The organism is Streptomyces sp. NPDC007863, assembly GCF_040633895.1.
Taxonomy (GTDB): Bacteria; Actinomycetota; Actinomycetes; order Streptomycetales; family Streptomycetaceae; genus Streptomyces.
The window spans coordinates 113,860-340,498 of sequence record NZ_JBEYEI010000001.1 but is presented as its reverse complement, the minus strand read 5'-3'; the positions used below and the strand labels follow the sequence as shown (position 1 = coordinate 340,498).

194 protein-coding genes (2 of these 194 running past the window's edge) are annotated in these 226,639 nt (G+C 74.6%); 86 read left to right on the top strand and 108 right to left on the bottom strand.

Going from position 1 to position 226,639, the window contains the following annotated elements; all coding sequences use genetic code 11:
• The 3 genes in view from ABZ621_RS01450 to ABZ621_RS01440 are tightly spaced (at most 2 nt apart) and all read right to left on the bottom strand, a layout consistent with a single transcriptional unit that may run on beyond the window.
• Positions 1–363, bottom strand: the beginning of a protein-coding gene (locus tag ABZ621_RS01450) for a sugar ABC transporter permease (RefSeq protein WP_360599475.1). It extends 585 nt beyond the left edge of the window; the window shows 363 of its 948 coding nt (coding positions 1–363); it begins with the start codon at positions 361–363; the stop codon falls past the left edge of the window.
• A gap of 2 nt (positions 364–365) precedes the next feature.
• Positions 366–1,700 carry an extracellular solute-binding protein gene (locus ABZ621_RS01445; protein ID WP_360599473.1) on the bottom strand — a complete coding sequence of 445 codons (1,335 nt, stop codon included), beginning with the start codon at positions 1,698–1,700 and terminating at the stop codon, positions 366–368.
• Positions 1,685–2,848 (bottom strand): aminotransferase class V-fold PLP-dependent enzyme, encoded by a 1,164-nt coding sequence (locus ABZ621_RS01440; protein ID WP_360599471.1) that lies wholly within the window; start codon positions 2,846–2,848, stop codon positions 1,685–1,687. Before ABZ621_RS01440 ends, ABZ621_RS01445 begins: the two co-directional genes overlap by 16 nt.
• Positions 2,849–2,976: 128 nt before the next feature.
• Between ABZ621_RS01440 and ABZ621_RS01435 the strand changes: the two genes are divergently transcribed.
• Positions 2,977–3,483: a GNAT family N-acetyltransferase gene (locus ABZ621_RS01435; RefSeq protein WP_360599469.1), complete on the top strand. Its 507-nt coding sequence runs from the start codon at positions 2,977–2,979 to the stop codon at positions 3,481–3,483.
• A 22-nt stretch (positions 3,484–3,505) separates the two neighbouring features.
• Here ABZ621_RS01435 and ABZ621_RS01430 read toward each other — a convergent pair whose 3' ends face one another.
• The 5 genes from ABZ621_RS01430 to ABZ621_RS01410 form a co-directional block, all read right to left on the bottom strand.
• Positions 3,506–4,747, bottom strand: a complete 1,242-nt coding sequence (locus tag ABZ621_RS01430; RefSeq protein ID WP_360599467.1) for an MFS transporter — start codon at positions 4,745–4,747, stop codon at positions 3,506–3,508.
• On the bottom strand, positions 4,744–6,087 hold the full coding sequence (locus ABZ621_RS01425) for a GH1 family beta-glucosidase (protein WP_360599465.1): 1,344 nt from the start codon (positions 6,085–6,087) through the stop codon (positions 4,744–4,746). Before ABZ621_RS01425 ends, ABZ621_RS01430 begins: the two co-directional genes overlap by 4 nt.
• Positions 6,088–6,172: 85 nt before the next feature.
• Complete coding sequence (locus ABZ621_RS01420) at positions 6,173–7,273, bottom strand: hypothetical protein (protein ID WP_360599464.1); 1,101 nt, start codon at positions 7,271–7,273, stop codon at positions 6,173–6,175.
• A 127-nt stretch (positions 7,274–7,400) separates the two neighbouring features.
• Positions 7,401–8,048, bottom strand: a complete 648-nt coding sequence (locus ABZ621_RS01415) for a hypothetical protein (RefSeq protein WP_360599462.1) — start codon at positions 8,046–8,048, stop codon at positions 7,401–7,403.
• 43 nt (positions 8,049–8,091) lie between these two features.
• Positions 8,092–8,658 carry a dihydrofolate reductase family protein gene (locus tag ABZ621_RS01410; protein WP_360599460.1) on the bottom strand — a complete coding sequence of 189 codons (567 nt, stop codon included), beginning with the start codon at positions 8,656–8,658 and terminating at the stop codon, positions 8,092–8,094.
• 192 nt (positions 8,659–8,850) lie between these two features.
• Between ABZ621_RS01410 and ABZ621_RS01405 the strand changes: the two genes are divergently transcribed.
• Both ABZ621_RS01405 and ABZ621_RS01400 read left to right on the top strand, forming a co-directional pair.
• The gene (locus ABZ621_RS01405) at positions 8,851–9,168 is read left to right on the top strand and encodes a hypothetical protein (RefSeq protein ID WP_360599458.1); all 318 of its coding nucleotides are present in this window, start codon (positions 8,851–8,853) and stop codon (positions 9,166–9,168) included.
• Positions 9,165–9,443, top strand: a complete 279-nt coding sequence (locus tag ABZ621_RS01400) for a hypothetical protein (RefSeq protein ID WP_360599456.1) — start codon at positions 9,165–9,167, stop codon at positions 9,441–9,443. The genes ABZ621_RS01405 and ABZ621_RS01400 overlap by 4 nt, the downstream gene beginning before the upstream one ends.
• Before the next feature lie 15 nt (positions 9,444–9,458).
• Here ABZ621_RS01400 and ABZ621_RS01395 read toward each other — a convergent pair whose 3' ends face one another.
• Entirely contained in the window at positions 9,459–9,644 is a 186-nt protein-coding gene (locus tag ABZ621_RS01395) for a hypothetical protein (RefSeq protein ID WP_169090625.1), read from the bottom strand.
• Positions 9,645–9,850: 206 nt separating this feature from the next.
• Here ABZ621_RS01395 and ABZ621_RS01390 point away from each other — a divergent pair, with 206 nt between their 5' ends.
• The 3 genes from ABZ621_RS01390 to ABZ621_RS01380 are packed head-to-tail and all read left to right on the top strand — an operon-like array spanning position 9,851 to position 12,368.
• Positions 9,851–10,567 (top strand): VanZ family protein, encoded by a 717-nt coding sequence (locus tag ABZ621_RS01390; protein ID WP_360599454.1) that lies wholly within the window; start codon positions 9,851–9,853, stop codon positions 10,565–10,567.
• Between the two features lie 9 nt (positions 10,568–10,576).
• Positions 10,577–11,287, top strand: a complete 711-nt coding sequence (locus ABZ621_RS01385) for a response regulator transcription factor (protein WP_360599452.1) — start codon at positions 10,577–10,579, stop codon at positions 11,285–11,287.
• A complete protein-coding gene (locus tag ABZ621_RS01380; RefSeq protein ID WP_360599450.1) occupies positions 11,280–12,368 on the top strand; it encodes a HAMP domain-containing sensor histidine kinase in 1,089 nt (362 codons plus the stop codon). Before ABZ621_RS01385 ends, ABZ621_RS01380 begins: the two co-directional genes overlap by 8 nt.
• 28 nt (positions 12,369–12,396) lie before the next feature.
• Here the strand turns inward: ABZ621_RS01380 and ABZ621_RS01375 are convergent, their stop codons facing one another.
• The 4 genes from ABZ621_RS01375 to ABZ621_RS01360 all read right to left on the bottom strand — a co-directional run bounded on the left by ABZ621_RS01375 (position 12,397) and on the right by ABZ621_RS01360 (position 15,320).
• Entirely contained in the window at positions 12,397–12,903 is a 507-nt protein-coding gene (locus tag ABZ621_RS01375) for a DinB family protein (RefSeq protein ID WP_360599449.1), read from the bottom strand.
• A gap of 124 nt (positions 12,904–13,027) precedes the next feature.
• Entirely contained in the window at positions 13,028–13,825 is a 798-nt protein-coding gene (locus ABZ621_RS01370; protein ID WP_360599447.1) for a hypothetical protein, read from the bottom strand.
• 11 nt (positions 13,826–13,836) lie between these two features.
• A complete protein-coding gene (locus tag ABZ621_RS01365; RefSeq protein ID WP_360599445.1) occupies positions 13,837–14,391 on the bottom strand; it encodes a GNAT family N-acetyltransferase in 555 nt (184 codons plus the stop codon).
• Positions 14,392–14,498: 107 nt separating this feature from the next.
• Entirely contained in the window at positions 14,499–15,320 is an 822-nt protein-coding gene (locus ABZ621_RS01360) for an isocitrate lyase/phosphoenolpyruvate mutase family protein (protein WP_360599443.1), read from the bottom strand.
• Between the two features lie 148 nt (positions 15,321–15,468).
• Between ABZ621_RS01360 and ABZ621_RS01355 the strand changes: the two genes are divergently transcribed.
• Positions 15,469–18,897 carry a hypothetical protein gene (locus tag ABZ621_RS01355; protein ID WP_360599441.1) on the top strand — a complete coding sequence of 1,143 codons (3,429 nt, stop codon included), beginning with the start codon at positions 15,469–15,471 and terminating at the stop codon, positions 18,895–18,897.
• 8 nt (positions 18,898–18,905) lie between these two features.
• Here ABZ621_RS01355 and ABZ621_RS01350 read toward each other — a convergent pair whose 3' ends face one another.
• Complete coding sequence (locus ABZ621_RS01350) at positions 18,906–20,186, bottom strand: hypothetical protein (protein WP_360599439.1); 1,281 nt, start codon at positions 20,184–20,186, stop codon at positions 18,906–18,908.
• Between the two features lie 116 nt (positions 20,187–20,302).
• On the opposite strand from ABZ621_RS01350, the gene ABZ621_RS01345 reads away from it, so the two are divergent.
• Both ABZ621_RS01345 and ABZ621_RS01340 read left to right on the top strand, forming a co-directional pair.
• Complete coding sequence (locus tag ABZ621_RS01345; RefSeq protein ID WP_360599437.1) at positions 20,303–21,736, top strand: polysaccharide lyase 6 family protein; 1,434 nt, start codon at positions 20,303–20,305, stop codon at positions 21,734–21,736.
• 73 nt (positions 21,737–21,809) lie between these two features.
• The gene (locus tag ABZ621_RS01340) at positions 21,810–22,724 is read left to right on the top strand and encodes a hypothetical protein (protein WP_360599436.1); all 915 of its coding nucleotides are present in this window, start codon (positions 21,810–21,812) and stop codon (positions 22,722–22,724) included.
• Here ABZ621_RS01340 and ABZ621_RS01335 read toward each other — a convergent pair.
• Together ABZ621_RS01335 and ABZ621_RS01330 are read right to left on the bottom strand one after the other, a co-directional pair.
• Entirely contained in the window at positions 22,693–23,373 is a 681-nt protein-coding gene (locus tag ABZ621_RS01335; RefSeq protein ID WP_360599434.1) for a response regulator transcription factor, read from the bottom strand. The genes ABZ621_RS01340 and ABZ621_RS01335 overlap by 32 nt on opposite strands.
• Positions 23,370–24,722 carry a HAMP domain-containing sensor histidine kinase gene (locus ABZ621_RS01330; protein WP_360599432.1) on the bottom strand — a complete coding sequence of 451 codons (1,353 nt, stop codon included), beginning with the start codon at positions 24,720–24,722 and terminating at the stop codon, positions 23,370–23,372. Before ABZ621_RS01330 ends, ABZ621_RS01335 begins: the two co-directional genes overlap by 4 nt.
• Positions 24,723–24,861: 139 nt before the next feature.
• Here ABZ621_RS01330 and ABZ621_RS01325 point away from each other — a divergent pair, with 139 nt between their 5' ends.
• The 7 genes from ABZ621_RS01325 to ABZ621_RS01295 all read left to right on the top strand — a co-directional run bounded on the left by ABZ621_RS01325 (position 24,862) and on the right by ABZ621_RS01295 (position 32,600).
• Complete coding sequence (locus tag ABZ621_RS01325; RefSeq protein ID WP_360599431.1) at positions 24,862–25,836, top strand: ATP-binding cassette domain-containing protein; 975 nt, start codon at positions 24,862–24,864, stop codon at positions 25,834–25,836.
• Positions 25,833–27,389: an ABC transporter permease subunit gene (locus tag ABZ621_RS01320; protein ID WP_360599429.1), complete on the top strand. Its 1,557-nt coding sequence runs from the start codon at positions 25,833–25,835 to the stop codon at positions 27,387–27,389. Before ABZ621_RS01325 ends, ABZ621_RS01320 begins: the two co-directional genes overlap by 4 nt.
• The gene (locus ABZ621_RS01315; protein WP_360599427.1) at positions 27,386–28,195 is read left to right on the top strand and encodes an ABC transporter permease; all 810 of its coding nucleotides are present in this window, start codon (positions 27,386–27,388) and stop codon (positions 28,193–28,195) included. Before ABZ621_RS01320 ends, ABZ621_RS01315 begins: the two co-directional genes overlap by 4 nt.
• A 104-nt stretch (positions 28,196–28,299) precedes the next feature.
• Complete coding sequence (locus ABZ621_RS01310; RefSeq protein ID WP_360599425.1) at positions 28,300–28,833, top strand: GNAT family N-acetyltransferase; 534 nt, start codon at positions 28,300–28,302, stop codon at positions 28,831–28,833.
• 372 nt (positions 28,834–29,205) lie between these two features.
• A complete protein-coding gene (locus ABZ621_RS01305) occupies positions 29,206–30,021 on the top strand; it encodes a hypothetical protein (RefSeq protein ID WP_360599424.1) in 816 nt (271 codons plus the stop codon).
• Positions 30,022–30,155: 134 nt separating this feature from the next.
• On the top strand, positions 30,156–31,469 hold the full coding sequence (thrS, locus tag ABZ621_RS01300) for a threonine--tRNA ligase (protein ID WP_360599422.1): 1,314 nt from the start codon (positions 30,156–30,158) through the stop codon (positions 31,467–31,469).
• 90 nt (positions 31,470–31,559) lie between these two features.
• Entirely contained in the window at positions 31,560–32,600 is a 1,041-nt protein-coding gene (locus ABZ621_RS01295) for a vWA domain-containing protein (protein WP_360599420.1), read from the top strand.
• Between the two features lie 19 nt (positions 32,601–32,619).
• Here ABZ621_RS01295 and ABZ621_RS01290 read toward each other — a convergent pair whose 3' ends face one another.
• Positions 32,620–33,864 carry an FAD-dependent monooxygenase gene (locus ABZ621_RS01290; protein WP_360599418.1) on the bottom strand — a complete coding sequence of 415 codons (1,245 nt, stop codon included), beginning with the start codon at positions 33,862–33,864 and terminating at the stop codon, positions 32,620–32,622.
• A 180-nt stretch (positions 33,865–34,044) separates the two neighbouring features.
• Here ABZ621_RS01290 and ABZ621_RS01285 point away from each other — a divergent pair, with 180 nt between their 5' ends.
• Positions 34,045–35,064: a TetR/AcrR family transcriptional regulator C-terminal domain-containing protein gene (locus ABZ621_RS01285; protein ID WP_360599416.1), complete on the top strand. Its 1,020-nt coding sequence runs from the start codon at positions 34,045–34,047 to the stop codon at positions 35,062–35,064.
• A 13-nt stretch (positions 35,065–35,077) separates the two neighbouring features.
• Here ABZ621_RS01285 and ABZ621_RS01280 read toward each other — a convergent pair whose 3' ends face one another.
• Together ABZ621_RS01280 and ABZ621_RS01275 are read right to left on the bottom strand one after the other, a co-directional pair.
• Complete coding sequence (locus ABZ621_RS01280; protein ID WP_360599414.1) at positions 35,078–35,581, bottom strand: hypothetical protein; 504 nt, start codon at positions 35,579–35,581, stop codon at positions 35,078–35,080.
• Complete coding sequence (locus ABZ621_RS01275; protein ID WP_360599412.1) at positions 35,578–36,000, bottom strand: hypothetical protein; 423 nt, start codon at positions 35,998–36,000, stop codon at positions 35,578–35,580. Before ABZ621_RS01275 ends, ABZ621_RS01280 begins: the two co-directional genes overlap by 4 nt.
• 3 nt (positions 36,001–36,003) lie before the next feature.
• On the opposite strand from ABZ621_RS01275, the gene ABZ621_RS01270 reads away from it, so the two are divergent.
• The gene (locus ABZ621_RS01270; protein WP_360599411.1) at positions 36,004–36,462 is read left to right on the top strand and encodes a hypothetical protein; all 459 of its coding nucleotides are present in this window, start codon (positions 36,004–36,006) and stop codon (positions 36,460–36,462) included.
• A 54-nt stretch (positions 36,463–36,516) separates the two neighbouring features.
• On the opposite strand, the gene ABZ621_RS01265 is transcribed toward ABZ621_RS01270, so the two are convergent.
• The 3 genes from ABZ621_RS01265 to ABZ621_RS01255 form a co-directional block, all read right to left on the bottom strand.
• Complete coding sequence (locus tag ABZ621_RS01265) at positions 36,517–39,609, bottom strand: hypothetical protein (RefSeq protein WP_360599409.1); 3,093 nt, start codon at positions 39,607–39,609, stop codon at positions 36,517–36,519.
• The gene (locus tag ABZ621_RS01260; protein ID WP_360599407.1) at positions 39,610–41,493 is read right to left on the bottom strand and encodes an HSP90 family protein; all 1,884 of its coding nucleotides are present in this window, start codon (positions 41,491–41,493) and stop codon (positions 39,610–39,612) included.
• Between the two features lie 226 nt (positions 41,494–41,719).
• Positions 41,720–42,697, bottom strand: a complete 978-nt coding sequence (locus ABZ621_RS01255) for a hypothetical protein (RefSeq protein WP_360599405.1) — start codon at positions 42,695–42,697, stop codon at positions 41,720–41,722.
• A gap of 158 nt (positions 42,698–42,855) precedes the next feature.
• Between ABZ621_RS01255 and ABZ621_RS01250 the strand changes: the two genes are divergently transcribed.
• Positions 42,856–44,118: a glycosyltransferase gene (locus tag ABZ621_RS01250; protein ID WP_360599403.1), complete on the top strand. Its 1,263-nt coding sequence runs from the start codon at positions 42,856–42,858 to the stop codon at positions 44,116–44,118.
• Between the two features lie 38 nt (positions 44,119–44,156).
• On the opposite strand, the gene ABZ621_RS01245 is transcribed toward ABZ621_RS01250, so the two are convergent.
• The gene (locus ABZ621_RS01245; protein WP_360599401.1) at positions 44,157–44,678 is read right to left on the bottom strand and encodes a hypothetical protein; all 522 of its coding nucleotides are present in this window, start codon (positions 44,676–44,678) and stop codon (positions 44,157–44,159) included.
• A 57-nt stretch (positions 44,679–44,735) separates the two neighbouring features.
• Positions 44,736–46,256 carry a carboxylesterase family protein gene (locus ABZ621_RS01240; protein WP_360599399.1) on the bottom strand — a complete coding sequence of 507 codons (1,521 nt, stop codon included), beginning with the start codon at positions 46,254–46,256 and terminating at the stop codon, positions 44,736–44,738.
• A gap of 156 nt (positions 46,257–46,412) precedes the next feature.
• On the opposite strand from ABZ621_RS01240, the gene ABZ621_RS01235 reads away from it, so the two are divergent.
• From ABZ621_RS01235 to ABZ621_RS01225, 3 genes are all read left to right on the top strand, one after another.
• Positions 46,413–46,814 carry a hypothetical protein gene (locus tag ABZ621_RS01235; protein ID WP_360599398.1) on the top strand — a complete coding sequence of 134 codons (402 nt, stop codon included), beginning with the start codon at positions 46,413–46,415 and terminating at the stop codon, positions 46,812–46,814.
• Positions 46,815–46,958: 144 nt separating this feature from the next.
• The gene (locus tag ABZ621_RS01230; protein ID WP_360599396.1) at positions 46,959–47,369 is read left to right on the top strand and encodes a VOC family protein; all 411 of its coding nucleotides are present in this window, start codon (positions 46,959–46,961) and stop codon (positions 47,367–47,369) included.
• 118 nt (positions 47,370–47,487) lie between these two features.
• Positions 47,488–48,384 (top strand): NAD-dependent protein deacetylase, encoded by an 897-nt coding sequence (locus ABZ621_RS01225; protein WP_360599394.1) that lies wholly within the window; start codon positions 47,488–47,490, stop codon positions 48,382–48,384.
• Between the two features lie 45 nt (positions 48,385–48,429).
• Here ABZ621_RS01225 and ABZ621_RS01220 read toward each other — a convergent pair whose 3' ends face one another.
• Complete coding sequence (locus ABZ621_RS01220; RefSeq protein WP_360599392.1) at positions 48,430–49,203, bottom strand: LuxR C-terminal-related transcriptional regulator; 774 nt, start codon at positions 49,201–49,203, stop codon at positions 48,430–48,432.
• A gap of 31 nt (positions 49,204–49,234) precedes the next feature.
• Entirely contained in the window at positions 49,235–50,983 is a 1,749-nt protein-coding gene (locus ABZ621_RS01215) for an amidohydrolase (protein WP_360599391.1), read from the bottom strand.
• A gap of 398 nt (positions 50,984–51,381) precedes the next feature.
• Between ABZ621_RS01215 and ABZ621_RS01210 the strand changes: the two genes are divergently transcribed.
• From ABZ621_RS01210 to ABZ621_RS01200, 3 genes are all read left to right on the top strand, one after another.
• The gene (locus tag ABZ621_RS01210) at positions 51,382–52,074 is read left to right on the top strand and encodes a hypothetical protein (RefSeq protein ID WP_360599389.1); all 693 of its coding nucleotides are present in this window, start codon (positions 51,382–51,384) and stop codon (positions 52,072–52,074) included.
• A 116-nt stretch (positions 52,075–52,190) separates the two neighbouring features.
• Entirely contained in the window at positions 52,191–52,838 is a 648-nt protein-coding gene (locus ABZ621_RS01205) for a DUF5819 family protein (RefSeq protein WP_360599387.1), read from the top strand.
• Between the two features lies 1 nt (position 52,839).
• Positions 52,840–54,120 (top strand): HTTM domain-containing protein, encoded by a 1,281-nt coding sequence (locus tag ABZ621_RS01200; RefSeq protein WP_360599385.1) that lies wholly within the window; start codon positions 52,840–52,842, stop codon positions 54,118–54,120.
• A 90-nt stretch (positions 54,121–54,210) separates the two neighbouring features.
• Here the strand turns inward: ABZ621_RS01200 and ABZ621_RS01195 are convergent, their stop codons facing one another.
• The 5 genes from ABZ621_RS01195 to ABZ621_RS01175 form a co-directional block, all read right to left on the bottom strand.
• Entirely contained in the window at positions 54,211–55,122 is a 912-nt protein-coding gene (locus ABZ621_RS01195; protein ID WP_360599384.1) for a S1 family peptidase, read from the bottom strand.
• A 495-nt stretch (positions 55,123–55,617) separates the two neighbouring features.
• Positions 55,618–56,952, bottom strand: coding sequence for an amidohydrolase (locus tag ABZ621_RS01190; RefSeq protein ID WP_360599382.1), 1,335 nt, complete (start codon positions 56,950–56,952; stop codon positions 55,618–55,620).
• 55 nt (positions 56,953–57,007) lie between these two features.
• Positions 57,008–58,282, bottom strand: coding sequence for an amidohydrolase family protein (locus ABZ621_RS01185; RefSeq protein WP_360599380.1), 1,275 nt, complete (start codon positions 58,280–58,282; stop codon positions 57,008–57,010).
• A gap of 178 nt (positions 58,283–58,460) precedes the next feature.
• Positions 58,461–60,023 carry an MDR family MFS transporter gene (locus tag ABZ621_RS01180; protein ID WP_360599893.1) on the bottom strand — a complete coding sequence of 521 codons (1,563 nt, stop codon included), beginning with the start codon at positions 60,021–60,023 and terminating at the stop codon, positions 58,461–58,463.
• A 118-nt stretch (positions 60,024–60,141) separates the two neighbouring features.
• A complete protein-coding gene (locus ABZ621_RS01175; RefSeq protein ID WP_360599378.1) occupies positions 60,142–60,837 on the bottom strand; it encodes a TetR/AcrR family transcriptional regulator in 696 nt (231 codons plus the stop codon).
• Between the two features lie 216 nt (positions 60,838–61,053).
• Here ABZ621_RS01175 and ABZ621_RS01170 point away from each other — a divergent pair, with 216 nt between their 5' ends.
• On the top strand, positions 61,054–62,475 hold the full coding sequence (locus ABZ621_RS01170) for a lamin tail domain-containing protein (protein WP_360599376.1): 1,422 nt from the start codon (positions 61,054–61,056) through the stop codon (positions 62,473–62,475).
• A 39-nt stretch (positions 62,476–62,514) separates the two neighbouring features.
• On the opposite strand, the gene ABZ621_RS01165 is transcribed toward ABZ621_RS01170, so the two are convergent.
• On the bottom strand, positions 62,515–63,060 hold the full coding sequence (locus ABZ621_RS01165; RefSeq protein WP_360599374.1) for an amphi-Trp domain-containing protein: 546 nt from the start codon (positions 63,058–63,060) through the stop codon (positions 62,515–62,517).
• A 148-nt stretch (positions 63,061–63,208) separates the two neighbouring features.
• On the opposite strand from ABZ621_RS01165, the gene ABZ621_RS01160 reads away from it, so the two are divergent.
• Positions 63,209–64,312, top strand: coding sequence for an AI-2E family transporter (locus ABZ621_RS01160; RefSeq protein ID WP_360599372.1), 1,104 nt, complete (start codon positions 63,209–63,211; stop codon positions 64,310–64,312).
• Positions 64,313–64,352: 40 nt separating this feature from the next.
• On the opposite strand, the gene ABZ621_RS01155 is transcribed toward ABZ621_RS01160, so the two are convergent.
• Positions 64,353–65,306 (bottom strand): ADP-ribosylglycohydrolase family protein, encoded by a 954-nt coding sequence (locus ABZ621_RS01155; protein ID WP_360599370.1) that lies wholly within the window; start codon positions 65,304–65,306, stop codon positions 64,353–64,355.
• Between the two features lie 194 nt (positions 65,307–65,500).
• Here ABZ621_RS01155 and ABZ621_RS01150 point away from each other — a divergent pair, with 194 nt between their 5' ends.
• The 4 genes from ABZ621_RS01150 to ABZ621_RS01135 all read left to right on the top strand — a co-directional run bounded on the left by ABZ621_RS01150 (position 65,501) and on the right by ABZ621_RS01135 (position 69,860).
• Complete coding sequence (locus ABZ621_RS01150) at positions 65,501–66,832, top strand: ABC transporter substrate-binding protein (RefSeq protein ID WP_360599368.1); 1,332 nt, start codon at positions 65,501–65,503, stop codon at positions 66,830–66,832.
• 13 nt (positions 66,833–66,845) lie between these two features.
• The gene (locus tag ABZ621_RS01145) at positions 66,846–68,375 is read left to right on the top strand and encodes a sugar ABC transporter permease (protein ID WP_360599366.1); all 1,530 of its coding nucleotides are present in this window, start codon (positions 66,846–66,848) and stop codon (positions 68,373–68,375) included.
• On the top strand, positions 68,372–69,217 hold the full coding sequence (locus tag ABZ621_RS01140) for a carbohydrate ABC transporter permease (protein WP_360599364.1): 846 nt from the start codon (positions 68,372–68,374) through the stop codon (positions 69,215–69,217). Before ABZ621_RS01145 ends, ABZ621_RS01140 begins: the two co-directional genes overlap by 4 nt.
• 115 nt (positions 69,218–69,332) lie before the next feature.
• Positions 69,333–69,860 (top strand): NUDIX hydrolase family protein, encoded by a 528-nt coding sequence (locus tag ABZ621_RS01135; protein ID WP_360599891.1) that lies wholly within the window; start codon positions 69,333–69,335, stop codon positions 69,858–69,860.
• Positions 69,861–69,938: 78 nt separating this feature from the next.
• On the opposite strand, the gene ABZ621_RS01130 is transcribed toward ABZ621_RS01135, so the two are convergent.
• The gene (locus tag ABZ621_RS01130) at positions 69,939–70,712 is read right to left on the bottom strand and encodes a D-Ala-D-Ala carboxypeptidase family metallohydrolase (RefSeq protein WP_360599363.1); all 774 of its coding nucleotides are present in this window, start codon (positions 70,710–70,712) and stop codon (positions 69,939–69,941) included.
• A gap of 191 nt (positions 70,713–70,903) precedes the next feature.
• On the opposite strand from ABZ621_RS01130, the gene ABZ621_RS01125 reads away from it, so the two are divergent.
• On the top strand, positions 70,904–72,982 hold the full coding sequence (locus ABZ621_RS01125; RefSeq protein ID WP_360599361.1) for a SpoIIE family protein phosphatase: 2,079 nt from the start codon (positions 70,904–70,906) through the stop codon (positions 72,980–72,982).
• 97 nt (positions 72,983–73,079) lie between these two features.
• On the opposite strand, the gene ABZ621_RS01120 is transcribed toward ABZ621_RS01125, so the two are convergent.
• Entirely contained in the window at positions 73,080–74,174 is a 1,095-nt protein-coding gene (locus ABZ621_RS01120) for a chemotaxis protein (protein ID WP_360599359.1), read from the bottom strand.
• Between the two features lie 53 nt (positions 74,175–74,227).
• Positions 74,228–74,716 (bottom strand): DUF1269 domain-containing protein, encoded by a 489-nt coding sequence (locus ABZ621_RS01115; RefSeq protein WP_360599357.1) that lies wholly within the window; start codon positions 74,714–74,716, stop codon positions 74,228–74,230.
• A 191-nt stretch (positions 74,717–74,907) separates the two neighbouring features.
• Between ABZ621_RS01115 and ABZ621_RS01110 the strand changes: the two genes are divergently transcribed.
• Positions 74,908–75,075: a hypothetical protein gene (locus tag ABZ621_RS01110; RefSeq protein WP_360599355.1), complete on the top strand. Its 168-nt coding sequence runs from the start codon at positions 74,908–74,910 to the stop codon at positions 75,073–75,075.
• A 6-nt stretch (positions 75,076–75,081) separates the two neighbouring features.
• Here the strand turns inward: ABZ621_RS01110 and ABZ621_RS01105 are convergent, their stop codons facing one another.
• Together ABZ621_RS01105 and ABZ621_RS01100 are read right to left on the bottom strand one after the other, a co-directional pair.
• On the bottom strand, positions 75,082–75,729 hold the full coding sequence (locus ABZ621_RS01105) for an alpha/beta fold hydrolase (RefSeq protein WP_360599353.1): 648 nt from the start codon (positions 75,727–75,729) through the stop codon (positions 75,082–75,084).
• 89 nt (positions 75,730–75,818) lie between these two features.
• Positions 75,819–77,534 carry a CAP domain-containing protein gene (locus ABZ621_RS01100; protein ID WP_360599351.1) on the bottom strand — a complete coding sequence of 572 codons (1,716 nt, stop codon included), beginning with the start codon at positions 77,532–77,534 and terminating at the stop codon, positions 75,819–75,821.
• A 152-nt stretch (positions 77,535–77,686) separates the two neighbouring features.
• On the opposite strand from ABZ621_RS01100, the gene ABZ621_RS01095 reads away from it, so the two are divergent.
• A complete protein-coding gene (locus ABZ621_RS01095; protein ID WP_360599349.1) occupies positions 77,687–78,676 on the top strand; it encodes a serine hydrolase domain-containing protein in 990 nt (329 codons plus the stop codon).
• 40 nt (positions 78,677–78,716) lie between these two features.
• Here ABZ621_RS01095 and ABZ621_RS01090 read toward each other — a convergent pair whose 3' ends face one another.
• The 3 genes from ABZ621_RS01090 to ABZ621_RS01080 form a co-directional block, all read right to left on the bottom strand.
• Positions 78,717–80,021: an MFS transporter gene (locus ABZ621_RS01090; protein ID WP_360599347.1), complete on the bottom strand. Its 1,305-nt coding sequence runs from the start codon at positions 80,019–80,021 to the stop codon at positions 78,717–78,719.
• 84 nt (positions 80,022–80,105) lie between these two features.
• Positions 80,106–80,678: a hypothetical protein gene (locus ABZ621_RS01085; RefSeq protein WP_360599345.1), complete on the bottom strand. Its 573-nt coding sequence runs from the start codon at positions 80,676–80,678 to the stop codon at positions 80,106–80,108.
• Positions 80,679–80,767: 89 nt separating this feature from the next.
• Positions 80,768–81,337 carry a TetR family transcriptional regulator C-terminal domain-containing protein gene (locus ABZ621_RS01080; RefSeq protein WP_360599343.1) on the bottom strand — a complete coding sequence of 190 codons (570 nt, stop codon included), beginning with the start codon at positions 81,335–81,337 and terminating at the stop codon, positions 80,768–80,770.
• A gap of 249 nt (positions 81,338–81,586) precedes the next feature.
• Between ABZ621_RS01080 and ABZ621_RS01075 the strand changes: the two genes are divergently transcribed.
• Positions 81,587–82,603, top strand: a complete 1,017-nt coding sequence (locus ABZ621_RS01075) for an alcohol dehydrogenase (RefSeq protein WP_360599341.1) — start codon at positions 81,587–81,589, stop codon at positions 82,601–82,603.
• A gap of 64 nt (positions 82,604–82,667) precedes the next feature.
• On the opposite strand, the gene ABZ621_RS01070 is transcribed toward ABZ621_RS01075, so the two are convergent.
• Together ABZ621_RS01070 and ABZ621_RS01065 are read right to left on the bottom strand one after the other, a co-directional pair.
• Positions 82,668–83,786 (bottom strand): glycoside hydrolase family 19 protein, encoded by a 1,119-nt coding sequence (locus ABZ621_RS01070; RefSeq protein WP_360599339.1) that lies wholly within the window; start codon positions 83,784–83,786, stop codon positions 82,668–82,670.
• Positions 83,787–83,953: 167 nt separating this feature from the next.
• Positions 83,954–84,802, bottom strand: coding sequence for a DUF6585 family protein (locus ABZ621_RS01065; RefSeq protein ID WP_360599337.1), 849 nt, complete (start codon positions 84,800–84,802; stop codon positions 83,954–83,956).
• A 72-nt stretch (positions 84,803–84,874) separates the two neighbouring features.
• Between ABZ621_RS01065 and ABZ621_RS01060 the strand changes: the two genes are divergently transcribed.
• Both ABZ621_RS01060 and ABZ621_RS01055 read left to right on the top strand, forming a co-directional pair.
• The gene (locus ABZ621_RS01060; protein WP_360599335.1) at positions 84,875–86,377 is read left to right on the top strand and encodes a PQQ-binding-like beta-propeller repeat protein; all 1,503 of its coding nucleotides are present in this window, start codon (positions 84,875–84,877) and stop codon (positions 86,375–86,377) included.
• A gap of 94 nt (positions 86,378–86,471) precedes the next feature.
• Positions 86,472–87,503, top strand: coding sequence for a LacI family DNA-binding transcriptional regulator (locus tag ABZ621_RS01055; protein ID WP_360599333.1), 1,032 nt, complete (start codon positions 86,472–86,474; stop codon positions 87,501–87,503).
• A gap of 15 nt (positions 87,504–87,518) precedes the next feature.
• Here the strand turns inward: ABZ621_RS01055 and ABZ621_RS01050 are convergent, their stop codons facing one another.
• Entirely contained in the window at positions 87,519–90,320 is a 2,802-nt protein-coding gene (locus ABZ621_RS01050) for a glycosyl hydrolase (protein ID WP_360599331.1), read from the bottom strand.
• 392 nt (positions 90,321–90,712) lie between these two features.
• On the opposite strand from ABZ621_RS01050, the gene ABZ621_RS01045 reads away from it, so the two are divergent.
• The 4 genes from ABZ621_RS01045 (at position 90,713) to ABZ621_RS01030 (ending at position 96,214) form a co-directional block, all read left to right on the top strand.
• Complete coding sequence (locus ABZ621_RS01045) at positions 90,713–92,017, top strand: extracellular solute-binding protein (protein ID WP_360599329.1); 1,305 nt, start codon at positions 90,713–90,715, stop codon at positions 92,015–92,017.
• 957 nt (positions 92,018–92,974) lie between these two features.
• Positions 92,975–93,862 carry a sugar ABC transporter permease gene (locus ABZ621_RS01040; RefSeq protein ID WP_360599889.1) on the top strand — a complete coding sequence of 296 codons (888 nt, stop codon included), beginning with the start codon at positions 92,975–92,977 and terminating at the stop codon, positions 93,860–93,862.
• The gene (locus ABZ621_RS01035) at positions 93,859–94,764 is read left to right on the top strand and encodes a carbohydrate ABC transporter permease (RefSeq protein WP_360599327.1); all 906 of its coding nucleotides are present in this window, start codon (positions 93,859–93,861) and stop codon (positions 94,762–94,764) included. The genes ABZ621_RS01040 and ABZ621_RS01035 overlap by 4 nt, the downstream gene beginning before the upstream one ends.
• Before the next feature lie 49 nt (positions 94,765–94,813).
• Entirely contained in the window at positions 94,814–96,214 is a 1,401-nt protein-coding gene (locus ABZ621_RS01030) for a GH1 family beta-glucosidase (protein ID WP_360599325.1), read from the top strand.
• Positions 96,215–96,241: 27 nt separating this feature from the next.
• On the opposite strand, the gene helR is transcribed toward ABZ621_RS01030, so the two are convergent.
• A complete protein-coding gene (gene helR, locus ABZ621_RS01025) occupies positions 96,242–98,401 on the bottom strand; it encodes an RNA polymerase recycling motor ATPase HelR (RefSeq protein ID WP_360599887.1) in 2,160 nt (719 codons plus the stop codon).
• Between the two features lie 197 nt (positions 98,402–98,598).
• A complete protein-coding gene (locus ABZ621_RS01020; RefSeq protein WP_360599323.1) occupies positions 98,599–98,880 on the bottom strand; it encodes a hypothetical protein in 282 nt (93 codons plus the stop codon).
• Between the two features lie 200 nt (positions 98,881–99,080).
• On the opposite strand from ABZ621_RS01020, the gene ABZ621_RS01015 reads away from it, so the two are divergent.
• On the top strand, positions 99,081–99,746 hold the full coding sequence (locus tag ABZ621_RS01015; RefSeq protein WP_360599321.1) for a GPP34 family phosphoprotein: 666 nt from the start codon (positions 99,081–99,083) through the stop codon (positions 99,744–99,746).
• Positions 99,747–99,757: 11 nt separating this feature from the next.
• Here the strand turns inward: ABZ621_RS01015 and ABZ621_RS01010 are convergent, their stop codons facing one another.
• Positions 99,758–100,354 carry an HD domain-containing protein gene (locus ABZ621_RS01010; RefSeq protein WP_360599319.1) on the bottom strand — a complete coding sequence of 199 codons (597 nt, stop codon included), beginning with the start codon at positions 100,352–100,354 and terminating at the stop codon, positions 99,758–99,760.
• Between the two features lie 246 nt (positions 100,355–100,600).
• On the opposite strand from ABZ621_RS01010, the gene ABZ621_RS01005 reads away from it, so the two are divergent.
• Both ABZ621_RS01005 and ABZ621_RS01000 read left to right on the top strand, forming a co-directional pair.
• Entirely contained in the window at positions 100,601–102,232 is a 1,632-nt protein-coding gene (locus ABZ621_RS01005) for a phosphodiester glycosidase family protein (protein ID WP_360599317.1), read from the top strand.
• A 147-nt stretch (positions 102,233–102,379) separates the two neighbouring features.
• A complete protein-coding gene (locus tag ABZ621_RS01000) occupies positions 102,380–104,467 on the top strand; it encodes a SpoIIE family protein phosphatase (protein ID WP_360599315.1) in 2,088 nt (695 codons plus the stop codon).
• A gap of 18 nt (positions 104,468–104,485) precedes the next feature.
• Here the strand turns inward: ABZ621_RS01000 and ABZ621_RS00995 are convergent, their stop codons facing one another.
• Positions 104,486–105,322 carry a hypothetical protein gene (locus ABZ621_RS00995; protein WP_360599313.1) on the bottom strand — a complete coding sequence of 279 codons (837 nt, stop codon included), beginning with the start codon at positions 105,320–105,322 and terminating at the stop codon, positions 104,486–104,488.
• A gap of 237 nt (positions 105,323–105,559) precedes the next feature.
• Between ABZ621_RS00995 and ABZ621_RS00990 the strand changes: the two genes are divergently transcribed.
• Entirely contained in the window at positions 105,560–105,934 is a 375-nt protein-coding gene (locus ABZ621_RS00990; protein WP_360599311.1) for a YrdB family protein, read from the top strand.
• A gap of 27 nt (positions 105,935–105,961) precedes the next feature.
• Here the strand turns inward: ABZ621_RS00990 and secD are convergent, their stop codons facing one another.
• Both secD and ABZ621_RS00980 read right to left on the bottom strand, forming a co-directional pair.
• The gene (gene secD / locus ABZ621_RS00985; RefSeq protein WP_360599309.1) at positions 105,962–108,262 is read right to left on the bottom strand and encodes a protein translocase subunit SecD; all 2,301 of its coding nucleotides are present in this window, start codon (positions 108,260–108,262) and stop codon (positions 105,962–105,964) included.
• 129 nt (positions 108,263–108,391) lie between these two features.
• Positions 108,392–108,772, bottom strand: coding sequence for a hypothetical protein (locus ABZ621_RS00980; protein WP_360599307.1), 381 nt, complete (start codon positions 108,770–108,772; stop codon positions 108,392–108,394).
• 173 nt (positions 108,773–108,945) lie between these two features.
• Here ABZ621_RS00980 and ABZ621_RS00975 point away from each other — a divergent pair, with 173 nt between their 5' ends.
• Complete coding sequence (locus ABZ621_RS00975) at positions 108,946–109,638, top strand: lysophospholipid acyltransferase family protein (RefSeq protein WP_360599305.1); 693 nt, start codon at positions 108,946–108,948, stop codon at positions 109,636–109,638.
• Positions 109,639–109,662: 24 nt separating this feature from the next.
• Here ABZ621_RS00975 and ABZ621_RS00970 read toward each other — a convergent pair whose 3' ends face one another.
• Positions 109,663–110,748: an enoyl-CoA hydratase/isomerase family protein gene (locus tag ABZ621_RS00970; RefSeq protein ID WP_360599303.1), complete on the bottom strand. Its 1,086-nt coding sequence runs from the start codon at positions 110,746–110,748 to the stop codon at positions 109,663–109,665.
• Positions 110,749–110,875: 127 nt separating this feature from the next.
• Here ABZ621_RS00970 and ABZ621_RS00965 point away from each other — a divergent pair, with 127 nt between their 5' ends.
• Both ABZ621_RS00965 and ABZ621_RS00960 read left to right on the top strand, forming a co-directional pair.
• The gene (locus ABZ621_RS00965) at positions 110,876–111,055 is read left to right on the top strand and encodes a CsbD family protein (RefSeq protein ID WP_360599302.1); all 180 of its coding nucleotides are present in this window, start codon (positions 110,876–110,878) and stop codon (positions 111,053–111,055) included.
• Between the two features lie 230 nt (positions 111,056–111,285).
• Positions 111,286–111,942 (top strand): GAP family protein, encoded by a 657-nt coding sequence (locus ABZ621_RS00960; RefSeq protein WP_360599300.1) that lies wholly within the window; start codon positions 111,286–111,288, stop codon positions 111,940–111,942.
• Positions 111,943–111,954: 12 nt separating this feature from the next.
• On the opposite strand, the gene ABZ621_RS00955 is transcribed toward ABZ621_RS00960, so the two are convergent.
• From ABZ621_RS00955 to ABZ621_RS00940, 4 genes are all read right to left on the bottom strand, one after another.
• On the bottom strand, positions 111,955–112,374 hold the full coding sequence (locus ABZ621_RS00955) for a hypothetical protein (RefSeq protein ID WP_360599298.1): 420 nt from the start codon (positions 112,372–112,374) through the stop codon (positions 111,955–111,957).
• Between the two features lie 108 nt (positions 112,375–112,482).
• Complete coding sequence (locus ABZ621_RS00950) at positions 112,483–113,859, bottom strand: cation:proton antiporter (RefSeq protein WP_360599296.1); 1,377 nt, start codon at positions 113,857–113,859, stop codon at positions 112,483–112,485.
• 223 nt (positions 113,860–114,082) lie between these two features.
• Entirely contained in the window at positions 114,083–114,766 is a 684-nt protein-coding gene (locus ABZ621_RS00945) for a GNAT family protein (RefSeq protein ID WP_360599294.1), read from the bottom strand.
• A gap of 287 nt (positions 114,767–115,053) precedes the next feature.
• Positions 115,054–115,755, bottom strand: coding sequence for a ribonuclease H (locus ABZ621_RS00940; protein ID WP_360599292.1), 702 nt, complete (start codon positions 115,753–115,755; stop codon positions 115,054–115,056).
• 178 nt (positions 115,756–115,933) lie between these two features.
• Here ABZ621_RS00940 and ABZ621_RS00935 point away from each other — a divergent pair, with 178 nt between their 5' ends.
• From ABZ621_RS00935 to ABZ621_RS00925, 3 genes are all read left to right on the top strand, one after another.
• Complete coding sequence (locus tag ABZ621_RS00935) at positions 115,934–116,518, top strand: hypothetical protein (RefSeq protein ID WP_360599290.1); 585 nt, start codon at positions 115,934–115,936, stop codon at positions 116,516–116,518.
• 205 nt (positions 116,519–116,723) lie between these two features.
• Positions 116,724–117,101 carry a hypothetical protein gene (locus tag ABZ621_RS00930; RefSeq protein ID WP_360599288.1) on the top strand — a complete coding sequence of 126 codons (378 nt, stop codon included), beginning with the start codon at positions 116,724–116,726 and terminating at the stop codon, positions 117,099–117,101.
• Positions 117,102–117,279: 178 nt separating this feature from the next.
• Positions 117,280–118,464 carry a YncE family protein gene (locus tag ABZ621_RS00925; protein ID WP_360599286.1) on the top strand — a complete coding sequence of 395 codons (1,185 nt, stop codon included), beginning with the start codon at positions 117,280–117,282 and terminating at the stop codon, positions 118,462–118,464.
• Between the two features lie 146 nt (positions 118,465–118,610).
• Here ABZ621_RS00925 and ABZ621_RS00920 read toward each other — a convergent pair whose 3' ends face one another.
• On the bottom strand, positions 118,611–120,893 hold the full coding sequence (locus tag ABZ621_RS00920; protein ID WP_360599284.1) for an MMPL family transporter: 2,283 nt from the start codon (positions 120,891–120,893) through the stop codon (positions 118,611–118,613).
• Positions 120,894–121,068: 175 nt separating this feature from the next.
• On the opposite strand from ABZ621_RS00920, the gene ABZ621_RS00915 reads away from it, so the two are divergent.
• Positions 121,069–122,241 carry a histidine kinase gene (locus tag ABZ621_RS00915; RefSeq protein ID WP_360599282.1) on the top strand — a complete coding sequence of 391 codons (1,173 nt, stop codon included), beginning with the start codon at positions 121,069–121,071 and terminating at the stop codon, positions 122,239–122,241.
• On the top strand, positions 122,216–122,878 hold the full coding sequence (locus ABZ621_RS00910) for a response regulator transcription factor (RefSeq protein WP_360599280.1): 663 nt from the start codon (positions 122,216–122,218) through the stop codon (positions 122,876–122,878). The genes ABZ621_RS00915 and ABZ621_RS00910 overlap by 26 nt, the downstream gene beginning before the upstream one ends.
• A gap of 80 nt (positions 122,879–122,958) precedes the next feature.
• On the opposite strand, the gene ABZ621_RS00905 is transcribed toward ABZ621_RS00910, so the two are convergent.
• A complete protein-coding gene (locus tag ABZ621_RS00905) occupies positions 122,959–123,804 on the bottom strand; it encodes a methyltransferase domain-containing protein (protein ID WP_360599278.1) in 846 nt (281 codons plus the stop codon).
• Positions 123,805–123,972: 168 nt separating this feature from the next.
• Between ABZ621_RS00905 and ABZ621_RS00900 the strand changes: the two genes are divergently transcribed.
• The gene (locus ABZ621_RS00900) at positions 123,973–124,578 is read left to right on the top strand and encodes a TetR/AcrR family transcriptional regulator (RefSeq protein WP_360599276.1); all 606 of its coding nucleotides are present in this window, start codon (positions 123,973–123,975) and stop codon (positions 124,576–124,578) included.
• Complete coding sequence (locus tag ABZ621_RS00895) at positions 124,575–126,077, top strand: NAD(P)/FAD-dependent oxidoreductase (protein ID WP_360599274.1); 1,503 nt, start codon at positions 124,575–124,577, stop codon at positions 126,075–126,077. Before ABZ621_RS00900 ends, ABZ621_RS00895 begins: the two co-directional genes overlap by 4 nt.
• 87 nt (positions 126,078–126,164) lie before the next feature.
• Here the strand turns inward: ABZ621_RS00895 and ABZ621_RS00890 are convergent, their stop codons facing one another.
• Together ABZ621_RS00890 and ABZ621_RS00885 are read right to left on the bottom strand one after the other, a co-directional pair.
• Positions 126,165–126,734 (bottom strand): NADPH-dependent FMN reductase, encoded by a 570-nt coding sequence (locus ABZ621_RS00890; RefSeq protein ID WP_360599272.1) that lies wholly within the window; start codon positions 126,732–126,734, stop codon positions 126,165–126,167.
• Positions 126,735–126,799: 65 nt separating this feature from the next.
• Complete coding sequence (locus ABZ621_RS00885) at positions 126,800–128,386, bottom strand: TrkA C-terminal domain-containing protein (protein ID WP_360599270.1); 1,587 nt, start codon at positions 128,384–128,386, stop codon at positions 126,800–126,802.
• Positions 128,387–128,443: 57 nt separating this feature from the next.
• Here ABZ621_RS00885 and ABZ621_RS00880 point away from each other — a divergent pair, with 57 nt between their 5' ends.
• Positions 128,444–129,811, top strand: coding sequence for an NAD(P)/FAD-dependent oxidoreductase (locus ABZ621_RS00880; protein WP_360599269.1), 1,368 nt, complete (start codon positions 128,444–128,446; stop codon positions 129,809–129,811).
• A gap of 54 nt (positions 129,812–129,865) precedes the next feature.
• On the opposite strand, the gene ABZ621_RS00875 is transcribed toward ABZ621_RS00880, so the two are convergent.
• Positions 129,866–130,633, bottom strand: coding sequence for a L,D-transpeptidase family protein (locus ABZ621_RS00875; protein WP_360599267.1), 768 nt, complete (start codon positions 130,631–130,633; stop codon positions 129,866–129,868).
• Between the two features lie 153 nt (positions 130,634–130,786).
• Here ABZ621_RS00875 and ABZ621_RS00870 point away from each other — a divergent pair, with 153 nt between their 5' ends.
• From ABZ621_RS00870 to ABZ621_RS00860, 3 genes are all read left to right on the top strand, one after another.
• Positions 130,787–131,245, top strand: coding sequence for a GNAT family N-acetyltransferase (locus tag ABZ621_RS00870; RefSeq protein WP_360599265.1), 459 nt, complete (start codon positions 130,787–130,789; stop codon positions 131,243–131,245).
• A 90-nt stretch (positions 131,246–131,335) separates the two neighbouring features.
• Positions 131,336–132,415, top strand: coding sequence for a dihydrodipicolinate reductase (locus tag ABZ621_RS00865; RefSeq protein WP_360599263.1), 1,080 nt, complete (start codon positions 131,336–131,338; stop codon positions 132,413–132,415).
• Complete coding sequence (locus ABZ621_RS00860; RefSeq protein ID WP_360599261.1) at positions 132,412–132,900, top strand: carboxymuconolactone decarboxylase family protein; 489 nt, start codon at positions 132,412–132,414, stop codon at positions 132,898–132,900. The genes ABZ621_RS00865 and ABZ621_RS00860 overlap by 4 nt, the downstream gene beginning before the upstream one ends.
• A gap of 67 nt (positions 132,901–132,967) precedes the next feature.
• Here ABZ621_RS00860 and ABZ621_RS00855 read toward each other — a convergent pair whose 3' ends face one another.
• The 3 genes from ABZ621_RS00855 to ABZ621_RS00845 form a co-directional block, all read right to left on the bottom strand.
• Positions 132,968–134,617: a GMC oxidoreductase gene (locus ABZ621_RS00855; protein WP_360599259.1), complete on the bottom strand. Its 1,650-nt coding sequence runs from the start codon at positions 134,615–134,617 to the stop codon at positions 132,968–132,970.
• A 59-nt stretch (positions 134,618–134,676) separates the two neighbouring features.
• Positions 134,677–135,471, bottom strand: coding sequence for an aminoglycoside adenylyltransferase domain-containing protein (locus tag ABZ621_RS00850; protein WP_360599257.1), 795 nt, complete (start codon positions 135,469–135,471; stop codon positions 134,677–134,679).
• Between the two features lie 155 nt (positions 135,472–135,626).
• Entirely contained in the window at positions 135,627–136,739 is a 1,113-nt protein-coding gene (locus ABZ621_RS00845) for an asparaginase (protein WP_360599255.1), read from the bottom strand.
• A gap of 138 nt (positions 136,740–136,877) precedes the next feature.
• Between ABZ621_RS00845 and ABZ621_RS00840 the strand changes: the two genes are divergently transcribed.
• The 4 genes from ABZ621_RS00840 to ABZ621_RS00825 all read left to right on the top strand — a co-directional run bounded on the left by ABZ621_RS00840 (position 136,878) and on the right by ABZ621_RS00825 (position 140,533).
• Positions 136,878–137,342: an Lrp/AsnC family transcriptional regulator gene (locus ABZ621_RS00840; RefSeq protein ID WP_360599253.1), complete on the top strand. Its 465-nt coding sequence runs from the start codon at positions 136,878–136,880 to the stop codon at positions 137,340–137,342.
• Positions 137,343–137,542: 200 nt separating this feature from the next.
• Positions 137,543–138,343 (top strand): endonuclease, encoded by an 801-nt coding sequence (locus ABZ621_RS00835; protein WP_360599251.1) that lies wholly within the window; start codon positions 137,543–137,545, stop codon positions 138,341–138,343.
• An 88-nt stretch (positions 138,344–138,431) separates the two neighbouring features.
• Positions 138,432–139,706 (top strand): VWA domain-containing protein, encoded by a 1,275-nt coding sequence (locus ABZ621_RS00830; RefSeq protein ID WP_360599249.1) that lies wholly within the window; start codon positions 138,432–138,434, stop codon positions 139,704–139,706.
• The gene (locus ABZ621_RS00825; protein WP_360599247.1) at positions 139,706–140,533 is read left to right on the top strand and encodes a hypothetical protein; all 828 of its coding nucleotides are present in this window, start codon (positions 139,706–139,708) and stop codon (positions 140,531–140,533) included. Before ABZ621_RS00830 ends, ABZ621_RS00825 begins: the two co-directional genes overlap by 1 nt.
• Positions 140,534–140,635: 102 nt before the next feature.
• On the opposite strand, the gene ABZ621_RS00820 is transcribed toward ABZ621_RS00825, so the two are convergent.
• From ABZ621_RS00820 to ABZ621_RS00805, 4 genes are all read right to left on the bottom strand, one after another.
• On the bottom strand, positions 140,636–141,115 hold the full coding sequence (locus ABZ621_RS00820) for a (2Fe-2S)-binding protein (protein ID WP_360599246.1): 480 nt from the start codon (positions 141,113–141,115) through the stop codon (positions 140,636–140,638).
• A gap of 18 nt (positions 141,116–141,133) precedes the next feature.
• The gene (locus ABZ621_RS00815; RefSeq protein WP_360599244.1) at positions 141,134–143,506 is read right to left on the bottom strand and encodes a molybdopterin cofactor-binding domain-containing protein; all 2,373 of its coding nucleotides are present in this window, start codon (positions 143,504–143,506) and stop codon (positions 141,134–141,136) included.
• A 357-nt stretch (positions 143,507–143,863) separates the two neighbouring features.
• The gene (locus ABZ621_RS00810) at positions 143,864–144,235 is read right to left on the bottom strand and encodes a hypothetical protein (RefSeq protein ID WP_360599242.1); all 372 of its coding nucleotides are present in this window, start codon (positions 144,233–144,235) and stop codon (positions 143,864–143,866) included.
• A gap of 96 nt (positions 144,236–144,331) precedes the next feature.
• Positions 144,332–144,739 carry a DUF6223 family protein gene (locus ABZ621_RS00805; protein WP_360599240.1) on the bottom strand — a complete coding sequence of 136 codons (408 nt, stop codon included), beginning with the start codon at positions 144,737–144,739 and terminating at the stop codon, positions 144,332–144,334.
• A gap of 270 nt (positions 144,740–145,009) precedes the next feature.
• Here ABZ621_RS00805 and ABZ621_RS00800 point away from each other — a divergent pair, with 270 nt between their 5' ends.
• The 3 genes from ABZ621_RS00800 (at position 145,010) to ABZ621_RS00790 (ending at position 147,358) form a co-directional block, all read left to right on the top strand.
• Entirely contained in the window at positions 145,010–146,137 is a 1,128-nt protein-coding gene (locus ABZ621_RS00800) for a sensor histidine kinase (RefSeq protein WP_360599238.1), read from the top strand.
• Positions 146,134–146,802 carry a response regulator transcription factor gene (locus ABZ621_RS00795; RefSeq protein WP_360599236.1) on the top strand — a complete coding sequence of 223 codons (669 nt, stop codon included), beginning with the start codon at positions 146,134–146,136 and terminating at the stop codon, positions 146,800–146,802. The genes ABZ621_RS00800 and ABZ621_RS00795 overlap by 4 nt, the downstream gene beginning before the upstream one ends.
• A 118-nt stretch (positions 146,803–146,920) precedes the next feature.
• Positions 146,921–147,358: an OsmC family protein gene (locus ABZ621_RS00790; protein ID WP_360599234.1), complete on the top strand. Its 438-nt coding sequence runs from the start codon at positions 146,921–146,923 to the stop codon at positions 147,356–147,358.
• A gap of 63 nt (positions 147,359–147,421) precedes the next feature.
• On the opposite strand, the gene ABZ621_RS00785 is transcribed toward ABZ621_RS00790, so the two are convergent.
• Positions 147,422–148,867 (bottom strand): carboxylesterase family protein, encoded by a 1,446-nt coding sequence (locus tag ABZ621_RS00785; RefSeq protein WP_360599233.1) that lies wholly within the window; start codon positions 148,865–148,867, stop codon positions 147,422–147,424.
• 171 nt (positions 148,868–149,038) lie between these two features.
• On the opposite strand from ABZ621_RS00785, the gene ABZ621_RS00780 reads away from it, so the two are divergent.
• Together ABZ621_RS00780 and ABZ621_RS00775 are read left to right on the top strand one after the other, a co-directional pair.
• The gene (locus ABZ621_RS00780) at positions 149,039–149,437 is read left to right on the top strand and encodes a nuclear transport factor 2 family protein (protein ID WP_360599231.1); all 399 of its coding nucleotides are present in this window, start codon (positions 149,039–149,041) and stop codon (positions 149,435–149,437) included.
• Between the two features lie 47 nt (positions 149,438–149,484).
• Positions 149,485–149,847: a hypothetical protein gene (locus tag ABZ621_RS00775; protein WP_360599229.1), complete on the top strand. Its 363-nt coding sequence runs from the start codon at positions 149,485–149,487 to the stop codon at positions 149,845–149,847.
• Positions 149,848–149,959: 112 nt separating this feature from the next.
• Here ABZ621_RS00775 and ABZ621_RS00770 read toward each other — a convergent pair whose 3' ends face one another.
• From ABZ621_RS00770 to ABZ621_RS00760, 3 genes are read right to left on the bottom strand one after another with little or no spacing between them, the layout of a single operon-like run.
• Positions 149,960–150,349, bottom strand: coding sequence for a nuclear transport factor 2 family protein (locus ABZ621_RS00770; protein ID WP_360599228.1), 390 nt, complete (start codon positions 150,347–150,349; stop codon positions 149,960–149,962).
• An 8-nt stretch (positions 150,350–150,357) separates the two neighbouring features.
• Positions 150,358–150,870 (bottom strand): DinB family protein, encoded by a 513-nt coding sequence (locus tag ABZ621_RS00765; RefSeq protein WP_360599226.1) that lies wholly within the window; start codon positions 150,868–150,870, stop codon positions 150,358–150,360.
• Between the two features lie 43 nt (positions 150,871–150,913).
• Entirely contained in the window at positions 150,914–153,196 is a 2,283-nt protein-coding gene (locus tag ABZ621_RS00760) for an MMPL family transporter (RefSeq protein ID WP_360599224.1), read from the bottom strand.
• A 151-nt stretch (positions 153,197–153,347) separates the two neighbouring features.
• On the opposite strand from ABZ621_RS00760, the gene ABZ621_RS00755 reads away from it, so the two are divergent.
• Positions 153,348–155,183: a glycoside hydrolase family 15 protein gene (locus ABZ621_RS00755; RefSeq protein WP_360599222.1), complete on the top strand. Its 1,836-nt coding sequence runs from the start codon at positions 153,348–153,350 to the stop codon at positions 155,181–155,183.
• Between the two features lie 115 nt (positions 155,184–155,298).
• On the opposite strand, the gene ABZ621_RS00750 is transcribed toward ABZ621_RS00755, so the two are convergent.
• A complete protein-coding gene (locus ABZ621_RS00750; protein WP_360599220.1) occupies positions 155,299–155,664 on the bottom strand; it encodes a cupin domain-containing protein in 366 nt (121 codons plus the stop codon).
• A 178-nt stretch (positions 155,665–155,842) separates the two neighbouring features.
• Here ABZ621_RS00750 and ABZ621_RS00745 point away from each other — a divergent pair, with 178 nt between their 5' ends.
• Positions 155,843–156,280, top strand: a complete 438-nt coding sequence (locus tag ABZ621_RS00745; protein ID WP_360599218.1) for an SPW repeat protein — start codon at positions 155,843–155,845, stop codon at positions 156,278–156,280.
• A gap of 186 nt (positions 156,281–156,466) precedes the next feature.
• The gene (locus ABZ621_RS00740; protein ID WP_360599216.1) at positions 156,467–157,756 is read left to right on the top strand and encodes a bifunctional GNAT family N-acetyltransferase/ATP-binding protein; all 1,290 of its coding nucleotides are present in this window, start codon (positions 156,467–156,469) and stop codon (positions 157,754–157,756) included.
• Positions 157,757–157,795: 39 nt separating this feature from the next.
• Here the strand turns inward: ABZ621_RS00740 and ABZ621_RS00735 are convergent, their stop codons facing one another.
• The 9 genes from ABZ621_RS00735 to ABZ621_RS00695 form a co-directional block, all read right to left on the bottom strand.
• Complete coding sequence (locus ABZ621_RS00735; protein ID WP_360599214.1) at positions 157,796–158,707, bottom strand: carbohydrate kinase; 912 nt, start codon at positions 158,705–158,707, stop codon at positions 157,796–157,798.
• Positions 158,708–158,713: 6 nt separating this feature from the next.
• The gene (locus ABZ621_RS00730) at positions 158,714–162,319 is read right to left on the bottom strand and encodes a glycoside hydrolase family 32 protein (protein WP_360599212.1); all 3,606 of its coding nucleotides are present in this window, start codon (positions 162,317–162,319) and stop codon (positions 158,714–158,716) included.
• A gap of 92 nt (positions 162,320–162,411) precedes the next feature.
• Complete coding sequence (locus tag ABZ621_RS00725; RefSeq protein WP_360599210.1) at positions 162,412–163,926, bottom strand: glycoside hydrolase family 32 protein; 1,515 nt, start codon at positions 163,924–163,926, stop codon at positions 162,412–162,414.
• Positions 163,923–164,930, bottom strand: coding sequence for an ATP-binding cassette domain-containing protein (locus ABZ621_RS00720; protein ID WP_360599208.1), 1,008 nt, complete (start codon positions 164,928–164,930; stop codon positions 163,923–163,925). Before ABZ621_RS00720 ends, ABZ621_RS00725 begins: the two co-directional genes overlap by 4 nt.
• Complete coding sequence (locus ABZ621_RS00715; protein ID WP_360599206.1) at positions 164,927–165,874, bottom strand: ABC transporter ATP-binding protein; 948 nt, start codon at positions 165,872–165,874, stop codon at positions 164,927–164,929. The genes ABZ621_RS00720 and ABZ621_RS00715 overlap by 4 nt, the downstream gene beginning before the upstream one ends.
• Positions 165,871–166,812 carry an ABC transporter permease gene (locus tag ABZ621_RS00710; protein WP_360599204.1) on the bottom strand — a complete coding sequence of 314 codons (942 nt, stop codon included), beginning with the start codon at positions 166,810–166,812 and terminating at the stop codon, positions 165,871–165,873. The genes ABZ621_RS00715 and ABZ621_RS00710 overlap by 4 nt, the downstream gene beginning before the upstream one ends.
• Before the next feature lie 16 nt (positions 166,813–166,828).
• Positions 166,829–167,806, bottom strand: a complete 978-nt coding sequence (locus tag ABZ621_RS00705) for an ABC transporter permease (protein ID WP_360599202.1) — start codon at positions 167,804–167,806, stop codon at positions 166,829–166,831.
• An 88-nt stretch (positions 167,807–167,894) separates the two neighbouring features.
• Positions 167,895–169,580: an ABC transporter substrate-binding protein gene (locus ABZ621_RS00700; RefSeq protein ID WP_360599200.1), complete on the bottom strand. Its 1,686-nt coding sequence runs from the start codon at positions 169,578–169,580 to the stop codon at positions 167,895–167,897.
• Positions 169,581–169,654: 74 nt separating this feature from the next.
• On the bottom strand, positions 169,655–170,641 hold the full coding sequence (locus tag ABZ621_RS00695; protein WP_360599198.1) for a LacI family DNA-binding transcriptional regulator: 987 nt from the start codon (positions 170,639–170,641) through the stop codon (positions 169,655–169,657).
• Positions 170,642–170,832: 191 nt separating this feature from the next.
• Between ABZ621_RS00695 and ABZ621_RS00690 the strand changes: the two genes are divergently transcribed.
• Positions 170,833–171,417, top strand: a complete 585-nt coding sequence (locus ABZ621_RS00690) for a YdeI/OmpD-associated family protein (RefSeq protein ID WP_360599196.1) — start codon at positions 170,833–170,835, stop codon at positions 171,415–171,417.
• Between the two features lie 6 nt (positions 171,418–171,423).
• On the opposite strand, the gene ABZ621_RS00685 is transcribed toward ABZ621_RS00690, so the two are convergent.
• The gene (locus ABZ621_RS00685; protein ID WP_360599194.1) at positions 171,424–171,924 is read right to left on the bottom strand and encodes a GNAT family N-acetyltransferase; all 501 of its coding nucleotides are present in this window, start codon (positions 171,922–171,924) and stop codon (positions 171,424–171,426) included.
• A gap of 8 nt (positions 171,925–171,932) precedes the next feature.
• On the bottom strand, positions 171,933–172,589 hold the full coding sequence (locus ABZ621_RS00680) for a TetR/AcrR family transcriptional regulator (RefSeq protein ID WP_360599192.1): 657 nt from the start codon (positions 172,587–172,589) through the stop codon (positions 171,933–171,935).
• A gap of 121 nt (positions 172,590–172,710) precedes the next feature.
• Between ABZ621_RS00680 and ABZ621_RS00675 the strand changes: the two genes are divergently transcribed.
• On the top strand, positions 172,711–173,748 hold the full coding sequence (locus ABZ621_RS00675; protein ID WP_360599190.1) for a hypothetical protein: 1,038 nt from the start codon (positions 172,711–172,713) through the stop codon (positions 173,746–173,748).
• Positions 173,749–173,755: 7 nt separating this feature from the next.
• Here ABZ621_RS00675 and ABZ621_RS00670 read toward each other — a convergent pair whose 3' ends face one another.
• Entirely contained in the window at positions 173,756–174,949 is a 1,194-nt protein-coding gene (locus tag ABZ621_RS00670) for a pyridoxal-phosphate dependent enzyme (protein ID WP_360599188.1), read from the bottom strand.
• 108 nt (positions 174,950–175,057) lie between these two features.
• Here ABZ621_RS00670 and ABZ621_RS00665 point away from each other — a divergent pair, with 108 nt between their 5' ends.
• Positions 175,058–175,522: a hypothetical protein gene (locus tag ABZ621_RS00665; RefSeq protein WP_360599186.1), complete on the top strand. Its 465-nt coding sequence runs from the start codon at positions 175,058–175,060 to the stop codon at positions 175,520–175,522.
• A 5-nt stretch (positions 175,523–175,527) separates the two neighbouring features.
• Here the strand turns inward: ABZ621_RS00665 and ABZ621_RS00660 are convergent, their stop codons facing one another.
• Positions 175,528–177,408 (bottom strand): hypothetical protein, encoded by a 1,881-nt coding sequence (locus ABZ621_RS00660; protein ID WP_360599184.1) that lies wholly within the window; start codon positions 177,406–177,408, stop codon positions 175,528–175,530.
• A gap of 175 nt (positions 177,409–177,583) precedes the next feature.
• On the opposite strand from ABZ621_RS00660, the gene ABZ621_RS00655 reads away from it, so the two are divergent.
• Positions 177,584–179,080: a SpoIIE family protein phosphatase gene (locus ABZ621_RS00655; RefSeq protein WP_360599182.1), complete on the top strand. Its 1,497-nt coding sequence runs from the start codon at positions 177,584–177,586 to the stop codon at positions 179,078–179,080.
• Positions 179,081–179,189: 109 nt separating this feature from the next.
• On the opposite strand, the gene ABZ621_RS00650 is transcribed toward ABZ621_RS00655, so the two are convergent.
• Positions 179,190–180,680: a hypothetical protein gene (locus ABZ621_RS00650; RefSeq protein WP_189946317.1), complete on the bottom strand. Its 1,491-nt coding sequence runs from the start codon at positions 180,678–180,680 to the stop codon at positions 179,190–179,192.
• 233 nt (positions 180,681–180,913) lie between these two features.
• Here ABZ621_RS00650 and ABZ621_RS00645 point away from each other — a divergent pair, with 233 nt between their 5' ends.
• The 3 genes from ABZ621_RS00645 (at position 180,914) to ABZ621_RS00635 (ending at position 186,697) form a co-directional block, all read left to right on the top strand.
• Positions 180,914–182,050: an aminoglycoside phosphotransferase family protein gene (locus ABZ621_RS00645; protein WP_360599180.1), complete on the top strand. Its 1,137-nt coding sequence runs from the start codon at positions 180,914–180,916 to the stop codon at positions 182,048–182,050.
• 297 nt (positions 182,051–182,347) lie between these two features.
• Complete coding sequence (locus tag ABZ621_RS00640) at positions 182,348–184,297, top strand: peptidoglycan recognition family protein (protein ID WP_360599178.1); 1,950 nt, start codon at positions 182,348–182,350, stop codon at positions 184,295–184,297.
• A 159-nt stretch (positions 184,298–184,456) separates the two neighbouring features.
• Positions 184,457–186,697 (top strand): germacradienol/geosmin synthase, encoded by a 2,241-nt coding sequence (locus ABZ621_RS00635; protein WP_360599176.1) that lies wholly within the window; start codon positions 184,457–184,459, stop codon positions 186,695–186,697.
• Positions 186,698–186,752: 55 nt separating this feature from the next.
• Here the strand turns inward: ABZ621_RS00635 and ABZ621_RS00630 are convergent, their stop codons facing one another.
• From ABZ621_RS00630 to ABZ621_RS00620, 3 genes are all read right to left on the bottom strand, one after another.
• Complete coding sequence (locus tag ABZ621_RS00630) at positions 186,753–187,118, bottom strand: RNA-binding S4 domain-containing protein (RefSeq protein ID WP_360599174.1); 366 nt, start codon at positions 187,116–187,118, stop codon at positions 186,753–186,755.
• Positions 187,119–187,137: 19 nt separating this feature from the next.
• Positions 187,138–187,635 carry a hypothetical protein gene (locus ABZ621_RS00625; RefSeq protein WP_030494979.1) on the bottom strand — a complete coding sequence of 166 codons (498 nt, stop codon included), beginning with the start codon at positions 187,633–187,635 and terminating at the stop codon, positions 187,138–187,140.
• 67 nt (positions 187,636–187,702) lie between these two features.
• A complete protein-coding gene (locus ABZ621_RS00620) occupies positions 187,703–190,498 on the bottom strand; it encodes an AAA family ATPase (RefSeq protein ID WP_360599885.1) in 2,796 nt (931 codons plus the stop codon).
• A 551-nt stretch (positions 190,499–191,049) separates the two neighbouring features.
• Between ABZ621_RS00620 and ABZ621_RS00615 the strand changes: the two genes are divergently transcribed.
• Positions 191,050–193,308: an alpha-N-acetylglucosaminidase gene (locus ABZ621_RS00615; protein WP_360599172.1), complete on the top strand. Its 2,259-nt coding sequence runs from the start codon at positions 191,050–191,052 to the stop codon at positions 193,306–193,308.
• 85 nt (positions 193,309–193,393) lie between these two features.
• Here the strand turns inward: ABZ621_RS00615 and ABZ621_RS00610 are convergent, their stop codons facing one another.
• From ABZ621_RS00610 to ABZ621_RS00595, 4 genes are all read right to left on the bottom strand, one after another.
• Complete coding sequence (locus ABZ621_RS00610) at positions 193,394–194,560, bottom strand: thiolase domain-containing protein (RefSeq protein ID WP_360599171.1); 1,167 nt, start codon at positions 194,558–194,560, stop codon at positions 193,394–193,396.
• Positions 194,557–195,612: a thiolase domain-containing protein gene (locus ABZ621_RS00605; RefSeq protein WP_360599169.1), complete on the bottom strand. Its 1,056-nt coding sequence runs from the start codon at positions 195,610–195,612 to the stop codon at positions 194,557–194,559. Before ABZ621_RS00605 ends, ABZ621_RS00610 begins: the two co-directional genes overlap by 4 nt.
• The gene (locus tag ABZ621_RS00600) at positions 195,609–196,586 is read right to left on the bottom strand and encodes an OB-fold domain-containing protein (RefSeq protein WP_360599167.1); all 978 of its coding nucleotides are present in this window, start codon (positions 196,584–196,586) and stop codon (positions 195,609–195,611) included. Before ABZ621_RS00600 ends, ABZ621_RS00605 begins: the two co-directional genes overlap by 4 nt.
• 713 nt (positions 196,587–197,299) lie before the next feature.
• Positions 197,300–198,100: a crotonase/enoyl-CoA hydratase family protein gene (locus ABZ621_RS00595; protein ID WP_360599165.1), complete on the bottom strand. Its 801-nt coding sequence runs from the start codon at positions 198,098–198,100 to the stop codon at positions 197,300–197,302.
• A gap of 169 nt (positions 198,101–198,269) precedes the next feature.
• On the opposite strand from ABZ621_RS00595, the gene ABZ621_RS00590 reads away from it, so the two are divergent.
• Complete coding sequence (locus ABZ621_RS00590) at positions 198,270–199,913, top strand: acyl-CoA synthetase (protein WP_360599163.1); 1,644 nt, start codon at positions 198,270–198,272, stop codon at positions 199,911–199,913.
• Positions 199,914–199,941: 28 nt separating this feature from the next.
• On the opposite strand, the gene ABZ621_RS00585 is transcribed toward ABZ621_RS00590, so the two are convergent.
• Positions 199,942–201,132 carry an alpha/beta fold hydrolase gene (locus ABZ621_RS00585; protein WP_360599161.1) on the bottom strand — a complete coding sequence of 397 codons (1,191 nt, stop codon included), beginning with the start codon at positions 201,130–201,132 and terminating at the stop codon, positions 199,942–199,944.
• 136 nt (positions 201,133–201,268) lie between these two features.
• On the opposite strand from ABZ621_RS00585, the gene ABZ621_RS00580 reads away from it, so the two are divergent.
• The gene (locus tag ABZ621_RS00580) at positions 201,269–202,087 is read left to right on the top strand and encodes a pentapeptide repeat-containing protein (protein ID WP_360599159.1); all 819 of its coding nucleotides are present in this window, start codon (positions 201,269–201,271) and stop codon (positions 202,085–202,087) included.
• Between the two features lie 37 nt (positions 202,088–202,124).
• Here ABZ621_RS00580 and ABZ621_RS00575 read toward each other — a convergent pair whose 3' ends face one another.
• Positions 202,125–205,457: a BTAD domain-containing putative transcriptional regulator gene (locus tag ABZ621_RS00575; protein ID WP_360599157.1), complete on the bottom strand. Its 3,333-nt coding sequence runs from the start codon at positions 205,455–205,457 to the stop codon at positions 202,125–202,127.
• Between the two features lie 148 nt (positions 205,458–205,605).
• On the opposite strand from ABZ621_RS00575, the gene ABZ621_RS00570 reads away from it, so the two are divergent.
• The gene (locus tag ABZ621_RS00570) at positions 205,606–207,132 is read left to right on the top strand and encodes an MFS transporter (protein ID WP_360599155.1); all 1,527 of its coding nucleotides are present in this window, start codon (positions 205,606–205,608) and stop codon (positions 207,130–207,132) included.
• 23 nt (positions 207,133–207,155) lie between these two features.
• On the opposite strand, the gene ABZ621_RS00565 is transcribed toward ABZ621_RS00570, so the two are convergent.
• The 3 genes from ABZ621_RS00565 to ABZ621_RS00555 form a co-directional block, all read right to left on the bottom strand.
• Entirely contained in the window at positions 207,156–207,932 is a 777-nt protein-coding gene (locus tag ABZ621_RS00565; RefSeq protein WP_360599153.1) for a GNAT family N-acetyltransferase, read from the bottom strand.
• 75 nt (positions 207,933–208,007) lie between these two features.
• Positions 208,008–208,547 (bottom strand): cupin domain-containing protein, encoded by a 540-nt coding sequence (locus ABZ621_RS00560; RefSeq protein WP_360599883.1) that lies wholly within the window; start codon positions 208,545–208,547, stop codon positions 208,008–208,010.
• A 31-nt stretch (positions 208,548–208,578) separates the two neighbouring features.
• On the bottom strand, positions 208,579–209,817 hold the full coding sequence (locus tag ABZ621_RS00555; protein ID WP_360599151.1) for a cytochrome P450: 1,239 nt from the start codon (positions 209,815–209,817) through the stop codon (positions 208,579–208,581).
• A gap of 499 nt (positions 209,818–210,316) precedes the next feature.
• Between ABZ621_RS00555 and paaK the strand changes: the two genes are divergently transcribed.
• Entirely contained in the window at positions 210,317–211,606 is a 1,290-nt protein-coding gene (gene paaK, locus ABZ621_RS00550; RefSeq protein WP_360599149.1) for a phenylacetate--CoA ligase PaaK, read from the top strand.
• A 133-nt stretch (positions 211,607–211,739) separates the two neighbouring features.
• Here the strand turns inward: paaK and ABZ621_RS00545 are convergent, their stop codons facing one another.
• On the bottom strand, positions 211,740–212,096 hold the full coding sequence (locus ABZ621_RS00545; protein WP_169094620.1) for a helix-turn-helix domain-containing protein: 357 nt from the start codon (positions 212,094–212,096) through the stop codon (positions 211,740–211,742).
• Positions 212,097–212,188: 92 nt separating this feature from the next.
• Between ABZ621_RS00545 and ABZ621_RS00540 the strand changes: the two genes are divergently transcribed.
• A complete protein-coding gene (locus ABZ621_RS00540; RefSeq protein ID WP_360599147.1) occupies positions 212,189–213,073 on the top strand; it encodes an NAD(P)-binding domain-containing protein in 885 nt (294 codons plus the stop codon).
• A gap of 9 nt (positions 213,074–213,082) precedes the next feature.
• Here ABZ621_RS00540 and ABZ621_RS00535 read toward each other — a convergent pair whose 3' ends face one another.
• Positions 213,083–214,585: a fatty acyl-CoA synthetase gene (locus ABZ621_RS00535; RefSeq protein WP_360599145.1), complete on the bottom strand. Its 1,503-nt coding sequence runs from the start codon at positions 214,583–214,585 to the stop codon at positions 213,083–213,085.
• Positions 214,586–214,769: 184 nt separating this feature from the next.
• Here ABZ621_RS00535 and ABZ621_RS00530 point away from each other — a divergent pair, with 184 nt between their 5' ends.
• On the top strand, positions 214,770–217,208 hold the full coding sequence (locus tag ABZ621_RS00530; protein ID WP_360599881.1) for a penicillin acylase family protein: 2,439 nt from the start codon (positions 214,770–214,772) through the stop codon (positions 217,206–217,208).
• A gap of 11 nt (positions 217,209–217,219) precedes the next feature.
• Here the strand turns inward: ABZ621_RS00530 and ABZ621_RS00525 are convergent, their stop codons facing one another.
• The 7 genes from ABZ621_RS00525 to ABZ621_RS00495 all read right to left on the bottom strand — a co-directional run bounded on the left by ABZ621_RS00525 (position 217,220) and on the right by ABZ621_RS00495 (position 224,211).
• Positions 217,220–218,323: an ionic transporter y4hA gene (locus ABZ621_RS00525; protein ID WP_360599143.1), complete on the bottom strand. Its 1,104-nt coding sequence runs from the start codon at positions 218,321–218,323 to the stop codon at positions 217,220–217,222.
• 61 nt (positions 218,324–218,384) lie between these two features.
• Entirely contained in the window at positions 218,385–218,789 is a 405-nt protein-coding gene (locus tag ABZ621_RS00520; RefSeq protein WP_360599879.1) for a MarR family winged helix-turn-helix transcriptional regulator, read from the bottom strand.
• A gap of 170 nt (positions 218,790–218,959) precedes the next feature.
• Positions 218,960–220,378 carry an FAD-dependent oxidoreductase gene (locus ABZ621_RS00515; RefSeq protein WP_360599141.1) on the bottom strand — a complete coding sequence of 473 codons (1,419 nt, stop codon included), beginning with the start codon at positions 220,376–220,378 and terminating at the stop codon, positions 218,960–218,962.
• A 141-nt stretch (positions 220,379–220,519) separates the two neighbouring features.
• Positions 220,520–221,059, bottom strand: a complete 540-nt coding sequence (locus tag ABZ621_RS00510; RefSeq protein WP_360599139.1) for a DUF5709 domain-containing protein — start codon at positions 221,057–221,059, stop codon at positions 220,520–220,522.
• 82 nt (positions 221,060–221,141) lie between these two features.
• Positions 221,142–221,381: a DUF6480 family protein gene (locus ABZ621_RS00505; protein WP_360599137.1), complete on the bottom strand. Its 240-nt coding sequence runs from the start codon at positions 221,379–221,381 to the stop codon at positions 221,142–221,144.
• A gap of 167 nt (positions 221,382–221,548) precedes the next feature.
• The gene (locus ABZ621_RS00500) at positions 221,549–223,105 is read right to left on the bottom strand and encodes an acyl-CoA synthetase (protein ID WP_360599135.1); all 1,557 of its coding nucleotides are present in this window, start codon (positions 223,103–223,105) and stop codon (positions 221,549–221,551) included.
• The gene (locus ABZ621_RS00495) at positions 223,102–224,211 is read right to left on the bottom strand and encodes a nitronate monooxygenase family protein (protein ID WP_360599133.1); all 1,110 of its coding nucleotides are present in this window, start codon (positions 224,209–224,211) and stop codon (positions 223,102–223,104) included. Before ABZ621_RS00495 ends, ABZ621_RS00500 begins: the two co-directional genes overlap by 4 nt.
• 255 nt (positions 224,212–224,466) lie before the next feature.
• Between ABZ621_RS00495 and ABZ621_RS00490 the strand changes: the two genes are divergently transcribed.
• On the top strand, positions 224,467–226,188 hold the full coding sequence (locus tag ABZ621_RS00490; RefSeq protein ID WP_360599131.1) for a serine hydrolase domain-containing protein: 1,722 nt from the start codon (positions 224,467–224,469) through the stop codon (positions 226,186–226,188).
• 21 nt (positions 226,189–226,209) lie between these two features.
• On the opposite strand, the gene ABZ621_RS00485 is transcribed toward ABZ621_RS00490, so the two are convergent.
• Positions 226,210–226,639, bottom strand: partial view of a VOC family protein gene (locus ABZ621_RS00485; protein WP_360599130.1) — the 3' portion only. It continues 248 nt past the right edge of the window; 430 of the gene's 678 nt are visible here — the last part of the coding sequence; its start codon lies off the right edge, out of view; the stop codon is at positions 226,210–226,212.

Here is a 226,639-nt window from a genome sequence, read left to right as displayed (position 1 = left end):
GGAGTCGAGCCCGAGGGCGACGAGGAGGGCGAGGCCGAGCATCAGCGGGACCTGGACGACGAGGATCTGCGCGGTGTTCTTCAGCGCCGTCCAGAACAGCGGATCGGCCAGCAGGCGGCGGTAGTTGGCGAGTCCCGCGTACCGCTGGGAGTCGCCGTTGCCGGTGGTGAGGCTGATCCAGAACGAGGCGGCGATGGGGTACGCCTTGAACACCGCGAAGCCCAGCACGGCGGGCAGGATCAGCAGGTACGGGACGGAGCCGCGGGTCAGCAGCCGGCGGCGCCCCGGTCGGGCGGCGGAGCCGGTGCGGCGGGCGGGATCGCGGAGGCGGGCGCCGGCCGTGCCGGGCGGGGCGAGGGTCATGGTCAGGCCGCCTGCTGCCGGCCGGTCTGCCGGGCGAGCTGCTCGGCGGCGGCCTGCAGCACGCCGGCCGGGTCGGCGCCCTTGAGGAGGACCTGGGTCTGCGCGTCGGCGGCGAGCTTCAGGGCGCGGCTGTAGTCGCCGGTGAAGTTCGTGGCGCTCGCACCGGAGGCGAGGGAGTCGACGAAGGAGGCGAGCACCCGCTGTCCGCCGTAGTAGGGGTGCGGCGCGCTGAACTTCGGGGCGTCGTAGGCCTTTTCGAGCGCCGGGAAGACGCCGCCCGAGGCGAACATGCGGTTGATCTCGGCCGGCTTGGTGAGCGCGTACTCCACGAACCGCCAGGCGGCCTTGCGGCGCTTGCTGGTGGCGGAGACGGTCAGGTAGGTGGAGTTGACGACCGCGCTGCGCCCGCCGCCGGGCACGGCGGCCGGCGGCTGCATCACGCGCCACTTCCCCTTCTGCTCCGGGAACTTCGTGGCCAGGTACTCGACCGCCCAGGCCGGGTACGGGACGGTGGCGAGCTTTCCCTGGCCGACGAGCCGCTTCCAGGCGCCCTGGCCCGCGGTGTCGGCGAGCAGCCCGCCGTCGTTGAGCCGCTTGATGACGGTGAGCGCCTGGACGGCGGCCGGGGAGGCGAGGGTGATCCTTCCCTCGGCGTCGAAGTAGAAGGCGCCCTGGAGCTGCATCAGGTTCTGGAAGAAGTCCATGTCCTGGGTGGTGCCGGGCTTGTCGAGCCCCAGCAGCTGCGCTCCGGTGGCGGCCCTGATCCTCGGCCCGGCGGCGATCAGCTCGTCCCAGCTGGTGAGGGAGGCGGGGTCGACGCCCGCCTTCTCGAAGAAGTCGTGGCGGTAGAAGAGGCCGAGCGGGTTCACCTCCCAGGGCAGCGCGTGCACGGCTCTGTCCTGGCCCAGGACGGTCGGCCACAGGCCCTGGACGAAGGCGTCCTCGTAGCGGTCGGCGCCGAGCCCGGAGAGGTCGGCGAGGCCCTGCGGGAACTTCTGCAGGTATCCGGGCAGGTAGTCGACCCCGATGTGCAGGACGTCCGCGAGGCCCTTGCCGCCGGAGGCCAGACCGACGGTGATCTTGTCCCAGATGGCGGGGTTGCCGAGGTCCTGGACGTCGACGGTGATGCCGGGGTTGTCGCGCTCGAAGGAGGGGACGACCCCGCGCAGCGCCTCGGCGGCGGTGGTCCAGCTCCAGACGGTGATCTTCCCGCTGTCGCCGTCGGCGCCGCCCGCGCCTCCGTCGGAGCCGCCGCTGCCGCAGGCGGCGAGGCCGAGCCCGGCGGCGGAGGCGGTGGCGAGGTGGAGGATCCGGCGGCGGCTCAGCTGGTGGGACATATCGGCTCCTGGGTCGTGGTCGTGGTGGCGGTGGTGGTGCGGGAGAGGGACCGCAGCGCCTCGGCGAGGAGACCGACGGCGGCGGGCGGGGTGAAGGCGTGCGGCGAGAGGCGGATCCACTCGCCGCGCCGGGTGGTGACGACGCCGGCGGCTTCGAGGGTCCGGTGGACGGCGGCCGGGTCGTGTCCGGGCAGCCGGAAGGCTCCGATGCCCGCGCGTTCGCCCGGCCCGAGCCCGTCGAGGAGGACCTCGGCGCCGGCGTGCCGGGCCCGGTCGAGCAGTTCGGCGAGGGTGGCGCGGATCCGTGCGCCGACGGCGGCCGGACCGCCCTGGAGGGCGAGGTCGTCGAGGGCAGCGCCGAGGGCGGCGGCGGCCGGGAAGTCCGGGTTGGTGGCGAGGTGCGCCGCCGCTCCGGGCAGGGGCGGCGCCGGATGCCGGTCCCCGAACGGCTCGGCCACACCGGCCCAGCCGCCGAGCCCGGGCGACAGCCGCGCGCCGCACCGGTCGCGGATCAGGAGCAGGGCGGCGCCCCAGCCGGCCCGCAGCCACTTCTGACCGCCGCTCACGAGGACGTCGGCGGCCTCGGCTTCGAGCGGTACGGCTCCGAGCCCCTGGATGGCGTCGACGATCAGGAGCCGCCTCGGCCCGAGGATCTCCTTGAGCGCGGCGAGCGGCGCGACGTGCCCGGTGAGCGAGTCGACGGCGCTGACGGCGAGGGCGACGACGTCGGGGGTGAGCCGGCTCCGCAGCAGGTCGGGGGTGATGTGCCGCCCCGCGTCGGAGTCGAGGAGGCGGACGTCCGGGCCGCCGCGGCCCGCGAAGCGCAGCCAGGGATAGACGTTGGCGGGGAACTCGTCACGGGGCACGAGCACGGTCCCGGGTCCGCGGAGCGCGGCGGCGACGGTGAAGAGGCCGTTGCTGGTCGACGGCGCGAGGGCGACCTCGTGCGGTCGCGCGCCGAGCAGCCCGGCAGCGGCCTCCCGCGCCGCGTCGCCCAGCGCGAACAGCCGGTCGAGATCGGCCGGCGCCATCCGCGCGGCCAGCGCGGCGGCCCCGGCCAGTGCGCGCGCGGCGGGGCGCGAGAGCGGCCCGACGCGGGCGTGGTCGAGGTATCCGACCAGTGACGATGATCCAATTTGATCGTTCAAAATTGAGCCCCCAAAAGACCAGGTTCATTTACCTCCCTGGATTTGAAGGATCACATTAGAGAGCCGAGCCACCTCCGACAAGACCCGTGACAGGGGAAGGTGACAGCAGCGGACTAGAGTGCGGTGACATGCCCGCCGGACAGCACCGCCCCCTCGTCCGCCCCGCGCGCGCCGAGGACCTGGACGCGCTCCAGGCGCTCGCGCGACGCACGATCGGCACGTGCTACCGGGGGTTCCTCGGCGACGAGGCCGTGGACTGGTTCCTCGGCAGCGGCGCCTCGGACGCCCACGTGCGGACGCACGTGGAGCGGGGCGGCACGTACCGCCTCGACCTGGACGGCCGGCTCGTGGGGGTCTCCGTCCTCGACGGCTCCACGGTCGACCTGATGATGGTCGACCCCGACCACCACCGCCGTGGCCTGGGCCGCCTCCTGCTCCGGCACGCCGAGGACACCCTCCTCGCCGTCCACCCGGTCATCCGCCTGGAGACCTTCCCGGACAACACCGCCGCGCGGTCCTTCTACGAGGCCTGCGGCTGGGTCCTCGCGGAACGCCTGGAAGGCGACGGCCCGGCGAAGCTCGTCTACACGAAGACCGCGACGAGGACCGCGCCGCACACCGCGACGAAGGCCTGACCTCCGGCGGGCCGCCGGCGGCTCAGTCCACCGCTCTGATCCGCCGCACCAGCACCGCCCCCAGCAGGCCGACGGCCGCCGCCACCGCGTACAGGGTGCGGTAGCCGCCGAGGTGGGTGACGAGCGGGGCGGCGAGGGCCGGGGCGGCGACCTGCGGGAGGGAGTTGGCGATGTTGATGACGCCGAGGTCCTTGCCTCGGTCGGCTGCCGCTGGGAGGACGTCCGTCATCAGGGCGAAGTCGACGGAGGTGAAGATCCCGAAGCCGACGCCCAGGAGGGCCGCCGCGACGAGGGCGCCGGGCCAGGTCTGCCAGCCGGCGAGCAGGCCGGTCGCCGCCGCCATCAGGACTCCGGACCACAGGACGAACGGTTTGCGCCGGCCCACGCGGTCCGACCAGACGCCGCCGACGACGACCGTGGCGAGGAGGGTCACGCCGTTGACCGCCGTCAGGACGAGGACACCCGTCTCCGGGTCCGGGAGATGGAGCCGGTCGCGCAGGTAGTAGAAGAGGTAGAGGAGGACGAGCGCGTTGCCCAGGTTGACCAGGAAGCGGGTCAGCCAGGCCCACGCCAGGTCGGGGTGGGCGCGGGGGCTCAGCCGGAAACCGGCCAGGAAGCCCCGCCAGGACCAGGCGGGCCGGTCGGCCGGGGCGAGCCTCAGGTCCGGGTGGCGCAGCACGTAGGGGGCGACGCCGAGGAGGGTGAACACCGCGCAGGCCGCGTACCCCGCGCCCACTCCCCCGGCCGCCGCCGCGAGGCCGGTGCCGGCGACGACACCGAGGAGCTGCGCGGCGCCGAGCCAGCCGCCCACCGCGCCCCGCTGGGCGCGCGGCACCCGGTCGGGGACGGCGGCGGTGACCGCGGCGAAGGCCGCGTTCAGCGTGAGCTGCACCAGGCACCACCCGAGGAACAGCGTCCCGACCGCGTCCGCCGCGCCCAGGAGCAGCAGGGCCGGCACGCCGCCCACCGTGCCGGCCACGATCCACGGCGTACGCCGCCCGTACCGCGACACGGTCCGGTCCGACAGCGCGCCGAAGAGCGGGTTCGCGGCCAGCGACACCACCGCTCCGACGCCGGTCACCCAGGCGAGCAGCGACTCCTTGGAGAGTCCGGTGCCGGGAGCGAACCGTTCGGCCTGCTGGGCGAGCAGGATCTGCAGCGGCCCGTACCAGCCGACCCAGATCGCGCCGTTGGCCAGCGACAGCGCGGCCGTCCACCCGCGCCCGACCCGCTCGGCGGGCTCCTCCAGGGCGGGCGCCGTCATCCCCGCTGCGCTCTCAGCGCGTCCCGCAGCCAGGCGTACGAGGCCTTCGGGGTGCGCTTCCCGGTGGCGTAGTCGACGTGGACGAGGCCGAACCGCTTCGTATAGCCCTCGGCCCACTCGAAGTTGTCCATGAGCGACCAGTGGAAGTAGCCGCGGACGTCGACGCCCGCCTCCACGGCCCGGTGCAGGGCCCGCAGATGGCCGTCGAGGTAGGCGATGCGGGCCTGGTCGTCGAGGCCTTCGTAGGCGCAGCCGTTCTCGGTGATCATCAGCGGGGGAAGGCGGTCGCCGTACCGTGCGCGGAAGGAGAGGAGGAGTTCGGTGAAGGCGTCGGGGACGACCGGCCAGCCGAAGTCGGTGACCGGGTAGCCCTCGATCGGCCGTACGGAGAAGGGCAGTCCGGCGGGCAGGGTGAGTCCGGAGAACTCGACGTCCTCCGCGGCGGGCGCGGCCGCCTTCGTCGGCTGGTAGAAGTTGATCCCGTACCAGTCGAGCGTGGACGCGGAGATCGTCTTCAGGTCGGCGTCCACGTCTCCGCCCGGCATGAGTTCGCCGAAGCCGTCGGGGTAGCGGCCGAGCAGCAGGGGGTCGGCGAAGAGCCGGTTGAGGAGGAGGTCGTACAGGTCGGCGGCCTCGGTGTCGGCCGGGTCGTCGGAGGCGGGCCAGGTCGGTCCGTGCGAATTGGCGATCCCGATGTCCGTGGCACCGGCGGCCCGCAGCGCGCCGGCCGCGAGGCCGTGGCCGAGGAGCTGGTGGTGGGCGACGGGCAGCGCGTCGAACAGCAGCTTCCTGCCGGGCGCGTGGGCGCCGAGCGCATGGCCGAGGAGGGTGTGCTCGGCGGGTTCGTTGAGGGTGATCCACGTGCGGACGCGGTCGCCGAGCCGTTCGGCGACGGTCGCCGTGTAGGCGGCGAAGCGGTGGGCGGTGTCCCGTTCCAGCCAGCCGCCGGCCTCCTCGACCTCCAGCGGCAGGTCCCAGTGGAAGAGGGTGGGCACCGGCCGCACGCCCTGCGCGCACAGTTCGTCGACGAGCCGGTCGTAGAAGTCGAGTCCGCCGGGGGCGAGGACGCGCGGCCAGGAGACGGAGAAGCGGTACGCGTCCACGCCCAGGTCGCGGACGAGGCCGACGTCCTCGCGGTAGCGGGCCACGTGGTCGCAGGCGGTGTCCGCGGTGGAGCCGTCCCTGATCCGCCCGGGTTCGGCGCTGAAGGCGTCCCACACCGAGGGGCGGCGTCCTGCGACGTCGCCCTCGATCTGGTGGGCGGAGGTGGAGACACCCCAGAGGAAGCCGGGCGGGAACGTCGGGAGCGGGTCCGTGGTAGCTGCCATGGCCGCGATCATCGGTACCGCTCAGTAGGAAGTCAACACCCAGGTCACAGAGGTGAATTGTCTCCGGAAATCCTCATCTTGCGACGCCGGGAGGCGCTCAGGAACGGGTGGCGGTGGCGCACCCGTCGCCTGCCGTACCCGTCCCGCCGTTCGGGTCGAGCGGTGCGGTGCGGTCGTACGGGTCGACCCGCCGGGACGCGTCGGTGGACCCCGCGTCGTCGGCGGCGGCCGTGCCGAAGGGCGGCACGAAGTAGCCCGTGGGGGCGTCGCAGCCGCCGTTGGTCATGTCGAGCGCGTACGAGACGAGGCTCATCGTGCCCGGTTCGGTGACGACCTTGTCGGGGTCGTCCCAGCTCATGACGATCTGGCGCCGCACGATCGTGCGGATGACCTCGCCGTCGCCGTCGGATGCGGCCGGGGTGACCGGGTAGACGAAGGTGACGTCCGCCGTCACCTCGACCGCGCCCCGCTTCCCCTCGCGGTAGGTGAGCCGGCCCCGCGTCTTGACGACGTCGCCGACCAGCCGGGCCTGCTCCGGCCGGAAGCGGCTGAAGAGGAGGAGCGGATCGGTGTCGGGCGTCGGCGTGCCGGCGGACAGGGCGGTACGGAGGTACTCCTTGACGTCCTCCTGGTGCGGGTTCAGCAGCGTGATCGCCCGGGTGGGCCGCGCGCCGCTCAGGACGCGGGGGTCGAGCCCTGCGGCCGCGAGGAAGTCCCGGCTCCGTCCGAGGGCCTGGGCGACCTGGGCCGCGTCCATCCAGCCGGTCGCCTTGGCGGCCGGCACCGTGATCCCGGCCGCCCCGTCGGCCCACCGGGCGGCCGGCGAACCCCGGAAGGGCTCGGCCTGGGTCGCCCGCAGGGCCGGCTCGACCCCCGGCGCCTCCTGCGGCCGTCCGGTCTCGGCGGCGAGGGACGGCGCGTCCTGCCCGCCGTCGCCGTCGAACCAGCCGGCGATCCGCTGCGGGAAGAGCGCGACGGCCAGCAGCGCGACGGCCGCGACCAGCCCGGTCGCGTACCAGCCCGTCCTGCGCCGGGGCCGGGGCGACGCGGGCGTGTACGTGCGCCACCCGCCGGCCTGGCCGGCCCCGTCCCTCAGCCGCCGCTCGGTCTCGCGGGCCCGTGCCGAAGGCTCGACGGGCGCGCTGCCCGCTCCCGCTTCCGCGTCCCGCAGGAACCGCTCCCACTCCTCGTCCGACACGGACGACCCGTCCTGCCCCCCGGCCCTGCTCACACGCACTCCCGTTCCCGCTCGCCCCGTGGTCGATGGCTCGGTACGCATGATCGCACGGGCGTCCGACAGCCGGACGGGCCGCCCGGACGGGCCGTCAGGTCCGCCCGGACGGCGGCGGAACGTCCAGGGCGCGGGCGAGGGCGGCGACGACGACGGCACGGTCATGACCGGGGACGTGGACGGCCGCCCACGCGACGGCCAGGCCGAGGAACGCGGTCAGGTCCCTCTCCACTCCCGCGAGCATGCCGCGCAGCGCCTGGGCGGGCAGCTCGATCACCGGGCTGTCGTCCCGCTCGGCGTCGACGGTGAGCCGGAGGGTGTCACCGTGCCGTTCCGCCAGCGGCGACACCGGCTCGTGCCCGAAACCGAGCGACCCGTCCCCGTCGACGAGCCGGTACCAGTCCCGCCAGTCCTCAAGCCCGTCACAGCAACCGGGGGCGAAGCCGACGCCCGTGTCGGGGTCGGTGACCCGCAGGCCTCCGGCGGCGAAGACCGTGTCGTACGACAGCAGCCCCCGCAGGAAGGTTCCGACAGCGGCGTGCGGCGGCCGGTCGTCGCCTTCGTCGCCTTCATCGGGCGGTCGGTTGCAGACGGCGAGCGCCATGACGGCCGTCCCGACCTCCGCCGGGGAGAGCCCGCCGCCCAGCGCGAGGAACCCGGACGCGTCGGCCTCGGCCACCGGCCACAGGTCGAAACCCTCGGGCACGGAGACCTCCAGGACGGCCCGCATCACGTACACCACCGCCTCCGGTCCCCCGTGTGTCCGGTGCCCGCCGCCCCCTCCGTCAGCGCGCCACGCGGTAACGGAGGTAGACGACCTGCGAGGAGCGGAAGGTGCGGGACTCGACGAGTTCGAGCTTCACCCGGCGTCCGTCCCGGGCGAAGAAGGGGGTGCCGCCGCCGAGCAGCACCGGCGAGACCCTGATCCGGTACTCGTCGATCAGGTCCGCCGCGGCGGCCTCGGCGGCGAGGGCCGCCCCGCCGAGGGCGATCTCGCCCTCCCCCGGCTCCGCCCGCAGCCGTTCGATCTCCTCCGCCAGGCTGCCGCCGGCGAGCCGGGCCCGGCCCCGCACCTCGGTCAGCGTCCGGGAGAAGACCACCTTGGGCAGCGGGTTCCACAGCTCGACCCACTCGCGCGTCGGGGGGTCGAGCGTCGGGTCCTGCTCCATGCCCTCCCAGTACAGCATCGTCTCGTACAGCCGCCGGCCGAGCAGGTGGACGCCGACCCTCCGGGTCTCCTCGATGGCGAAGCGGAAGACCTCCTCGTCCGGCTCCCCCCAGTTGATGTCGCCGTCCGCGTCCTGGATGTAGCCGTCGAGCGAGACGCCCATCGAATAGGTCACACTGCGCATCAGAAGTCCACCTCAGTCACGGGTTCGACAGCCTCTCCACACCGGGCGAGTCCATTCTGGCAGCCCGCGCCCCGCCCGCCACGCTCCCGACGCGCCCGCGCGCGCTCCCTCGGCCGAGGGCCGCTGCCCTACCGTGGACCGGGAGTCGACGCCCCGTCAGACGGCGGCGTCCGAACGGAAGGAGGGTCCGCGATGGGCACCCTGTCTCGTGGCGGCGGGTCCGGTGGGGCCGAGGTGTCCGCCGAGCCGGGTCTTCCCCGTACCGCCAACGCGATCGCGGCGGCGCTGGCGCCGGGGCGCAAGGGGCCGTTCCTGGAGGAGCTGCTGGCCGCGGAGGCCGGGGAGGCGCAGTTGGCCGTGATGGACCGGTGGCATCTGCGGGCCGTCGCCGACACGCGGCGCAGCGACGCGGACCGCGCGCAGGCGGGAGCGCTGCGGGTCGGCGACGGGGGCGGGGTGCGGGTCCGGCCCCTGGACGACGTCCTGGCCTCGCTGAGCGGGGCCTGGTGAACCACGGTCTGAGCGAGCAGGCGGCCGCCGTGCTCGCCGCCATGTCCGCCGAGGCACCCGAGACCTTCTCCGCGACCGTACGGACCCTCACGGCCATCACCGCCGCGCACGAGCGCGGCACCGTGCCGCCCGGGGCCGGCCCCATCGACGAGTGGGGCGACGTCTTCGACGTCGACGTCCCCGGCCGGCCCGTGCTCGTCGAGTGGTTCGCCGGGGACCCCGAGTCGGTGACGTTCACCCGCATCACCTGGCTGGAGGCCACCCCCCGGGGGTGACCACCCGCCCCCTCGTCAGCCGCCGCGTTTCGCCGTCGCCTTCCGCTTCGCCTTGCGCTCGGCCTCCTTGCGCCGCTCGATCGTGTAGGGGGACCAGTCGCCGCGGTGCCGGTCGCAGCGGGAGGCCCCGATCATGGCCAGCCGCCGGCACCTGGTGTTCTTCTCCGTCAGCGCTCCGCACCTGGACTGCGTCGTCGCCACGCTTTCCCCTCCCTGGTGGTGACCTTCGGACGGCGTCAGCCTTCCAGGAGCGGCGGGCTCCGGGGAGGCGCACGCGGAAGCACGGCTCGCTCCCGCCGGGCACGGCGGGGCGCACGTCCGGCGGGCCTCGGGGTCCCCCGCCGTATCGTGCGCGTATCGAAAACCGCATACGCCGCCGCAACCGCCCTCCCTGTTCGATGGGCGTCATGTACAGCGACTCGCGCCGGATCGTCCGCCTCTGCCTCGCCGCCCTCGCCGCCCTGCTGGTGGCGGGCGGCCTGTTCGTCGTGCGGGGGCCGCTCCTGATGAGCGCGCCGATGTGTCTGTCCGGGCAGTGGCAGCGGTGCCTCGGGACGTTCAACGGGGTCGTGCTGATGACGCTGCTCGCGCTGCCGCCCGCGGTCCTGGTGGCGTGGGGGCTCGCGTGGCGACGGCGCGCGGCGGGCGTCGCGTCAGCGTGGCGGCTGTCGCTGGCCGAGGTGGGCATGGTGCACGGGACGCTGCCGTTCCTGTGGATGACGCTGATACCGGGCGGCGGGGCCGGGGTCGTACCGCCCCGGGTGAGCCTGGTGCCGCTGCGGGACCTGGCCGTGATGGGGTCGCTCGGGATCGTCGGGAACCTGCTGGTCTTCGCGTCGCTCGGGTTCTTCGCGCCGGTCCGGTTCGCCGCCGTGGCGACCCTGCCGCGGGTCCTGGCGCTGGGCGCGGGCTGCTCGGTGCTGGTGGAGACCGCCCAGTACGTGCTGCGCCTCGACCGGGTGTCGTCCGTGGACGACGTCCTGCTCAACGCCGCCGGAGCCGTCCTGGCCGGACTGGCGTCCCGTCGCTGGTGGCGTACGCGCACGGGGGCGGGGGCGGGGGCGGGGGCGGGGGCGCCCGTGGGCGCGGCCTCGCTCGCGGCCGGGACCGGCCGGGTTGCTTAGGCTTCGGGCATGCGCGTACTGATCGTGGAGGACGAGCCGTATCTCGCCGAGGCCGTCCGGGACGGGCTCCGCCTGGAGGCGATCGCCGCCGACGTCGCGGGCGACGGGGACGCCGCCCTGGAGCTGCTCCGGCTCCACTCCTACGACCTCGCGGTCCTCGACCGCGACATCCCGGGACCGTCCGGCGACGAGGTCGCGCGGCGCATCGTGGCCTCCGGCAGCGGCATCCCGATCCTGATGCTGACGGCGGCGGACCGGATCGACGACAAGGAGTCCGGCTTCGCCCTCGGGGCCGACGACTACCTCACCAAGCCGTTCGAGCTGCGGGAGCTCGTGATGCGGCTGCGCGCGCTGGACCGCAGGCGCGGGCACGCCCGGCCGCCGGTCCGTGAGCTCGGCGGGCTGCGGGTGGATCCGTTCCGCCGGGAGGTCTTCCGCGACGGACGGTACGTGGCGCTCACCCGCAAGCAGTTCGCGGTCCTGGAGGTCCTCGTCGCCGCCGAGGGCGGGGTCGTCGGCGCCGAGGAGCTGCTGGCCCGTGCCTGGGACGAGAACGCCGACCCGTTCACCAACGCCGTGCGCATCACGGTCTCGGCGCTGCGCAAACGGCTCGGCGAGCCGTGGGTCATCGCGACCGTGCCGGGCGTCGGGTACCGCATCGACACCGGCGCCGGCCAGGGCGAGCCCGGGGACGGCGAAGGCGGTGGCCCGCGTGGATAGGCGTCCGGGGCTCAGCGTCCGGCTGAAGCTGACGCTCAGCTACGCCGGGTTCCTCGCCGTCGCCGGTGCGCTGCTGCTGGCCGTGGTGTGGGTGTACCTCCTGCGGTACGTACCCGACAAGGACCAGGGGCTGCTCGGGGTCTCGCCCAACCGCTACCTCCTGGTGCGGACCTTCTTCCCCGCGGCGGCCGTGGCGCTGGGGTTCCTGCTGGTGTTCGGGCTCGTCGGGGGCTGGTTCCTGGCCGGCCGGATGCTCGCGCCGCTCGACCGGATCGCGGCCGCGACGCGGGCGGCGGGCAGCGGTTCGCTCTCGCACCGGATCCGGATGGAGGGGCGGCAGGACGAGTTCCGGGAGCTCGCCGACGCCTTCGACACGATGCTCGGGCGACTGGAGTCGCACGTCGAGGCGCAGCGGCGGTTCGCCGCGAACGCCTCGCACGAGCTGCGCACGCCGCTCGCCGTCTCGCAGGCGCTCCTCGACGTCGCCCGCGAGGACCCCACGCGGGACCGCGACGAGCTGATCGAACGCCTCGGGGTCGTCAACCGGCGGGCGATCGACCTCACGGAGGCCCTTCTGCTGCTGAGCCGCAGCGACCGCGGGGGCTTCGCCCGCGAGCCCGTCGACCTCTCGCTCGTCGCGGAGGAGGCCGCCGAGACGCTGCTGCCGCTCGCCGAACAGCGCGGGATCACGCTCGACGTCACGGGCGGCGCGACGCGGGGCGGCGGTTCGCCGGAGCTCCTGCTGCGGATGATGACGAACCTCGTCCAGAACGCCATCGTTCACAATCTGCCCGTGGGCGGCACGGTGACCGTCCACACGGAGGCGCGGGACGGCGCGGGCCTCGTCCGGGTCGAGAACACGGGGCCCGTGCTCCCGGCGGAGCTCGTACCGACCCTGACCGAGCCCTTCCGGCGCGGCACGGACCGCGTCCGTACCGACGAACACGCCGGTGTCGGGCTCGGCCTGGCGCTGGTGCGGAGCGTCGTCCGCGCGCACGACGGCACCCTGGACCTCGTGGCCCGCCCGGACGGCGGCCTCGTGGTCACGGTCCTGCTCCCGGACCGGCCCCCGGCGGCGTAGCCGCACGGCGGGGCCGGACCGGAGGGGATCAGGAGCCGGTGGTGCCGTCGAGCATCTCCCGCAGGATGTCCAGGTGGCCGTTGTGACGGGCCGTCTCCTCGGTGAGGTGGAGGAGGATCCAGCGCAGGTCGACGTGGAGGCCGTTGCGGACGGGGCGGGCGGCCTTGGTGTCCAGGCCGTGCGCGGCGGCCAGTTCGCGGTAGCGGGCGGTGTGCGCGGCGTACTCGTCGAGCAGCTGGCGGAGCGGGAAGTCGACCGCGACGCGCATCTCGCGGTCGGGGTCCTCCTCGGTCCAGGGGCCCTCGTCCTCCTCGCCCAGGAAGACCACCTGGAACCAGTAGTACTCGACCCAGCGCAGGTGGTTGATCAGTCCGCTCATGGTCATGAGCGGCGAGTGCGGAAGGAGCGCCTTGCGGGCGTTCTCCTCGGAGACTCCCTCGCACTTGGCGACGGCGGTGTCCCGCGCGTAGTCGAGGAACGTGGTGAGCTGGGTGCGCTCGTCCCACGCGGGCGGTGTGTCATCGATTCTGGTCATCGGGCGCAGCATTTCCGATGCTCGTGGCCGCTGTCGACGCGTTTTCGCCGGCCAGGCGGGCCGACGCGCCCCCGGCGAGGGTGAAGGAAGGAGGGAAGGGAACGGAGGGAGGAGGCGTACGCCGTCAGTACGCGCCGACGGACCAGAAGACGCCCACCTCGTCGGCGCTCACCGCGATCAGCCCCAGGTCTTCGAGGAGGTCCAGGCCGCCGACGTACGCGCTGGTGACGAAGGGGTGGGACCGGGTGCCCGCGAGGCCCGCCGCGACGAAGTCGGAGCCCCCGTCGGCGGCGGTCGCGTTGGTCCAGTACCCGGCGTCGGGACCGTACCGGTCGAGCAGGGTGCGGGCGTCCGCCAGGAGGGCGTCGCGGTCGGGGCGGGTGCGGAGCGGGGCGGACTCCCCCTGCCATTCCTCGGCCATGACGGCGAGCGCGCCGACCGCCGCGTCCGCGTCCACCGGGCGCAGACGGGCGGGGAAGCCGGACGCGGGCGGAGGGTCGAAGGGGTACGCGGGGAGGGTGTGGCGGGCGTCGCCGGCGCGGTCGCCGTCCAGCCGGATCCAGCCGCGCGGGTCGCGTACCGACCGGTACATCACGGCCCGGACGTCGTGCGCCCAGTCGTCGTGGCGCCGCGGGCCGGTCGCGACGAAGGTGTAGGTGTCGTCGAGCAGCCGCAGCGCGGCGGCGTTCCACGCGGAGCGCCGGCTCCGGAACTCCCGCAGCAGCGTGCCCGCGTGGAGGGCGGAGTCACCGGTCGGGCCGGGCGGCAGCGCCCGGAGCCGTTCGCGTACCCACCCGGCGAGCGCCTCCTCCCCCGCCCGGCGCTCCGGCACCCGCGGAGCCGGCTCGACGGCGCCGTCGCAGCGCGCCTCCAGGTAGGCGTCCAGCGCGTCGAGCACCGTCTCGTCGGGAGGGAGGGCCATCGCCCGAGGCCTCAGGAGGTCTCGGGGTCCCGGGACAGGCCCCAGGTCTGGAGGGCGAAGGGACGGCCCTTCTCCTCGCCCTCGATCAGCGGGACGTCGAGGAGGGTGAAGCCCGTCCTGGTGGCCACGGCGACGCTGGCGGCGTTCTCGGCCTCCAGCTCCAGGACCACCCGCTCCAGGCCGAGCTGCTCGAAGGCGTACGCGGCCATGATCCGCACCGCGCGCCCCGCGAGGCCCTGGCCGCGATGGGCGGGGCCCACGGCGTAGCCGAGCTCCGCGCCGTCCGGGAGGCGCCGCAGCATCACCTCACCGAGCGGCGCGCCGCCGTCGACGGTGATCGCGAGCAGGATCGTCCGGCCCTCCGACCGCAGCTTCCGGGCCGTCTCCACGCGCGCGGCGGCGGCCTGCCCGTCGAAGGGGGAGACGATCGGCGTCCAGTACGCGACGTCGGGGTCCTCGAAGAGGTCCGGCATCGCGGACACGTCCGCCTCCGTCCAGTCGCGCAGGACGAGCCCTTCTCCCGACAGCTCGATCCGAGCGGGGAACGGTGGGACGGCGCTGCTCATGCGGGGTTCCTTCCTGGCCACGGGGTCAAGGCAGCATAACGGGCCTGTCGTCGGTTCCTCCGACCACAGGGGTCCCCCCTCCTCGCGGCCCCGCGCCGGTGGCGCCGTCAACCCGCCGTGTCGAACAGGTCGTTGATCTCCGTGTAGTCCAGGGCCTGCCGCAGCGAGGGCGCGTACCCGCCCTCGCCGTACAGGTCGCGCGCCGCGTCCCGGGCCGCCGCGTAGGCGGACTGGGCGATGCCCGAGCCGAGACTGACGCGGGCCACGCCCAGGGCGGCCAGCTCCGGCACCGAGGGTGCGCCGGGGCCCGCCATGACGTTGAGGGGGACCGTCAGGGCCTCGGCGAGGGACCTGATGAGGTCGGGGTCGGTGACGCCGGGGACGAAGACGCCGTCCGCTCCGGCGTCGACGTACGTCCGGGCCCGCGCCAGCGTCTCCCGCAGCCGGTTCGCGGGGTCGCCCAGGCCCAGCAGGTAGGTGTCGACCCGGGCGTTGACGAAGAGGTCGGCGCCCGCCCGGCCCGCGGCGGCGCGCGCGGCCTCGATCCGGGCGGCGAGGGTGCCCGGCGGCCGGGTGCCGTCCTCGATGTTGACGCCCACGGCACCGGCTTCCAGGACGCGGGTGACGGTGTCCCCGACCTCCTCGGGGCTCCGGCCGTGGCCTCCCTCGATGTCGGCGCTCACCGGCACGGTGACCGCCGCCGCGATCCGGGCGACCGCGTCCAGCGCGAGGTCCCGGGAGACCCGGTCCCCGTCGGGGGCTCCCAGCGACCAGGCGACGCCGGCGCTGGTCGTGGCGATCGCGGGAGCGCCCGCGGCCTCGACGATCCGGGCGCTGGCCGCGTCCCAGGCGTTGGCGAGCGCGAGCGGGCGGGTGGTGGTGTGGAGGGAGCGGAAGAGCGCGGATCCGTGCGGTGCGTTGCTGGTCATGAAGGTCAGCCAAGCAGGGCCGGCGGCCGTTGTCCGGCAGGAATCCGACATGGACGTGATCGGGTCACCCGTCGCGCTCCTCTCCCTGCCGGCGGGGGTGGCGATATTCGCTGGGCCCGGGCCGACGCCGTCGGGCACAATGCCCGCGATGATCTCCACCGCCGGCGATCTGCTCGCCGCTCTCGAACCCCTGCCCCACGCCGCCCGGCTCCGGTTCACCGCCGTCACCGCGCACCGACTGGCCGCCCGGGGCGACGTGCGCCCGCTGATCACCGAACTGGACGCGCTCGGCGCGTACGAGCGGCGCCTGGGCGCGCTGGCGGCGCTCGCCGCCGGGGACACCGCGCACCTGCTCGCCCGGCTCGGCGACCTCGATCCCGTGGTCCGCCGGTACGCGCTCCGCTGCGCCCACCGCCTGCCCCTCGCCGCGGCCGGCGACTCCTTCGACCTCGCCGTCGAGGCCGCCTGCACCGACGCCCCCGCCGTCGTCCGCGCCGATCTCGCCCGGCTGCTGCGCGACGGACGGCGGGCCGCGCTCGCCGAGCGGCTCGTGCGGCGGATGCGCGTCGAGTACGGCGACCGGGACGCGGCGCTGCTGCTGCCGGGGTGCTCCCCGGAGTTCACCGCGCGGCTCCTGCCCGAGGTCGCGGGCGTCCTGGAGTACGAGGACTGGAGCACCCTGGCCCGCCGGCACCCGATCGCGGTGCTCGACCACGCCGCGCGCGAACTCGCGCCGCTCACGCGCTGGTCGCGCAACGCGTGGTGGAGGCGGTACGCGACCGGGATCGCCACCGCGCTGGCCGCGGCGCCGGAGCGCGTACTGGAACTCCTGGAGACGTACGGCCCCGACGACCTCCCCGGGCCGGTCCACGACCGGCTGGCCGAACTCGTCGCGGTGGACCCCGAGCGCGTCGTGCGGTGGTTCACCGACCCGGACCGGGCGGCGGGGCGCTGGGAGCGGACGCCCGGGCCGGCGGTCATGCGCCGGCTGGTGGCCGCGGACCCGCCGTCGCTGCCCGCCCTCGGGGCGCTGTGGTTCCACCGGAAGGCCTTCCGCACCCTGCTGCGGGCGCTGCCGCCGGCACGCCGGGGCGCGTTCCTGGACGCCGTCGTGGCCGTGGCCCCGCCGCGCCGGAACGTCCGGGCCCACACGGGCGTGCTGGGCCTGCTGCCGGCGGCCGAGCGGCACGCCCGGGCACGTGCCGCCGTCGACGCGGCCGAGGCCGGGGACGGCCCGGCGGAGGACGTCCAGGACCTGTTCGTCCTGTTCCCGCCGGCCGAGGCGCGCCCCCGGCTGCGGGCCGCCCTCGCCACCGGGGACGCCGACGACCGCTGCACGGCCTGGTCCCGGCTGATCCTCAACGCCGCCCTGAGCCGTGACCCGGAGCAGGTCGCCACGGTCCTCGCCCTGGCCGCCGGCCGTCTCGCCCACGAGCGCGACCCCGTCCGCCGGGACGTCCTCGACTCCTTCACCCTGGTCCCTGCGCCGCTGCTGCTCGCCGCGGTCGCGCGCGACGCCGGCGGTGCCGACTCCCTGGAGCGGCTGTGCCTGGACGCCCTGAGGGCCCGGGACTGCTCCTCCATGACCCGCGACACGATCCGCAAGCTGGCCGTGACGCTGCTCTCCGGCGCGACTCCCCCCGCGCCGGTGGCGCTCGCCGCGCGCCTCCTGGAGTCCCTGACGACGCACACCGGGACGGTCGAACTCGGCTCCCTCGAAGGGGCGTTGAGCGCGGACGGGGTCCGTGCGGTGGCCGCCGCGCTCGGCCCGTGGCTGGACCGGAGCGCCGCCCGGGGCGACGTCGCGCCCCTGCTGGCCCTGGTCGCGTCCTGCGGACGCCGCGCGTACGGCGTCCCCGAGCTGCAGGACCGCCTGGAGAAGGCGCTGGCCGTCTGTCCCGACGGAAGCTTCGGCGAGGTCGCCGCCGCCTGGCTCGCCGATCCCGCGAGCCGAGGCCCCCGCGTCGCCGGGCTCCTGGACCGGGAGCCCTCGGCGGTGTTCCTGCCCCCGGTGCTCGCCGTCCTCGCCGCCGAGCGCACCGACCTCCTGGATCCGGCCCTGTCGGAATCCCCGCTCCCCGGCGGCCGGTTCCCGGTGGCGGGGACGGTACGGGCGCTGCCGCCGTTCCGGCACGCCGACCGGTGGCTGCCCCGGCAGCAGGAGGCCGCCGTCCGGCTGGCGGCGGCCGCCGTCGGGAACCCCGACCGGGGGGTCGACGAGCGGGCCGCGCTGCTCCGCGCGGTGGCGCCGGTTCCCGTGCACGGCCGGGCGCTGCTGCGGCGGTACGCCTCGCCGCCGACGGGCGGCTCCGTCGTGGAGCCCGCGCTCGCGGCGGCCGCACTCGACGCCGCCGCGCACACCGACGATCCGGCGTCGGCCCTCCCCCTCCTGCTCGACCTCGCGGGCGACGACCGGGCCGTCGCGGCCTGGTCGGCCGCCGGCCGCGCCGCTCTCCACGCCCGGCCCTCCCAGGTCGCGGACCTGCTCCGGTCGGTCCTCACCCGCGAGACGGGGGTGAAGGTCACCGTCCGGAAGGCCGCCGCGCGGCTCGCCGTCCGCCATCTGCCCCCGGCGGCCGCCACCGCGCTGCTGTCCCGGGTGGGCAGGACGCCGGGCGTCCATCCCGACGTGCACGCCACCGTCGTCGGCCTCGCCGCGGCGCTGCTGCCCGCCGAGGAGATGTGGGCGCTGCTGGAGGCGGCGGTGGCCGAGGGGCCGGAACCGGCGCGGCTCGCCGTCCTGGGCGTGCGCCCTCAGGAGACGGCGCGTGCGCACCGGCGGCGGTTCGGCGCGCTGGTCGCCCGGCTGGCGTTCGCCGACGACGAGCGGACGGCGGACCGCGCGCTGTCCGACCTCGCCCACTGGGCCCGTTACGCGCCGGAGGCGGGCGACGCGCTGGTCACGGTCTACACCGACGTCACGAGGCCGGGCAGGCACTGGTCGGTGAGCTCCGCGCTCCACGAGCTGTCCGGCTCCGGGCTCCCGCACCCCCTGGGCGGTGTGGCACCGGGCAGTCTGCTGGGCGAGACGGTGGACCGCCTGCTGGTGCGCGTCGCGGCCGGTGAGCCGGAGGGCGGCGGGCGGGGCGGCGACCTGCCGGCGCTGCGCAGGCTGCGTTCCCTCCTGTCGTCGCCGCGGCTGGAACCCCGGGACTGCGCGGCACTGGCCCGGCGCCTCGCGGACGAGCCGCTCGCCACGGCCACCCGTGTCGGACTCCTCGTCCGCGCGATCGACATGGACGGGACGGAGTCCGAACTCGATTCGGCGCTGGACGAGTTGGTGGACGCGGTCGCGAACCGTCCGGTGCTCGCGGTCGCCGCCGCCGAGGACATCGACGAGGCCCATCGGTACCGCGCGCGCCTCGACGACCCGAGTGCCGTCCTCGCCGCCGTACGGACCCTCGGCGCCGGCGGCGACCTCGTGCGGGGTCTCCTCGCCGCCGCTCTCGCGACCGCCCTGGGAGCCCGGCAGGACTGGCCGGAGCCGTGCCGGGCGGCCGTGATCGCCCTGCGCCGCCACCCGGAGCCGGACGTCCGCGAGCTGGCGTACGAGACGGACCTGGGCGACCACCACTGACGGCGGGGTCAGAGGGGCAGTCGTCCCGGGAAGGCGCCGTGTCCGACGCCGGGCGCGGTGACGGCCAGCCAGCCGTGACCGCCCACCCGCGTCTCCGGTCCGACCCCGTTCGGGTCGACGGAGAGGTGGGCGCAGGCCGAACGGGCGCCCAGGGTACCGGCGTTGGGCGGGGCGTCGTCGTACTCCGGGTCGTGGTCGGGCGCGTCGGCCGCGAGGGTCTCCCAGGGCAGCGGGTCGCCCTCCCATTCGGGGTCGCTCTCGGCGACGAACTGGCGGATCACCCGGCCGTTCTCGGCGACCATCCACACGTCGGAGCCGCCGGCGTCGTCCAGGAAGAAGAACTGGGCCTGTCCGCAGTGCGTGCTGAGCCGCTCCAGCGTGTCGGAGATGTCGTACCAGTCGTCGCCGACGAGGAGGTCGTAGTCGCCGAAGACCAGCCGCCAGCCGTCGAGTTCCGGGGTGACGAAGACCCGGCCCACGGAGCGCTCGCGGTCGCCGTCCCCCGGCACGGGCACCCGCACCTGCCGTCCCTCGGAGGCCGCGATGCCCGCGGCGCAGGTGACGGGACGGCGGTCGTGCAGGCCGAGGGCGTCGAAGAGCCCCTCGTACGAGGCCGCCGGCACGGCCATCCACCAGCCGCTCAGCACATTATCGGGGACGGCCGGGGTCTCGTGCGGGAGCTTCACCCGGATCAGCCGCTCGATCGTTGCGCGGTCGCGGTCGTCGAGCGCGTCGGCCCCGCCGCCCGCGACGAGGGCCGCCATGGCGCCGCGCCGGTCGTGCGGCGGCGTGGCGGGGTCGCGGCGCAGGGCGCGCAGCCGGGGGCGGAAGGTGTCGTGCAGGGCGCGGGCGTAGTCGTCCGCCTTGTACGGGGCGGTGCCGCCGCGCGCGTAGCACGTCACCAGCGCCCGCAGTCCGGCGTCGGAGTCGGTGCCCAGCCGCAGGAGTCCCGCGAACCCCTCGCCCGAGACGCCGTACTTCGGCGAGGCGGCCAGCTCCGCGTACCGGTCGGCGCAGCGCTCGTCGAACCCCGAGAGCAGCCGGTTCGCCAGCCAGCCGGACAGCTCCTGCCGCCGCCATGCGGCGACCACCGCGTCGAAGGCGGCCGGCCCGATGAGCCCGAGGGCGCGCATGTGGGGCCTGAGCCGCGGCGTCGCCTTGATCCCGGCGGCAGCCGCCAGCAGGTCCGGCAGCATCTCCTCGCCCCGCGCCACGACCTCCTCGGCGGCGGCCTCGGCCCGCACGGGGTCGTCACTGGACAGCTCTTCGAGCAGGGATTCGATCTTCATGCGTCAGCACCCTAGTCCCCGCCGCGGACAGCGGTGCCCGGCGCGTTAGTGAGGCGTCAGTGGGACGTCAGGGGCCGGGGGGAGGGTGGAGGGGACCACTTCAGGAGGCTTGCATCATGCGACGACGTACGTTTCTCAAGGGGAGTCTGATGGGCTCGGCCGCCGCTCTGGCCGTGCCCGTCGTCGGGGCCGCGCAGGGGACGGCCTCGGCGGCGGGGACCGTGAACGTCGGCAGTGTCGCCGCGCTGCAGAGCGCGATCGACGCCGCCGTGCCCGGCGACCGGATCGTGCTCGCGGACGGTTCGTACACCGTTCCCTCGTCCGGCATCCGGATCGCGGGCAAGCAGGGGACGACGGCCGCGCCGATCACGATCGTGTCGGCGAGCCGCGGGGGCGCCGTGCTCAACGGACCGGTCGGGTTCGTGCTCTCGGCGTCCGCGAACATCACGATCAGCGGTTTCGCGTTCCGGCAGACCGGCACCTTCGCCATCCCCGCCGACTGTTCCCGGATCCGGCTGACGCGCAACGACTTCAAGCTCGCCGACCGCGACGGGCTCGACTGGGTGACGGTGCGCGGCGACGACGCCAAGATCGACCGGAACTACTTCCACCACCGCGGCACCCAGGGGATCTTCCTGGTCGTCGACGGGCCCGGCACGACCGCCATGGCCCAGCGGACCCACATCTTCCGCAACTACTTCGCCGACCACTCCTACACCGGCGCCAACGGCGGCGAGGCGATCCGCCTCGGCGTCAGCCACCGCGCGCTGTCCACGGCCGACGCCCTCGTCGAGTACAACCTCTTCGAGCGCTGCGACGGCGACCCGGAGGCGATCTCGGTCAAGTCCTCCGGGAACACCATCCGCTACAACACCCTCCGGGACGGCAAGGGCGGCATCGTGCTGCGGCACGGCAACGCCACCACCGTGGCCGGCAACCACGTCCTGGGCGGCGCGAACGGCATCCGCCTCTACGGCAACGACCACCTCGTCGTGAACAACCACGTCTCCGGCACGACCTCCCGCGGCATCGTCATCGGCAGCGGCACCACCCGCGACCACCACGAGGGCGAGACGACCGAGGAGCGGCGCGGCAACGACGCCTGCGACCGGGCCGTCATCGCGCACAACACGCTCGTCGGCAACGCCGCGACGCTCTCCGGCGAGAGCCGGACCTACGGGCCCCGGGACGTCGTCGTCGCCGACAACGTCCTCGTCGCCTCCACCGGCAGCCTGGTCGACCTCGACAGCGCCACCGGCTTCACCTGGCAGGGCAACATCCTGTGGGGCTCGGCCGCGAACGGCACCATCCCGTCCGCCGGCTTCCGCCGCGTCGACCCCCTCCTCCGCAAGGACGCCGACGGGGTCCACCGCCTCACCGCCGGCAGCCCGGCCGTCGACGCCGCCACCCTCGCCTCCCTGACGCTCGCCGAGGACGCCGACGGGCACGCGCGCGGCACCGCCCGCGACGTCGGCGCCGACGAGTACTCCACCCTCGCCCCCGTCCGCCGCCCGCTCACCACCGCCGACGTCGGCCCGAACGCGTCCTGACCCCGCCCGCCGGGCGCCCGCTCCTCCGGGGGCGTGCGCCCGGCGACGCCCGACGCCGGACTAGGGTCGCCGCATGCGGGTACGAAGCGACGAACTCACGCGGGACGACGGCCTGTGGGCCGGGCTGACCCTGGACGTACGGGACGAGCGCCCCCGGCCGGGACTGTGCGTGTTCATCGGCGCGGGGCGGCGGCTGCTGCTCGCCCAGGAGTCGCGGCCGGTGCTGCTCGCCGTCGTCGACGAGGACCTGATGGGCGTCGACTTCCGGCGCACCGACGCGTACCGCTCCTGTGTCCCGCCGCTGCGCGCCGACACGGCACGCGCCCTGGCCGGCGACCCGGAGCGCTGGGCCCACCGCTTCGCCCGCCACCTCGCCGAGGCCCCGGACGGCCCGCTGCACGCGGGCCGCTGGCTGCTGACCTCCGGGACCCGGCTCCTGCGGTGGCGGCCCGCGGGGTGCCCGCACGGGGAGTACTGGAGCTCGATGCTCGTCGAGGGCCATCCGGACGGCCTCGTCGACTGGTACACGCACTCCGGGTCGTGGGAGGTGCTGCCGCTGCGCCCGATGCCGGACGCCGACGACGGCCGGGTGAAGGCCTACCGCAAGCAGGCCAGGGAGGGGACGCTGCCGCCCGTGCTGCTGTGGTGGGTGAGCGGCCTCGACTGCCATCTGATCCTCGACGGTCACGCGCGGCTCGCCGCCGCGATCGCCGAGTCCGTCGAGCCCCCGCTCCTGGAACTGCACCGCACCCTGCCGCACGACCGCCTCGCGGCCGGCACCGCCTCGGCCGTCTCCCTCTACGCGCACGAACTCGCCCGCTTCGCGCGGCTGCGCGCCGTGCACGGCCCCACCGTCCCCGACGGCACCGCCGTCGCCGGTCCCCGACTCGCCCGGCGGCTGGCCGACTTGCGTGTCGACGAGCAGCCGACCTGGGCCTGGCCGCTGCCCGACGCGCTCAGGGACGCGGCGGAGTGGCCGGGTCCGTGATCCGGTAGCCGACGCCGGGCGTGGTCGTGATGACCGGCGGGTCACCGAGCTTGCGGCGCAGGCGGCTGATGGTGACCGTGACGGTGTTGGTGAAGGGGTCGGCGTGCTCGTCCCAGACCTGTTCGAGGAGGTCCTCCGCGCTGAGGAAGGCGGGGCTCGCGCTCAGGAGGGCTTCGAGGACCGCGAACTCCTTCCCCGAGAGTTCGAGGAGGCGGCCGGACCGGGCGGCGGTGCGGCGCACCGGGTCGAGTTCGACGTCCGCCGCGCGCAGCACGAGGGACCGGGCCCCGGGACGGCGACGGGCCAGGGCCCGGACGCGCAGGACGAGTTCGGGAAAGTGGAAGGGCTTGGCGAGGTAGTCGTCGGCGCCCAGGGTGAGGCCGCTGACGCGGTCGCCGGGCGAACCGGCGGCCGTCAGCATCAGGACCATCACCCGGTCGTCCCGCTCGGTGATCATCCGGCAGAGGGTGTCGCCGTGGATTCCGGGCAGGTCCCGGTCGAGCACGACGACCTCGTAGGCGGTGGCGTCCAGCTTGGCCGCGGCCTCCAAGCCGTCGTGGGCGACGTCCACGGCCATGCCCTGGTCGCGCAGTCCCTCGGCGACGACCTCGGCGAGATCGCGGGCGTCCTCGACCACCAGGACCCTCACCGTGCCACGTCCGTCTCCGTTCGGGGGTCCCGCGCCGCCGGCCCGTCGGCCGCGCGGGGCAGGGTGAGGGTGACGCGCAGGCCGCCGTCGGGACGGGCGCGCAGGTCCCACGTACCGTGGTGGGCCTCGACGACGGCGGCGACGATGGAGAGCCCGAGGCCGCTGCCCCGGCCGCTGCGGGTGCGGTCGGCGCCGAGACGGCGGAAGGGCTGCCCGAGCTCCGCGACCCGCCGCTGGTCGAGGACGGGGCCGCCGGACTCCACGACCAGGGACACCGTGGCACCGGAACGGGCGCCGTCCGCGCCGCTCCCCCGGCCTCCCCCGTGTCCCTCGTGTCCCTCGCGTCCCTCGTGTCCCCCGGCCCCTTCGGTTTCCTCCGGCCGTACCGTGACGGAGATCCAGCCCCCGGGTTCGTTGTGGGTGATGGCGTTGTCGATCACGTTGTCCGCGACCCGGCGCAGCAGGCTCCGGCTGCCCCACACCTCCGTCGCGGCGGAGGCGTCGACCGGGGCGTCGCGTACCGTCAGGCCCTTGGCCGCGAGGGACTCGGCCCGGCCGGCCAGGGCGGTCCGCGTGACCGCGCCCAGGGACAGCCGGCCCGAGTCGCCGAACTCGCCGTGCTGGGCCCGTGCCAGGACGAGGAAGCCCTCCAGGAGCCGGTCCACCTGGTCGAGTCCGCCGCGGATCCGGGCGGCCAGGGTGAGGGTGGTGTCGGGTACCGGGCCCGGCTTGGCGAGCGCCACGTCCAGGGAGGCCCGCATGGTGGTGAGCGGGGTGCGCAGTTCGTGCGAGGCGTTGGCGACGAAGCGGCGCTGGGCGTCGAAGGAGCCCTCCAGGCGGCCGAGGAGGTCGTCGATGGTGTCGGCGAGGTCCTTCACCTCGTCGCCGGGGCCGGCGAGGGCCAGGCGTTCGTGCAGGTTGTCGGCGGTGATCCGGCGGGTGGCCGCCGTCATCACGCGCAGCGGACGCAGCACCCGCCCCGCGACGAACCACCCGAGGCCGACGGACGCCACGGTCATGACGCCGAGGGCGATGGCGGAGCCCGTGAGGATCTGCCGGGTCCGGTCGTCGTGCGCCTCGGCCAGCCGCTGCACCAGCTCCCCGACCCGGGCCTGGGCCTGCGCCACCGTGACGGGCCGGCCGCCGTCGCCACCCGGCTCGTTCCCGGGCGCGGTGCGGCTGTCCCGCGATCCCCCGGAGGCCAGTGCCGCCGCGAGGGTGAGCGCCGCCGCCCCGGACAGCAGGAAGAGGGCGACGTACAGGACGGTGAAGCGGGCGCGGGCGGTGCCGCGGCGCAGACCGAACCGCGCGCCCAGGCCCGTGAGCCGTCGTGACCGACCCCGTCGCATCCACCCGCTCCCTTCCCGCGCTCCCCGTCGGGGCCTGTCGGCGCCGAACTCGCGTGACCAGCCTAGGCGGGGGCACCTCACAGCGGGATGACAGCGCCCGTTCGGCCCCTGTAACCCGTGCGGCGACAGCGTGGGGCCCATGAACGAGGAGAGCGAGGCCGCCCCGGGCGGCGGCCGTGACACGAGGGCGACGATCGAGGTCGTCGGAGTACGCAAGCGCTTCGGATCGCGGACGGCCCTGGACGGGATGACGTTCACCGTGCGCCCGGGGCGGGTGACCGGGTTCGTCGGCCCGAACGGCGCGGGGAAGTCGACCACCATGCGCGTCGTCCTGGGCCTGGACGCGCCCGACGAGGGGAAGGCACTGGTCGGCGGGGTGCCGTACCGCAGTCTGCGCCGTCCGCTCACGCGCCTGGGGGCACTGCTCGACGCCTCCGCGCTGCAGCCCGGGCGCACCGCCCGCAACCACCTCCTGTGGCTGGCGCACGCGCAGGGGCTGCCGGCCCGGCGGGTGGACGAGGTCATCGAACAGGCCGGACTGGGGACGGCGGCACGCCGCAAGGCGGGCGGTTTCTCCCTCGGCATGCGCCAGCGGCTGGGGATCGCGGCCGCGCTGCTCGGCGATCCGCCGGTGGTCATGCTGGACGAGCCGTTCAACGGCCTCGACCCCGACGGCATCGTGTGGATGCGCGGGATCCTGGTGGCGCTGGCACGGCAGGGCCGTGCGGTCCTGGTCTCCAGCCACCTGATGAGCGAGCTCGAAGGCACCGCGGACCACCTCGTGGTGATCGGGCGCGGCCGGGTGGTGGCCGACACCGGGGTGCGCGAGCTCCTCGCCGCGGCCTCCGGCGGCCGGGTCGTGCTGCGTACGTCCGTGCCCGGGCGCGCGGCCGAGGTGCTGGGCGCCGCGGGCGCCACCGTCCGCGCCGACGGCTCCGACGGTCTCGACGTCGTGGGCCTCTCCGACGAGGAGACCGTGGCCCTGCTCACCCGGAACGAGGTGCCGTTCGCGCAGGTGTCGGCGTACCGCGCGAGCCTGGAGGACGCGTACATGGAGCTCACCCGCGACGCGGTGGAGTACCGCGGGCTGCCGGACGGGGAGGTCACGCGATGACGGCCTCCCGCTCCCTGCGCGCGCTGCGCGCCGAGTGGACCAAGTTCCGTACGGTGCGCGGCTGGGTCCTCGGCTCGGCGGGCGCGCTGCTGCTGACGGTCCTGGTCGGTCTGCTCGGCACCGCCGCTCCCGCCGGACCCGGCTCCGTCGCGTACCCGAAGGGTCCCGGCGGGGAGGCGGTCAACGACAGCTTCCACTTCGTCCACCGGACGCTGACCGGCGACGGCACGCTCACCGTGCCGCTGCGCGCCCTGACCGGGCTGGCCGACACCGGGATCGGCCGCGCGCCGGTCGCCGAGGTCCAGCCGTGGGCGAAGGCCGGGATCATCGTGAAGGAGGGCCTCGGCCAGGGTTCTCCGTACGCGGCGGTCATGGCCACCGGCGGCCACGGCGTGCGCATGCAGTACGGCTACACGCGGGACGTGGCGGGACCTTCCGGCCAGGTCTCGGACCGGTCGCCGCGCTGGCTGCGCCTGGTCCGCGCCGGCGACACCCTCACCGGTTACGCCTCCACCGACGGCGCGCACTTCACGAGGATCGGCGCCACGCGGCTGCCGGGGCTCCCGCGCACCGTGCGGGCGGGGCTCTTCGCCGCGTCGCCCCAGGCGATGCACGACACCGGCACGGGCGCGGGCTTCAGCCCGGCCGTGGCCACCGGCGCCTTCGGACGCCCCGAGCTCACGGGCGGGTGGTCCGAGGGCGGTGGGTCCGACGGCGGCGGGTCGGCGGGCGGTGGGTCGGCGGACGCCTGGAGCGGTACGCAGGTGGGCGGCGGCGCCGGCACGTCCGGCAGCTACACGGACACCCTCACGGGCGGCTTCACCCGGGACCCCGGCGGCGGGTTCACCGTCACCGGGGCCGGAGACATCGCGCCGGTCGTCGGCGGGCCCGTCATGGGCGCCGGCTACGCCGTCGAGAACTTCCTCGTCGGCACCTTCGCCGGACTCGTCGTCGTCATCTCGGTGAGCACGCTGTTCGTCACCGGCGAGTACCGGCGCGGCCTGCTGCGCACGACCCTCACGGCGACTCCCTCGCGGGGCCGGGTCCTGGCCGCCAAGGCGCTGGTGGCCGGGGGCGTCGCGGGCGTCGTCGGCGTGCTGGCGGCCGCGGTCGTCCTCCCCGTCGGGGAGCTCGGCGCGCGCGACCGGGGCTTCTCCGTCTTCCCCGTCGGCTCGGCGACGGAGGCGCGTGTCGTCGTCGGCACGGGGCTGCTCTGCGCCGCCACCGCCGTGCTCGCGCTCGGCGTGGGAACCCTGCTGCGGCGCGGTGCCACGGCGGTCGCCCTGGTCCTCGCGTCGCTGGTGCTGCCCTTCCTGCTCGCCACCTCCGGCGTGCTGCCGCCGGGCCCCTCGGAGTGGCTGCTGCGGCTGACTCCGGCGGCGGGCTTCGCGATCCAGCGGACCCTTCCGTACTACCCGCAGGTGCTCAGCGTCTACGAGCCGTCGACCGGCTACCACCCGCTGGCGCCGTGGACCGGCCTGGCCGTGCTCTGCGGCTACGCCGCCCTCGCCCTCGCCCTGGCCGCGGCGCGACTGCGCGGGAGGGACGCGTGAAGCCGGCACTGAAGCCCGCCGCGCACCTCCTGTCGCGCCTGCCGCGCGCCGAGTGGACCAAGCTGCGCACGGCGGGCGGAACGGGCCGGCTGCTGCTCCTCGCCTTCGTGCTCACCGTGGCCGTCGGCTGCGGCACCGTCAGGGCGGTGAAGTGCACGGACGCGGGGTGCGGCCAGGACGCCGTGCGCCTCGCCCTGACCGGCGTCACCGTCGGCCAGGCGGTCGTCGCCGTCCTCGCGGTGCTGGCCGTCGGCGGCGAGTACGGCAGCCGCATGATCACCACCACGCTCATGGCGATGCCGAACCGGCTCGCCGTCCTCGCCGCCAAGGCGACCGTCCTCACCGCGGTCGTCCTGGTCACGGGAACGGCCGCCGTCCTGGCCTCCGTCCTCGCCGGCGGTCTCCTCCTGCCCGGCAGCGGCTTCACCGAGGCACACGGCTACGCCCCGCTGTCCCTGGCCGACGGCCCGACCCTGCGCGCGGCCGTCGGCTCGGTCCTCTACCTGTGCCTGATCGCCCTGCTCGGCCTCGGCGTGGCGACGGCGGTGCGGGAGGCCACGACGGCCATCGGACTCGTCCTGGGGCTGCTGTATCTCTTCCCGGTGGTCGCCCAGGTGGTCCACGATCCGGACTGGCAGCGCCACCTGCAGCAGCTGGCGCCGATGCCCGCCGGCCTCGCCGTCCAGGCGACCGTCGGCGTCGACGCCCTGCCCATCGGCCCGTGGGCGGGCCTGGGCGTACTCGCCGCCTGGGCGGGAACCGCGCTGCTGATCGGGGGCACGCTGCTGCGGATCCGCGACGCGTGACACCGCGAACCCAACGCTCACGCACGGCATTTGATGAATTGTCACATTCGGCACATGCCACGCACCCGCTCGGTTCCGGGTGCCCCTGCGCTAGCCTTCGCGTCATGACCGAACTCGGAGCAGACTCCTGGCCACCCGCCCCCCTGCGGACCGACCGGCTCGTGCTGCGCGAGGCGGACGCCCGCGACCGGCCCTCCTTCGTCGAGCTGTTCGCCTCGCCGGAGGTGGGGACGTTCGTGGGCGGGGCCCGGCCGCGCGAGGACCTGGAAGCGGCGATGCCCGAGGCGCCGGGACGGCGTCCCGGCTCCTTCGTCGTCGAGCGCGACGGCGCGATGATCGGCGTGGTGACGCTGGATCCCGGGAAGGACGGGCGGACCGATCTCGGGTACCTGTTCCTGCCGCACGCGTGGGGGCACGGCTATGCCGCCGAGGCGTGCGGGGCGGTGCTCGGCTGGTTCGCGGACGCGCGGCCCGGCGAGCCGGTGTCGCTCGTCACGCAGACCGCCAACGGCCGGGCGATGCGGCTCGCCGCGAGGCTGGGTTTCACGGAGGTCGAGCGGTACGAGGAGTACGGCGCCGAGCAGTGGCACGGCGTGCGGGGCGGCGGCGGTTCGGAGCCCGGCACCGCGGCGGATTGATCGCGACCGCCGTACAACCCTGTGGATGAGCTGTGAGTCTCCCTTTTCGACCACAGTCGATCACCATGTGATCGAACTCTTGAGGAGCTCATCATCAGCGCCATACGCAAGACCCTCACCGCCACCGCCGTCGTCGGCGCCGTCCTGGCGGGTTCGGCCGCCTGCGGGACGGTCGAGCAGCTGTCCGCCGGGAAGAAGCTGGACCAGGCGTTCGAGAAGCTGGGCAAGGAGAAGTCGCTCTCCTTCGAGCTGGACCTGGACGTCGACGCCGCGACCCTCAAGGAGCTGGACGCCGACTCCGACCCCGAGCCGGGCGAGGAGCTGCCGGACGAGGCGGCCGAGCTGCTCAGCGGGGCGAAGCTCAGCGTCACGATGGAGTCGAAGAAGCCGTTCGACGAGTCCGGGGAGGAGGACTTCGTCGGGATGGCGATGAAGGTCAGCGTCCCGGAGGGCGACCTGGTCGAGTACCGGCTCGTCGGCGACTACGTCTACTTCCGGTCCGACGTCGAGGCGCTCGGCGAGGCCATGGGCGCGCCCGTGCCGTCGGCCGGCGAACTGCCGCCGGAGGCCGGGGCCTTCAAGAAGATCCTGGAGGGCGAGTGGATCAAGGTCGACTACGAGGCGCTGGAGAAGGCCGGCGAGGAGACGGGCCGGGCGCCGGGCGAGAAGGCGCCGGAGACCGAGCCGTCGCCCGAGCCCACGCTCGACGCCAAGACCCGGAAGAAGCTCCTCGGGGCCCTGCGCGAGGTCGTCGCCCGTGACGTCGAGTTCACGACGGCCGGAGGCGCGGACGGCACGGAGCGCATCTCGGCGACGGCACCGTTCCGCACCCTGATCACGGACCTGTTCGACGAGATCCGCCCGTTCTCCGAGGAGCTGCCGCCCGGCGTGGAGCTGCCTTCGGCCGCCGACCTGAAGGACGCCCCCGCCGACAAGGTGACCGCCGACTTCACGCTCAGGAACGGCGAGCTGACCGAGGTGTACGTCGACCTCGCGAAGCTGACCGAGAGCGCGAAGGCGGAGAGGGTGGGACTGGGGCTGAAGCTCAGCTCCGGCACCAGCCCGACGGCCCCGGCCGGAGCCACGGAGCTGAAGCCGGAGGAGCTGACGGACGCCATCGCCGCCGCGATGATGCCCGAGGAGGGCGAGTTCCCGGAGGGCGAGTTCCCCGAAGAGGGTCTCGGCTAGGGCGAGTTCGGTGAGGGCGGGTTTTTAGAGCCCGCCGCGTACCGCGCCCGCCGGGAAAAGGAGGTGCGGGCGGCCCGCGGCCCCCGCTAGCGTCTCCCGCATGAAGCCTGCCGCTGAGACGACGACGCCGGAGAGTGTCCCGGCGCGCTGACCGTTGTCTCAGTCCGAAGCCCCGGGGCGAGTGCCCCGGGGCTTCGTGCCGTGGTCGCTCGCCCGCTCACCGCGAGGAGACCGCCGTGCACGACCACCGCCGACTGGGCCGCGAGCTGGGCCTGTTCGACACCGACCCGCTGATCGGGGCGGGCCTGCCGTACTGGCTGCCCGACGGCGCGGCCGTACGCCACGCCCTGGAGGAGTACATCCGTGACGCCGAGCGGCGGGCCGGCTACCGGCACGTGTACTCGCCCGTGCTCGGCAAACGGGAGCTGTACGAGATCTCCGGGCACTGGTCGCACTACGGCGACGACATGTTCCCGCCGATGGAGCTCGGCGGGGAGCAGGTGGTGCTGCGGCCGAGCCTCTGCCCGCACCACGCGCTCATCTTCCGCTCCCGGTCGCGCAGTTACCGGGAGCTGCCGCTGCGGATGGCGGAGCTGGGCGGCATGTACCGCTCCGAGCTGTCGGGCGTCCTGGGCGGGCTGACCCGGGTGCGGGCCATCCAGCTCAACGACGCGCACGTCTTCTGCACCCTGGAGCAGGTCGCCGGGGAGGCGGGGGCGGCGCTGGGGATGATCCGGAGGGCGTACGAGGCGATGGGCATCGTCCCGAGCCGGTACCGGCTCTCGCTGCCCGGGCCCGGCGGCAAGTACGTGGACGCGCCCGGCCTGTGGAGGCGGTCCACCGCCCTGCTGACCGAGGCCCTCGACGCCGCCGGGCTCGCGTACGACGCGGTGGAGGGCGAGGCGGCGTTCTACGGACCGAAGATCGACGTCCAGGTCGCCGACGGGGCGGGCCGGGAGTCGACCCTCTCGACCGTCCAGGTCGACTTCCACCAGCCCGAACGGTTCGGCCTGCGCTACGTCGGCGCGGACGGCGCCCGGCACCGCCCGGTGATGGTCCACCGCAGCGTCGTCGGCAGCGTGGAACGGGCCGTCGCCCACCTCGTCGAACACCACGGCGGGGCCTTCCCCGCCTGGCTGGCCCCGACCCAGGTCGTGGTCCTTCCGCTCTCGGCCGCCGAACTGCCCGCCGCCCGCGCCCTGGCCGGCCGGTGCGTCGACGCCGGCCTCCGCGCGGAGGTCGCCGCCCCCGACGAGGGCACCCTCGGCGCCCGGATCCGCGCCGCCCGCCTGGTCCCGTACCTGGCCGTCGCCGGCCCCCGGGAGGCGGCCGACGGCCGGGTCTCGCTCCGCCTGCGCGACGGCCGCAGGCTGCCCCCGATGCCGGTCGACGCGGCCCTCGCGCGGATCGGCGCGCTCGTCGCCGACCGCGGCGCCGAGCTGTGGTGATCACGTCCGGACCGATTGTCAGTGGTGGGTGAGACGGTGAAGCCATCACACCGGTGAAGACATCACACCGGCGAAGACGGGGAGTTGGCCATGTCCGGAAACCAGAACTACATCAATCACGTCGCGCTCGTGCTGGACGCCAGTTCGTCCATGTCGCATCTGCGGGGGAAGGTCGTCGAGGTCGCCGACCAGCAGATCGAGTACCTCGCCCGCCGGTCGCGGGAGCTGGACCAGGAGACGCGGGTCACCGTGTACGTGTTCGCGGACACCGTGCAGTGCGTCATCTACGACAAGGACGTGCTGCGGATGCCGTCCCTGAAGGCCCTGTACAACGTCGGGGGGATGACCTCGCTCCTCGCGGCGGCGCTGAAGTCGCAGCACGAGCTGGCGCAGACCGCCCAGCTGTACGGCGACCACAGCTTCCTCACCTTCGTCCTGACGGACGGCCAGGAGAACGCCAGCCACCGCTGCCCCGACGCGGCCGGCAAGAGCCCGAAGGCGCTGGTGTCGGCCGTGGCCAAGATGATCGAGCAGCAGGACGACAACTGGACGCTGGCCGTGCTCGTGCCGGACCAGATGGGCAAGCGCGAGGCCATGAACTGCGGCTTCCCGAAGGACAACGTCGCCGTCTGGGACGCCACGAGCACCCGGGGCCTGGAGGAGGCCGGTCAGGTCATCCAGCAGGCGACGGAGAAGTTCATGGTGGGGCGCACCAAGGGCATCCGCGGTTCGCGTTCCGTCTTCTCCGTGGGCGCGGACGCGGTCAACAAGGAGACGATCGCGGCGGCCGGCCTCACCCCGGTCGACGCGTCCGGGTACCAGCTGATCCCGGTGCCCCGGGACGTGGCGATCCGCGAGTGGGTCACCGAGTCCGGGCACACGTACACGACCGGGTGCGCCTTCTACCAGCTGAGCAAGTCGGAGAAGATCCAGGCGCGGAAGCGGATCGCGGTCCTGGAGAAGAAGACCGACCGCGTCTACACCGGGCCCGAGGCCCGCGCCCTGCTGGGCCTGCCGGACGAGGAGGTGCGGGTCAAGCCGGATCAGAACGCGGACTTCACCATCTTCGTGCAGAGCACCAGCGTCAACCGCAAGCTGGTGCCCAACACGCGGCTGCTGCTCATGCACTGAGGCGTCCCCACTCCCCCGGTCACCGCCACGCGCGGGCCTCGCTCAGCGGGCGGGGCCCGGCCGGGCCGTACTCCGGGAGGGCGATGTCGCCGGCCTTGGCGAACTGCGCGGCGAGGAGGTTGCGCAGGGGCCAGCGGGTCATCGAGCGCATCGAGAGGTCGCGCATCCGGATGCCGAGGCGGCCCGTCGGCGCGAAGCCGGCGGCTCCGCCGGGCGGGAGTTCCTGGGCCTGCGTGACATAGGGCCGCATCACCGTGTCGTAGCGGCGGAAGGCGGGCTCGTGCGCGCCTCGCGCCGCCGCCAGTTCGCCGGCGAGGACGTACGCGCCGACGAGGGCGAGGCTGGTGCCGAGGCCGGTGAGCGGCGTGGCGCAGTATCCGGCGTCGCCGAGCAGCGCCACCCGGCCGCGCGACCAGCCGTCGAGGCGGACCTGTGCCATGGCCTCGAAGAAGAAGTCCGGGGCGGTGCGCATGGCCCGCAGCAGGCGGGGCGTCTCCCAGCCGACGCCGGCGAAGCGCCGGGCGACGATCTCCCGCTGGGCCTCGACGTCGCGGCGGTCGTACGTCAGCGGCGGCGAGCGGAAGCTGAAGCCGGCCTTGATCTCGCCGGGGAGACGGCCGGGGCGGGCGGAGGCGACGAGCCCGCCGGGCGCGTTGTGCATCAGGTACCAGCCGTCGAGGTCCAGGTCGTCGTCGAGGGCGGTGAACCAGGCCGTGTACAGGCCGATGGGGTGGGCGAGGTCCCGCTCCGGGCCGAAGGCGAGGGAGCGGACGACGGAGTGCGTCCCGTCCGCTCCGACGACGAGGGCGAAGCGGCGGGGCGGCGCCTTCTCGAAGGTGACGGTGACGGCGTCCGGGTCCGACTCCTGGTCGATCCCGGTGATGGTGTCGTCGAAGAGGTACTCCGCGTCCGGCAGGGTCGCCTCGTACAGGAGGCGGGCGAGGTCGCCGCGGAGGATCTCGATCTCGGAGACGATCCCCTCGCCGCCGAAGCTGTCGGCGGGCACCCGGGCGGTGATCCTGCCCTTGCCGTCGACGAGGGCCAGGCCCCGCTGGTCGACGGTGACGGCCTTGACCCGGTCCATCAGGCCCATGCGCTCGACGACGGTCCGTCCGGCGCCCCGCAGGTCCACGGTCTGCCCGCCCGGGCGGGGCTCGGGCGCGCGCTCCACGACGGTGACCGCGAAGCCCGCCTTGCGTAGCCAGTACGCCAGCGCGGTTCCCGCGATGCCGGCGCCGCTGATGAGGATCTCGTTGCTCTTCATGCCGCCGAATGTACGCCGTACGCATCGGAGGGCGCAAGCCTGAATCCCAAGGCATTACTGCATTGCCGACACCTAGTGCACTAGTACGGATGGGCATGGAAGCAGTGCACTCACACGATCCCGCCCCGTCGGCCGCTACGATGGGGCGCACTCAGGTGCACTAGTGCGGAGGGCAGGGCGGTGTCGGAGGGCGACGGCAGGAGACCGGAACCTCGCTACAGCCGGATCGTCGGCGAGCTGCGGCGGCGGATCGAGAGCGGGGAACTGGCACCGGGCGAGCGGGTCCCCTCGACCCGGGAGATCACCCGCCAGTGGGGCGTCGCCATGGCGACCGCCACCAGGGTGCTGACAGAGCTGCGCCACGAGGGCCTGGTACGCGCCGTGCCGGGCGTCGGGACGGTCGTGTCGGCGCCGGAGCGGGCCACGGCTCCCGCCCCCGCTCCGACCGCTCCCGCTCCGCCGGCTCCGGCCGCTCCCGTCCGGCGGAGCACCCCCGCCCCCGCCGCCGCACCGGCCGGCTCCCCCGGCGGCCTCACGCTGTCCCGGATCGTGGCCGCCGCCGTCACCGTGGCCGACGCGGAGGGGCTGACCGCCGTCTCGATGCGCCGGGTGGCCGCCGAACTCGGCGTGGCGACCATGTCGTTGTACCGGCACGTCGCCGACAAGGACGACCTGCTCGTACGGATGATGGACGTGGCCATCGCCGAACGCCCGCTGCCCGCCGATCCGCCCCCGGGCTGGCGGGAGCCGCTCGACGTGGCCGCCCGGCAGCTCTGGGGCTTGTTCCGCGCCCACCCCTGGCTGGCGCCGGCCATGTCGCTGACCCGGCCGCAGCTCATCACCTCGGCGATGGTGTACAGCGAGTGGGTCCTGGGTTCCCTGCACCGGCACGGGCTCGACGACCAGTCGGCCTTCACCGCGCACCTGACGCTGCTCAACTACATCCGCGGCCTCGCCCTGAACATGGAGACGGAGCGGGAGGCGGAGGCGCAGAGCGGCCTCGACAGCGAGGAGTGGATGGACACGCAGGAACCCGCCCTCCGGGCGACCCTGGAGGGCGGGCGGTACCCGCAGCTCGCCCGCCTCTCACGGGCCGGATACGACTTCGATCTCGACGGTCTCTTCGAGTTCGGGCTCCAGCGGCTCCTCGACGGACTCGCCGTGCTCCTCGACGAGGAGGTTCCGCCCACGCGGGCATGAAGGGTCCCCCGGGTCAGTCGTCGGCGACCTGGAGGGCCACGGCGAAGTGCTCGCCGTCCGTGCCCGCGAGCAGGCTGTCGAAGAACGGGCTCACGCCGGTGACGGCACCTCCCGCCTCGTCGTGGTTGGTCCACCAGGAGGCGTCCGGTCCGAGGAGCGCCACCACCCGGTCCGCGGCGCGTCCGGCGACGTCGGCCGGCAGGTGACGGTGGGTCGGCCAGTACAGGTCGACGGTCGCGAGCCGGGCCAGGAACGGCGCGGCCTCGTACGTCTCCAGGGGCTCCAGCGCGGCGCAGATCTCCGGGACGGGAGGCGGTACGTACCCCGGGAGGAACCGCGCCCACGCCTCGTCCGACGCCATGGCGGCCAGCACGGCGCGGACCTCCGCCGCCAGCTCCGGAAGATCCGGGTCGGGCCCGGCGAAGCGTCCGGCGGCCACGTACACGCGGGCCGGTGTGGCCAGTTCGGCCATGGACGCCCGCAGGGCGGGCAGCACCGACGGCCCGGCGGGCCTCACGCCGCGGGGCCGTCGTGGGCCGCGCCGGCCCCACGGTCCAGCCGGTGCAGGACGCGCTCGCGGAGGAGCGCGTACTCCTCGCGGAGCCTGCGCCACTCGGCCACGGGCGGCCGGGGGACGACCGTCCCGGCGGTCACGGTCTCCTCGGGCCCGAACTGCTCGCGCGTGAGGTCGATCTCGACGCCCGCGCCCAGACGGTTCCACCAGTGGTAGTCCACCCGCTCGCCGTCGACGAGGACCTCGCCGCGGAGCAGTTCGCCGCCCAGGAGGTCGTTCAGCACCATCGCGGTCACCCCGCACTGGTCCCGCGCCGGATTGTCCGGGGTCCAGCGGGACCGGAACTCGGGCGTGGCCGTCTCGGCGCTCCAGCTGGCGCGCACGGCCCGTTCGATGTCGGAGAGGAGCAGGGGAGTCGTCATGCCATGATCCTTTCAGGAGTCGGCGGCCGGCGCGTGCGGGCCGCCGGGATCGTCACGGGAGGGCGGAGCACGGTGGACGAGGACGAGATGCGTCTGCGGTTCGACGACCGCAGCGTGGTCGAGCTGACGTTTCCGAAGGATCGGCTCTCCCCCGGCAGACGGCAGCGGATCGAGGACATCGCCCACGCGCTCGGCTACGGCCTGGCCGAGACCCGGGACGAGGGCCCCTTCGACCTGCGGCTCGTCTTCGGGCGCGTCGAGTCGCCCGCCGCCCGCAGCCGTCGGGAGGCGACCATCGCGCGCCTCCGTGCGGGCGGCACCGTTCTGCCGCCTCCGGCCGCGCCGGTCCCGCCGCCGCCCTTTCCGCCGCCGCCGGCCGCCCCGCCCCGTGGCCGCGGCATCCCGCCGATGCCGGCCTTCCCGCCCCCACCGCCACCGCCACCGCCCCCGCCCGTGCGCTGAGCGCAGGGGGCGGAGGCGGAGGCGGAAGGGGAGGCGACGGCCTGCGACGCTCCGTCAGCGGGAGAGGAACTCCTGGCGCAGGGCGTCCAGGATCCGCGCCGCCTCCGGGTGGCCGGAGTTGCGGCAGCGGGCCGCCGCGGTGGTGAGGCGGGCGATGGCCTCGTTGACGCGGTCGAGGCCGTTGCCCTCGACGAGGGCGGCGATGCGGACGGCTTCGGCACGCGGGAGTTCGCCCTGCTCGCCGCCCTCCTCGTGGGCGGCGATGGCGGACTCGGCCTCCGGCAGGGCCTCCTCGTGGCGGCCGGCCTCGGCGAAGACGCGGGCACGGCGGTAGTGGATCTCGCCGCGCTCGTACCAGACGGCGAAGCCGTCCGCCTCCTCCGCGGACAAGGCGGCGAGGACCGCGTCGGCGCGCGCGAGGTGCGCCAGGGCCTTGTCGGTGCCCGAACCACCCCCCGGAGCCTCGCCCTCGTCCCCGCCCTCGTCCTCGTGGGTCTGCGGGGTGAGGCGGGCGAACTCGCGCATCATCTGCAGGATGAACGGCGGGTTGGGCGACTCGGCGTGGGCGGCGACGGCGCGCTCGTACGCCGTGTCGGCCGCTTCCCGGCGTTCGGCCAGGGCGAGGGTGATGGCGGCCTCGGCGGCGACCAGGGTGAGGACCCCGCCGCGCTCCTCCCGCGGCCAGCCGGAGACGGTGTCGGCGAGCCGGAGCAGTTCCTCGGCGGCCGGGAGGTACTCCTCCAGTTCGCGCAGACCCCGGCCGAAGGTCAGGCGGGCCTGGGCGAGCGTGCGCTCGTCGACGCCGGAGACGGCGTCGTCGGCGAGGACGGACTCCAGGACGGCGACCGCGTCGGCCTGCTGCCCCGAGCGGGCCAGGACGTCGGCGAGCTGGAACCGCGCCTCGGCCGCCTCGCCGGGCTCGCCGTCCTGGTCGAAGCGCGCGGCGGCCTCGGAGAGGTGGCGTACGGCGCCGGTGAGGTCCCCGGCGTGCGTGGAGGCGTGGCCGAGCAGCAGATGCGTCGGCGCGAGCCGGAAGGTGGTGTCGTCGTACGCGACGGCGTCCGCGTTCGCGGCGTGCAGCAGCTCCACCGCCTCCTCCGGCCGGTCCTGGGCGAGGAGCACCTGCGCCAGGAGCGCGTTCGGGCGCGGCCTGCGCCAGGGGCGTCCGGCCGTTTCGAGGTCCTGGAGCGCGGCCCGGAGTTCCCGCTCGGCGTCGGCCATCGCGCCGCGCCGGGCGAGCATGTCCGCGCGGAACTGGCGGGCGTTGGCGCTCTGGTGCGGGTAGCCGAGGCGCAGGGCCTCGGCGGCGAGGGTCCCGACGGCCTCCTCGAACCGCTGGGCGAGCGCCTCGGCCTCTGCGCCCCGGTCCGCCTCGCCGTCCTCGCCGTCCTCCCCGTGGTGGGACCGCTTCATCCCGTCGAGGAGCGCCTGGTACGCGGCGAAGGCGTCGGAGTAGCGGAAGGAGAGGTACGAGAGAGCGCGCTCGGCGGGCAGGTCGGCGCCGAACACCGCCTCCGCGTCCCCGAGCGGCTCGCTGTCGAACGGCGTCTCGGCGAGCAGCTTCTCGGCCGTGGGCAGCAGCTCGTCGAGTCCGGCACGGGTGAAGGCGTGATCGGGGACGGCGCCGTCCGCGTCCCGCGAACCCGGGCTGCTCGCCCAGGCGAAGGCGCGGGCCCGGGCGGAGAGCGCGTGCCAGGGCAGGCCCAGCTCCTCGAAGTGCCGGACGGCGGTGTCGAGTTCGGCGATGGCTGCCGTGTGCAGGTCGTCGAGCCAGAGCTTCTGGCCGTGCTGTTCGGCGAGTTCGGCGCGCAGGAGGTCCCCGGGGCCGACGGCGTCGTCGTACGAGGCGGAGCCGTCGGCCAGGCGCTCCGTGACGCGCGTCCAGAGCCGGGTCTCGCCGGGGTGCCCCTCGCGGGACAGCCGGCGGACTTCCCGTACCAGCGCGGCGAAGTCCTCGGGGATCTCGATCCGGACGGTGGCCGGGGCGCCGGCGGCGCCGGTCACGCCCGGCCCGGCCGCTCCGGGCTTCCGGGCGGCGCCGGTGACGGCCCGGAGTCCGAGCGGCAGCGGCTCGTCGAGGAGCGGACGGCGGGCGAGCCGGGTCCGGCGGCCGTCGCCGACGGCCCCGGTGCCGTTGCGGCGGTCGAAGGCGGCGACGAGCGGCTCGGCCTCGGCGCGGACGTGTGCGAGGAGCTCGCCGGCCGTCCAGTCGCGGCCGGGCGGGCCGGCGACGGTGGTGCCGTCGTGGCCGTCCTCGGCGAGGCGGGCGAGGAGGACCTCGACGCCGGTGAGGAAGGCGAGGTGGTCGAGCGGGGCGCCGGTCGCCTCGAACAGCGGACGGTTCTCGGCGAGGATCTCCAGGCCCCGGCCCTCGTTCCGGGACAGTGCGCAGAACTCCAGGTGGAGACCGACCTCGGCCTGCATGGCGGCGTTGCCGCGCACCTTGCGGTAGCCGGTGAGGTGGTGGGAGCGGGCCTCGTCGGTGCGGCCGGTGCGCAGCAGCGGGAGCAGGGCGCGGGCCTGGCTCATCTGCGGTTCCTCGCTGCACGTGGACGCGCCGGCGAGGACCGGGCGCCAGACGTCGAGGGCGGCGGTGTCGTCGCCGGCGGCGACCTGGTGCCAGGCGTGGTGCCGGGTCTCGCAGGCCTCGCAGTCGCTGAGGTCGGTGCGGGGCCGGGTGGCCCAGAGGTCGTACGCGTCGGCGACGCCGGTGCCGGTGTGCCGCGCGAGGTGGTAGCGCATGGCGGCGACCGGCTGCACGCCGTGGCCGGCGGCCTCGTACCGGTCGCGCATCTGGTCGATCCAGCCGCCGATGGCCGTCAGCGGCATCTCGGGCACCTGCAGGAGGGAGGTCGTCACCCACTTGAAGCGCCAGAAGACCTGGTGGGCCTCGTAGGGGCTGAAGGAGTCGGGGGCGGCGTCCCACAGCTTGAGGATGCGGGCGAAGGCGACCGGCGACTTGCGCTGCTCGCCGGTGAACTCGTACGCCGTCATGAGTTCGAGGAGCGCGGTGACGAGCACGTCGGGCTTCTCGAAGACCTCGGCGGCCTCGACGAGTTCCTCCGCGGTGATGGTGCGCGGCAGGCCGTGGGGGCGCTCGTGGTTCTCGCGGAGCGCCTCGATGACGGCCTCGGGCGTGTCCGGCATCTAGCTCTCCTTCCGGGACCCGGAGCCGGGGCCGAGGTCGGGGCCGGCGTCGCCCGGGTGGTGCATGGCGTGGGTGAGGAGGCCGATGAAGGCCCGGTTGAGCAGGGCGCTCTCGCTCGCGCGCAGCGGGCGGCGGCTGAGCAGCAGGGCCTGGCCGTAGAGGGCCTCGGCGGTGGTGACGGCCAGGCCGCGCTCGCCGATGGTGAGGGCCTGGCGGACCAGCGGGTTGAGGTGGTTGAGGACGAGCTGGGCCCGCGGCGCCTCGTCGCGGAGCGAGCCGAGGATGTCGGCCCACAGGCCGTCGCTGTCGGCGGCGAGGCCGGCCCGGGTGCGCTCGTGCCGGGCGTCGCGGTTGTCGAGGAGCAGCGCGGGGGCGGTGACGGGCTGGAAGTCGCGCAGGACGACGTCGCAGTCGTGGACGCCGATGGTCTCGCGGGCCACCGCGAGGAAGGCGGCGGCGCGGAGTTCGGCGCTCGGGTCGACGGCGTCGAGGTGGGCGGTGACGGTGGCCGGGTCGAGGTCGCCGACGGAGGTGCCCGGGCGGATCTCGGGGAGGCGGTGGACGAGGTCGCGGTCGTACGTGTACCCGCCGTTGACGACGCCGAGTCCGGCGGCCGCGGCGATCGGCGCGACCTGTCGGAACTCCTCGACGCTGCGCGTCACGAGGAGCGTCGGGTGGGTGCGCGCGAACTCCTCCAGGGTGACGTTCCCGTCGGTGGTCTCGAACGGCAGCCAGGGCAGCACGACCCGCAGCAGCTCGTCGTCGTAGCGGGCGAGCGCCTTGACCGCGAGGTGGTGGGTGTCGATGAAGCGGTGGAGCAGCGCCGGGTCGCTGGCGGCGAGACCGGTGAGCCAGTCGCGGATCCGGTCGCCGAGGGCGTCCCGTACGGCGGAGAGCGTGCCGTCCTCGTACAGCGACTCTCGGGAGGCGGTGGGCCGCAGGCTGGTGGTGTCGACGACGCAGCGCACGAAGAACGCCCACTCGGGGAGCAGTTCGGGCGCCTGGTCGGTGAGGAGCATGCCCTTGAGGTGGACGCGGTGTCCGGCGCGCTGGGCCGGGCTGACCGCGGTCGGCAGGACGTAGGCGACGCCGCGCAGACCGGCGGCGGGCAGGTCGAGCTCGATGGTGTCGAGCGGGGTGAAGTCGAAGAGCTCGCGGCAGTACGCGGTGTACGCCTCGCGCTTGGCCAGCGGCGAGCGGTGCGTCCGCTCCCACGGCGGCGCCGCGTTGATCCGGTGGCTGTCGCCGCGCGCGTCGACGACGGTGACCTCGTGGCGCAGCAGCCCGCCGTAGTGCCGGGCGAGCGCGACGACCTGCTGGGGGCCGGTCCACTCGGCGTTGTCGGCGCGCGGGACGAGCTTCACGGTGGTGCCGGGCTCGGGGAGCGTCGCGGACGGCAGGGTGCGGATGGTGTAGCGGCCGTCGGAGTGGCCGCGCCACTCGACGGTGGGCGCGGCCGGGTCGGCGGCGGACCGGCTGAGCACGGTGATCTCGTCGGCGACGACGAAGCAGGCGAGCAGCCCGATGCCGAACTGCCCGATGAACTCGCCCCGGGCCGCGTCGAGCCCCGCCCCGTCCAGCGCCCCGTCGGCGGTGCGCTTGGAGCTGCGCCCGATCGTGGCGAGGAACCGGTGCACATCGGCCTCGGACAGCCCGATGCCGGTGTCCGTGACGGTCAGCGTCTCCCCCGTGCGCACGGTGATCGTGCCGGGCGCGCCGGGGTGGAGTGCCTGCCGGGCGGTGATGGCGTCGACGGCGTTCTGGAGGAGCTCGCGGAGGTAGACGCGGGGGCTGGAGTAGAGGTGGTGGGAGAGCAGGTCGACGAGGCCGCGCAGATCCACCTGGAAGGTGTGGGCGGTCTCGGGGGAATCGGGGTGGAACACCTGACGCAGTCCTTCGGGCGCGAGCGGGTGGGAACGAGGGTGGGGTGAGGAATCGGCCTCGGAAGCGGAAGCGGAATCGGGGCGGCGTCGGAAGCGGGCGGCATTCGGAAGCGGAAGCGGAGACGGCGTCCTCGTAGCGGTGCCGTACGGGCGATGCCCGGGCTCCCCGGGCGGCTTCGCCCCGGAAGGCGGTCCGCCCGGCTGCCCCCGTCCCGCCTCCGCCCCCTCAGCGTCCGGCGTACGAGCGGTGCTGTCTGTAGGCCTTGGCGGGGTCGGAGCCGTCGAGGTAGTACCAGGGGAACTCGGTGACGCGGCCCTCCGTGGCGCGGAAGCACGCGCGTGCGGAGGCGACGTCGCCGGCGAGGGCGAACGCCATGGCGAAGGTGTTGTAGACCTGGAGCCAGCCGCGTCCGCGCACGAAGTCCGGGTGGCGGAAGGAGTGGTCGGCGGCCTCGTTGAGGGAGGCCACGACCTGCGGCTGCCGGATGTAGCGCGCGTCGGGACCGGAGTCGAGGGCGAGCCAGTGCTCCAGGTGCGCGACGGCCACGAGCTGGCCGAGGAGCGTCCCGCCGGGCGCGCCGAAGGCGGCGGCGCGGGCGAAGTCGTGCATCTCCTCGTGGGAGCCGCTCCACTTCTCGCAGACCTGCTGCAGCTGCTGCTGGTGCGCGCCCAGGTGGTGCGGGTCCCGGCGGACGGTCGCCTCGAAGCGGCGCCATGCCACGTCCTGGCCGACCTGGAGGCCGCGCCCGGTGACCTGGAGGCCGTACCAGGGCGAGGTCCATCCGGGTTCGCGCTCGGCCACCTCGTACAGCCAGGTCTCGGCGGTGCCGAGCCGGTCGAAGAACACCTCGAACTGCTCGCGGGACACGTGCTGCGCGCGGGCGCCGGTCCTGGCTTCCCAGGCCCAGCTGATGTGCCGGACGCCGGCCACGAGGCGCGGCAGCGCGGCGTCGGGCTCCGCGGCCATGACGTCGGCGATCCACCGCTCCACACCGGCGACGTCGCCGACGGACCACAGGAGGCCGGTGCGGTCCTCGCTCTCGGGCCGCGCGTCGAGCACGTCCCGGACGGCGGCCCAGTCCCCGGTCTCGGCGGCTTCGCGGACGGTCCGTGCCTGCGGGTCGCCGGAGTCCCCGTCCACGCGCGCGACGGGCCGGCCCGTCCATCTTCCCAGCGTGTTCCCCAGTTCCTGGAGCAACGCCATGTCCCCACCCCTTGATGTGTGCGCACGGGGTGGCTGATGATCGTCCCACCCCGTGGGTGTAGTGACTATCACGCGTGACCGACAATCGCACACCTATATGACCCGCAGGTCGGATCGGCCGGGGTCCCGTCATGCCAGGGGGAAGCGGAATGCGCGGGATGCGCGTCGTGGTGTCCACATACGGGGCGCGCGGAAGCGTGGAGCCCATGGCCGGGCTGGCGGTGCGCCTGCGCGAACGGGGCGCGGAGGTACGGGTGTGCGCCCCGCCCGACGGGGAGTTCGCGGAGCTGCTGGCCGCGTCGGGGGTGCGGGCGGTGCCGGTGGGCGCGCCGGTGCGACCGCTGGTGACGACGGTGCGGCCCGGGTCTGCCGTGGGTCTGGCGCAGCGGGCGGCCGATCTGATGGCCGCGCAGTTCGGGCCGGTCGCGGAGGCGGCCGAGGGGTGTGACGTGGTGGTGGCGACGGGCCCGCTGCCGGTGACGGCGGGGGCGCGGTCGGTGGCCGAGCGGCTCGGGGTCCCCTACGTGTACGCCACCCACACGCCGGTCGTGCTGCCGTCCCCGCACCAGCCGCCGCCGGGCCGGCGGGGCCGGCCGCTGCCGCGGGAGGTCAAGGACAACCGCGAGCTGTGGGACCTGGACGCCCGCCTCGCGAACGACATGTTCGGCGCGATGCTCGGCGCGTTCAGGGACGCGGCGGGCCTGGCGCCGGTGGACGACGTGCGCGGCTACGCCTTCACCGACCGCCCCTGGCTGTCGGCGGACCCGGTCCTGGCGCCGTGGCCGACGGCCGGCGGCGGTGCCGAACGCGGTGCCGACGGCGCGGTCGACGTCGTCGGGACGGGCGCGTGGTTCCGTCCCGTCGCCCGCCCGCTCCCACCGGCGGTGGCGGCCTTCCTGGCGGCGGGGCCGCCGCCCGTGTACGTCGGTTTCGGCAGCACCCCGCTCGGTACGGCCGCGCCCGCCCTCGCCCGGGCGGCGATCGATGCGGCCCGCGAGCAGGGCCGCCGCGTGATCCTGGCGCGCGGCTGGGCCGGCCTGACCCCGGTCGACGACGGCGACGACTGCCTCGCGGTCGACGAAGTGGAGCACGCGTCCCTCTTCGCCCGGGTGGCGGCCGTGGTCCACCACGGCGGGGCGGGCACCACGGCCACCGCCGCCCGCGCCGGTACGCCGCAGGTGATCGTGCCCCAGGCCGGCGACCAGCCGTACTGGGCGGACCGCGTCGCGACCCTCGGTCTCGGCACGGCCCTCCCGACCCCGACCCCGACCCCGACCCCGTCCCCGGAATCCCTGTCGGCCGCCCTGGCGACGGCGCTGCGCCCCGAGACCCGCGCACGGGCGGAAGCCGTACGCGGACGGATCCGCGACGACGGCGCGGCGGTGGCGGCCCGGCTGCTGTCGGAGGCGGCGGGCCGGTAGCGACACCGGCGGAAGGCCGTGCCGACCGTGGCGGGGCACTACCCGGACGGAAGCCGCTCCGCGCAGGCCTCCAGCAGGTACGTGAAGGCCACGTCGGGGGAATCGGCGGGGAACTCCCGTGTGACCGTGCCGCCGCCCGCCGTCGGGGTGACCACGTACTTCACGGCGAGGTAGGAGAGGCCTCCCCAGGGCTCACGCGCGTGCGCCCTCGCGAGGACGCCGCCGCACCGCTCGCAGGCGATCCAGGGCACGAGGACGTCGGCCGACCCGCCCGCCCCGTCCTCGTCCGCCAGCAGCCTCACCGGGGCCGGCCCACCGTCCCCGGGGCACCGGCGGAGTCCCGGCGTCAGCGCCTCCCGCTCTCCCCAGCCCTCCGCGAGCACGGAGATCCGTACCCGCGCCAGCTCGGTGATCGGCACCTGAGAGGCGATCAGGCCGGACACGAGCAGCCCCAGCGCCGCCTCCTGCTCACCGAGGGACCAGCAGTCCCTGGCCTCCTGCGCCTCGGCCTCGGGCAGCAGGGCGGTGAGTTGATTCCAGACGACGCCGTCCTCGGTCACGGAAGCGACGCTACCCGACCGGCGTGAACGGGCAGTGGGGTGCGGGCGCCGCGTCGGTCACGGACACAGGAGCGGGAAGGCGACCTCGGCCCAGAGGGCGCGGGGAGGGACGGGCCGGCGGTCCGTTGCCGGCTGGTCGTCGGGGGTCCAGACGTGGGAGGTCCGCCCCGCGTCCGTGCCGGCCTCCCGGGTCGGGGCCCAGCCCGGGTCTCCGGTCGCGGCGAAGGCGGCCCAGGCGCCGACCATGCGGCGGGACAGGGCGTGGTCCTCGGGGGTGGGGGCGCCGCCGACGAGGAAGTGGAGGTGTTCGTCGTCGAGGTTGCCGAAGGCGAAGGGGACGTCCGCGCAGTGCCAGGCGCGGACGGCCGTGCCGTCGGAGCGGTCGCGACGCCGGTCGAAGCGGGCGAGGTACGTCCGGCCGCCGCCGGCCGCGTGTGCTTCGGCGATGCGGTGGGTGAACTCGACGAAGAGCAGGTCGCCGAAGAGCGCGAGGTAGGTGTCGGCGAGGAGCGCCGGGTCCGGGGAGCGGTAGGCGTCGAGGAGGTCCTCGCCCAGGCCGAAGTCATGGGCGAAGCGGGCGAGTTGCGGCTCGGTGGTGAGTTTCGCGCAGCTGCCGACCGCGTCGAGGAGCCAGTACTCCTCCGTGGTGTGGCAGAGCAGCAGGTCCATGTCGCGGCCCGCGCCGGCGGCCAGGGCGGTGAGCGGGTCGGCGGGCAGGGTGTCGCCGTCGAGGACGGGGGCGAAGAGGGAGGGGTCGTAGTGGCGGGAGCCGGAGCCGGGGTCCTTCCGGTACGCGTCGACCACCCGGTCCGCGGCCTCGACCAGGGCCTGCGGGGTGGCCGACGCCAGGCCTTCGGGGGTCGCGGGGCAGCCGGCCGCGGCGGCGATCTCACGGGTGGTCGCGGCGGCGAGGTCCCGGGTCTGGAACGGGCTCACGGGGCTGTGGGCGATGGCGCGGCGGAACAGGCCTCGGGCCCCGTCCATGACCATCAGGCAGACCACGGAGGTGGCACCGGAGGACTGGCCGGCGAGGGTGACGTCGTCGGGGTCGCCGCCGAAGGCGCGGATGTTGTCGCGCACCCAGCGGAGGGCCGCGATCTGGTCCGACAGCCCCCGGTTGTCGGGGACTTCCGGCGCTTCGGGAACGTGCCCGAAGCCCTCGAACCCCAGACGGTAGTTCACGGTCACGACCACCAGGCCCGCCCGGGCCAGCGCCGTGCCGTCGAAGTCGGGCTGGGCGGAGGAGCCGAAGGTGTAGGCGCCGCCGTGGAACCAGACCAGCACGGGGAGACGGCCGCCGCCGGGCGCCGGCGTCCAGACGTTGACGGTGAGGACGTCCTCGTCTCCGGGCGACCACGTCGGCGCGCCGGGAAGCTCCGCCGACTGCGGGGCGATCGGCCCGAACTCCGTACCGTCCCGGACGCCGCTCCACGGCGGGGCCGGGCGCGGCTCCCGGAACCGGTCGGCGCCGAACGGCGGTGCGGCGTAAGGGATTCCGCGGGCGCCGACGACATCGCCGCCCGCGACCCGGAAGCCCCGAACCGCACCGCCCGTCGTCTCGAAGACGTCGTCGTCCATGGGTGGGGCCTCGTTTCGCCGGGGAGGAGGGGGTGTCGGTGATCATCTTCGTGCCGCGGCGCCCGCCCCGTCCAACACCGGGCGGCAAGCGATCCACGCACCTGCGTTGTCAATGGTCGTCGAACACCCGGACGCCCGCTGCTATGTTCGTTCGCCATGCGATCACGTGACTTCGACCTCGACTTCCGCGACCGGGCGCGCCGGATGAGCACCTGGGGCATGGGCCTGCTGGGCCTGGCCGCGCTCCTGTGGACCTGGTGCGCGGTCCTGCTGCTGACGCCGTACGAAGTCGACCGCAAGCCCGACGACAAGTACCCGGCCGAGTGCGAGGCCCGACTGCTGACCGATGACGGCACCGCCAACCGCGGCATCCGGCAGAACTCCTGGTGCCAGGCCGAACGCGACTGGCCCGAGGCGCTGCTCGTCCTCGGCCTCTCGATCCCGGTCTCGGTCGCGGGCGTGGGCCTCTACACGACCGGCGCGGTGAGCCGCCGCATGAGCGCCCACTCCCAGGCGATGCGCGCACTGGACGGGATCGCCGACTCCGCGAGCGCGTGACGCGCCCCCACACGCGTCAAGCCCCGGGGGTCCTGCCGGCGGCGGAAGGGTCTCTCCTTCGCCGGTCGTAGGTCCAGCGGGGTATGGGCGGGTGCCCGGTCCGGTCCCTAGGGTCGGGGTGTCCGTCGATCAGGAGGTCCTGCCGTGCCCGCCGATGCCGCCGCCCACATCCGTATCGCCCGTCCGTCGCGTGACCTGGAGGCGGCGGAACGCTTCTGGGTGGCGGGGCTCGGCCTCGACGTGCAGTACCGGCACGCGGCCGACGGCACTCCGGGCATGCACTCGCTGCTCATGGTCGGCTGGCGCGGCGCCGGCTGGCACCTCGAACTCGTCCATGATCCGGCCGCCCCGATGGAGCCCCGGCCGACGGCCGAGGACCTGCTGGTGGTCTACCTCGACGAGGAGGTGCCGGAGGCGCTCGTGCGGCGGCTCGAAGAGCACGGCGGAAAGCGCGTCCCCGCCCACAATCCGTACTGGGACACCTGGGGCGTGACGATCCAGGACCCGGACGGCTATCTGCTGGTGCTGTCCACCCGGGACTGGTCCAGCACCTGACGTACGGCCCGTGGCGTACGGCGCCCCGTGACGTACGGCGGCCCGTGACGTACGGCGGGCCGTGGCGTACGGCGCCTGGCGGGCGGCGCCTCCGGTGGACGTTCCGTACGCTGGCGGCATGCGCATGCGGCCTACTTTGAGCTGGACACCGACCGGGGAGCTGCCGCCGGGGACGACCGATCTGGAACCGGTCGTCGACGCGGTGCGGGCCGGAGGCGTCCTCGTCCTCAGCGGGGCCGGGATCTCGACGGAGTCGGGCATCCCGGACTACCGCGGGGAGGGCGGCAGCCTCAGCCGGCACACGCCCATGACGTACCAGGACTTCACCGGCGACGCGCGGGCGCGGCGGCGGTACTGGGCGCGCAGCCACCTCGGCTGGCGCACCTTCGGGCGGGCGCGGCCCAACGACGGGCACCGTGCGGTGGCCGCCTTCGGCCGGGCCGGGCTGCTCGGCGGCGTCGTCACGCAGAACGTCGACGGGCTCCACCAGGCCGCCGGGAGCGACGGCGTCGTGGAGCTGCACGGCGGTCTCGACCGGGTCGTGTGCCTCGACTGCGGCGACACGAGCGCCCGGCGGGAGCTCGCACGGCGGCTCGAGGAGGCCAATCCGGGGTTCGACCCCGTCCCCGCCGCGATCAACCCCGACGGCGACGCCGACCTCACGGACGAGCAGGTCGCGGGCTTCCACGTGATGCCGTGCGTGGTGTGCGGCGGGGTGCTCAAGCCGGACGTCGTGTTCTTCGGCGAGTCGGTGCCGCCCGCGCGCGTGGAGCACTGCCGGGAGCTGGTGCGGGCCGCCGCGTCGGTTCTGGTGCTCGGGTCGTCACTGACGGTGATGTCGGGGTTGAGGTTCGTCCGGCAGGCCGCGCAGGCCGGTACGCCCGTGGTGATCGTCAACCGGGATCCGACGCGTGGCGACACGCTCGCCGCCGCCCGGGTGGCCCTGCCCCTCGGGAAGGCGCTCACCGCGGTCGCGGAGCGGCTGGCCGTCGACCTGGGGCACGACGGGGCGTGAGCCCCCTCCCGGAACCCTGACCCGCCCCCACCGGCCGGCCGTCGCTCAGTGGGGCGACCGGATGCCCCAGGCCGCGGCCTGGGCGGCCGCCGCCGCGCGGTTCGGGACGTCGAGCTTGGCGAGGATGTGCTCGATGTGGGTGCCCACCGTGCGCGGGGTGACGTAGAGCAGCTCGGCGATCTGGCGGTTGGTGCGTCCGGCCGTCAGCTCGGCCAGTACCTCCAGTTCCCGCGGCGACAGCCCGCCCGGCGGCCGGACCGGGCCGGACGGGACCGCCGGGCCGGACGGGACCGCCGGGCCCGCCTCGCCGGAGGCCACGGTCGCGGCGAGCGCCTCGGTGAGGAGGGTGACCACGGCGCGGGCCGGGTCGGGGGTGCGGCGCGGTCGCCGGATGCTGACGTTCAGCATGCCGACGTACCGGCCGTCGGAGGCGAAGAGGCACTGGGCGACGCCGTCCACGATGCCCAGCGGGGCGAGCACGTCCTGGAACCCCGGCGAGGCGTCGAGCAGCGGCCCGGGGACGTCCCCGAGCCAGAGGCCGCCACGCGCCGGGCTGTGCAGCACGGGGAAGACCGGGTCGCGGTGGAGGCGGGTCTCGATGTAGGCCGTGGCCTCCTCGGGATAGCTCCCGGCCAGCGTGGTGTGGCGCCGCCGCCGGGGGTCCCACCGGGTCAGGGAGGCGTGGTCGTGCTCCATGACCTCCGAGAGGGCCGCCAGGACCGTGTCGACGCCGGCCGAACCGGCCGTCGCGCTCCTGGCGGCGTCCCGGACGTGGACGGCGGCGTCGAGGATGTCCGCTGTGCTGTGCCGTGCCGCCATCCCTCCAGGATGATCATCTGCCCGGCATACGTCAATCGCGCGGGATGTCGGACCCCTCGCCGACTCCGGCGTGGGGCGCGGCCTCGTACACGATCCGCCCGTCGAGGACGGTGAGGACGACGGGCAGCTCCGGTATGGCGTGCGGGTCGGCGCCGAGCAGGTCGCCGTCGACGACGCACAGGTCGGCGACCTTGCCGGGCTCCAGGGAGCCCTTCCAGTCGTCGGCGAAGTCCTGCCAGGCCGCGTCGATCGTGTACGTACGGATCGCCTCGGCGAGCGCGATCCGCTGCTCGGGTCCGCTGACCCGGCCCGCGGCCTTCGACTCGCGCAGCACCATGGTGGCGACGCCCTGCCGCCAGTCGGGGTGCGTGACGGGGGCGTCGGAGCCGCTGGCCACGCGCACGCCGGCGTCGAGGGCGTCGCGGTACGGCCACGCGTACGCGGCCCGGCCCGCGCCGACGAACTCCTCCTCCATGTCCGCCACCGTCCACTTGATGGTCGGGTTCATGTTGACCCCGAAGTCGTGCTCGGCCAGCACCTTCATGGCGTGCGGGGTGAGGAAGTCGCCGTGGATGACGTAGTGGCGGGCGTCGTCGCGCGGGTGCGCGGCCGTGGCCTCGGCGAAGGCGTCCGCGACGGTGTCGATGGCCCGGTCGCCGGTGGCGTGCACGCCGAGCTGGTGCCCGGCGGCGTGGGCGTGGCGGATCATCGCGCGGATCTCGGCGACCCGCTCGTCGTCGATGTCGCCGCCGACACACAGGGACCCGCAGCCCCCGCCGACGTACGGCTCGTGCATCCAGGCCGTCTTGTTGGGGACGATGCCGTCGGCGAAGACCTTCACGCCGTGGATCGCGAGGCGGCGCGGGTCGGCGCCGCCGGACGGGTCGGAGGCGTCGAGGGCGTCGAGGTTCCGGGCGAACTCCTCCGAGGTGCTCGCCATGCCGGTCGGCAGGAGCAGGACGCCGACGCGGGCGGTCAGCTCCCCGGCGGCGAGCAGCTCGCGGTAGACCTCCAGGGTCCGGGTGCCCATGGTGCCGCGCATGATGCCGTCGCCGCCGGGGCCGAGGCCGGGCTCGGTGTAGCTGGTGACGCCGAGCCGGGCGAGCGTGGCGAGGGTCGACCGGATGGCGTCCGCGCGCTCCTCGCGGCCGAGCGCCGGCAGCGCGTTCTGGACGAGGGCCTGCGCGCCCTCGTGCAGCAGGCCGGTCGGCTCCCCCGCCTCGTCCGTGACGATGGCCCCGCCGGGCGGCGCCACGGTGTCCCGGTCGATGCCGATCAGCTCCAGGGCCTTGGAGTTGACCCAGGTGGCGTGCCCGGAGAAGGAGTACAGGACGACGGGGTGGTCGGGGCTCACCGCGTCGAGGTCGCCGCGCGAGGGGTGCCGGGACGGGTCGGCGACGCACTCGGCGAGGAAGCCGGTGTCCCAGCCGTGCCCGGTGACCCACTGCCCCTCGGGCGTCCGCCCCACCGCCTCCCGCACGGCCCCGGCCACGTCGGCGAGGGAGGAGACGGCGGGGTGGCCGACCTCCAGCGACAGCGGCGGGCTCGCCGTCCCGAAGGCGCAGCCGTGCAGGTGGGAGTCGTTGATCCCGGGCAGCAGCGTCGCCCCCGCCAGGTCGACGACCCGGGTGCCGGGCCCGATGAACGGCGCCACGTCCTCCCGCCCGCCGACGGCGCTGATCACCGATCCGGTCACCGCCAGCGCCTCCGCCACGGAGAACTCCGCGTCGACCGTGACCACACGGCCGCCGACGAACACCAGATCCGCATACGTACCCACAGCAGGTCCTTTCGAAGACCGGGCGCCGCCACGGACGCCCGCGAACGATCTCCCGAGGACTATCGCCGGGCCCGCCCCCACGGCACATCGGTCATTCCACCGATACGGGCACGGGGCCGAACGGGTTCTCCTCGGCGTGGCGACCGGGCGCCCCCCTGGCGCTCCGCCGACCGGTACGTCGCCGCAGGCAGCGGCGACAAGTGCGTTCATCCGCTTGACATCCGCGTCCCCGGGATCTTCACCTCCGCTGCTCCCGACGGCCCATCCCTCCGCTCATCACAACGCGTAGGCCGTAGCGGCGAGACGGTGTTCCCTGTCGTCACCCGCCGCCGTGCCCGGCCGTTAGGGGCGGCTAGGGCGGGAGTCTCCTTCCCGCCGGACGAAAGGACAGACACTCCATGCGGTACTTCCGCGGTTTGCTCATCGCGTTCTCGGTAGGTGCCCTGTCGCTGGGCACCGTGACCGCCTCCCAGGCACTCGGCGGCGCCGTCGACGCGGCCGCGCACAGCCGCCACGTCTCCGGGGACGACGGGCACGGCAAGGGTGGCGACCACGTCGTCATCGACAAGTCGAAGCACAACCTGAACCACAGCTGCAAGGGCACGTTCGGGTACTGCACCCAGAACGCGGTCTTCGCCCCGAAGATCATCGGAGACGTCGGTCTCATCGGCACGACGGGTCTGATCGGCCTCACCGGCACGACGGGCACCACGGGTACGACGGGCACCACCGGCACGACCGGCACCACGGGCACCACGGGCACCACCGGGACGACCGGCACCACCGGCACCACGGGCACCACGACTCCTCCCGAGGACGCGGAGTGGTGTTCGCCCGGCTTCTGGAAGAACCACCCCGAGGAGTGGCCGGTCTCGACCGACATCCTGTACAGCACCGTCTTCGGCGCCCCGCCGCCGCGGTCGAACCAGGGCATCGCGCAGAACGCCCCGATCAACCCGACCCTCTTCGAGGTCGTCGACAACCCGCAGTGGTACGGCGGCGGTGCGGCCGAGAACGTCGCCGACTACCTCAGTGACCAGGACCCGCGCATCAACTACCAGGGCTTCCGCGTCGACAACTGCCCGCTCTAGGCACCGTCCCGGCGGCTTGGCGTAGCCGCCGACGACCTTTCCGAGCAGGTGCGGCCCGTGCGGAGGACGCCGACTCCGCACGGGCCGGCCCGCCCCGGCCACCCCACCCAAGGAGCATGATGCGAGAACCGCGGCCCCCCGCCCGGTGGTCCCCCGCGTCGCTGGTCGCGCTCGCGGTCACGGCGCTGGCGCTGAGCGGCGCCGTCGTCGCCCACGTGGCATTCCTCTTCCTCGGCGTGGCACCGGCCAACGCCGTGAGCGTGCACCACCACGAGGGGATCGACGCCTACGTCCAGCCCGAGTTCGCCCAGGACTGGAAGCTCTTCGCCCCCAATCCCATGCAGCGCAACGACGCCGTCGGCGTCCGGGTGACCACCGTCGACGCGGACGGACGCCCCCGGCTCTCCGACTGGATCAACCTCACGGACCAGGACGTGGAGGCGATCCGGGGCCATCTCGCGCCGAGCCACGTGGACCAGAACATGCTGCGCAGGGCCTGGGACTCGTACGTCGCCACCCACAGCGTCCAGGGCGATCTGCCCAAGGGAGCGCGCGGGGAGCTGACCGGTACCTACCTCAAGCGCGTGGTGCTCCAGCGGACCGGGGCCACCTGGGAGGGCGGGCGGATCACCTCGATGCAGGTCGCCGGCCGCTTCACCCTCATCGACCCGCCGGCGTGGAGCCGGGAGGCACCGCCGGACACGACCGAGTACCGGATGCTCCCCTGGTGGCCGGTCGCCCCGCAGGACTTCAGGGAGCTGTGACATGAACCGATCGCCCCTCCTCCCCGGGCTCGCCGGGCTCGCCGCGCGCCTCGCGGGCCGGCTGCCGGACATCACGACGGTGCGGGCGCCGTACCAGGCCGCCGTCCTGCGCATCGGCCTCGCGGCCGTCTGCCTCGCCTTCCTGCTGCGCGAGTGGCCCCACCGGCATGTGCTGTACGGGAACCGCAGCCCCCTCTCGTACGACCTGGCACGGATCCTGGTCGAGGAGGAGGGCAGCTTCACCGTGCTCCTCTGGAGCGACGGGCAGCTCTGGTTCGAGACCGTCTACACCCTGGCCACGGCCGCCGCCGTCGCCGTGCTGGTCGGCTGGCGCACCCGGACCATGTCCGTCCTCCTGATGGTCGGCATGCTGTCGCTGGAGAACCGCAACAGCCTGGTGGGCGACGGCGGTGACAACGTCATCCGCATCATGGTCATCTACCTGGTCCTCACCCGCTGCGCCGAGGTGTGGTCCCTCGACGCGCGCCGCGCACGCCTTCGGCCGCGGGACGGGAAACGACTCGCGGACGGGGACGGGGACGGGGACGGAAGCGGGGCGGGGCGGGGCGCCTGGGGAGCGTTCGACATCCCGGGGCTCGCCCTGTGGGCACTGGCCCCCACGCCCCTTCTCGCGCTGTCCGGCCGCGCCCCGCTGGGCTGGGCCCTCGCCCTCTGGCTCCTGTGGGCGGTGCTCGGCGTCTGGTACGTCGCCGACCGTTGGTTCCCCCGCCACGAGGCGCGGGCCGTGCTCGACGCGGCCGCGTCGATGCTGCACAACGCCGCGATGCTCGTCGTGGCCGCGCAGGTCTGCCTGATCTACGCGACCGCGGGCTGGTACAAGATCCAGGGCTCGCGGTGGCAGGAGGGCAGCGCGCTCCACTACGTCCTGCACCTGGACTACTTCGCCCCCTGGCCGTCGCTCTCGGCCTTCCTCGCCTCCCAGACTCTGCTGGTCCTCGGCCTGACGTACGGCACGGTGATCGTGCAGGTGGCGTTCCCCTTCACGCTGGCCCACCGCAAGCTGAAGAACGTCCTGCTCGCCGTGATGATCCTGGAGCACCTGGGCATCTCGGTGGTCCTCGGCATCCCCCTGCTGTCGCTGTCGATGGTGGTGTGCGACGCAGTCTTCCTGCCCACCGGCCTGCTCGTGGCGCTCGGTGCGCGCTGCGCCCGGCTCCCCCTGCGCGCGCGGGTGCCCGCCCCCAGGGAGGCGGACCGGGACGCGGACCGGGACGCGGAGCGGGACACGGACCGGGCCCCGGCCACGACGACGCCCGGCTGAGCGCCGGCGCGCGCCCCTCGCCGGGGCGGCGGCCACGCATGACCGCGCCCCACGCCGTGATACCGGCGTGGGGCGTGGTCATGCACGGGTTCAGAAGACGCTGACGCCGTAGGCGCCGAGGGCCTCGGTGACGGGCTGGAAGAACGTGGTGCCGCCGGAGGAGCAGTTGCCGCTGCCGCCGGAGGTCAGGCCCAGGGCGGTCGAGCCGGCGAACATGGCGCCGCCGCTGTCGCCGGGCTCGGCGCAGACGTTGGTCTGGATCAGACCGTAGACGATGTCGCCGTTGCCGTAGTTCACGGTGGCGTTGAGGCCGGTGACGGTGCCGCCGCGCAGGCCCGTGGTGCTGCCGCTGCGCTGGACGGACTGGCCGACGTAGGCGTTGCCGGCACCGGTGATGTCCCGGTAGCTGCCGTTGTAGAGGTAGACGCGGCCGTCGGCGGCGGAGGCGTTGGAGTGGCGGATGATGCCGTAGTCGTTGGTGGGGAAGCTGGAGCCGGCGCGGCTGCCGAGGAGGGTGGTGTTGGCGGAGTTGGTGTACCAGGTGCTCGCGGAGTCGGTGCAGTGGCCGGCCGTCAGCGCGTAGTAGGTGCTGCCGCTGCGGACGTTGAAGCCGAGGGAGCACCGGCCGCCGCCGGAGTAGATGGCCTGGCCGCCCGCGATCAGCTTGTTGATCTTGCCGGCGGTCCGCTCGACCTTCAGGTGCGCGGCGTTCGCGCCCGCGGCCTTGCGGAGCGCGGCGATCTCGTCCGGGGAGACGGTCTCGTCGGCGGTGACGACGACCTTGCCGGTCGCCTGGTCGGTGTACCAGGCGGTGCCGGGCACGTCGGCGTCGAGGACGGCGTCGCTCGTGGCGGCGAGCGCGGCGACGCCGGCCCGCGCGGTGTCGACGGGCTGCGCCGAGGACGTGGGGGCGGCGAGGGCCGTCGCGGCGACGAGCGCGCCGAGGACGGCGAGGGCGCGGGTGCCCTTGGTGAGGCGGCGGTTCTGGGACGAACGGTTCACTGAGTCCTCCGAGGGGGGTGAGCCGCTGGGTGGGCGGCCCGGGTGGAGTGGGATCGGCGGGGGTTTCCGCCATGAACCTGACAAACGAGAGCCTGGGTGACCGACGACGGATGACTGACGGCTGCGAGAGGAATCCTCGGCTCCGCGAGGAGCCGCGACAAGGCGCACTTTCGGCCGCTCTACGCGCGTCCACTGCCCATGCCGACAGAAGGAGTCCCCAACCACCCACCTCGTGACGGTTGTTGAAGGACCATCAGAAACTTTCAGATACGCATTGCAGTTCACGGGGCAGGGCCGCGCCACCTCTCGCTCGCACCACGGCGACACCGCCACCGGCCGAAGCGGCCGGCGCCGCGGCCCGGCACCCTCGCCGCGGCCGGAGTCGTACGGGGCAGTGGTCCACGTTTGCGGCGTTCCCCGCGTTGGCCGGATCGCGCCCTTGCGCGCGACGGCGCACCGCACAGCGGTGCGCCGTGCGGTGCGCCGTCACCTTCGTCAGGCCAGGAACTCCCCGTCCCGCGCCACGACCGCACCGCCGTGGACGACCAGGTCCCGCTGCGGCATGTCGACCACGACCTGGGGCAGCCCCTGGCCCCGGACGAGGACGAAGTCGGCGGGCGAACCCGGCGTGAGGTCGGCGTGCGGAAGGCCCATCACGTCGGCGCCGCCGTGGGCCGCCGCGCGGTAGCAGTCGGTCAGTTCCTCGTCGAGACGGACGTCGGTGACCCAGCCGAGGATGTGGGCGCGGTGGAGCATGTCGGCGTTGCCGAAGGGGCTCCACGAGTCGCGGACGCCGTCGGAGCCGAGGCCGACGCGGACGCCGTGCTCGCGCAGCCGGGCGATCGGGAGGACGAGGTCCCGGGAGGGGGCGACCGTCGTGAGGGCGATGTCCTGGGCGGCGAGGTCGGTGGCGAGGACACCGAGTTCACGGTCGGACAGGCCCGGCAGGCAGAAGACGTGACTGATGGTCACCTTGCCGGCGAGGGAGAGGGCCCGGGTGCGGTCGATGATGCCGCGGATGGCCCGGACGCCCTCCTCTCCCCCGTCGTGCAGGTGGATGTCGACGCCGACGCCGTGCCGGTCGGCGATGCCGAAGACGGTGTCCAGGTGCTCGTCGAGGGCGTGGTCGAAGCCGATGGGGTCGATGCCTCCGATCATGTCGACGACACCCCGGCGCGCGCCCTCTTCCAGGAGGCGGGCCGTGCCGGGCGTCCGGATGACACCGTGCTGCGGGAAGGCGACGATCTGCACGTCGAGCGCGTGGCGGAGACGGCGGCGGGCCTCGGCCAGGCCCTCGACACCCGCCAGGCCGTACGCCGGGGCGACGTCCGCGTGGGCGCGCATCCCTCGCGTACCACGGCTCACGGCGTGGCTCATGAGTCCGTACGCGCGCTCCGCGACCGAACGGGTCTGGGCACGGAAGAGCTCCACGTCCTGCTCGACGTAGTCGGCGATGGCCGAGGCGGGCCGCCGCGACACCCACTCCCCTCCCCACGTCGTCTTGTCGGGGTGGATGTGGGCGTCGACGAGCGAGGGAAGCGCGATCCGGCCACCGCCGTCGACGGTCCTCGCACCGCGCGGCGCCGGCCCGTCCGTGATCGCGCCGTCGACGACCACCAGGTCCGTGACCGCCCCGCCGAACGGCCGGACGTCACGGAAGACGACCGTACGGGCCCGGCGCTCGGCCCGGCCCGCCGCGCCCGTCGGGGCGGAGGGGGCGGCGGCAGCGGCGGGCACGGCCCCCGCGGCCACCGTTCCGGCGACGGCGGCCGCACCGGCCAGCATCGAACGGCGCGACACGGCACCCGTGGGCGCCGAGGACTCCTGCATCGGAACTCCTTGAGGAAGGGAAGAAGGAAAGAAGGGGAAAGGAGAAGGAGGGAAGTCAGACGAGGACGCCCGCGCGGACCACGCGCACCGGGGCCCTGAGGAGCGAGAGATCCGCGAGCGGGTCCCCGTCCAGGAGGATCGCGTCACCGGCGTATCCCCGGGCGAGGCGGCCGGCCGTGCGGTCGAGGCCGAGGAGGCGGGCGGCGCCCGTGGTGGCGGTGCGGAGGGCGTCGAGGGCCGGGAGGCCGGCGGCGTGCATGAGTTCCACCTCTCGGCCGACGGGGTCGACCGTGCCACCGGAGGAGTCGGTGCCGGCCGCGAGCGGGACGCCGAGCTCGTACGCGGCCCGCACGGCCCGCTTCAGGACCGGCAGGAAGGTGCGGCCGCGTTCGGCGAGGACCGGGTCCGGGTCGTCGGCGAGCTCGGCGATGGCCGTGAGGGTGGGCGTGAAGCAGGTGTCGCGGCGTCGCATCTCGTGGAGGGTGCGCTCGCCGACGAAGACGCCGTGCTCCAGGGAGCGGACGCCCGCGGTGACGGCGTCGTGGCAGCCCTTCTCGCTGTAGCTGTGGCAGAGCACTCCCTTGCCGTGACGGCGGGCCGCCGCGACGGTCTCGGACAGCTGCTCGCGCGAGTAGACCTGGGCGAGGGGGTCCTGGTCGGGCAGGCCCGCGCGTTCGTTGACCCGGGTCTTGATGACGTCGGCGCCGCGGGCGGCGTTGACGTCGACCACGCGGCGCAGCGCCTCGGCCGAACGGACGCCGTCCTTCGACCGCGCGAGCGGGGTGAGGTCGGGGTCGGCCAGGACCGTGTCGCCGAGGTCGGGGGTGACGAAGACGCCGACGGCGCGCAGCCGGGGCGCGAGCCCGGGGCTGTGCCGGGCCAGTTCGCGGAGGGCGATGTCCTGGTAGAAGGACGTCGAGCCGCTGCGCGCGCTCGTCACTCCGCAGCGGAGCGCGGCGCGTGCCTCGGCGGTGGTGCCGAGGTGCGTGTGGGCGTCGGTGAGCCCCGGCAGGACCCAGCGCCCGTCCGCGTCCAGGACCGGCAGGCCGTCCGGAACCCGTACGGAACGGGCGCGGCCGACGGCGGTGACGGTGCCGCGCCGGATCACGACCACGGCGTCCTCGGTGACGTGCCCGGTCGCGGGATCGAGCAGCGTACCGCCCCTGATGACCAGGTCCCCGGCCCCCGTACCGGCTCCGCCGGCCCCGGCTCCGGAAGCGGCCGCGGCGGTGCCGCTCGCGGTCATGGTTCCGGCGAGCACGGCGGCGCCGACGAGTACGCCGCGGCGGGTCAGGCCGGCGGGAACGGGCTGGGTGGCGTCGACGCACATGGGGACTCCTCGGGGGCAGGACGACCACGGGTCCCTGTTTTGTATACCAAATTGAGGATGTGGAACAAGGGGTTTCGGATCCAGAACGGGGTTCGAGGAGATTTTGGTATACGCAATGCGCCGCCGAGCCTCAGCTCGGCGGCGCATGTGGTTCGTCCTTTTGGTGCCGTTTTCCGGACTACGCCGGAGCGTCGGCCGCGGCGCGCGCGGGACCGGCTTCCTCGGCCTCCTCGACGAGGCGCTGCATCCCGCTGGTGGTCTTCAGCGGCTTCTCCTTGACGAAGAGGACGCAGAGGAGCGCGAGCGCGGCGAAGGGGGTCGCGATGAGGAAGAGCTCGGCGGTGGCGACGCCGTAGGCGTGCTCCACGATCGCGCGGATCGGGGCCGGGAGGGTCGCCATGTCGGGCACCGCGCCATGTCCGGCCGAGCCGCCGCCGGCCGGCACTCCGGCGTCCGCGAGGCCCTTGGTCATCTCCGTGGCGACGCGGTTGGCCAGGATGGCGCCGAGCACGCTGGTGCCGATGGTGCCGCCGAGGCTGCGGAAGAAGGAGAGGACGGAGGTGGCGGCGCCGAGCTCGGTGGCCTGCACGTCGTTCTGCGCGGCCAGGACGAGGTTCTGCATCAGCATGCCGACGCCGATGCCCATCACGGCCATGTAGACGCTGGTCAGGCCGAAGTGCGTGCCGGAGTCGATCGTGGAGAGGAGCCCGAGACCGGCCGTCATGGTGAGGGCACCGGCGACCAGGTAGACCTTCCAGCGGCCGGTCTTGCTGATGATCTGTCCGGCGACGGTGGAGGAGACCAGGAGGCCGAGGATCATGGGCAGGCTCATGAGGCCGGCGACCGTCGGGGACTTCCCCAGGGAGATCTGGAAGTACTGCGAGAGGAAGACCGTGCCGCCGAACATGGCGAGGCCGACGAAGAGGCTGGCGACGGTGGTGAGCGACACGGTGCGGTTGCGGAAGATGCCGAGCGGGATGATCGGCTCGGCGACCCGGGACTCGACGAAGACCGCCGCGACGAGCAGGAGCAGTCCGCCGCCGGTCAGGGCCGCGGTCTGCCAGGAGGCCCAGTCGAAGCTGTTGCCGGCGAGCGACACCCAGATGAGGAGGGCGCAGACGCCGGAGACGATCAGGAAGGCGCCCAGGTAGTCGATCTTCGCCTCGCGGCGCAGGTCGGGCAGCTTGAGGGTCCGCTGGAGCAGCACGATGGCGAGGAGCGCGAAGGGGACGCCGATGAAGAAGCACCAGCGCCAGCCCAGCCAGGAGGTGTCGACGAGGACACCGCCGATGAGCGGACCCGCGACGGTGCCGACGGCGAAGACGGCGCCGAAGATGCCGGCGTACTTGCCGAGCCTGCGCGGCGGGATGATCGCCGCCATCACGACCTGGGCGAGGGCGGTCAGGCCGCCGGCGCCGATGCCCTGGGCGACCCGGCTGAAGATCAGCAGCCCGACCTCCTGGGAGAAGCCGGCCAGGAGCGAACCGACCACGAACAGCCCCAGCGAGATCTGGAGGAGCAGCTTCTGGTTGTAGAGGTCGGCGAGCTTGCCCCAGAGCGGCACGGTGGCCGTCATGGCGAGCAGCTCGGCGGTGACGACCCAGGTGTACGAGGACTGGCTCGCGCCCAGGTCGGCGATGATCCGGGGCAGCGCGTTGGCGACCACGGTCCCGGCGAGGATGGAGACGAACATGCCCGCCATCAGGCCGGACATGGCCTGGAGTATCTGCCGGTCCGACATGGCGGCCGGGGACGCCTCGACGGACGCCGCGGCTGGTGATTTCACAGCTTCTCTTTCTCGGTGGTGCGTGGGTCGCGAGGGGCGTGGACGCCCCGGCGCGTGAGGACCTGGCGGTGGCTCAGGGCCGGTGGCCGGTGGCCGCCGGGGGCTCCGGGAGGCCTGCGGCGAGGTGGTCGAACGTCTCCCGGAACACGTCGGCGAAGGGGGCCTGGTCCTGCCGTACGGACCAGTGCTCGACCGCGACGCGCACGGCGGTGCCGCCGACGGCGGCGAGCAGCCTCGGATACAGGTCCAGGGCGCGCCGGCGTGCCTCGTCCTCCGGGGACGCGAACGCGGGCCGGTCCGCGGCGAAGAGCGGCGAGCCGGCGCCGATGCGCTCCGCGAGCGCCTCGGCGAGGCCGAGTTCGTCGGCCATGTGGGCGCCGATCCTGCGCGCGAGGAGCTGGGGCGCCTTGCGCAGCACCTCGGCGTGCAGACACCACACCTCCTGCTGCTGCTCGACCTCCTCCAGCTCCGCCGAGAGGGCGTCACGGAGCACCTCCAGCGGGGCGGGCCCGGGCGGTGCGGCGAGCACGGCCCGGCAGACACGGTCGCTGGAATCGGACCCGACCATGACGAAGACCTCGTCACGGGAGTCGAAGTAGTTGAAGAACGTGCGCGTGGAGACGCCCGCGGCCGCGCTGATGGCGTCGACGGTGACGTTCTCGACCCCCCGCTCGACCGCCAGCCGCACCGCCGCCTCGACCAGCGCGGCCCGCGTCGCCCGCTTCTTGCGCTCTCTGAGCCCGCCCTCGGCGGGAACCCCCTCCACCATAGGTGCATGGTACGCAAAACTGCAGACCGTGCAAAAATCTCGCTTCGGCCGGAGCGCGCGAGCGCGACCGGTGGCGGGGTGGCAGGCGGCAGGCGGCAGGCGGCAGGTAAGGGTTTCGCTGGTGTTCATGGAGGAAGTCCGGGGCCGAGGGGTGGTGTTCGGATGTGGCCGCGAGCGTCGGGGCGCCTTCCCCATCGAACTCCAGGACGGACTTCCGTGACCGTTTCGCGTGCCCGCCGCCGGCGCCGTGATCTGACCCTCGCCCTCACCGCCGTACCGGCGCTCGTCCTCGGCGCGCTGACCGCCGCGCCCGCGCAGGCCGCGCCCGCCGACGACATCCGCGTCAACGAGGTCGTCACCACCGGGTCCGTCGAGGACTCGATCGAGCTCTACAACAAGGGCACGTCGACCGTCGACCTCTCCGGCTGGATCCTCAAGGACGACAACAACAGCTCGAAGTACACGATCGCCTCGGGCACGACGCTCGCCCCGGGCGCCTTCCGGGCCTTCGACGTGCACGGCAGGTTCGGTCTCGGTTCCGGCGACAAGGCGCGCCTCTACCTGCCCGACGGCAGCACGCTCGTCGACAGCCACACCTGGACCAGCCACTCCTCCCCGTCCTGGTCCCGCTGCCCCGACGGCACCGGCGCGTTCCGCGCGGCCGCCCTCACGCTCGGCGCGGCCAACGCCTGCGGCGGCACCGGCGGCGGTACGGACCCGGTCGCCTGGCCCGGCGGCAGCGCCGTCGCCACCGCCGACGCCGCCAACGTCTTCGGCGGCGACCTGAGCGGCCTCCACCAGGACGGCTCCGTCCTCTGGGCCGCACAGAACAGCGGGAAGCTGTGGCGGCTCGTCCGCGACGGCTCCGGCGGCTGGACCCCGGACACCGCGAACGGCTGGTCCTCCGGCAAGACCCTGCGCTTCCCCAACGGCTCCGGCACGCCCGACAGCGAGGGCGTCACGGTCACCGGCGCGGGCGCCTCCGGCGGCGTCTTCGTCGCCGGCGAGCGCAACGGCGACGCCTCCGGCACCAGCCGGCTCTCCGTCCTGCGCTACGACGTCGCCGGTACGGGCTCCGCCCTCACCGCCACGCGCGAGTGGAACCTCACCGCCGACCTGCCGTCGACCGGCTCCAACGCCGGCTTCGAGGCGATCACCTGGATCCCCGACGCGTCGCTCACCGCCGCCGGGTTCAAGGACGCCTCGACCGGCGCCCCCTACGCCCCGGCCGGCTACGGCGCCCACGGCGGCGGCGTGTTCTTCGTCGGCGTCGAGGGCACCGGGGCGGTCCACGGATACGTCCTCCAGGACTCCGGCGCCTTCACCCGCGTCGCCTCGATCGCCACCGGGATGGCCGGCGTCATGGAGGTGCAGTGGGAGCCGCAGGCGTCCCGGCTGTGGGCCGTCTGCGACGACACCTGCGACGGCCTGCACCGCACGCTGAAGGTCGACTCCTCCTCCGGCGCCTTCGCCGTCACCGCCGCGTACGCGCGGCCCGCCGGCATGCCCGACTACAACAACGAGGGCTTCGCCCTCGCCGGCGCCGACGAGTGCGTGGCGGGCGCCAAGCCCGTCTACTGGTCCGACGACTCCAACACCGGCGGCCACGCCCTCCGCAGGGGCACCGTCAGCTGCTGAGTCCCGCGCCTGCGCGTCACCTCGGCTCCCGCCGGGCGGTCACGACCGCTTGGCGGGAGCCTTCGCCTTGGTCTTGACCGGGGTCTTCTTCGCGGAGGCCTTCTTGACGGCCACCGCCTTCTTGACCGCCACCGCCTTCTTGGCCGGGCCCGACGTCACGGGGGCGGGCTTGCCCGGCGCGGGCTTCTTCGGCGCCGACTTCTTGACGGCCGCCTTCTTGGCCGGCGTCTTCTTCGCCGCAGGCTTCTTGGCGGGCGCCTTCTCGGCGGCCGGCTTCTTCTCCGGAGCCGGCTTCCTGCTCGCCGCCTTCTCCTTCTCCTTCTCCTTCTCCTTCTCCTTCTCCTTCGACGTCACCGCGCCCCGGACGGGCCACTTCAGCTCGATCTCGATCTCGATCTCGCCCTCCTCGACCGACAGCTCGATCTCGCCCGCGAGCTTCTCGGGGATGCGGAGGTTCAGGACGCCCCCGCCCATTTCGAGTTCGGCCTCGCCGCCCTTGCGGAGGGCGGTCGCGAGGGCGGACAGCTGGTCGGCCGCGTCCGCGCGGGAGAGCGAGCGCTTCCGCTCGTACTTGAAGTCCTTCATGTCGGCCTCCGGTCATCGCCAGTCGTGACGCATTGTCGTACTTTCCGGACAATACTCTCGATCTTGGTCCGCCGCTGGGCGGGTGAAGGTGGCAAAGACGCGGTGCGGCGGCGCGGGGCGAGGGGCGGCGCGGTGGTAGCCGTCGGCCATGCAGCCGCAGTCAGCGGGGTTCTCCCAGGTCGCCCCCTTCCTCCGCACGGCCGCCGCGTACGCGTGGCGGCTGCTCGTCGTCGGTCTCTTCGTCTACGCCCTGTTCGCCCTGCTCGGCCGGTTCCACGAGATCGGCGTGGCCCTCTTCCTCGGGCTCGTCGTCACCGCGCTGCTGCGGCCGGTGGCCGATGTCGTGGCCCGCGGTCTGCCCCGCGCGCTCGCGGTGGCCCTCACGCTGCTCGGCGGACTCGCGCTGGTCCTCGGCGTGCTGGCGCTGGTCGGGGAGGCGGTGGCAAACGAGCGCACGACCCTCGTGCGGGAGTTCCGGGACGGCGTCGACCGCATCCAGCGGTGGCTGGAGGCCCCGCCGTTCCACGTCCACCCCGAGGCGCTGACGGATCTGGAGGCGAGGATCGGGCAGTTCCTGTCGAGCCACCGCGCGGCGCTGGTCGGCGAGGCGGTGAGCGGGGCGCACCACGTGGTGGCGGTCCTGACGACGCTCGCCCTGGCCGTGTTCGCGTCGGTTTTCTTCATCCACTCGGGGGACCGCCAATGGGCGTGGTTCCAGGAGCAGCTGCCGGAGTCGGTGCGGGAGCGGGTGGCGGTCGGCGGACGTGCGGCGTGGCGGACGTTCACGGGGTACACCCACGGGATCGTGCTCGTCGCCGCGGTGAACGCGGTGCTGGTCGGGGTCGCCCTGTGGCTGCTCGGCGTGCCGCTCGCGGTGCCGCTGGCGCTGCTGGAGTTCGCGGCGGCGTTCGTGCCGCTGATCGGTTCGCCGATCGCGCTCGCGGTGGCCGCGGTGGTGGCCCTGGCGGCGAAGGGGCCGCTGGTGGCGGGGCTCGTGGTGGCGCTGATCGTCGTGATCGGGCAGATCGAGGGGCATGTCCTGCACCCGCTGGTGATGAGCTGGGCGGTACGGCTGCACCCGCTGGTGGTGGCGGTCTCGGTGGTGGCGGGGTCGATCGCGGCCGGCATCGTGGGGGCGGTGGTGGCCGTGCCGCTGGTGTCGGTGGTGTGGTCGGTGCGCACGGCGCTGCGCCGCGAGGCCCGGGGGCGTACGGGTGAGGTCCCCGACCCCGCGGAGGGCGCGGGCCCTTGACCTCACCCGGCGGTCCGGCGGCCCCACGGTCCCGCGCCTCTCAGCCGAGGTGTTCCGGCAGCGGCGGGAGGGGCTCGCGGGCCGTGTGCCAGGCGGCGGGCAGGGCCTCGACGCCGGTGCGGGCGGCGATCACCCCGCCCGCGATGGCGCAGGTGGTGTCGATGTCGCCGCGGCCCGCGACGGTGGTCCAGAGGCCTTCGTGGAGGTCGTCGAGGTGCCCGGCCGCGCACCAGAGGGCGTACGGGACGGTGTCGGGGCCCGACATGCGGTATCCGGAGCCCAGGACCTCGGCGGCGTGCCGGACGGAGGTGTGGCCGGGCATGCGGGCGGCGATCCGCAGGCCGGACCGGACGTCGCCGTCCGGGAGGTGGTCGGCGACGGTCAGGAGCAGGCCGGGGCGCGTGGGGGCCGGGCCGCCGCGGCTGCGGGTGGCCAGCGCGGCGGCGAGGGCGACGGCCGTCGCCCCGGCGACCGCCTCGGGGTGGTGGTGGGAGACGACGGCCTGACGGGCGGCCAGCTCCGCGACGGTGCCGAGGTCTCCGGCGTGCCAGGCGCCGAGCGGGGCGACGCGCATGGCGGCGCCGTTGCCCCAGGAGCCCTGCCCTCCGAACTGTCCGGAGACGACGTCCCGCCAGGGCTCGCCGGCGTCGATCCGGCGCAGGACGTCGTGCATGGAGGCGCCGTAGCCGCGGTGGGTGTCGGCGGTGTAGGCGGCGGCGAGCGCGCGGGCGAGCCGGTCCTGGTCGACGGTGCCGCCGTGCGCGGCGAGTTCCCGTACGAGGACGAGGGCCTGGGCGGTGTCGTCGGTCCACCGCCACGGCTCCTCCGCCGGGAGCGTCCGCGCCCGCAGGGGCGCCTCGCCCTCCCTGCGGAGGATGCGGAACCAGCGGTCGCCGAAGGCGTCACCGAACGCGAGCCCGTGCAGCGCGTCCCGTACGGGGACGGGCAGGGCGGTCGTCAGGTCGGTCGTCCGGGTGTTCGACGTCTCGGTCATCGGAGCAGTATCACGGCTCGGAACGCCCTCGGACACCTGGTTTCGCCCCGGCCCGCCGGGGGAGGGGCCGCGAGGGCGCCGAGGGCGGTGGCGGCGGGATCCTCAAGGTACTCAAGGCAGTTGGGCCGCGCCCGTTGACATGTTTTCGTCATGCCTCCCTAGCATGAAGGTTTCGAAGCGAAGGAAGGACGATCATGCGACGACCCTCCCTCACGACCCTCCGCGCCGCGGGCACGCTCTCCGCGGGGCTCGCGCTCGCGCTCGCCGCCACCGGCTGCGGCGGCGACACGGACCCGAAGTCCGGCGGCGCGCTGGCCGGCACGACCGTCACCGTCGCCGGCGTGTGGACCGGCGGCGAGCAGGAGAACTTCAAGAAGGTCCTCGACGCGTTCAGCGCGAAGACCGGCGCCAAGACCGTCTTCGTCCCCTCCGGCGACAACGTCTCCACCTTCGTCGGCAGCAAGATCGAGGGCGGCAACGCCCCCGAGGTGGTCCTCGTCCCCCAGGTCGGCGTGCTCCGGCAGTTCGCCGAGGCGGGCTGGCTGAAGCCGCTCTCGGAACCGGCCGCGACCACCGCGTCCGGGAACCTCGCACCGGTCTGGAAGGAGTACGGCACGGTCGACGGCACCTTCTACGGCCTCTACTTCAAGGCCGCCCACAAGTCGACCGTCTGGTACGCCCCCGACGCCCTGGAACAGGCCGGGGTGGGCGAGCCGAAGAGCTGGGACGAGCTGCTCGCGGCGGGCCGGACGCTCGCCGACTCCGGCCTGCCCGCGTTCGCCGTCGCCGGCGAGGACGGCTGGACGCTCACCGACTGGTTCGAGAACGTCTACCTGTCGCAGGCGGGACCGGAGAAGTACGACCTGCTCGCCCGGCACGAGCTGAAGTGGACCGACCCCAGCGTCGTCACCGCGCTCACCACCCTCGCCGAGGTCTTCAAGGACGAGCGGCTCGTCGCGGGCGGGGCCGCCGAGGCGCTGCGGACCGACTTCCCCGGCTCCGTGGAGAAGGTCTTCGGCCCGGAGCCCAAGGCCGCCCTGGTGTACGAGGGCGACTTCGTCGGTGGCGTCGCCAAGGACGAGTTCGGCAGGAAGCCCGGCGAGGACGCGAAGTTCTTCCCCTTCCCGCCGGTCGGCTCCGGGAAGGCGCCCGTGGTCAGCGGCGGCGACGCCGCCGTCGTCCTCAAGGACGCGAAGAACGCGGACGCCGGGATGAGGCTCCTGGAGTTCCTCGCCACGCCCGAGGCCGCCGAGGTGTGGGCCGGGGCGGGCGGCTTCCTCTCCCCCAACAAGGACGTGAAGCCGGAGGCGTACGCGGACGACACCGCCCGCGCCACCGCCGCCTCGCTCGTCGCCGCCGGGGACACCGTCCGCTTCGACATGTCCGACCAGGCACCGGCCGCGTTCGGCGGCACCAAGGGCGCCGGCGAGTGGAAGCTCCTCCAGGACTTCCTGCGCGACCCCTCGGACCCGCGCCGGACGGCGGCCGCGCTGGAGGCCGCGGCGGCCAAGGCGTACGGGAACTGAGGCCGGGCCCGCCATGGACCGGCCCACCGGCGACAGCGAGCCCACGACCGACCCGACATCCGACACCGACCCGAGGCCCTCGGTCGCCGCTGCGTCCGCGACCGATCCGCCGTCCCCGACCGATCCGCCGTCCCCGACCGATCCGCCGTCCCCGACCGGCCCGAAGTCCCCGGCCGATCCGCCGTCCGCCCCCGGCCGGCGGTCCGTCACGCGCCCGCGGCCCAGGGCGCGCCCCGCGGCGGATCCGCGGCGGCGCGCCCTGCGCCGGAGGCGGCTGCTCGGCGCCGCCTTCGCCCTCCCCGCGCTGCTGCTCCTCGGCGCGCTCGTCGCCTATCCGGTGGTCTTCTCCGTCGGCCGCAGTCTCTTCGACGCGAGCGGCGACCGGTTCGTCGGCGCGGACAACTACGTGGAGATGTTCCGCGACCCGGCCACCCTGAAGGCGCTGCGCAACAGCGCGGTCTGGGTGGTCGTCGCTCCCGTGCTGCTCACCTGGCTCGGCCTGGTGCTCGCCGTGCTCACCGAGAAGGTCCGCTGGGCGACGGCGTTCAAGCTCGCGCTGTTCCTGCCCATGGCCGTGTCCTTCCTGGCCGCGGGCATCGTCTTCCGGCTGGCGTACGAGCAGGATCCCGACCGGGGGGTGCTCAACGCGGTCGTGGTGGGCGTCCACGACGCCTTCGACGAGCCGTCCCCGTACCCGACCGCCCGTGCCCGGGACGGCGAGGGCCTCACCGGCGGCCCGGCCGACGGGTACACGAGCGGCGTGCTGCGGCCGGGCTCCGTGGCCGTCCTGCCCTTCGTGGGCGTCGCCCCCGGAGCCGTACCGGCGGGTGCGGAGCCGGCGCGGGCCCCCGAGCCCGCTCCGGACGGTCTGTCCGGGACCGTGTACCTGGACTTCACACCCGGCGCGGGCGGCCGGGCCGGGGTCGTCGACGCCCGGGAGAAGGGGCTGCCCGGGATGACGGTCGAGGCCGTCGGCGCGGACGGGGCGGTGGCGGCGTCCGCGCGGACGGCCGCCGACGGCACCTTCCGCCTCGACGGGCTCGGTGACGGGACGTACCGGCTGCGGGTGCCGGCCGCGAACTTCGCCGCCGGGTACGGCGGGGTCGACTGGCTCGGCCCGGCGCTCGTCACGCCGGCGATCATCGGCGCCTACCTGTGGGTGTGGACCGGCTTCTCCATGGTCCTGATCGGGGCGGGGCTCGCCGCCCTCCCCCGTGACGTCCTGGAGGCGGCCCGGGTGGACGGCGCGAACGAGCGGCAGGTCTTCCGGCGGATCACGGTGCCGCTGCTCGCGCCCGTCCTCACCGTCGTGTTCGTGACGCTGGTGATCAACGTGATGAAGGTCTTCGACCTCGTCTACGTCATCGCCCCGGGGCCCGTGCAGGAGGACGCGAACGTCCTGGCCACGCGGATGTGGCTGGTGTCCTTCGGCGGCGGGAACGACCAGGGGCTCGGCAGCGCGCTGAGCGTGCTGCTGCTCCTGCTCGTCGTCCCGGCGATGGTTTTCAACATCCGGCGCTTCCGGAAGGGGGGCTCGCGATGAGGACCACGAAGGCGACGCGGTGGCTGGGGAGTTCGGCGGTGCAGGCGCTGCTGATCCTGGTCGCCCTGGTCTGGATCACCCCGCTGGCCGGGCTGCTGCTCTCCTCGCTGCGCTCGGAGCAGGACAACGCCGCGGACGGCTGGTGGTCCTCGATCACCGAGCCGTCACAGCTCTCCTTCGACAACTACCGTGCGCTGCTGGACGATTCGGGGCTCGTCCAGGCGTTCTGGAACACCGTCCTGATCTCCGTCCCCACCACCGTCCTGGTGGTGGGGGTGGCGGCGCTCGCCGGATACGCCTTCGCGTGGCTGGAGTTCCCGGGCCGGGACTGGCTGTTCCTGGTGGTCGTCGGCCTGTTGGTGGTCCCGGTGCAGATCGGGCTGCTTCCGGTGGCCAAACTCTTCGGCGCGGTGGGGCTGTTCGGGACGGTGGCCGGTGTCGTCCTCTTCCACGTCGCGTACGGGCTGCCGTTCGGGGTCTTCCTGCTGCGCAACTTCTTCGCGGAGATCCCCCGGGAGATGCTGGAGGCGGCCCGCATCGACGGCGGCGGGGAGTGGCGGATCTTCCGGCGCCTCGTGCTGCCGCTGGGGCGGCCGGCGCTGGCGAGCCTGGCGATCTTCCAGTTCCTGTGGGTGTGGAACGACATGCTGGTGGCGCTGCTCTTCGCGGACGGCGAGTCCCAGCCGCTGACGGTGGCGCTCCAGTCGCAGATGCGGCAGTTCGGCAGCAACATCGGGGTCCTGGCGCCGGGGGCGTTCCTCTCCCTGGTCGTGCCCCTGGTGGTGTTCTTCGCCTTCCAGAAGCACTTCGTGCAGGGGGTGATGGCCGGGTCGGTGAAGTGAGGCGGTACGGCGGCCGCGGGGCGCCCCTGGGCGCCTTCGCGGCTCACCCGAACGACGGATGCCGGAATCCGGGTCGCACGGCGGTGGCGGAAAGTATGATCAGGCGATGTCTGACATGACTGAGACCACGCCCGGCTGGATGTCCTCGGACGAGCTGGACACGGCCCGTGCCCGGATGCCGATCCTCTACGTCGACGCCGTTCCCGTCCGGGTGGACGACAGCGGCGAGGTCACGAGCATCGGACTGCTGCTCCGCATCGGCGCCGACGGAACGATCAACCGCACCCTCGTCTCCGGGCGCGTCATGCACCACGAGCGCGTCCGGGACGCCCTGCTGCGGCACCTGGAGAAGGACCTCGGTCCGGTCGCCCTGCCCCGCGTGCCCGCGTCCCTGCAGCCGTTCACGGTCGCCGAGTACTTCCCGACGGCCGGCATCACCCCGTTCCACGACCCCCGCCAGCACGCCGTCTCGCTGGCCTACGTCGTCCCGGTCAGCGGCGACTGCCGCCCCCGCCAGGACGCCCTCGACCTGGTGTGGTTCAGCCCCAGGGAAGCCGCCTCCCCGGCGGTGCAGAGCGAGATGCCCGGCGGCCACGGCGTCCTCCTGAGGCAGGCGCTGGCACACGTCGGCGTCACCTACTGAGCCCTCACCGCCCGTGACACCGGCCCGGCCGCGCGGGGACGCGCGTCCGGGCCGGCGGGGTGGCGCGGGGTGGCCCGCTCAGATGCCGCAGGAGGAGGCGGACCAGTAGCGGCTGGGGCGGTGGTCGACGTGGGCGTGGTCGGAGTGGCCGGGGTAGCCCGGGCCGAGGATGCCGTTGAAGCCGTGGTTGCGGGCCTGCTGGGCCAGTCGGCACAGGGAGTGCGGCCCGGAGCCGAGGTCGGCCGCGTCGCCGTACAGGTGCCGGCTGTCGGTGGCGCCGCCGACCGCCGCGTTGCAGGAGGTGCTGCGGAAGCCGCTCGTCACCCGGATGGGCTCGTCGCCGAGGGCGTGCCGGAGGGCCTCCAGCTTCCACATGGTCCGCAGCGCGTTCGCTTTGGCCGTGGTGGCGCTGACGGCCCCGCCGGACCAGGTGGAGTTGCAGTTGTTCAGCTCGGCGTAGGTGAAGTGGACCGGCGTGCAGTCGTCGTCCTGGAGGGCGTACAGCTTGCTGAAGGTCGCGGATCCCGCGACCCCGTCCGCGACGAGTCCGTAGGCCGACTGGAAGCGCTTCACGGCGGCGGCGGTGGCCGGTCCGTAGGAGCCGTCGACGGCGAGGACGGCGCCGTAGCCGGGGTAGCCCGCGACGCGGATCTGGAGCTGGGTGACGTCGGCGCCGCTCGCCCCCTGGGACAGCGTGCGGGACCAGGTGTAGCACCCGTCGGCGCGGGCGGGACCCGCACCGGCGACGACACCGGCGAGACCGGCGACGAGCAGCACGAGGGCGAGCAGGAGTCTCGGCACCGGGGACACCCGGGTCACGGGGGAAACGGGAGCGCGGCTGTGCAGGAGCATCGGGCGGGCCTCCACCTCAACGGGCGCACGAGCCCCGGCGCGGGCACGCCAGGACATGTCATGCATCTGTCAGCGAACCTGTCGGGGGGAAGCCTGGCCCCTGGGGTCGACGCGCGTCAACCACCCCGCCCGCCCGCCGTGCGGCCGGACGGCGGCGGGCCGGAATCGTCCCGCGCCCTGATGATGAGAACGTGAAGGCCGGCGAAACCACGGGAGACCCGGACGGTCCCGGACCCGACGATTCCGGTACGGGCCCGGGCCCGGCCGCCGCCATGGGCGCCGCCGCCGGCGGGCGTCCCCTCGATCCGCGCATGTTCGACGGGACCGTCGCCGCCGTCGCCGTGCTCGCCGGACCCGAGGGGCGGCTCCTCTACACGAACTCCGCCTTCACCCGCCTCTTCGGGGCGCGGCGGCTCGGCCTCCCGGCGCGGGAGGCGTTCCCGGACTCGGACGGCCACCGCTTCCTGGACGTGCTGGAGTCCGTACGGGACACCGGACGGGCCCGGCAGGTCGTCGGCGAGCGGCGAACCGACCCCGGGCAGCCCGGGCAGGCCCGGCACTTCGTCTACTCGTGCAGCGCCGTCGCCACCGACCGCGGGCCCGGGATCCTCGTCCTGGCCATGGACACCACGGCCGAGACGCTGACGCTCCAGCGGTACGAGGCACTGGTCTCGGCCGTCTCGCAGATGGTCTGGGTGATGGGACCCGACGGGGTCATGGAGGAGATCGTCCCGGGCTGGGAGCGGCTGACGGGCACGCCCTGGCGGCAGCGGGCCGACGCGGGCTGGTACGCGCACATCCACCCGAGGGACCGGGACGTGCTGAGCGAGGCGTGGCGGCGCGCGGCCGGCGGGGGCGGGCAGCCCGGGGTGTTCGAGGCGACGTTCCGGGTGCGGGCCGAGGACGGCTCGTACCGGCACATGACCACCCGCTCCGTGCCCGTCCTGCGCGACGGCAGGCTCACCGAGTGGGTGGCGGCCACGGCCGACGTCGAGGACGCCTGGGGCACCCGGCTGCGCGAGCGACTCCTCGCGCAGGTCGCGGCCGTGTCGGGGGCGAGTCTCCACGAGGCGTTCGCCGAGGTGGTGAAGGTGGTGGTGCCCGAACTCACCGACGCCTGCCTGGTCCTCCTGCTCTCGCACGACGAGTGGCCGCTGCCGGAGCACGCCGGGGTGACGGCGCGGCGGATCGCCTCGGCGACCCGCCCCGGGCTGCCCGCCCCGCCGGCGCTGCGCGGCCAGGGCGTCGCCGTGACGCCCGCGGTGCGGAAGGTCCTCGACCACCGCGAGCCGGTCACCTTCCGGCTCGTACCGGGCGCGCCGGTGCCGCCCGGGCTGATCCCGACCGTGAGCGAACGCTGGCTGCACGCCTCGGGGGCCACCAGCCTGACGCTGATCCCGCTGATCGTCGAGGACCGGGTGCTCGGTTACGCCGCGACCAGCAGCAACGGCGACACGCCCGTCCCCGGACCGGCCGAGACCGAGCTCCTGCGCGAGGTGCTGCACCACGCCCAGCGCCCGATCCGCAAGGTCCTCGACCTCCAGCAGGCGCGGCGCACCGCCCTCGGCCTCCAGCGGGCGCACCTGACCGAGCCGCCGCGGGTCACCGGCGGGACACTGGCCGCGCGCTACCAGCCGGCGAGCCCCAGCGGGGAGATCGGCGGGGACTGGTACGACGCCTTCACGCTCCCGGACGACACCCTCGTCCTCGACATCGGGGACGTGGCGGGCCACGACCTCACGGCGGCAACGGCGATGGGCCAGATGCGGAGCATGCTGCGGGCCCTGGCGTACGCGGGCGGGCCCGGCGCCCGGCCGGACGCGGTGCTCGCCCGGCTCGACCACGTCTCCGCGGGTCTGGGAACGGCCCCGCTGGCGACCGCCCTGCACGCCGTACTGCGCCGCCGCGCGGACGGCACGTGGCTGCTGAGCTGGTCCAGCGCGGGACACCCGCCGCCGCTCGTCGTCCCCGCCGACGGCGACGCCGGCTACCTCGCCGGCGCGGCGGACCCGCCGCTCTGCGTGGCCTCGGACTTCCTCCGTACGACCCACGTGCACGTGCTGGGTCCCGGCGACACCCTGCTGCTCTACACCGACGGGCTCATCGAGACGCCCTCCGCCCCCATCGACGAGGGCCAGCGCAGGCTGGCCTCCGAGGCCGGTCTCTGCCGCCGTCAGACCCTCCCGGACCTGCTCCGCATCCTCCAGGGCCTCTCGGACCACCGCGACGACACGGCGATGCTGGCCTTCCGGGTGGACGGGACGCCCTGACGGGGCACGGGGGGGCCGGGACAGGACACACGGAGACAAGGACACACGGGAACGGGACGCCCGGCGTACGGGCGTCCCGTTCCCGGCGGTGCGGGGGTCAGTAGCGCAGCACGGCCGCGATGCGGTCCCGGCCGTCGAGCGTGCCGCCTGGCACGAACCGCACCTCCGCGCCCGTGTCCAGGGCCCGTTCGACGATCTCGTCGACCATGTCGTCCCGGGACCCGGGGTCACCGGCCTCGGCCGGTTCCAGGTGCTCGCCCTCCTCGCGCACGACCGTCCGGAAGTCGTCCTCGACGGCGACGAGGCGGGCCCGGCCCTCCTTCGCGGCCCGCCACACCTCGTCGATGCCGCCGGCGAACTCGCGGCGGCCCCGGGCCGCGTCCAGGTCGGCCAGGAGCCCCGAGACGGCGTCGGCCTCGCGGGCGGCCCTGGCCGGTTCGACGGCGGCGTGGACCGCGGCGGCCGGGCCCTCGGCGAGCCCGCCGTGCGGGACGGTCACGGTCTCCGGAGCCAGCGGGCCCAGCTCCTCCAGGAGGCCGAGGGCCTCGGAGGCGCCGAGGACGTACAGCGGACGGGGTTCGGCGGAGAGGACGACCCGCAGCTTCGCGTGCGCCTCGCGCAGGAACTGCCGGGCGGCCTCGTCCCGGAACGTGCCGGGAACGTCGCCGATCCGCTCCTTCCGTTCCGCGTCCGGGTCCTCCAGGCTGCGGGTCAGCGGGAAGCCGTCCCACGCGGCCTCGACGGCCCGCTCGGGGCCGCCGCTCCACAGCGAGACCCGGTCGGCGGCGACGGCGAGGGCCCAGTAGGGCTTCTCGGCGGCGCGGGCGGCGACGAGGTTGCGGGTGAGGAAGGTGTCCGCGAGGACCACCCGCTCGGGCACGGTCCTGGGCAGCGACCACACCTGGTGCTCGCCCTGCGCCGCGTAGATGACGAGCCCGTCCTCGGCGTGCGCGAGGTCGACCTCGGCGGCGGCGCGGCTCAGCTGGTCGAGGATGTCGAGCCGGCGCTCGCGGGGCACGTCCGGATCGCCGTCGAGGGTCCGCTCGGCCTCGGAGAGCAGATTGCGCAGCCGCACCGGGTCCTGGGCGTTGTCCGGTTCGCGGCGGTGCGTCGGCATCACCAGCGAGACGGCCGGGTACGGCCGGGGCTGACGCAGCTTCGCGAGCACCTCACTGCTGAGCACGGGATCCATGGGGGGCCTTCCTGCGAGGGTGGGGGAAGAGCACGGCGGACGGGCGGGCGCCGTCACTCCGCTCCGGCGAGCTGTTCGGCGAGCTCCTTCTCGTCCGCGTCGCTGAGCGAGGTCTTCAGGACGGTGCCGCCGTGGCGCTGCATCGCCGCCGTGAACTTGTCCTCGGTGAGCTTGGCGGCCATGATCACGACCGCCGCGGTGCCGGGGCGCAGCAGATCGCCGACCTGCTGCCGGAACCGCTCGTCGACGCCCGACTGGCTGAGCCGGCCGACGAGCCCGCCGAGCGCGGCGCCGGTGAGGGCGCCGACGGCCGGGGCGAGGAAGAGGATGCCGAAGATGGTGCCCCACAGGGCACCCGTCGCGGCGGTCACCCCGACGACCCGGTTGGAGGTGTCGACGTGGGTGCGCCCCTCCGTGTCGACGGAGACGACGGCGAGGCCGTTGAGCCCGACGACCTGGTCGCGCTGCAGGTCCTGCACGGTGCCGAGGGCCTCCTCGGCGACGGCACGGTCCTCGTACCCGATCACGATGAGCTCAGCCACGATGCCTCCTCGACCGCACGGGGGCTCGCGCCCCCGGCTACGCCCGATCCTGTCCCGATATGCCCGCTCCCGCGAATCGGAGGCGCCGAAGGTCCACGCTGCCTCCAGCTGGTCGACAGCCGCGCCCGGACGGCGATCCCGCTCGCGGATCTCAGGAGGCGCGCGCCGATGGGGGACGTCACGTCGAGATCGTGCCCGCCACTCTGGATTTCAAGACCACGGACGGGGCGGCCTGGTACACGTTCGCCGACGCCGACGGCGGCGTCGAGCGCAGTACGCGGGGCAAGTGCGGCGGACCGGTGGCCCGCGTCTCCTACGACCCGGAGGCCCTGGCCTTGGCTCCGTTCCTGATCGCCTGAGCGCTCCTAGCGGCCGGAGGCCAGCGTCTCCAGGGCCAGTTCGGTGGCGCGCCGGTGCCAGAGGCCGGCGCCGCGGAGCATGGCGTGGCCGCCGGCCGGCATGGCGATGCCGGTCGCGTCCGCGCCGGCCTCGCGCGCCCGGCGGACGAACTCCCAGGAGTCGCGGGCGGCCGTGACCCGGTCCGTCTCGTCGTGGAGGAGGTAAAGGCGGCGGCCCGCGAGGTGGGCGACGGGTTCGCCGCGCGGGCACCAGGGGGCGAGGGCGACGACTCCCCGGACCGCCGGGTCCCCCGCCACGGCGAGCGCCGCGCGTCCGCCCATCGAATGGCCGACGAGGACGACCGGCATCTCCCCGAAACGCGCCCGCAGCCCGGCGAGCGCGGCCTCGGCGTCCCGGGCGGCGTCGGCGCGCTCGCCGTTCCAGCCCCGGTGCCGGTAGCGGCCCTCGGCGACCAGGACCGCCCTCCCCCGCGCGGCCCGCCGCACGGCCTCGGCGAAGGGCCGCATGCGCAGGGCCGGCAGGTTGAGCAGCGGCGGCGCGTCCAGTCCGTCGGCCCGTCCGCCGTGCAGCAGGAGCACCGCGGCCTCCGGCGCCTCGGCTCCGTACCGTACGAGCAGCTGCCCGGCCGCGCCGGACCGGGAACGCACGGACATGGGGCCTCCTGTCGGCCGTTCGGGTGAGGACGCGGGCAGGCCAGTCTGTCACGGGCCGTCGCGCGCCTCGCGGGAGGCGGGCGTCCGGGTCAGCGGGCGCCGAAGACCTGGGTCCAGTAGGGGCCGCCGTCGTCGTGGATGCCGACGCCGAGTTCCTTGAAGTCGCAGTTGAGGATGTTCGCGCGGTGGCCCGGGCTGTTCATCCACGCCTCCATGACCTGCTCGGGCGTGCGCTGGCCCATGGCGATGTTCTCGCCGTAGGTGGACCACGGGTAGCCGGCGGCCGTGACGCGGTCCCCGGGGTCGGCGCCGTCGGGGTTGGTGTGGTCGAAGAAGTCGCGGGCGGCCATGTCGTCGGAGTGGGCCTGCGCGGCGCGCGCGAGGGTCGCGTTCGCGGTGAGCGGTCCGCAGCCCGCCTTGGCGCGTTCGGCGTTGACGAGCGACAGCACCTGGTCGGCGGCGGAGCCCTGGCCGTCGTCGTTCTGCGCGCCGCCGCCCGGGGCCGGGTCGGTGGAGGGCGTCGGCGACGCGGTGGTGGGGGCGGGCTTCGGCGCGGCCGTCGTCGGCGCGGCGGTCTTCCTGGGAAGGGTGGGGGTGGGGATCGCGGTGGTGCGCTGCGGGGTGGGGGCCGCCGTGGTGGGGCGCGCGGTGGCGGTCTTCTTCCCGCCGCCGGGCGTGGCGGAGGCCGTCGTCCGGCCGGGGGACGTGGCGGACGCGGAGGGGCTCGCGCCGAGGCCGGCGGGGGTGGTGGAGAGGGAGTCCGGGTCGTGGCTGAGGGGCGTGTCGGGGCCGGGGGCGGCCGCGCGGTTCGTCTCCAGGAGCTCCTTGCCGTCCCGGCCGCCGCCGTACAGCGAGAACGCCCCGCCCGTCACCGCGACGACCGCGATGCCGGCCGCGACGGCGGCGCGCCGCCGGGTCCGCTCCTCGGCCTGGCGCCGCCGGCGCCGGTCCCCGCGCGTCGCCCGGCGTCCGTCGGAGGCGGCGGGGGCGGCGGGGGCGGCTGGGGCGAGCCCGCCGAGGTCGTAGGCCCGCGTCGCCTCCTCCGCGAAGGCGTCCGGGAAGGCGTCCGCGAAGGCGTCGGCGACGGTGTCCGTGTCCGCGCCGTACGCCGGGGCGGCGGACCCGGCCACCACGGTGGAGGGCACGACGGCGGACGGCACGACGACGGTCGGCGCGACGCCGTTCGACGCCGCCGAGCCGCAGAGGGCGCACCACAGGGTGTGCCGGGCGAGGTGGTCGCGCCAGCCCGCGCCCGGGCGGCCGTCCCAGCCGGCGGCCACTTCCTGGAGCCCGGGGCAGCGGGGGCGCCGCGCCAGGGCGGCCTCCACGGACCGGGCGGCCTCGGCGCGCGCCCGTACCGTCTCCATCCGCGCCGCGGTGTCCTCCGGCGTCCACTGGAGCGCGGCCGCCGTCTCGTAGCGGCGGAGCAGCCCCTCGGCCTCCAGCGAGCCGAGCGCGGCCAGGACCGCGTCCTGGACGTCCAGCCAGCCCCCGCCCCCGTCGGGGCCGAGGGCGGCGTGGCCGAGGACGGTGTCGACGGCGAGGCCGACGAGCCAGGGTCGGAACGCCTCCGGGTACGGCAGCGTGTGCAGGGCAGCCCGCGCGCGGCGCAGGGTGTCCCCCGCGACGGCATCGGCGGCGGAGGCATCGGGGCGGGCGTCGAGGGCGCGGGACACCAGGGCGTGGACGAGCGGCCGGTGGGCGGCGAGGACCTGGTCGCTCGCCCAGGGGTCCCCGTACTGCGCCGCCCGTATCCGCTGGGTCGTCCACTCGGCCATCTGGTCCGTCTCCGTCGTCCGCTGCACGCCGTCCGTCCTTCTCTCGCCCGTTCCCGGATTTCCTGCGCCTGGGAGAGCCTGCGCGGAGGACGGCGATAACGGAAAGAGGAAAAGCGGAATCCGTGACATGGGTCACAGGGGGACTGGGCGGCCGCCGCGTGGGCTCCTAGGGTGGCCGCATGGACGGGGAGCGGGCGGCCGGGGCACACGGTGACGAACGGCTGGCGGGGCGGCTGCGGGAGCTGACGGGCGGGCGGTGCGCGGCCGCCGCGGCGGTGGTCGGGCCCGGGGGCACGACGGTGGCCTCGGTCGGGGCGGGGCTCGGCGCCGACTGCGAGATCGGGTCGCTGTCGAAGGGCGTGACCGGGCTGCTGTACGCGGACGCGCTGCGGCGCGGGGAGGTCACCGCGCGGACGGCGCTCGGGGCGCTGCTGCCCCTCGCGGACGTGCCGGCCGGCGGCGTGACGCTGGGGGCGCTGGCCACCCACCGGTCGGGGCTGCCGAGGGTGCCCGGCTCGGCGCGGCCGTGGCGGCGGACGCTCGCGCTCTGGCGGCACGGCACCAACCCGTACGGCGAGTCCGTCGTCGAGCTGATCGACCAGGCCCGCACGGTACGGCTCCGCTCGCCGCGGCCCCGCTACTCCAACCTCGGGTTCGAGCTCCTCGGGCACGCGCTGGCGGTCGCGGCCGGGACGTCGTACGAGCGACTGGTCGCCGACCGGGTGGGCACCCCGCTCGGTCTCGACCCCTTCTACCTCCCGGCCGGACCGGCGGGGCTCCGGCCGGGCGCGCTCACCGGCACCACCCGGCGCGGCCGGCCGCGCGAGCCGTGGACGGGCGAGGCGCTGGGGCCGGCCGGCGGGATCCGGGCCGATATCGGCGGCATGGCGCGCCTCACCGCCGCCCTGCTCGACGGCACGGCGCCGGGGATCGCCGCGCTCGACCCCGTCCTGCGCTTCGCCCCGGGGACGCGGATCGGCGCGGCCTGGATCACCCTGAGGGTCGCGGGCCTGACCGTCACGATGCACAACGGCGGCACCGGCGGCTTCCGCTCCTGGCTCGGCCTGGACCGCGCGTCCGGCACCGGCGCGGTGGTCCTGGCCGCCACGACCGCCTCCGTCGACCGCCCCGGCTTCGCCCTCCTCAGGGAGGCCGGAGCGCGCGGCTGAGTACCGGCGGCCCCGGCATGATCCGGAAGACACGTCCTAGCTAGGCGCCGGCGGGCCGCGTCCGGGCCGCCCAGCGGGCCACCGGGCCGGTGGCGGCGCCGGCCAGGGCGAAGGCGGCGCCGAGGAGGAGCCAGCCGGCGGGGCCGACGCCGATGAGGAGGGCCGTGACGACGAGCGGTCCGAGGGTGCGGGCCACGGGGACGCCGGCGCCGAAGAAGCCCTGGTACTGGCCGATCCGGTCGGCGGGGGCCAGCCCGAGGCCCAGCTGCCAGGAGCCGGCCGAGTGCCGCATCTCGGCGGTCACGTGGAGCACCGCGCCGACGACGAGGACGGCGGTGGCCGCCGTGGCGCCGAGGCCGGGGAGCGCGGTCACCGCGAAGACGGCGCAGGAGGCGCACATGACGGCGCCCGCGCCCCGCACCGCCGCCGAGGCCGACCCGAGGTCGGTGACCGAGCGGGCGGCACGCACCTGGAAGGCGGTCACGGCGGCGGTGTTGAGGACGAAGAGCGCGGAGACCGTCCAGCCGGGCGCGGCGGTCCGCTGCACGATCCAGAGCGGCAGCGCGAGGCTCAGCACTGGCATCCGCAGCAGCATCAGGGCGTTGAGGAGGGCGAGGACCACGTACGGCCGGTCGCGGAGCACCGCCGTCCCGGAGGCCCGTACGGCGGCGGTCGCGGGCGCGGCCGGGGGTGCGGGGAGACGGGCGAGCAGCGCACCGCCGAGCACGAAGCCGGCCGCGTCGAGGGCGAGGACGGCGAGGTACGCGCCCCGGGTGTCGGCGTGCAGGGCGAGGCCGCCGAGGGCCGCGCCGACGGCGAGTCCGGCGTTCAGGACCGCCTGGAGCCGGGCCAGGACCGCCGTACGGTCCGCCGGCGCGACGAGTCCGGCGAGCAGCGCCTGCCGGGCGGCGGCCAGTCCGCTCTGCGCGCAGGCGAAGACGGTCGCGGCGGCGAGGAAGGCCGGGAAGGAGTCGACGACGAGGAAGGCGGCGACCGCCGCCGCCGTCACGAGCGCGAGGAGCACGCAGACGCCGCGCGGTCCGCGCCGGTCGGCGAGCGTCCCGAGCGGCACGCCGGCCAGTGACCCCACGGCCCAGGCGACGGCGAGTCCCGCCCCGACCTGGGCGGCGGAGAGCCCGACGACTCCGGTGAAGTAGAGCGCGGACGTCACGTAGTACGCGCCGTCGCCGACCGCGTTGCTCAGCTGGGCGAGGAGCAGGACGCGGGGCGCGGCGGGGCGGCCGGAGCCCCGGGCGGCGGAGCCTGCGGGGGCGGAACCTGCGGCGGCGGAGCCTGCGGGGGCGGGGGGCGTGACGGTGGGGTGCGTCGGGGTGGTGTTCGCCATGGACACGACCGTAGAACGAAGTGGCCTGCGTTCCCTGGTCCATTGACGGACCGCCGCACTGGGCCACTTCGAGGGGCGGCGCCCTCAGCTCCCGTACACGCTCCGGCACAGCTCCGCCGCCCCCATGGGCGCGTCGATCCGCCGCGCCTCACGGCAGAGGTTCCGCATCTCGGGCAGCCGCTCCCCCGCCGCCGGGCGGGCGGCGGGCGCGGCTTCCCGGGGCGGGGTCGCGGCGCGGGTCCGGGGCGGGCGCGACTGCGCCGGCGCCGGCGCCGTCGGGCGGGGGGTCGTCGTGCGGGGTGCCGTGGCGCGGGGCGCCGGGCGCGGAACGGACGCGGAGGGCGGCACGGGGGCGGGAGGCCGCACGGGACGGGGTACGGAACGGGGAACGGCTCCCGGGCCGGTCTCCCGGGGCTCGGCCCCCGTTTCCGCTCCCCCCTCCCCTTCCGCCTCCGCCTCCGCCAGCTCCTCCCGTGGTTCGGCCTCCACCGGCGGCTCCGGGAGGGCCGACGGGGGTCGCTGGGCGGCGGGCGCGAGCGCGGGCGGCCTGGTTCCCGGGGGCTGCGGGGCGGGCGGCGCGGCCCGCTCCGGGAGGGCGACGCAGCCGCCGACGAGGAGGGCGGTGAGCAGGGGGAGCACGGCGCGGCGGGCGTTCATGACGGTCACGCTGCCGCACGCGGGAGGGACGGGCGGACGGTACGGGCCGCGACCACCGCCACGGGTGAACGCGGCACAGCGGGTGTACGTCAGGCGGTGAGCGCGTCGAGGATCGCGAAGAAGCCGTCGAGCGGGGCCCGGTCCCGGGTGACCTGGGCGCGGAGCACCGCGCCCTCCCAGGCGTCGACGAGGAACGGCCCCAGCCGTTCGGGAGCGAGCGGGCCGGTCAGGTCGCCCGCGGCGCGGGCCTCGCCGAGGACGCGGACGACGGCCTCGGTCCAGGTGGCGAGGCCGGTCTCCACCCGGTCGCGGAGCAGGTCGCTCTGGTTGGAGAGTTCGGCGCCGAAGTTCCCGAAGAGGCAGCCCCGTTCGAAGGAGAAGCGTTCGAGGTCGTCGGCGAGGTACGCGAAGTGCGCCCGCAGCCGCGGGAGGGGGTCGAGCGTCCCGTCGTCGAGGCGGGCGAGGTCGCGGGAGGCGGCGTAGCGCTCCAGGACCTCGACGGCCAGGTCCTCCTTGCTCGCGAAGTGGTTGTACACCGAGCCCTTGGGGACTCCGGCCGCACGGGCGATGTCCTGGATGCCGGTGCCGTTGAACCCGCGCAGGTGGAAGCACTCCACGGCGCCCTCGACCAACTGCTCACGCACGCTGGGCCTGGCCACTGCTGCACTCTCCTCGCTCTCCTCGCCCCAGAATATGAACGGTCGTCTTGAGCGTCAATCACCCCTGGCGCGAGTCCACTTGACTCGACCGAACCCCCAGAATCCAAGCTTGCCGAATCCAAGATGGACGGTCATATTGACCCTCGAACCGTCGACATCCGAACCGTCGACATCCGAACCGCCGACATCGGAACCACCGACGACCGCATCACCGACGACCGAACCTTCGGCCTACCCAAGGAGCAGCACATGGACACCTACCGAGCCGTCGAAGTCACCGGCTCCCAGGACTTCCGCCTCGTCGACCGGGAGTTAGCCGACCCCGCCCCGAACCAGGTCCGGGTCCGGGTCGAGTTCTGCGGCATCTGCCACACCGACGTCCTCGCGGCCGAGGGCATGCGCGCCGACCCCACGCGGCCGATCGTCCCCGGGCACGAGATCGTCGGCGTGATCGACGCGGTCGGTCCCGGGGTCCGCGCCTGGCGGACCGGCGAGCGCGTCGGGATCGGCTTCCTCGCCGGGCACTGCGGGGAGTGCGACCCGTGCCGCCGGGGCGACTTCGTGAGCTGCCGGGACCAGGAGCAGACGGGGACCACGATCGACGGCGGGTACGCGGAGGTGGCGTACGCCAGAGCCAGCGGTCTCGTCCGGGTCCCCGACGGCGTGCCGCCGGCCGAGGCGGCGCCGCTGCTGTGCGCCGGACTGACCACGTTCACGGCCCTCCAGCGGAGCGGGGCCCGGCCGGGTTCGCTCATAGCGGTGCAGGGCATCGGCGGCCTCGGGCACCTCGCGGTGCAGTACGCCCGGGCGCTCGGGCACCGCGTCGTCGCCGTCGGCCGCGGCCGGGACAAGGAGGCGGCGGCCCGCGAGCTGGGGGCCCATCACTACGTCGACAGCACCGCGCAGGATGTCGCCGAGGCCCTCCAGGAGCTGGGCGGCGCGGCGGCGGTCCTGGCCACCGCCTCCTCCGGCGCCTCGATGGGCCCCCTGGTGGCGGGGCTCGCGCCGCGCGGCCGGCTGCTGGTCCTCGGCGCCGCGGCCGACCCGGTCCAGGTGGACACCGGGGAGCTGATCATCGGCACCCGCACCGTCCAGGGCCACCTCACCGGCACCCCGGTCGAGAACGAGGACAGCCTCGCCTTCAGCGCCGCCCACGGGATCAGGCCGAGCATCGAGTTCTTCCCGCTCTCCGAGGCGCCGAAGGCCTACGAGCACATGCTGACCGGCCGGGCCCGCTTCCGCGCGGTCCTGGACGCCACCGCCTGAGCACGCCGAGGGGCGGGTGCCGGAGTCCACCCGGCGCCCGCCCTTGCCCGCCTCCCCGGAGGCGTCAGCAGGAGAGGTTGCCGCCCGGTGCCACGCCGAGGACCGAGGCGAACCGGAGGTAGGCGTCGACGCGGCTCTGGACCTGCGCCGGGTTCCGGCCGTCGCACTCCAGGGAGCCGTTGATGGAGCGGATCGTCTGGCCGAAGCCGGCGCCGTTGACCATGGCGTTGTGGGCGGTCATGGTGCCGGGGCCGTTCTGGGTGTTCCAGTACCAGAGGCCGGTCATCATGGCGACGTCCGGCTCGCGCTCGACCCGCCAGGGGTTGTTCAGGAGGTCGATGCCGAGGGCGTCGCCGGCGGCCTTGTAGTTGAAGTTCCAGGAGAGCTGGATCGGGCCGCGGCCGTAGTAGGCGGCCTGGCCGGCCGGGCAGCCGTAGGGCTGGTTGGCGTCGCAGTAGTGCGGGTAGTTGGCGGTGTTCTGCTCGACGATGTGGACCAGCCCGCCGGTCTCGTGGGAGACGTTGGCGAGGAAGGCCGCGGCCTCCTGCTTCTTCACCGTGTCGCTGCCGGTGCCCGCGAAGGCCGGGTACTTCTTGGTGGCGGCGACCAGACCCGCGTACGTGTAGAAGGGGTTCCGGTTCGGGAACATCTGGTTGAACTGCGCCTCGCTGACCACGAATCCGGACGGAGCGGGAGTGCCGCCGCCGCTCGCGGGAGCGTTCCACTTCTGGTTCGCCGCGCCGGTGCAGCTCCAGATCTGCAGCCGGGTGCCGTCGGCGCTGTTGTTGTCGCGGACGTCCAGGCACTTGTTCGCGGCCGGGTTGACGATGTCGCGGGCGGCGGTGACCACCCACTGCTGGTTGGCGCCGCCGCCGCAGTCCCACAGCTGGACCGAGGCGCCGTCGCCGGTGCCCCGGTCGACGACGTCGAGACACTTGCCGAGGGCGCGCAGGGTGCCGTCTCCGGGGTTGGACCAGCGCTGGGCGTCGGTGCCGTTGCAGGTGTAGAGCTGGACGGCGGTGCCGTTGGCGCTGTTCGCCGCCGCGACGTCGACGCACTTGCCGGCGAGTCCGGTGACGGAACCCTCGGCGGCCTCGGCGGGCGCCACGGTGAAGAGGGCGGACAGGACGGCGGTCAGGGCCGTCAGGGCCAGGGCCCGCCCGGAGAATCGGCTTCTGCGCATGGGAAGGACACGCTCCTCGGAGTTCGCCGGGCCGCCGGAGGACGGGCCCGGGTGGGGGAGAACAGGGCTGCGCGCACCGAGAAGCTAGAGGTCTGGACCAGCTTGCGTCAAGAGTTGAAGTAAGGGGCGAGGGAAGGGAGTTCGCGTATCCGTCGCCCGATTCCGCGTCACCGCACGCGCAGGGTCTCCATCAGCGTGAGGAGCAGTGCGGTGTTCGCGAGGTAGCGGGTCGGGGCGACGACCAGCGGCCCGCGCCGGCCCTCGGCCCGAACGGTCAGGGTGCCGTCCGCCAACTGGACCCCGTGGACCGCGCGCCAGGGCGCCGAGGCCCGGCCCGAGCCGAGTTCGTCGGCCGTCAGCCACACCAGGCCGAAGTCGAGGCGCTCGCCGGCGTCGAGGCGGGCGAGGGCGCCGGGGAGTTGGGCGCGGGCGGAGTCCTGGCGCAGCAGCGGGCCCCAGATCTCGCCGCCGGCGAAGACGCTGCCGACGACGAGGTTGCGCCCCTCGGTGTCGGTGAGGCCGAAGGAGTACGTGACCGAGAGGGTCCGGCCGTACTGGGTGCGGCGGACGGTGTTGTCGAGGACCTTCGTGTCGGCGTAACGGACCACCCGGATCCGGCCCTTGAGGTGGACCACGAGCCCGCCCTCGTACTGCTCCAGGCGCGCGTCGCCGGTGCGGCCGCCGAAGAAGAGGTGGCCGAGGAGGGCGAAGAGGCAGAGGACGAGCGGGAATCCGGGGACCATCGCGAGCGGGCCGTAGCCGCCGGCGAGCGCGGCGACGACGGCCGCCGCGAGGACCGAGGCGAGGACCGCGACCCCGAGGGCGCCGCGGTTGCGCGCGGGCGCCGAGGAGGCGTGGCCGCCGCGAGGGGCGCCGAGCCGTTCCCGTACCGCCGCTTCCCTCATGAGCCGTTCGTAGCCGCCGTGTTCGGCGTCGGTCCGCACCATCGTCGCCCCCGGTCCCGCGTCGGTGTCGTCTGTGTCGCCCGTGCCGTCCGTGCCGTCGGTCGGCGCCACTATGCTACGGCCAGAACAGAACCTTGTTCTAGAATTCTGCTCCGAACTGCCGGTGATCCACAGGGGGACCCGATGTCGCACACACCGCCGTCCTGGTATCCCCCGGGGCGGCAGCCCCCCGCACCGGTCCCCCGCTCCCGGCGCGACCGCGGGCTGACCGCGCTCGCCGTCGGTCTGGCGCTGCTGGTCGTCGCGGTGGCCGGAGCGGGGTGGTACGGATACGGGCCCGGGGACGGGCGGCCGCGGCCGGCGGACGCGAAGGAGAGCGCCGCTCCGCCCTCCGGGACGGCCTCCCCCGAGCCCTCGCTCCGCACCCCTCGTCCCGTCCGCGTCCCCGGCACCCAGGAGCTGGCCGCGGCCCGCCGCCCCGGCGAGGCCGCCGCCTGGATCGCCGCGGACTCCACCGACCTGCCCCGGCGCACCGTCCACGTCGACGGCCCCTGGATCGTCGGCGACACGATCGTCCAGGCCCTGTACCGGGAGGTCACGGCCTACCGGCTCTCGGACGGCGCCGAGGTCTGGAACCTGACCCTGCCCACCCCGGTCTGCGAGGCTCCGGAGCAGGCGACCCCGGACGGCCGGATCGTCCTCGTCCTCGCGACCAGCGGCGCCCAACGGGGCGCGCGCTGCGACCGGTTCCGGATGATCGACCTGCGGACCGGGAAGGCGGGCTGGACGAAGGAGCTGCTGCGGGACCCCGCCCGCGACACGCCCGCCGTCATCGTGCACACCGCGATCAGCGGGGACACCCTCGCCGTCGCCGAAGGCCTGGGCGCCGCCGCCTTCCGCGTCTCCGACGGGTCCCGGCTCTTCACGATCCCCACCGAGGACCCGGGCCGCTGCCACCCCGACCGGGTGGCCGGCGGCAGCAGGCTCCTGGTCGGCGCCACCTGCGCGCTCGGCGTGGACCGGCGCACGCGGTACTCCCAGCTCCGCGAGCTCGATCCGCGCACCGGTGCCGTGCGCTGGCGCCACCGGACCCCGGCCGGCCGGCGGGCGGAACGGATGATCTCGGTCGACCCGGTGGTGTACACCTCGATCGACAACGAACGGCTCACCGACGACTGGCGGATCGTCGCCCTCGGCCCCCGGGGCGAGCTGCGCCGCACCATCGACCCGCGCCCCAAGGGCTTCGAGCACTGCGTGCACGTCGGCATCGACGCGGACCTCCAGCCCTGCCCGGGCATCGTCGTCGGTCACGGCCTCGTCCACGTCGGCGGCACGGACCGGGTCGGCGCCTACGACCTGGCGACCGGGAAGCTCCTGTGGGGGATCCGGACGCACGACGGCAGGACCCTCACACCGGTCGGCTCCCCCTCCGCGTCGGGAACCCTCGTGTACGAGTCGGCCACCCCCAGCCGCCCCGGCCGCACCTTCGTCCTCGGCAAGGGCGGGGCCGACACCGAGAAGGTGCTCCTGAAGCACCCGGCGGCCGCCGCCGAGGCCGAGTACAGCACGATGGCGGGCCGTGTCCTCCACGTCGGCGGAAGGATCGTCACCATGCCCACCGGCGTCAGCGGCGACGACGCCCGGCGGCAGCCCCGTCTGGTCTCCTTCGCCCCGGCCCGGGAGTGACCCTCCCCCGTCCACCGGTGATCCAGAGAGCGCTCTCAAGCCTCTCGCCGGTACGGATATCCTGACTCGGTCCGAGCAGACGAAGGGGGCCGACGTGGCCGAGCAGACGACGGGGGCGCGCCCGACCCTGGAGGCCGTCGCGGCCCGGGCCGGGGTGTCGCGGGCCACGGCCTCGCGGGTCGTCAATGGCGGCGCGGGGGTCCGCGCTCCGCTGGTCGACAAGGTGCGGCAGGCGGTGGAGGAGCTCGGCTACGTCCCGAACCTCGCGGCCCGCACCCTGGTCACCCGGCGCAACGACGCGGTGGCCGTGGTCATCGCCGAGCCCGAGTTCCGGATCTTCTCCGACCCCTTCTTCCAGGAGCAGGTGCGCGGCATCAGCCGCGAACTGACCGCCCACGACTCGCAGTTGGTCCTGCTGTGGGTGGAGAGCCCGGGCGATCACGACCGGATCGCCCGGTATCTCGGCGGCGGGCACGTCGACGGGGCGCTCGCCTTCTCCCTGCACGACGAGGACGAGCTGGCGGTGGTGCTGCGCCGGGCGAAGATCCCGACGGTGCTCGGCGGCCGGCCGACGGACGGGATCGGCCCCGGCATGCCGTACGTCGACTGCGACAACCGCGGCGGGGCGCGCGAGGCCGTCCGGCTCCTGGTCGACCGGGGCTGCCGGACCGTCGCGCACCTGGCCGGGCCGCGTGACCAGACCTCGGCCGTGGACCGCGCCGACGGCTACCGCGACGCGCTCGGGGACCCGGATCCGGCCCTCGTGGGCCACGGCGACTTCACGGCCGAGAGCGGCGCCCGGGCGATGGCCGCACTCCTCGACCGGCGTCCCGACGTGGACGGCGTGTTCGCCGCCAACGACCTGATGGCCTCGGGCGCGCTGCGGGTGCTGCGGGAGCGGGGGCTGCGGGTGCCGGAGGACGTCGCCGTGGTCGGCTTCGACGACGTGGCGTCCATCGCCGAGCGCACGGACCCGCCGCTGACGACCGTCCGGCAGGACATCGAGGGCATGGGGCGGCTGATGGTGCGGCTGCTCATGCGGCTGCTGAACGAACAGGGGTCCGGGGCGCCCGCCCCGGACCCGCTGATCACGCCGACGACGCTGGTGCGCCGGGCCTCGGCGTGAGGCCCGGCGCCCCGGTCAGTCGAAGGGGATGACCACGACCGAGTCGTCCGTGCCGGTGCGGACGGTCGACGGGCCGTTGCCGATGGCGCTCCACACCTCCAGGCGGACGGTGCCGCCGCGGAGGTCGCCGAGGGTGCCGGTGGCGGACTTCAGACCGCGGTTCTGGTCGTAGCGCTCCCAGCCGGTCACCGGGTCGGTGGCGAAGTAGTGGTAGGTCTCGGTGCGTTCGAAGGTGCCGTCGCCGGTCAGGTCGTAGCTGATCCGGGCCTGCTGGCCGAGGCCGACGTTGGTGCCGGCGTCCACGGCGAGGCGGAAGGCGGTGGCGGCGCCCGGGGTGTGGGTGCCGGTGACGTTCCGCGCCTCGAAGACGAGCGGCTGGTGCGGGGTGCCGTCGTGGTTGGCTCCGCCGGCGGAGGCGAGGGTGGCGCTGCCGGCGGTGGTGTCGGTGGCGGTGGTCAGCGTGCCGCCGGAGGCGAGCCGGAAGGTGTCGCCGGTGCCCGGCTCGGGGCAGGCGGGCCCGCCGGGCTGACCGCAGGGAATCGTGCCGGTGGTTCCCTTGCCGGTGGCGGTCGAACGGGCCGGCACGGCCAGGGACTTGCCGTCGGAGAAGGTGACGGTGATCGGAGCGGAGCCGAAGTTGTGGGCCGCGTAGGTGCGTTCGGTGCCCTTGAGGAAGACCGCGGAGGTCGGGACGGAGCCGGTGACGCTCGCGTCGGGGGCGCCGAGCGCGTCCAGGACGGTCAGCCAGTGGTAGGTGTGCGCGCGGGTCTCGCCCGCCTCCGGCGTGTAGTTGCCGCCGACGGCGTCGAAGCGGCCCTTGGCGCGGGCCGGTTCGGCGAGTGACTCGAACTCCCAGAGGATGTCGCGCCATTCGACGGCCGGGCCGCCGTTCTCCCGCTCCATCTCGGCGAGGTTGCGCCGGATCGCGCCCGGGTAGGCGCCCATGTGCAGGGCGTTTCCGGCGGTCACCGGGAGGGTGTTGATGCCGTGGATCTCCTCGGGGTTCGCGGTCCACCAGGTGGAGTACGCGCCGCCGCTGCCCCAGACCATGCCGACGGTGTCGTGGCCGAAGGAGCCGGGGAAGACCTGCTGGTCGGCGTCGAACCAGTACTGGCCGATGGCGTCGGACTCGGTGGCGAGGAGGTAGCCGCCGAGGTCGCGCAGGGAGGCGTCGCCGGTGGCGGCGCCCCACAGGACGAGGGCGGCGCTGAGGTTGGTGGACTCGGAGGACGACTCCTGGTTGTTGCCGGCCGCGAAGCCGGAGTGGCCGGAGGCCCAGCTGTGTCCGGCGTACACGTCGAAGCCGCGTAGGAAGGGGAAGGCCGTGTCCGTGCGGCTGGGGTTGGCGACGTCGCGGACGAGGGTCTTCACCATGCCGCCCCAGGCGGAGTCGGCGGCCCAGGCCTGGTCGTACTGGGCGACGATGGCGGCGGCGTACACGTAGTAGCCGTAGTGGAAGTGGTGGTCGTTGAGCTCGGTGTCGCTGCCGTAGGAGGCCGGGTAGCCGGTCAGGGTCTTCCAGGTGCGGTCGTACGAGAACTCGTTCGCGCCGCCCGTGGTGAACCAGTCCTGGAGCCGGCCCTTGATCAGGCCGAGGAGCCGGTCGCGCAGCGCCGTGTCGCCGAGCTGTTCGGCGAGCGGCACGAGCTGGGCGAGCTTCCCGAGCGCCTTGCCGGTCCAGTACGTGTCGGTGGCGCCGGAGAACGGGTCGGCGGAGTTCACCACCTCGTTCAGGTACGTCCGCAGCCGGGCCTGGTCGACGGCGCCGGTGGCGGGCAGCCCGGGCAGGACGGCGGCCTGCTTGCGGCTGGTGGAGAAGGAGCGGCCCTCGCGGACCTTCATGGTGCCGCGCGGGGAGACGTACGTGTACGGGGTGAGCGGGTCGGTGGAGTTCGTCCACTGGTGCCGGTAGAGGGCCTGGAGCGTCCCGGTCTCGGTGCCCTCCTTCGCCTCGGTGGTCAGCGTGTAGGTGGCGTTGGCCTTGCCGCCGGAGGAGGACCAGGCGACGCGGGAGCCGGTGACGAAGCTGTAGGCGTAGCGCCGGTAGGTGGCGAGGGCGTCGGTGGAGGGGAGGACGGCGACGGAGAAGTAGTCCTTGCCGCCGAGGCCGGCCGTGAGCGTGCTGCCCGAGACGTTCCAGTCGGTGCCGGTGGGGGCGAAGAGGGCGTAGTGGTGGCCCGCGACGGTGATGCCGAGGACGTTGCCCTGGTCGGCGAAGACGGTGGGCGGGGCGGCGGTGGTGATCCGGGCGTCGCCGCCGGTGCCCTTGGCGTACACGTAGGGCAGGCCGTGGCCGATGGTGGTGCGCAGGGTGCGGGCGCCGTCGGACCAGAGCGGGGTGACGGTCCAGTCGGACCAGTCGTCGGCCTTGGCGTCGGGCGAGTTGAGCCCGGTGAGGCCGAGGGTGAGGTCGGCCTTGTGGGGGAACTCGTACTGGCGGCCGTCACCGACGATCGCCGGGGTGGTGGGGTAGCCGATCTCCAGGCCGCCGGCGACGGCCTGATAGGTGAGCGGATGCCCGTACATGGGGGTCGAGTACGGGTTGTCGCCGTAGCGCTGGAAGGCGAGCGAGGACCACCAGTCGTTGGTGGGGAGGGGCCGGTCCTTGGCGGCGGCGGTCACCTTGGGGGTGACGGGGGTCCCGGTGTTGGTGGTGGGACCGGAGGTCCCGGCGGGGCGGGTGTCGGAGTATCCGCCCGCGCCCACGGGGACGGTGGCGGCGGAGGCGGATCCGGCGGCGGCCGGTACGAGACCGGCGGCCGCCAGGGCGGCGGTGAGGACCAGCGACGCGGCCGGTCGGGAGCGGGGAGCTGACACGTACAGCACCTCGTTGGCTCGAAGGAGGGATTCGTGGGGGTTCGTTCTTGGGTGTGACGGTTCTTGAGAGCGCTCTCAGCAGTGCGCAACGTAAAACTCCCGAAACCTGGGCGTCAAGAGAGGCGAACGAAAGCGGAGTTGGGGAGGCGGTCTCGTAGGAACCCCTCGATTCCGAGCCGTTACGCCTTCGAGTCTTGACGGGAACGGGCGAGTCGGGGCACGCTCCAGTCCGTTCTTGAGAGCGCTCTCAAGGGTGTTCGCCGGTCTCCGGCGGGACCCGGAGCACTCCGTTCCTCCCGCTTCCCCTTCCCGCGATCCACCCCGATCCGTCAGCTCCACCCTGATCCACCCCGATCCACCCCGATCCGCCCTGACTCCAAGGGAGCCCGTCCATGCCCATCACCCGTGCCGCCGGCAAGGCAGCCCTCCGCATCGGAGCGGTCGTACTCACCGGCTCCCTGCTCGCCGCCTGCGGCTCCGGAGCCTCCGACACCGCGTCCGACAAGCCCGGCGGCAAGGTCACCGTCACCGTCGACCTCTTCGGCTCCTTCGGCTACAAGGAGGCCGGCCTCTACGCCGAGTACGAGAAGCTCCACCCCGAGGTCACCATCAAGCAGACCGACACCGAGGACGAGGCGGACTACTGGAAGTCCCTCCAGACCCGGCTCGCCGGCGGCGGCGGCCTCGCCGACGTCCAGGGCATCGAGGTCGGCCGGATCGCCTCCGTCACCCAGCAGCAGGCCGACCGCTTCGAGGACCTGCGGAAGTACGGCGCCGACGGCCTGAAGAGCCAGTTCGCCGAGGCGAAGTGGGCCGCCGCCACCGGGAAGAACGGCGAAGTGCTGGGCCTCGGCACCGACGTCGGCCCCGAGGCGATGTGCTACCGCACCGACCTCTTCGAACAGGCCGGACTGCCCACCGACCGGGCCGAGCTGGCGAAGAAGTGGTCGACCTGGGACGGGTACCTGGAGCTCGGCAAGCAGTACAAGGCCAAGGCCCCCGCGAAGAGCGCGTGGCTCGACAGCGTCGGCAGCCTCTACTCGATCATGATCGGGCAGGAGAAGGAGCGGTACTACGACGCCTCCGGGGCGCTGATCTGGGAGACCAACCCCGCCCTGAAGACCGCCTGGGAGACCTCCGTCGAGGCGAGCGCCGCCGGGCTCAGCGCCAAGCTCGACCAGTGGTCCCCGCAGTGGAACCAGGCCTTCGCCGCGGGCTCCTTCGCGACGATCCCCTGCCCCGCGTGGATGCTCGGCTACATCAAGGGCCAGGCCGGCGAGACCGGCAAGGGCAAGTGGGACATCGCCACGCTGCCCGGCGGCGCCGGGAACTGGGGCGGCTCCTACCTCGCGGTGCCGCGCGCCGCGCAGCACAAGAAGGAGGCGTACGAGCTGGTGAAGTGGCTCACCGCGCCGGAGCAGCAGGCGAAGATCTTCGCCAAGCAGGGCAACTTCCCGTCCTCGACCGGCGCGATCGCCGAGGTCGCCGGCACGACGGACCCGTACTTCTCCGGCGCGCCCATCGGCCAGATCTTCGGCGACGCGGCGAAGGCGGCGCCGGTCCAGGTGCTCGGCATCCACGACCAGAACATCAGCCAGCAGATCACCAACGCGCTGAGCGAGGTCGAACGCAAGGGCCTCGCCCCGGAGAAGGCCTGGGAGAACGCGAAGAAGGGCGTCGCGAACACCCTGGGCTGACGCCCGGCCCCCGGGCCCGGGTCAGGGCCGTGGCGGGACGCCATCCGCTCCGCGGCCCACGTCACCGCCGCGCGACCGGACCCGGCCGCCAGGCTTGACCCGCCCAGCGTTCGCCGTCGGACGGCGGGGCGGCTTCGGCGGGGTGGGGCACCCGCGGTCGACGCGGAACCGCCGAGCTTCCGTACCGCGACGGGCCCTGGGGCCCGGGGCCGGCGCGGGCGGCTCGGCCGGGATCGCCGAAGGCCAAGGGCCGGAGGCGGAGGCAGCGGGCCCAGGGCCGAAGGCCGGGGTCTGGGGCCCAAGGCCGAAGGCCGGGAGCCGTGGGCCGTGGCGGGCCCACGGCCGGCGCCGGCGGCGCGCGGTGCCTTCCGCGCCCGCCGGGGTGTGGCCACGCGCCAGCCCCCCACTTCCGCCGAGGTACCTCACGCCGGTGGTCCGATCCCACCAGCGGGCCGCACGGGCGACCGTCCCGGCGGGGACGCTCCGCCGGGGTCCGCCTGAAGGCGGCTACCGCCCCGACGGGCTCCGGCCGGTGGACGTCCGGCCCGCGCGGCGGGGCCGGGCCCCGCGGGTCGCCGCGCACCGCCGGTGCCCCCACGGGCCACGGGCCCGACCGGCTCCGGACGGCCGGGCAGCCATCGGGCCGGCCCTCCCGTCCGGCACCGCCCCACCGTCCGGCGCCGCCCACCGTCCTGCACAGCCCCTACGTCCCCGCCCCACGGGCACGCCCCCGGAGGCAGCCGCACCGCACCGGGGGCCGCGGGGCCGGGCCACCGTCCGGTCCCACCGGCAGCGCCCCCACAAGCCCACCGCCGGGCCTCCGACCCGTACCACCACCGCCGCCGCCCCCGCCAGGGGCTCGTCATCCTTCCGAACCGTCTCCCGAAGGGCCGCACCGTGACCCTCGTCGCACCGGCGAAAGCCGGCACCGTTCCGCGTACGTCGGGCTTCCGGCGTGTGTGGGGCGTTCTCTCCCCCTACACGTACGTCGCACCGTTCTTCACCCTGTTCGCCGCCTTCGGGCTCTTCCCGCTCGTCTACACGGCGTACGTGTCGCTCCACCGGGTCGAGCTCCAGGACCCCGGCGCCATGGAGTGGCGCGGGCTCGGCAACTACACCGCGCTCTTCGGCGACGAGTTCTTCTGGACCGCGCTGCGCAACACCTTCACGATCGGGGTGCTGTCCACCGTTCCGCAGCTGGTGATGGCGCTCGCGCTGGCGCACCTGCTCAACCACCGGCTCCGTGGCCGGACGTTCCTGCGGACGGCGATGCTGCTGCCGTACGCCACCTCCGTCGCCGCCGCGACCCTCGTCTTCGCGCAGCTCTTCGGCCGCGACTTCGGGCTCTTCAACTACGTCCTCGGCCTCGTCGGCGTCGGGCCGATCGACTGGCAGTCGGGCACCCTCAGCTCGCAGATCGCGGTCTCCACGATCGTCGTCTGGCGGTGGACGGGCTACAACGCGCTCATCTACCTCGCCGGCATGCAGTCGATCCCGTCGGAGCTGTACGAGGCGGCGGAGATGGACGGCGCCTCCCGCTGGCGGCAGTTCTTCCACGTCACCCTGCCGGGGCTGCGGCCGACCATCCTCTTCACCGTCGTCGTGTCGACGATCGGCGCCACCCAGCTCTTCGGCGAGCCGCTGCTCTTCGAGGGGTCCATGTCGGGCGGCATCTCGCACCAGTACCAGACGCTCGGCCTGTACATGTACGAGCAGGGCTGGGGCTTCTTCCACCTGGGCCGGGCCGCCGCGATCGCCTGGGTGATGTTCCTGCTGATCCTGGTGCTGGTCGGGGTCAACGCCCTGATCGCGCGCCGCCGTTCCCGCAAGGAGGCCGGCCGATGACCGCGCTCGCCGATCCGCCCGCCCAGGTCCGCGCCCCCGCCCGGCGGACGCCCTCCCGGCCGCGCCGCCGGTCCGGTGCCGGGCGGACCCTGAAGGCCGGGCCGGTCGCGTACGCCGTGCTGATCCTGGCCGTGCTCGTCTCCGCCTTCCCCTTCTACTGGACGATCGTCGCGGCCAGCCGCACCAACGCCGACCTGGCCCAGGTGCCGCCGTCGCTGGTACCGGGCCCGCACCTCATCCGGAACTTCGAGGCGGTGCTCGCCGAGGCGGACATCGGCAAGGCGCTGCTCAACTCCCTCATCGTGTCCGGTTCGATCACCGTCGGCACGGTGCTGTGCTGCACGCTCGCCGGCTTCGCCTTCGCCAAGCTCCGTTTCCGGGGCCGGGGCGCGCTGCTCGCGGTGACGGTCGGGACGATGATGATCCCGCCGCAGCTGGGCGTCATCCCCCTCTTCATGCTGATCGCGGAGCTCCAGTGGGTGAACCAGCTCCAGTCGGTGATCCTGCCGGGGCTCGTCTCCGCCTTCGGGGTGTTCTTCATGCGCCAGTACCTGGTGCAGTCGCTGCCCGACGAGCTGATCGAGGCGGCCCGGGTGGACGGCGCGTCCACCGCCCGGATCTTCTGGTCGATCGTGGTGCCGATCGCCCGGCCGGGCATGGCGGTCCTCGGTCTGCTGACCTTCATGGCCGCCTGGAACGACTTCTTCTGGCCGATCGTGGCGCTCTCCTCACAGGAGCCGACCGTCCAGGTGGCGCTGCGCCAGCTCGGCGGCGGCTACGTCCACGACCAGTCCGTGATCATGGCCGGCACCCTGCTCGGCACGCTGCCCGTGCTGCTGGTCTTCGGCCTGCTGGGCCGCCAGATCGTCGGCGGCATCATGCAGGGCGCGGTCAAGGGCTGAGCCCCGACTCTCTTTCATCCCTCCCCTTCCCTCTTGGAGTTGCCTCCTCATGACCGCTGTCGACGCACGTCCCGAGTCCTCCGCGACGCTCCGCTTCCCGGAGGGTTTCCGCTGGGGCACCGCCACCGCCGCGTACCAGATCGAGGGCGCGGCCACCGAGGACGGCCGGACGCCGTCCATCTGGGACACCTTCAGCCGGACGCCGGGAAAGGTCCGCAACGGCGACACCGGTGACATCGCCGCCGACCACTACCACCGGGTGCGCGAGGACGTGGCGCTGATGCGCGAGCTGGGGGTGACGGACTACCGGTTCTCGGTGGCGTGGCCGCGCGTCCAGCCGACCGGGCGCGGGCCCGCGCTCCAGAAGGGCCTCGACTTCTACCGGCGGCTCTGCGACGAGCTGCGGGAGGCGGGGATCCGGCCGGTGGCGACGCTGTACCACTGGGACCTGCCGCAGGAGCTGGAGGACGCGGGCGGCTGGCCGCGCCGGGAGACGGCGGAGCGGTTCGCCGAGTACGCCGGGATGACGGCGGCGGCGCTCGGCGACCGGGTCGCGACCTGGACGACGCTGAACGAGCCGTGGTGCGCCGCCTTCCTGGGGTACGGGAACGGGGTGCACGCCCCGGGCCGGACCAGTGACGCGGAGGCGCTGCGCGCCGCGCACCACCTGAACCTGGCGCACGGCCTGGCGGTGGGCGCGCTGCGGGAGACGCTGCCGGCCGGCTCCGAGGTGTCGCTGACGCTGAACCTGCACGTGGTGCGGGCGCTGACGGAGTCGGCGGAGGACCTGGACGCGGCGCGCCGGATCGACGCGGTGGCGAACCGGATCTTCCTGGACCCGGTGTTCCGGGGCCGGCTGCCGGAGGACCTGGTGCGGGACACGGCCCGGGTGACGGACTGGGCGTTCGTACGGGACGGGGACCTGGCGACGATCTCGGCGCCCATCGACTCGCTGGGGCTCAACTACTACTCCCCCACGGTCGTCGCGGCGGGGTCCTCGGAGTCGCCGGCGCCGTGGGGCGGCGCGGAGCGGCACGTGCGGTTCCTGCCGGCGCCGGGGCCCCGGACGGCGATGGACTGGCCGGTGGACGCGGACGGACTGCACGAGCTGCTGGTCCGGCTGCGCGACGAGCTGCCGGGCGTGCCGCTGGTGATCACCGAGAACGGTGCGGCGTACGACGACTACGCGGACCCGTCCGGGCAGGTGCGGGACCCGGAGCGGGTGGCGTACCTGCACGGACATCTGGCCGCGGTGCGCCGGGCGATCGAGGACGGCGCGGACGTGCGGGGCTACTTCCTGTGGTCGCTCCTGGACAACTTCGAGTGGGCGTTCGGGTACAGCAAGCGGTTCGGGATCGTGCACGTGGACTTCGCGAGCCAGCGGCGGACGCTCAAGGACAGTGCCCGCTGGTACGCGCGGGTGATCGCGCGGGGCGGGCTGCCGTCCTGAGCGTCCGGCCCGCCGCCGCGCTCCGGGTCAGGCGGTGGTGAGGACGGCGAGGCGCTGGGTGGCGCGGGTCATCGCCACGTAGTGGTCGACCGCGCCCTCGATGCCCTCGCCGTACTCCTCCGGGTCGAGGAGGACGACGAGGTCGAACTCCAGGCCCTTGGAGAGGCTCGGGGTGAGCGCCCTGACCCGGGGGCGGTCGCCGAGCGCGGGGAGCCGGCCCTCGGCGGCGATGACGCAGGCGACGCCGTCGGCGTTCCCCGCGAGCCAGTCGTCGAGGAGGGTGTCGAGTTCGTCGGTGGTGCCGTGGTGGACGGGGAGGCCGGAGGCGCGCACCGAGGTCGGCACGTTGGCGTCCGGGAGGGCGGCGCGGATGACCGGCTCGGCCTCGGTCATGACCTCTTCCGGGGTGCGGTAGTTGATGCTGAGCGAGGTCATCTCGACGCGGTCGAGGCCGATGCGCTCCAGGCGCTCCCGCCAGGTCTCGGTGAAGCCGTGGCGGGCCTGCGCGCGGTCGCCGACGATGGTAAAGCTGCGCGAGGGGCAGCGGGAGATCAGCATCTGCCATTCGGCGTCGGTGAGTTCCTGGGCCTCGTCGACGACGACGTGGGCGAAGGGCCCGGCGAGCGGGTCGCCGGCGGCGACGGGCAGTCCGGCGTCGTCGACGAGGCTGTCCTGGAGGTCCTGGCCGAGGAGCATGGTGACGGCGCCCTCGCCGTCGTCGTCGCCCCGCACGATGTTGTCGATGACGCCGGCCATGCGCTCCTTGCGGGCGGCCAGGGTGGCCTTCTCGCGGCGCTTGCGGGCGCTGGCCCGGGGGTCGCCGAGGCGCTGCCGGGCCGCGTCGAGGTAGGGCAGGTCGGACTCGGTCCACGCCTGGGCGTCGGCCCGCTGCAGGGCGCGCACCTCGTCCCGGTCGAGCCAGGGGGCGCACAGGCGCAGGTAGGCGGGGACGGTCCACAGGTCGCCGACGAGGTCGGTGGGCTCCAGCATGGGCCAGGCCCGGTCGAGGGTGGCGACGAGTTCGCGGTCGTGGCGCAGGGCGCGCTCGAAGAGGATGTCGGGGACCTCGCCGCGGGTCCTCTCCTTCAGGAGGGTGACGAGCTCCTCCCAGATCAGCTCGCGGGCCTCGTTGTGCGGGGTGCTGGGGCCGGGGGCGTCGAAGGCCTCGGCCCAGTCGTCGGCGGTGACGGTGAGGTCGCCCCAGTCGGTGCGGACGTGGGTCGGCCCGGTGGGGGGCTCCTCGTAGAAGCGGACGGCCTTCTCGATGCCCCGGACGAGGGCGGCGGAGGACTTGAGCCGGGTCACCTCGGGGTCCTTCTCGGGGCGGACGGCCGCCCCTTCGGGGACGAGGTCGCGGACGGTGCAGGTGCGCACGCCCTCCTCGCCGAGGCTGGGCAGGACGTCGGAGACGTAGGCGAGGTAGGGCTGGTGGGGGCCGACGAAGAGGACGCCGCCGCGGCGGTGGCCGAGCCGGGGGTCGGAGTAGAGGAGGTAGGCGGCCCGGTGGAGGGCGACGACGGTCTTGCCGGTGCCGGGTCCGCCGTCGACGACGAGGGCGCCGCGCGAGCCGGCGCGGACGATGGCGTCCTGGTCGGCCTGGATGGTGGAGAGGACGTCGCGCATCCGCTCGGAGCGGTTGGTGCCGAGGCTGGCGATGAAGGCGGACTGGTCGTCGAGGGCGGCGTGCTCGTCGAGGCCGCCCTCGGTGAAGACCTCGTCCCAGTAGTCGGTGATCCGGCCGCCGTTCCAGCGGTAGCGGCGGCGGCTGGCGAGGTCCATCGGGTGGGCGTGGGTGGCGGCGAAGAAGGGCTCGGCGGCGGGCGAGCGCCAGTCGACGAGCAGCCGGTTCCCGGCGCTGTCGGTGAGGCCGAGGCGTCCGATGTAGAGGGGCTCGGAGCCGTCGGCGGAGACGATCCGGCCGAGGCAGAGGTCGAGGCCGAAGCGGCGCAGGGCGCGCAGCCGGCCGGAGAGGCGGTGGACCTCCAGGTCGCGCTCCATCGCCTCGCGGCCGGCGCCGCCGGGGGCGCGGAGGACCGCGTCGAGGCGCTCGGAGAGTTCGGCGACGGCCTGGTCGAGGCTCTCGGCGACGGCGGCGAAGTGCTTCTCGTCGTCGGCGATCAGCGCCGGGTCGGCCTTGGCGGCGAGACGGTCGGGCAGCTCGAAGGGGCCGGTGGTCCGCGGAGGCATGGGCACGCGCGCAATCTCGTTTCAGCAGGTGATGGGGGTGAGTGTGCGATTGTGCGGCATCCGGGGGGCCTTGCCGCAAGGCCCCCCATGCGCTATATGTTGAACATGGCGGGAGAAGCTCCCGCCTTTCGCGTGTCCGGGACCCATCCGTCCGTGTGCCGGGTGCCGTGCGCGCGGGTGCCGGGTGCCAGGGTGCGTCAGCGGGTGTCGCCGGTCCAGTCGAAGCGTGCCGGGTCGCCGGCCCGGGGACCGTACACCGCCTTGCCCTCCGCGCCGTAGCGGCTCAGCTCCGTCTCCAGGACGGCGCCGGCGCGTATCTGCTCGCCGGTCCAGTCGGTGACGTCGAGCAGCAGCCCGTCGAGCGGGCCGCCGACCAGCTCCGCGTAGGCCCGCCCGGGGCGCGGTCCGGGGCGCGGGTCGTCGTGGTCCTGGCCGTAGACCCGGCCCCGCAGCAGCTCCTCGTCACGGTCCCCGCCCATGCCGTCTTCCTTCCCCCCGCCGCCGGGCCTCTCGCTCTGCCTGTCCATGGCCCCAGGGTGACAGCCGCCACTGACAACGGCCCGCCGGGCGGCCCCGTACGGACGTTCGGCCGGGTTCCGGGGAACCGGACGGGGTGTCAGACCGTCCTCCGGGGCAGCACCACCGGATCCTGTTCCGGCCCCCACCTGGAAGGACGTCGATGTCGATCACGCTCGCCGAGGAGATCACGCTGCTGTCCCTGGACGACGCGTCCGGGGAGGCGAAGGAGCGGCAGTCGGCGGCCTGGGCGGTCGCGGGCGGGATCCTGCTGGAGCTGGCGCTCGCGGGGCGGGTGTCGGTGGCCGACGGGCGGCTGACCGTGACGGACGAGAGCCCCACCGGGGAGGCGCTGCTCGACGGACGCCTCGCGACGCTCGCGGCCTGGGCGGAGCGCCGGGGAAAGGCGCCGAAGCTCACCGAGTGGCTGACGAAGGACCAGGCGAAGGCCCCGGCCGCGACGGTCGCGCGGCTGTGCGAGCGCGGGCTCGTCGTGGAGGAGAGGCGCCGGGTCCTGGGCCTGTTCCCGGTCCGGCGGTATCCGGAGGCGGACGGCTCGGTCGAGCGGGAGCTGCGGGAGCGGCTGCGGGCCGCGGTCCTGGACGGCGCGGCGCCGGACGAGCGGACGGCCGGGCTGATCGCCCTGGTGCACGGGGCGAAGCTGCACCGGATCGCCTTCCCCGGCGAGCCCCGCAAGGAGGTCGCCGCGCGGATGGAGGAGCTCGCGGAGGGCCGGTGGGCGGGCGAGGGCGTGCGGGAGGCGATCCGGGACATGCGGGCGGCGATGGCCGCGGTGACGGTGGTCACGATCGTCGCGGCCGCCGGCTGAGCGGGGCCGGCTCAGGTCACGGCGTGTCCGTGCGCGGCGGCCAGGGCGTCGAGTTCGGGGTCCCCGTACAGACGGCGCAGGGCCTGGAAGACGGTGACCTTCTCCGGACCGAAGCGGGCGATCCTCGTCTCGAAGGTGTCGGGGGAGACGAAGCGGGGCGGGGTGCTCTTGCTGTGGAACTTGTCGGCGTACATGACCATCCGCTCCTCCGGCGTGACGGGCACGTAGTCGGCGGGCGGGATGGGCAGGCCCTGCGCGAGGACGTCCTCCTGGGTGAGGCCGACGCCGGTGTGGCAGGAGCAGAAGCGGCAGAGGGTCTCGGGGAGGCCCTCCTCGGCGAGCAGCCGGTGGCCGAGGACGCCGTGGGTCACGTAGGAGGCGCCGTCGATGCGCCCGGCGGAGTCGTAGAGACGGTAGACGCCGATGTCGTGCAGCAGGCAGCCGGCGCGGACGAGGTCCGCGTCGACGCCCCGGCCGTGGCGGGCGAGGAGCTGCTCGGCGAGGGCGGCGACGATCTCGCAGTGGGTGAAGACGAGTGCGAAGGCGGCGTCGCTGGGGGCGTGTTTCCGGTGCAGCGCCCGGATTTCGTCATATGAGGGGATCTCCACACCGGAAGGATAGCCGGGCGGGCCTCCGCCCCCGCCGGAGTTCGGCGCGGGCGTGACGGCCCGGCGCCGTGCCCGTCGGGGCCGGTGCCGCCGGGGACTGTCCGTCGCGCGTCGCGAGCCGGACCCAGGAGAGGGGAACCCAACCTTCCACCGCTCTGCCACGGGAGTCGAACTGCGCGTCACCGTCCGGTAACTGACGGCTTGTTCCCTCGGTATCCAGGCAGTTCCCACTCGGGAAGGACTCCCATGCAGCGCAGGCCCCTCCTCCTCCTGGTCGCCGCCGCGGTCCTGTCGACCGGGTCGTCGGTGCCCCTCGCGCAGGCCCGCCCCGACGGCCCCGCGGTCGCCACACCCGGCGCCGCCGCACCGGCCCCCGCCGCACCGGCCGCCGGACCCGCCGTCGCCACGCGCCACGCCGTCCACTCGGCCACCCGCGTCACCAGCACCCCGGCACCGGGCGTGACGCTCACCTCCCTCACCTACGGGAAGCGGGACGCGGACGACTACTGGACCGTCCAGGTGAACCTCCCCCGGCAGCCCGACGGCCCGCTGACCGGCGCGCCGCTCGCGCTCGGACCCCACGACACCGCGCTGCGGGTCGCGAAGGCCCTGGAAACGGCCGGCTTCACGGCGCGCGTCGAGCGGATCACCACGCCGGCGTACGCGGACCGGCGCGCGGGGGCGCTCGGCTGGACGGTACGGACCGGGCGGCACGCGGACGAGGCCGGGGCGACCGCGCTCGTCGCACGGCTCAAGGACGCCGGCTTCACCGCCCGCACCCGCTACACCGCCCAGGACGGCACCGACGAGGACGCGCCCCAGCGGGTGCACGTCCTGCGGATCGACCTCGACGCCTTCGGCGGCCGTCTCGCGGCCGGCCACGGCCCCGCGCTCAAGGGCACCGAGAAGCTGACGGACCTGATCGGCGCCTCGGGCGCCGTCGCGGGGATCAACGGCCAGTGGTTCTACAACAGCGCGCCCGGCGGGATGTACGTGAAGGACGGCCGCGTCCTCGGCTCCGCCACCCAGGGACGGGCCGGCGTCCGGCTGGACGGCGGCGGGCGCTCCTTCGCCGTCGACACCTTCACGACCCGGGTGACGGTGACCGCCGGCGGCGAGACGGCGGAGGTCGACGGGATCAACCGGATCCCCGGAGATGTCTGGAACTGCGGCGGGGTCGGCGGCGACCAGCCGACCGAGCGCCCCCAGCACGACCTCAAGTGCACCGACGCCGGCGAACTCGTCCGCTTCACCCCCGAGTGGGGCGCTCCCCCGGCCGGCGCCGGCGCGGAGGCCGTCCTCGACGCCCGCGGCCGGGTGACGGCCGTGCACGGCACGCGCGGCGCCGCCGTCCCGGCCGGCGGCTCGACCCTCCAGGCCACCGGCGACAGCGCCGCCTGGCTGCTGCGCACCGCGCGGGTCGGCGCGGCCCTCTCCTTCGACGAGCGGATACGGGACGGCCAGGGCCGTCCGGTCGCGCTGGGGCCCGACACGACGATCCTCCAGGTGGGCCCGTCCCTGGTCCGCGCGGGCCGGGTGGCGGTCAACGCGGTGGGCGACGGCATCGTCCGCGACGGCGCCGACCAGTCGTTCACCTACGACTGGACGGTACGCGCCAACCCCCGGTCCATGATCGGAAAGGACTCCGAGGGGCGGCTGCTGCTCGTCGTCGCCGACGGGCGCGACCCCGGCGTCAGCGAGGGCCTGAGCATCGACGCCGCCGCCCGTCTGATGCGCGCCCTGGGCGCCCGCGAGGCCCTCAACCTCGACGGCGGCGGTTCGAGCGTCCTCGCGACACCGGCCGGGATCGTCAACCGGCCGTCGGACACCACCGGCCAGCGCTCCCTCGGCAACGCGCTGCTCCTGCTCCCCCGGTGACACCCGCCCCGCGGTGACACGCCACTCGCGGTGACACCCTCCTCGCGGTGACTCCCGCCGCGCATCGGCGGGAGTCGCGACAGGCGGAGGGCGCCCTGAGCGGCGAGACTGGGCCTGGACCGGGTGTCGACCGCAGGCAGGTGCAGCATGTTCGAGGACGTCCCGCCCCCTCCCGGCCCGGAGGGGGCGGCCTCCCTGGGCGGTGTGGCGGTGTCCGTGCTCGACCACGCCGTCCTCGACGCCGTGTTCCGGCAGTCCTCGGTCGGCGTGCACGTGCTCGACCGGGAGCTGCGGCTGGTCCGGGTCACCGGCGCGGCGCTCGCGATGCGGGGCGTCGCGGAGGAGGACGTGCTCGGGCGGCCGGCGGTGGAGGCGTACCGGCACTTCGGCGTCGAGGTCAAGGAGCAGGTGCTCCGCGACGTCCTGGACGGCGGGACGCCGGCCCGCGACGTGCTGGTACGGGGCCGTCCGCCGCAGGACCCGGGCCGGAAGCACGTCTACTCGGTGTCCCTCTACCCGCTGTACACCCCGGGGCCTGACGGCGCGCGGCGGCCCGCGATCGGGCTCGTCGCCACCGTCACGGACGTCACCTTGCGGGTCCTGGCCGAGCAGCGGCTCGCCCTGCTCTACGAGGCCCGTGAGCGGATCGGGCGGACGCTCGACGTGGAGCGAACCGCCCGCGAACTCGTCGAGGTGACCGCGCCCGGCTTCGCCGGCTCGGTCGTGGTCGCGCTGACGGACGCGGTGCTGCGCGGGAAGCCGCCGGAGCTGCGGCGCGCGGGCGAGACGCCGCTGCTGCGGTGCACGGCCGTGGGCGGCTCCGCTCACGCGGACGGCGGCGTGCCGCTGCCGGAGCCGGGGGCGGTGCTGCTGCCCGGGCTGTTCGGCGAGCGGCTGCCGGACGGACCCGAACTGCGGCGGTGGGACGGCGAGGTGCGGCTCGTGGCGCCGCTCGCCGTGCGCGGGCAGCTGCTCGGGGCGGTCGCCTTCCGGCGGCCGCCGGGGGCCGACCCGTACACCGAGGACGACCTCGCGCTCGTCGAGGGCGTCACCGCGCACACGGCGACCTGCCTGGAGAACGCGCTCCGCTTCACCCGCGAGCACACCGTCATGACGGCCCTGCAGTCCTGGCCGCTGCGGCCCGACGGCGAGACCCGGCACGCCGTGGAGCTCGCCCAGCGGCACCGGCCCGGCGGCACGGGCGCGGGCTCGTGGTTCGACGTCATCGCGCTGCCGGGCGCGCGGGTGGCGCTGGTGGTCGGTCAGGTGGAGCGGCCGGGGCTGAGTGCGGTGGCGACGATGGGCCGGCTGCGGACCGCCGTGTACAGCCTGGCGACGCTCGACCTCTCCCCGCACGAGCTGCTGGCCCGGCTGCACGCGGTGACGCAGCGGCTCGCCCGGGAGCAGGGGCACGCGCCGGGGCACGGGCACGGCGACGACGAGCCGGCCGCGAGCTGCACGGTCGCCGTGCACGATCCGGTGACCGGCCGGCTCGACCTCGCCCGGGCCGGGACGTCGCTGTGCGTCGCCGTCCGGCCGGACGGCTCCCTCGACGCGGACCTGGTGGAGGAGGGGCCGCTCCTCGGCGACGACGGCCCGCCGTTCGCCTGCTCCTCCCACTTCCTGCCGGAGGGCACCACCCTGTGCCTCGCCTCCTCCGCCCGCGCGGACGGCGGCCCGTCGCAGGCGCGGGTGGCGCAGGCGCTGGCCGCGCCCGACCGGGGCACGCACCCGATGGCGGACGACCTGGCGGCGCTGCTGGCGCCCGAACGCGTCCTGCTGGTCGCCCGCACGCTGCGGCTGCCGGCCTCGGACGTCGCCGAGTGGGAGGTGCCGGGCGAGCTGTCGGCGGTGGCGCCGACCCGGCACGCGGCCGAGGACCGGGTGCGGGAGTGGGGCCTCGGGGTGGACCCGCTCACCGTCGAACTGATCGTCAGCGAGCTGGTCACCAACGCGGTGCGGCACGGCGCTCCGCCGTACGCCCTCCGGCTGCTGCGGGGGGAGTCCACCCTCACCGTGGAGGTGCGCGACGGCGCGGCCACCGCCCCGCACCTGCGGCACGCGAAGGCCGGCGACGAGGGCGGCCGGGGCCTGCACATCTGCGCGATGCTGGCGGACGCGTGGGGCGTGCGGTACGAGGAGGACGGCAAGACGGTGTGGGCGGAGATCGCGCTGGACGGGGACGGGAACGGGGCAGGGGCCGGGATCGGGTTCGGCGACCCGGCCTCCGCCTGACCTCCCCCGCCGCCCGGATCAGCCGATCCCGTACGCCCTCGGGGGCAGCGGCACGACGGCGCGCGGGGCGACGGCGAGCCCGAAGCCGTGGTTGGCGGCGATCGCGCGGATGTGGTCGGCGGAGAGGGAACCCTGCTGTTCCAGGACGAGCGCGGGCAGACCGGAGCGGGTGTGCCCTGCGGTGCGGTGGAAGGACAGGATGCTGACGGAGGTCGGCCGGTGGAAGGGATGGCGGCGGCGGGCGGCCTCCTCGTCGGCGTGGGCCAGGATCCGGACGCCCTCCTCGGCGCCGAACTCGTCGACGAGGCCGTCGGCCCGCCAGTGCGCCGGCTCGTGGTCGCGGCCGGTGACGTGGCGGGAGCGGTTGACGGAGGTGACGGCGAGGAAGTCGCCGCCGGTCCGGGCGAGCGCCGCGCCGAGGAAGGCGTGCGAGGGGCAGCGGGTGCCGGGCACGATGACCTGGACGGTGGGCCCGCCGCCGTCGGCGGCGACGAGGGCCTCCGGCACCCGGCCGGCCGCCGGGCCGCGCAGCCCGATGGGCCCGAGCCCGAGCAGCTCGGCCGTCAGCGACCTGACCTGCTGCCAGGGCACCCCGTCCGGAAGCCGCGTCCAGTCGAACGCGGCCGGCACGCGCTCCGGCACGGTCGTCACGCTCGCGGTCCGCCCGGCCGGGCGCCCCTTCATCCGGTTGACCCGCTCCACGACCTCCCGCTCCGGACGGAAGCTCAGCGCGTAGAAGTTCCCGAACCCGTGCGCCACGGCCTCCCCGCCCGCGACCGCACCCGCCGCCTCCCGTACGTCCTCCGGGTCGTCGAGCACCAGGGTCCGCACCGCCGCGGCCTGCTGAACGCCCACGGAAACCACCTCCGCGTTCCTCGTCATGTGATCGTTTTACGCGTGCAACGACCCAACACCCCCACGGTCACCCAAACCGCCCCATCGGCCCACCCGCCCGGCTCCGGTCACGACACGTGCACGGCCACACCGCACAGCCCGTACCCCTTGTCCGACGCTCCCACCGGTCCCGGCCCGGGGACGGTAGAGGGTGGTGCCGACTACGATCCCGAGGTCGGACCGGGCTGTTGGGGAGGGGTGGAGTCCTTGAAGGGGCTGTTCGTGGTCGGTGATCTGGTGGCGTTCCTGGTGGAGTTGGTGGCGCTCGGGGTGCTCGGGTGGTGGGGGTGGAGCGTGGCGGATCCGGTGTGGTTGCGGATCGTGCTGGCCGTGGCGGTGCCTGGGGTGACGGCGGTGGTGTGGGGGATGTTCGCCGCGCCGAAGGCCCGGGTCAGGTTGCCGGTGGCGGGGGTGGTGGGGGTGAAGGCCGTCGTGTTCGGGGCGGCGACCGCGGCCCTGGTGGGCGTGGGGCACACCGGCGCGGCGGTGGTGTTCGGCGCGGTCGCGGCCGTCGACACGGTGGTGGTGACGGTGGGCAGGGCCGGGGGCGGCGCGCACTGGGGCGTCGAGTAGGGCCTCGGCGCGTGCCGCCCCGGCGGCTCAGACGACCGCGCCCGTGGGGTCGGTCGTGCGGGGGTTCGCCGGCCGGGTGGGGGGTTTGGGGGCGCGGGATTCCAGGGTGACCGTCAGGGGGAGGGCCGTGAAGACGGTCGAGGCCATGCCCAGGAGGACACCGGCCAGGAGGGCCACGGAGAAGTCCGTGAGGGTGTCGCCGCCGAGGACGGCGAGGGCCGCGAGGACGAAGAGGGCGCCCATGCCGGTGTTGACGGTGCGCGGGAGGGTCTGGGCGACCGCGCGGTCGGCGAGGTCCGCGAGCGGGAGGCGGCTGCCGGTGCGGCGGAGTTCCCTGAGCCGGTCGAGGACGACCACAGAGTCGTTGACCGAGTAGCCGACGACGGTCAGCAGCGCCGCCAGGAAGACGCTGTCCACCGGCTTGCCGAGCCAGGCGAAGAGGCCGACGACGAGCAGCACGTCCTGGGCCATCGCGGCGACGGCCGCCGCCGCGTACGTCCAGCGGAAGCGGACGGAGAGGTAGGCGAGCTGCGCGGCCACCGCGAGGCCGAGGGCGAGGAGCGCGTGGGCGCGGAGTTCGCCGCCGAGGCTCGGGCCGACGAGGTCGTCGCGTTCGACGGTGACGGGGCCCGCGGTCTCCGCGAGCGCCGCGGTGATGCGGCGCTGCGCGGAGTCGTCGGTCTCCCCCACGCGTACCGTCACGTCCCGGCCGCCGTCGCCGGTGGCCTGGACGACGGCGTCGGGGAAGCCCGCCGCGGCGACCGCCGCACGCGCCGCGTCCGCGTCCACCGGCCGGGTCGCCGCGTACTGGACGTCCCGGCCGCCGGTGAACTCGACGCCCCACTGCACCCCGCGCACGCCGATCCCCGCGAGGGCGACGAGGAGGAGGACCGTGCTGACGGTGAACCAGCGGCGGCGGTGGACCATCAGCCGCGGGGCCCGCCGCGCCAGTCGGGTCCGGAGCCGGCCGAGGCCCGCCATGCCGGTGAGCGCGGGCCTGCGGCGTACGGCGGGCAGGGCGAGGACCGCGTCGGTGAGCAGCCGGGTGATCACCATGGCCGTGACCATGGAGGCGAGGACGCCGAGGGCGAGGGTCACGCCGAAGCCCTTCACCGGGCCGGTGGCGAAGGCGAAGAGCAGGCCGGCGGCGAGGAGCGTGGTGATGTTGGAGTCGGCGACGGCGCTCCACGCCTTGGCGAAGGCGGTGGCGAGCGGGCGGCGCGGGTCGCGGACGGCGGCGGTGCGGCCGAGGGCCGCGTACTCCTCCCTGGCCCGTTCGAAGACGAGGACGTTGGCGTCGACGGCGATGCCGACCGCGAGGACGAAACCGGCGAGGCCGGGGAGCGTCAGCGTGGCGCCGAGGGCGACGACCGCCGCGTACGAGAGGAGTCCGTAGAGCAGCAGGGAGAGCGTGGCGAGGACACCGAGGAGCCGGTAGACGGCGATGACGAAGACGCCGGTGCAGGCGAGGCCGATGACGGCGGCGAGCGCGCTGGCGCGGATGGCCTCGGCGCCCAGCGTCGGACCGACGGTGCTCTGTTCGACGGTGGTGACGGGCAGCGGCAGGGCGCCGCCCTCGACGAGCGCCGCGAGGTCGCGGGCCTCCTCGGCGGAGAAGCCGCCGGTGATCTGGGTGGAGCCGCCGGCGATGCCGGCGCCGCAGGTCACGCCGGTCTGGACGGCGGGCGCGGAGACGATCCGGTCGTCGAGGACGATCGCGACCCGCCGGGCCGGGTCGCCGGCCGGTGCGCAGGCGGCCTCGCCGGTGAGCCGGGCCCAGTCGGCGGCGGCGCCGTCGCGGAAGGCGAGGTCGACGGTCCAGCCGCGGCCGCCGGCCGCGTCGAGGACGGCGTCGAGGCTCTTCACGCCGTCGCCGGTGAGGGCGGGCGCGGCGAGGGCGAGGAGGCCTCCGCCGTCGGGGTCGGGGAGGACGCGGGAGCCGTCGGCGGCGGGGCGGCCCTCGGGCGCGGCGGCCGTGCCGGTGACGGCGTGGACGGTGAGCTGGGCGGTGCGGCCGATGACCTCGGCGGCCTCGCGCGGGTCGCGCAGGCCGGGGAGTTCGACGACGATCCGGTTCTCGCCGGCGCGGGCGAGCGACGGTTCGGCGACGCCGAGGCCGTCGACCCGCTTGCGGAGCACTTCGCGGGCGCGGTCGGTGGCCGCCGGGTCGGCGCGGAGCGCGGGGGTGTCCTGGGTCTCCAGGACGATCCGGGTGCCGCCGCGGAGGTCGAGTCCGAGGCGGGGCTGGGTGGTGAGGGCGGTCCAGAGGGCGAGTGCGACGACGGCGAGCGCGAGGAGCGCGCGCCGGAGCACGGCGGACGAGGGCATGGGTCCTCCACGGGCGGTGCACGGCCGGACGCGTGGGAACGGCGGTCCGTGCGGGCATGACGGGGGTACGCGCGCGGTGCCGGGGCGCGGGCATGCCGAGGGCCCGGACGGCGGCGCGGTGGAACGGCGTCAGCGGTGCCGGGTGGAGGGCGGACCTCGGGGGTCGCGGGGGTCGTACGGGAGTCCGGGCGGGGCGCGCTCCCGGCGCGGGTCGCCCGCGACGCGCCCGGGTACGGAATCCGCGTCGGCGGTCCGGACGACCGGCGGCGCGACGGGCGGGGCCGGGAAGCGTACGGACTGGTCGACGACGGCGGGCAGTTCGGCCGTCACGGCGCCCGACAGGTAGGGGTCGGGCGCGGACGACGCCGGGGCGGCGGCGGCCGTCGGGACCTCGCCGCCGGGGCCCGTGCCGGTGCTCGCGGGGGCCACCAGGAACGCGCAGAGCGCGCAGAGCAGCGCCGGGAGGAGGCGGGCCAGGAAGGGGAGCGACGACGGCTTCGTGTTGCGCACCGCCCGCCTCCCCGTTCCCTGGTGACTTCGTGACTTCGTGTCGGATCAGCCTAGACGGGCGGGCGGCGGAATGAGTACGGGGGTGAGTACGGGCGCGCATGCCGGCGGCGGGGGCCCCGGCCGACGATGGGCGGGCCGTCGTCGTCCGGTTCCCGAAGGTGGAGGGTCCGCCCGTGCTCAGTCGTCTCGCCGCGCATCTCGTGCCGTTCTTCGGACGGTTGACCGTGACCGCGGACCCCGGTGCCCGGATCGAGCCGGGCAGCATCATCGTCGCCAACCACACCTCGCTCGCCGACCCGGCGCTGGTGCTCGCCGCGCTGCGGCGGCGGCTCGGCGCCGAGCCGGTGCTGCTGGCGGCGGCCGGCCTGTGGCGGGTGCCGGGGCTCGGACGGGCACTGTCGCGGGACGGGTACGTGCCGGTGCACCGCAACACCGCGCACGCCTCGGCGGCGCTGGACCGGGCGGCGGTGGCGCTCGCCTCGGGGCGTCCGGTGATGCTCTACGCGGAGGGGCGGATCCCGCCGCGCAGGGAGGCGTCGGAGGCGCCGCCGGAGGAGTTCCGCACCGGCCTCGCGCGGCTCGCGGGGGCGACGGGCGCGTCGGTGGTGCCGGTCGGACAGGCGGGGGCGCGCCGGATCACCTCGGGCGGGACGGTGAAGCAGATCGCGGGCGTGCTGACGGCTCCGCTGCGGCGCCCGTGCCTGCACGTGCACATCGGGGCGCCGCTGCGGCTGCCGGAGGACGTACCTGCGGCGACGGCGCTGGCGCACGGGGCCGTCACGGAGGCGTGGCGGACGGCGGCGCTGGCGCTGGGCGAGCCGGCGGCCGGGCCGGAGCCGGTCCGCCGGCCGACGGGGCCCGCCTGACCCTTCGCGCCGGACGAGGAGGGGTCAGGCGGCGGGCCCCAGGCCGAGGTCGCCGCCGGGCGGCGGCGTGAGGTAGCGGGCGACGTCGGCGTCGGTGACGCCGGCGAGCGCCGGCGGGTCCCACCGCGGGTTCCGGTCCTTGTCCACGACCTGGGCGCGGATGCCCTCGACGAGGTCGTGGCTGGTGAGGGCGGCGCAGGAGGCGCGGTACTCCAGGTCGAGGACGGCTTCGAGGCTGTCGAGCCGGCGGGCGGCGCGGAGCACGGTGAGGGTGGCCTTGAGGGCGGTCGGGGACTTCGCGAGGAGGGTGTCGGCGGTCTCCTTGGCGTCGGGGACGCCGGAGTCGAGGAGGCGGTCGACGATCTCCTCGACGGTGGGGGCGGAGTAGCAGGCGTCGATCCACTCGCGCTGCTCGGCGAGGACGCCGGGGGCGGCCGGGGTGGTGTGCCGGGCCAGGGCCTCGCCGGCGGGGAGGCGGGTGAGGTCGGCGGCGAGGGCGTCGAGCGCGGCGGCGGGGACGTGGTGGTCGGCGAGGCCGGTGAGGAGGGCGTCGGCGGCGCCGATCTGCGTGCCGGTGAGGGCGAGGTGGGTGCCGAGTTCGCCGGGGGCGCGGCCGAGGAGCCAGGTGCCGCCGACGTCGGGGACGAAGCCGATGCCGGTCTCGGGCATGGCGATCCGGGAGCGTTCGGTGACGACGCGGACGGAGCCGTGGGCGGAGACGCCGACGCCGCCGCCCATCACGATGCCGTCCATGAAGGCGACGTACGGCTTCGGGTAGCGGGCGATGCGGGCGTTGAGGCGGTACTCGTCGCGCCAGAAGGCGGCGGAGGCGCTGCCGCCGGCGCGGGCGTCGTCGTGGATGGCGCGGATGTCGCCGCCGGCGCACAGGCCCCGCTCGCCCGCGCCGCGCAGGACGACGGTGGTGACGGCCGGGTCGTCCGCCCAGTCGGTGAGGGCGGCGTCGAGGGCGCGGACCATCGGGTGGGTCAGGGCGTTGATGGCCCGGGGCCGGTCGAGGGTGAGGAACCCGGCCCGGCCGTCGGTGCGGCGCAGGACGTCGGGGCCCGGGGCTGCGGAGGCGGCGGGGTTCTCGGCGGGCACGGCGATCACTCGGTCCTTCCCTGGCACGGCTCTGTGTCGCCGCCCACGCTACCCGCCCGGTCCTGGGCCGACGGGCGGGGGGAGCCGGGGCGGCCTAGCGTGGATCGGGGGGCTGTACCGAGGAGGGATCGCGGTCATGGGCAGCGCCGTCGACAAGGCCCGGGGCAGGGCCAAGGAACTCGCCGGGAGGCTCACCGGCGACGAGCGGCTGGAGGCCGAGGGCAGGACGGACCAGGCGAAGGCGAAGGCGCGCGAGGCGGTGAGGAAACTCCGTGCGCGCGCCCGTGGCGTCATGGACTCGATCGGGCGTTCCTGACGGCCGCGAAGCCGCCGTGGCGTCCGTGCGCGGGGGCGGAAGCGGTTCCGAGTTCGGCTCGGGGTTCGGTTCGGGGTTCGGTTCGGGGTTCGGGCATGGGCTCCGGCTCCGGCACGGGCTCCGGTTCAGGCTCGGGCACAGGCTCCGGTTCAGGCTCGGGCACAGGCTCCGGTTTGGGTTCGGGCAGGGCTCGGCTTCGGGTTCGGCTTCTGGGTTCGGGTGGTGCCGCCATGGTGCTTGACCTGTTGTTGATCGGGCTGGCGGTGACCCTCTTCCCGCTGCCCGTCATGGCCTTCGTCCTGGTGCTGGCCTCCCCGCGCGGGGTACGCAAGGGGCTGGTGTTCATCCTGGCCTGGGTGGCGTGTCTCGTGCTGGTGATCACGCTGGTGCTGGTCCTGACGGAAGGCACGCCTCCGGCACCCCGCTCGCCGCCGTCCGTCGCGGCGATCTGGGCCTCGCTGCTCTTCGGTGTGGGCCTGGTCGGCTACGGCGTGCGCCGGTGGCGGCGGGTGAGGCACGGCGCGGTCGCTCCGAAGGCCTCGGAGGAGGCCCCGGCGACCGCGCACGAGGGTGCCTCGCTCTGGTCCGCCGCGGCCCTCGCCGTCCTCCTCCAGCCGTGGGGGATGGTCGGCGCCGCGGCCGCCACCGTCGTCCAGGCCGATCTCTCCGAGGCCGGGTCCGTCGTGGCCCTGGCCGGCTTCTGCCTGGTGGCCACGTCCAGCCTGCTGGCCATGGAGCTGTCGATGGTCTTCGCCCCGGAGCGGTCCGCGAACGTTCTGATGCGGCTGCACGACTGGCTGCGGCGCCACAAGGAGCCCGCGGTGATCGGCGTGTGTCTGGCGTTGGGACTGTGGCTGATCAGCCGCAGCCTCTACCAGCTGGCGTGACGTCGCCGGTGCTCACGACGCGTCGTCGGGCTTCACGACGCACAGCGCCCAGATGACGAAGCCGGACATGGCGATCATGAGGATCGACCAGGCCGGGTAGTACGGCAGGGACAGGAAGTTCGCGATGACGACGAGGGAGGCGATGGCCACTCCGGCCACCCGTGCCCACATCGACACCTTGTAGAGGCCGAAGCTCACGAGGATCGCGACGGCACCGAGGACGAGATGGATCCAGCCCCATCCCGTCAGGTCGAACTGGAAGACGTAGTTCGGCGTCGTCAGGAAGACGTCGTCCTCCGCGATGGCCATGATGCCCCGGAAGACACCGACGACCCCGGTGATCCCCAGCATGACGGCGGCGAAGACGGTCAGTCCCCCGGCCCACAGCTGGCTGGTGTGGTGCGACCGGTGGGGGGTGTGCGTGGTGGCCATGGTGGACCTCGCTCTCGCTCCAGCGGGCACGGCTCCCACCGGTACCCGCTGCTTCCATGGTGGTCCCGGGAGCGGCGCGGCGCACGGTGGCCCGGGAGGTCGCGAGGCTCAGTCCCGGGCGCCCGGGCCCTCGTGGTGGCGTCCCAGCCGGCGGCGGCTGGGACCCGGCGGGACCTCGGCGGACTCCTTGAGGCCGGGAGCGGGGGCGGTGGCGGAGGCCCGGCGGTACCAGGCGCCGTACGCGCCGGCGAGTACGGAGGCGGTGGCGCCGTGGAGGAGGACGCTGAGGGCGACCGTGACGGCCACGACCCGGCCCAGCAGTTCGGTGCCCGCGACGTGCTCTTCCGCGACCAGGAGTCCGAGGACGACCGAGGCGAGGCCGCGGGGGCCGAACCAGCCGATGTAGAGGACGGTCGGAGCCCGCAGGCCGCTGCCGAGCAGGGAGAGGGCGACCGGGACCATCCTGACGACGGTGAGGCTGAGCAGGGCATAGCCGACGACCGGCCAGGTCAGGTGCTGGAGGGCGGGGCCGAGCAGGACGGCGCCGAACAGGAGCAGGGCGACGGAGGCGAGGAGACCGCCGAGGTCCTCGGCGAGGTCCGCGGTCGTGTCCCGGCCTCCGTCCGCCTCCGGGTCCGCGTCCGGGTCCCCGTCGCGGCGCGGTGCGGTGGTGCCGGACGGGCTCGCGGGGATGTTCCGCAGGGCGTGGCCGAAGGCGAAGCCGGCGACCCAGGCGGCGATGAAGCCGCTGCCGTCGACGACGACGGCCAGTTCGTACGCCCCCGCGGCGACGGCGAGGACGTAGACGTGGCGCCACTCTCGGGTGATCAGACCGCGCGCCCGGGCGGCCTGGAGCAGCCGTCCGGCGCCGCCGCCGACGAGCAGGCCCAGGACGGTGCTGAGGAGCAGCGAGCGCCAGAAGGTGCCGGCCACGCCCTCGGCCGCGTACGAGGTGCCGGGGACGGCGGCGAGGAAGACCACGAAGAAGGGCAGGACCATGCCGTCGTTGAGGCCGCTCTCGACGTTCAGGCCCTGGCGGACCAGGGGCGGGACGCGGCGGTCGGAGATCGCGGACTTGCCGAGCGCGGCGTCGGTGGGTGCCAGGATCACGCCGACGAGGGCGAGCTCCCAGACGGTGAGTCCGGGCAGCAGGGGCCAGGCGAGGAGCCAGCCGGCGGCGATGCTGAGCAGGAGGCCGATCCCGAGCAGCCGGCGGGGCAGGAATCCGCCGCGGGTGAGGTCGCGGCGGCGGACGGTCATGGCGTCCGTGAAGAGGACCAGGGTGAGGGCCGCTTCGAGCAGGGCCGTGATGGGCCCGGCCTCGTCGGTGTCGATCACGCCGAGGACGGCGGGGCCGAGGAGGACGCCGCAGCCGGTGAAGACGATCGCCGAGGAGAACGGGGTCGTCGCCAGCCGGCGTGACCCGAGGGCATAGGCGGCGGTCACCCCGGCCACGGCGAGGACCGTCCACGCACCGCCGCTCATGGGCACCGCCTCCCTCGCTCTTCCCGGTCGGCTGCGGCGGCGGGAAGGCTTACGGAAGGAGAGGAAGAAGGGGCGGGAAGGACTCACCCGCTTCTCGCGGATCCTGATTGCACGGTGCACGGCCTCGGGGACCGCTACTCCGTGTCCTCACGTGGAGTCCTTCCCGTCGTCTCCATGGAACCACCGCGGGGCGCCGCCCGCAGGTCAGGCGGCGCCCCGCGGCTCAGGCCGGGAGGAGGTCCTGGAGGACCCTGCCCCGCCGGGGGGAGCTGAGACGCAGCTCGATGATGTCCCGGACGGTGGGCCACTCCTCGTCGAGGATCGAGTAGAAGGCCGTGTCCCGGACGGCGCCGTCGAGGCCGCGCGAGTGCGCCCGGCGGATGCCCTCGCAGGTGGCGCCGAGGCGTTCGATGGCGACGCGCGAGCGGGTGTTGCGGGCGTCGGCACGCAGCGTGATCCGGCGGACGCCCCAGGTGTCGAAGGCGTGGCGGAGCATGAGCAGCTTCGCCTCCGTGTTGATGCCGGTGCCCCGGGCGTCGCCCGAGATCCAGGTGTTCCCGATCTCGGCGGCGTCGGGGACCGCGGTGAGCGGATCCCCGTGGGGATGGCCGGGGGTCGGAGGCCAGACGAGCGGACCCCGCCAGTAGTCGAGTTCGAGGAAGCGGGTGGAGCCGATCACCCGGTCGTCGGCGGTACTGACCAGGGCGAAGGGCAGAGAGCGCCCGGCGGCCTGTTCGGCCAGGGCGCGGGCGATGTAGTCGAGCGCGGATTCCAGGCCGTTCGGCACGGGAGTGAAGGCATAGGCCGATCGGTCCGCCTCGCCGGCCCGCGCAAGGGCTTCGGCGTGCCGCATCGCCAGCGGCTCCAGGCGCACGGAGCGCCCGGTCAGGAGAACAGGTACTGGCACGGAACCTCGGGTCTTTCACGGGCAGGGGTCACTTCCGTCACGACGCTGTGCGCCGGAAGTGAAGGGGGAATCTCGCCGGGTGCCGATGTCACGTCGAAAGACGTCGGATGAGCAGGCAAAACGGTTCGTCACCGGGTGCGAGGAGGAACAGTATGCAGCCACAACAGCTCTGAGAACAGAACCTGCGGAGAACCCGAATCCACGCGCGGGTGAAGCCTGCCGGAGAGGTCCCCGGGGCGGTCTCAGGGGGCGGACAGGCGCGCCCGCCCCTCGGACGGCCTCCGTGCTCAGACGCAGGTGGGGTGGCCCCAGCCCTCACTGTTCTTGGAGATGCTCTCCCCCTTGTCATAGGCACGCCCACAGCGGCAGCGGCCCGGAAACTTGGCCTTCAGGGTGCCGCCGGACGGGCGACTCCGGCGGGCTCCGGAACCGGCGGATCCACCCGGCGCGGAGGCGCGCGCCCGGGGCGTGCGGGGCGCGGAGGCCCGCGCGGAGGCGGGCTCGGGGTCGGGCAGGGCGGAGCCGGCGTCCGAGCCGAGGGGTTCCTGGGTCCTGGCGCTGTGGCTGGCGGCCCGGTCGGCGGCGTCGTTGAGGGGGTCGCCGCCGGTCTGGTGCGCGGGGGTGTAGACGAAGTCGACGTCCCGGCCGGTGAGCAGGGCGTCGATCCGGACGACGAGGTCCTTGTTGGCGACCGGGGTGCCGGCGGCCGTCTTCCAGCCCTTGCGGCGCCATCCGGGCAGCCAGGTGGTGACGGCCTTCATGGCGTACTGCGAGTCCATCCGGATCTCGGCGGGGGCCGAGGGGTCCAGGGTCTCCAGGAGCCGTTCCAGGGCAGTGAGTTCGGCCACGTTGTTCGTGGCGCGGCCGAGCGGTCCGGCCTCCCAGCGCTCCACGGTGCCGTCCTCGCGGCCGATGACCCAGGCCCAGGCGGCGGGGCCGGGATTTCCCTTGGACGCGCCGTCACACGCGGCGATGATCTTCTCAGGCATTCTTCGATCCTGACACGGACGGGGGTGTGCTCGGGGCCTTCGGGGGGCTTCGTACGGGGTCCCCCGGGCGGGGGGCGGCGGGCTCCCCGCGCCACGGGCTGTCGGCGCTTCCCCGTAGACTCGCCGTCTGCCCGCCGGTGCGCGGCACCGACCCAGCTGACAGGAAGCGACGGACTCCATGAACCACGCGGACGGCACCGCACCGATCTACGCCCAGCTCATACGGGAGCGGGGGGACGTTCCCGGTGACGTGCGCCAGACCGCGGAGGAGGTGCTCCGGGACCTGAGCCGGTACATCAAGCTTCCCGCGCCCACGCCGCAGCAGCCGCCGATGGGTGCCGGGGCGCCGACGGGCCTCCAGGGGATGCCGGGGATGCAGGGCCAGCCCGGCATGCAGGGCCAGCCGGGGATGCACGGCCAGCCGCCGATGGGCGGGCCGGGGATGCAGGGGCAGCCGCCGATGGGCCGGCCCGGGTTGCCCGGTCCGTCGCCGATGGGTCAGCCGGGGATGCAGGGGCAGCCCGGTATGCCGGGTCAGCCGGGCATGCACGGTCAGCAGGGCATGCACGGTCAGCCGGGGATGTCGGCTCCGGCTCTGCCCGCCGTTCCCGGTCAGCCGATGCCCGGCCAGCCCGGCATGGCGGGCCCCGCGGGTCTGCCCGGCCCGGCGGGCCTCCAGGGCCCCACCGGGGTCCCGGGTCAGGGCGGCCCGGCCGGTCACGCCGGCGTCGTCGCGATGCGCTCGCTGCCGCAGGGCGGCTGAGCCGCATCACCTGGCGGAAGGCGGCGCCGAGGACGAGCCGCTGCCGCGTGGCGGCGGGCGCACGGGTCGAACGCCACCGCCGCGCCGCCGCGTGCGCCCGTCCGGACGCGGCCGTCGTCCTCGGCCCGCGGCGCTGTCAGGGGTACGGCCCCGCCGTCCCCGACGGCCGCCGGCCGACCAGGAGCACGGGAACCGGAGGCCACTCGTGACCGAGAGCCCGTACGCCTTCTTCGACGTCCATGTCGCCGTGGCCGCTCCGGAGACCATCGCCGACCGTCTCCGCACGGCCCTGGGCGGCATCGAGGCCCCCGTCACGGGGCGGCATGACCTGATCGTCGGTCCGCTCTGGATCACGGCCGCCCACAACGACTGCCGGACGTGGGCGCGCGCCGACCTGGCGGACTTCCTCCGGTGGCCGACCGTCCTGGAGGGCGAGACCTCGCCCGGCGCCACGCCCGCCGAGGTGGTGGAGGCGGTGGCCACGCTGCCGCGGACCCTGTGGGACATGGGGTACCGGGCCCTCGCCTCGTGCGGCTTCGAGGACGAGCTGCCCGACGCCGGCGGCATCGCCCGGTACCGCTGACGTCCCCGCCCGCGCCTCGGGTCATCCGATCGGTGGACCCCCGGGTCCACCGGAGGGCTCGGGGGCCGTGGACGGGCGGGCGAGGGGGGCTCGGGCCCGGGGGCCGGAGGATCGGGGTACGGGAGGGGCCGGGTTCGCGCGGTGTCCTCCTCCTGTCGCGTACCCCGAGGAGCCCGAGATGACGAAGATCCCCCGCACGTCCCGTACCGCTCGCGTCCTTCTGCCCGCGGCCGTCGCCGGGGTCCTGCTGTCGGGATGCGCCCAGGCCGACGTGGCTCCCGCCGCCGCACCGAGCCGGTCGGAGAGCACCGCTCCCGCCCCCGCCGTCACCGTCACTCCCCCGCCCGCCGCCGGGACCGCGGAGCCGGGCGCGAGGACGGGCGCGAAGCCCGCGGCCGGGACACTGCTCGTCGGCGACTTCGGTGCGGACACCGTGACCTTCGTCGATCCCGCGCGCGGCGCCACCGGCTCCGTGAAGGTGGGCACCGCGCCGTACGGGCTCGCCCTCGGGAAGGACGGGCGGGCCTGGGTCGCGACGGCCGAGGGCGTCGCCGTCGTCGACACGGCCGGCCGCCAACGCCTGGCCCTCGTCCCGTACCGGACGGACACCGGCCCGGTGACGACCGGCGAGTACCGGGGCGGCGGGATGGGTATCGCGCTGTCGCCGGACGGGAAGCGGGTGTACGTGGGGGTGAACGTGCCCGGCGGGAACGGCACCCTGGAGGTGATCGACACCGCGTCCCTGAAGGTCGTGGACGTGGTCGACGTGGGGCGCCGGCCGTTCGACGTCGACGTGAGCCGGGACGGGTCCGCCGTGTACGCGACGAACCACGACTCTTTCGACGTGACCGTCGTCGACGCGGACTCCCTCGACGCCCGGCGCGTGGAGGTCGCCCCGTACGGCACGGAGGGCGGGCTCGGCTCCTGGCTGAAGCCGCACTACACCGCCGTACGCCCCTCGGACGGGAAGCTGCTGCTGCCCTTCGAGGGCGAGCGGCTCGCCGTCGTGGACCCGGACACCGGCCGGGTCGAGATCGAGGACATGACCGCGAACACCCACCAGCACGGGGCGGCCGTGACGGCGGACGGCACGCTGTACGCCGTCGGCACCGGGCCGATCGACCCGAGCGAGGACCGCGGACCCTCGCTGACCGTCCGGTCGCCCGAGGGCAGGGAGCGGGTCTACCCGCTCGACGGGCCGCACGAGGACGTCGCCGTGTCGAAGGACGGCCGGACCGCGTACGTGACCGGCGGCTTCACCCGGGACGGGTACTGGGACGGGATCAGCGTCGTCGACCTCGACTCCGGCGAGGTGAAGCGCCTCGCGGCGGGCTCGCGCCCGCTGGGTGTGGTCGTCCTCTAGCCCTTGGAGGCTCCCCGGGCCCCAGGGCGCAGGGGCGGTCCTCCGTGACGCGCGTGCGACCGGCCGACCCGGATCGGGGGGCCGGGCAGCGGACGGCCCGCGGTCCCCCCGTCCTGAAGGTACGGGCGCGCGGGCCGTCGGCCGAGTCAGCCGGCCGGCCGTGGACGCGGGGCTTCACCCATGGATTCCGCGCCGGAGTCGTCGGAGTCGTCCGTGCCGTCGGTGCCGACCGGGCCGCGGGGAAGCAACCGGTCCAGCCACTTCGGCAGCCACCAGTTGGTCCGGCCGAGGAGGGTCATGGTCGCCGGCACCAGCACCATGCGCACGACCGTGGCGTCGATGAAGATCGCGGTGGCCAGGCCGAGCCCGAACATCTTGGCGGAGGGGTCGTCGGCGACGGCGAAGGACAGGAAGACCGCCACCATGATGAGGGCCGCCGAGGTGATGATCCGGGCGGTGCGTGAGACGCCCTCGACGATCGCCGTGCCGTTGTCGCCGGTGCGCAGGTACTCCTCGCGTACGCGGGAGAGGAGGAACACCTCGTAGTCCATCGACAGGCCGAACAGGATGGCGAAGAGGAACATCGGGATGAACGACACGATCGGGACCGTCGCTTCCAGCCCGATGAGCGTGCCTCCCCAGCCCCACTGGAAGACCGCGACCATCACGCCGTAGGCCGCGCCGATGCTCAGCAGGTTCAGCAGTACCGCCTTGAGCGGTACGAGTACCGAGCGGAAGACCAGCATCAGCAGCAGGAACGACATCGCCAGCACGGCGGCGACGAACGCCGGCAGGCGTTGGCTGGTGCGCCGGCCCACATCGGACAGGCTCGCGGCGGCGCCGCCGACGTGGGCACGGGCCGGGCCCTCGCCGATCGCCGCGGGCAGCACGTCGGCCCGCAGCCGGGCGATCGTGTCGGCCGTGGCCTTGTCCTGGGGGCCGGTGGTCGGGAACACCACGAGGGTCGCGATGCCGGTGGCCCGGTCGGTGTGCGTCGGCGCGACGGACGCGATGCCCGGATCCGCCGCGACCGTCGCGACGAGGCGGTCCACCGCTCCCCGGTCGCCGGAGGGGTCCGCGGCGATGACGAGGGGGCCGTTGGTGCCCGGGCCGAATCCCTCGGCGACGAGGTCGTAGGCCCGGCGCTCGGTACGGCTCTGCGGCAGTGAGCCGTCGTCGGGCAGGCCGACGCGCAGGCCGAGCACGGGCAGCGTCGCCGTCAGCAGCAGCCCCGCCGCGCCGACCGCGTACGGCACCGGGTGCCGGCTGACGTGCCCGATCCAGCGACGCCACCCGGCGGCGTGGGCGGCGCCCGCCGCCGGGACCCGCCGCGCGAGTCGCCCCGGCTTCCCGGCCCGCAGGGCCCGGCCGATCCGCCCGGTCCGGGCCAGGCGCGGGCCCGCCGCGCCGAGGAAGGCCGGCAGCAGCGTCACCGACGCGAGCACCATGATCAGGACGACGATCGAGACGGCCACCCCGCCCACCGTCATGAACGGCACGTTCGCGACCGCCAGGCCGAGGATCGACACGACGACGGTGCCGCCGGCGAAGACCACCGGCCGCCCCGCCGTCGCCACCGCCCGTCCGGCCGCCGTCCGCGGGTCGAGGCCGCACGCGAGGTACTCGCGGTGCCTGGCGAGCACGAACAGCGCGTAGTCGATGCCCACTCCGAGCCCGACCATGCTGCCCAGGACCGGTGCGAAGGCGGGGACCTCCGTCACCCCCGCCAGTACCGTCATCGTGGCGACCCCGACGGTCAGCCCGAAGACCGCCATGCCGATCGGCAGCGCGGCGGCGACGAGCGAACCGAACGCCAGGAACAGGATGGCGGCCGCGGCGAGGAGGCCGATCAGCTCGCTCACGCCGCCGTCGGGGTCGGAGAAGGCGTAGAAGAGGCTCCCGCCCATCTCGATGCGCAGGGGCAGTTCGGCGCGCAGCCGGTCGCCGAGACCGACGAGGGCGTGGAGGTCGTCGGCCGACAGCCGGCTCTGGTCGGGGTACTGCACCCGGACGACCGCGATCCGCCCGTCGGCCGAGACGAGGCCGCCGCGCACGGCGGTGTCGCCGCCCGTGTCGAGCGCCCCCGCCGGGTCGCTCGTGCCGAGCACGTGCGGCAGCCGTTCCACCTCGGCCCGCAGCCGGGTCAGAGCGGTGCGCGCGCCGTCGTCGTCGAGGAACGTCGCACCGCCGTCAAGGGGGGTGACGACCACTTGGGCGGTCATCCCCTCCTGGCCGGTGCCGGCCCGCTCGATCAGTTCCGCGGCCCGCTGGGAGTCCAGTCCCGGAGCGGTCATCGAGTCCGCGGTACGCCCGCCGAAGGCGACGGCGGCGAGGACGGCGAGCGTGGCGGCGACCAGCCATGCCGCGATCACCCGCCAGGGATGGCGGGCGGCGCTTGTGCCCAGGCGCGACAGGGCTTTCGAGAGCATCGGGTCCTCCAACCACCTCGTCGGCCGTCCTTGTACGGCCGCCGCTGCCGAGGTTCGCCGCCACGGCGCGCCGCGGCATCGGCCCGCGGGCCGCGGATCCGTAGGCCCCGGGGCGGAGTGACGACCCGTCCTTTCGGCCGATGCGCGGCGCGCCGCGGTCCTTAGGCTGAGAGGCGTGCTCCGAGACGACCTGCGAACCCTGTGGACCGAACCACGGCCGCCCGGCGCGCCCGCCCGGGTGCGGCGGGACTGGGCGCTGCTCGCCGCGGGCCTCGCCGGTGTGGCGCTGGAGGCCACGCTGCGCGAGGACGTCGTGTGGCGGCCGGTGGCGGTGGTGTCGGCCGTATGGCTGTGCCTGCTGCCCCTGTGGCGCCGGACCCGCCCGCTGGCGATGGTGACGCTGGCGTTCGGCTCGGTGATCCTGCTTCCGGTGGCCTCGCTCGTCGCCGCACCGCGCGAGTCCGTCGGGCTGTACACCGGCGGGGTCGTGCTCGTGCTGGTGTACGCGCTGCCCCGGTGGGGATCGGGACGCGAGATCGTGCTGGGGGGCGCGGTGATCGTCGTGACCGGCGCGCTGTGCGTCGGCACGGACGGGACCCCGGTCGTCGAGAAGGTCGTGGGCTTCGTGTTCCTGCTGCTGCCCGGGGTGGTCGGGGCTGCCGTGCGGTTCCGGGTGACCGCTCGCGAGCGGCAGTTGGAGCAGGTGCGCTCCCGCGAGCGCGAGCAGCTCGCCCGGGAACTGCACGACACGGTGGCCCACCACGTGTCGGCCATGGTGATCATCGCGCAGGCCGGCCGGGTGCTCGCGGGCACCGATCCGTCCGCCGCCGTCGAGGCGCTGGAGGGGGTCGAGGAGGAGGGGGCGCGCACGCTGGAGGAGATGCGCGCCATGGTCGCCGCGCTGCGCGACCGCGGGGTCGGCGCCGAGCTGGCACCCCCTGCCGGAGTCGCGGATCTGGAGCGCCTGGTGCGCACCCCGGGCGGCCGCCTCAGGGTCGACCTGGGGCTCGACGGCGAACTGGACGCGCTGCCCCCGGCCGTGGACGCGGCGGTCTACCGGATCGTGCAGGAGTCGGTGACCAACGCGCTGCGCCATGCCGTCGACGCGACCGAGCTCGTCGTCCGGGTCGCCGCGGAACGGCACACGGTACGGGTGAGCGTGCGCGACGACGGCCGGCGCACCGGCCGGGGGCGCGAGGGATACGGACTTACCGGACTGCGCGAGCGCGCGACCCTGCTCGGCGGCACACTACGAGCCGGACCGGGTACCGACCGGGGCTGGCGTGTCGACGCCGAACTGCCGAGAGCGAGGAGCGAGAGCGGTGTCCATTCGCGTCCTCGTCGCTGACGACCAGACGATCATCCGCACCGGGTTGCGGATCATGCTGAACGCCCAGCCCGGCATCGAGGTGGTCGGCGAGGCCGCCGACGGGCGGGAAGCGGTACGCCTGGCCCGCGAACTCCGTCCCGACGTCTGCCTGTTCGACATCCGCATGCCCGTACTCGACGGACTGGAGGCCACCCGGCTTGTCGCCGGTCCTGGTGTCGCCGACCCGCTGGCCGTGGTCGTCATCACCACGTTCGACCTCGACGAGTACGTCTACGGCTCCCTGCGTGCCGGCGCCCGCGGATTCCTCCTCAAGGACACGGGACCGGACCTTCTGGCGCAGGCCGTGCGGTCGGCGTCCGACGGGGAGGCGCTCATCGCGCCCAGCGTCACCGTCCGTCTGCTCCAGGCCTTCGCGGACCTGCCCGCCGGCCGGCCCGTGGCCCAGCCGGTCTCCCCCGTCACCGCCCGCGAGGAGCAGGTGCTCCTCGCCGTCGCCCGCGGGCTGACCAACACCGAGATCGCCGACGCGCTGCACATCAGCCTCAGCACGGTGAAGACGCATCTGGCGAGCCTGATGGCCAAACTCGGCGCACGCAACCGGGTCGAGATCGCGATGTGGGCCTACGAGACGCGCCGGATCCTCCCCGGGGCCTGACGGACCGGGAGGCCGGAACCGGGAGGGTGCGAATCCCGGTCCCGGTGCGACCAGTCGACGATCACGAGTCGACGCGCACCCTAGGGCCGGTCCGCCGTGATCAGCCACGCCGTGCTGAGCAGCCCGACCGTGCCGTCGGGCCGCTCGTGGGCGCGCAGGTGGTCGGTGAGGGCCGCGCGGGCGCGGACGCGGGCGGGCTCGTCGGCCTGGTCCATGAGGTGGCGGCCCGGGCCGGTGGCGAGGAGGAAGTCCGCCGCGTCCGTGGCGTCCCGGCCCCAGGTGCCGTACGCGCGCGTCTCGTCGAGCGTGATCGCGGTGAAGTCGGCGGCGGCGAGGACGGCGCGGACGCGGTCCGGCTCGCCGAGGGAGAACATGCCCGGATGTCCGAGGCGGGCGAAGTCTCCGACGGGCAGGATGCCGCGCAGGGAGGTCATGGCGGTGACCCAGTCGTTCAGGCCGGGGTCCGACGGGCAGATCAGGGCGAGCCGGCCGCCGGGGCGCAGGGCGCGCGCGATGTTCCCGAAGGCGGCCTCGGGGTCGGCGAAGAACATGGCGCCGTAGCGGCTGATCGCCGCGTCGAAGGCGCTCTCGCCGAGGGGGTGGGTCTGGGCGTCGCCCCGGGTGAAGGCGGCGTTGCGGACCCCTTCGGCCTCCGCCAGGGCGCGGGCCTCGGCGAGCATCGGGCCGGAGAGGTCGAGGCCGAGCGCGTGTCCGCGCGGGGCGCGGAGGGCGGCGAGCCGGGTGGTGCGGCCGGCGCCGCAGCCGATGTCGAGGGTGCGGTCGCGGTCCCCGATGCGGGCCGCGTCGAGCAGCGGCTCGTTGAAGCCGTCGTTGACGGCGTTCCAGCGGTCCTGGTGGCGGGCCCAGTGGGCGCCCTCCGGGCCGTTCCACGCCTGCTCCTGCGCGGTGTTGACGATGACGGTCACGGCTGCCTCCGTGGGTGACGGGACGAGAATGGGCGGCTGCCCATTCTCGTGCGGCTCACCGTATGGGCGTGCGCCCATTCCGGCAATCCCGTTTACGATCCAGGTGATCCCGCGGCCGGACGCCCGGGAGACGCACGAGCGACGTACGACGGAGAGGACGGCGGGTTCATGTCACCGCGTGGAGTGGCGACGCCCGATGTGCGCGAACGGCTGTTCGCGGCGGCCGAGCGGGTGGTGGAGCGGGACGGGCCGGGGGCGCTCACGAGCCGGTCCGTGACCACCGAGGCGGGGTGCGCCAAGGGGCTGCTGCACGCGCACTTCGAGGGCTTCGACGAGTTCGTCGCCGAGCTGTGCCTCGACCGCTTCGCCCGTACGACGGCGAGCGCGCGGGCCCTCACCGGGCTGGTCGGCCGGGGCACGGTGGCCGGCAACCTCGACACCGTCGTCCAGGCCCTCTTCGACTCCGGTGGCCCCGCGGTCTCCGGCCTCGCCATGGCCCGCCCCGCCGCCGCGCTGCGCGTCCGCGAGGCCCTGGCGGCCGGCGCGCCGGGCTTCGCCTCGATCGAGGAGGCCGTCGCCGCCTACCTGGAGGCCGAACGCGACCTCGGCCGCACCCCCGCCTCCCTGGACCCGGCCTCCGTCGCCCTCGCCCTGGTCGGCGCCGGTCACCACCTCCTGATGACCACCTGGCCCGGCTCCCCCGACCCCCGCCCCGCGGTCCGCCGCCTGGTGACCGCCCTGGTGGCGGACGGCGCGGACGGGGGCGCGGCATGAGCGACGCCGCCGCGGGAGCGGCCGGGCGGGCCGGAGGAACCGGGACGGACGGTGTCGAGCACCTGGACGTCCTCGTCGTGGGTGCCGGGATATCCGGCATCGGCATCGCCTGCCACCTCCGCGCGGAGCTGCCCGGGAAGAGCTTCGCGATCCTGGAGGCCCGCGCCTCCCTCGGCGGCACCTGGGACCTCTTCCGCTACCCCGGCGTCCGGTCCGACTCCGACCTGCACACCTTCGGCTACGCCTTCAAGCCCTGGCGGGACCGGCAGGCCATCGCCGACGGGTCCCGGATCCGGGACTACCTGCGCGAGACCGCCACCGAGCACGGGCTCGACGGCGCCATCCGCCCCCACCACCGGGTGCGCGCCGCCTCCTGGTCGAGCGAGCGGGCCCTGTGGACCGTGGAGGCGGAGCGCGCCGACACGGGCGATACGGTCACGCTGACCTGCGGCTGGCTGGTCGCCGCCGGCGGCTACTACCGCTACGACGAGGGCTTCACCCCCGCGTTCGAGGGCCGGGAGCGGTTCGGCGGCGCGATCGCGCACCCGCAGCACTGGCCGGACGACCTCGACCACGCGGGCAAGCGGGTCGTGGTGATCGGCAGCGGCGCGACCGCCGTCACGCTGGTGCCCGCCATGGCCGGCACCGCCGCGCACGTGACGATGGTGCAGCGGACGCCGACGTACGTCCTGCCGGTGAACAGGAACGACGCGCTCGCCGACGCCCTGCGCCGCTGCCTCGGCGAGCGGCGCGCCCATGCGCTGATCAGGCGGAAGAACGTCCTCCTGCAGAGCGTGTTCTTCCGCTTCTGCCGGCGGTACCCGAAGGCGGCACGCCGGCTGATCCGCCGGCTCAACGCCCGGCGGCTGCCGCCCGGTTATCCGGTCGACGAGCACTTCAACCCGCCGTACGAGCCGTGGGACCAGCGGCTGTGCACCGCGCCCGACGGGGACCTGTTCACGGCGGTCCGGGAGGGGCGGGCGACGGTGGTGACGGACCGGATCAGGGCCTTCACCGAGACCGGCGTGGAGCTCGCCTCCGGCCGGCACGTCGACGCGGACGTCGTCGTCACCGCCACGGGTCTGAACGTCCGGCTCCTGGGCGGCATCACGCTCACCGTCGACGGCGCCCCCGTGCGCCTCGCGGACACCGTCGTCTTCAAGGGGCTGATGCTGTCCGGGGTGCCGAACCTCGCCCTCGCGATCGGTTACACCCACGCGTCCTGGACGCTGAGGATCGACCTGGTCGGCGAGCACCTGTGCCGGCTGCTCCGGCACATGGACGCGCACGGCCTGGCCGTGTGCCGCCCCGAGCCGGCCGATCCCGCCATGCCGACCCGGCCGCTCTTCGACCTCGGCGCGGGGTACGTCCGGCGCGCCGCGGACGAACTGCCGCGCCAGGGCGACCGGGGGCCGTGGCGCACGTCGGTGGACTACCGCGCGGACGTGCGGCTGCTCCGTGACGGCGGCGTGACGGATCCCGAGCTGCGCTTCAGATGATCGGTGTGCGCATGACCTCGCGGATCGTGCGGGTCTCCTCCGCCGCCAGTTCGAGGTCCGCGGTGGCAGGGGTGAATCGGTTCGGGGTCACTTCCGGGGCAGGACCGTCAGGACGCGTTCGATGAAGGTCTTGAAGTCCTCCATGAAGTCCGAGAGGAACTGCTGGGTGGTGGGGTCGGTGACCTCGCCGTCGTCGGAGAAGAGGCCGGGGGTGAACTGGATGTACGCCTCGGGGGCGTTCATCTGGGGCGAGTTGCAGAAGCTGAGGACGGAGCGGAGGCTCTGCTGGGCGACGGCGGTGCCGATCTTGCCCGGGGAGGCGCCGATGACGGCGGACGGCTTGTGGGTGAAGGAGTTGGTGCCCCAGGGGCGGCTGGCCCAGTCGATGGCGTTCTTCAGGCCGCCGGGGATGGAGCGGTTGTACTCCGGGGTGACGAAGAGGACGGCGTCCACCGAGGCGATGGCCTCCTTGAGGGCCTTGCCCTCCGGCGGGTAGTCGGCGTCGTAGTCGTGGTTGTAGAGCGGGAGGTCCTTGATGGGGATCTCGCGGAACTCCAGCCCCGGCGGGGCGACCCTGATGAGGGCCCGGGAGAGGATCCGGTTGATGGACTTCGTCGACAGGCTGCCGACGAAGTAGCCGACCTGGTACGTGGTCATGGGCGGGTGTCGCCTTCCGTGCGGGGTCCTCGGGCAACGTAACCCGGGCCCGGCGAGGCCGCCTGTCAGAGGCCGACGATGAGCTGGACGCAGACGATCTTCACCAGGATGGCGAGGGCGAAGAGGGTGGCGTAGCCGGTGTTGACGCGGCTGTCGGAGACGCGGCTGTTGGCGTACGCGGTGATGGCGGGGTTGCCGACGTAGCCGGCGAGCAGGCCCATCGTGCGGGGGCGGCTCTGGCCGAGGAGGCGGCAGACCAGGACCATCAGGGCGTAGCTGAGGACCGCGCCGACGACGAGGACGGCGAGGAGCTTGAGGCCGAAGACGGAGAAGGCGTCGCGGCGGAAGGCGTAGCCGGAGGTGAGGCCGACGCAGGCGAGGAAGACGAGCAGGCCGATCTGGCGCAGGGTGAGGTTGGCGCGGGTGGGCAGCACCCAGACGAGGGGGCCGGTGCGGCGCAGCCTGCCGAGGACCATGGCCATGACGAGGGGGCCCGCGGCGGTGCCGAGGGAGAGGACCGTGGAGCCGATCGTGAGCCGGGGGATGCCGATGAGGAAGCCGGCGGCGAGGCCGAGGCCCATGCTGACGGCGCTGACCTCGCTGACCTTGGCCTCGGTGTCGCCGAGGTAGGCGGTGACGTCGGCGGTGCGTTCGCGGGGCATGGCGACGCGGACGCGGTCGTCGAGCCGGAGCAGCAGGTCGTCGTGGGCGAGGAGGTCCTGGTCGCCGCGGCGGACCCGGGTGGCGCGGGCCCCGAAGCGCTCGCCGAGGCCGAGTTCGGCGACGGTGCGGGCGGCGAGGTCGGGGTTGGTGAGGAGGATGCGGCGGTAGTCGACGACGTCGCGGTGGTAGAGGAGGTGCTCGGCCGCCTCCGTGCCGAGGGCGGCGACGCCGGCGGCGACCGCCTCGGGGCCGCCGACGAGGACGAGGGCGTCGCCGGGGGCGAGCGGCCCCGGGTCGCCGGAGTCGACGATGCGGACGGTGCCGCCCGCCGGGCGGTGGGCGCTGGCGAGGAGGTCGCCGGAGGCCGTGCCGGGGACGTCGGCCCAGCGGGCCGGGCGGCTGATGTCGACCGTCCGGGTGACGAGCCGGTCGGGGAGGCCGGCGCCGGGGTCGCGATGGCCCGGCCAGTTCCGGGCGCCGGCGACGGCCGCGACGAAGAGGATCGTGAGGATGACGGCCAGCGGGTAGCCGATCGCGTAGCCGGTGGCCGCCTGGGTCGGGTCGTCGGAGGCGGCCTGGGCGGCGGCGAGGCCGGGGGTGGTGGTGCCGATGCCCGCGTATCCGCCGGCGAGGAAGGGACCGGGGATGTCGAGGAGGCCGCTGCCGACGAGGCCGACGGCGAGGGCGGTGAGGACGAGGGCGGCGATCGCGCCGACCATCACCGCCAGCTGGGGCCGCAGCTCGCGGAAGAAGGCGGGTCCGGCCTCCAGGCCCACCGTGTAGACGTACAGGGCCAGGCCGAGGACGGAGAGCCCGGCGGGGACCGCCTTGCCGACGTCCGGGTCCAGGGCGCCGACCAGCAGGCCGACGAAGAGGACACCGGCCGCGCCGAGCTTCACGGGACCGAAGCGGACCATGCCGAAGAGCGATCCCGCCGCAATGACGATAAAAAGGGTGAACCACAGATAGTCAGCGAAAAACTGCCACATGCCCCTATGCAGTCACAGGGCACGGCACTTTGCACGCTCATACGGAAGGCGGCAACCGTGACGCGACCGAGGATCCTCGTGGTGGGCGCCGGGTTCGCCGGCGTGGGCTGTGTGAAGCGGCTCGAACGGCGGCTGACCGAGCGGGAGGCGCGGATCACGCTGCTCTCGCCCTTCTCTTACCAGCTCTACCTGCCGCTGCTCCCCCAGGTGGCGGCGGGCGTCCTGACGCCCCAGTCGGTGGCGCTGTCGCTGCGGCGCAGCCAGAAGCACCGGACGCGGATCGTGCCGGGCGGCGCGGTGGGCGTGGACACGGCGGCGAAGGCCGTGGTGGTCCGGACGATCTCCGGGGAGTTCTACGTCGAGCCCTACGACCATCTGGTGCTGGCGCCCGGCAGCGTGACCCGGACCTTCGACATCCCCGGGCTCGCCGATCACGCCCGGGGCATGAAGACCCTGGCGGAGGCGGTCTACGTCCGGGACCACGTGATCGCCCAGCTGGATCTGGCGGACGCGAGCGACGACGACGCCGAGCGGGCGGCCCGGCTGCAGTTCGTGGTCGTCGGCGGCGGCTACGCGGGCACCGAGACGGCGGCCTGCCTCCAGCTGCTCACCCACAACGCGGTCAAGCGCTATCCGCGGCTCGACCCGGCCCTGATCAAGTGGCACCTGGTGGACATCGCGCCCCGGCTGATGCCCGAGCTGGGCGACAAGCTGGGCGCGGCGGCGATGGACATCCTCACGAAGCGGGGCATCCAGGTCTCGCTGGGGGTGTCGGTGGCCTCGGTGGACGACGAGAACGTCACCCTGACGGACGGCCGGGTGCTGCCCTGCCGCACCCTGATCTGGACGGCCGGTGTGGCGGCGAGCCCGCTGGTCGGGACGGTCGGCGCGGAGACCGTGCGCGGCCGGCTCGTGGCGACGCCCGAGATGCGGGTGCCGGGGGTCGACGGCGTGTGGGCGCTGGGCGACGCGGCGGCCGTGCCGGACCTGGCGAAGGGCGAGGAGGGCGCGATCTGCCCGCCGACGGCGCAGCACGCGATGCGTCAGGGCAAGGCGGTCGCGGACAACCTGGTGGCGACCCTGCGCGGCGAGGCCCCTCGGCCGTACACGCACAAGGACCTCGGTCTGGTGGTGGACCTGGGCGGCATGGACGGGGTGTCGAAGCCGCTGGGCGTGGAGCTGCACGGGCCCGCCGCGCAGGCGGTGGCGCGCGGCTACCACTGGGCGGCGCTGCGGACGAACGTGGCGAAGACCCGGGTGATGACGAACTGGCTGCTGAACGCGGTGGCCGGGGACGACTACGTGCGGACCGGGTTCCTGGCGTCGAAGGCGGGGACGCTGCGGGACTTCGAGTACACCGACGCCTATCTGACCCCCGATCAGGTGCGGCTGCACACCGAGCCGTTCCGGGGAGCGGTCGGCTGAGCCCGCTCCCCCGCGCCGGGCTCGGCGCCCCGGCCGGCCCCCGGATCCGCCCGCTCAGCGGGCGAGTTCGGGGGCCGGCCCCATGACGACGACGGGTTCCGCGGCCGGGTCGAGGGTGAGGAGGAGGGCGCGCAGGTCGTCGCGGTCGAGGGCGACGCAGGCCTGGGTGGGGCCGCCGTGGTCGACGTGGATCCAGACGCCGCCGCCCTTGCCGGCGCCCAGCGGGCGTTCCTTGTCGAGCGGGGTGCGGCCGGGGACGCGGTTGTAGTCGATGGCGATGACGTGGTCGAAGGAGCCTTCGAGGGACTCGCCGCGGAAGCCGGTGCCGCTGATGGCGAACTCGGGGTCCTCGTCGTAGGGGAGGCGGCCGCCGGGGTCGGGGAGCCGGCCGCCGGCGTCGCCGATGCGGTAGACGCCGATGGGGGTGCGCAGGTCGCCCGCGGAGTGGTCGGCGGTCCAGCCCTTGAGGGCGTTGCGGGCGGTCCAGGGGCCGCCGGCCTCGTACCAGCGGCCGCCGGGGGCGCGCTGGTGGAGGACGGCGGTGGCGGTGTTGCTGTTCTCGGTGGCGCCGGTGACGACGAGGGCCTGGGTGGCGCCGTCGGGGATCCGGGCCTGGGTGAGGGGGCCGAGGCCGGGGACGCGCGGGGCGGTGCGGGGGCGGGCGTCGGTGGCGGCCGGGCTCTTCACGGGCGCGGGCGTGGCGGCGGTCGCCGGGGCCGGGCCGGTCGGTGCCGGGGGCGCGCAGGCGGTGAGCAGCAGGGCCGCGCACAGGGTGCCGGCGCCGAGGAGCGCGGGGGCGCCCTTGCGGACGAAGGCGGGCATGGGAAGGCATCCTCCTGGCCGGGGGCAGTGGAGCGATCCGTACCCGTTCGGCGGGCGGCGCTGCGCGGGGCGGCGGCGGCCCACCCGTACGGCGGAGCGGGCGGGGCCGGGAAGCGGGTTGACCGGCGGGCGGGGGCGGGGTTGGGTGCGGGGATGAGCGATCGTGAGGGGTACGGGGAGCTGCTGGTGGTTCCGGCGGCGGGCGGGCGGGAGCTGGCCGACTGGCGGGCGGTCCACAACGCGATCGTCCCGACGGCGGTGCTGTCCGAGGACGAGGTGCGGGAGCGGGCCGGGCGGAACCGGCTGGACGTGGCGTACCTGGGCGGGGTGGCGGTGGGCTGTTCGACGGTCCGGCCGCCGGACGGGGAGACGCCGGCGGCGACGGTGATCGCGCGGATCCTGCCGGAGCACCGGGGGCGGGGTTTCGGGACGGTGCTGTACGAGCGGGGGCTCGCGCACGCGGCGACGCTGGGCGGGGAAGGGGTGGAGACGGTGGTGCTCGCGTCGAACGAGGAGGGGCTGCGGTTCGCGCGGGCGCGGGGCTTCGCGGAGGTGGAGCGGTATGTGCTGCCGGGGGACACGATCCCGTTCGTGACGCTGCGGCTGGCCTGAGCGGCCGTACGGGACAAAGAATCTGACGTCTCGTCAGATCGTGGCGTCACGGCTCTGGGAACCTCCGCCCCCCGGCGCTACCCTCCGCGCATGATACGGACGGTGGTGTGGGGAACCGGAAATGTCGGGCGGGCGGCCATCCGGGCCGTGGACGCCCATCCCGGGCTCGAACTGGCGGCGGTCCTCGTCGCCGACCCGGCGAAGGTGGGCCGGGACGCGGGCGCGCTCGCGGGCCTCGGGCACGAGCTCGGGGTGGTCGCGACCGACGACGTCGGGGCGGTCCTGGCCGCGCGGCCGGGGGCCGTGGTGTACGCGGCCTCCGGGGACGTGCGGCCCGACGGCGCCCTGGAGGACGTGGTGCGGGCGGTGGCGGCGGGGGCGGTGGTGGTGACGCCGTCGCTGTACCCGCTGTACGACCCGCGGAACGCCCCGCCCGAGTTCCGCGACCCGGTGCTCGCGGCGGTGGCCGAGGGCGGCGGCTCGCTCTTCGCCTCCGGGGTGGACCCGGGCTGGGGCAACGACGTGCTGCCGCTGCTCGTGAGCGGGCTGGGCACGACCGTGGACGCGGTCCGCTGCCAGGAGATCTTCGACTACTCGACGTACGAGCAGGAGTTCTCCGTGCGCGAGCTGATCGGGATGGGCAAGCCCCTCGACTACGAGCCGCCGATGCTCTTCCCGTCGGTCCCGACGATGGTGTGGGGCGGGCAGATCCGGCTGATGGCGCGGGCGCTTGGCGTGGAGGTGGAGGAGATCCGCGAGACGGTGGACCGGCGGCCGCTGGAGGCCACGGTGGGGACGCGGACGATGGGCGTCTTCGAGGCGGGCACGCAGGGCGCGGTCCGTTTCGAGGTGCAGGGGGTCGTCGGCGGCGAGCCGCGGATCGTGATCGAGCACGTGACCCGGATCCATCCGTCCTGCGCGCCGGACTGGCCGGTGCCGCCGGACGGCGCCGGGGCCCACCGGGTGATCGTCGAGGGCCGGCCGAGGATCGAGGTGACGGTGGCGGCGACCGACGAGGACGAGAACCGGGCGGCCGGCGGGAACGCGACGGCGGTGGGACGCCTCGTCGGGGCGATCGACTGGCTGGCGGCGGCCGGCCCGGGGCTGTACGACGCGCTGGACGTGCCGATACGCCCGGCGGTGGGCAAGCTGGGAAGGAGACCACGGTGATCATCGACATTCCCGAGGGGCAGGAGCCGATCGGGTACGTGTGGGGCGACATGGTCCCGGAGATCGGGACGGCGGCGGCGAACTTCTCGCTGTCGGTGTACGCCCATACGACCCTGGGGCTGCGCGAGTTCGAGGCGGCGCGGCTGCGGATCGCGCAGATCAACGGCTGCGGCTTCTGTCTGGACTGGCGCACGGACCGGGACGGGGAGAAGGTCGAGGAGGGCTTCGACGAGGTGGTCGCGGCCTGGCGGACGACGGAGGTGTCGGACGCCTTCGACGTGCGGACGCGGCTGGCGGCGGAGTACGCGGAGCGGTACGCGCTCGACCACCACGGCCTGGACGAGGAGTTCTGGTCGCGGATGACGGCGCACTACGGCCAGGCGGAGATCGTGGAGCTGACGATGAGCCTGGGTTCGTGGCTGGCCTTCGGGCGGCTGAACCGGGTGCTCGGGCTCGACGAGGTGTGCGTGCTGCCGACGGGGTGAGCCCACGGAGCGGGAAGGGGCCGGCCGGTGCTCCCACCGGCCGGCCCTCGCGCGTGCGGGGTCACGCTCAGAAGTCCTCGGCGATGATGCGCTCGATGTTGCGTTCGGCGAGGGCGGTGATGGTGACGAAGGGGTTGACGCTGGTGTTGCCCGGGATCAGGGAGCCGTCGATGACGTAGAGGCCCTGGTAGCCGTGGAGGCGGCCGTGGTTGTCGGTGGCGCGGTCGAGGACGGCGCCACCGAGGGGGTGGTAGGTGAGGTGGTCGCCCCAGATCTTGTACGCGCCGAAGAGGTCGGTGCGGTAGATCGTGCCCTCCTTGGCGTTGATCTTGTCGAAGATGGACTTCGCCATGTCGATGGAGGCCTGCTTCCAGGACCGGTCCCAGCTGAGGTCGACCCGGCCGGCGGCCTGGTTCCAGGTGAACTCGGCGCGGTGCGGGGTGCGGGTGATGGAGAGGTAGAAGGAGGCGTAGGTCTCGATGCCGGTGGGCAGTGGGGCGACCTCGGCGAAGGCGCCGCCCGCGTTCCAGTTGTCGATGCCGGCGGTGGGCATGGCGGACTGGAGCTTTCCGGTGGGGTCCCACATGTGGTTGGCCCGGCCGCACATGACGTTGCCGTTGTCGCCCCAGCCCTTGCCGATGTGCTCGTTGAGGGCGGGCAGCGTGCCGGTGGCCTTCAGGCGGGTGAGGAGCTTGCTGGTGCCGACGCTGCCGGCGGCGAAGAAGACCCGGTCGGCGCGGACGGTCTTGGCGGCGAGGACGGCGCCGGTGGTGTCGATCTGTTCGATGGCCACGGTGTAGCCGCCGGCGGCGGCCGGGGTGACCGAGGTGACCCGGTGCAGGGCGGAGACGGTGACCCGGCCGGTGGCGGCGGCCTGGGCGAGATACGTCTTCCGGAGGCTCTTCTTGCCGTGGTTGTTGCCGTAGATGACCTCGCCCGCCAGGGCGGACTTCGGTACGGCTCCGGCGGCCTCCTGCTTCATGTAGTCCCAGTCGTAGACGTTGGGCACGAAGACGAAGGGGAACCCGGAGCGCTGGGCGTGCTTGCGGCCCACGCGCGCGTACTGGTAGGCGTCGGTGCTCTCCCACCAGGCCTCGTCGACGGAGGTGACGCCGAGGCCCGCGTTGGCGCGCGGGTAGTAGGTGGCGTACATCTCCGCCGGGTCGACGGTGGGGAGGATCTCGGGGAAGCGCTCGCGGAGCGGGGTGACGGCCATGCCGCCGTTGACGAGCGAGCCGCCGCCGATGCCCCGGCCCTGGTAGACGGTGATGCCGGCGAAGTCCTCGGCGTCGAGGATGCCGGTGTGCCGGGGCACGTCCTTGTCGAGGGGGAAGCCGAGGAACTGGCTCAGCGGCTGCTTGGTGCGGGTGCGCAGCCAGAAGGAGCGGTAGTCGGGGGTGGTGGTGTTGGCGAAGATCTTGCCGTCGGGGCCGGTGGTGTCCCAGGCCATGCCCATCTCGATCATGTGGACGTCGACGCCGGCGCGGGCCAGGCGGAGGGCGGCGACGGAGCCGCCGTAGCCGGTGCCGACGACGAGGGCGCGCACGTGGGAGCCGTCGGTGATGGGACAGACGTTCAGGCCGGGGACCTCGGCGCGGGCGGGGGTGGTGAGGGTGCCGGCCAGGGCGGCGGCACCGAGAACGGAACCTGTTCCCGTCAGGAAGCGGCGGCGGCTGACTCCGTGAATTCCCTGGGCGGACAGGGGGCGTTCACTCATGTGATCTTCCTCACTCGTGAGCGAATGGGAACATGTTCTACGACCGGCCGCCGAGGAAGTCACGAGAAACCGACGGGTAACTTCAGGCCGGATGCGCCCTCTTGATCTCCCCGGCGACATACGCCGCGTGGGCCCGCGCGGCGGGGAGCGCGTCCGCCCAGGGCCGCCGCGAGCACCGGGCGGTGCTCCGCCGGAAGCTCCGGCAGCAGCGCGGCCGCCGCCGCGTCCTTCGACCGGATCCGGCCGGTCCGCAGGGTCGTGAGGATCCGGGCCAGGGTGAGCAGGACGTTGCGGGTGTCGCCGTCCAGGTCGGCGAGGAGCTCGGGCACGCCCGCGACGATCGCCGCCCGCAGGTCGGCCTCCGGGACCGGGTCGAACAGCTCGGACGGGCGCGGGCCGAGCAGGGAGGCGTCGCCGGAGCGGGCCATGGTGATCAGCGGGGCCAGATCGGGGCAGGGCGCGGGCGCGGGGGTGAGCCCGGCCTCGAAGTCGTCCCGCAGCCACTCGCCGTAGAGGTACTCGCAGACCGGCGGGTACCGCCAGGGGCGGACCTCGGCGTGGACGACCAGACTCAGCTCGACGGGCCGGGCGGGGCCCTCGTACGCCCGCGCGCCGGAGACGGCGAGCAGCGCGTCGGCGAGGGCGCGGCGCTCGGCCCCGGTGGTCGGCCGGGCCAGCACCGCCAGCACGTCGACGTCGCTGGTGGGGCGGAGGCCGCCGAGGACGGCGGAGCCGTGCGCGCAGGCGGCCAGGACGGCCGCGTCGCCGAGGACGTCACGGAGGAGGCGGACGACGCGGTGGGCCCGCGCGGTGGCGTCCCCGGTCGCTTCGGCTGCGGCTCCGGCCTCGGGCACGGGGGCTCCTGACGGTGGGCGGGGACGGGGATCCGTCACCGTACCGAAGGAACCGGGGCCGTACGGGGAGGTGTTTCCGGCTCGCGGGCGGAGGAGGGGTTCGACGCCCGCGAGCCGGTGCCGGGGGGTGGCGCCCGCCGGACGGTTCCGTACCGTCAGGCGCGGGTCGGGACCGGGGCGGGCGTGGCCTCGCGGGAGGTGCCGGTGGCGAGGGCGGGGGCGGGACGGACCGGGCCTTCGAGGAGGCGGCGCAGGAGGGCGGCGCGGCGGGCCGGGTCGTCGCCGTCGGAGTCGGCGAGGAGCGCGGCCAGGACGGCGACGCGGGCCTGTCCGGCCCGGAGGGTGCCGGTCAGCAGGCCGCCGTTGGCGACGAGGTCGACGGCGCCGCCGCCGGTGTAGATCTCGGCGAGCGGGCCGGACGGGACACGGGTGGTGACGGCGACGAGGACGCCTCGCGCGGTGGCCTCGGCGACGGCTTCGGCGATCTCCGGGGTGGCGTTGCCGGCGCCGGTGGCGACGAGGACGATGCCGCGGGCCCCGGCGGCGAGGGCCGCGTCGAAGTGGAGCCGGTCGCCGTCGGTGTGGTGGAAGACGACGTCCACCCGGGGCAGCGCGCCGCGGCCCGCCTCCGGGTCGGCGGTGCGGGCGGCGGACGGCAGCGGGAGGACGGCCGGGCGGTCCGGGAGGCGCTCGATGTCGACGCGGGAGAAGCCGACCCGCCCCAGGCGCTCGGCCGAGGGGTCCGCGAAGGCGTCGGCGGCGAGGGTCCGGGTCTTGACCGTGCCGCGGGCGGCGTGGACGCGGCCGTCGAAGACGACGAGGACGCCGAGCTCGCGGACGGTCGCGGCGACCTGGAGGGCGTCGTAGAGATTGCCGGGGCCGTCGCCGTCGCCGGTGCCGAAGGGGCGCTGGGCGCCGGTGAGGACGACCGGGCGGGCGTCGTCGTGGTGGAGGTCCAGGAGGAAGGCGGTCTCCTCCAGGGTGTCGGTGCCGTGGGTGACGACGATGCCGTCGACGCCGGGGTCCGCCAGGGTCTCGTGGACCGTGCGGAGCAGCACGAGCTGGTGGGCGGCGGTGAGGAGGGAGCTGTTGACGTTGAAGAGGTCGCGGACCTCGACGGTCACGCCCTCGGGCAGCGGGGCGGTGGCGAGGACGTCGTCGCCGGAGGCGTCGGCCGCGTAGCCGGTCCCCTGCCAGCGGCTCGCGATGGTGCCGCCGGTGCTGATGACGACGATCCGCCGCGGGCTTCCGTCGTTCGTCCGCTGCATGTCCGCCGCCTCTCCGTGCCTGGTGTGCCGCGGCCCCGCCCGGTTCCGGGGCCATCTCGGCAACGGTAGGCCAAAAGGCGGAGCACACGATTGCCAATGCAGGCGCAGAAATGTTTCATCGTGGCAGATAATCGCGCCATGGACCGAATTGATCTCCACATCTTGCGCGAGCTCCAGCAGGACGGCCGGCTGAGCAACCAGGAGCTGGCCCAGCGGGTCGGCCTGAGCCCCTCCCCCTGTCTGCGCCGGGTGCGCCAGCTGGAGCAGGACGGGGTGATCCGGGGATACCGGGCGATCATCGACCCGGAGGCGGTGGGGCGGGGCTTCGAGGTGCTGGTCTCCGTCGAGGTGAAGCGGGACCGGGAGACGGTGGAGGCCTTCGAGGAGGCGCTCCAGTCGATTCCGGACGTCATCGAGGCGTACCGCCTCTTCGGCAGCCCGGGCTGCCTGCTGCGGATCGCGGTGGCGGACCTCTCTGCGTACGAGCGGCTGTGGATCGAGCAGCTGACGGCGCTGGCCGGGGTCACCGAGGTGAACTCCCAGATCATCATGAAGCGGATCAAGGAGCCGAAGGGGATGCCGGTGGACCACCGGGGCGCCTGAGGCCGAAGCGACGCGATTCGCCCGTGCGCGGTCGCCGCGTATGCGAGAACGTCACCGAATGGCTCTTTGTCCGTAACACGACAACCCCCTCTCTCGTGCGAACCTCCCGGATGACACGAAGTCAACACGCGTAGACCGCCGCCCACCGAGCCGGGCACACGGCGGTCACCCGCGTGCCCGTCCCCGGGAAAGGGCCCCCCATGTCGGTTGCACGGATGCGCAGTTGGAAGGTCTGGGCGGCGCTGCCCGCCGCCCTCCTCGGCCTCACGCTCCCCGCGGTCACGGCGACCCCCGCCGCCGCCACCACGACCGCGTACGACACCACGTACTACAAGAACGCCGTCGGCAAGACCGGCACCAGCCTCAAGTCGGCGCTGCACACCATCATCAGCAGCCAGAACAAGATCTCGTACGACGCGGTCTGGAACGCCCTGAAGGTCACCGACCAGGACCCGAACAACACCAACAACGTCGTCCTGCTGTACAGCGGCGTCTCGCGCAGCAAGTCCCTCAACGGCGGCGACGTCGGCGACTGGAACCGCGAGCACGTGTGGGCCCAGTCCCACGGCAGCTTCGGCACCTCCGCCGGCCCGGGCACGGACCTCCACCACCTGCGCGCCTGCGACGTCCAGGTCAACAGCATCCGCGGCAACAAGGACTGGGACTTCGGCGGCAGCGCCGTCAGCGGCGCCGCCGGCAGCTACACCGACTCCAACTCCTTCGAGCCGCGCAACGCCGACAAGGGCGACGTGGCCCGGATGATCCTCTACATGGCCGTCCGCTACGAGGGCGACGACGCCTGGGCCGACCTGGAGCCCAACGAGTCGACCACCAACGGCAGCGTCCCCTGGCACGGCCGCCTCTCGGTCCTGAAGCAGTGGAACGAGCAGGACCCGCCGAGCGCCTTCGAGGAGCGCCGCAACGACGTCATCTTCAACACCTACCAGGGCAACCGGAACCCCTTCATCGACCACCCGGAGTGGGTCGAGGCGATCTGGTAGTCCGTCAGGACCGCGCGTCCGGCTCCCCGGAGCAGGGGGAGCCGGACCCCGGTTTGGATTGTCGGAGGATCATCAATACGATCCGCCGATGATCACGAGAAAACGGCTGGCGACCGGGGCCTGCGCGCTGCTCGTCGCCCTGACCGCCGCGCTGCTCCCCACCAGCGCCTCCGCCGACGAACCGGCGGCGAAGGAATCCCCCAAGGTCGAGCTGGTCCTCGACGTCAGCGGCTCCATGCGGGCCAAGGACATCGACGGCAAGTCCCGGATGAGCGCCGCCAAGCAGGCCTTCAACGAGGTCCTGGACGCGGTGCCGGAGGAGGTCCGGCTCGGCATCCGCACGCTCGGCGCCGACTACCCCGGCGACGACCGCAAGCGCGGCTGCAAGGACACCCGCCAGCTGTACCCGGTCGGGCCGCTCGACCGGACCGAGGCGAAGGCCGCCGTCGCCACCCTCGCCCCCACCGGCTGGACCCCGATCGGCCCGGCCCTGCTCGGCGCGGCCGACGACCTCGGCGAGGACGGGGCGACCAAGCGGATCGTCCTCATCACCGACGGCGAGGACACCTGCGCCCCGCTCGACCCCTGCCAGGTGGCCCGCGAGATCGCCGCCAAGGGCATCCACCTCGTGATCGACACCCTGGGCCTGGTCCCGGACGCCAAGACCCGGCAGCAGCTCACCTGCATCGCCGAGGCCACCGGAGGCACGTACACCTCCGTCCACCGCACCGACGAACTCTCCCGCCGGGTCCGGCAGCTGGTCGACCGCGCCGCCGACCCGGTGGTGACCCCGGTCGCCACCGAGGGCGCCGCGCGCTGCGCCGACGCCCCGAAGCTCACGCCGGGCCTCTACACGGACCGGGAGACCTTCGGCGAGCACCGCTGGTACAAGGTCGACCTGCTGCCCGGCCAGGAACTGCGCGCCTCCGTCAGCGTCTCCGCCGACCGGGCCGTCAACAACGACTACGGGGTGCTGCTGCGCGCCGTCACCCGGCACGGCCGGGAGATCGTGCGCGGCTCGGAGGCCGGCGACGGCCGCACCGACGTCGTCTCGACCGGACTGCGCTACCCGAAGCCGGAGGCGGAGGACGCGGACGAGGACGGGAAGCCGGCCGCCGAGACCGTCTGCCTCCAGGTCAGCAACTCCTTCTCCGCTCCCCCGGCGGTGAAGACCACGCCCGGCATGCCGATCGAACTCACCGTCGACGTCGTGGACGGCCCGGCAGGCGCCTCGGACGTCGCTTCCTACGGCCTCGGCCGCGGCTGGTGGCTGCTCGGCGCGCTCGTGCTCGCCGGCTTCCTCGCCGGTCTGATCTGGGGCTGGCTGTCCCGCTGGCGCCTCGCCGTCTGGAGGACCCACTGATGCGTACCGTACGGATGCTCGCGGCGGCCGCGCTGGCCGGCGCCGCCCTCCTCGGCCCCGCCGCGCCGGGCGCCCTCGCCGACACGCCCACCCCGTCGGCCACGGCCGGCGAGGACGCCGGCCCCACCGAGGCCGGCACCACCTTCCGCACCGCCGCCGCCTTCCGCCCCGGCCAGGAGGCCACCGCGCAGGCGGCGGCCGGCGACTACCTCTACTGGGTCTTCCCGGCCGACACCGGCGAGCGGCCCACCGTCAAGGCGACGGTGACGCTGCCGGAGAGCACCCTGCGGCACGGCCCCGCCACCTGGCGGGTCGACGTGTACGACGGGCTGCGCCGCCGTCAGCCGTGCATGTACGGCGCCCAGTCGCGCACCGCCGCGAAGGAGGCCGGCTCGCTGGAGCTCGCCTGCGTGCTGCGGCCCGTGCGGTCCTCCGCCGACGCCTGGGCGAACGACCCGCTGCCGGGCAGCTACTACGTGCGCCTGACCGTCACCGGGCTGCCGGAGGAGGACCTGGGCCAGCCGTTCTCGGCCCGGGTCGGCGTCGACGTCTCCGACAAGGGCGGCTCGTACGCCACCGACGGGGCGCTCGCCGCGCCGCTGGTGCCGGGGGCCACCACGGCCGAACTCGCCGAGCGGGCCGAGCAGGAGGGCCGCCGGACCGCCGTGGAAGCGGCCGCGCCCGAGGACGGCTGGTCCTCCGGCTGGTGGTCCGACCGCTGGATCTGGACCGCGGCCGGCGGCGTCCTCGCCGCGCTCGCGGGCATCGGCGGCTACGCCCTGACCAGGGGCGCGGGCCGTCCGCCGCGGGTACCGCCCGCCGCCTGAGCCACCCCTGCCGAAGGCCCCCGTCGCGAGCGCGGCGGGGGCCTTCGCGTTCTCCGGGGACGGAGGCGAGTGCAGCGGACGGGTTCGTGACGGGCCGTCCCGTCAGGGCATGCGGCGGGCCCCCTCCAGGACCGCCTGCCGGATGCGGTGGTAGGTGCCGCAGCGGCAGATGTTGCGGAGCTCGTCGAGGTCGGCCTCGGTGACCTCGCGGCCCGCCTCCCGGGCCCGGCGGACCGCGTCGACGGCCGCCATGATCTGGCCGGGCTGGCAGTAGCCGCACTGGGCGACGTCGAGGTCCAGCCATGCCTCCTGCATCGGGTGGAGCTCGGCGCCGACCGTGTCGGGGAGGCCCTCGATGGTGGTGACCTCGTCGTTCTCGGCCAGTTCGCCGACGGGTACGGCGCAGGGCGTGAACGCCTTGCCGTTCAGGTGGCTGGTGCAGGCCCGGCAGACGCCGACGCCGCAGCCGTACTTGGGCCCGGTGACGCCGAGGACGTCCCTGAGGACCCACAGGAGCCGCACGTCGGACTCGACCTCGGCGGTGACGGCCTTGCCGTTGAGGATGAAGGTGTGCTGAGGCACGGGGAACTCCGGGAGGGGTCAGAGGACGCGGTCGCGGCCGTCGGTCGGGGAGGCCGGGACCGGCGGGACGGCCGGCGTGGGCGTGAACGTGAGCGGGGCGGTGTGGTTGACCGGGAAGACCGTCGGCATGGTGCCGGTCGCCCGGCCGTACGCGCCCGCGACGGCCGCCATCGCGGCGGCGACGGCCAGCTCGCCCGCCCCGCCGGGCCTGTCGCCCGTCGGCGGCATGACGACGATCTCCAGCTCCGGCGGGGTGTTCCACTGCCGGGTGTAGTAGTAGTTGTCCCAGCTCGACTCCAGGAAGGCGCCGTCCTTCAGGTGCAGCCCAGAGGTGAGCGCGAGGGCGATGCCGTCGGAGATGCCGCCCATCATCTGGGCCTCCAGACCGCGCGGGTTGACGGCGAGGCCGACGTCGACCGCGCAGACGACCTTGGTGACCCGGGGGCCGGTGTAGGCGTTCGGGACGGTACGCCCGGTGGTCGCGGGCCGGCAGTCGATCTCGGCGAGCACGGCCACGTACGAGTGGTACTCGGGGTGCACGGCGATGCCCTGCGCGGTCCCCGGCTCCATCGGCCGCCCCCAGCGGCCCAGTTGGGCGACCTTGTCGAGCACGGCCCTGGCCCGCGCCTCCTTCATCAGGCGGCGGCGCAGCTCATAGGCGTCCTCGCCCAGGCGGCGGGCCAGCTCGTCCATGACGAGCTCCTGGGCGGTGCGCACGTTCGGCGAGTAGATGTTCCGCATCGAGCCCGTGTTGTAGCCCTTGTCGGTCTCGGCGAGGAGCTGGGTGGTGACGCCGAGGTGGTAGGGGCTGATCTGGGTGAGCTGGAACATCGTCTCGGAGAAGGTGAGGTCGGCGACCGGCAGCCGGGCCGCCTCCGCCGTCAGCACCTCGCCGATGCCGTGCCCGAAGTCCGTGGCGACGGAGGTGTGGCGCTGCTCGTAGGTGAGCACCTCGCCGAGCGAGTAGGTGGCGCGGACCCGGGAGGTCGACATGGGGTGGGTACGCCCCTGCCGGAAGTCGTCGGTGCGGTGCCACATCAGCTTCACCGGCTTGCCGAGCTTCTTCGAGATCTCGGCGGCCTCGTGGGCCGCGTCGTGGAAGAGCTTGCGGCCGAAGGAGCCGCCGCCCTCGGTGACGTGCACCTTGACGGCGGAGACGGGCAGGCCGAGGCGGAGCGCGAGCTGCTCCTGGGCGACGATCGGCGCCTTGAGCGAGCCCCAGATCTCGGCGGAGTCCGGGCGGACGTCGGCGATCGCGCAGTTGGTCTCCAGGGCGCCGTTGCTGGCGAAGTGGAAGGTGAAGCGGGCGTCGACGGCCTTGGTGAGCAGGGGCAACGGCGGGATGACGAGCGGGAGTTCGGCCCGGCGCAGCTCGGCGAGGACGGTGGCGTCGGTGGCGTCCTCGGCGGTGCCGGGGCCCCAGTCGACGTCGAGGGCGCGGACCGCGTCGACGCACTGGCCGAAGGTGCGGGCGCGGACGGCGACGCCGGTGGAGACGGTGACGACGTCGGTGACGCCCGGCATGGCCCGTACGGCGTCGAGGTTGGCGACGGAGCGGACGGTGCCGTTGATGGTGGGCGGGCGGCAGACCATGGTCGGCAGGGCGCCGTCGACCTGGAGGTCCATCGCGAACTTCTTGCGGCCGGTGACGGCGTCGAGCGCGTCGAGCCGGCCGCGGGCCGTGCCGATGACCCGGAAGTCCTCGCGGTCCTTGAGGGTGACGGTGACGGCGGAGTCCGCCACGGCGGCGGCCCTGGCCGCGAGTTCGCCGTAGCCGAGGACGGCCCCCGCCGGGGAGAGGACCGTGCCCGCCTTGGTGGTGAGGGTGGAGACGGCCTCGCCGAGGACGAGGGAGGCGGCGTGCAGCAGCCGGCCGCGGGCGACGGCGGCGGCGACCCGGATCGGGGTGTAGGTGGAGACGGTGGTGTTGGAGCCGCCGGTCAGCTGGTTGAAGAGCAGCTCGGGACGGGCGTCGGCGAGGGTGACCTCGACCTTCTCCAGGGGGATGTCCAGCTCCTCCGCGATGAGCATGGCGGAGGAGGTGGTGACTCCCTGGCCGACCTCGGCGCGCGGCAGGGCGAAGTGGACGGTGCCGTCGGGGTCGAGGCGGAGGGTGATGAGGTGGCTGGTCGGCAGCGCGGCCACGGTCAGCAGGTCGTTGAGGTCGAGGATCTCGGCCGGCCCGGGCAGCGAGGGGACGACGGCCTCGGCGGTCGCGGGGGCGAGGGCCTCGACGCCGGCCTGGGCGGCGACGGTGAGCGTCGGCGCGGCGAGCACGTAGCCGAGGAAGCGGCGCCGGCCGATGCCGGGCGCGTCGCCGCGGCCGTCCTGTTCGGGGGCGGCGGGCGAGGGGCTCTGTTCGTTCGCGCGCGCGGGATGCCGCCTGGCCATGAGGGGTGCCTTTCGACGCTGCCGTACCGGCCCGAGCGGTCCGGTCTCCTTCTCGGGTGCGGGGGCGATCATCGCGCATCCGAGGCCCGCGCGGGGCCACTTCGGTGCGGATTCCGCGAAGATCCGCGCTGGTCAGAGGCGTTTTCAGTCAGGTCCGCCGGATTTGGCCCGATGGGCGGACCCCCGGTGGGGGCGGCGTGGGACGGCGGGCATGACACTCGCTTCCCCCGATGCCTCCGCCCGCCGCGCGGACGCCACCCGCCGCCCCTCCGCCACGGTCTCCGCCGGCTGGCGGCGGCTGCTCGGGGAGCGGCGCCGCCTTGGACGGGCGTACGGCCACGAGGTCGATCTCGACGTCTACCACTGGGCCCCGGAGCGGATCGTACGGCTCCTGGCCGCGGCGGGCCTGGTGGAGTCGGCGCGGCCGGTGCGGGAACCGGACGCGACCGAGGCCTCGCCCCAGGGCTTCGTCCTGGCCCGCAGTCCGCGCAGGGTCTGAACGCGGCGGGCGTTCATCCGGCCCCCGCAGGAGCGGAGCTGGTGCCGGGAGAGCCGGGCCCGCTGGCCTCCGCCCGCGATGAGGGCGTTCACCGACACCATCGGATCGCCGCCCACCGAACGGGCGAGCAGCGCGCCCACCACGACCGGACCGAGCGCGACCACCAGGGCGGTGCCGGTGGCGGAGGCACGGCGGAGCGGGCGGGGGCGGCGCGGGGTGCGAAGGCTCATGGATCCATTGCAGCCGCCCGCGGCGGCGGGCGGATCCGCCGGTGTACTCAGCGGATGGGGGGAGCCGTACTCAGAGCCGCGCGGCGGCGGGTGCCGTCAGTCGGCGCGGCGGGCGCGGGCGGAGGCGCGGGCGCCCAGGGCCGTCGCGGCGAGGCCGATGAGCAGGGCCACGTAGGCGCCGCCGAGGCCGTTGCCGGTGCCGAGCCCGCCGTCGGCGGTGGCCGCGACCACGGCGCCCAGGACGACGGCGACCGGGCCTGCGACCAGGGCGAGCAGCGCTCCGCGCCGGGCGGTCGGACGGGTGAGGGCGCGCCAGGCGGCGGCCAGACCGATCAGACCGATCACCGCGCCGGCGGACGAGGCCAGGCGGCCCGTGCCGAAGGTGGTGACGGAGGCGGCGAGGGCCCGGGAGGGGGCGGACGCGGCGGCGGAGGCGGAGGCGGCGGTCGCGACGACCGCGAGCAGGGCGGCCGGGCCGGTGACGAGCAGGCGGCGGACGTTCATGGGAGGGCTCCTCTTCTTCGTACGGCGGTGGTGGGTGGGGCTGACGTGTGTACGGGTCCGCACGGCACGGCCCTGCCCGGTACGGCCCCTTCGCCGTACGTCCGGGTGCCCCGAGCTTGCCTCCCGGGGCCCGCCCCGGTCGTCCGCCCGCCGTGGACACTTCGCCTGCCGCGCCCGTGGTAGCCGGCGCTCGCCTACCGCGTCCGTGGTAGCCGGCGGCTCGTCCCCGGGGCCGACTCCCCCGCGCGCCGGTCCGGTTAGGGTGCGCCCATGACGGAAGTGGGAGCGGGGGTCCGGCGGCGGTACGGTGACGCGGCCGTCGCGGCGGGTGTGACGGCGGCGCTGCTGGTCACGGCGGCCTCCGGGGACCGGCCGGGACCCGCGCTCACGGTGGCCGGGTACGGCCTGCTGACCGTCGGCGGGCTCGCGCTGGCGGCGCGGCGGCGGGCGCCCCGGGTGGTGCTCGCGGTCACCGGGGCGTGCGCGGTCGGGTACCAGGCGGCCGGGTTCGACGTGCCGGTCGTGGCCTTCCTGTTCGCCGTGTACGCGGCCGTACGGGCCGGGCACCGCGGGGTCACGGCGGCGGCGAGCGTGCTGATGCTGGCCGCGCTGCCGGTGGCCGCGCTGCTGTCGGGGCCCTCCGACGCGGGCGAGGCGTTCGCACGGGCGCGGGGCGCGCTGGAGATCGCCTGGCTGGTCGCCGCGGCCGCCGCGGGCGAGGCGCTGCGGCAGGCCGAGCGGCGGGCGGACGAGGCGGAGCGGACCCGGGAGGAGGTGGCGCGGCGCCGGGCCGACGAGGAACGGCTGCGCATCGCCCGGGAGTTGCACGACTCGCTCACGCACCAGATCTCGGTGATCAAGGTGCAGTCGGAGGTGGCCGTCCATGTGGCCCGGCGGCGGGGCGAGGAGGTGCCCGCGGCGCTGCTCGCGATCCAGGAGGCGGGGCGGGAGGCGAGCCGGGAGCTGCGGGCGACGCTGGAGGCGCTGCGCGACGACGACACCGCGCCGCCCCGCGGCCTCGACGACGTGCCGGAGCTGGTCGAGCGGGCCAGGGTGTGGGGGCTTGAGGCGACGTTGAGCGTGGCGGGGCGGCCGGCGGACGTGCCGGCGGCGGTGGACCGGACGGTGTACCGGATCGTCCAGGAGTCGCTGACCAACGTGGCCCGGCACGCGGGCGCGGGCTCGGCGAGCGTGCGGATCGACTGCCGCCCGGAGACCCTGACCGTCAGCGTCGAGGACGACGGGCGGGCGACCCCGTCCCTGCCTCCGGTGCCGGGGCTCGGTCTGCTGGGCATGCGGGAGCGGGTGACCGCGCTCGGCGGCCTGCTGACCGCCGGTCCGCGCGCCGGGGGCGGATTCGCGGTCCGGGCCGAGCTGCCGGTGGAGCGGGCGCTGTGATCCGGGTGCTGCTCGTCGACGACCAGCCGCTGATCCGCAGCGGTTTCCGCGCCCTGCTCGATCTGGAGGACGACATCGAGGTGGTGGCCGAGGCCGCCGACGGCCGGGAAGCGCTCGCCCTGGTCCGTACGCACCTTCCGGACGTGGCGCTGGTCGACGTCCGGATGCCCGTGCTCGACGGGATCGAGACGACCCGGCGGATCGCCGGGGATCCGGCGCTCGCCGGGGTGCACGTGGTGATCCTCACCAATTACGGTCTGGACGAGTACGTCCTGGACGCCTTGCGTGCCGGTGCCGCCGGTTTCCTCGTCAAGGACGTGCTGCCGGAGGACTTCCTGCACGCCGTGCGGGTCGCGGCGCGTGGTGACGCGCTCCTCGCGCCCTCGATCACCCGCAGGCTCATCCACCACTGCCTCGCCCGGCCGCCGGCCGTCGCCGCCGCGGGTGCGCCCGGGCTCGACGAGCTGACCGGCCGGGAGCGCGAGGCCGTCGTCCTCGTGGCGCGCGGGCTGTCGAACGACGAGATCGCCGCCCTCATGGTGATCAGTCCGCTGACCGCGAAGACGCACGTCAACCGGGCCATGACGAAGCTCGGCGTCCGGGACCGGGCCCAACTGGTGGTGCTCGCCTACGAGTCCGGTCTCGTCACCCCGCGGGGCGGGTGACGCGGACCCGTGGCCGCGGGCGGGTGGGGCGTCCGGTACCGGCACGGCCGGGTGGGGAGGGCGGGCCGGGAGCCGTAGCGTACGGGGCAGATGTCCGTACGCAGCTGAGGAGTACCCCATGGCCGACTACCGCGTCGAGACCGAACGCACCGGATACCGCCGGTGGACCGCCCGCAACGACCGGGGCGCGGAGGTGCTGATGGCCGCCGCCGACGACGAGGGGGCGCAGCCCTCGTTCACGCCGGTGGAGCTGTTGCTCGCGGCGATGGCGGGCTGCGGTGGGCTGGTGATCGACCGGACGGCGCGGGCGGTCGAGCACGACGGGCTGCGGATCGTGGTGGAGTCGGTGTCGACGCCCGAGGACGAGGGGCGGATCGGGCGGATCCGGGTGAGCTACGAGGTCGAGCTGCCGGAGTCGAACCCGAAGGCGGCGGAGGTGTTCGCGCGCGGGGTGCGGCTCACGCACGAGAAGTTCTGCACGGTGAGCCGCACGGTGGAGCACGGGGCGCGGGTGGAGGCGATCCTGCCGGACGGGACGGTCGGCTTCGAGGGCTGACCGGGCCCGCCCCGGCGGTCGTACCGGTGGTCGTACCGGCGGTCGTTCCGGCGGTCGTACCCGTCAGCTCGGCCAGACGTCGCGGACGGGGGCGAGCGGGTCGTCGGCGACGCGGCTCTCGGCGTCCCAGAGCATCGTGGCGCGGCTGCCGGGGGTGTAGCGGGGCCAGTCGGCGCCCGGGTCCTGGTCCTTGACGAAGGCGACCCAGGCGCGGTGGACGGCGTCGGCGAGGGCCTGCGGCGGGGTGGCGCCGGCGACCTCGGGGACGCCTTCGGCGTCGAGGAGGTCGAAGGCGAACGGCAGGTCCAGGCAGTGCGGGGCGAGGCCGAGGGCAGGCGAGCGCCAGGTGAACTGGTAGAGCCAGGTGGGGCGTTCGCGGTCGGCGCGGGCGTCGGCCACGGCGAGGTTCGGGCGCCGGAACATGACGTCGGTGAGGGCCTGCCCGAAGAGGGCCGGCTCCGGCACACCGGGGTGGGCGGCGGCGAACGCGGCCGCGCGCTCCTCGTCGAGGCCGAGGGCGCCGAGGAGGACGGGGAGCGGCACGCCCTCCGGGGCGGGGACCATCGAGAACTCGTCGGCGGTGAAGCCCAGCATGAGCGGGACGCCGGCGCCCGCGTCACCGGCGGTGAGGGCCTCGGCGGGCGGTACGGGGATCAGCTCGCCGTCCGCGAAGGGCGCGAGGGCCAGCATCGGCGGCAGTCCCTCTCGGTCGGGTCCGTCCTCGGCGAGCCGGTCCTGGAGGTCGAGGAGCTCGTCGTCGCCCAGGTCGCGCAGGGCCTCGGCGGTGGTGGGCAGGCCGGTGCGGGCGGTGAAGAGGCGGGCGGCGGCGCGGGCGGCGTCCGGGCCGTCGGGGCGCAGGACGGCGCCGGAGACGGCGAGCGCGCCGCGGAAGAGGCCTCGGGCGGCGGGGACGGCGAGGAGGGTGAGGACGGCGCCGCCACCGGCGGACTGGCCGGCGACGGTGACCTTGGCGGGGTCGCCGCCGAAGGAGGCGATGTTGTCACGGACCCATTCCAGGGCGGCGATCCAGTCCCGGACCCCGCGGTTGTCGGGCGCGTCCTCCAGGCGCAGGAAGCCCTCGATGCCGAGCCGGTAGCCGAGCGAGACGAGGACGACGCCGTCGCGGTTGAACGCGGCGCCGTCGTACCAGGGGCTGGCGGCGGAACCGGCGACGTATCCGCCGCCGTGGATCCACACGAGCACGGGGAGGCCCTCGGCGGGGGCGGTGTCCGGCGTGAAGACGTTGAGGTTGAGGACGCCGGCGCCTGGGACGCTGGGCTCGGGGATGGTGGTGACCTCGGCGAACGGGCGGCGCTGCGCCGTCGGCCCGTAGGCGGTCGCGTCCAGCGCCTCGGCCCAGGGCTCGGGCGGCTCGGGCGCGGCGAACCGGAGCGCGCCGACGGGCGGCTTGGCGTAGGGGATCCCGAGGAAGCGGTACGTGCCGTCGGCGCGTCGCTCACCGCGCACGGGGCCTCGGGTGGTGCTGACGAGGGGGCCGGTGGAGGTCATCGGGCGACTCCTGGAGGTGCGCGGGCCGGTGCGGCGGCGGTGGGTGACCGCGTCAGGTTCGGGGCCCGGAGGCGGGGACGTCAATGGCTGGAACGGTAATGGTGACGCGTGTCACTGACACGAGTAAACGAGAAGGTGCGGGGCCTGGCGGCGCAGGGGCATGATGGAGCCATGACCGACCGGGACACCTTCCTGACGTGGGTCGGGACCGACCTCCAGGCCGCCGAACGGGCCCTGCACGACGGGGACCCGGTGCCGCGCAGCGCCCTCTGGTCGCGCCGCGAGCCGGTGAGCGTGCTGGGGGCCTGGTACAACGCCATCGGGCGGGAGGACGTGGACACGCTGTTCACGGCGCTCGCCCGGCGCTTCTCCGACTGCGTCGACTACCGCGTCGAGGTGCTCAGCCACGACGTCGTCGGCGACATGGCCTACACCGCGTGCTTCGAGCACATCTCGGCCAAGGTCGACGGCGAGGCCCGCGTCTACACGCTGCGCGCCACCCAGACGTACCGCCGCGAGGACGGCGAGTGGCGGGTGGTCCACCGGCACGGCGACCTCGTCCAGGCGTGACCCGCGGCCGTAGGATCCCCTGCGGACGACGAGGGGGTCGACGGATCGTGAAGTGGAGCATCGGCGGCGTCGTGGCCGGCCTGATCGTGGGCGGCGGCGGACTCGGGCTGATGGTGGCCGGCCTGGTGTGGAAGGGGCGCGCCACCCGCCCGTTCGCCGCCCGGCGGGCGGGCGTGATGGCCCACCGGGCGTACGTCCGGGACCTGAGGCGCGCCACGGACCAGGCGATCGCCGCCGCCCGCCGGGCCGCCGGCGAGGGCGAGCCGGCGATCGTCACCGTCGAGGCCGTGGAGCGGCTGGTGCGCGAGCGGTACGGGCACGAGCACGTCGAGCGGCGGCACGCGGCGGCCGCGCTCCGCCGCGGCTTCCGCGAACACGGCTGCGCCGCGGACTGCGTCACGGACGCCTGAGGCCCTGCCTTCGGATCGGGCCGGATCGGCTCGCGGCGGGGTGCGGTGCCAGGGGGCGATCCCGGAGTGATCCGGGAAACCCGGCGGCCCCGGCGGACCCGGCGGCCCCGGCCTACGGCCGGGCCGGGACGCCCGGGACCGGGGTGCCCTGGTGGTAGTAGAGCCGGAGCGTGCCGGTGGCGCCACGGCGCCAGAGGGAGGAGCGGCGGGCGCGGCGGCCGTCGATGACGGTCTCGTAGGTGAGGTGCACGAGACCGGGGGCGAGGACCGTGCCGGCGAACGCCTCGGCGACGATGGGCGGTCCGTCCTCGCCGCCGTGCAGTGTGGGCAGGGCGGCGAGCATCTCCTCGTACGTCCAGCGCCGCCCGGAGGCGCCGACCTCGGTGAACTCCGGGTCGAAGAGGGCCTCGGCGAGCGGCCGGGAGAGCCGGACGGCGGGGTCGTGGAGGCGTCGCTCGCCGGCGATCGCCGCGGCGACGTCGGGGTGGTGACGGTCCGTCATGGTCGTGTTCACTCCCCCGTCGTGCCGTCGATGCGCTCGCGGAGCAGGTCCGCGTGGCCGTTGTGCCGGGCGTACTCCTCGATCATGTGGGCGAGGACGTAGCGGACCGAGTACGTCTCGTCCCCCAGGCGTCCGGTGGCGTCGAGGGAGCCGGCCGCGTCGACGATCGCGCGGGAGCGGGCGCACTCGGTGCGCCAGACGCCGAAGTCGGCCTCGGCGTCGGCGTGTTCGACGTCGAAGTCGGCCCATTCGGTCGACCCGGGCGGCGTCCAGGGGCTGCGGCTCTCCTCCCCCGCGAGGACGTTGCGGAACCAGCCGCGCTCGACCTCGGCGGCGTGCCGGACCAGGCCGAGGAGGGAGAGCCCGGAGGGCGGCACGGCGCGCTCCTTGAGCTGCTCGGGGGTGAGCCCGGCGCATTTGAGCGCGAGGGTGTCCCGCTGGAACTGCAGCATGGCCGTGAGCGTGGCGCGCTCGTCGGCGTCGGCGGTGGGCACGGGTGTGCGGGCGTCGTTCCGGATCATGGGCGCATTCTGCCCGGCCGCGGGCGTCGGAGGGCCCGGGTTTTCAGGGGGCGGGCGGCGCGGCGGCGGCCTCGTCCCGCTTGAGCGCCTCCTCGCCCTCGGTGTCCAGGTGGGGCAGGATCCGGTCGAGCCGGCGCGGGATCCACCAGGCGTGCTTGCCGAGCAGGGTCATCACCGCGGGCACGAGCAGCAGCCGCACGACGGTCGCGTCGATGAGGACGCTGGCGGCGAGGCCCAGGCCGAGCATCTTGACGACGATGTTGTCGGAGACGATGAACGCGGCGAAGACGCTCACCATGATGAGGGCGGCGCAGGTGATGACCCGGGCGGTGATCTCCAGGGCGTGGGCGACGCTCGCCTTCGCGTCGCCGGTGCGCAGCCAGGCCTCGCGGACCCGGGAGAGCAGGAAGATCTCGTAGTCCATGCTGAGGCCGAAGACGATCGCGAACATCATCATCGGCACGTAGCTCTCGATCGGGACCTTGCCGGAGACGCCGAGCGCGGGTCCGCCCCAGCCCCACTGGAAGACGGCGACGACCACGCCGTAGGAGGCGGCGATGGAGAGCACGTTGAGGACGGCGGCCTTCACGGCGACGAGGAGGCCTCTGAAGACGGTGAGGATCACCAGGAAGGCGAGCGCGACGACGACGGCGATGATCAGCGGCAGCCGGCTGGAGACGAGGTCGAGGAAGTCGACCTGGGCGGCGGTCGTGCCGGTGACGTACGTCTTCGCGTCGGTGCCGGCCACGGCTCCGGGGAGGACGTCGTCGACGAGGTGGTTCGTCAGGTCGGTGGTCCGTTCGTCCTGCGGCGAGGCGACCGAGTAGGCGGTGCCGACGAGGACGTCGCCGTCCGAGGTGGGCTGCAGCGCGGTGATGGACGCGGCGTCGGGCACGCCGGTGAGCGCCTTCTGGAGGCTGGTCGCCAGCGCGGCCCGGTCGGAGGAGGGCACGGCGGACTGGTCGACGACGACGGTGAGGGGGCCGTTGGCGCCGGGCCCGAAGGCGGTGGAGATCAGGTCGTAGGCACGGCGGTCGGTGAAGGACTTCGGATCGGCTCCGTCGCCGATGTGGCCGAGCTGGATGAAGAACAGCGGGAAGGCGAGGATCAGCAGGCTGACGACGCCCCCGACGAGGAAGTACCAGGGGCGCCGCTCGACCCGCTGGGCGTAGCGGTGCCAGGTGCCGTGCGCTTCCTCTCCGGGCTCGGCGTCGGTCTCGGCGACCGGTCGGCGCACGTGGTAGCGGTCGATGCGGCGGCCGACGAGGCCGAGCATGGCGGGGACGAGGGTGAGGGCGGCGAGGACGGCCGTGACGACGGTGAAGGCCGCCGCGAGGCCCAGTTTCCCGATGAAGGTGACGCCGGAGACCCACAGGCCGGACAGCGCGATGACGACCGTGCAGCCGGAGACGAGGACGGCGCGGCCGCTGGTGGTGGTCGCCAGGCCCGCGGAGTCGGCGGGATCGTGGCCGTTCATGAGGTTCTGCCGGTGGCGGGTGATCAGGAACAGCGCGTAGTCGATGCCGACCCCGAGGCCGATCATGGTGGCCAGGGTCGGCGAGACGGTGCCGAAGGTGAAGGCGGCGGCCGTCAGGCCGAGCAGGGCGAGCCCGCAGATCGCCCCGATGAGGGCGGTGACCAGCGGCATCACGGCGCCGATGACGCTGCCGAAGCCGATCAGGAGGACCACGACGGCCACGGCGAAGCCGATGGCCTCGCTGGTGCGGTCGTCGGCGGCGGGCCGGGCGAGTTCGCCGAGCGATCCGCCGTACTCGACGGTCACCCCGGCGTCCCGGAGCGGCTGTACGGCGCTGTCGACGCCGGTCAGGTAGTCGTCGCCGAGCGTGGACGGCGGCACGCTGAAGCGGACCGTGATGTAGGCGGTCTTGCCGTCGGTGGACAGCGGGCCCGTGTTCGGGGTGGTGGAGGAGGCCGGGGGCGGTGTGGTGCCGGGCGGCGGCAGCGGGTTCTGGGCGCCGATGACGTCCGGCAGCTTCTCCAGGGCGGTGACCGTCGAGTTCACGGCGGACGCCTCTTCGGTGAGCGGCTTGGACGGGTCGTTGAGGACGATCTGGGCGCCGTAGCCGCCGGCCGCCGGGTCGTGCGCCTCCAGGACGGACAGGCCGTCCGCGGACTGCACGCCGGGGAGGTCGAAGTCGTCGGAGTACTGGCCGCCGACCGCGCGGTCGGTGATCTGGAGTCCGACCAGGGCGGCCAGCCACAGGGCCACCACGATGACGAAGTGGCGGGCGCACCAGTGCCCGAGCCGATAGAGACCGCTCTGTTTGGCGGGGCGGCGCCTCTGGGCCGCGGGCGTTGCGTTCATGGCCTCGCCGTGTCCGGATAGGCAGTCCCCGAGCCGGCTGTGTCCGTCTCTCCGTACCCGTTCTCCGTCCACCGTCCATGGTGCTCCCCTCGGGCGGCGTCGGCATCCCGTCGGCGGGGCGCGGCGGCGGGTGATCACGGATAGTGGAGGGATGAAGCGCTATCCGCTCATCGCCGAGCACGGCCTGGTGGGGGATCTGCAGACCGCCGCGCTCATCTCGGACGAGGGCGTCGTGGACTGGTTCGCGGCGCCCCGGTTCGACTCTCCGGGGGTGTTCTCGGCGCTTCTGGACCACGACCGGGGCGGGTACTTCCGGCTCTCGGTGGACGGGCCGGACGTGACGGTCAAGCAGCTCTACTACCCGGACACGGCGATCCTCGTGACCCGGTTCCTGTCCCCGGACGGGGTGGGCGAGTTGATGGACTGGATGCCGCCGGACCGGACCGGGCGGCCGACGGACCGGCACACCCTGATGCGGGCGATGCGGTGCACCCGGGGCAGCGTCGTGTTCACCCTGGAGTGCCGGCCTCGGTTCGGCTTCGGGCGGACCCCGCACGACGTGCGGATCGACGGCCGCACGGCGGCCTTCCGCTCGGCGGCGATGGCCGGCTTCCTCCAGACGAACGTGCCGCTGGAGCGGGACGGGCCGTACGACGTGCGCGGGCGCCTGGAGCTGTCCGAGGGGCAGGTCGCCGGGGCGTCCTTCACCGTGGACGGCCCCGAGGCGGCGCCGCCGCCGCTGCCGGACCTGCGGGGGGCGGAGGCCGCGCTGTGGGACGCGGTGGACTTCTGGCAGCGGTGGGTGCGCACCGCGCGGTACCGGGGGCGGTGGCCCGACATGGTGCACCGCTCGGCGATCACCCTGAAGCTGCTGACGTACCTGCCGTCGGGCGCGCCGATCGCGGCGCCGACGCTGGGGCTGCCGGAGCAGGTGGGCGGCGAGCGGAACTGGGACTACCGCTACACCTGGGTGCGGGACGGCTCGCTGGCCGTACGGGCCCTGCTCGACCTCGGCTTCGCGGAGGAGGCGGCGGCGTTCACGGACTGGCTGACGGCGCGGGTCGCCGAGCGGTCGGCGGGCCCGGCGGGCGGGCGGCCCCTGCAGATCATGTACCGGGTGGACGGGGACCCGTCGCTGCCCGAGGAGGTGCTGGCGGAGTTCGAGGGGTACCGGGGCTCGGCCCCGGTGCGGGTGGGCAACGCGGCGGCGGACCAGCTCCAGCTCGACATCTTCGGCGAGGCGCTGTACGCGCTGGCGCAGGGCGGCGGGCAGGACATCCAGCCGACGTACGAGGGGTGGCGGGCGGTGTCGGGGCTGCTCGACTGGCTCGCCGACGCGTGGGACGCGCCCGACGAGGGCATCTGGGAGACGCGCGGCGGGCGGAAGGACTTCACCTTCAGCCGGGTCATGTCCTGGGTGGCCTTCGACCGGGGGCTGCGCCTCGCGGAGGAGTTCGGCCGGCCGGCGGCCCTGGACACCTGGCGGGCGGCGCGGGACGAGATCTTCGCGCAGGTGATGCGGCGCGGGTGGAGCGAGCGGCGCGGGGCGCTGACGCAGTACTTCGGCGGGGACGTGCTGGACGCCTCGCTGCTGCTCATCCCCCGGACCGGGCTGCTCAACCCGACGGACCCCCGGTGGCTGAGCACCCTGGACGCGATCGAGCGCGGCCTCGTCCGGGACAATCTGGTCCACCGCTACGACCCCGGCGCCGCGCCGGACGGACTGCGGGGCGCCGAGGGCACGTTCAGCCTCTGCACCTTCCTGTACGTGGACGCGCTGGCGCGGGCCGGGCGGGTGCGGCAGGCACGGTTCGCCTTCGAGAAGATGCTCACGTACGCCAACCATGTGGGCCTGTTCGCCGAGGAGATCGGGCCGAGCGGCGAGCAACTGGGCAACTTCCCGCAGGCGTTCACCCATCTGTCGCTGATCATGGCGGCGACGACCCTGGACGAGACCCTGGACGCCCTCGCCGCCCGGCCGGGCTGAGCCGGCCGGGCCGGCCGCCTGAGCGGCCGGCGGGGACGGCCGCCGCTCGCGGCCGTCCCCGCCGTCCCGTGCCCAACCACCGGGAGAGGTCCGGGTCGAGGGGTGTCAGGAGGGGTCAGGAGCGCTTGGCGTAGTCGGTGAAGCCGTTCCAGTCCAGCGCCACGCAGGGTTCGTCGCCGACGACCCAGGCGTCGTGCCCGGGGGTGACCACCATGAAGTCGCCGGGGCCGAAGTCGTCCTCCTCGCCGTCGTCCATGACGACGTGGATCCGTCCGCTGACCACGTAGCCGATGTGCGCCGACAGGCAACTGTCCGTCCCGGCGATCGGTTTCACGTGCTCGGACCACCGCCAGCCGGGCTCGAACACGGCCCGTCCGACGGAACCGTCCTCCGTGGTGATCAGATCGAGCCTGCCCTTGTCGCCCTCGAAGGGACGGGTCTCGTCCGCCTTGTCGAAACTTCTTCGCGTGATGCCGGTCATCTTCTCCGCCTCCCGGCGGTGAGCGGGTGCCCCGAGTCCTCTCCCAGCGTACGCCGCGCCGGTCCGCCGCTCTCGTTCCCGCTTCACATAAGGAACATATAAGAGCACAATGGGACTGCGGCATCCGTGCCGCGAGCGCGATCCGACACGCAGCACGCCAAGCAAGGAGGCGAGTCACATGGCCGACGTCTCTCACCGTCCCGGTGACATCGCGGGACACCCCGACGCGACGGAGATGCGCGCACGCTACGCACAGATCATGCAGACCAGAGGGGTGGCGGCCGTCGAGGAGCTCATCATCCTCGCCGGCGTCTGGATCGCGGTCTCCGCGTACACGGTCCACTTCGCGGCCGCCAGGCCGGAGCTGGCCATCACCAACCTGGTCGTCGGCATCGCGCTCGCGGTCCTCGGCCTGTGCACGTCGATGGCCCCCGAGCGTTCCCAGGACCTGAACTTCGTGGTCCTGCTGCTCGGCGCCTGGACGATCGTCGCCCCGTGGGTCGTCACCCGGAACCCCGACACCGGCATGATCCTGAGCAACGTCATCGCCGGCGCGTGCGTCTGTCTGTTCGCCCTCACCGCGGGCGGACTGCTGATGAGCAAGCGCAGGACGTGAGACAGCCCTCTCCCGTCCCACGGCGGCGCTCCCCCCGGGAACGCCGCCGTACGCGTGTCCGCGCCGCTCCGCCCAGTGACGAAGCGGCGCGTTTCCGTGCCACGCCTTGTGCAGGATGGCGCACGCCCCGCCGCACCGCCCCCGCCTAGCCTCGCCGCAACGAGCACACGAGGGGCGGTACCACCGGTGAACTGGCACATCCACGACTACCGCGAGAACGATCTCGCCGCCGTCGTCCATCTGATCGACACCACGGCCGAACTGGGCCAGGAGTCCGTCTTCTCGCTCGCCGAGTGCATCGGCGCGCTCACCTCCCGGCAGCCGGCGGTCGTCGCCGTCCACCAGGGCGTGCCCATCGGAGCCGCGCTCGCCTGCGTCTCCGGGGAGCGCGCCTGGGTGATGCGGGTCGCGATCGCCTCCGGCTGGCGCGGCCGGGGCCTGGCCAGCGCCCTCCTGGTGGAGCTGGAGCGGAAGCTGGTCGCCGCCCGGGTCGGGCGGATCGCGTACGTGCTCCCCGAGGAGGAACTGCTCGGCGAGGGGCTCCTCAACGCCGGGTACACGCGCCAGCCGGCGGTCGCGTACTTCGAGAAGACCGAGCCGCTGCACGGGCCCGCCGCCGGGCTCCTCGACGACCTCGGCGGCCGGCTGCTGCCGGGCGACCTGTGGGCGAAGGTGGCCGGCATGGAGCGGGAGAAGGACCTGATCGAGCGACGCGTGGTGCTGCCGCTGGCCGAACCGGAGCGCGCCGCGCGGCACGGGGTCCGGCCGCCCCGGGCGATCTGCCTCTTCGGCCCGCCCGGCACCGGCAAGACGACCTTCGCCCGCGCGGTGGCCTCGCGGCTCGGCTGGCCGTTCGTGGAGATCCTGCCGTCGCGGCTCGCCGACGGCGGCAACCTCGCGGCGGCGCTGCGCACCGCCTTCGCGCGGATCGCGGAGCTCGACCGGGTCCTCGTCTTCATCGACGAGGTCGAGGAGATCGCCCCGGTGCGCACCGAGCCGGCGCAGCCGGGCGGGCTGCACGGGGTCACGAACGAACTGCTCAAGCTGATCCCGGGGTTCCGGGAGGGCGACGAGCGGCTCCTGGTGTGCGCGACCAACTCGGTCCGCTCCCTCGACCCCGCCTTCCTGCGGCCCGGCCGCTTCGACTACCTGATCCCGATCGGTACGCCGGACAAGGCCGCCCGCGCGGCCATCTGGTCCCGCTACACGGACGGCCGCCCGGAGGTGGACGTCGACGAACTGGTCCTCGCCAGCGATCTGTTCACCCCGGCGGACATCGAGCACGCGGCCCGGGTGGCGGCGCAGTCCTCCTTCGAGCGGGACCTCGTCGCGGCCGGCGGCCGGGGCGCCGACGCCGCGGCGCCGGGCGCGAGCACGGCGGACTACCTGGCGGCGATCGCCGCCGCCCGCCCGACGGTGACGCCGGAGCTCGTCGAGCGGTTCGCGGAGGACATCACGAGCCACGCCCGCACGTGACGGTCGCCGTGGCCGCGGCGGGCGCCCCGACGGCCGCGGTCACCGTCCGGCGAGCGCCGCGTCCAGTTCCGCCCGGTCGGGCGGCTGGGCGCCGGCCCGGGAGACGGTGACGGCCGCCGCGGCGCCGGCCCGGGCCAGCAGCCCGGCGAGGTCGCCGGGGCCGAGCGCGGCGAGCGCGGCCCGGTCGCGGCCGGCGAGGGCGTCGAGGACGGCCGACATGAAGGAGTCGCCCGCTCCGACCGTGTCGACGACGGAGACGGGCGGCGCCGTGGCGGCCACCGTGTGCTCCCGCGTCACGGCCAGCGCCCCGTCCCCGCCCCGGGTGACGAGGACGACGGACGGCCCCAGCCCCAGCCACCGCGCGGCCACGGTCTCCGGCGGTTCGCCCGGGTGGAGCCAGGCCAGGTCCTCGTCGCTCGCCTTCACCACGTCGGCGAGGGCGACGCACCGCTCGACCCGGGCCACAGCGGCCCCGTGCTCCCCCATCAGGGCGGGCCGCACGTTCGGGTCGTAGCTGACGGTGGCGGTGGGCCGGAGCCGTCCGGTCAGGGCGAGCACCGTGGCGGCGCCGGGGTCGGTGACGGCCGCGATCGAGCCGAGGTGCACGTGACGCACCGGCTCCGGGGTCGCCGGCGGCTCCTGGGCGCCGAGGGTCCAGGCGATGTCGAAGGCGTACGTCGCCTGCCCGCGTCCGTCGAGGGAGACGACGGCCGACGGGGTGCGTGCGGGGGCGCCGCCGAGGGCGAGCCGCACCCCGGCGCCGGTGAGGTGCGCGGCGATGAGCCGCCCGGAGGGGTCGTCGGCGAGCTGGGTGAGCAGGGTGGTGGCGCGACCGAGCCGGGCGAGGCCGTAGGCGACGTTGGCGGGGCTGCCGCCGGGGTGGACGACGTCGGCGGCGCCGGGGTCGCGGACGATGTCGGCGACGCACTCGCCGATCACCAGGAAGGACATCGGGTCTCACAGCTCCTTGGCGTAGGTGTCCTGGTGGCCTGCCCGGCCGCCGAAGACGTTCAGGCCGACGTGCCCGGAGGCGTACGTGGCGTCGGGGTCGGTCAGGTCGATGATCCCGTGCCCGTCGAGGAAGATCTGGATCCGGGTGCCCTGGTGGACGATCCGCAGGTGGTACGTGACGCCGTGCCGCACGAGCAGCGGGACCCGGGCGAGGACGTCCGCGTCGTCGAAGGCGCCGGCGCGCCGGACGGCCAGGCGGACGGCCCGCAGGTCGGGGTCGACGTTGAGGAGGTACCCGTCGGCGCCGTCCGCGGAGGCCCGCCAGAGCAGGGACGCGGCCCCGCGCACCCCGTCGGCGCCGCCGAGCCGCAGCAGCGTGGTGAGTTCCAGGTCGGCGAAGCGGCGGGTGGAGAGGGCGTCGCTGTCCCGGTCGAAGACGCAGGTCAGGCCGGCTCCGGTGGGCTCCCAGCGGCCGGCGGGCAGCACGGTGGGGGTGCCGAGGTCGGTGCGGAACTCCCCCTCCGGCGGTGCGGCGGGCAGGGCGCGCCCGGGGGCGCCGCCGAGCCGGACGGTGGAGGCGAGGGCGTGATGGGCGAGGGTGACGATCCGGACGGTGCCGCCCTCGGCGATGAAGGAGAGCCCGTCCGCGTCCGGGTCCGGCAGCACCAGGCTCGTGAGGACGGCCTCGCCGTCGCCGCCGAAGACCTCCACGGAAGAGGAGTCGACGAGGATCCGCAGCCGCACGGCACGCCCGCCGTCCCCGGTGGGCACGGCGGCGAGGGGCGCCTCGGAGCGGCCGGCGAACCAGCGGGTGAAGTCGGTGCGCCCGGAGTCGGCGCGGTCGACGTACAGGCGGCCGCGTCCTGGGTCGTATCCGACGCGGACGGCCCGCCCGTCCTTCGCGCGCAGCAGGAAGGCGCAGTCGGTGGCGGATCCGGTGGCGGGGAAGGCGAGTTCGGCCTCGATCTCGTACGCGGTCCCGGTGAGGCCCGCGCAGGGGTCGGGGAGTCCCGGTCCCGCGGTGAGGCCGGTGCGGACGGTGGATCCGGTGCGCAGGGCGGCGAGTTCGGCGACGGGCCGCTGCCGCAGCACGGGATGGCCGGCGGGTCCGGAGGCGAGGGTGAGTTCCCGGGGGATGCTGTGCTGGCCCTGCCAGCGGCCGGTGGGTGGGCTGAAGGGGTAGTCCCAGTTGGTGGTCCAGCCGAGCCATATCCGGCGCGCGTCGGGGGTGTTGTCGTAGGTGATGGCCGCGTAGAAGTCGCGTCCGTGGTCGGTGCGCAGCCAGCCGCCGGGTGCCTGGTCGGGCGTGAAGGAGGTGCCGTCCCAGGTGCCGGTGAGGTGGACGGCGGCGGAGCCGTCGGTGGCGCGGACGGCACCCGTGGAGAGCGTGAGGACCCAGGCGGTGCGGGCGGGTTCGCCGTCGACGGGCAGCGGGAAGAGGTCGGGGCACTCCCAGACGCCGCCGGTGACCCAGGGGCCGTAGCCGAAGGAGCTGACGTGGGTCCAGTGGAGGAGGTCGCGGGAGGTGAGGAAGCGGACGTGGTCGCCGCCGGAGACGACCATCACCCACTGGTCGCGGGCCTCGTCGCGGAGCACCTTCGGGTCGCGGAAGTCCCAGCCGCCGTCGGGTCCGCCGGGGTTGCCGACGAGGGGTTCGGGGCCGCCGTACGGCTGCCAGGAGCGGCCCCGGTCGGTGCTGTAGGCGGCCCGCACGGACTGGTTCCCGCCGATCCTGTCGGGGTGGAAGCTCGTGTAGTAGGCGATCAGGCCGGAGCCGCCGCCGAAGAGCCCGGAGGCGTCGTGGAGGTCGGCGACGGCCGAGCCGGACCAGCAGTGGCCGTACGCGTTCCACTCCAGGGCGAGCGGCAGCGCCCGCCAGCGCAGCAGGTCGGTGGAGACGGCGTGCGCCCACTGTCCCTGGTCCTGGTGGAAGAGGTGGTACTCGCCGTCGAACCACACGAGGCCGTTGGGGTCGCAGGCGGAGCCGGCGCGCTTCGCGTGGTGGTAGGAGGGCCGGTAGGGCTCCGTGAAGTGGTCGCGGACGTCGCCCGCGTACACCTCCCGGAAGTACGCGGTGCCGCCGTCGGCGACGAGACCCACGGTGGCGGCGTCGGTGACGGCCGGGGCGGCGAGGACCCGCACCCCGTCGGCGTACACCGTGAACTGCCCGTCCAGGAGGTGGACTTCGAGGCGTACGAGGTCCCCGTCCCGCAGTGGCCTGATCGGCGGCGGGGCGGCGGCGAGGAGGGTGCCGCGGGCGTGGTCGAGGAGCCGGACGGCGCCCGCCGGACGGTCGAGGAGGACGGCGTGGCCGCGGACGAGGAGGCCGGCGGCGCGGGCGCCGGCGAGGCGGACGTCGGCGGAGACGACGAGGCCGGGTCCGACGGGGGCGGGGGCGGTGCGGACGCCGTCGTGGCCGCGGAGGCCCGCGAGGTCACGGGTCCAGGTGCCCGACTCCGTTGCACCATGCGGGAGTTCACCGGCGGAGGGAGCGGTGACGTTCTCGTAGGACACCCGGCCGTTGTAGGCCACCAGGCCGTGCCGGCCGGAGAGGTGGGGGTCGGGCGCCGGGTCCTCCGTGTCGATGACGGGGGCGTAGCCGTCGGGGCGGAGGAAGTCGCTCTGCCAGTGGACGCGCAGCCGGCGGCCCTCGGCCTCGACGCGGAGCCGGTGGACGGTGCCGGGCATGACCGGGACGGCGTGGGTGGCGAGGGTGACGTTCCCGTCGACGCGGTAGAGGCGCAACCTCCCCTGGTTCGGGTCGACTTCGGCGGCGTAGCCGCGGCTGCCGGTGGCGTCGGCGCGGACGAGGAGGGCGGCGACGGCGTACGGGTCGTGGACGACGAGGTCGGCCTGGAGGGAGGTGTCGTAGGCCTCCTCGGAGGCGAGGGCGCGGATGTTGGTGCCGGCGGGGGCGTCGGCGGCGAGGCCGAGCGGGGTGGGCGTCCAGCCGGGGTCGCCGGTCCAGCCGGTGAGGTCGGTGGTGACGGTCCAGGACCGGGGCGGGCCGAACCGTACGGTGCCGGAGTCGGCGTACAGGCCGGTGTGCCCGGCGCGGTGCCGGTGGTCGGTCGTCGCCAGGGCGGTCCGGCCGTCGACGTGGACGGTGAGGACGGGCCCGTCGGTGGTGACTTCCAGGAGTTCGCCCGGGCCGGTGGCGCCGGTGGCGAGGACGGTCCCGTCGGCCAGGTCCAGGAGGCGGACCCGGCCGTGGGCGGGTTCCAGGGTGACGGCGTATCCGGTGGAGCCGTCGGCGGCGGCCCGCAGGACGAGTCCGCCGCGGGCGTCCGGCGTGGCCGGGTCGGCGGTGACGCGGACGGCGAGGCCGGCGCGGGCGCCGGTCCGGTGTTCGGTGACGGCGAGCGCGGCCGCTCCGGCCGGGGCCGCGGCCCGCTGCCCTCCGTCGGCCGTGCGCTGCCAACTCCCCCGGTACGGAAGGGGATCGGGTACGGGCGAGGTCACGGCGCCGGCGGGCGCGGCCCGCTTGCGGCGGGCCGGCGGCACGGCCCGGGCGGCGGGGGCGGCGGTCAGGGCGAGCGGCAGCGCGGCGAGCGTCCCGGCGGCGAGCACGGCCCGCCGGGAGGGGGTGGCGGGGGAAGGGGCGGGGTTCATGGGGGGGCCTCCTCGGCGGTGGGTGGCGCGTGAGGACGACAGGACGGGGAGCGCGCGGCACGGGCGGCCGCGTGCTCCCGGGGTGGGGCCCGTCAGGGCCAGAGGGCGCGGGGCGCGGTGAAGACCGGGGCCATGTGCCAGGCGTCCAGGCGGTGGACGCGGGCCTCGCCGGAGGCGGTCAGGGAGACGCCGACGGCCTCGTCGGGGCGGGTCGGGTAGACGCGGGAGGCGAGGGCGCGGCCGCCGGCGAAGACCTCCAGGGCCGAGTGGTCGACGAGGACGCGGAGTTCGACGGTGCCGTCCGCGGCGAGGGGCACCTCGCCGGAGCGGGGGGTGGTGTCGGTGTCCGGGTCGAGGCTGCTCGCCTCGCGGCGCAGCCGCAGGGTGGCGTTCGGGGCGGTGGTCTCCCGGGCGAGTTCGACGACGGTCCGTTCGGCGCCGTCGGGGGTCTCCCGGACCCCGAGGCGTACGACCGCGCCCGGGGCGAGGCGCAGGGTGGCCTCCAGGTCGAGCTGGTCGCCGCGGATCGCGTCCAGGGCAGGCTCGGGTCCGGGGCCCGGCGTGAAGGGGCCGAGGGCGACGTGGTCGCGGCGGAGCCGGGCCAGTTCGGGGACGGGGGTCTGGTGGAGGGCGCCGTCGGCGCCGAGGGTGACGAGGCGGGGCAGGGACATGACGCCCGACCAGCCGGCGCGGGCGGTGGCGTCCTCGCCCCGGCCCTCCTGGAGCCAGCCGAAGAGGATGCGGCGGCCGGCGGCGTCGCGGGCCGACTGGGGGGCGTAGAAGTGGTTCTGCCCGTAGTCGAGCCGGTGCAGGGCGGTGGGGGTGAAGCGGTCGCCCTCGTACCGTCCGGTCCAGTACAGCGGGTGGTGGGTGGTGCCCTCGTCCCAGGCGGAGAAGGCGAGGACGTCCGTGTCCTCCACGCGGAAGAGGTCGACGCACTCCCACATGGTGCCGGTCCAGTCGGGGTCGCCGGAGCGGCCGGTGCCCGCGTCGCCGGTGAGGAGGGGGCCGACGTACCGCCAGCTGCGCAGGTCCTCGGAGTCGTACAGGAGGGCGGTGCCGCCCTGCCCGCGGAGGCCGGCGCCGATGAGCTGGCGCCAGCGGCCGTCCTCCTTCCAGACGCAGTGGTCGCGGTAGGCGGTGAGGTCGAGGCCCTCCGGCGGGGCGGCGATCACCGGGTTGCCGGGGTCCTTGGTCCAGTGGCGGAGGTCGGGGGTGCCGGTGGCGACGCAGGGCAGTTCGCGGTCGCCGTGGCGGCCCGAGTAGACGAGGGTGGGGACGCCGCCGTCGTCGACGAGGACGCCTGACCAGCAGCCGTCGCGGTCGGGCCCCGTGGTGCCGGGGACGAGGGCGACGGGCTCGTCGGTCCAGGTGACGAGGTCGGTGGAGGTGGCGTGGCCCCAGTGGATGCGGTGGTGGGCGGGGGCGAGCGGGTTGTACTGGTAGAAGAGGTGGTAGACGCCGTCCCGGTGGGTGAGCCCGTTGGGGTCGTTGAGCCAGCCGCCGGGCGCGGTGAAGTGGTAGCGGGGGCGGTGCGGGTCGCGGAAGGCGCGCTCGGCGAGGTCCTCCGCGAGCGGCTGCGGCGCGGTGATCAGGTCGTGGGTCATGCGGCGGTGGTCTCGGCTTCCGGGGTGTCCGTGCCCGTCAGGACGCGGTGGGCGAGTTCGCGGGCGGGGGCGTAGAGGTGGCAGCGCACCCAGTGCGGCTGTCCCGCGTCCTCGCCGACGACGTGGCGTACGGGGGTGGTGGCGCTGCAGGTTCCGTCGTCGTACGGGCAGGACGCGGGGTCGAGCACGGCGGCCCGCAGGCGGGCGCGTTCGGCCTTGTCGTAGCCGGTGCGCCGGTCGGGGTCGGGGACGGCGGAGAGCAGCAGCCGGGTGTAGGGGTGGGCGGGGGCGTCCATGACGGCGAGCGCGTCGCCGCCCTCGACGAGTTCGCCGGCGAACATGACGGCGGTGGTGTCGGCGAGGTAGCGCGCGGAGCCCAGGTCGTGGGTGATGTACAGCATGGACAGCTCGCGTTCGTCGCGGAGCCGGCGCATCAGGTTGAGGACGCCGACGCGGACGGAGACGTCGAGCATCGAGGTGGGTTCGTCGGCGAGGAGGACGCGCGGGCCGACGGCGAGCGCGCGGGCGATGGCGACCCGCTGGCGCTGGCCGCCGGAGAGTTCGTGCGGGTGGGCGTCGAGGTGGTCGGCGGGGAGGCCGACCTCGGCCATCAGCTCGGCGAGCCGGCCCCGGTCGGCGGGGTGGCCGTGGAGGACGAGGGCGCGGGTGAGGAAGTGGTCGACGCGGTGGACGGGGTTGAGGGAGCCGAAGGGGTCCTGGAAGACCATCTGGACGGAGCCCCGGTAGGCCCGGCTCGCCCGCCGGGGTTCGGTGCGCAGGACGTCCTCGCCGTCGAGGAGGAGCCGGCCGGCGGTGGGCCGTTCGAGGCGGGCGACGCAGCGGGCGATGGTGGACTTGCCGCTGCCGGACTCGCCGACGAGCGCGGTGATGCGGCCCTTGTCGAGGTCGAGGTCGACGCCGGCGACGGCGCGGACGCGGCGGCGGGAGAAGACGGAGCCGACCTGGAAGTCCTTGGTGAGGCCCCGGATCCGGAGGAGTGTCATGCGGTGGCGCCTTCGGTGAGGGCTGCCCAGTGGCCGGGGGCGAGCTCGCGCAGGTCCGGGATGTTCCCGGAGCAGTCGGAGCGGTCGGCGGGGCAGGTGAGGTGGAAGCCGCAGCTGTCGGCGGTGCGCGGGGCGTCGAAGAGGCCGGTGAGGGTGGCGCGGGGGCCGGTGAGCGGCGGGAAGGCGCGCATCAGCGCCTCGGTGTAGGGGTGCCGGGGGTGGGCGAAGAGGTCGCGGGCGGGGGCGAGTTCGACGATCCGGCCGCCGTACATGACGCCCATGCGGTGCGACATCTCGACCATGAGGGACATGTCGTGGGTGATGAAGAGGACGGAGAAGCCGAGCTCGCGCTGGAGTTCGGCGATCTGGGCCATGATCTCCTGCTGCACGACGACGTCGAGGGCGGTCGTCGGCTCGTCCATGATGAGGAGCTTGGGGCGCAGGGCGACGGCCATGGCGATGACGACGCGCTGGCGCATGCCGCCGGAGAGCTGGTGCGGGTAGGCGCGCAGCCGGCCGGGGTCGATGCCGACGAGGCCGAGGAGTTCGCCGGCGCGGTCGAGGGCGGCCTTCTTCCGCAGCTTCTCGTGGGTGGTGAAGACGTCGGCGATCTGTTCGCCGACGGTGAGGACGGGGTTGAGGGAGTTCATCGCGGACTGGAAGACCATGGCGATCTCGCGCCAGCGGAAGGCGCGCAGCTCGCGCTCGTCCAGGGCGAGGACGTCGCGGCCCTGGAAGAGGACGCGGCCGGCGGTGATCTCGGCGGGTTCCCTGAGGAGCCGCATGACGGCGTTGGCGAGGGTGGACTTGCCACAGCCGGACTCTCCGGCGAGGCCGAAGACCTCGCCGGGGCCGATGGTGAAGGAGACGTCGTCGGCGCCGACGACGGTACGGCCCTCGCTCCGGTACTCGACCCGCAGGTTCTGGACGTCGAGGACGTTCACTTCCGCTCCTTCCGGCGGGACCGGCGCCGGGACCGCAGGCGCGGGTTGGTGATCTCGTCGACGGCGTAGTTGACGAGGGCGAGGGCGAAGGCGACGAGGGCGATGCAGAGGCCGGAGGGGACGAAGGCCCACCAGGCGCCGGTCATGAGGGCGCCGTCGTTGCCGGCCCAGTAGAGGTTGGTGCCCCAGCTGACGACCGAGGAGTCGCCGAGGCCGAGGAATTCGAGGCCGGCCTGGGCGCCGATGCCGAAGATGACGCAGCCGAGGACGGTGGTCATCACCACGGAGGCCATGTTGGGGAGGATCTCCCGGAACATGATCCGCAGCGGGCGTTCGCCGGTGACGACGGCGGCGGCCACGAAGTCCTTGCCGCGGATGGAGGCGGCCTGGGCGCGCAGCACCCGGGCGGAGCCGGCCCAGCCGGTGACGGTGAGGACGAGGACGACGGTGGTCGTGCCGGGCGGCAGGAAGGCCGCGAGGATGACGAGCAGCGGCAGCCCGGGCAGCAGCAGGAAGACGTTGGTGACGAGGGTGAGGAGGTCGTCGACGAGCCGGCCGAGGTAGGCGGAGGCCAGGCCGACGAGGAGGGCGACGAGGGTGGCGGCGAGCCCCACGGTGAAGCCGACCAGCATCGACGTGCGGGTGCCCCACAGGGTGAGGGCGAGGACGTCCTGCCCCTTGGCGGTGGTGCCGAGCCAGTGGCCGGCGGAGGGCGGGGTGGCGCCGGAGTCGCCGATGAGCGAGGGGTCGCCGGGGGCGAGGACGGGGGCGAGCAGCCCGAGGAGGGCGAAGGCGGCGAGGAGGACGAGCCCGGTGCGGGCCTTGCGGTCGTCGAGGACCCGGCGGAGCAGGCCCCGGCGGGCGGGCCGGCGGGCGGGCGCCGGGGCGTCGGTGGGCGCGGTGGGCACGGCGGCGTCCCGGGTGGCGAGGACGGACATGGTGGCGGCTCCTTCCTCAGCGGACGCGGACGCGCGGGTCGAGGCGGACGTGGACGAGGTCGACGACGAAGTTGGCGAGCAGGACGGCCGCGGTGATGGTGAGGAAGATGCCCTGCATCAGCGGGTAGTCGAGGGCCTGTACGGAGTTGAGGAGCTGGTAGCCGATACCGGGGTAGGCGAAGACGACCTCGGTGAGGAGGGCGCCGCCGACCATGAAGCCGAGCGCCATGCCGAAGTTGGTGACGGAGGGCAGGAGCGCGTTGCGGGCCGCGTACCGGAACATGATCCGGGAGGGGCGGAGCCCCTTCGCCTCGGCCATGGTGATGTAGTCCTCGGCGGTGGTGGCGATCATCGTGTTGCGCATGCCGAGCATCCAGCCGCCGACGGAGACCAGCACGATGGTGAGGGCGGGCAGCACGAGGTGGGTGGCGACGTTGCCGAGGAAGGCGGCGTCGAGGCCGGGGACGAGCCCGGCGTCGTACGCGTGCCGCAGCGGGAACCAGCCGAGGGTGACGCCGAAGAGGTACAGGGCGCCCATCGCCAGCCAGAAGTACGGGAACGAGCCCACGAAGATCAGCAGCGGCGGGAAGGCGGAGTCGAGGATCCCGCCGCGCCGCCAGGCGGCCAGCACCCCGAGGAGGTTGCCGACGACCGCGGCGACCACGAGGGCGGTGCCGCCGAGGAGGAGGGTCCAGCCGATCTGGGAGCCGATGACCTCGGAGACGGGGGTCGGGAAGCGGGAGATCGAGATGCCGAGGTCGCCGGTGGAGACCTGGTGGAGGTAGTCGGCGTACTGGCGCCACAGGGGCCGTTCGTCGAGACCGAAGAGTTTGTGGAGCTGGGCTATCTGCTCGGGCCCCATCGTCCCCTGGGCCTGGGCGAACATGCGGGAGACGGGGTCTCCGGGCATGAGGCGCGGCAGCAGGAAGTTCAGGGTGACGGAGGCCCAGAAGGCGAGGAGATAGAACCCCAGGTTGCGCAGGACGAGACGCACTGCTCGTTCCTCCCTGGTGAGGTACGGGGCGGGGGCGGCCTCCCGGCCGTGCGGACGCGCCGACGGGCGAACGACCGCCCCCGCGGGCTTACTTGCCCGGGACGGGCTGGAGGGAGGTGAGCACCAGGACGGTGGTCACGGACCGGTTGGAGAGCGTCGCGTACGGGTTCTTCTCCGACGGCCAGCCGGTGAAGCGGCTGTCGGTGTACGCGCCCCACTCGGGCCCGGGGAAGAGCGGGACGACGGGGGCGTCGGCGGCGAACAGCCGCTGCAGCTCGGCGGCCTTGGCCTTCTGGGTGGCGGCGTCGCCGGCGGCGAAGGAGTCGATGAGGGCGTCCGCCTTCGGGTCGCCGAAGCGGTGGTAGTTCTCGGTGGCCTTCTCGCCGACCGGCTTGACGGTCGACTTCGCCATGGCGCCCCGGTAGAACTCGTACGGGGTGGCGCCGTTGCCGCTCCAGACGATGCCGCTGTCGAAGGAGCCGTCCTCGTAGGAGGCGACGACGGCGGACCAGTCGGGCGACTTCACGGTGGCGGTGACGCCGACCTCGGCGAGGTTCTGCTTGATGATGTTGGCGACCGAGATCCAGTCGGAGGAGGCGGAGCCGACGGAGATGTCGAGGGTGAGCGGCGTGCCGTCCTTGCGGGTCCGCTTGCCGCCGTCGAGCTTGTACCCGGCGGCGTCGAGGGCGGAGGCGGCGGCCTTCGGGTCGTACGCCGTCCAGTCGCAGGAGGCGGCGACGGTGGCGTCGCGCCAGGCGTCGTAGCCGTTCGAGAGGCCGGTGCAGTCAGCGGGCTCGCTGTAGCCGTTCATGGCGACCTTGGCGATCTTCGCCCGGTCGACGGCGCGGCTGAGGGCCTTGCGGAGGGCGGGGTCGTCGAAGGGCGCCTTGGTGGTGTTGAGCTGCCAGTTGATCATCGCGCCGGTGGTGGGGAACCAGTAGTGGTTGTGCTCCGGGTCCTTCGCGACGAAGGACTTCTCGATCTCCGGGACGAAGGACTGCGTCCAGTCGACCTCGCCGTTGGTGAAAGCGAGGTTGGCGCTGTCGTTGCCGGAGAAGGCGAGCATCCGGATGCCGGCGATCCGCTGCTTCGCGGGCTGCCAGTACGAGGGGTTCTTCCGCAGCTCGTACGACTGGGCCTGGAAGGCGCCGACCTGCGTGTAGGGGCCGGTGCCGACCGGGGTGGCGTTCACGTCCTTCGCCGGGTCGGCGATCTTCGACCAGATGTGCTTCGGCGTGACGAAGTGACCGCCGATCTCGTACAGGGCGGGCGCGAACGGCTTGGAGAAGTGGAAGGTGACCTTCGCCGGGGTGTCGGCGGTGACCTTCGTCAGGTAGTCGAAGCCGCCCAGGAGCTTCTTCTGGAGCGCGAAGGTGTGGACCACGTCCTCGGCGGTGAACGGCACGCCGTCGGACCACTTCACGCCCTCACGGAGGGCGAAGGTGACGGACCGGCCGTCGGCGGCCCGGGTCCAGGAGGTGGCGAGCCAGGGGGTGTCCTTGCCGTCCGCCGGGTTGTGGATCATCAGCGGCTCGTAGACCGCCTCGCGGGTCATCGGCGCGGCCTTGGGCGAGTACGGATTGAAGTTCCGGGTGAAGGTGCCCATGTCCTCGCGGGGGATCGTGAGCAGCCGCGTGTCCGGGGAACCCTGCGCGCCGGTGGCGCCGGCGCCGCCGGAACAGCCGGTCAGCAGGAGGACGGTCGCGGCGCCGGCCGCGAGCAGGGCGGGGCGGAACCTGACGGAAGACCGACCACGGACGGGGGAGGGTGTCATAATGGTGGCTCTTTCCTCTCTTCAACACACCAGACGAAGACGGGACGAGATGACTCGGCGGACCTGATTCGCGGTCAGACCGACGAGCGTTCGAGCAGCGGGCAGTCGACCGTCACCCTGCGGGTGGCGAGCGGCTGTCCCGCTGCGAGGGCGGCCAGCATCTCCACGCCCCTGGCGCCCATCTCCTCGAAGGGGAGGGCGAGGGTGGTCAGCTTGGGCCGCAGATAGGCGGCGATGAGTTCCTGGTTGTCGTAGCCCACCACGGCCACGTCGTCCGGGATGCGCAGCCCGCGTTCCTTGATGGCGTCGTACGCGCCCATCGCCATCCGGTCGTTGGCGCAGAAGAGCGCGGTGGGCCGGTCGGCGCGGTCGAGCAGTTCACAGGCGGCGGCATAGCCGCCGTCGGCGGTCGCGTGGCCGGAGACGACCAGCGCGGGATCGAGGGGGAGACCCGCCTCGCGCAGTGCCCGCTCGTACCCCTCGCGGCGGCCGACGGCGGCCGGGATGGCGGGGTCGAGGTTGATCAGGCCGATGCGCGCGTGGCCGGCGTCGACGAGGTGCCGGGCGGCGCGGTGGCCGCCGGTGATCTCGTCGGGCACCACGGAGGGCAGCTCGCCCTCGGCGTCGTAGCAGTTCACGAGGACCGTGGGGACCTCGCGTGCGGCGCGCGGGAGGGTGACGGCGCGGTGCCAGGTCGTGGCGTAGAGCAGTCCCTCCACCCGCTGCTCCAGGAGTTTGTCGAGGGCGGCGGCCTCCTGGGCCGGGTCGCCCTCGCTGGCGGCGATCAGCAGGAACTTGCGGTCGAGCCAGGCGCGGTCCTGGGCGCCCTTGATGACGTCGACCGCGAAGGGGGCGGTGACGATCTCGGTGATCAGGCCGTACCACTCGCTGCGCTGGGCGGCGAGCGCACGGGCCCCGGCGTTGGGCCGGTAGCCGAGCTCCTCGATGGCGGCGAGGATCCGGCGCCGGGTCTCGTCCGGGATCGCCGCGCCCGGCCGGTCGTTCAGGACGAAGGACACGGCGGTGCGCGAGACGCCGGCCCGCCGGGCCACATCGCTCATGGTGACGCTGCGTCCACTGCCGACCGCCACGGTGACCCCTCCCCGGCTTTCCCGGCCCCCCGGCCGGAACTGATTGGTTACGCGCTTTAGTAACGCGCGTTAGTACGACGTTGCACGCAAGTTACGGCCGATCTCCGACCAGTGTCAATATCTTGTGCGAGACACGGGGGAACACGAGGGAAGGGGACGGCGTGGAGTCGGTCGGTACGGACGAAGGGCTGGAGGTCCTCGCCTTCGACGGCGGCGGCGAGCTGGAGGAGTGGCTCGCGGCGCACCACGGCGGCACGGCGGGCATCTGGCTGCTCCTCGGCCGCAAGGGCGGCGGCCTGCCCTCGCCGACGGCCGACGAGATCCTCGACGCGACGCTGGCGTACGGCTGGATCACCGGCAAGCGCAAGGCCCGCGACGAGCGCTCGTACCTCCAGAAGATCACCCCGCGCCGGCCGCGCAGCCTCTGGTCCCAGGTGAACGTCCGCCAGGTCGAGCACCTGCTCGCCGCCGGCCGGATGCGCGAGCCGGGCCTCGCGGAGGTGCGGGCGGCGCGCGCGGACGGCCGGTGGGAGGCGGCGTACCCCTCCCAGAAGGACGCGACGGTCCCCGACGACCTGGCCGAGGCCCTGGCGGCCCGCCCGGAGGCGGCCCGCGCCTTCGACGCACTGGGGAAGACGGACCGCTACCTGGTGATTCTCGGCCTGTGGCAGGCCAGGACGCCGAAGACCCGCGCGGCCCGCCTGGAACGCGCGGTGACCCGGCTGGCGGAGGGCGGCAGGCCCTGACCCGCCTCAGGCGCGGCGGCGGTAGAGGACCTGGCGGGCGTCCCACTCCACGAAGGAGTCGGCGTGCTCCAGGCCCACGGCCTCCAGGAGGCGACGGGAGCGGTGGTTCTCCTCCTGGGTGACGGCGACGACGCTCGGCGCGGTCTCCAGGACCCGGGCGACGGCCGCGGCCACCGCCTCGCGGGCGTAGCCGCTCCCCCAGTGCTCGGGCAGGAACTGGTACGACACCTCGGTCTCGCCGCCGCGGCCGGCCGCCTCCACGGTGACGAGGCCGAGCAGCACGCCGTCCTCGGCCCGCACCACGGCGTGGCAGCCGGGCGCGCCGACGATCCGCCGCTGGCGGATCCGCACGACGGAGTCGATGACCGGTCCGCCGAGGTGGCGCCGCACCTCCGGGTCGGTCCAGAGGCGGGTCACGGCGGGGACGTCCGCGCTCCGCACGGGCCGCAGCTCCAGCCGCTCGGTGCGGAGAGCGGCGGCCGGGTGTCGGGGCGGCGAGACGGTCATACGTCGGATCATCGCAGCTCGGGGGCGGGCCGGCCCCCGTCCGGTCCGGCGCCGCGGCCGCGGACCAGCGGGAGGTAGACCTCGTCGACGATCTCGACGAGGACCTCGTCGGGGGCGCCGGGCACGCCCCGCACCACGAACTCGTTGCGCAGCAGGACGACGGGGACGGTGGCGACCCGGGGGTGCAGCGCCTCCGGGGCGGCCTCGCCGCGGGCGACGGCCCGGCCGAGGACGGTGAGCCACGGGGCGGCGGCGGCCTCGCCGGACTGGTCCTGGAGCCCGGCGAGGAACTCGGCGGCCCCGCCGGCCGCGGCGAGCAGCTCCCGCAGGACGGCGCCGAGCGGTGAGCTCCAGTGCCGGTTGGCCTGCCGCAGCAGCTCCAGGGCGTCGCCGCGGAGAGTGCCGGTGTCGGGGACGGGCGCGGTGGTGGCGAGCCGCTTGTAGGCGGCGGTGCCGAGGGCCAGCCGGTGGGGCCAGCGCCGGTAGAGGGCGTTCTTGTTCGTGCCGGCGCGGGCCGCGACCTTGTCCATGGTCATGCCGGCGAAGCCGGACTCGGCGAGCTCGCGGGCGGCCGCGTCGAGGATCGCGTCCTCCAGGGCGGCGCCCCGCCGCCGCGTCCGCGCGGGCTCCGCCCGCCGCTCCCCCGCCGCCGCGTCGTGCGCCATGGTCACCCCTTCTCCGGTACGAGCCGTACCTCCCCATCTTCCTTGCCCGCCGGGCACCATCCCAATTAGGGTACGGCACGTACCTTAATCATGTCGGTCGGGCTCGGGACAGGAGTGGATCATGCGCGCCAGAGGCATCAGCTACGACACGGGGTTCGTGAGGCACGGACACAACGCCCGCCGCGTCTTCGAGCCGGAGACCGTCCGGCGGGAACTGGAGATCATCCGGGACGACCTCCACTGCACGGCGGTACGGGTCATGGGCGGCGACCCGGACCGCATCGAACGGGCGGCCGGGTACGCGGCCGATCTGGGCCTGGAGGTCTGGTTCTCGCCGTATCCGCTCGAAGAGACCGAGGCCGGCATGCTGACGCTCTTCGCGGACTGCGCCGAGCGAGCCGAACGGCTGCGCCGGCGCGGCGCCGACGTCGTCTTCGTGACGGGCGCCGAACTGAGCCTCATGAACCCGGGGTTCCTGCCCGGCGCCGACACCGACGAGCGGGTGGCGCTGCTCCGCAGCCCGGAGGCGCTGCGGGCGGCGCTCGGCGGGACGCGGGCCCGGGTGAACGCCTTCCTCGCCGAGGCGGCGGCGGTCGTCCGCGCCCGCTTCGGCGGCCCGGTCACCTACGCCTCCGTCCCCCTCGAAGCGGTCGACTGGACGCCGTTCGACCTGGTCTCCGTGGACGTCTACCGCTCGGCGGAGATCGCCGGCGGCTTCGCCGAGGGGGTGCGCGGCATGGTCGAGGCCGCCGGCGGCAAGCCGGTGGCGGTCACCGAGTTCGGCGCCGCCTGCTACCGGGGCGCGGGCGACCGGGGCGCGCTGGGCCTGGAGGTCGTCGAGTACGACGAGACGGGCCCGGTCCGGCTGAAGGGCGCCTACGAGCGGGACGAGCCGGGCCAGGCCGCGTACGTGCGCGAACTCCTCGCCGTCTTCGACGCGGCCGGCGTCGACGCGACCTTCGTCTTCACCTTCGCGCTCCACGACCACGTCCACCGCCCCGACGGCGACCCGAGCGCGGACCTGGACCTGGCGAGCTACGGCGTGGTGAAGGTGTACGAGGACCGGAAGGGCACCCGCTACCCGGAGCTGCCGTGGGAGCCGAAGGCCGCGTTCGACGCGGTGGCGGAGTACCACCGCGCGGCGGCCACCGGCTCCTGACGGATGATCAGACCTTCAAGAGGGCGCGCACGACCCCCCAGTCGGGGTCCATCGGCGCGACCACCGCCCGCCCCGTGGCCACGTCCTTGTACCCGCTGGAAGTGACCACGCAGACGACGGGCCCGCCCTCGCCCGCCGGGTCCGGACCGTGCGCACGCAGCCCGGCGAGCCCGGCGGCGGCGGACACCTCGCACCACAGCCCCTGCGCGGCCAGATCCTGCCGGGCCCGGGCAAGCTGATCCTCCGTCACCGTGCGGGCGGCACCGCCGGTGCGCCGGATCGCGAGGACCCCGCGGTAACTGTTCACCTCGCAGTCGATGGCGTACGCGGCGGTCGGTCCGACGGGCACGCGGGCGGCGGGGCGGCCCGACCGCAGTGCCTCGGTGAGGGCGCCCGCGGCGGCCGGCTCGACGCCGTACATCCGGGGCACGGCGTCCGTCACCCCCAGCCGGACCAGCTCCTCGAAGCCCTTCGCCACGCCGAACAGCAACTCGCCGTAACCGGTCGGCACATGGACGGCGGCGGGGGCCCGGCCGAGCGCGAGCGCGATCTCGTACGCGATCGTCTTGTACCCCTCCGGGCCGAACGGGTGCCCGGTGTGCGCGGAGTCCGTGACGCTGCTGACCGGCTGGAATCCGAGCTCGTCGACGATCCGCCGCATCAGGGGCCGTACGGAGGCGTACGGGACGGTCAGCACGGTCGCGCCGTAGGCCCTCAGGTGGGAGGCGACGGCGGGCGGCGCGTCCGGCGAGGTGAACACGGCGCAGGGCAGGCCCGCGCGGGCCGCGTACGCGGCGGCGGCCGCGCCGTGGTTGCCGGACGAGGACACCACGATCCCCCGCGCGCCGGAGGCGACGGCGGCGCTCACCGCCACCCGGTTCAGCCGGTCCTTGTGGCTCCACGTCGGATTGCGCGACTCGTCCTTGACCCACACCCCGTCGGCCAGCTCCACCAGCGGCGTGTTCCCCTCCCCGAGCCCCGGCGCGGCCAGCGGCGGCAGCAACGGCGCCCACCGCTCCAGGCCGTGCGCCGCGGGCCGGTCGAACAGGTCCGACGGCACGGCGTCGTAGTCGTACTCCACCTCCAGCGGGTACGCGACCTCCTCGGTCGACGTCACCGGGCACCCGGCGGTCAGCGGCGGCCACAACGGGTGGCGTACGGACGGATCGGCGAGCGAGCGCTGGGCACGGGCGAGCGACATCACGGGGAACCTTCCTGCGGGGGCGGGGACTTCGGAGCCGGGACGGGACGACCGGGGCGGCGGCGCCGTCGGTAGCCTGTCCTCCACGCCGAAGCGACGGGGGGACGAGTGGGTCGACGAACCATCCGACGGGCCGCGGGCACGGTCACGTTCCTGGACCTTCTCCGCAGCCCGGGCAGGCTGTGGGACACGATCACGGGACGGAACGGGGACCACGCCGAAGCCGACGTGGCGGCGCTGCGCTCGGGCGAGGGGCGCGAGGTGTCCGCGTTCGTACGCGACGGGCGGCGCTTCCGGCAGGGGTCGCTGATCCTCGAACCCGGCGCGGCGGCACCGGTGGTGTGGCGGCCCTACCGGTTCCCCGGCCGGCACGGCACGGCCCTCGTGCTGACCGGCCCGTTCCACGTCCGGGGAGCAGGGCCGGTCGGCGGCCCGGGAAGCCCGCCGGTCGACCGGGCCGCCTTCCGCCTGCTCTCCCTCGACGCGGCCGACCGGTCCTGGGAACTCGCCGTCCCCGCCGTCGACGTACCGCTCGTCCGCGCCGCGCTGCGGCTCCCCCCGGCCGGGTCGTAGCCGCGTCAGCGGGAGTGCATGCGACGGCGCAGCGCCTCCAGGGCGCCGGGGCGGCGGCCGGGGACGCGGCGGCGGAGCGCCAGGAGGGTCGGGCCGAGTGCCCGGGCGCGGGCCGGATCGGCGATCTGCTCCCACTGGTGGTGCGCCCGGTCCACCGCGCCCTCGACGTCCCGGTCGTCCGGCTGCTGACGCAGCCCGAGCCGCGCCTCGGCGACGGCGAGCCACAGCTCGCAGCTGCGGGCCGGCTCGCCCGCGAGCCGGGCGAGGTCCGCCCGGACCTCCATCCAGTGCACCGCCTCCCCCGACCGGGGCCCGAACCGCCGCAGCGCCTCCCGCTCCCACGCGGCCGCCATCTCCGCGGCCTCGGCGTGCCGTCCGGCCATCGCGGCCGACAGGATCGCGGGGTGCGGATCGTGCGGAGCGGGCTCCGCCGGCGCGGCCTGCCCGTACCCGGCCCGCCGCGGATCCACGGCCCCGGCAGGCACTGCGGGAGGAGCCGCGGGCATCGGCGGGATGGCCCGCCCCGGCGTCGGTCCCGCCTGCCCCCTTGCCCCGGACGGCACCAACTTCATGGTCCCGGGCGCCTCTTCGGCTCCGGCCTCGGCGTCGCCGCCCGGAGCGGGCCCGCGCGTGACCTCGGGACCGGAATCGTCCCGGGACGGCGACTCGGAGGCGGGTCCCGTCTCCACCTCGGGCTCGGGCTCGGGCTCGGGGGCCACGCCACCGCCGGCGGGGGTCCCGTCCTCGGCCGGGGGTGCGACCGTGGCCGAGGACGGGACCTCGGCGACCGTGGAAGCCGGCGCGGGCGGAGCGGCCGTGTAGCCCTCGGGCAGGGCCGGAAGTCCCGCCGGGACGGGGATCCGGGCCGGTTCCACAGCGGGTGCGGGTACGGGCGCCGCCACCCTCACCGGAGCGGGCGCGGCGACGGCATCCTCCGCAGGTACGGGCCTCGGCACGGGAACAGGCCCCGCCTCGGACACCGAGGCAGCCGCCGGGACGGGCGCGGGCACAGTGACCGGGGCGGGGGCCGGGGCAGGGGCGGACACCGGAACCGGTGCAGGCACGGGCACAGGGGCAGGCACCGGCACCGGCACCGGAACCGGCTCATGCTCCTGCACCGCCACGGGCCCCGGTGCGGGAGCCGCCGCGGGGACGGGCGTCCGGTCGGGCGCGCCGGTCGGCGCCGGCCCGCGCGCCCACTCCTCCGCCCGCGGCAGGAACAGCGCCTGTGGCGCATGGGTGCGGGCGGCCGCCTCCGCGTGCAGGACGGAGAAGGGGGCGCGGGTGCCGGCGCGCCACTGGTCGGCCCAGGCCCGGAGGTAGTCGGGGGCGGCGCGTTCGCCCCTGCGCGGGGGCGGGGTGACGCGGGCGTACAGGGTCGGGGACGGGCTCAGGCGCAGCAGGTCCGGGGCGGCGGCGAGGCGGGTCCAGGCCTCCGGGTCGGCCACCAGGTCCGCCACGACCGTCGTCGGTCCGGCCGCCGCCGCTTCCGCGAGCCAGTGCCAGGGGAAGGCCGTGTAGCGCAGGGCCGCCGTCGTGCTGCGGGCCAGCGCGAGGTGGGGAAGCTGCTGGCGGCGGTCCAGGTGGAGCTGGCCCGCGAGGTAGACGACGAGCGGACCGGGGCTCTGCGCGGCGGCGCGCAGCCGGGTGAGGACGGTCTGCGGGTCGATGGGGTCGGCGAGTTCGACGAGCGTCGCGGTCGCCGTGCCGGTCAGGACGCCGGGCGGCACCGCCGCGAGCGCGGGCAGTACGGACGCCGCGTCCATGGTGCGGCCGCGCCCCGCCGGCGCCGCCGCGAGCAGCACCGCCGTGCCCGAAGCCACCGCCGCCTCCCCCGTGTCCGTACCCACCGCGCCCGCCGTACCGTTCGCCTCGTCGCTCACCACACGTGCACCGTAACCCGTGGTGTCGGCTCCGCCGACGGCCGGGCCTTTGACATATGCCAGAAGCACCACCGGATCGAGTGTTGCCAAACCCCTTACGGGCACTCGCACCCTGTGCCACAGTCATCCCTGGCCCTGTTTCCATTCGGGCCGCGCCGCGCCTGTATCGGAGTACGACATGCCGTCCCCACTCTTCGCGGATCGTCCCGCCCAGCCTCCCGAGCCGGGTGCGGTGGACGCGCTGATCTCGCAGACGAGCCGTCTGCGCGGCGAGGTCGACGCCGTCCGCCGGGACGCCGCAGCTCACGACGACGACCCCCGGCAGCGCTGGCAGCGCGCGCTCTGCGATCTGGCGATGCATCAACTCGACGACCTGAGCGCCCAGTTCGGACAGTTGCGCGACGGCGCACCGGCGGTGACCCTGCCGACGGCCGACCCGGCGGACCTGCCGCCCGTGGACGACGACGCCTCCGTCTTCGACGACTCGTTCACGAGCGACGCCGGCGCCGCCTACGGCGAGGCCCCGACCTCCACCGGCTCGCTCCTCACCCGCGTCGGCAGCGCCGAGTGGAACCTCCTCACCGACGAGGTCAGCTGGTCCGACGAGTTGTTCCAGATCTTCGGACGCGCGCGCGAGCGGGGTCCCATGTCGCTGGACGAGATGCCGACGATGGTGCTCCCCGAGGACCAGCCGCGGCTCCAGGCCATGGTGACGGACTGTCTGATCGACGGGAAGCCGATCGACGGCGAGTTCCGCATCGTCCGTACCGACGCCGCCGTCCGCACCGTGCACATGACCGGCGAGCCGGTGCTGGACGCCGACGGCTGCACCGCCTCCATGTGGGCCGTCCTCCGGGACGTCAGCGAACTGCGGCGCAGCGAGCGGGCCGTCCGGGAGAGCCGGGACAGCCTGGAGGACAGCCGCCGCGCCGAGCGCACCGAGCGGCGGGTCGCGGTCGAGCTCCAGGAGGCGGTCCTCCCGCCCTGGCGCGGCTCGCTCCGCTTCGCCCACGACGGCCCCGCCCCGCTCGACGTCGCCGGGCACTACCTCCCGGCCGCCTCCACCGACCTGATCGGCGGCGACTGGTACGACGCGCTGACCCTGCCCTCGGGCGACGCCCTCCTCACCGTCGGCGACCTCACCGGCCACGGCGTGGCGGCGACGTCCTCGATGGCGATGCTGCTCGGCGCGCTGCGCGGCATGGCCGTGGCCGGCATCCGGCCCGGCGCCCTGATGGGCCACCTGAACCAGCTCCTGGACAGCTCGGGCCAGCCCGCCCTCGGCAGCGCCATGTGCTGCCGCTACGACCCGGTGGCGCAGACCCTCGCCTGGGCGCAGGCCGGACACCCCGCCCCGCTGCTGTTCCGCGGCGGGACGGGCCGTCCGCTGCGCCGCCCGGAGGGCGTCCTCCTGGGGGCGACGCCGAGGGTCGCGTACGAGGAGACCGAGACCCGGCTCCTCCCCGGCGACGTGCTCGTGCTCCACACCGACGGACTGACCCGGACCCCGGGCGCCGTCGGCGACGAGGCCGGTCTCGCCCGGCTGCTCGCCCTCGCCCCCCGGTTCGGGGAGGCCCGCGACGCGCAGGAGTGCCTGCGGTCCGTCCTGGAGGAGTTCGGCGAGGAGGCCCGTGAGGACGACGCCTGCCTGATGGTCGTCCGCGTCGGTTCCTGACGACCGGTCCGCCCGGAGCCCGATCCGGGTGTGCCCTCGTATCCGTGCCGGTACGCGTGCGGCGACGCGCGTGTGCGCGCGTGGTGCCGCGCGGGGTCCCGCCCCGCCCTCAGATCCGGCCCGTTCTCGGGGCCTCCGGCGAGCGCGGCAGCTCGACCTCCAGCTCGGCACGCAGGTCCTCGATCTTCGAGTAGCCCGCGTACTGGCCGGTGAGCCGGTACATCTCGCGCAGCCGGTGCCAGGTGCGGTGCGAGGAGGTCTCGCCCATGGAGATGAGGGCGAGCCGGGCGTAGCGGTCGGCCTGCTCGGGGTCGTCGGCGATGAAGCAGGCCGAGGCCATCGAGATGCGGTCGAAGAGCTTGGAGCGGTCGTGTCCGTCGCGCCGCAGGTCCAGGGCCAGCTTCGCGTGGTGCTGGGCGGTGACGGCCGCCGCCGGGTCGTGCTCGGCGAGGGTGCGGTAGGCGAGGGCCTGCATGCCGTGCATGTCGGCCTCGTCGAAGCTCTGCATCCAGCCCGGCGTCTCCTCGTTCCGGTCGGAGACGAAGAGTTCCTCGGCCTCGCCGAGGGTGCGGCGCATCGCCTGCCCCCGGCCCATCGACGCCTGCGCCCACGCCTCGATGGTGTGGAACATCGCCTGGGTGCGCGGCAACAGCCGTTCCCCCGCACCGGACTTGGCCAGCTCCATCAGGTCGAGGGCGTCGTCGGGGCGGCCCAGGTGCACCATCTGCCGGGCGGCGCGGGAGAGGGCCTCGCCGGCGCGCGGCCGGTCGCCGCTCTCGCGGGCCGCGTGGGCGGCGATGAGGAAGTACCGCTGGGCGGTGGGTTCGAGACCCACGTCGTGGGACATCCAGCCCGCCAGGACGGCGAGGTTGGCGGCCACGTCCCAGAGCCGGCGCTGGAGGTGGTCGGCGTGACGGTAGGCGAGCATGCCGCCGACCTCGTTGAGCTGGCCGACCACGGCCTTGCGCTGGAGTCCGCCGCCCCGGGAGGCGTCCCAGGCACGGAAGATCTTGACCGACTGTTCCAGCGCCTCGATCTCCTCGGAGCCGATGGGAGCGGCCTCGTAGCGGTCGAAACCGGCGGGGTCGGCGTGGTACGGATCGGTGGCGCGGGGGGCCGCGGCGGGGCGGGACGGCTCGGTCCTGAGCCAGTCGTTCAGGGAGCTGTTGAGTGCGGAGCCGGCGGTGAGCGCGATACCCGCGCCCATCAGGCCGCGTCGGTTGAGCATGAGGTCCATTCCCGTGAATTCGGTGAGGACCGCAGCCGTACGGTCGGGAGCCCAGGGCATTCCGTCAGGGTTCTCGTCCTTGTTCCTGACGGCCTGCCGCGTTCCGGCACGCCCGCGTCGTACGAACCCGAGGTCCTCGATGGTCACGACACGACCGAGTCGCTCGGTGAACAGGGCGGCCAGCACCCGGGGTACGGGATCGCGCGGGGTCTCGCCCTTGTCGATCCAGCGCCGTACCCGCGAGGTGTCGGTCGACAGCTGGGGGTGGCCCATGGCCGCCGCCTGCCTGTTGACCAGTCTCGCGAGTTCGCCCTTGGACCAGCCGGCGAGGCCGAAGAGGTCCGCCAGGCGGGTGTTGGTCTGTCCTGTCACGTCTAAGCCCCCAGGTTCTCGGCTGAGTTGACAGTAGCCCGCTGTCATAGGGCTGGCGACTATTCGCCATGGTTCGCCAGGGTGCGCTCGATGTTCCGCCACCCGCGCGCGGGTGTCAGGTAGGTATGCGCCACCCCGCCCCGTCGACCGGCCCTCATTCCCCAGGGTGCGGACCGGGGGCGGGCGGGGCGACGCACGCGATTCGTCGGCACACGAAGGGATCTGTCACCTCCATGTACACAGCATCGTCCTCCGTGTCCGCCCCGCCCCGGCCGGGGACCCGCCTGGCGCCGGCCGGCGCCGGACCGTACCTCGCCCCCGCGCAGCGGGCCGTGCGTCCACGGTCCTGGGCGGCCGGGACCGGTACCGGACCCGGTGCCCGGGTCAGCGGCAGGATCGACCTCTCCGGTCCGCAGGGGGCGCAGCTGAAGGTCGCCATCGCCTCGGTGCAGCGGATCTGCCCGGAGTTCAATCCGGTGCAGGTGCTGCGCCGCAGCGGCCGGTCGGTCCTGATCGTCGGGACCACCGGACGCATGACGGCGGTGGCGAAGTGTTTACTGGACCACTCCCCCGCGTGGGTCGAGCGGTTCCAGCACGAAATAGCTTCCTACCGTTCCTTCGTACGCCACCGTCCCCCGGTACGGGTGCCGCGGCTGGTCGCGGCGGACCCGGAGAACGGCGTCCTGGTGATCGAGCGGATGCCCGGGCGGGCCGCGGCCCTCTCGCGCCACCCCGTGGAGGCCCCGCCGCGGGCCGACGTGCGGGCGGCGCTCGGGGCGATCGCCCGGCTGAACGCCTGGCGGCCGCCGGCCGGCACCTTCGACGCGCCGCTGGACTACGGCGCGCGCATCGCCCGCTACCACGAGCTGGGGCTGTTCACCGACCGCGACCGCGACGACCTGCAGACGCTGCTGCACGGTCTGGCGCACGCCGGCGGCCGGCAGGGCATGGGGCAGTTCTGCCACGGTGACGCCCTGCTCTCCAACATCCTCCTCTCCCCCGCCGGTCCGGTCCTCGTGGACTGGGAGCACGCCGGCTGGTACCTCCCCGGATACGACCTGGCGACGCTCTGGACGGTGCTCGGTGACGCGCCGCTGGCGCGCCGGCAGATCAGCCAGATGGCACAGCAGCAGGGCCCGGCCGCCCGGGACGCCTTCCTGGTGAACCTGATGCTGGTGCTGACGCGGGAGATCCGTACGTACGAGACGGCCGTGCAGCGGACCATCAAGGAGGCCCCGCCGGCGGGTTCGGTGCCGATGGGCTCGGGGGCGCTGGCCCCCGGGGAGGAACAGCGGCTGCTGCTGAGGCGGCTGCACGACGACTGCGCCATGGCACGGCGGGCCGTGCGCGCGGCGGTGGGGACGCGCTGAGCGTCCCCACCGCGAGACGGGGGTGTGCGCCGCGCACCCGGTGCCGACACACCGGGAGTGCGGCGCTTCGCCGTGTCCGGGGCGGGTTCCCCGCACACTCATTGGTCGAGACCACCGACGCGCCGCCGGTGGGCGGGCCGACAGCGCGAAAGTCGCCCCGATGAGCCCACACGACCGCGCTGACGTGGGAACTCGCCTTCGGTGACGGGTGATTGACGGATGCTCCGGGAGCCGCTACCCCTGTACGGGTTCGGTTCCCGCACGCCCCCGCGTCACCCCCCGCCCCTGGAGGCTGCCTTGCTCCGTTCCGCGTCCCGAGGCCGCGCGCTCGCGCTCGCCGGGTCCGCCGCCCTGCTCCTTCCCCTCCTGTCGGGCGCGCCACCGGCCGGTGCCGACGCGCCGGTGGCGGACTCGCTGCAGCGCCAGTTCGCGGCGGCGGCCGAGCGCCACGGCGTGCCGGAGGGCGTGCTGCTGGCCGTCTCGTACCTCCAGTCGCGCTGGGACGGGCACGCCGGCGCGCCCAGTGTGACCGGCGGCTACGGGCCGATGCACCTCACCGACACGGCGACCGCGCTGGCCCGTGCCGTACCGCACCACTCGGCGGACGGCGAGGACGCGCGCGGCGACGGGTCCCGGCCCGCCCGCGCCGGAGCCGAGACCGCCCTGCCGACGCCGGAGGAGCTGCCCGCGCGGCTGCGGACCCTGGAGCGGGCCTCGGCGCTCTCCGGGATCCCGGCGGAGGAGCTGCGGACCTCGACGGCGGCGAACATCGAGGGCGGCGCGGCCCTGCTGGCGGCGGCCCAGCGGGAGGCCGGTCTCGCGCCGAGCGCCGATCCGGCCGACTGGTACGCGGCGGTGGCGCGGTACTCGGGCGCCGACGACGCGGCCACGGCGGCGGCGTACGCGAACGACGTCTTCGACGTGCTCAGGACCGGCGAGACACGGGTCACGGACAGCGGGCAGCGGGTCGCGCTCGCGGCCGCGCCCGGGGTCGTTCCGGAGACGGGCCCGCTGGCGGCGCTCGGGCTGCGCGCGCCGGCACGGGGCCCGGTGGAGTGCCCGACGACGGTGGCGTGCGAGTGGATCCCGGCGCCGTACGAGGAGTTCGGCGACGGCGACTACGGCAACCACGACAAGGCGGACCGGCCGGTCTCGCAGAAGATCGACTACATCGTGGTCCACGACACCGAGGCGACCTGGGACGTCACCCTGAAGCTGGTGCAGGACCCGACGTACGTCTCCTGGCAGTACTCGCTCCGCTCCTCGGACGGCCACATCGCCCAGCACCTGCCGCTGAAGGACGTCGGCTGGCACGCCGGGAACTGGTACGTGAACGCCAAGTCGGTGGGCCTGGAGCACGAGGGCTTCCTGACGGCCCCGGACTCCTGGTACACGGAGGCGATGTACCGGTCCTCGGCGCGGCTCGTGCGGTACCTGGCGAAGCGGTACGACATCCCGCTCGACCGGCAGCACGTCATCGGGCACGACAACGTGCCGGGCACGGTGACCTCGTCGATCCGGGGCATGCACACCGACCCTGGACCGTACTGGGACTGGGCGCACTACTTCCGGCTGCTCGGGCGGCCGCTGACGCCGAGCGCGGGCCCGGCGGCGGGCGTGGTGACGATCCGCCCGGAGTACGGCGAGAACCGGCCGGTGTACACGGGGTGCGCGGTGGCCGGGGAGGCGTGCGCGCCGCACGGCAGCGGCGCCGTGCGCCTGCACACCGCGCCGAGCGCCGACGCGCCCCTGGTGAAGGACATCGGGCTGCGGCCCGGCGGGCAGGACTCCACGACCGGCGTCAACGACACGGGGGCGCGGGCGACGACGGGGCAGAGCTACGCGGTGGCGGAGCGCCGCGGCGACTGGACGGCGGTCTGGTACCTGGGGCAGAAGGCGTGGTTCCACAACCCGGAGGCGGCGCCGACGGCGGTGGACGTGCGCGGGCGGGTGCTGACGCCGCGGGACGGGCTCGCGGAGGTGCCGGTGTACGGGCGGGCCTATCCGGAGGCGTCGGCGTATCCGGCGGGGGTTCCGGTGCAGGCGGTGTCGCCGCTGCCGTACCGGCTGCTCGCGGGGCAGCGATACGTGGTGGGCGGCAAGACACCCGGGGAGTACTACTACGCACCGGTGTTCGACAGTAGCGGGCACCGGGTGGTGCGCGGCCAGGAGGAGTACTACCAGATCCAGTTCGGCCATCGGATCGCCTTCGTGCGCGCCGCTGACGTGCGCGTTTCGCAGAGCTGAGCAGGTTTGGCCGAAAGGCGTGGGGTGGCGTCGGAGTACCCCTCCGGCGCCACCCCTTCCTGCGCTCATATGACTATTCCTGACCCGGGGTTCGGCGGCCGGGGCAGGGGTAAGGCTGGGCCGGAACAGCACCCCGCCACCGGAAAGGCCCGCCCGCACATGCCTCAGCCCTTCGTCATGCCGGATTTCTATGTCCCGTATCCGGCGCGCCTCAACGCCCATGTGGAGGCCGCCCGGACACACACCCGGGACTGGGCGCGCGCCATGGGCATGCTGGAGGGCTCGGGGGTCTGGGAGACGGCCGACCTCGACGCGCACGACTACGCGCTGCTCTGCGCCTACACCCACCCCGACTGCGACGAGGACGCGCTGAACCTCGTCACCGACTGGTACACGTGGGTCTTCTTCTTCGACGACCACTTCCTGGAGGTCTTCAAGCGCACCCAGGACCGGGCGGCCGGCAAGGAGTACCTCGACCGGCTCCCCCGCTTCATGCCGGCCGACCCGGCGACCGCCATGCCCGAGCCCGTCAACCCCGTCGAGGCGGGCCTCGCCGACCTGTGGCGGCGCACCGTCCCCGCCATGTCCGACGGCTGGCGCCGGCGGTTCGCCGAGGCCACCGAGGCCCTCCTCTACGAGTCCCTGTGGGAGCTCGACAACATCAACGACGGCCGGATCGCCAACCCCCTCGAATACATCGAGATGCGGCGCAAGGTCGGCGGCGCCCCCTGGTCCGCCGGGCTCGTCGAGTACGCCGCCGGGGCCGAGGTCCCCGACCGGGTCGCCCGCTCCCGGCCCCTGCGGGTGCTGCGCGACTCCTTCTCGGACGCCGTCCACCTGCGCAACGACCTCTTCTCGTACCAGCGCGAGGTCGAGGACGAGGGCGAGAACAGCAACGGCGTGCTCGTCCTGGAGCACTTCCTCGGCTGCTCCACCCAGGAGGCCGCCGAGGCCGTCAACGACCTGCTGACCTCCCGGGTCCAGCAGTTCGAGAACACCGCGCTCACCGAAGTGCCCGCGCTGGCCGTCCAGGAGGGGCTCACGCCGCTGGAGTGCGCGGCGATCGGCGCGTACACCAAGGGGCTCCAGGACTGGCAGTCGGGCGGGCACGAGTGGCACATGCGCTCCAGCCGGTACATGAACGAGGGCATGGTGGACGGCGCCGCCGCCCCGGCCTCCGGCGCGCTCGGCACCGGGGTCTTCGACATCCGCGGCCTGTTCGGCGGCCGGCCCGCCGAGGCACGGCTGCGGAGCCTCACCCACACGCCCCACCGGCCCGTCGGCCCGCTCCCGCTGCCCGACTTCGAGCTCCCCTACCCGCTGTCCCTCAGCCCGCACCACCAGGAGGCCAAGCGGCGCTCCGAGGACTGGGCCGAGGAGATGGGGCTGCTCGACGACATCTGGGACCGGCGCCTGCTGGAGGGCTTCGACCTGGCCCTCTGCTCGGCGGGCATCGACCCGGACGCCACCCTGGAGGAGCTGGAGCTCAGCACCCTCTGGCTGACCTGGGGCACCTACGCCGACGACTACTACCCGCTGGTCTTCGGCCGCACCCGCGACCTGGCCGGGGCGCGGGCGCAGACCGCCCGGCTGAAGGCGTGCCTGCCGGTGGACGACCCCGCCTCCGCCCGGGAGTTCGCCGGGAACCCGATGGAGCGCGCGCTGGCGGACGTCTGGGCGCGGACCGCCGGGGGGATGGGGCAGGAGGCCCGGTCCGAGCTGTGGACCGCGCTCGACCTCATGCTGGAGAGCTGGATGTGGGAGCTGCACAACCAGGCGCAGCACCGCGTGCCCGACCCGGTCGACTACGTGGAGATGCGCCGCAGCACCTTCGGCTCCGAACTCACGCTGCTGATGGGCAGGTTGCGCAAGAGCGACGTCCTGCCGGAAGCGCTGCACCGCTCGGGCACGGTCCGCAGCCTGGAGAGCGCGCTGGCGGACTACGGAGCGCTGGTCAACGACCTCTTCTCGTACCAGAAGGAGGTCGAGGTGGAGGGCGAGCTGCACAACGGGGTGCTCGTCGTGGAGAAGTTCCTCGACGTCGACCGCGACACGGCCGCCCGCCTGGTCCACGAGCTGATGCGCGACCGGCTGCGCCAGTACGAACACCTGAAGCGGCGTGAAGTCCCGCTGATGTACGCCCACTTCGAGCTGGACGCCGAAGGCCGGGCGGCGTTCGAGGCGCGGCTGCGGGAGCTGGAGGACTGGCTCGCGGGCGTCCTCCACTGGCACCGCAGCGTGCGACGGTACGGCCCCGGTGACGTCCACGCGGGCGCCGGGACCCCGCTCCTGCGCGACCGCACCTCCGCCACCGCCGCGGAGCCGGACTGGACCGTGCCGCGCGGCCTCGGCACCACGGCGGCCCGCGCGGCGACCGCCTTCGCCGGCGCCCCGTCCTGACACGGGTGAGGGCCGCCCCGGACGCTCCGGGGCGGCCCTCGGGCCGGGTCCAGGCCTAGGGCCGGCGGCCGCGCAGGTCGTCGAGTTCGCGGCGCTCGCGCTTGGTGGGGCGGCCCGCGCCGCGGTCGCGGACCGCGGCGAGGGCGACGTGCTCGCGCGGCGGCGGGGGCGGGCTGTTGTCCACGTACGCCTCGGCGGCGACCGGCGGGCCGACCCGCTTGGTCAGCGGCTCCTTGACCTCGACGATCCGCTCGCGGCCCGCCACGAACACCCGGACCTCGTCGCCCGGCTTGACGGCCTGCGCGGGCTTGGCCCGCTCGCCGTTGACCTTGACGTGCCCGGCCCGGCAGGCCGCGGCGGCCTGGGAGCGGGTCTTGGTGAGCCGGACCGCCCAGATCCAGGCGTCGACGCGTGCGCTCATCGGCCCCCGCCCTCCCCGCTCAGCCCTGCTGGAACAGCTCGGCGGGCAGCGGCTTGAGCAGCGCGTAGAGGTCGTCGGTGATCGGCCGGTCCCAACTGGCGATCGTCACCAGGACGTTGTCGCTGCGGTCGAACTGGACGCAGGAGATGCGGCTCTCGGAGAGCTTGAGGCGGCGCACGATGAGGAGGTTGTCGCCCTGCATGACGGGGACGTCCTCGGTGTCGAGCACCTCGACCGGCTCGTCGTTCTCCAGGGCGGCGAGGAGCTGGGCGACCTCGAAGGGGATCTGGCCCTCGGCGAGCTCCCGGGCCGGGGAGCCCTCGGGGAGGTTGCCGATGATCATCGCGGGGCCGCGGCCGCCGAAGAGGTCGTAGCGCAGGAAGACACCCTGGCAGGAACCGTCGGGAGCGGGCAGCAGGCCCGCGCCGAGATTGCCGGGCCAGTCCCCCGGATCCATGGCCAGGACATCGAAGTCCGGACCGGCGGGAGTGGCGCTGCGACGGCGGAGGAAGGACATACGGCCATGGTACGTGCCCGGGCGCGCGGTGCGGCGCCGGGCTCCTCCGTCCCGGCGCCGCGGGGGCTCAGTCGGCCGGGTCCGCCGCCTTGGGCTTCTCCGCCTCCGTGCGGGGCGCGCCGGTGTCGCCGAAGGCGTGGGCGAGGCCGGAGCGGTCGGTGCCCAGCTTGCGGTAGACGGCGGACAGCAGCCGGGCGGCCGCGGTGGCGTCGATGCCGAGGGTGGCGGCCGGGTCCAGGCCGCGGACGCTGGCCCGTGCGGCGGCCCGCTCACGCGCGGTGAGCGAGTGGCCGTCGGCGGTGTGCAGGGCGCGCGGGCGCAGTCCGGCGGCGGCCAGCTCGGCCCTGGCCTCGTCGACCAGACCGTCGGCGCCGCAGTCCTGCGCGGTCTCAAGCCCTCGGTACAGATGGTCGGCGGCTTCGGCGTGGCGTTCGGTCCTGCGGAGCGCCGCGCCGAGGGCGACCAGGGAGCGGGCCAGCTCGTACGCGGCCGGGGACTGGTCGAGCCAGTCGACGGACTCCTCCAGGAGCTTGATCCGCTCGGCGCCGTCGGCGACCTCGGCGGTCACCCGGAGCGCCTGGCCGATCGCGGAGGGCGCGCCGTACTGGCGGGCGCGGGCGACGGCGCTCTCGGCGGTGGCGAGCGCCCTGGCCGGGGAGCCCGTGGCGGCCTCGGCGAGGGCGAGGTACAGCTGCCAGGGGCTGCACGAGGGGTTGCGCTTGCCGCGCGGCTCCAGGCGGCGCCCGATGTCGGCGAGCGCCGCGGCGGCCTCCTCGGCGCGGCCGGTGGCGAGCAGCAGCTCGGCGTGGACGGTCTCGCAGTCGGGGATGGTGACGGTGGCCGGGAACGGCTCGCCGAAGTCGTGGTCGCGGGCGACCCGCTCGGCCTCCTCCGTACGGCCGCGGGCCAGCAGCACCTCGATCATGACGCCGGTGGCGTACCAGAGGGCGGGGGTGCGGGGGCCGACGCGCTCGGCGAGGCGGAGTCCGGCGCGGGCGAAGTCCTCGGCCTCCATGAGCCGGCCGCGGCGGAAGCGGATGTAGCCCAGGAGGGTGTACGCGAAGGAGAGGTGGGCGCCGCGCCAGCCCTGCTTCTCGAACTCGGCGGTGCCGGCGGCGAAGAGCTCCTCGGCGCGGCCGGGCCGGTCGGCGTACAGGTGGGTGAGGGCGACGAGGACCGGGACCTCGAAGCCGCGGCTCTCGTCGGCCCAGCTCAGGCCGCCTTCGAGGGCGCGCTCGGCGTGCCGGAGGGCGACGGCGGCGGGTTCGGCGCGCAGGGTGGCGTCCCAGGCGCGGAGGCCGATGATGTACCGCTCGGTGAGGTCGCGGCCGGTGAGCCGGTCGGCGAGGGTCGCGAGGCGGCGGGAGCGGGCCGGCGACTCGGGTTCGTCGGAGCGGAGCGCGTCCCACATGAACCGCTCGGCCTGCATGCGGAGGCGGCTGCGCGGGTCGGTGGTCTGCCGGGTCTCGTGTTCCAGCAGCTCGGAGGCCTCGACGAGGCGGTCGCTGTGGGCGAGGACCTGCGAGAGGCGGTAGACGATGCCGTGCCGCAGGGCCTCGTCGGAGATGGGCTCCTCCAGGGCGGCGCGGAGTTGGTTGACCGTGGTGGCGGGCTCGGTGAGGAGCGAGGCGGAGCTGAGCTCGAAGAGGACGGCGGCGCGCGCGTCGGCGGTGGGAGGCTCGCGCAGGGCGCGGGCCAGCTGGCGGCGGGCCGCGTCGGGGGCGCCCGCGCGGAGGTTCTCGCGGGCGGCGGCGCGCAGCTGGGTGACGACCCAGGCGTCGCCCTCGGGGTGGGTCTCCAGGAGGTGGCGGGCCGCGGCAGCCGGGCCGTGTCCGGCGTCGATGACGCACCAGGCGGCCTGGCCGTGGAAGGCGACCCGGATGGCGTCGGGAATGGCGCGGTAGATGGTGCTCGCGACGAGCGGGTGGACGAATTCGAGCGTGCCGTCAGCGGTGCCGGTGTCGGCGAGGACCCGGGCCTCGCGGAGCCGTTCGGCGCAGTCGGCGACCGCCTCGTCGCCCAGGCCGGCGAGGGCGCCGGCGAGCGAGGGCGAGATCTCGGTGCCGAGGACGGCGCAGGCCCAGGCGAGCCGCATGGTGGCGGTGCCGAGGCGTTCGATGCGGTTGACGAGGCCGCTGCCCTTGAGGGCGGCGGCGAGGTCGCGGAGCTCGTGGGCGCCGTCGGCGGTGGGGTCGAGGCCCCGGTCGCGGACCTTGGCGGCCAGTTCTACGGTCTCGAAGGGGTTGCCGGAGGTGACGGTCCAGAAGTCGCGGCAGAACGCGTCGTCGGCGTGGGCGCCGACGCGGTCCCGGACGAGGCGGGCGACGGCGTCGGCGGTGAGGGGCGCCAGGCCGTGCGGGCGCTGTCCGGAGCGGTGGCCGGTGAACTCGGCGCCTTCCTCGGGCAGTTCGTCGGGCCGGTAGGCGACGACGAGGAGCATGGGGAGGTCGTCGGCGCGCGGGGCGAAGGAGGCGAGCCAGCCGAGGGACTCGGGGTCGGCCCAGTGGGCGTCGTCGAGGACGACGACGAGCGGGGCGCGCCGGACGGCGAGGTGGGTGAGGACCCAGTCGAGGCCGTCGCGCAGGCCCTGGGGGTCGGGCGGGGAGCCCGCGGTGGCGGCCCGCAGTCCGAGGGCGGGGCCGACGATGTCGTACCAGGAGCCGAGCCGTTCGCGGAGCTCGGCGTCGGAGGCGTGGGCGAGCTGGGGCTGGAGGAGCTGGCGGGCGACGTGGAAGGCGACCCGCTGTTCCTGGTCGCCGCCGCGGGCGGAGAGGACGGTGCAGCCGCGGGAGACGGCGCGGCGGCGGATCTCGGCGAGGAGGGTGGTCTTGCCGAGTCCGGCGGGCGCCGCGTAGACGAGCACGCCGCCCTGGGCGGCGGGTGGTTCGGCGGGGCGCGGGGCGTCGGGGGCCGAGCGGGCGGAGTGGAGGGGGACGACGCGGGAGTCGCGCGGGGCGGGCACGTGCACGGGCGGGGACGGGGGCTCGTCCGGCGCGAGGCCGGTGAGGAGGTCGAGCGCCTCCTCGGCGGCTTCGAGCGCGGCCTCGCGTTCGAAGAGGCCGAAGCCCTGGCGGGCCGCCCTGCCGTCCTGTCGTGCCACGTTCCACCCCCACACAAGGGGCGCACGCCCGGCGCACGGTCGGGGCGCCGGGGCGATCACCCCACGAAAGGTCCAGCGTACGCCGGAACGGGCCCCGTGTAACGGCATTCTCCCAAGCAGTTCGGGTGGTCTTCGGCCCCCTGGGGTTCCCGAAGGCTCCGCAGGTCGGGGCGTGTTCGACGGACAGATGTGCGAAGTCGGGTGCGGGGTGCGGGAGGCGTGTCGTCCTTGACCGTGGTCCTCGCGCGGACTCCTCTATGACAGACGGTCAGATCATGATCGTCGCACGGTCCTGATGAGGGGATGAGCCGAACATGAGACTTCCCAATTCCCGCGCGCGGTCGTGGGCCGCCCGCTCGGTGTGTTCCCTCGCCCTGTGCGCCGCCACACTGACCGCCCTGCCTGCCGCGACGCCCGCCGCCGCCGGGCCCGTCTCCGCGGAACCGGCGGTCCCGGCGGCCGGCGCGGCGGCCGCCGCGCCGTTCTCGGTGAGCGCGGCGCGGGCGGCGCTGACACGGCTGCTGCCCCGGCACGCGCGCCAGTTCGAACTGGCCCTGACCCCGCGGTCCTCCTCCGGCGACCGCTTCACCGTCTCGGGGTCGACGGGGCGGATCGTCGTCACGGGCAGCACGCCGGCGGTGCTGCTGCGCGGGGTGCACTGGTACCTCTCGTACACGGTGGGCGTGGACCTCGGCGCGCCCGGGGACAGCGTCTCGGCGCTGCCGGACCGGCTGCCGGGCCCCGCCGGCACGATCAGCCGGTCGGCGTCGGTGCCGCACCGCTTCGCCCTCAACGACACGGACGACGGCTACTCGGGGGCGTACCGGGACTGGGACGCGTACGAACGGCAGATCGACCTCCTCGCCCTCCACGGGGTGAACGAGGTGTTCGTCCAGATGGGCGCGGAGGCCGCGTACCACGCGGCCTTCCAGGAGTTCGGGTACACGGCCGCCGAACTGCGGGAGTGGATCCCGGGCCCGGCGCACCAGCCGTGGTGGCTGATGCAGAACATGGCCTCCTTCGGCGGCCCGGTGAGCGAGCAGCTGATCGCCCGCCGGGCGGCGCTCGGCAAGCGGATCGTCGGCCGGCTGCGGGAGCTGGGCATGACGCCGGTGCTTCCGGGGTACTTCGGCACGGTGCCGCCGGGCTTCACGGAGCGCAACCCGACGGGCCGGGTGGTGCCGCAGGGCCGGTGGATCGGCTTCGCCCGGCCGGACTGGCTCGATCCGCGCGGCCCGCTCTTCGCGCGCGTCGCCTCGTCCTTCTACCGGCACCAGGCGCGGCTGCTCGGCACCAGCACGATGTACAAGATGGACCTGCTGCACGAGGGCGGGAACGCCGGGGACGTGCCGGTCGGCGAGGCCGCCGCGAAGGTCCTGGAGACCCTGGACGACGCCCGGCGCGGCGCCACGTGGGTGCTGCTCGGCTGGCAGCGCAACCCCAAGGCCGAACTGCTCGCCGGCGTCGACACCTCACGGCTGCTCGTCGTGGACGGGCTCTCCGACCGGTACGACGGCCTGGACCGGGAGACCGCCTGGTCCGGGACGCCGTACGCCTACGGCACCATCCCCAACTTCGGCGGGCACACCACGATCGGCGCCAACACCTCGGTGTGGACGGACCGGTTCGAGGCGTGGCGGACCAAGCGGGACAGCGCGCTCCAGGGCATCGCCTTCCTCCCCGAGGCGACCGCCGCCAACCCGGTGGCCTTCACCCTCTTCACCGAACTGGCCTGGCGGGACGCCCCGGTGGACCACGCCGGCTGGTTCGCCCAGTACGCCGCCCGCCGGTACGGCGCCCCCGACCCGCACGCCGCCAAGGCGTGGGAGTGGCTGCGGCAGGGCCCGTACGGCACGAAGGCGAACGGCTGGAGCGAGTCCCAGGACAGTCTCTTCACGGCCCGGCCGAGCCTCACCGTGCGGACCTCGGCCTCCTGGGGCCCGAAGTCGATGCGGTACGACGCGGCGACCGTCGAGCGGGCACTGACCGAGCTGCTGCAGGTGGCGCCGGAGTTGCGGACCACCGACGCGTACCGCTTCGACCTGGTCGACACCGCCCGGCAGGCGCTCACCAACCGCAGCCGGGTGCTGCTGCCCCGGATCAAGGCCGCGTACGAGGCGAAGGACCTGGCCGCGTTCCGGGCGCGGGCGGCGGAGTGGCGGGCGTCCATGACGCTGCTCGACGCGGTCCTCGCCACCGACCGGCGGTTCCTGCTCGGCCCGTGGCTGGAGGACGCCCGCTCGTGGGCGCGCTCGGACCAGGAGCGGGCCGTCCTGGAGTTCGACGCCCGCTCGCTGATCACGACCTGGGGCCACCGGGCGGGCAGCGAGGCCGGACTGCACGACTACGCCAACCGCGAGTGGTCGGGCCTCGTCTCGGGCTTCTACGCGCCCCGCTGGTCGGCCTACCTGGACTCGCTGGAGACCGCCCTGGTCACCGGGCGGGCCCCGGCCGCGATCGACTGGTTCGCCTGGGAGAACGCCTGGAACCTGCGGCGGGACTCCTACCCGATGACCCCGAAGGGCGACCCGGTGACCCTGGCGACACAGGTACGGGACGCCCTGCGCGCCTGACGGCCCGGACGGCCCGGACGGCCCGGACGGCCCGGACGGCCCGGACGGCCCGGAGCCTTCGGGCCGCCCTGACCGCCGGCCGCCCTCAGCCGGCCGGCGGCTCGGCGCCCACCAGCCACATGGCGAAGAACTGGGCGCCGCCGCCGTAGGCGTGGCCGAGGGCCCTGCGGGCGCCGTCCACCTGGTGCTCACCGGCCTCCCCCCGTACCTGGAGGGCGGCCTCGGCGAAGCGGATCATGCCGGAGGCGCCGATCGGGTTGGTGGAGAGGACGCCGCCGGAGGGGTTCACGGGCAGGTCGCCGTCGAGTTCGGTGACGCCGGACTCGGTGAGCTTCCAGCCCTCGCCCTCGGCGGCGAAGCCGAGGTTCTCCAGCCACATCGGCTCGTACCAGGAGAACGGCACGTACATCTCGACGGCGTCGATCTGCCGGCGCGGGTCGGTGATCCCCGCCTGCCGGTAGACGTCGGCTGCGCAGTCGCGGCCCGCCCGCGGCGAGACGAAGTCCTTGCCGGCGAAGAGGGTCGGCTCGCTGCGCATGGCCCCGCCGTGCACCCAGGCGGCGGGGCGCGGCGCCCGGTCCGCGCCCGCCCGGTCGGTGAGGACCATGGCGCAGGCGCCGTCGGAGGACGGGCAGGTCTCCGAGTACCGGATGGGGTCCCACAGCATGGGCGAGGCCTGCACCTTCTCCAGGGTGAGGTCGTGCTCGTGGAGGTGGGCGTAGGGGTTCTTCAGCGCGTTGCGGCGGTCCTTGTACGCGACGAGGGAGCCGATCGTGTCGGGGGCGCCGGTGCGCCGCATGTAGGCGCGGACGTGCGGGGCGAAGAAACCGCCCGCACCCGCGAGGAGGGGCTGCTGGAACGGCACGGGCAGCGAGAGCCCCCACATGGCGTTCGACTCGGACTGCTTCTCGAAGGCGAGGGTGAGGACGGTCCGGTGGACGCGGGCGGCGACGAGGTTGGCGGCGACGAGGGCGGTGGAGCCGCCGACGGACCCCGCGGTGTGGACGCGGAGCATCGGCTTGCCGACGGCGCCGAGGGCGTCGGCGAGGTACAGCTCCGGCATCATGACGCCCTCGAAGAAGTCGGGCGCCTTCCCGATGACGACGGCGTCGACGTCCGCCCAGGTCAGCTCGGCGTCGGCGAGGGCCCGCACGGCGGCCTCGCGGACGAGTCCCGCGAGGGAGACGTCGTGGCGGGCGGCGACGTGCTTGGTCTGGCCGACGCCGACGATCGCGACGGGCTCCTTGCTCATCGGGGGTCCCCTTCCAGGACGGCGACCAGGTTCTGCTGGAGGCAGGGCCCTGAGGTGGCGTGGGCGAGGGCACGGTCGGACTCCCCGCGGTGGATGCGGGCGGCGGCCTCGCCGAGCCGGACGAGTCCCGCGGCCATCATGGGGTTGGCGGCGAGCGCGCCGCCGGACGGGTTGACCGTCACGCTGTCGTCGAGACCCAGGGCCCTGCGCAGGACGACCTCCTGCGCGGTGAAGGGCGCGTGGAGTTCGGCGGTGTCCACGGGCCGTTCGAAGACGCCGGCGCGTTCGGCGGCGAGGCGGGTGGACGGCGAGTCGGTGAGGTCGCGGACGCCGGGGGAATGCGCCTCGATGCGGTGGTCCATGCCGCGGATCCAGGCGGGCCGCGCGCACAGCTCGCGGGCCCGGTCGCCGACGGCGAGGACGACGGCGGCGGCCCCGTCCCCCACCGGCGGGCAGTCGCCCGTGCGCAGCGGCCGGACGACGTACTCGCCCTGCGGGCGGGCGCCGGGCAGCTGGGCGTGCGGGTTCGCCCGCGCGTCCTCCCTGCTGCGGGCGGCGATCGCGGCGAGCGCCGGCTCGTCGGTGTGCCCGGCGTCGACGAGGGCCTGCGCCTGGAGCGCGGCGAGGGCGACGGAGTCCGGCCAGAGCGGCGCCAGGTAGTACGGATCGAGCTGCCGGCTCAGCACGTCCCGGACGGACCCGGGCGAGGACTTCCCGTAGGAGTACACGAGCGCGGTGTCGGCCTCGCCGGTCAGCAGCTTCACCCACGCCTCGTAGAGGGCCCAGGCGCCGTCCGCCTCGACGTGCGACTCGGAGATCGGCGGCCAGGCGCCGACGCCGTCGAGGGCCATGGTGAAGGAGAAGGCCCGGCCGGCCAGGTAGTCGGAGGAGCCGGAGCAGGTGAAGCCGATGTCGGCGGCCTTCAGCCCGGTCTGCCGCCGCACCTCGTGCAGCACCGGCATCACCATCTCGACCTCGGACAGGTCGTCCGTGCGCCGCCGGTGGTCGCTCTGGGCGAACGCGACGATCGCCACCTCTCGGTCCGGCGTCACAGCAGCTCCTTGTACGTGTCGTAGTCGGCGTCGGGCTCGCCGGTGGGCCGGTAGTGGTCGGGATACCGCCCGTCCTCGCTCCACACGGGCTCCACCCGCAGCCCCATCCGGACCTGGTCGTACGGGATCCCGCCGATCCGCCCGTGCAGGGCGAGACCCGCGCCGTCGAGGGCGATGTGGGCGTAGACGTACGGGACTTCGATGTCCAGGCTCTTCGCCTTGATGTTGACGATGCAGAAGGTGGTGACGGTGCCGCGGGGACCGACCTCCACCTGATCGGTGGTCGCGATCCCACAGGTCGGGCAGGCGCCGCGGGGCGGGACGTACACCTTGGCGCAGGAGGGGCAGCGCTCGCCGACCGTACGGCGCTCGGCGAGCGCGTGGAGGTAGCGGGTCTGGGCGCGGCCCGGGCTGTAGGTGTAGTCGAGACGGGCGGGGGCGACGACGCCCGTGACGGCGCCCCCTTCGAACTCCCCGCCGTGCGGGGCGGGTTGGCCCCCTTCCCCCTCCCCCTCGTACGCCTCGAAGCAGGCGATGTCCGTGATGGCGCCGGTCCGCTCGGCGGCCCAGCGGATCCGCACCCGCATGCCGGTGTGGACGGCGTCCGGGCCGGGGGCGTCGAGGACGTGCAGGAGCGCCGTGTCGGCGCCGTCGAGCCGCACGAGGACCCAGGCGAACGGCGTACCGAGCGGCTGCCCGCGCCTCGGCTCGTGGTTCCACGCCCAGGTGGTGACGGTCCCGGTCGGCTCCACCTCGACGAGCTCCCGCAGCTCGGCGGCGCTCTCCGGGTCGTACTCGACGGGCGGCACGAGCACCCCACCCGCCTCGGTACGCACCCCGAGCACGGTGCGCTCGCGCAGCCCGGTGAGGAACGCGGACTGGACGGGCCCGAGGGACCGCGTGAACGGAAACTCGACGACGAGGGGGGCGCGGAGGGGGTCGGGGGGCGAGGGGGGTGGAGGGGAGAGAGTCATGGGCGGACCTTTCTGTGGGCGGGGGGGGGTGGGGCTGTGCTGGGCGGGGGGCCGGGGGGGACGGGGCAGGGAGGTGGGAGCGGGAGGCGGAGGTGGGAGCCGGAGCGTGTGGGGCGGACGGAGGTGTGCGGGTGCGGGTGCGGGGCCGTGCGGGTGCGGGGCCGCTGCGCGGGGCCTCTCCCCCACCCCGCCCCTTCCCGGAACCAGGGGCTCCGCCCCCGGACCCCCGTACGACCTTCGGCCGCGTCCTCAAACGCCGGACGGGCTGAACTGCCCGCCTCTCCCGGCGTGCGAGGCACGAAAGCTCGGGCAGCGCCCCGAATCGCCTTACGGCGTTCGAAGCACGGCCCTGAACCGGGCTCGGGGGCCGAGCCCAACCCGCCCCCGCCCGCGTTCGAAGCGCGGAGGCTGGACTGGAATCCGGCCCAGAGCACAAGGCACGGGGTCCGTCCGGGCTTGAGTCCGGGCCGAGCCACTTCCAGCCCGGGCGGCGTTCGAGGCGCGGGGTCCGGGGCGGAGCCCCGTATCCGGCCCCCGGGCCGGAGCAGTGCTCCGGCCCCCTCCCCCGCCGCGCTTCGCGGCGCTGGACCCATCCAGCCTCGTCGGCACGTGCGGCGCGGGTCCGGGGCTGAGTCCCGGTTCCCGGTTCACCGGCGTTTGAGGCGCGGGGCCGGAGGCGGGAGCCCCCGGATCCGGGACGGGCGCGGGGCGGGCTACTCGCGGCGGTAGCGCGGGGGGCGCTTCTCCGTGAAGGCCCTGGCGCCTTCCTTCGCGTCGGCCGTGTCGAAGATCGGCCAGCCTCGTTTCAGCTCCGCCGCCAGGCCCTCCGTCTCCGTCAGTTCGGCCGTCTCGTAGACGGAGGCCTTCACCGCCTCGACGGCCAGGGGGCCGCAGGCGTTGATGCGTTCGGCCAGGTCGAGTGCCGTGTCGAGGGCCTGGCCGTCGGGGACGACGCGCCCGATCAGGCCGATGCGGGCGGCCTCGTCGGCCGTGTAGGGACGGCCGGTGAGGAGCATTTCGAGGGCGTGGGTCCGGGGGATCTGGCGGGGCAGGCGGACGGTGGACCCGCCGATGGGGAAGAGCCCGCGGCGGACCTCGAAGAGGCCGAAGGTGGCGGAGGCGCCGGCGACGCGGATGTCCGTGCCCTGGAGGATCTCCGTACCGCCGGCCACGCACGCGCCCTCGACCGCGGCGATGACGGGCTTGCGCGGCCGGTGGTGGCGGAGCATCGCCTTCCAGTGCAGGTCGGGGTCGGCCCGCATCCGGTCGCGGTGGGCCTCTCCGGCCATGCCCCGGCCGGCGAGGGCCTTGAGGTCCATGCCGGCGCAGAAGGCGCCGCCGGAGCCGGTGAGGACGATCGACCGTACGGCGTCGTCCGCGTCGGCCTCCAGCCAGCCGTCGTAGAGGCCGACGAGCATCGGCAGCGACAGGGCGTTCTTCGCCTCGGGGCGGTTCAGGGTGAGGACGAGCGTGGCGCCTTCGCGCCGCACGGTGAGGTGTTCGGTGCCGGCCATGGGCATGCATCTCCCGTCTCCAGTTCTGGAACAGGTTGCAGGAGTGTCGAAGGCAGTTCAATAGTTTTCTGACACTCAGTCAGATTGTTTGACGCACCCCCTTCCCACCTCGACCCGGCGGCGCTCTAATGACCGCCCGAGTCCGAACGCGCCGGGGTCAGGAGGAACGGTGGAGTACAACCTTGCCGACCTGTTCGAATCGGTCGTGGACGTGGTGCCGGAGCGCGAGGCGCTGGTCTACGTCGACCACCCGGGCACCGGCGCCGAGCGCCGGCTCACCTACGCCGAACTCGACGAGGCGGCCAACCGGCTGGCCCACCACCTCCTCGACGCGGGCGTCCGCCCCGGCGAGCACCTGGGGCTCCACCTGTACAACGGCGTCGAGTACCTCCAGACCGTCCTCGCCTGCCTGAAGGCCAGGATCGTGCCGGTGAACGTCAACTACCGTTATGTCGAAGAGGAGTTGGTCTACCTCTACCGGGACGCGGACCTCACCGCCCTGGTGTACGACGCCGAGTTCACGGACCGCGTGGCGGCGGCCCTGCCCCGGTGCGGGAAACTGCGGCACCTCGTGCGGGTGGGGACCCCGCCCGAGGACGCCGCCGCCCTCGGCTCCGTACCGCTCGAAGAGGCGGAGGCGGCCGCGGAGCCGGGGCGCGGCTTCGCGGCCCGCTCCGGCGACGACCTCTTCATCATCTACACCGGCGGCACCACCGGCATGCCCAAGGGCGTGCTGTGGCGCCAGGAGGACCTGTTCTTCGCCGGCCTCTTCGGCGGGGATCCGGCCGGCGAGCCGGTCAAGCGGCCCGAGGAACTCGCCGAGCGGGTCGCCGCGGGCGGCGCCGGCCTCACCTTCTTCCCCGCGCCGCCCCTCATGCACGGCACCTCCACGCTCACGACCTTCATCGCGTTCCACTACGGCCAGCGGGTCGTCCTGCACCGCAAGTACGTGCCCGAGGAGGTGCTGCGGACCCTGGAGAAGGAGAAGGTGTCCAGCATCTCCCTGGTCGGGGACGCGATGCTGCGCCCGCTGATCGACGCGCTCGCCGGGCCGCAACGGGGCACGGACCTGTCCGCGCTGTTCAGCCTCTCCTCCTCCGGCGCGATCATGTCGGAGACCGTACGGGCGCAGCTGCGCGAGCTGATGCCGAACGTCGTCCTGCTGAACAACTTCGGTTCCACCGAGTCCGGTTCGAACGGCCGGGCCACCGACGACTCCGGCCCCGAGAAGGGCTTCCGGCTGCACGTCAACGAGCGCACGCAGGTCGTCGACCAGGTCACCCTCGCCCCCGTCGCCGTCGGCGCGGTCGGCCGCCTCGCCCAGCGCGGGCACGTGCCGCTCGGCTACTACAACGACCCCGCGAAGACGGCGGAGACCTTCTTCGAGCGGGACGGGGTGCGCTGGGTCCTGCTCGGGGACATGGCCACGGTCGACGCGGACGGCGTGGTGACCGTCCTCGGCCGCGGCTCCCAGTGCATCAACACCGGCGGCGAGAAGGTCTACCCGGAGGAGGTCGAGCAGGCCCTCAAGTCGCACCCCGACGTCTACGACGCGCTGGTCGCGGGCGTGCCGGACGCGACCTGGGGCAGCCACGTGGCCGCCGTCGTCCAGCAGCGCGAGGGCACGGCCCCGCTGGACCTGGCGGCCGTCCAGGACCACTGCCGCCGCCACCTCGCCGGCTACAAGGTGCCCCGCCAGCTGGTCCTCACCGACCGCGTCCAGCGCTCGCCGAGCGGCAAGGCGGACTACCGCTGGGCGAAGGCCGTCGCGACGGAGGCGGACGCGGACGCGGACGCGGAGGGGCGCGACTAGAGCCTCCCGCCCCGGCCGCCAACGGAGCTCAGCCCGTGCCGAACTCCCTGATCGCGGCGAGGAAGGCGGCCGGGCGGGCCTCGTGGATGAGGTGTCCCGCCTCGATGGTGACCAGGCGGGCGTCCGGTACGGCCTCGGCGAGCCCGGCCAGCTGGTCCTGCGGGATGTGGCTGGCCGGGCCGCCGGCCAGCACCAGGGTGGGGGCCGCGATCGCGGGGAGCCCGGCCCGCCAGGCCGGCTCCGGGGCGTTGAGCTGGGCGTCCGTGGTGGGGACGATCTCCCAGTCGAAGGCGAGGCGGCCCTCGGGGCGGTCCGCCACCGGGCGCGGCGGGTCGAGCGGCACGAAGGCCGGCGGCTCCTCCAGGACGAGGCGGCCGACGAGTGCCGGCTCGCGCTGGGCGAGGAGGCACGCGGCGCCGGCGCCCATCGAGTGGGCGACGACGGTCGCGCCGGCGAGGCCGAGCGCCTTGAGGAAACCGCCCAGCTCGTCGCGGAGGACATCGAAGCCGTAACCGCCCGGGCGGTCGCTGAGCCCGTGCCCGCGCAGATCCACCGCGTACACCCGATGGTCGACGGCCAGGTCCTCCATGACCGGACCCCAGGTCGTGGAGGACTCGCCGCGTCCGTGGACCAGGACGACCGGCCGGCCGTCCTCGGGTCCCGCGACCCGGTAGGCGAGCCGCACGCCGTCGACGACGACCGTGCGGACGGCGGGGTCGAGGAAGGCGGCGACCGCGCGGGCGACGGCGTCCGACTCCGCGTCTTCGGGTCCGCGCTCCAGGAAGAGGACCGGAGCGGTGAGCGCGGCGAGCGCCCGCCGGGCCCGCTCCGGGGAGAAGGCGGGATCCGGGCCGGGGCCCGGGGTGACGAGGACGAGGGAGCGGACGCGGTCGGGGTGCAGGGCGGCGTACCGGACGGCGAGTTCGCCGCCCGCCAGGTGGCCGATGAGGTCGATCCGCTCCTGTCCGAGGTGGACGCGGAGAGCGTCGACGGCGGCGGCCGGAAGGGGACGTCCGTCCGCGTCGCGGGAGCGCAGCGTGACGCGGGGCCGCTGCCCGGCGAGCCGCGTCAGCTCCTCCGGTTCCCTCGGATCGCTTGGATCGCTTGGATCGCTTGGATCCCCCGGATCGCCGATCAGGCAGACCAGGGGCCGTCCCGGGCCCTCGCCCCGGACCCGGTAGGCGAGGGCGACTCCGTCGTGTGGCGTGAACGTCGGCATGGTCGTGATCCTCGTCGGGCGGGGCTGCCGGGGCCATCGGTTTCGCGGGGAGCGTGACGGCCACGGCGCCGGCCGGCCACCGGGGGCGCGATACGGTGGGCGGATCGTCTCCGAGCCGTGAAGGAACCGTTCCACCGTGCCCGACACCCGGGAATCCGCCCTGCGCGGCGACTGCGCGCAGTGCTTCGGTCTGTGCTGTGTGGCGCTGCCGTTCGCCAAGTCGGCGGACTTCGCCGTGAACAAGTCCGCCGGCGACCCGTGCCGCAACCTCCAGGACGACTTCCGCTGCGGGATCCACACCCGGCTGCGGCCGAGCGGTTTCCAGGGGTGCACGGTGTACGACTGCTTCGGCGCCGGTCAGCGGGTCTCCCAGGTGACCTTCGGCGGCGTGTCCTGGCGGGAGGCACCGGAGACCGCCCGGCAGATGTACGAGGTCTTCCCGGTGATGCGGCAGCTCCACGAGCTGCTGCGCTACCTCACGGAGGCGCTGGAGCGGCCGGCCGCCCGCCGGATCCACGGCGAGCTGCGCACGGCGCTCGGCCGGGTCGAGGCGCTGACCGCGCTGCCGGCCGCCGAGCTGGAGAAGCTGGACGTCGGCCCCGTGCGGGCCGAGGTCAATCCGCTGCTGCTGCGGACCAGCGAGCTCGTCCGCGCCACGGCGGGCGGCAAGCCGCGCGGCCGGCGGGGCGCGGACCTCATCGGCAAGCGGCTGCGCGGGGCGAAGCTGCGGGGCACCGACCTGCGCGGCGCGCTCCTGATCGCCGCCGACCTGACGGGCGCGGACCTCACCCTGGCGGACCTGATCGGCGCCGACCTGCGGGACGCGGACCTCTCCGGGGCCGTCCTGACGGACGCCCTCTTCCTCACCCAGCCGCAGCTGAACTCGGCGCGCGGCGACGCGAGGACCGTCCTCCCGGACGGCTTCGACCGACCGGCCCACTGGCCGGCGCCCTGAGCCACCCGCCGCCGGCCTGACGGCCAGGGCATGCCGCTCAGGCCGGTTCGTCCGCGCTCCGGTCCCCGTCCGTCTCGGGGCCCAGCTCGACGCCGCGGGCGTACTCCCTCTCGTACGCCTCCGGGCCCAGGGCCGCTCGGGCGCGGGCGGTGACGCGGAGGACGTCGTCGTGCTCGCCCTCCGGGAGGGGGACGCCGACCGAGGCGCGGACGGCGGCCGCCGCGCCGAGGAGGCGGGCCGCGCGGGGCGCGTCGCCGGCCAGGGAGACGGCCCCCGCGAGGCCCTCCAGGCCGAGGGCGAGCGCCCGCGGGTCGCCGGTCGCCCGGGCGGCGGCGAGACCGGAGCGCTGGAGCTGCAGGGCGCGCTCCGCGTCACCGCGCAGTTCGGCGGAGAAGCCGAGCTCGGCGAGGATCAGGGCGGGCATGCCGGGCTCGTAGCCCATGCGGCGGTGGGTTTCGAGGACGTTGCGCATGTGGGCCTCGGCGGCGTCGAGGTCGCCCTCCCTGCGGGCGCCCATGCCGAGGCCGATCTCCGCGTACTGCTCGCCGAAGCTGTCGGTCTGTTCGACGGCGATCCGCCTGGCCCGCTCGTGGAACTCCCGCGCCTCGCCGTACTCCCGGGTGAGCAGGGCGACCCGGCCGAGGCCGGAGAGCTGGAAGGAGACCTCGCGGCGCAGGTCCAACCGGAGCGCGATGTCCAGGCAGACGCGGTGGAGTTCGCCGGCGTACGCGTACTCCCCGACGATCCCGGCGCGCGTCTGGAGCGGCACCATGGCCTGCAACTGGCCCCATTCGTCGCCGAGTCCGCGGAAGATCTCCAGGCTCCGCTCGCCGTCGCGCAGCAAGGAACCGAAGTCGCCGCGGAGTTTGGCGTGGAAGGAGCGGGTGGCGAGGGCCGCCGCCGCTCCCCAGTCGTCGCCCAGCTCCTCGAAGCGGGCGAGTGCGCCGTCGACGAGCCGGGCGCTCGCGGCGGCGTTCCCGATGCCGTAGAGGTGGGAGCCGAGGAACCAGGCGGCGCGGGCCTCCTCCAGCGGGTCGTGGACGTCCTCGTAGGCGTGCAGGGCGGAGCGGTAGTCGGCGTGCGGGTCGGCGCTGCCGCCCGAGGCGAGGCGGACGCCGCCGAGCCAGGCCGTGGCCCGGGCGACGAGCCCGGCGGGCGCCGGGCCGGGGACGGCGAGGGCGGCGGCGAGGGAGCGCTCGGCCTCGGCGCCCCGGCCGCGCAGCCGCCAGTACCAGCAGAGGGCGGTGACGAGCCGGAGCGCGGTCTCGGCCTCCCCGGCGGCGACGGCGGAGTCGAGGGCGCCGCGGAGGTTGGCGGTCTCCTCGTCGAGGCGGCGGAGCCAGTACCCCTGCTCAGCGCCGCGCAGCAGCGGCTCGGCGCGCTCGGCGAGCCGCAGGTAGTGGGCGCGGTGGGCGGCGCGTACGGACTCCGTCTCGCCGGCCTCGCGGAGCCGTTCCGTGCCGTAGGCGGCGACGGATTCGAGGAGGCGGTAGCGGACGGCGCCGTCGTCACCGGCGGGGGCGGCGACGACGAGGGAGGCGTCGACGAGCCGGGCGAGGTGGTCGAGGACGGCAGCGGGGTCGAGGACGGCGGCCGGGTCCCCCACGGCAGCCGGGTCGCGGACGGCGGCGGGGTCGGGTCCCGTGGCGCAGACCTCCTCGGCGGCGTCGAGGGCGCAGCCGTCGGCGTGGACGGAGAGGCGGCGCAGGACGGCCCGCTCGCCGGGGCCGAGGAGGTCCCAGCTCCAGTCGAGGACCGAGCGGAGGGTCCGTTGCCGGGCCGGGGCGTCGCGGGAGCCGACGGCGAGCAGCCGGAAGCGGTCGTCGAGCCGTGCGGCGACCTCGCGGACGCCGAGGGCGCGGACCCGGGTGGCGGCCATCTCCAGGGCGAGCGGGATCCCGTCGAGGCGGCGGCAGATCGCCGCGACGGCGCCGGCGGTGACGGCGTCCAGGGTGAAGCCGGGCGCGGCGGCGGTGGCCCGGGCGACGAACAGCTCCACCGCGCCGAAGCGCGCCGCCTCCGCCGGGTCGAGGTGCTCCCCCGCCTCGGGGCGGGGCAGCGGCGGGACCTCGCGGAGGTGCTCGCCGGTGAGGCCGAGCGGGACCTGGCTGGTGGCGAGGATCCGCAGTGCGGGCGCGGCGGCGAGGAGCCGGGCGGCGAGCGCGGCGACGGGCTCGACGACGTGCTCGCAGTTGTCGAGGACGAGGAGGGCGGGGGCGTCGCCGAGGGCGCGGGCGATCCGCTCGACGAGCGGCAGCGGGTCGGTGCCCGGGGCGGGCGGCACGTCGTCGCGGACGCCGACGGCGCGCCCGACGGCCTCCGGGACCTCCGCCAGCGCGGTCGCCCGGCGCCGTTCGCCGCCCGCGCGGTCCAGGGCGGCCAGCTCCACGAGCCGTACCCCGCCGGGGAAGGCGTCCGTCGCGCGGGCGGCGGCGAGGGCGAGACGGGTCTTGCCGACGCCGCCGGAGCCGGTGAGGGTGACGAGCCGTCCGGTGCGGAGCAGGGCGCCGAGCTCCTCGACGTCGTCGTCGCGTCCGATCAGGCCGGTGAGCGCGGCGGGCACGGCCGAGGGGGCGGGCGCGGGTGCGGGCGCGGGCGTCGGCACCGGCCTCGGCGCGGGGTTCAGGTCGGCGGACTGGGTGAGGATCGCCCGGTGCAGGGCGGTCAGTTCGGGCCCGGGGTCGACGCCCAGCTCGTCCGCGAGCCGGACGCGCACCTCCTCGTATCCGGTCAGCGCCTCGCTCTGCCGGCCGGAGAGGTAGAGGGCGCGGAGGTGGACGGCGCGCAGCCGCTCGCGGAGCGGGTGCAGGCCGACCGCGTCGCCCAGTTCGTCGGCGACCTCGACGTGCAGGCCGAGGGCGAGGCGGGTCTCGGCGCGCTCCTCCAGGGCGGAGAGCCGCTGCTCCTCCAGGCGGGCGGCGGTGGCGCGGACGAACTCCTCGTCTGCGAAGTCGGCGAGGACGGGGCCGCGCCACTCGGCGAGCGCGTCGCCGAGGAGGGCGGCGCGGGCGGCGGGGTCCTCGGTGAGGCGGGCGCGCTCGGCGAGGGCGCGGAAGCGGTCGGCGTCGACGCTGCCCGGGGGCGCTTCGAGGACGTAGCCGGGCGGGCGGGAGACCAGGAGCGCCTTGGCGCCGGGCTCGGCCTCCTCCAGGGCCCTGCGCAGCCGCCACACCTTGTTCTGCAGCACGTGGGCGGGGCGGGCGGGCGGGTCGTCGGGCCACACCTCGTCGACGATCCGGTCGGCGGGCACCGCCTCGCCGCGGTGGGTCAGGAGGCAGGCGAGCAGGGCGCGGACCTTCGCCTCGGGGACCGCGACCGCCGTCCCGTCCTCCGTCCACACGGCCAGCGGCCCCAGCACTCCGAAACGCATGCCCGCCACCCTAGATCACCCCCGGAGGGCGATCGCGGCGAGCACCTGGAGGCGCCGGGAGGGGACCGGGAGAGAACCGAGAGGAAGCCGAGAGCGCCGCCCCGCAGGCTCGTCCCGAAGTCACCGTCACAGCAAGGAAGGGACGACCATGTCCGTCATCTCACCGGTGGGCGCCGAGCGGCTCGCGGGGCGCCGGGAGTGGGCGGGGCTCGCCGTGCTGGCGCTGCCCACGCTGCTCATCTCGCTCGACCAGAGCGTGCTGTTCCTGGCGCTGCCGCACCTCGCGGAGTCGCTGCGGCCGACCGGCACCCAGTCCTTGTGGATCATGGATGTGTACGGGTTCCTCATCGCCGGCTTCCTGATCACGATGGGCGCGCTCGGCAACCGGATCGGGCGGCGCAGGCTGCTGCTCGTGGGGGCCGTGGCGGTGGCGCTGACCTCGCTGCTCGCCGCGTACGCGACCAGCGCGGAGATGCTCATCGCGGCCCGGGCGCTGCTCGGTGTCGCGGCGGCGACGCTGATGCCGTCGACGCTCGCGCTGATCAACAGCATGTTCCACGACGCGGGGCAGCGGGGGCGGGCGATCGCCGTGTGGGCCGGGTGCTTCATGGCGGGCACGGCGCTGGGGCCGGTGGTCGGCGGTCTGCTGCTCGAACGCTTCTGGTGGGGCTCGGTCTTCCTCATCGGGGTGCCGGTGATGCTGGTGCTGCTGGTCGCGGCGCCCCGGCTGCTGCCGGAGTACAAGGAGCCGGGCGGCGGTCCGCTGGACCTGCTGAGCGTGGTCCTGTCGCTGGGCGCGGTGCTGCCGGTGATCCACGGGCTGAAGGAGCTGGCCCGGCACGGCTGGTCGCCCGTGGCGCTGCTGACGATCGTGGCGGGCGCGGCCGTCGGGACGGCGTTCGTGACGCGGCAGCGGCGGCTCGCGCATCCGCTGCTCGACCTGGGGCTGTTCCGTGGGCGGGGGTTCACGGCGGCGCTGGCGATCCTGCTGGTCTCGATGGTCGCCACCGGCGGGGGCTACCTCTTCATCACCGGCTATCTCCAGCTGGTGGCGGGCCTCTCGCCGATGGAGGCGGGCCTGTGGATGGTGCCGTCGGCGGTCGCGTCGATCGTGGCGGCGCAGCTGGCCCCGACGCTCGCCCGGCGCTTCCCGGTGTACCTGGTGGTCGCCGGCGGTCTGCTCGTGGCGGCCGCGGGGTACGGGCTGCTGGTGCTGGCGGGGCCGGTGGGCGGGTTGCCGCTGCTGGTCGCCGGTTTCGTGGCGGCGTTCTTCGGCGGCGGTCCGATCGGGGCGCTGGGTACGGCCCTGGTGGTGGGTTCGGCGCCGCCCGAGCGGGCCGGTTCTGCGGCGGCGCTCTCCTCGGTCTGCGGCGACCTCGGCGCGGCGCTGGGCGTGGCGCTCCTCGGCAGCCTCGGCACCGCCGTCTACCAGGGCACGGTGACGACCCCCGAGGGCCTGTCGCCGCAGCTCAAGGAGGCGGTCCTGAACGGCGCGGACACGGCGGTGGTCGCCGCGCAGGCCCTCCCGGCGGGGGCCGCGGAGCAGGCCGCCCGGGTGCTCGACGCGGCCCGGGAGGCGTACACGAACGGCGTGAACACGGTCGGCGCCGTCTGCGCGGTGATCGCCCTCGGCTGCGCCGCCCTGGCGGTGACCGCGCTCCGCAAGGCGTCCTGACGGCGCCTCGGCCCGTGAGCGCCTCAGGCGTGCACGTACGGGGTGGTCGTGGTGAGCGGGACGAAGCCGAGCCGCTGGAGGATCGGGCGGCTCGTGGGGGCGGCGTCGACCTGGAGCCAGCCGTGGCCGTGAGCGGCGGCGACGCGGGCGCGATGGGCGACGAGGGCGCGGTAGAGGCCCCGGCCCCGCCACTCCTCGACGGTGCCGCCGCCCCACAGGCCGGCGAAGTCGGTGCCCGGGTAGAGCTCCAGACGGGCCGCGCTGACCGGGACCCCGTCGGCGAGGGCGAGGACGGCGGTGACGGTGCCGGGGTCGGCGGCGAGCCGGTCCAGGAGGCGGCGGCCGAGGTCGGAGCTGTCGGTGCCGAAGGCCCTCTCGTGGACCTCGACGACCTGGCGTACGCCTTCCGGGTCGGTGACGTCGCGGAGTTCGATGCCGTCCGGCAGTGCGACGGCGCCGCCCTGCGCGGCCGCCTCCGCGACGAGCAGCGTCTCCGGTTCCTCGGCCTCGAAGCCGGCGGCCAGGAGCCGTGCGCCGAGGTCGGCGGGCCCGTCGTGGCCGTACAGCTTCCACTCGAAGGGGACGCCCTCCGCGCGGTAGTGGGCGAGCTGGGCGGCGATGGCCGCGTCGGCGGTGCCGTCGTCGAGCCCCGACCAGAGGACGCCGTTCCAGGCGTGGGCGGGTCCGGTCTGGCGGACGACGGCGCCGGCGCGCTCGATCCGGCAGCCGGGCCCGTCGGGCCGCGCCGCCCGCCGCAGCTGGTCGTCGTACAGGGCGAGGAGAGTGTGTGCGTGGTTCATCGCGGCCATTCAAGGACGCGGCGCGGTGGCGGGCAACGCCTTTTCCGGGGCCGCGGCTCCCGACCGGCCGGCCGCTCAGCCGGTCTCCTCGTGCCGCAGCGGGGTGATCTGCTCGATGTCGTACCGGACGCGGAGCCGTTCGATGGCGGCGTGGTCGACCTCGCGGCCCTCGCCCGCCTCCGCGAGGATCTCCATCAGCTCCTCGAAGTAGCGCTCGTGGTCGGGCGGCGGGGACGCCTGGAAGAGCATCCGGGCCGGGGCGCCCGTCGGGTTGGCGAAGGCGTGCGGGCAGCCGGGCGGCACGAGGATGAGGGTGCCGGGGGTGGCCCGTACCGCACGCTCCCCCGAGGCCGACTCCCACTCCCGCCAGCTGTCCCGGGTGCGGACGAGCGGTTCGAAGGCGAGGACGTCGAGTTCGCCGTCGAGGAGGTAGAACAGCTCCTCGCTGCGGCCGTGGGCGTGGGCGCCGACGTCGAAGCCGGGCGGGACGACGACCTCGAAGGTGGAGGCCGTACGGGTGTGCTCGCCGGTCACCTTGAAGGTGACGTGCTGGGCGGCGGTGGCGAGGGTTCGGCCGTGTCCGGGCGGGACGACGAGGCCGCCGGCGGCTCCGATGGCGGTGGCAGTCACGGGGGCACCCCTTCCGTCACCAGGTCACGGGAAGGGTCTCGGGGCCCCGGATGAGCGCGCCGCGCTGCCAGCGGAGCTCCTCCTCGGGGACGGCGAGCCGCAGGCCGGGGAAGCGCGTCCACAGGGAGCCGAGGAGGATCTCGGACTCCATGCGGGCGAGGGTGGCGCCGGGACAGTAGTGGGGGCCGTGGCCGAAGGCGACGTGCGGGTTGTAGGCGCGGTCGAAGTCGAGCCGGTCCGGCTCGGCGAAGACCTCCGGGTCGCGGTTGGCCGCCAGGTACGAGACGTAGACGGGGTCGCCGGCCGGGATGCGGACCCCGCCGACCTCGACGTCCTCCATGGCGATCCGGGAGAGGCCGACGGCGTTGCGGTGCGGGATGTACCGGAGCAGCTCGTCGACGGCCTGCGGGATCAGTCCGGGCTCGGCCTGGAGTCTGGCCAGGTGCTCGGGGTGGGTGAGGAGCGCGAAGACCATGTTGGCGCTGTTGTTGCGGACGGCGTGCGCCCCGCCGATCTGGATGAGGACGGCGAGGCCGACGGCCTCCTCCTCGGTGAGGGTGCCGTCGGCGACGGCCTCGGCGAGGACCGCCGCGAGCTGGTCGCTGTCGGCGCCGTGCTCGCCGGCGATGAGGTCGGTGAAGTACCGGCCCATCTCGTCCTTGGCCCGCTCGCTGGCCTCCCGTCCCGCGCCGGCCGAGATGATGGTGTCGGACCAGTGGGCCATGAGGGCGTGGTCGGTGGCGGGGACGCCCATGAGCTCGCTGACCATGGCGAGCGGGAAGGGCCGGTTGAGCGCCGCCATGAGGTCGACGCCGCTGCCGTCCCGGCCTCCCGGGCCCTGCTCCGCCATCCGGTCCAGCAGGCCGTCCATGACGGTCTGGGCGTGGTCGCGCAGCGAGCGCAGCGCGCGGGCGCTGAAGGCGCGGGCGACGACGCGGCGCATCCGGGTGTGGTCCGGCGGGTCGGCGAAGCCGACGGCGTCGGCCATGGGGATGAAGTGGGGGGCGAGGCGGGTGACCTGGCGGCCCCAGACGGCCTGCCGGCTGAAGCGGGGGTCGACGGTGACGAACTTGACGTCCTCGTAGCGGGTGACGAGCCAGGCGTGGCCCTCGCCGTGCGGGAGGCGGACCCGGGTGACCGGGTCCTCGTGGAGGAGCCTGGCGAGCATCGGGTCGAAGTCGAGGCCGGTGAGGTCGGGCACGGCCCAGAAGTGCACCTGGGGGGTGTCGGCGGTGCCGGGGGCGGTGGTGGTCACGGCGTCACCCCGGTGGGGGCGGGCGGGTGCGGTACGGGCATGGCGGTCGCTTTCGTCCGGGCGCGCGGGCGGACCCGCCGGTCCTGGCGCGACCGGCGGGGGTGCGGGGCCGCGGGGCCCCGGCTGGTCCCACGGTCCCCGGGGCCCCTGGCCCGTATGCGTACGCCCCCGGGAACCCACCCCATGGGGTGACGACGGCACGCCCACTCGCCGACGGCCGGACGGTGGGAGGGAAGGGGGGAGGCCGGGGCACGGGCGGACGCTGCCGCCGGGTCGCCGGTCGCCGGTCGCCGGTCGCCGGTCGCCGGTCGACGGTCGACGGTCGACGGTCGACGGTCGACGGTCGACGGTCGACGGGAAAAGTGGTGCCCGGCCCCTTGCCAAACCCCTCCCCGGGGACGTTTTACTGGCCACCACACGTATCTACCGAATGATCGGTCGTCCGTTTTCGCGTGGGTGCGCGCCGGGCGGCCGGCCGGGCGCGGAGGAGTGGCGGCGCATGAAGGAACTGGCGGACGGCGGCGAACGGCTCGGGCGCGAGGAGCTGGCGGCGCTCCAGCTGGAGCGGCTGCGGGACACGCTGCGGCACGCGTACGCGCACGTGGACTTCCACCGGCGCGCCTTCGACGCGGCCGGGGTGCATCCGGACGACTGCCGCTCGCTCGCCGACCTGGCCCGCTTCCCCTTCACCACCAAGGCGGACCTGCGCGACCACTACCCCTTCGGGATGTTCGCCGTCGACCGCTCGCGGATCCGCCGGATCCACGCCTCCAGCGGCACCACCGGCCTGCCGACGGTGGTCGGCTACACGGAGGGGGACCTGGACGTGTGGGCCGACGTCGTGGCGCGCTCACTGCGCGCGGCCGGCGCCCGTCCCGGCCACCGGGTCCATGTGGCGTACGGCTACGGCCTGTTCACCGGCGGCCTCGGCGCCCACTACGGCGCGGAGCGCCTCGGCTGCACGGTCATCCCGGCCTCCGGCGGCATGACGGCCCGTCAGGTCAGGCTGATCCAGGACTTCGAGCCCGAGATCATCATGGTGACGCCCAGTTACATGCTCACGCTCCTCGACGAGTTCGAGCGTCAGGGCGTGGATCCCCGCTCGACCTCGCTGAAGGTGGGCGTCTTCGGGGCGGAGCCGTGGACGGAGGCGATGCGCGCGGAGATCGAGGAGCGGTTCGCCATCGACGCGGTCGACATCTACGGCCTGTCGGAGGTGATGGGACCCGGCGTGGCGCAGGAGTGCGTGGAGACCAAGGACGGACTCCACATCTGGGAGGACCACTTCTATCCCGAGATCGTGGACCCGATCACCGGCGAGGTGCTCCCGGACGGCGAGGAGGGCGAGCTGGTCTTCACCTCGCTCACCAAGGAGGCCATGCCGGTGATCCGTTACCGCACCCGGGACCTGACCCGGCTTCTCCCGGGCACCGCGCGGCCCGCGTTCCGGCGGATGGAGAAGGTGACCGGCCGCAGCGACGACATGATCATCCTGCGCGGGGTGAACCTCTTCCCCACCCAGATCGAGGAGATCGTGCTCCGCACCCCCGCCGTCGCCCCGCACTTCCAGCTCCGCCTGACCCGGGAGGGCCGCCTCGACGCCCTCACCGTGCGCGCGGAGGCCCGCGCCGACGCGACGCCCGAGGCCCGCGCGGAGGCGGCCCGGGCGATCGCGACGGCGGTGAAGGACGGCATCGGCGTCTCGGTCGGGGTCGAGGTGGTCGACCCCGAGACGCTGGAGCGGTCCGTCGGCAAGCTGAAGCGGATCGTGGACCTGCGGAAGGACTGACCGAACCGCGCGGACGGCCACCGGGCACCCACTCGGGTACCCACTTTTTAGTGGGTACTTGTCGCCGTCCGGGCACCGGGAGAGAGTGGTGACGTCCACAGGGACGGCGCCTCACGGATCCGGAGGGAGTGAGTCAGGAGGCGGCGCGTCGCGCCTCGGCCAGCCAGTCGAGGTGTCCGTGGCCCCAGTCGGACAGCGGGGCCAGCACCCTCGACAGCGCGAGACCCTGCTCGGTCAGCGAGTAGACGGTCTTGAGCGGCACGACATCGTGCGTCTCGCGGTGCACGATCCCGTCCTCCTCCATCTCGCGCAGGGCCTGGGTCAGTACCTTCTCGCTGAGCCTCGGCACCTTCCGGCGCAGTTCGCCGGGCCGGTGCGGCCCCGATTCGAGCAGCCACAGCAGCGTGGTCTTCCATTTGCCGTCGATCACCGAGATCGCGGCGGCCACACCGCAGATCCCCTCGTGGTCGTCGAGACCGATGCGCGCCATCTCGTCCCTCTCGCGTTCGTGTGCGGCCGGGCCTCCCCGCGCCGCGTCGCCCCACCCACCCTATTCCGTTTTCACTGCACAGGAGTTCCCGCATGTCCGCCACCCAGCAGTCCGCCGTCACCGTCCTCGGCCTCGGCCCGATGGGCCGCGCCCTGGCCGGCGCCTTCCTCGCGGGCGGAGTCCGCACCACGGTCTGGAACCGCACGCCCGGCCGGGAAGGCGACCTGGTCGAGCGCGGCGCCACCGTCGCGGCCAGCGCCGCCGAGGCCGTGGCCGCGAGCCCGGTGACCGTGATCTGCATGGTCAACTACGACGCCACGGACGCGGTGCTGCGGCAGGACGCCGTCACGGACGCGCTCAAGGGCCGCGTCCTGGTGAACCTCTCCGCCGACACGCCCGGCCGCGCCCGGGACACCGGCGCGTGGGCCGCCGAGCACGGCATCGACTACCTCGACGGCGCCATCATGACGCCGGCCGTCACGATCGGCTCGCCGGCCGGCGTGTTCCTCTTCAGCGGCCCGTCCGACACGTACGGCGAGCACCGCGTGGTCCTCGACGCGCTGAACGGCACCCACACCCACCTCGGTGACGAGGTCTCCCGCGCGGCGGCCTTCGACATCGCGCTCCTCGACATCTTCTGGACGTCGATGGCCGGGTACGTGCACGCCATGGCGCTCGCCGACGCGGAGGGCATCACGCCGCGCGAGCTGGCCCCGTTCGCGGTGGGCATCGCGCAGATCCTGCCGCCGCTCTTCGAGGAGCTCGCCGGCGACGTGCAGGACGGCACCTACTCCGGCGCGATCAACCCGGTGACGTCGGCCGTCTCGACGATGGCGCACATCGTGCACGCCGCCGAGGACCACGCCATCGACTCGAACGTCATGCGCGCGGTCGAGGGCCTCGCCCGCCGCACCGTGGCCCTCGGCCACGGCACGGACGGCTTCTCCCGCGCCGCCGAGGTGCTGCGCCGGCGCTGAGCCGGCCGGTCAGGCCCCCGCGTAACGGTCGCGCAGCTCCCGCTTGAGGATCTTGCCGCTGGCGTTGCGGGGCAGGGCGTCGGCGAAGACGATCCGCTTGGGGGCCTTGAAGGAGGAGAGGCGGTCGCGGGCGTGGGCGAGGAGTTCCGCCTCGGTGACCTCGCCGCGCGGGACGACCACGGCGGTGACCGCCTCGATCCAGCGGTCGTCGGGGAGGCCGATCACGGCTGTCTCGGCGACCGCCGGATGCGTGTACAGGGCGTCCTCGACCTGGCGGGAGGCGACCAGCACCCCGCCGGAGTTGATGACGTCCTTCACCCGGTCGACGATGGTCAGATAGCCGTCGGCGTCGCGGACGGCGAGGTCGCCGGAGCGGAACCAGCCGTCGCGGAAGGCGGCGGCGGTCTCCTCCGGCTTGGCCCAGTAGCCCTCGCAGAGCTGCGGGGAGCGGTAGACGATCTCGCCCGGGGTGCCGTCGGGGACGTCCGCGCCGTCCTCGTCGACGACCCGGGCCTCGACGTGCCGCACGGGCCGACCGCAGGAGTCCATCCGGCCCTCGTGCTCGTCGGGGCCGAGGACGGTGGCGAGCGGGCCGATCTCCGACTGGCCGAAGCAGTTGAAGAAGGCGAGTCCGGGGAGGTGTCCGCGCAGCCGCTCCAGGACGGGCACGGGCATGATCGAGGCGCCGTAGTACGCCTTGCGCAGCGCGGACAGCTCCCGCTTCTCGAAGCCGGGGTGGTCGGCGAGGGCGATCCACACGGTCGGCGGGGCGAAGAGGCTGTCCGCGCGGCCCGCCTCGACCAGCCCGAACAGGGTCTCCGGGTCCGGCCCTTCGAGGATCGTGTTCTCCGCGCCGACCGCCAGGTAGGGCAGCAGGAAGACGTGCGTCTGGGCCGAGTGGTAGAGCGGCAGCGCGTGTACGGGCAGGTCGTCCTCGGCGAGACCGAGCGCCTCGATCGCGCTCTCGTACTCGTGGACGAGCGCCCGGTGGGTCATCATCGCGCCCTTGGGGAGGGCGGTGGTGCCCGAGGTGTACAGCAGCTGCACGAGGTCGCGGGGATCGCTGTCGGAGTCGTACGGCTCCGGTGCCGCGAGCGCGTCAAGGAGCGAGCCCGGCGCGTCCCGCAGCGCCCTGACCCGCACGCCGGCGGGGATCCGGCCGGCGAGCCCGGGATCGGCGAGGACGAGGGAACTCCCCGACTGGTCCAGGAGGTAGCCGAGGTCGTCGCCGGTCAGGTGGTGGTTCACCGGGACGTGGACGAGGCCCGCGCGGGCGCAGGCCAGGAAGGCGATCAGATACGCGTCGGAGTTGTGGCCGTACGTGGCGACCCGGGCGCCCGGCACCACTCCCGGCTCGCGGCGCAGCACGGCCGCGGCGGTGGAGACGGCGGCGTCCAGCTCGGCGTAGGTCCAGGCGCGGTCCGCGTAGCGCAGGGCGGTCCGCTCGGGGACGCGTTCGGCGCTGGCGCGCAGCACGCCGTCGACGGTGCGGGTGAGGAGTCCTCGTTCCATGGCTGGATCCTCGGCGCGGCGGTGCGGCGGGTCAAGTACCGCGACCCGACGGCGAGCTGAGCGCACACCTCCCCGCCTCGGATACCGAACGGGATGTTGACAGGGCGGGTGCTTGCTGACTGGATGTCCCAACCGGCTCCGGCCACCGGCCCGTTGGGAGGCACCCTTGCGCAACCGCAGCTTCATCGCCCGCCGTTCCCGGAGACGTCTGGCGCTGGTGGGCGCCGCGCTCGCCGCCGTCACCGCGGGCCTGCTGCCCGGGGCGGCGGCGGCCGATCCGGGCGTGCGGGGCGGCGAGCACCGGCCGTCCGACCGGGGCCTCGACGCCGTCATCCGGTACACCGAGTACGGCGTGCCGCACATCCTCGCCGACGACTACGCCGGCCTGGGCTTCGGCACGGGCTGGGCGCAGGCCGCCGACCAGGTGTGCGTGCTGGCCGACGGCTTCGTGACCGTGAACGGCGAGCGCTCGCGCCACTTCGGGGCCTCCGGCGCGCCGGACGGCTCGCTCTCCTCCGCGACCTCGAACCTCTCCAGCGACCTGTACTTCCGGGGCGTCAGGGAGGCCGGGACGGTCGAGGAGCTGCTGCGCACGCCGGCTCCGGCGGGTCCGAGCCGGGAGCTGAAGGAGCTGATGCGCGGGTGGGCGGCCGGGTACAACGCCTGGCTGCGGAAGAACCGGATCACGGATCCGGCGTGCGCGGACGCCGCCTGGGTGCGGCCGGTGACGGCCCTGGACGTGGCCCGGCGCGGCTTCGCCGTCGCGGTGCTCGGCGGTCAGGGCCGTGCGGTCGACGGCATCACGGCGGCGCGCCCGCCGGCGGTGCCCGCCGCGCCCGACGCGAGAGCCGCCCTCGCCGCGACCGACGCGACGACGACGCCGGTGCCGGACGTCGACCCGGAGCGTGCGGCGGAGGCGGCGCGGGCGCTGTTCGCGCCCGAGAACGCCACCATGGGCTCCAACGCGGTCGCGTTCTCAGGCGCGACGACGGCGAACGGGCGGGGACTGCTGCTCGGCAACCCGCACTACCCGTGGCACGGCGGCCGCCGCTTCTGGCAGTCGCAGCAGACCATCCCCGGCGAACTGAACGTCTCCGGCGCCTCGCTGCTCGGCACCACCGTCGTCAACATCGGCTTCAACGACAAGGTCGCCTGGAGCCACACCGTGGCCACCGGTGTGCCGATGAACCTCCACCAGCTGACGCTGGTGCCCGGCGACCCGACCGCGTACCTGGTGGACGGGAAGCCGGAGCGGATGACCGCGCGCACGGTGACGGTGGCGGACCGGGACGGCACGCCGGTCACCCGTACCCAGTGGTGGACCCGGTACGGCCCGGTGACCGGCGGGCTCGGCGCGAGCCTGCCGCTGCCGTGGACGGCGACCACCGCCTACGCGCTCAACGACCCGAACGCGGCGAACCTGCGCGGCTCCGACACCGCGCTCGGCTTCGCCCGGGCCCGCTCCACCCGGGACGTCGCCGAGACGCTGCGCCGCACCCAGGGCCTGCCGTGGGTGAACACGATCGCCGCGGACTCGTCCGGGCACAGCTACTTCGGCCAGTCGCAGGTGCTGCCCCGGATCACCGACGAGCTGGCGGAGCGCTGCTCCACCCCGCTCGGCCGGGTCGTCTATCCGGCGTCGGGCGTCGCCGTCCTCGACGGCTCGCGGACGGAGTGCGCGCTCGGCTCGGACCGGGACGCGGTGCAGCCGGGCATCTTCGGGCCGTCGCGGATGCCGGTGCTGCGGGACGCGCCGTACGCGGTGAACTCCAACGACAGCGCCTGGCTGACCCACGCGGAACGCCCGCTGACCGGGTACGAGCGGGTCTTCGGCACGCTCGCGACGCCGCGTTCGCTGCGGACCCGGGGCGGGATCGAGGACGTGGCGGGGATGGCGGCCCGGGGCCGGCTGACCGTGGCGGACCTCCAGCGGCAGCAGTTCGCGAACCGGGTCCCGGCCGCGGACCTGGCGGCGGCGGACGTGGCCGCGGCCTGCCCGGCGGCGCTGCCGGCGGAGCCGGAGGCGTGCCGGGTGCTCGCCGCCTGGGACCGGACGATGGACTCGGACAGCCGGGGCGCGCTGCTCTTCGACCGGTTCTGGCGGAAGCTCACGGCCTCGGTGCCGGCGGCACAGCTGTGGAAGGTGCCGTTCTCGGCGGCGGACCCGGTGCGGACCCCGCGCGGAATCGACACGGCCTCGGCCGGCTTCGCGAAGGCGCTGGCGGACGCGGTGGCGGAGCTGCGTACGGCGGGGATCGCGCTCGACGCGCCGCTGCGGGACCACCAGTTCGTCGTACGCGGCGGGGAGCGGATCCCGGTGAGCGGGGGCACCGAGTCGCTGGGCGTCTGGAACAAGACGGAGGCGGTGTGGAACGCGGCGGGCGGCGGCTACATCGAGGTCGCGCACGGCACGAGCCACGTGCAGGCGGTCGGCTGGGACGGCGGGCGCTGCCCGGTGGCCCGCACCCTGCTCACGTACTCCCAGTCCTCGAACCCGGCCTCGCCGCACCACGCCGACCAGACGAGGCTGTTCGCGGGCGAGCGCTGGGTGACCTCCCGGTTCTGCGAGAGGGACATCCTGCGCTCGCCCGCGCTGCGGGTGGTGCGGGTCGGGGAGCGGTGAGGTGAGGTCCGTCAGGGACTGAACGACAGGAACACGAAGGCGGCGAAGATCGCGAGATGGACGCCGCCCTGGAGGAGCGTGGCCCGTCCGGGCACCACGGTCAGGGCGCTCACCACACCGGTGAGGGCGAGCAGGACCATGTGGAGGGGGCCCAGGCCGAGCACCAGGGGCCCGGACAGCCAGATGGAGGCGAGCGCGATCGCCGGGATGGTCAGGCCGATGCTGGCGATCGCGGAGCCGTAGGCGAGGTTGAGGCTGGTCTGCACGCGGTTGCGGCGGGCGGCGCGCACGGCGGCGAGCGTCTCGGGCAGTAGGACCATCAGGGCGATGACGACACCGACGACGGCCTTCGGCAGGCCGGCGGACTGGACGCCGTCCTCGATGGTCGGGGAGATCACCTTGGCGTTGCCGACGACGGCGACCAGCGCGACGAGGAGCAGGCCGAGGCTGGCGAGGGTGACGGCCTTGGTCGGCGGGTCGGCGTGCTCCTCCTCCGAGGGCTCCTTGCCCTCGACGGGGACGGGGAGGAAGTAGTCGCGGTGCCGGACGGTCTGCACGGCGACGAAGACGCCGTACAGGGCGATCGAGGCGATGGCGGCGAAGGTGAGCTGGGCGCCGGAGAATTCGGGGCCGGGGTGGCTGGTGGTGAAGGTGGGGAGCACCAGGGTCATGGTGGCGAGGGTGCAGACGGTGGCGAGCGCGCCGCCGGAGCCCTCGGCGTTGAAGACCGCGACCCGGTTGCGGAGCGCGGCGACGAGGAGCGCGAGGCCGACGATGCCGTTGCAGGTGATCATGACGGCGGCGAAGACGGTGTCGCGGGCGTAGGTGGCGGTCTTCTCGCCGCCTCCGGCCATGAGGCTGACGATGAGTCCGACCTCGATGACGGTGACGGCGACGGCCAGGACGAGCGAGCCGAAGGGTTCGCCGACCCGGTGGGCGATCACCTCGGCGTGGTGGACGGCGGCGAGGACCGCGGCGGCGAGGCAGAGCGCGACGAGGACCACGGCGAGGCCCGGGAGGTCGTCGCGCCCCCAGGCGAAGACCAGCGCAAGCAGGGCCACCACCGGCCCCCACGTGGTCCACTCCCGGGTCAACGCCTTGGTGCTCGAGGTCATCATCTTCTTCCTGCCTTAGGGGGCCGCGGTTCCCGCCGTGGGAGGCCGCGGCCCGTTTCCGTCATTGTTCTGCGTCGGCCAGACCGTGCTCGTACGCGGCGAGGGTGTCGATGAACATCCGCCGTTCGGCCGGTCCCAGGGGTGCCAGGGCCGCCCGCCAGGCGCCGGCGCTGCGGCCGAGCCAGCCGTCGATGGCGCCGCGGCGCTCCTCCGCGATCGACACGATCTTCCGCCGGCGGTCGGCGGGGTCCTCGTGCCGCTCCAGGACCCCCTTCTTCGCGAGGTCCCCCACCATCAGGCTGACGGTGGTGGGCGCGACCCCCAGCCGCGCGGCCAGTTCGTTGACGCTCTGGGGGCCGTCGAAGAGGAGGTAGGCGAGCAGGGAGAGGTGACGGGGCGCCAGCGTCAGCGACGCCAGCTCCTCCGGCACCTTGATGCGCTTGACCCGCCCGACCATCCGGGGCATCAGCAGCAGCAGCGTCCGGACGGCGTCGTCGACGTCCGGACCCGGGGCCCCGCTCCCCTCGCGCTCGGTTGACACCCTTCACCCTCCGATTCGACTTTGCTTTCAAAGCAAAGAGATCTCTCGTGATCGATGCTACCGGAGGACACGGGCATGCTCGGGTGCCCCGAGCGTCAGCCGTCGTCCAGGGGGCGGGTCGCCGGGCCCTGGAGGACCGTGCCGTCGGCGGCGAACCGGGAGCCGTGGCAGGGGCATTCCCAGGTGTTCTCCGCATGGTTGAAGCCCAGGGCGCAGCCCATGTGGGTGCAGCGCCTGGCCCGGGGGCCGAAGCCGACCGCGTAATGGCGCGCCACGGAGGCCTGGTGCCGCGCGACACCGGGGTACTCGCGGAGCGGCAGGGGCCGGCGCGGGTCGACGAGCCCGGCCCAGGCGGGCAGGGGCCCGCCCGTCAGACGCGCGGCGAGGAGCCGGCCGGCGGCGACCCCATTGCTGAGGCCCCAGCCGCCGAACCCGGTGGCGACGTGAAGGTGCCCGGCTCCGGAGCCCGCGGGGCCGACGGGCCCCACACAGGGCAGCCCGTCGGCGGTGTGGACGTCCTGCGCGGCCCACCGGTGGATCGCCGGCGCGTCCGCGAAACCGGGCAGATGGCCGGAGGCCCAGGCCTCCAGCCGCCCGAACCGGTGCCGTACGCCGCCGGCGCCCGGCTCGAACGCCTCGCCCGCCACGATCAGCAGCCTCCTGCCGTCGCCGACCGGAGCCGTACGCACCGAACGCGTGCCGCCCTCCGGCGTCAGGTACATCCCGTACGGGGCGTGCCGCTCCTCGACGACGGCCGCGACGACGAGCTCCCGGCGTACCGAGAGCCGCAGCAGCAGCGGGGTGGGGCAGCTCGGCGGGAAGTGCGTGGCGAGGACGACGTCCCGCGCGCGGACGGTGAAACCGCCGCCGACCGTGACCCCCCGGTCGGCGCCTTCGCGGACCTCGGTGACCCGACCGGCCTCGTGGATCCGTCCGCCGTGGACGACCAGGTCGTCGGCGACCGCGAGGAGGAAGCGGCGCGGATGGAACTGGAGCTGGTCGTCGACCCGTACGGCCGCCGCCACCGGGTAGGGAAGCCCCGGGTCGGTCACCGTCGTGGCCGGCAGACCGGCCGCCCTGGCGGCCGCCGCCTCCGCGCGGATCAGCCCCGCGTTCCGCCGGTCCAGGGTGTACGTGTACGCCGGACGGTGCTCGATCTCGGCGTCGGCCCCCAGCTCCGCGCAGAGCCCCACCACTTCGCCGAGCGCGTCCTGCTGGGCCTCCGCGTAGTGGGCCGCCGCCTCCGCGCCGTGCTCACGCCGCAGGCGTTCGTAGCAGAGCCCGTGCAGGGCGGTGAGCTTGCCGGTGGTGTGGCCGGTGACTCCCGCCCCGATCCGGCCCGCCTCCAGGACGACCACCTCGCGCCCCGCGCGGGCCAGCTCGCGGGCGGCGCACAGGCCCGCGATGCCCGCGCCGACCACGACCACGTCGGCGCGGACGTCCCGGGCGAGGGGCGGGTGGGGAGCGCCGGGCGGTGCCGACTCCATCCAGTACGAACCGTCATATCCGTGCATGACGGCTCCCTTCCGCGGTACGGACCTTGGGGGGCGGGGTGGGGGTTGGGGGGCGGGGGTTGGGTTTGGGGTGGGGGTTGGGGAGCGGGGGTTGGGGTTGGGGGGGCGGGGGTTCGGGGTTGGGGGTGGCCGGCAGCGGGGTCAGGCGTCCGGCTCGTCCTCGGCGGCGCCGTTCACCGCCGTGTTCACGTGCATCGCCGCCTCCTCCGCCGGCGGCGCGTCGCCGTCGGGGCCGACGTCCCGCGCGACCGCCCGGTCGATGTGCCCGGGCCGGGCGGCGTACGGGGCCAGGCGGCCCGCCCGGGTGGCACCGGCCTCCGCGTCCACGGGCTCGCCTTCGCCCCCGGGAAGGTCCCCGATCCCGTCGCCCGCCGGCGGCCACCCCTCCGGCTCCTCCTGGCGCAGCCGGTCGTCGAGCGGTTCGCCCTCCCGCTGCTCGCGCTGCGTGGTGCCGTGCCGGGTGACGCCTGCGGGGCGGTCGGGCGGCGAGTATCCGGGGGCGCCCATGTCGTCGCCGGGGTCGGTGGCGAGCGCGTTGTCGGGGTCGAGGGGGCCCGAGGGGCGGTTGCCGCTGTCGGAGTGGGCGGGCTGGTAGACGTCGTCGCCGCGGCCCTCGTCCGGATCGGGGGCGGGGGTGGGGGCGGGTTGGTCGGGGGCGGTGGGCTGGTCGGCGCGGGGCATGGCGGGCTCCCTTCGTCAGCCGGTTTCCTCAGCCGGTTTCCTCAGCCGGTTCCTCGGACGCTTCCTGAGCCGGTCGCGAGCCTCAGCCTGTCGCGAGGACGATCGCGTACACGAGGAAGAACAGGGCGCACAGGACGACGACCACCCACAGGGCGATGAGGGGGCCCTTGGTCCAGCCGCGACTGAGGGGCCGGTACGGCCCGGTCGCGGTGCCGGTGCCGGATTCCGCCGGGGGCGTCTCGCCCGGGGCGACGCCGACGCCGGGGGGTTTCTCCGGGCTGTCCCAGGGGACGGGGTCGGGGTTACTGGGGGTGGTGGTCATGGCGTCCAGCTCCCTGTGACGCGGGGGTGACTCGGCGGTACGGCCCACGGTCGGCCTCATGACCGGCTACTTGCCACCCCCGGCCGCCTGAAACGGACCTCGGCCGACGCACTGGATCCCGGCCGCCGGGGCCGGTCCCGCTCGGTATCGGCCCGGCCACGGCCCGCTCACAGCGGGCGCTCGTGGCCCTCCCAGTAGGGGTCGCGGAGCCGGCGCTTGTAGAGCTTGCCGTTGGGGTCGCGGGGCATCACGGCGACGAAGTCGAGGGACTTCGGCCGCTTGAAGCCCGCCAGGTGGTCGGCGCAGTGGGCGAGGATCTCCTCGGCGAGGGCCGGCCCCTCCTCGTACCCGTCGGCGGTCTCGACGACCGCCTTCACCTCCTCGCCCCAGTCGGCGTGCGGGACGCCGAAGGCGGCGGCGTCGGCGACGGCCGGGTGGGCCAGGAGCGCGGCCTCGATCTCGGCCGGGTAGATGTTGACGCCGCCCGAGATGATCATGTCGATCTTGCGGTCGCGGAGGTAGAGGTAGCCGTCCTCGTCGAGGTGGCCGAGGTCGCCGACGGTGAAGAAGTCGCCGACGCGGCTCTTCGCGGTCTTGGCCGCGTCCTTGTGGTACTGGAAGCCGCCGGTGTTCATCTTCAGGTAGACGGTGCCGAGTTCGCCGGGCGGGAGGGCGTTGCCTTCGTCGTCGAGGATCGCGAGTTCGCTGATCGGCCAGGCGCGGCCGACCGTGCCCGGCCGCTTCAGCCACTCCTCGGCGGTGGCGAAGGCGCCGCCGCCCTCGCTGGCCGCGTAGTACTCCTCCACGCACCCGCCCCACCAGGCGATCATCGCCCGCTTGACGTGTTCCGGGCAGGGCGCGGCGCCGTGGATGGCGTGCCGCATCGAGCTCACGTCGTAGCGCGCGCGGGTCTCCTCGGGGAGGGCGAGGAGCCGGTGGAACTGGGTGGGGACCATGTGCGTGTGGGTGCACGCGTACGTGTCGATCAGCCGCAGCATCTCCTCGGGGGCCCACTTGTCCATGAGGACCAGCGGGTGCCCGATGTGCAGCGCCGCGGCGGCGAACTGGAGGACCGCCGTGTGGTACAGCGGCGAGCACACCAGGTGTACGTTCGCGTCGAAGGGACGGATGCCGAAGATGCCGAGGAACCCGCCGAGATGGGACTCCTCCGGGAGCCGTCCCGACAGCGGGCGGCGGATGCCCCGGGGGCGTCCGGTGGTGCCCGAGGTGTAGTTCATGACCCAGCCGAGCGTCCGGTCGGCGGGCTCCGACTCCGGCTGCCCGTCGAGCAGTTCGGCGTACGGACGGAAGCCGGGGACCGTCCCGACGGCGTACCGGTGACTGGGGGCGAGCCCGGCCTCGTCGGCGGCGGTGACGACGGCCTCGGCGAAACGCTCGTGGGCGACGAGGACCTTCGCTCCGGAGTCGGCCACGATCCAGGCGATCTCCGCGGCCACGAAGTGGTGGTTGACCGGGACCAGGTAGAACCCGGCCTGGGTGGCGGCGAGATGGGCGGTGAAGAACTCGACACCGTTGGGCAGGACGACGGCGAACGCGTCACCGCGTTCGAGCCCGGCCGCGCGCAGTCCGTGCACCATGCGGTGCGCGGCGGCGAGCAGCCGGCCGGCCGGCCACTCCTCGCCGTCCGGCGCCACCAGCACCGTACGCTCCGGGTCGGCGGCGGCCTGGGCCCAGAACCCGTTGGGGGCGGCGGTCTCCCTCACGACGCGCTCCTTCCGGCGATCCGGTTGATCCGGTCGACGGCCTTCTCGAAGCCGCGGGTCAGCTCGTCGACGACCTGCTGGACGCTGCGCTCGGAGTTCATCCGGCCGACGATCTGCCCGACGGGGGTACCGAGGAGCGGATCGACCTCGTATTTCTGGATCCTGGATACAGCCTCCGCGACCAGCAGCCCCTGGAGCGGCATCGGCAACGGGCCCGGCCCCGCCGGATCCTCCCAGGCGTCGGTCCACTCGGTGCGGAGCTGCCGGGCCGGCTTGCCGGTCAGCGCCCGGGAACGGACGGTGTCACCGGACCCCGCGGCGAGCAGCTTCGCCGTGAGCGCGCGCGAGTGCAGCTCGGCCTCGGTGGTGGTGAGCCAGATCGAACCGAGCCACACGCCCTGCGCACCGAGCGCGAGCCCCGCGGCGATCTGCTCACCGCTGCCGATGCCGCCGGCGGCGAGCACGGGCAGCGGCGAGACGGCGTCCACGACCTCCGGGGTGAGCACCATGGAGGCGATCTCACCGGTGTGGCCGCCGGCCTCGTACCCCTGGGCCACGACGATGTCGATGCCCGCCTCGGCATGCCGGAGGGCGTGCCGGGCGCTGCCCGCGAGCGCGGCGACGAGCACCCCGTCCTCGTGCGCGCGGGCGACGACGTCGGGGGGCGGGGAGCCGAGGGCGTTGGCGAGCAGCTTGATGGGATAGTCGAAGGCGACGTCGAGCTGACCGCGGGCGACCTCCTCCATCCAGCCGGTGATCCGCCAGCCCGAGGCCTCGCCCTCGGCGAGCTCGGGCACACCGTGCTTGGCGAGCACCGAACGCACGTACTCACGGTGCCCGGCCGGGATCATCGCCTCGACGTCCGCCTCGCTGACGCCCTCGACCTTCTTCGCCGGCATCACGACGTCGAGCCCGTACGGCCGTCCGTCGGTGTGCTCCTGCATCCAGTCGAGGTCACGGGCGAGGTCGTCGGGCGAGGTGTAGCGGACCGCGCCCAGCACGCCGAAACAACCGGCCCGGCTGAGGGCGGCGGCGACCGCGGGGAAGGGCGTGAAGCCGAAGATGGCGTGCTCGATCCCCAGTGTGCGACTCAGCTCCGTCTCCATGGGCGGCAGGATGCCGCAGCGGGGCGATGGAGGGAAGAGGTTTTCTGATGGAGCGTCAGATTGTTTGGGTCGGGGGTGGCTGCGCGGGCGGAGGGGGCGAGCCGGGGAGGGTGGGCGTACGACTGGATCCAAAGTCCGGGATCCGGGATTTTGGATCCGGGAGGCAGGATCCGGGAAGCAGGATTTCGGATCCAGGATCCGGGATTTTGGATCCAGGACTTTGGATCCCGGATCTCGGGAGGCGGGCGGATGGGCGTGGCAAGGAGTGAGCCGACCGGTGGGGCCCCCGATCTGCGGTGGGGTACGGCGGAGGAGGCGGGGCTGCTGGGGCAGGAGCTGGAGGGGATGGTCGAGGACGTGCGCGGGTTCCTCGGACCTTCGCCCGTGCATCCGTGGTGCGCGGGGGCCGTGTTGCTCGCGGGGCGGGGACGGACGGTGGCGCTGCACCGGGCGGTCGGGTGGGCGGCGCGCTGGGAGGCGTACGACGAGGGGAACGACACGGGGGTCGGGCTCGCGCCGGAGTCGCGGGTCCCGATGACGCCGGACACGGTCTTCGACGTGGCTTCGCTGACGAAGCTCTTCACCGCGATCCTGGCGGTGCGCCAGGTGGAGCGGGGCGCGCTGGAGCTCGGGGAGCGGGTGGCCGCGTACCTGCCGGAGTTCGGCGGGGCGGGGAAGGCGGGGATCACGGTCCGGCAGCTGCTCGTTCACACCTCGGGGCTGCGGGCGGAGCTGCCGCTGTACGAGGCGCCGGACCGCGAGGGGCGGCTGCGGATGCTGTGGGAGGAGGCGCCGCTCGCGCCGCCGGGGACCGCGTACCGCTACTCGGACCTGAACATGATCGCGCTGCACCTGCTCTTGGAACGGATCACCGGTCGCGGTCTGGAGACGCTGCTCCACGACGAGATCACCGCTCCGCTCGGGATGCACCGCACGCGTTTCGTGCCCCCGCTCTCGTGGCGGGCGGAGACCGCCGCCACCGAGGACGCCCGTCGGCCGTGGGCCCGGCTCGACCGGGGCATGGTGCGGGGCGAGGTCCACGACGAGAACGCGTACGCGATGGGCGGCGTCGCCGGGCACGCCGGCGTCTTCTCCCGCGCCCGCGACCTCGCCGTCCTGGCCCGCACCCTCCTCGACGGCGGGGTGTACGGCTCCACCCGCGTCCTCTCCCCCGCCTCCGTGGACCTCCTCCTCACCGACGTCAACGACGCCTTCCCCGGCCACGCCCACGGCCTCGGCTTCGAGCTCGACCAGCGCTGGTACATGGGCGCGCTCTCCGGTCCCCGCACCGCCGGGCACACCGGCTTCACCGGCACCAGCCTCGTGCTCGCCCCGGACTCCGACGCGTTCCTGATCCTGCTCGCCAACTCGGTGCACCCGGTCCGCACCTGGCGCACCGGCTCGGCGCCCCGGCTGGCCGCCGCCGACCGCCTGGCCCGCGCGATCCCGGTACGTCCCCCGGCCGGCGCGCCCGGCCCCACGGCCTGGTTCTCCGGCATGGCGGCCGCCGACGGCGCGACCCTCACCCTCCCGGCGACAGGCCCCGGCGCCGACCGCCTCACCTGCCTCCTCTGGTGGGACACCGTGCCGGCCACCGACCCCCTTGTCCTGGAGGCGGTGCCCGACGGCGGCGCGGACTGGCAGCCCGTCCCCTTCCGCACCGCCCCGCTCGAACGGCCCGAGGACGCACGCGACCACCCGGACGGCACGGCGTCCGGCTGGTCCGGCCGCCGCTGGCACCGCCTCACCGCCGCCCTCCCGCCGGCCCCCGTGCCCGCGCCCTCCACCGGGCCCCGCTCCCGGCCCTTCCTCCGGCTCCGTTTCCGATACTCCACCGTCGGGCGCGCCGTCGGACGCGGGGTGTACGTGACCGGGGTCCGGGTCCTGGACGGCACGGGTCGCCCCCTGTACGACGAATCCCGCCCGTCGGACGCCTCCCGCGTCGCCGCCGCCGGCTGGCACCGCTCGGCGGACTGAGCACAGCGGCCGGCGCCTCGGCTACGCCGCCGGCGGACCCGCGACGCCGACGCAGACCTCGTTGCCCTCGGGGTCGGCGAGGACCACGTTCGAGGGCGCGTCGGCGTCGTTCACGATCCGGCCTCCGGCGGCGAGCGCCGCCGCGATCCGGGCGTCGGCCTCGTCGTACGGCACCCAGACGTCGACGTGGATCCGGTTCCGCCCGCTCCTCGGGGCGTCCATCCGCTGGAAGTAGAAGGGCGCGCCCCGGCGCAGCGGGTCGATCAGGTCCTCGTCGCTGCCCGCGCGGTTCTCGTAGCCGAGCACCGCCCGCCAGAACGGCAGCACCTCCGGCAGCACGAGCGCGTCCAGCGTCACCTGGACCGTCCGTATGCCCGACGGATCGGCCGTCAGGCCGTGGGCGCGGGCCAGCGCCGAGACCCGGCGGGCGGCCTCCAGGTGCCGCTCGGTG

Bases quoted from the DNA above. Each gene is read 5' to 3' on its own strand.
- ABZ621_RS01445 (WP_360599473.1), bottom strand. From the start codon at position 1,700: ATGTCCCACCAGCTGAGCCGCCGCCGGATCCTCCACCTCGCCACCGCC.
- ABZ621_RS01435 (WP_360599469.1), top strand. From the start codon at position 2,977: ATGCCCGCCGGACAGCACCGCCCCCTCGTCCGCCCCGCGCGCGCCGAG.
- ABZ621_RS01430 (WP_360599467.1), bottom strand. From the start codon at position 4,747: ATGACGGCGCCCGCCCTGGAGGAGCCCGCCGAGCGGGTCGGGCGCGGG.
- ABZ621_RS01425 (WP_360599465.1), bottom strand. From the start codon at position 6,087: ATGATCGCGGCCATGGCAGCTACCACGGACCCGCTCCCGACGTTCCCG.
- ABZ621_RS01410 (WP_360599460.1), bottom strand. From the start codon at position 8,658: ATGCGCAGTGTGACCTATTCGATGGGCGTCTCGCTCGACGGCTACATC.
- ABZ621_RS01405 (WP_360599458.1), top strand. From the start codon at position 8,851: ATGGGCACCCTGTCTCGTGGCGGCGGGTCCGGTGGGGCCGAGGTGTCC.
- ABZ621_RS01390 (WP_360599454.1), top strand. From the start codon at position 9,851: ATGTACAGCGACTCGCGCCGGATCGTCCGCCTCTGCCTCGCCGCCCTC.
- ABZ621_RS01385 (WP_360599452.1), top strand. From the start codon at position 10,577: ATGCGCGTACTGATCGTGGAGGACGAGCCGTATCTCGCCGAGGCCGTC.
- ABZ621_RS01375 (WP_360599449.1), bottom strand. From the start codon at position 12,903: ATGACCAGAATCGATGACACACCGCCCGCGTGGGACGAGCGCACCCAG.
- ABZ621_RS01370 (WP_360599447.1), bottom strand. From the start codon at position 13,825: ATGGCCCTCCCTCCCGACGAGACGGTGCTCGACGCGCTGGACGCCTAC.
- ABZ621_RS01365 (WP_360599445.1), bottom strand. From the start codon at position 14,391: ATGAGCAGCGCCGTCCCACCGTTCCCCGCTCGGATCGAGCTGTCGGGA.
- ABZ621_RS01360 (WP_360599443.1), bottom strand. From the start codon at position 15,320: ATGACCAGCAACGCACCGCACGGATCCGCGCTCTTCCGCTCCCTCCAC.
- ABZ621_RS01355 (WP_360599441.1), top strand. From the start codon at position 15,469: ATGATCTCCACCGCCGGCGATCTGCTCGCCGCTCTCGAACCCCTGCCC.
- ABZ621_RS01350 (WP_360599439.1), bottom strand. From the start codon at position 20,186: ATGAAGATCGAATCCCTGCTCGAAGAGCTGTCCAGTGACGACCCCGTG.
- ABZ621_RS01345 (WP_360599437.1), top strand. From the start codon at position 20,303: ATGCGACGACGTACGTTTCTCAAGGGGAGTCTGATGGGCTCGGCCGCC.
- ABZ621_RS01340 (WP_360599436.1), top strand. From the start codon at position 21,810: ATGCGGGTACGAAGCGACGAACTCACGCGGGACGACGGCCTGTGGGCC.
- ABZ621_RS01330 (WP_360599432.1), bottom strand. From the start codon at position 24,722: ATGCGACGGGGTCGGTCACGACGGCTCACGGGCCTGGGCGCGCGGTTC.
- ABZ621_RS01325 (WP_360599431.1), top strand. From the start codon at position 24,862: ATGAACGAGGAGAGCGAGGCCGCCCCGGGCGGCGGCCGTGACACGAGG.
- ABZ621_RS01320 (WP_360599429.1), top strand. From the start codon at position 25,833: ATGACGGCCTCCCGCTCCCTGCGCGCGCTGCGCGCCGAGTGGACCAAG.
- ABZ621_RS01310 (WP_360599425.1), top strand. From the start codon at position 28,300: ATGACCGAACTCGGAGCAGACTCCTGGCCACCCGCCCCCCTGCGGACC.
- ABZ621_RS01305 (WP_360599424.1), top strand. From the start codon at position 29,206: ATGGAGTCGAAGAAGCCGTTCGACGAGTCCGGGGAGGAGGACTTCGTC.
- ABZ621_RS01295 (WP_360599420.1), top strand. From the start codon at position 31,560: ATGTCCGGAAACCAGAACTACATCAATCACGTCGCGCTCGTGCTGGAC.
- ABZ621_RS01290 (WP_360599418.1), bottom strand. From the start codon at position 33,864: ATGAAGAGCAACGAGATCCTCATCAGCGGCGCCGGCATCGCGGGAACC.
- ABZ621_RS01275 (WP_360599412.1), bottom strand. From the start codon at position 36,000: ATGACGACTCCCCTGCTCCTCTCCGACATCGAACGGGCCGTGCGCGCC.
- ABZ621_RS01270 (WP_360599411.1), top strand. From the start codon at position 36,004: ATGATCCTTTCAGGAGTCGGCGGCCGGCGCGTGCGGGCCGCCGGGATC.
- ABZ621_RS01265 (WP_360599409.1), bottom strand. From the start codon at position 39,609: ATGCCGGACACGCCCGAGGCCGTCATCGAGGCGCTCCGCGAGAACCAC.
- ABZ621_RS01255 (WP_360599405.1), bottom strand. From the start codon at position 42,697: ATGGCGTTGCTCCAGGAACTGGGGAACACGCTGGGAAGATGGACGGGC.
- ABZ621_RS01250 (WP_360599403.1), top strand. From the start codon at position 42,856: ATGCGCGTCGTGGTGTCCACATACGGGGCGCGCGGAAGCGTGGAGCCC.
- ABZ621_RS01240 (WP_360599399.1), bottom strand. From the start codon at position 46,256: ATGGACGACGACGTCTTCGAGACGACGGGCGGTGCGGTTCGGGGCTTC.
- ABZ621_RS01235 (WP_360599398.1), top strand. From the start codon at position 46,413: ATGCGATCACGTGACTTCGACCTCGACTTCCGCGACCGGGCGCGCCGG.
- ABZ621_RS01225 (WP_360599394.1), top strand. From the start codon at position 47,488: ATGCGCATGCGGCCTACTTTGAGCTGGACACCGACCGGGGAGCTGCCG.
- ABZ621_RS01220 (WP_360599392.1), bottom strand. From the start codon at position 49,203: ATGGCGGCACGGCACAGCACAGCGGACATCCTCGACGCCGCCGTCCAC.
- ABZ621_RS01210 (WP_360599389.1), top strand. From the start codon at position 51,382: ATGCGGTACTTCCGCGGTTTGCTCATCGCGTTCTCGGTAGGTGCCCTG.
- ABZ621_RS01205 (WP_360599387.1), top strand. From the start codon at position 52,191: ATGATGCGAGAACCGCGGCCCCCCGCCCGGTGGTCCCCCGCGTCGCTG.
- ABZ621_RS01200 (WP_360599385.1), top strand. From the start codon at position 52,840: ATGAACCGATCGCCCCTCCTCCCCGGGCTCGCCGGGCTCGCCGCGCGC.
- ABZ621_RS01190 (WP_360599382.1), bottom strand. From the start codon at position 56,952: ATGCAGGAGTCCTCGGCGCCCACGGGTGCCGTGTCGCGCCGTTCGATG.
- ABZ621_RS01185 (WP_360599380.1), bottom strand. From the start codon at position 58,282: ATGTGCGTCGACGCCACCCAGCCCGTTCCCGCCGGCCTGACCCGCCGC.
- ABZ621_RS01180 (WP_360599893.1), bottom strand. From the start codon at position 60,023: ATGTCGGACCGGCAGATACTCCAGGCCATGTCCGGCCTGATGGCGGGC.
- ABZ621_RS01175 (WP_360599378.1), bottom strand. From the start codon at position 60,837: ATGGTGGAGGGGGTTCCCGCCGAGGGCGGGCTCAGAGAGCGCAAGAAG.
- ABZ621_RS01165 (WP_360599374.1), bottom strand. From the start codon at position 63,060: ATGAAGGACTTCAAGTACGAGCGGAAGCGCTCGCTCTCCCGCGCGGAC.
- ABZ621_RS01160 (WP_360599372.1), top strand. From the start codon at position 63,209: ATGCAGCCGCAGTCAGCGGGGTTCTCCCAGGTCGCCCCCTTCCTCCGC.
- ABZ621_RS01155 (WP_360599370.1), bottom strand. From the start codon at position 65,306: ATGACCGAGACGTCGAACACCCGGACGACCGACCTGACGACCGCCCTG.
- ABZ621_RS01150 (WP_360599368.1), top strand. From the start codon at position 65,501: ATGCGACGACCCTCCCTCACGACCCTCCGCGCCGCGGGCACGCTCTCC.
- ABZ621_RS01145 (WP_360599366.1), top strand. From the start codon at position 66,846: ATGGACCGGCCCACCGGCGACAGCGAGCCCACGACCGACCCGACATCC.
- ABZ621_RS01140 (WP_360599364.1), top strand. From the start codon at position 68,372: ATGAGGACCACGAAGGCGACGCGGTGGCTGGGGAGTTCGGCGGTGCAG.
- ABZ621_RS01135 (WP_360599891.1), top strand. From the start codon at position 69,333: ATGACTGAGACCACGCCCGGCTGGATGTCCTCGGACGAGCTGGACACG.
- ABZ621_RS01130 (WP_360599363.1), bottom strand. From the start codon at position 70,712: ATGCTCCTGCACAGCCGCGCTCCCGTTTCCCCCGTGACCCGGGTGTCC.
- ABZ621_RS01120 (WP_360599359.1), bottom strand. From the start codon at position 74,174: ATGGATCCCGTGCTCAGCAGTGAGGTGCTCGCGAAGCTGCGTCAGCCC.
- ABZ621_RS01105 (WP_360599353.1), bottom strand. From the start codon at position 75,729: ATGTCCGTGCGTTCCCGGTCCGGCGCGGCCGGGCAGCTGCTCGTACGG.
- ABZ621_RS01095 (WP_360599349.1), top strand. From the start codon at position 77,687: ATGGACGGGGAGCGGGCGGCCGGGGCACACGGTGACGAACGGCTGGCG.
- ABZ621_RS01090 (WP_360599347.1), bottom strand. From the start codon at position 80,021: ATGGCGAACACCACCCCGACGCACCCCACCGTCACGCCCCCCGCCCCC.
- ABZ621_RS01085 (WP_360599345.1), bottom strand. From the start codon at position 80,678: ATGAACGCCCGCCGCGCCGTGCTCCCCCTGCTCACCGCCCTCCTCGTC.
- ABZ621_RS01075 (WP_360599341.1), top strand. From the start codon at position 81,587: ATGGACACCTACCGAGCCGTCGAAGTCACCGGCTCCCAGGACTTCCGC.
- ABZ621_RS01070 (WP_360599339.1), bottom strand. From the start codon at position 83,786: ATGCGCAGAAGCCGATTCTCCGGGCGGGCCCTGGCCCTGACGGCCCTG.
- ABZ621_RS01060 (WP_360599335.1), top strand. From the start codon at position 84,875: ATGTCGCACACACCGCCGTCCTGGTATCCCCCGGGGCGGCAGCCCCCC.
- ABZ621_RS01045 (WP_360599329.1), top strand. From the start codon at position 90,713: ATGCCCATCACCCGTGCCGCCGGCAAGGCAGCCCTCCGCATCGGAGCG.
- ABZ621_RS01035 (WP_360599327.1), top strand. From the start codon at position 93,859: ATGACCGCGCTCGCCGATCCGCCCGCCCAGGTCCGCGCCCCCGCCCGG.
- ABZ621_RS01030 (WP_360599325.1), top strand. From the start codon at position 94,814: ATGACCGCTGTCGACGCACGTCCCGAGTCCTCCGCGACGCTCCGCTTC.
- helR (WP_360599887.1), bottom strand. From the start codon at position 98,401: ATGCCTCCGCGGACCACCGGCCCCTTCGAGCTGCCCGACCGTCTCGCC.
- ABZ621_RS01020 (WP_360599323.1), bottom strand. From the start codon at position 98,880: ATGGGCGGGGACCGTGACGAGGAGCTGCTGCGGGGCCGGGTCTACGGC.
- ABZ621_RS01015 (WP_360599321.1), top strand. From the start codon at position 99,081: ATGTCGATCACGCTCGCCGAGGAGATCACGCTGCTGTCCCTGGACGAC.
- ABZ621_RS01005 (WP_360599317.1), top strand. From the start codon at position 100,601: ATGCAGCGCAGGCCCCTCCTCCTCCTGGTCGCCGCCGCGGTCCTGTCG.
- ABZ621_RS01000 (WP_360599315.1), top strand. From the start codon at position 102,380: ATGTTCGAGGACGTCCCGCCCCCTCCCGGCCCGGAGGGGGCGGCCTCC.
- secD (WP_360599309.1), bottom strand. From the start codon at position 108,262: ATGCCCTCGTCCGCCGTGCTCCGGCGCGCGCTCCTCGCGCTCGCCGTC.
- ABZ621_RS00965 (WP_360599302.1), top strand. From the start codon at position 110,876: ATGGGCAGCGCCGTCGACAAGGCCCGGGGCAGGGCCAAGGAACTCGCC.
- ABZ621_RS00960 (WP_360599300.1), top strand. From the start codon at position 111,286: ATGGTGCTTGACCTGTTGTTGATCGGGCTGGCGGTGACCCTCTTCCCG.
- ABZ621_RS00955 (WP_360599298.1), bottom strand. From the start codon at position 112,374: ATGGCCACCACGCACACCCCCCACCGGTCGCACCACACCAGCCAGCTG.
- ABZ621_RS00950 (WP_360599296.1), bottom strand. From the start codon at position 113,859: ATGAGCGGCGGTGCGTGGACGGTCCTCGCCGTGGCCGGGGTGACCGCC.
- ABZ621_RS00940 (WP_360599292.1), bottom strand. From the start codon at position 115,755: ATGCCTGAGAAGATCATCGCCGCGTGTGACGGCGCGTCCAAGGGAAAT.
- ABZ621_RS00935 (WP_360599290.1), top strand. From the start codon at position 115,934: ATGAACCACGCGGACGGCACCGCACCGATCTACGCCCAGCTCATACGG.
- ABZ621_RS00925 (WP_360599286.1), top strand. From the start codon at position 117,280: ATGACGAAGATCCCCCGCACGTCCCGTACCGCTCGCGTCCTTCTGCCC.
- ABZ621_RS00920 (WP_360599284.1), bottom strand. From the start codon at position 120,893: ATGCTCTCGAAAGCCCTGTCGCGCCTGGGCACAAGCGCCGCCCGCCAT.
- ABZ621_RS00900 (WP_360599276.1), top strand. From the start codon at position 123,973: ATGTCACCGCGTGGAGTGGCGACGCCCGATGTGCGCGAACGGCTGTTC.
- ABZ621_RS00895 (WP_360599274.1), top strand. From the start codon at position 124,575: ATGAGCGACGCCGCCGCGGGAGCGGCCGGGCGGGCCGGAGGAACCGGG.
- ABZ621_RS00890 (WP_360599272.1), bottom strand. From the start codon at position 126,734: ATGACCACGTACCAGGTCGGCTACTTCGTCGGCAGCCTGTCGACGAAG.
- ABZ621_RS00885 (WP_360599270.1), bottom strand. From the start codon at position 128,386: ATGTGGCAGTTTTTCGCTGACTATCTGTGGTTCACCCTTTTTATCGTC.
- ABZ621_RS00875 (WP_360599267.1), bottom strand. From the start codon at position 130,633: ATGCCCGCCTTCGTCCGCAAGGGCGCCCCCGCGCTCCTCGGCGCCGGC.
- ABZ621_RS00870 (WP_360599265.1), top strand. From the start codon at position 130,787: ATGAGCGATCGTGAGGGGTACGGGGAGCTGCTGGTGGTTCCGGCGGCG.
- ABZ621_RS00865 (WP_360599263.1), top strand. From the start codon at position 131,336: ATGATACGGACGGTGGTGTGGGGAACCGGAAATGTCGGGCGGGCGGCC.
- ABZ621_RS00855 (WP_360599259.1), bottom strand. From the start codon at position 134,617: ATGAGTGAACGCCCCCTGTCCGCCCAGGGAATTCACGGAGTCAGCCGC.
- ABZ621_RS00845 (WP_360599255.1), bottom strand. From the start codon at position 136,739: ATGCAGCGGACGAACGACGGAAGCCCGCGGCGGATCGTCGTCATCAGC.
- ABZ621_RS00840 (WP_360599253.1), top strand. From the start codon at position 136,878: ATGGACCGAATTGATCTCCACATCTTGCGCGAGCTCCAGCAGGACGGC.
- ABZ621_RS00835 (WP_360599251.1), top strand. From the start codon at position 137,543: ATGTCGGTTGCACGGATGCGCAGTTGGAAGGTCTGGGCGGCGCTGCCC.
- ABZ621_RS00830 (WP_360599249.1), top strand. From the start codon at position 138,432: ATGATCACGAGAAAACGGCTGGCGACCGGGGCCTGCGCGCTGCTCGTC.
- ABZ621_RS00825 (WP_360599247.1), top strand. From the start codon at position 139,706: ATGCGTACCGTACGGATGCTCGCGGCGGCCGCGCTGGCCGGCGCCGCC.
- ABZ621_RS00815 (WP_360599244.1), bottom strand. From the start codon at position 143,506: ATGGCCAGGCGGCATCCCGCGCGCGCGAACGAACAGAGCCCCTCGCCC.
- ABZ621_RS00810 (WP_360599242.1), bottom strand. From the start codon at position 144,235: ATGAGCCTTCGCACCCCGCGCCGCCCCCGCCCGCTCCGCCGTGCCTCC.
- ABZ621_RS00805 (WP_360599240.1), bottom strand. From the start codon at position 144,739: ATGAACGTCCGCCGCCTGCTCGTCACCGGCCCGGCCGCCCTGCTCGCG.
- ABZ621_RS00800 (WP_360599238.1), top strand. From the start codon at position 145,010: ATGACGGAAGTGGGAGCGGGGGTCCGGCGGCGGTACGGTGACGCGGCC.
- ABZ621_RS00790 (WP_360599234.1), top strand. From the start codon at position 146,921: ATGGCCGACTACCGCGTCGAGACCGAACGCACCGGATACCGCCGGTGG.
- ABZ621_RS00785 (WP_360599233.1), bottom strand. From the start codon at position 148,867: ATGACCTCCACCGGCCCCCTCGTCAGCACCACCCGAGGCCCCGTGCGC.
- ABZ621_RS00780 (WP_360599231.1), top strand. From the start codon at position 149,039: ATGACCGACCGGGACACCTTCCTGACGTGGGTCGGGACCGACCTCCAG.
- ABZ621_RS00770 (WP_360599228.1), bottom strand. From the start codon at position 150,349: ATGACGGACCGTCACCACCCCGACGTCGCCGCGGCGATCGCCGGCGAG.
- ABZ621_RS00765 (WP_360599226.1), bottom strand. From the start codon at position 150,870: ATGATCCGGAACGACGCCCGCACACCCGTGCCCACCGCCGACGCCGAC.
- ABZ621_RS00760 (WP_360599224.1), bottom strand. From the start codon at position 153,196: ATGAACGCAACGCCCGCGGCCCAGAGGCGCCGCCCCGCCAAACAGAGC.
- ABZ621_RS00755 (WP_360599222.1), top strand. From the start codon at position 153,348: ATGAAGCGCTATCCGCTCATCGCCGAGCACGGCCTGGTGGGGGATCTG.
- ABZ621_RS00750 (WP_360599220.1), bottom strand. From the start codon at position 155,664: ATGACCGGCATCACGCGAAGAAGTTTCGACAAGGCGGACGAGACCCGT.
- ABZ621_RS00745 (WP_360599218.1), top strand. From the start codon at position 155,843: ATGGCCGACGTCTCTCACCGTCCCGGTGACATCGCGGGACACCCCGAC.
- ABZ621_RS00735 (WP_360599214.1), bottom strand. From the start codon at position 158,707: ATGTCCTTCCTGGTGATCGGCGAGTGCGTCGCCGACATCGTCCGCGAC.
- ABZ621_RS00730 (WP_360599212.1), bottom strand. From the start codon at position 162,319: ATGAACCCCGCCCCTTCCCCCGCCACCCCCTCCCGGCGGGCCGTGCTC.
- ABZ621_RS00725 (WP_360599210.1), bottom strand. From the start codon at position 163,926: ATGACCCACGACCTGATCACCGCGCCGCAGCCGCTCGCGGAGGACCTC.
- ABZ621_RS00720 (WP_360599208.1), bottom strand. From the start codon at position 164,930: ATGACACTCCTCCGGATCCGGGGCCTCACCAAGGACTTCCAGGTCGGC.
- ABZ621_RS00710 (WP_360599204.1), bottom strand. From the start codon at position 166,812: ATGTCCGTCCTCGCCACCCGGGACGCCGCCGTGCCCACCGCGCCCACC.
- ABZ621_RS00700 (WP_360599200.1), bottom strand. From the start codon at position 169,580: ATGACACCCTCCCCCGTCCGTGGTCGGTCTTCCGTCAGGTTCCGCCCC.
- ABZ621_RS00695 (WP_360599198.1), bottom strand. From the start codon at position 170,641: ATGAGCGATGTGGCCCGGCGGGCCGGCGTCTCGCGCACCGCCGTGTCC.
- ABZ621_RS00685 (WP_360599194.1), bottom strand. From the start codon at position 171,924: ATGACCGTCTCGCCGCCCCGACACCCGGCCGCCGCTCTCCGCACCGAG.
- ABZ621_RS00680 (WP_360599192.1), bottom strand. From the start codon at position 172,589: ATGGCGCACGACGCGGCGGCGGGGGAGCGGCGGGCGGAGCCCGCGCGG.
- ABZ621_RS00675 (WP_360599190.1), top strand. From the start codon at position 172,711: ATGCGCGCCAGAGGCATCAGCTACGACACGGGGTTCGTGAGGCACGGA.
- ABZ621_RS00670 (WP_360599188.1), bottom strand. From the start codon at position 174,949: ATGTCGCTCGCCCGTGCCCAGCGCTCGCTCGCCGATCCGTCCGTACGC.
- ABZ621_RS00655 (WP_360599182.1), top strand. From the start codon at position 177,584: ATGCCGTCCCCACTCTTCGCGGATCGTCCCGCCCAGCCTCCCGAGCCG.
- ABZ621_RS00645 (WP_360599180.1), top strand. From the start codon at position 180,914: ATGTACACAGCATCGTCCTCCGTGTCCGCCCCGCCCCGGCCGGGGACC.
- ABZ621_RS00635 (WP_360599176.1), top strand. From the start codon at position 184,457: ATGCCTCAGCCCTTCGTCATGCCGGATTTCTATGTCCCGTATCCGGCG.
- ABZ621_RS00630 (WP_360599174.1), bottom strand. From the start codon at position 187,118: ATGAGCGCACGCGTCGACGCCTGGATCTGGGCGGTCCGGCTCACCAAG.
- ABZ621_RS00625 (WP_030494979.1), bottom strand. From the start codon at position 187,635: ATGTCCTTCCTCCGCCGTCGCAGCGCCACTCCCGCCGGTCCGGACTTC.
- ABZ621_RS00615 (WP_360599172.1), top strand. From the start codon at position 191,050: ATGAGACTTCCCAATTCCCGCGCGCGGTCGTGGGCCGCCCGCTCGGTG.
- ABZ621_RS00610 (WP_360599171.1), bottom strand. From the start codon at position 194,560: ATGAGCAAGGAGCCCGTCGCGATCGTCGGCGTCGGCCAGACCAAGCAC.
- ABZ621_RS00600 (WP_360599167.1), bottom strand. From the start codon at position 196,586: ATGACTCTCTCCCCTCCACCCCCCTCGCCCCCCGACCCCCTCCGCGCC.
- ABZ621_RS00595 (WP_360599165.1), bottom strand. From the start codon at position 198,100: ATGGCCGGCACCGAACACCTCACCGTGCGGCGCGAAGGCGCCACGCTC.
- ABZ621_RS00585 (WP_360599161.1), bottom strand. From the start codon at position 201,132: ATGCCGACGTTCACGCCACACGACGGAGTCGCCCTCGCCTACCGGGTC.
- ABZ621_RS00575 (WP_360599157.1), bottom strand. From the start codon at position 205,457: ATGCGTTTCGGAGTGCTGGGGCCGCTGGCCGTGTGGACGGAGGACGGG.
- ABZ621_RS00570 (WP_360599155.1), top strand. From the start codon at position 205,606: ATGTCCGTCATCTCACCGGTGGGCGCCGAGCGGCTCGCGGGGCGCCGG.
- ABZ621_RS00565 (WP_360599153.1), bottom strand. From the start codon at position 207,932: ATGAACCACGCACACACTCTCCTCGCCCTGTACGACGACCAGCTGCGG.
- paaK (WP_360599149.1), top strand. From the start codon at position 210,317: ATGAAGGAACTGGCGGACGGCGGCGAACGGCTCGGGCGCGAGGAGCTG.
- ABZ621_RS00545 (WP_169094620.1), bottom strand. From the start codon at position 212,096: ATGGCGCGCATCGGTCTCGACGACCACGAGGGGATCTGCGGTGTGGCC.
- ABZ621_RS00540 (WP_360599147.1), top strand. From the start codon at position 212,189: ATGTCCGCCACCCAGCAGTCCGCCGTCACCGTCCTCGGCCTCGGCCCG.
- ABZ621_RS00535 (WP_360599145.1), bottom strand. From the start codon at position 214,585: ATGGAACGAGGACTCCTCACCCGCACCGTCGACGGCGTGCTGCGCGCC.
- ABZ621_RS00525 (WP_360599143.1), bottom strand. From the start codon at position 218,323: ATGACCTCGAGCACCAAGGCGTTGACCCGGGAGTGGACCACGTGGGGG.
- ABZ621_RS00520 (WP_360599879.1), bottom strand. From the start codon at position 218,789: ATGCCCCGGATGGTCGGGCGGGTCAAGCGCATCAAGGTGCCGGAGGAG.
- ABZ621_RS00515 (WP_360599141.1), bottom strand. From the start codon at position 220,378: ATGCACGGATATGACGGTTCGTACTGGATGGAGTCGGCACCGCCCGGC.
- ABZ621_RS00510 (WP_360599139.1), bottom strand. From the start codon at position 221,059: ATGCCCCGCGCCGACCAGCCCACCGCCCCCGACCAACCCGCCCCCACC.
- ABZ621_RS00505 (WP_360599137.1), bottom strand. From the start codon at position 221,381: ATGACCACCACCCCCAGTAACCCCGACCCCGTCCCCTGGGACAGCCCG.
- ABZ621_RS00495 (WP_360599133.1), bottom strand. From the start codon at position 224,211: ATGGAGACGGAGCTGAGTCGCACACTGGGGATCGAGCACGCCATCTTC.